Here is a 222,730-nt window from a genome sequence, read left to right as displayed (position 1 = left end):
TAAGTCCTGCGGAGCACGCGCCCGGCGGAAATTATCTTTCGGTAAAGCAAGTTGCAGCCCATTTCGGTGTGTCTTCCGCCACGATCTGGCGGTGGTGCACGAAAGGCGATTTCCCTAAACCGGTCCGATTCTCCAACAGGGTCACGCGCTGGGCGCGCGTGGATATGGAGCAGTTCGAAGCCCGCCGTCGAACTCTCGTTCAAGAATGAGCCGCTCGTACAGGAAGGTTCGGCCGATGCGGCATCGAGTCTACTCGGTTCCCCAGGTCATGGAGCTCTACGATGTGTGTCGGAACACGGTATCGAACTGGGTTGGCGATGGGTTGCGCCCCTCTCCGGGTGAGGGGCAACATCTGTTTAGAGGAGAAGAACTGAAACGCTTTCATGAGCTTCGTCGATCCAGAAGCCGTCAGTCACTACGCCACGGGCAATTCAAATGCTTCACGTGCAAGGCGATTTTCTTTCCGGAAGTCGGCTCAGTCGAAATTTTGCCTGACGCACTCCGCAGACTGACGGCATTTGCCGTCTGCCCAAACTGTGAAGTGCGCAACTCAAAGTTCCTGAATGAGGTTGAGTGCGACAAGCTCACGAAGGCTGTCCAAACCAACACCAGCCTGCAAGTCATAGCCGAAGATGAAGCTGACTCTCCGGCTGGTATTGGGAAGATCCGTTCACCCGATGACGAGAATGCGGCGGGACGCGGTGGCTCATGCAACGATCGGACAGTGTTTGACTGGCAGCAATACGCAGGTCGTTACGACGCCAAAACCTTGGCGGCACATCTCGTCTCCATTCGGGAGTTCGAGGCGTCCGTCGGGGAGAAGCCGTTTGAAAAGCTGCGCCAAGAGGATGTGGCCGGGTATCGCGATGGCTTGTTGTTGCGCCTGGAAGAGAGTGGTGAGGACGGTCTTTCCTGTTCGACGGTGCGGCACCGGGTTTCTCACGTGCGGGGCTTCCTTAACTGGCTCCGCGGTAAAGATGGCTTCCGCAGGCTGAGCGCCAACTTGCCGGGTTACCTCGAACTACCCCGGAAATTGTCTGCCAAGGCACTTCCCAAAGCCCGTAGCTATCCAGGTATCGAGGACGCTGCCGCGATGGTTGCTGGCATGCCTGCCGGTAGTCTTCGTGAGCGACGTGACCAAGCGATCGTAGCAATGGCCTTTCTTTCGGGCTTCCGGGCGACGGCGCTAATCAATCTCCGAATAAGGCACGTCGAAGTGGTGAATGCCCAAGTGATCCATGAGGGGCGGAGCCTCAAAGGAAAGAACGGCAAGAACTTTGTCGTCAGCTTTTTCCCGCGCACCGAAAGTTTCGAGCGTGTCGTGCGGGAGTGGATCGAAACCATAGTACAGCTGGGTTTCGGAGAAGACGACGCTCTCTTCCCGGATCATCGGCACCTCGTCCACAAATTGGGCCGCGGTCGAATGATTGAGCCAATGCGCAGCGCAGGTTCGGTTACTCGGGCTTTCAAGGCCGCAAGTCTGGTCGCTGATGCGGAACACAGCCCACATTGCGCGAGAGACACGCTGGCCGCTCTGGGCAACGTTCTTTGTAAGTCGGCACGTGAAAGAAAAGCGTGGTCTCAGAACCTAGGGCACGAGACGGACGTGATTACCGAACGATACTACGGCAAGCTGAAAGAAGACCAGCGCTCGGGCATCATGACGGAAATGAGAGCGCGGGGAGACTTGATTGATTATGAAAAGGACCTGCTCCTGGACCTGTTCTTCAATCGTTTGGATCGGAGCTCTCCAGACTACGTGCGCGCAACAAAACTACAGATCGCTCTGATCCAATCTGAACAAGGCTCATGCCAGGTTATTGACTAGTAACGTAAGGCAAACATTCGCCAAGAAGTCACGACTTCCACGGGTGGAAACCGATTGATCAAGCCAGTCTTAAACCGGCTGCGCTGCGGAAGGTTGCGCGTAGAAAGTCAGCTCACGGCACCTTTTCAGGGGCGAGCGTTCCCTCTTGCAGCCCCGCAAGCCAGAGAAGCTGATGCCAACCTAACTTCGTCGCTACGGGGATCAGGTTGTTCGGCCGGCTCCGGGCAATGACCATGTGCCGTTGGTGCAGGTCAGTTGCGAGGCAAAGTCGACTGCATCTCAGTGCTCGATATTGAAAGTCTCGCGGACCTGATCCCAGGCGTCTTCGAGATGTTTGCGCAAGGCAGCCTCGGCTGCATCCGGATCACGCCCGAGAATGCCATCCACGATCGCCTGATGCGCAGCCACGTTGCGACGATTCCGTTCCGGTAGACAACTCTTGGAGCTTTGGGGAGACAGCTCTGCCCAAACCCTGTGGCCCGCAAAGCATGGTCACTGAATCTCGGCCACGAAACCGACACGATCACAGAGACGTCTATGGCAAGATGTCGGACGAAGAGCGGTTTGAGATACTTGGCAGTATGAGAAACGCTAGGGAATCGACATCCGAAGAAAAGGAGCTAATGCTGGATTACTATCTACATCGCATCCACCGTGGAACGCCCGAATTCGAACGAGCGTTGCAGTTGACGATCATGAAGCAGCAACGGCCGACGTGAGGTTTGGCGCGCGCGTTACTCGTATCGCGATATGAGAGCCCGCTGCGTCATGGCTTAGACTGCTTAATCGCGGCAGCACAAATCGCCAAACTGTAAGATCACCTTGTCCAGCGTGGCGGGGTACTCACGAACACGGACGCCCGTGGCGTTGAAAATGGCGTTGTTGATCGCCGCCGCCGCGCCGCAGATGCCCAACTCACCTATGCCCTTCGCCTGTAGCGGGTTGGCCCAGTCGTCACGCTCCTCGATGAACTGCACCTCGATCTGAGGCACGTCCAGGTTGACCGGCAGGTGGTATTCCGCGAAGTCGTGGTTGATGATTTGGCCATGACGGGGGTCATGGACCAGCTCTTCCGTCAGTGCCATGCCGATGCCGAAGACCATGCCGCCGATGCATTGCGAGCGCGCGGTCTGTGGGTTGAGGATGCGGCCGGCGGCAAAAGCGCCTTGCATTCGGCGAACCCGGCTTTCTCCGGTGACGGCATTGACGGCGACCTCGGCAAAGTAGGCACCAAAGGTGGACTGGCGGCGCTCGGTCTGGGTGTCGCCGGGCTCAACGTGGCCGATCTGCTCGCAGGGGCCGTCGAGCAACTCGGAGAGCGGGCGGGTGACGTTGGCGGCGGTGGCCTGGCCGTCCTTCAGCGTGAGGTCCGGCTCGTCGACGCCCATGCTCTGCGCCAGCTGCGCCCGGATCGCCTCGCAGGCCAGGAACACGGATGTGCCGCTCGAGGCCGCGCCCCAGGAACCGCCGGAGCCGGGGCCGGGGGGCAGGGCGCTGTCGCCCAGGGTGACGGTGACGCGCTCGGGGGGCAAGCCCAGCATCTCGCCCGCGATCTGGCCGAGGATGGCATAGGTGCCGGTGCCGATGTCGGTCATGTCGGTCTCGACCTCGGCGCGCCCGTCCGGGTGCAGGCGCACGCGGGCCTTGGCTTCCTGCAGGATGTTCACCCGGAAGGCCGAGGCCATGCCGTGCCCGATCAGCCATTCGCCCTCGCGCCTGGCGCCGGGCTCGGCACTGCGGGCGCTCCAGCCGAAGGCTTCGGCCCCGGCGTCCAGCGCGGCGCGGAGCTTGTGCGACGAGAAGGGGATGCCCTGGCTCGGGTCCTCCTCGGGGATGTTGTTGCGACGTAGCTCCACCGGGTCGATCCCCGCACGGTGAGCGAGTTCGTCCATCGCGGTCTCGAAGGCGGTGACGCCGACCGACTCGCCCGGCGCCCGGACTGAGCCCGCGCAGGTGCGGTGCACCCGGGCGATGCGGTGGCCGATCTCGCGGTTCTCGCCGCGATACATGAAGGGCGTGGCCTGTGTGACCGGCTCGGAGAACGACTCGCCGGGCAGGTTGGACACCAGCGCCTCGTGGCCGATGCCCGTGAGCCGCCCCTCGCTATCTGCGGCGAGGCGGATGCGCTGGGTGGTTTCGGAGCGCCGCATGGTGGTTTCGAACACCTGCTGGCGGGTGAGGGCGACGGAGACCGGGCGGCCCAGCTCCCTGGCGGCCAGCGCGGCGGCGACCGCCTCGGGCGCGATCCCCAGCTTGGCGCCGAAGCCGCCGCCCACGTAAGGCGCGCGGATGCGCACCTTCGCGGGGTCGATCCCGAGGGCATCGGCCAGCTCGTTCACGTTGTACTTCAGCATCTGGTAGCTGCCGTGCACGGTGAGTGTGTCGCCGTCCCAGGCGGCGATGGAGGCGTGCGGCTCCATCGCCGCGCTGTTGTGGCCGGGCGTGATGTAGGTTTCGTCCACGCTATAGGCGGCGGCCTCCATCGCCGCGTAAAGGTCGCCCTGCGACAACTGCTTTTCGTCCGGTTCCTCGATCTCTTCGGCCAGGTTCGGGTCGTTGACCGCGCCGGTCCGGGATGCCACCTTGATCTCCAGGCTTTGTGCCCCGTGGCGGGCGGCCTCGAAGCTCTCGCCGACCACGAGGGCCACCGGCTGGCCGAAGTAGGCGATCTCCGAGGGGTCCTGCACCGGCGCCTCGTTGGCGGTGCCCTGGGCCGGGTTTCGCAGGAGGCGCGGGTCGGTGAGGACCGCAAGGATGCCGGGAAGGGCCTTTACCGTCTCGGCACTCGTGCCGGTCACGCGGCCCGCGGTGACGGGGGCGCGGACCAGCACGCCGTGGCACAGACCCTCGGGCCGCCACTCGTTGGCGTATTGTGCGGTGCCAGATACCTTGAGCGGCCCCTCCGGGCGGGTCATCGCTGTACCGACGACGCCTTGCGCCATGTCGTCGAGGCGGCGGCGGGTGTCGGGCTTGTCCATCTTCAGGTGGCTGGTCATCGGGTCGCCTCCTTGAGCACCGCCTTCAGGGTGCGGCGGGTTAGGGGGATCTTGAAGTCGTTGCTGCCATGGCCCCTGGCCTTGGCCAGCAGGATGTCGGCGGCCTTGTCAAAGAGCGCATCCGAGGGGGGCTCGCCGACCAACGCCTCTTCGACATCGGCATTTCGCCAAGGCATGGGAGCGAGCCCCCCGAAGGCGAGCTGGGCGCGGGAGATGCCGCCGCTCTCCACCTCGACCACCGCCGCGACCGACACCAGCGCGAATGCATAGGAGGCCCGGTCGCGTACCTTGCGATAGACCTGCCGGCCCGTGACAGCGGGGGGCAGGTGCACCGCCGTGATCAGCTCGCCGGGCTCCAGCACCGTCTCGATCTCTGGGGTGTCGCCGGGCAGGCGGTAGAACGCCGCCAGGTCGAGCAGCCGGGTCTCGCCCGAGGTGGACAGAACCTCGACCTCGGCTCCGAGCGCCCTCAGGGCCACGGCCATGTCGCTGGGGTGGGTCGCGATGCAGTGCTCGCTCTCGCCCAGGATGGCGTGGATGCGGTTGAACCCGCCGAGCGCGTCGCATCCCGATCCGGGCTCGCGCTTGTTGCAGCGCATCGCGGTGTCGTAGAAATAATAGCAGCGGGTGCGCTGGAGCAAATTGCCGCCCGTGGTGGCCTTGTTGCGCAACTGCCCGCTGGCCCCGGCCAGAAGCGCCTTGCTCAGCACCGGCCAGTCGCGGCGAATGCGCGGGTCGGCGGCGAGCGCGCTGTTGGTGACCAGCGCGCCGATCTTCAAGCCGCCATCTTCCAGCTCGTCGATCTTGGCAAGGTCAAGCCGGGTGATGTCCACCAGCTTCTCAGGCGCCATGACTTCGAGTTTCATCAGGTCGAGCAGGTTGGTGCCCCCGGCGATGATGGTGCCGCCCTCGCGGGCCACGTCACCCGTGCCACTGGCGCGGCGGTAGTCGAACGCCCTCATGACTCTTCTCCCCGCCCGACGCTGCGGATAGCATCAACGATGTTTGGGTAGGCCGAGCAGCGGCAGAGATTGCCGCTCATTCGCTCCGAGATTTCCTCGTCGCTCAGTTCGGGCGGGGCGGTGATGTTGTCGGTGACATGGCTGGGCCACCCGGCCTTGATCTCTTCGAGCATTGCGGTGGCCGAGCAGATCTGGCCCGGAGTGCAGTACCCGCATTGGAAGCCGTCGTGTTGGACGAAGGCTTTCTGAAGGGGAGACAGGTCTTGGGGCGTGCCCAGCCCTTCGATCGTCGTGATCTCGTCGCCGTCATGCATGCAGGCCAGGGTGAGGCAGGCGTTGATGCGCTGTCCGTTCAGCAGCACGGTGCAGGCGCCGCACTGGCCGTGGTCGCAGCCCTTCTTGGTGCCTGTCAGGCCGAAGTGATGGCGCAGGGCATCGAGCAGGGTCGTGCGGCTGTCGGCCTCCAAAACGCGGGTTTCATCGTTGATCGTCAGCTCTGTTCGCACGGGCTGGGCCTCCGGTGTTCGAGGACGTGGGCGGGGGCGCACGCGGCGACCCGTTGCAGCCTCAACCGGTGCGGGCGCAGGAGGTTCCGTGGTCCGGGGGATTGGCGCACCTGACCGAGCGGCAGGCTCAGGCTCATGCCCAGGCTTCGAGCGCTTCGACCGCAGCGGCCCCGATGCTGCCGAGCGGGGCGTTCTCCAGCGGGCAGAGGGCGGCGAGACGGGCCTCCATGTCGCCCGCGTGGAACACGTCGCCGGAGGGCAGGCCGTTCAGCTCTTCCCAGGTGACCGGCACCGCCACGGCGGCGCTCTTGCGGGCACGCAGCGAATAGGGTGCGATTGCCGTGGACCCGCGCTCGTTGCGCAGCCAGTCGATGAAGGTCCGGCCCTTGCGCTTGGTCTTGGACATGGCGGCGGTGTAGCGGTCGGGGTGCCGCTCCGCGAGGATCTGGGCGAAGGTGCGGGAGAAGAACTTCACCGTGTCCCACCCGGCGACCCGGCGCAGTGGCACGATGACATGCACCCCCTTGCCGCCGGTGACCATGGGCGCGCTTTCCAGCCCGCAGGCGCTCAGACCCTCGCGCACCTCTGCAGCGGCGGCCTTCACCGCGTCGAAGCCGAGGCTCTCGTCGGGGTCGAGGTCGAAGACCATCCTGTCAGGGCGCTCGATCCGGTCGCGGGCGGAGCCCCAGATGTGAAACTCCAGCGTGCCCATCTGCGCCGCGCCGATCAGGCCCTCGGGGGTGGTGACATACATGTAGTCCTCTGTTCCGCCGTCCTTCTCCTCGATCGGCATCGACTTGACTTCGGAGGGAAAGCCCTTGCCCGCGTGCTTCTGGAAGAAGCAGTCGCCCGGGAGGCCGGAGGGGCAGCGCAGTAGCGAGAGCGGGCGGTTCGCGGCATGGGTCAGCATCCGCTCGGCCACGCGAGCATAGTGGCGCGCGACGTCAGCCTTGGTCAGCCCGGCCTCGGGGTAGACGACCCGGTCGGCGCTGGAAAGGCGCACCCCGCCAACCTTTTCTTCCGCGCCATCGATCTCGGCCTCTTGCTTCGCACTCACCTCGCGTGGCTCCTTGTCTTCGCGCAGGCCCTTGAACACGCCGTGGCGGATGCGGCCCTCGCTGGTGAATTCGGTGTATTCGACCTCGGCCACCAGCTTGGGGGTGACCCAATGCGCGCCATCGGCCTCGGAGGGCAGTTCGCCTTCGAAGGGCGGGGTCTTGCGGGCGAGGGGCTTCAGGGCGGCGCCGATCTCGTCGAAGGCGTCTGCGTCGAATCCGGTGCCGACCCGTCCGCGATAGACGAAGCGCCCGCCCTCGCGGCTGCCGAGCAGCAATGAGGCAAAGGGGCGCCCCCGCTTGTCGGAGGGCGACCAGCCACCGATGACGAACTCGGCGCGACGGATGCACTTCGCCTTGATCCAGGAGCGCCCGCGCCCGCCGCGATAGGGCGCATCCAGCCGCTTGGAGACGATCCCCTCGCCGCCCGCCTCGCAGATCGTGGCGAGCGCCGCGGCACCGTTGCCCTCCAGTACGGGGCTCAGCCGGAGCGGGCCGCGCGGAGGCAGGGAGGCAAACAGTCCCTCGAGCGCCTTGCGCCTTTCGGTTAGCGGTTTGCCGGTCAGGTCGGCTCCGTCGAGGGCGAGGCAGTCGAAGGCATAGAAGGTGAGTGGCTCGCCGGCCTTCAGCGCCGCCTGAAGCGCCGAGAAGTCACCGCCCGCGCCGCCCGCGACCACCTCGCCGTCGATCAGCGCGGCGTCGCAGGGCAGGGCATCGGCCGGGTCGCGCAGGGCGCCGAAGCGGTCGGACCAGTCCTTGCCGTTGCGGGTGTAGAGCCGCACGCCGCCCTTGCCGACGGCGATCAGGCAGCGGTAGCCGTCGAGCTTGGCCTCGTGCTGCCAGCCGTCACCCTCGGGCGGGGCATCAGCCAGCGTGGCCAACTGAAGCTTGCGGAAGCGGGGCAGGGGCCTGGCATGGTCGGCGGGGCGGAGGGCGCTACGGTCGGCGGCGATGTCACGCATCGCGCGGCCGGTGGTGACGCTGGTGCGGTGCCGGTTGACCAGCGCATCCGCGCTGCGCCCGGCGAAATCGTCGCGCTCCTTGATGAGCAGCCAGTTCTCGCGCTTTTCGCCCTTCTTGCCGCGCATCCGCACCAGGGCCCAGCCCCCCTTCATCCGCGCGCCGTGGAGGCGGAAGTGCAGCTTGCCCTGTTTCAGCCCCTCGGCCACGGGTTGCAGCGGCTCCCACCAGCCGGTGTCCCAGAGCATGACTGTGCCGCCGCCATATTCCTTTTCGGGGATGGTGCCCTCGAAGCTGCCGTAGCTCACCGGATGGTCCTCGGTGCGCACCGCCAGCCGCTTCTGGCCCGGGTCGGCAGAGGGGCCCTTGGTAACGGCCCAGGACAGCAGAACGCCGTCCCATTCGAGTCGGAAGTCGAAGTGCAGGCGGGTGGCATCGTGCTTCTGAACGACGAAGCCTGGCTGGCGGCCTCCGGCCTCAACCAGCTCGGCGCGCGGCTCGGGGGTGACCGAGAAATCCCGTTTAGCCGCATATTCCCGAAGCTGGCTCATGACGCCTTCTTCTTGCGTCCGCCCGTGCTTTTACTCGTGCTTTTGCTCGTGCCCTTGCTCTGCTTCAGGCTCTTCTTCAGTGCATCCATCAGGTCCACCACGTTTTCACCCTCGGGGCGATCTTCCTTGTCTTCCGCCTTCGCGCGCGGGGTCTTGCTCGAGCGCATCTTGCGGGAGATCAGGTCTTGCAGGGCGGCGGCGTAGTGATCTTCAAAGGCGGAAGCGTCGAAGGGGGCGGTCTTCTTTTCGATCAGCTGGGTGGCCACCTCGAGCAACTCCTCGTCGGAGGCGTCGTCCTCTATGCCGGAGAACAGTGGGTCGGCATCGCGGATGTCCTGCTCGTAATGCAGGGTCTCCATCAGCAAGCCGTCGCCGCAGGGCCGGATTGCGCAGAGGTATTCCTTGCCACGCATGCTGAGCTGGCCAAGTCCGGCCTTCTTGGTTTGGCGCAGGGCGTCGCGCACCACGCGGTAGGCGTCTTCGGCCAGCTCGTCGGAGGGGACCACGTAGTAGGGCCGGTCGAACCAGATCGGGGCGATCTCGGTGATCTCGACGAACTGGCTCAGCTCCAGCGTCTTCTTGGTCTCGAGCTTGATCGCGTCGATCTCGTCGGGCTCCAGCAGAATGAAGTCGCCATTGTCTGTCTCGTAGCCTTTCATGATGTCGGAGGTCTCCACCGGTCCCACCCCCTTCACCACCTTCTGGTAGCTCACCGGCTTGCCGGAGGGCTTGTGGATCTGTCGGAAGGACACCTTGCTGCCGGAGTTGCGGGCCGAGTGGATCTCGACCGGGATCGCCACCAGCGAAAGCCTGAGCTGCCCTTTCCATATCGCGCGTGACGCCATGAGATGTGCCCTTTCGATCTGTCCCGCCGCCGCTGGCAGTTCAACGCGGGACCAACGCGGAGCGGGGTACAAAGTTTCCGCTCGGACCGTATCTCCGGCGGATCAGCTGGCCAGGGTGTCGGCCTTCACCGCGCCCCGGGCACCCATCGGCATGGGCTGGCCCACGGTCGTGTCGACCCGCGTCTGCGCCTCCGTCTCGGCGTTCAACTCGGCGCCGAGCAGGACAAGAAGTGCCGAGATCCAGAGCCACATCAGCAGGATGATTGCCCCGGCGAGGGCGCCGAAGGTCTCCTGGTAGCTGCCGAAGTTCTGCACGTAGACGGCAAATCCGGCGGAGGCGACGACCCAGAGCACCGTTGCCAGAAGGGCCCCCGGGCTGAGCCAGCGCCATTTGGCGGCCGGTCGGCTGGGGGCGAACCTGTAGAGTATGCTGAGGCCCAGCGCCGTCATCAGCAGCAGGACCGCCCAGCGCACCAAGCCGATCAGCACTTCGGTGGTCGGCCCGAGGGTGAGTAGCTGGAGCAGCGAGGGCAGGATAATGGTCGCCGAGAGCCCGGCGATCATGCCCACGACGAGAAACAGCGTGAGCCCCAGCCGGGTGACGGTGAGCGCCACGAAGCCGCGGGTTTCCTCCTCGTCGTAGGCTACGTTGATCCCTTCCATCAGGCTGCCGACGCCCTTGGAGGCCGACCATATGGCTAGCGTGAAGCCGACCAGGGCCGCCAGCCCCAGCCCGCCTTCCTCGCTGCCGGTGACTGCGGTGGCTTGGCCGATGATGATCTCCGCCGCGGCCTCGGGCACGATGGCGGAGATGGTCTCTATCCGGCTGATCACGTCGTCCGCCTCGAAGAGTAGCCCGGCCACCGCCATGAGCGCGGTGATGGCCGGGAAAAGGGCGAGCAGCCCGTAGAAGGCCACCCCGGCCGCGATCAGGCTGAGGTGGTCGGCTCCCATCTCCGCCCAGACCCGCTTGCCGATGGTCAACCATCCGCGAGCGGGAATGTGGCGGGGACGTTCGGCGAACTCGCCGGTGTCGGCAGGCTCGGTCATCCGGGCTTGCCGAGCTTCTGGCGGTCAGCCTCGTCGGTTGCGGCGCTCACGACGCGCTCTGCACCCTCGCGAACCTGATCGGCCAGGTGCTCGGCGGCAGATTTCGAACCGGGCGCCGAGGCGTCGATCTGCTCGCGCTTCTCGTCGGCAACCTCCTTCGCGGTGTCCAGCGCACGCTCGGCCACCCGGGTCGCCTTGCGCCGCTCGGCATGGAAGATGCGTTCGGCCTTGTCGAAGGCTTCGTCCGAATAGGCCCCGAATGCACGGTCTTCCTGGCGGGTGCGAGGGAGCGCCCCGGCGAGGATGGCACCGGCGGCCAGCGCGAGCCCACCCACGACGAGCGGGTTCTGCTCGTAGAAGTCGGAAGCTGCGTCGGCCCCTTTCCGGGCACGTCGCCGCACCGCCTTCTGGGCCTTGATCGCGGCCCAACGAGCGGCAATCACCCGTTCGCGGGCCTCCTCGGTGAAGTTCTCGGTGCCCTTGGCGAGGCGCTTGCGGATGCGACGCGCGCGCTCGGCCGTCGACCGGCCCGCCGCGGCCGCGGCGTCGCGGGCCGAGGCGGCGCCGCTGGCAAGGCCGTCGGCTGCGGAGGAGACGCCCGCGCCGATCCCGGAGGCGGCCGACTTCGCGGCTCCTGCCACGGAACTGCCCGCGCCGCTCACGGCCTCTCCCGCCGAGGACGCCATGTCGCCCACGCGCGTGCCGATTCCCGGTCCGGCGTTGGTGGCGGCGTCGTCATCGGTCTCGTCGTCCCAGTAGTCGTCGTCCTCCGCCCAGAGCCAGTCGTCCTCGAGGGGATGATCCATGCCGACGGAGTCGGTCGGGGCAGGGCGGGCACGTCCGGCGGGGGTGGGGGGCGTGTCGTCGTGGTCACCCGCACCCGGCGCGGCATAGGACAGCGCGGCCTCGCCTGAGCCGCGCCCTTTCCAAGGGGCGTCGGGCATGCGGTCGCGGGCGGCGCGCACGCCGTCCTTGACGCCGTCGCGGGTTTCATCCCACGACTTGCCGCTCATCAGCCAGGCGAGGCCGATGCCGGTCAGTGCCAAGGCAACCGGGTTGCGCTTGACTGACTGGGTGATCGCGGTGCCGATGTCGCCGCCGTGCTCCGAGAAGCCACGGCCCACGTCACGCAGGATGCGCTCAGGCGAAAAGCGGTCTTGCAGGGCATCCACGGTCTGCCCGAGGCGGGCCCGCTCTTGCTCGATATCGCGCTCGATTTCGTTGGGGGTTCTGGTGTCAGACATCGGTCCGTTCTCCCTTGAGAGCGCGGGCATCGCGCTTGAGGTTTTCAGCAGTGCGGGTGGGTGCGAGGCTGGAAAGCTTGAGGTCGCTGGTGCCCTTGGCAACGAGGATCGCGGCGACGACGCCGAGCGCGAGTCCAACGATGAGCGCGGACCAGCCGGGCTCGATCCCCGCTTCGGTCAGCCCGGCGACCACGGCCGCCGAGAGCACGTTGAGCGCGGTGAGGGCCAGCACGACGGCAGCCACCAGTAAGCCCACCGCTGTGACGGCGCGGCGCAGGTTCTGGTCCAGCTCGGCGCGGGCGAGATCGACCTCGTTGCGGACCAGCGAGGAGACATGCGTCAGCGCCTCGCCGATCAGGGAGCCGGTGCTTTCGGGGGCGTTGCGATCGGTAGAGCTCATGATGTTTCTCCGGTTGCCGGGGCACGGTAGGGGGAGGGTTGTTGGCGGATCGCGGCGTCGAGGGCCTCATCGTCCTCGTCGTCATGCCAGGGATCGCCGAGGTCGACTGCGGCGCCCGCCGGGGCGGCATCCCGCTGCGAGGCCCGCGCAAGGCGGGTGCCGGCGAAGCCAAGCAACGCAGCGCCGCCCAGGAAGGCCAGCGGGTTGTTACGCGCGAAACTCGACAAGTCACCAGCGACTTCGCCAAGGTCCTTGTCGCGCACCTTGTCGGAGAGGTCGGCCAGCGCGGTGGCCATCCGGCCAAAGGTGCGCTCCTGCGGCGAGCCCTTGTGCAGCTCGTCGGCGGCCCGGCGCAGGGCGTTGCCCACGCCGGAGATCTCGTCGGCCACGGTTGCCTTGCCGGCCTCGGCACGCTGCCCGGCTTCCGCCATGGCCTTCTCTTTCAGGTCCTGCACGGTGGACAGGGTCTCGTCACGCAGGTCCTTGACCGTGTCCTTCGCGGTCTCGGTGCTGTCTCGGGATTGTTCGGGTGTGTTGGTCATCTTCTGGGTCCTTTCCATTCGGCTCAGGCGACGAAGTTCAGAATGGCGACAACGATGACCAGCAGTCCTACTGCGTAAATGATCGTGTGCATCGGTGTTCCTCCGGTTGGTTGTCTCACTGACGCGTGAACCCCGGTGAAGGTTCCGACCGGGAAAGGTGCCGGGCCTTCTCGGCCGGGAGTTCGCCGGGCAATCTGCTGCAGCGGAGGCGTGGGGCGGCAGAGGCAAGAAACCCGGCTGGCGGTTCGTTCGCCTGGCGCGCAAGCCACTGATGTTTGTGCAAAATGATCGGTCACCGTTGGTGGCCAGTGCTGCGACGCCGATGCCTGTCATCCGGCCGCCACGGGACCTCAGCACATGTCGGATAACAAATGTTGTGGGAACTGCCGCTTCAGCACGCGGTTTAGCCCGGACTATGCCGCTTGCCCGGCAACATTCGAAAATTCATGCGGGAGAAAATCGATGCTCAGGCTCGATAGCCGAGGTGTATTCCTCGCTCTGGTCGGTCTTGGACTGATCCTGCCAGTTGTTGCACTCGTGGTCGTCTGCATGGCGCTGATGGCGCAGGCGGCCTTGGCCGTATTGCACCTGATGGCCGGGGCGAGGAACCCTGAGGGGGCCCAGCCTTGCAACCGCTCGGCAAATGAAGGTCCCTTGCGGTTCTCGGTTCATATCGCCGCGCATGAGGAGCCCGCGGAGCTGGTCATGCGCACAGTCCTGGCGCTGTCGCGCCAAGTGGATGCGCCGGCCTTCGAGGTGATCGTGCTGGATAACAACACCCGCGATCCTGCCCTGTGGCAGCCGGTCGAGGCGCTGTGCCGGGAGCTCGGCCCCGAGTTTCGCTTCTATCACGAAGAGGGCGTGAAGGGGGCGAAGGCCGGGGCGCTGAACATCGCGCTGGCCCGCACCGACCCCCGGGCCACTCATATTGTGGTCGTGGATGCCGACTACGAGGTGGCGCCCGATTTCCTGGCGGTTGCCGCTGAGGAGATCCACCGCTGCGGTGCTGCGTTCATCCAGTTTCCGCAAGCCTATCGCAGCGACTCGGGCGAGGCGGCGGGCATTTCGCTGGAGCTGGCGGATTACTTTCTGCGCCATGCCCGGCGGGCCGAAACTGCCGATGCCATGCTCCTCACGGGCACGCTCAGCGTGATTGCGCGCGGACCCCTGGAAGCCATTGGCGGCTGGAGCGACCGGACCATCACCGAGGATGCCGAGCTGGGCCTGCGGCTCCGGCAACAGGGATACCGGGGCCGATACATCGACCGGGTAGTCGGGCGGGGCTTGCTGCCGCTCGACCTGGCCGGCCTGACGCTGCAACGCTATCGCTGGGCCTCCGGTAACCTGAACACCATTCGCCGGGGGCTGTCGGGCCTTTCGCTTCGTGCGGCAGTGCATGTAGTCGCGCAGCTGACGGCCTGGGCCAGCCTCGCGCTGCCGTTCGCGGCCGGTCTCATCGGCGGCGGATTGCGGTTGGCGACCACTCCGGACGACCGCGCCGCCGGCTGGCTGGCGTCAGCCTCCGGGTTCGGTCTGGCCTTGGTCTTCGCCACAGCAGCCCTGCCACTCCTGACGGCGATGCTGGCCAACGGCAGGCCCGGGCTCGGCACCGTGTGGGCGGCCCTTTCGTCCCGCATCGCCTTGCTCCTGCCCTCTGCCGCGGGCACCGTGGACGCCCTGCTCGGCCGGGCTGGTGCCTTTTGCCGAACATCCAAGGATGTCGGCAGCGCGACCGACCGGCCCGGTGCCGTGCTGCCCGCCCTCGCGCTCGCCGGCATGGCGCTGCTGGCGGTCCCCGGCATGCCGCTTGCCGGCCTGCTGGGTGCGGTGCTGCTCATCCTGCCCTACCCCCTCGCGCGGGCCACCTGCACCCGGCTCTCGGTCTATCGCGCGTCCCTCGTTCAAGCCCAAGCCTAGGAGATCGTCATGTTGCCCAGCGTCACCATCGTCATTCCCACGTTCAATCGTGCCTCCATCCTGCCGCAGGCGATCGACGCCGCCCTGGGGCAGTCGCACCCCGCAACCACCGTGATGGTCGTCGATGACGGCTCAACAGATGCCACCGGCGAGGTGCTGCGCAGCTACGCCGACCACCCCCGCTTTGTCGGCGTGAGCCTTGCCCGCAACGTGGGGACGGCGCAGGCCAAGAACGTGGGCATCGCGCTGTCGACGAGCGATGCCGTGACCTTTCACGACTCCGACGACATCCCGCATCGCGACAAGGTGCTGCGGCAGGCGCGGGTGATCGGCAACGAGAACATCGGGGCCCATCCCTGCCTGAACTGGCGGCTTGCAGGCCGCGAGCCCGACACCCGCATCCAGATTGGCGGGGTCTTCACCCACCACGAGCTGATCCTGCCAGATGGCGAGCGGGTCGAGATCCGTCGCACGCTCTCGCTGGTCGATGACTTCTTTCCCAACCTGCAAATGGCTGCCGGGGTGCCTGGTGACTGGACCCATGTGAATTCCGGCCTCTTTCACCGCTCGGTCTTCGACCGGCTCGGCGGCTTTTCGGACTGCATCGAAGAGGACAGGGAGTTTCGCAACCGGCTCATCATGGCGGGCGAGGTGCTCTGGGTCATCCCGGAGCTGCTGCTGACCAAGATCGAAACGCCGGACAGCCTGACCCAGCAAGGGGCGACCGACTACGACAGCCCGCGGCGCAAGGCCGATCGGCTCCGGGTCTGGGATGCGGTAGGCCGGTGGTTCGAGACCCGCGAGGTCGAGCCGTGCCCGATCGACCTGTCGCAGATCCGGCTGAGCAGCTGCACCAACCCCGGGCTCTGCGACCCCGCCGTGCTGGGCGAGCTACGGGGCGGCGCGATCGCGGAGCGCGTGGCGTGAGCCGCGCCATCACATTCGTCGATCCGCTGGCTCCGAGAGGATACAGCGGCGCACCGGGCCAACTGGAGGGCTTGGGCGGCACCGAGGCGACGCTCGTGCGTGTTTGCGAGGGTCTGTCCTCGCGGCTCCAGATCATGGTTCGCCAAAGAATGCGGCCCGATCGTGCCGACTGGTGGGGCGGTGTCGGATATGCCGGGCTCGACCTGAAGAGGCCTTTTCCGGAAGCGCCCGGCACCATCGTCGTCGTGAACTCCTGGAAGGTCGCCCTCAAGCTGGCGAGGTTGCACTCGACGTCCCGTGTGATCGTCTGGCAGCATGTCTTTCCGGGGCGTCATAACCGCGCGCTCGCCCCCGACTTGGCTGCGGCCGGCATCGAGGTGCTCTGTGTTTCCCGCAGCCATGCCGACTGGCTGAGGCGTTTTGTCGGTGGAGGGGCGGCGCCGGCCATCGGCCATGTCTGCAACCCCATCGACGACGCGCTCGCGCCCGACGACACGCCCCGCGACCCGGATCTGCTGCTCTTCGCCAGCTCGCCGCATAAGGGTCTCGGGCAGGTGCTCGAGCGGTTCGAAATGTTGCAGGCGGATTGGCCGAGGCTGCGCCTCGCGATTGCCGATCCGGGATACCTTGCTTGGCCGGTCGGTCGGATGCCGCCCCGTGTGCTCCCGCTGGGGCGCTTGCGACAGCCGGAGCTGATCGGCTGGATGCGACGCGCAGCTTGCCTGTTCTACCCGCAGGACCACTTCGCCGAAACCTTCGGCCTCGTCATCGCCGAAGCCAATGCAGTCGGCTGCCCTGCCGTGCTGCAGCGCGGTCTCGGCGCAAACGACGAGGTGGCGAGTACTGCGGCGCAGTGCATCGACAGCTCCGACCCGGACGCGCTGCGCCAGGCAATGGCCGGATGGCGAGACGCCGCCAAGCGCACTTCGGAGATCCGGGTGCGCCCGGAGTTCCGCTTTTCGCAGGTGCTCGCCCGTTGGGTGGACCTGCTCGTACCAGGGGCCGCAACGCGCCCCTCCATTACCCCTGTTCCCAGCCCCGAAAGGTTCACGACATGGCAAAAGACCTCGACACCGACCACACCGGCTCCGGCGGCGAAACCCACCAGGTCGCAGGTGATCAGCGCGACACGATGACCACCCAAGTCGGCATGCCCATCGCCGACGATCAGAACTCGCTGAAGGTCGGCGACCGCGGGCCGCATCTTCTGGAAGACCAGATCTTCCGCGAGAAGCTCTTTCACTTCGATCATGAGCGCATCCCGGAGCGGGTGGTGCATGCGCGCGGCTACGGCGCCCATGGCACCTTCGAGCTGACAGACGACCTCTCGGACCTCACCCGTGCGAAGGTGCTGACCGAGGTGGGCGAGAAGACCGAGGTCTTCGTTCGCTTCTCCACCGTCGCGGGCAACAAGGGCTCTGCCGACCTGGCGCGCGACGTCCGCGGCTTTGCGGTGAAGTTCTACACCAAGGAGGGCAACTGGGATCTCGTGGGCAACAACATCCCGGTGTTCTTCATTCAGGACGCCATCAAGTTTCCCGACCTGGTCCATGCGGCCAAGCAGGAGCCCGACCGCGCCTTTCCGCAGGCGCAGACGGCGCATGACAATTTCTGGGATTTCATCTCGCTGATGCCCGAGTCGATGCACATGGTGATGTGGATCATGTCCGACCGCACCATTCCGCGCTCCTTCCGTTTCATGGAAGGCTTCGGCGTGCATACCTTCCGGCTCGTGAACGCAGAGGGAAAGGCGAGCTTCGTCAAGTTCCACTGGAAGCCGCGGCTCGGCGTGCAATCAGTGCTCTGGGACGAGGCGGTCAAGATCAACGGGGCGGACCCGGACTTTCACCGCCGCGACCTCTGGCAGGCGATCCAGGCGGGGGACTATCCGCAGTGGGACCTGGGTGTGCAGGTCTTTGATGACGATTTCGCCGAGAGCTTCGATTTCGACGTGCTCGACGCCACCAAGCTGATCCCCGAAGAGCAGGTGCCGGTGCGGATCGTCGGCACCATGACCCTCGACCGGATGCCCGACAACTTCTTTGCCGAGACCGAGCAGGTCGCATTCCAGACCGGTAACATCGTGCCCGGCATCGACCACTCCAACGACCCGCTGCTGCAGGGGCGCAACTTCAGCTATCTCGACACCCAGCTGAAGCGCCTCGGTTCGCCCAACTTCAATCACATCCCGATCAACGCGCCGCGCTGCCCCTTCGCGCATTTCCAGCAGGACGGGCACATGGCCATGCACAACCCGCGCGGACGGGCCAACTACGAGCCCAACAGCCACGGGCTCGGCCCGCGCGAGAATCCCGAGCGCGGCTTCCGCTCCTACGAGGCCGAGGAGGGCGTTGCCAAGCGCCGGGTGCGCTCGGAGAGCTTTGCCGACCACTACAGCCAGGCGCGGCAGTTCTACCTCAGCCAGACCCCGGTGGAGCAGGACCACATCGCCGATGCGCTGGTCTTCGAGCTGTCGAAGGTGGAGACGGTGGCGATCCGCGAGCGGATGGTCTCGCACCTGCCCAACATCGACGCGGAGCTGGCGGCCAAGGTTGCCGACGGGTTGGGCATGGAGGTGCCGGACGCTGCCACGCCCGCGCGCCCGGTGGTCGAGACCGAACCCTCGCCTGCGCTCAGCATTCTTGCCAACCCGCCTGAAACCCTGAAGGGCCGGAAGCTGGGCCTTCTGCTCACCGACGGGATCGACGGGAAGAGCGTGGATGAGTTCAGGGCCGCGGCGCAGGAGGCGGGCGCCATGGTGGAGATCATCGCCGAGAAAGTCGGCGGGATCACCACCAACCGCGGCCGCACCATCGCCGCCGACCAGAAGCTCGATGGCGCGCCCTCTGTGCTCTACGATGCAGTAGCCGTGCTGGCGAGCGACGAGGGGGCGGAGAAACTGGCCGGGATGCACGCCGCACGCAGCTTTCTTGCCGACGCCCACGCGCATCTGAAGTTCATTGGCCTTTCCGGAGCGGCCCTGAAAGCCTTCTGGCCGAAGGCCGTGGTCGCTGAGCCCGACGACGGCGTCATTGCGCTGGATGAGGCCGATGGGGCAAGCAGCTTCATGGAAGCGTGCAAGGCCCTGCGCTTCTGGGACCGGCGCCCATGAGCTTGCGGGATGTTCACCGACGGGAGTTCGGGCCGCAGGGTGCTTGGCCGCTGGTCATCACCGTTCCGGCCCGCAACGAGGAGGAGCGGCTGCCTGCCTGCCTCGATGCGGCCGCGCGGTCGCTTCGGGGGCGTGGCGCCATCGTCGTGGCGGTCAACGGCTCGCAGGACGCGACCCGCGCCGTCGCCGAGGACTGGTTCCGGCGCTCCGGCCTATCCGGCGCGGTGCTCGACGAGCCGAACCCGCCGGAAGCCGGTGGAGTCGGTCGGGCGCGGAGGGTGGCGATTGCATCCTGCGCGGCCCGTCTGGCGCCCGATGCGGTGGTGATGACGACCGATGCCGACACCTGCGTGGCCGGGGACTGGGTGGACGCCAACCTGACCGAACTAGAGCACGCCGACCTCGTCTGCGGCACCGTGTTGCCCGACCCGGAGGAGGCCGCCCGCCTGCCTTCGGTGATCGGGCGCAACGGCGCGCCGGAGGGCGAGTACATGGCCCTGACCCTCGCCGTCCGACACCTGCTCGACCCGGTGCCGCACGACCCGGCGCCGACCCATATCAACCCGGCTGGCGCAAGCCTGGCCTTTCGAATGGCGCTTTACGACGCGCTGGGCGGCTTCGAGGAGCGATCGATGGGCGAGGACCGCGCGTTTGCGGCCCTCGCCGAGGCCCGCGACTGGCGGGTGCGCCACTCGTCCCGTGCCCAGGTCACCACCTCCTGCCGGCTTTCGGGCCGCACGGAGGGGGGCATGGCCGGGGCCCTGCGCGCCCGGATCCTGGAGGCCGACCCGCTGGTGGATGAGGTGCTCGAACCCGCCGCCACCACGATCCTGCGCGCGCGGATGCGCGGCACCCTACGCCGCCGGTGGATCGGCTCGGGCTTCGGCGCGGCCTGGGCGGCGCTGGAGACCGGCACAGCGGAACTGCGACGCGAGCGGATGCGCCTGTCGCAGCTGCGTCTCGAACTCCCGCGGCTACAGCGTGAACTTGCGCGCCTCGCGCCGACCCGGTCGCAGGTGTCGGCATGAGGACCGCCGCGCCGAACACCCGCGTGTGCGACACGGAGGAGGCCGTGCTGCGGGAGATTGCCGCCCATGCCGCCGAGGCCGACGCCGGGGTGCGCGACCTGTCGGCCGACATGGGCCTGCTTGGACGGCACGGCCTGCTCGACAGGCTGGTGAGCACCGCCGCAGACCCTCGGGACAGCGTCACCCTTCTGCGCCGCATTGGCCGGGCCAGCCTGTCGGTCGGCCGATTGGCGGAGGGCCACATGAACGCGCTGCGGCTGGTCCAGCTCTATGGCTCCGACAGCCAGTGCCGACGCGTTTGGGCCGCCGCGCGCGCAGGCACGATCCATGGCGTCTGGGGGGCGGACGGCAGCCCTGGCGTCACCCTGGCAATGCGCATCGGGCGCAGGGGGCGGCTCGCGGGGCAAAAGCGCTTCTGTTCGGGCTTGGGTGTCGTGGGTGCCGTGGTGCTGACCGCACGCACCGATCAGGGGACACAGCTCGTGTTGGCGGACTCCGGCGACCCGCACCGCGCCGATGCCTCCGCCTGGCAAGTCAGCGGCATGCGCGCCACTGCTTCGGGCAGCTACGACTTCGATGGGGTGGAGGCGGAGACCCTGGGCTCACCGGGAGACTACGAGCGTGAGCCGCATTTTCAGGGTGGGGTCTGGCGGTATGCCGCGCTCCATGTGGGTGGGCTTGAGGCCCTGGCCGAGGCGGTGCGCGCCGGGGTGGCCGACCGGGGTGATGCGGCCAGCGAGGCCCAGCTGCACCGGGTTGCCCGGATCGCGACGCTGGCGCACGGCGCGCGCCTGCTGGTCGAGGATGCCGCCCGGCAGGTCGAGGCACCGGGGGCACGGGAGGCTGCCGTGGCCCTGAGCCTCGCCGCGCGCGAGGCCGTGGAACAAGCCTGCCTCGACGGGATCGCCATCGCGGATCGGGCGCTGGGCACGCGCGCCTTCGCCGAACCGAGCCTGCCGGACCGCGTGCGCCGCGACCTGTCTTTCTTCCTCCGCCAGGCCGACCTCGACGGCAAGCTCACCCAGGTGGGACGGAGCCTCTGCTCCGCCGACCGTCCGGTGGGCGAGGTCTGGGGCTCATGAGCCCGGCATTCACCCCCGTGGTGGCCGCCGCCGCCGCCGCGCCGCCGATCGCCTTGGGTGAGCTGACCGGCACCGGCGATGTGCTGATGCTCGCACCTCACCCCGATGACGAAACGCTCGCTGCCGGAGCCGCTCTGGCAGCGACCTGGCGCAGCGGGCGGCGCGCGCATGTGGCGGTGGTCACAGACGGCAGCCGCTCGCACCCGAACTCCGCGCGTTACCCCGCCGCCTCCCTTGCGGCACTGCGCCGCCGCGAGGTGACCCGCGCGGTGCGCCTGCTTTCGGGAAACAGCGCCCGCCCGATCTGGCTGGGCTACCCCGACCTCGCCGCGCCCGAGGACCCCGCTGCCTTTGCCGCGGTGGCGGCCCGGCTGGGCCAAATCCTGCCGGATGTCAGCGCGATCTGGTCCACTTGGTGGGGTGACCCGCATCCCGACCATCAACGGACCTGGGCCCTGGCCTGTTACCTGGCCGCCCGGCGACCGGGCTGCCGACTTTATGCCTGCCCGGTCTGGGGGCGGGTGCAGGGGCCCGCCGCGGCGGCGCGCTTCTCCGGACTGCGCCGGTTTCGCTCCGCGCCCCTGCGAGCACTGAAGGCCCGTGCCCTTGCCGCGCATGCCTCGCAGATGACACCGCTGATCGACGACGACCCGACCGGCTTCACCATGGCGACCGATCTTGCCGAGCATTTCGTCGACACCGACGAAATCTTCATTCCCGCATGACCCGCGACGCTGCCTCTTTCGACCGTCTCTACGCGGAGCAGGGAGATCCCTGGAACTACGAGACCAGCGCCTACGAGGCAGAGAAATATCGCCGCTGCCTGGCGCTCCTGCCTCGCACCAACTACAGAGCGGCGCTCGAGGTGGGCTGTTCGATCGGGGTGATGAGTGCGCTGATCGCCGCGCGCTGCGACAGCCTGCTCGGGATCGACTTTGCCCCCGCCGCCGTCGCGCGGGCCCGGGGCCGGGGGATCGCCAACGCGCGTTTCGAGACGGGGACGATCCCGCGCGACTGGCCGCCGGGCTCCTGGGACCTCATCGTGCTCTCCGAGGTGCTCTACTATCTCTCGCGCCCCGCATTCGAGCAGACGGTCTCCTGCGTGCTCAACGCACTCGCGCCGGGCGGGGCCTGCCTGGTCGCGGGCTACGCCGGGGATACCGAGACCCAGCTCGGCGCGTCTGAGACACAGGCAGAGCTCCTCGAGGCCGTCGCCGCAACGCGACCCGATCATCTGATCCAGCGGGACTCGACCTCGCACTGGAGCGCGGCGGCATTTCAGTGTGGCGCGCCGCCGTCAGGTGGCAGATAGAGATAGCCCGGATCGAAGCCAGCGAGTTTCTTCAGGGCGGGACGGTCGTGGATTTGCGCCACGCCGTCGCGCACTGTGCTGAGCCCGGCGTCACGCAGATCCCTGGCAACACGACTGACATGCACGTTGGAGATGCCGCAGATCTCCGACAGGTCCGAGTGGAGCAGGGGCAACGGCACGTTGCCTTGGTCTACCAGGCCGCAGGCGCTCAATCGTGTGTCCATCTCGCAGAGAAAGTCCGCCATTGCCGCCATCGCCCGCAAGGTGCCTCCGCGGTAGATCCAATGGCGATGGATCGAAGCATCGATCATCGTGAGCTTCCAGAGCGTTCGGGCATGCTCGGGATCGGCTGCGATGATCTCTTCGAGCGCGTCATGCGGAAACAGGGCAATCTGGGCCCGCGTCAGGGTGGTGACGTCGTGATCGAGGCGCTTGAGCGGCAGCGCGTGAAGATCGACGAAGTCTCCCGGCACCTGGATGGACACCATCTGACGGTTGGGCTGGGGCCCTCGATTGCTCACGACATAGCGCACCATCAATCCCTCGAGCAGAAGAGCACTGTGGCGCAGCCTTTCGCCCGCCTTGGAGAACGTCGTTCGCGGTTCTAGGGTCCTTATCTCGGTGCAGGCTCGATCAAGTCGCTCCCACAAGGCAGGGCCGATGTGGCGCGACATGCCGCACCGGTAGCGTGCGTCCAGGGCGGCGGGGGTCGAGAAAACGCCCGAAATGTCCGCACCGTCTTCCACCTCCAGAGATTCTCCCGGCAATTGTTCTTCACTCGACATTGCATCGCTCCTTTGCCGTCCTTCCTTACGGCATCTGTTGTTGCGTTTATTGGCGTCTTGCCGCGACGTCCGAGAGCAGTCCCCGCGGAGGGTCGCCTTCATTCGTAGTGGGGATGACCGAGAGCTGTCCGTTCGTTTCCATCACGATCCACGCCGCGAACTGCCGGTCCCGAAGGCCGGCCCTGCGCATGGCGGCGCTCAACTCGTCCTCGGTCACGCGCTCCATGGCCATCTCTCGGGGAAGGAACCGGCCGTTCTCCAGCAGCACCCGGGGCTCCGGCTTGACCAGACGCGCAAACCGGCGCGAGCGCAGCGCGGCCCAGGTCGTGAGCCACTGAAGCGCCGCCAGCGCGGAAACGGCAACGAGTGCATCCAGCATCGAGACGTTTCTCAGCAGAATGCCCGAGGCCATGACCGAGCCGATGGCCACGGTGATGATCCAGTCGAAGTTGTTCATGTTGCCCGTGGTCCGCTTCCCACTGATGCGGGTCAGCGCCACGACATAGACATAGAAGACCAGGCAGGATGCAGCGATGTGCAGCAGCCGGTCCGGTTCGGATAGCCATGTTTGTGCGGGTTCCATGCGGGTTCAACGTGCATCACGATACAGTGTTCCCTTGGGGGCCAAAGACGTGCCGCCGGGCCAACCCGGGCGCGGGAGGGCGGCAGGGGATTACCGGGAGTATCTGGGCTAGTTCGTGGACGCCTGATCCAGTGACGAGAACCAATCGGCGAGGGCCTCGATATCGCCATCGGTGAGCGCGCGCGCGGATTTGCTCATCAGTTCCGCCCGTGGCCCGCCATAGCGTTTTCCGTTCCGCCAAAGCCGCAGCTGGGTCGCGATATAGTCCCGTGACTGGCCCGCAATGGCCGGGGCAGGGGCGGCGCCGGACTGGCGACCGGGGCCGTGACACGCGGTGCAAGCCGGCACCGAGGCGGTCCCGCGCGTGGAAAGCTCCATGCCGGGCTCGTCCGAGCCGGGCAAGAGGGTCACAGAGGGGCGCTCCGCCGCGCCGAATTCGCGCCCCAGATCGGCAATGTCCTCGTCATCCAGACGCGAGACGACCTCCTGCATCATCCCGCTGGGGCGTCTGCCTGTACTGTAATGAGACAGGGCAGCCACGATCTCCTCGCTGGTCAGGATGTCGAGCCGTGGCACGAAGCTGTTGGTGCTTCGCCCGCCCTCGCCATGACAGGCTGTGCATCCGGTGCGGCCGAGGCGATCTCCGGTCAGCGCCGCCTGGTCCTCCGGTGTCATGGTCTTGACTGCGTTGAGGTAGGCGACCACGGACCAGATTTCATCGTCATGGGCGCCAGCGGGCCACCCGGGCATGCCTGTCATCTTCACGCCTTCGCGTACGATCCAGAACATGTGACGAGGCTCCCAAGCCTCTACCGCCTCCGAGATGTGCGGGGGTTGTGGGTTCATCGACAGGGCAGTGGCACTGCGCGGAGTGCCTGGCACAGCATGACAGAAAGCGCAGGCCGTTTGATAGTGCAGGGCGCCGAGGGCGATACGGTCGGCGGCGGCGACATCCTCGGGTACCTCCTTTTCCGCCGGGGCGCGAAGGCGAACGGACTGCTTGAAGGTGGTGTGCAGCACCGCTCCCACCCCCGGCCAGTGCCCCTGCCGCGCGGAGGTGTTGTAAAGTCCGAAGCCAACCACGGCTGCCCCGCCGACGAGGCCGAGCAACGTCAGCGCGGCGAGGGTTGTCAAAACCGGTCTCATGCTTCCGCCTTTCCCATGTCGAGTGCCCGCGCGGTTAGCCAGAGGCCCGCGACGAGGTAGATCGGCGTGCCGATCCCGAGCATGAGCACGCCGCCGAGTTGCTGCGCGTCGAGGTCGGGCTCGCGGCCGCAGATCGCGGCGTAGAGGTCGCGCGGTGCGAGGATCAGAAGCGCGCCCAACAGGGTCATGTGCATCGAGGTCAGCAGTAGCCCACCCGCCCCGGCAAGCGGCGCCCCGCCCCGCAGCGCCCCGGCCCAGACCAGCAGCCCGGCGATCAGAAAGCTGCCCTGTTCGGCAACCAGTGCCAGCCCGCCCGCATCGGCCATTCCGTGCAGCCCCGGCATGTGCCAGGACCAGACCACAATGAACTCCAACACCGCGCCGAGCAGCGGTGAGAAAGCGAAGGGCGCTGCAAGTCCCGGAAAGCCGATGACTAGGAGGGGAGTAACTATCGCGACCAGCCCCATGTGGCGCAACATGTGGTGCGGAAAATCCGCACCCAGTAACCCCGGCAGTGGCAGCAGCCAAAGCGCGGCCAGCATGGCGAGGCCCACATATCCCGCGGCCCGGCTCACCGGCAAGTCTCGATCAGCAGGGCGGGCAGGGCCACGTAGGCCACGCCGATGAAGGAGATGATCGACAGCAGAAAGGCCGCGTGGCCTAGAAACTGATGCCGGTCCTCGCTGGTGCCGGCGTCGTTCTCCCACTCGCGGTCGTTCACGAGGTCCCACTGCCGCCAAGAGCGCCAGCCGAGCCAGGCTATGGCGACGAGTGACGCCACCGTGCCGATGGCGATGCCCGCCCGTAGCATCTCGACCGACCCACCCTTGGCACAGACAATGGCCGCGGTACAGTAGCTGAGAGTGAAATGAAGCGCCCAGATCGCCGGGCAAAAGGTGATCCGCCAGAGGCTGTGAAACTCCGCGCCGAACTCGCGTTTCTCCTGCTGCTGGTCGACGTTGCTCATGACAGCACCATCGGCGCCAGCCCCAGGATCGCACCCACCACCAGCGCCTTCAGCGCGATGAAGTGCCAGAAGAGGGTGACGTTGCGCAGGTCGGCGTCGTACTTGTGCGTGAGCTTGCCGAAGAGCGACCCGGCAAGGCAGTAGCCTTGCATGACAACGCCGGCGGCGACATGCGCCACCAGCCAGACCATGAGAGCCCAGAGCATGGCCGGGTAGACATGCGAGGTGGGCGAGAGGTCGGCCACCGCGAGCCAGGCAGAACCGGCCCCTCCGGCGGCGGCGCAGATTGCCAGGGCGATCGAACCGCGTGCCACGCCCTGGTGGCCGCGCCCGTTGGTCTCTCTTGCCGTGACGATGGCCGCCCAGGCAAGCACCAGGAGCGCTGCGGTGAGCGCCGCCCACAGACCCTCGGGGTGGGCCGCATCGGGCGGCGGAAAGTCGGGCCGCGCCGTCCAGTAGAAGAAATAGCCGAAGACCAGCGAGGCAAAGGCGGTGGCATCGCCGAGCATGGTGATCCAGATCGCCCACCAGCCCACCGCGTTCGGGCCCGAGGCATAGGTCGGCAGGCGTAGCCCCAGCCCCGCCTCGCGCATGTCGTTCTTCGGCGGGCGGGCGGTGGAAGTCCAGAGCCACCACAGCACGCAGACGATGGCGAAGGCACCGCAGACGATGGCAGGGGTATAGATATGGAACGTCGGAAAGATGAAGGCTCCGCCCGTGAAGACTGCAGCAAGGATCGTGATCCAGGTCGGGCCGGTGACTTCCTGCACGTAGAGCGGCTTGCCGTCGATCACCGAGGTGACGATGGTCTCGCGCTTCCGGTCCGGCGCATTGGGCAGGTAGTAGTGCCCGGCGTCCATGCGCTCCACGATCCGGTCTTGCTCCCAGAGCGGGTAGCGCGTGGTGACATGCGGGATGGACCGCACGCCCCAGGCTTCCTCGGGCACGTCGTGGGAAAACTCCAGCGTTCCTGCGCCCCACGGGTTGCGCGGGATCTGCGGCTGGCGGTGCTTGGGGCGCAGCAGATCGTAGAGGAATACCGCGAAGCCGGCCGCGACGATGAAGGCACCGACTGAGGAGATCAGGTTGAGCCAGCCCCAGCCGGAGCTTTCGGGGTAGGTGAAGATCCGGCGCGGCATTCCCATCAGCCCGGTCATGTGCATCGGCAGGAAGGTCACGTTGAAGCCCGTGAACACCAGCCAGAAGCACCAGCGCCCGAGCCTTTCGGAGAGCAGCTTCTTGCGGAAGAATGGGAAGAAGTAATAGACGCCCGCGATCACCGGAAACACCATGCCGCCGAAGAGCGTGTAGTGGAGGTGGGCGACGATGAAATAGGTGTCATGCACCTGCCAGTTGAAGGGCACCAGCGCCAGCATGACGCCTGTCAACCCGCCCGCGACGAAGATCGCCAAAGCGCCGGCGATCCACAGCATTGGGAGGCTCATCTTGACCCGGCCTACCATCAACGTCGCGACGAAGGCAAAGAGCTGTATACCGGTTGGGATCACCACGGCTTCGGAAGCCGCCGAGAAAAACGCAAGCGACATCTGCGGCAGACCGGTGGTGAACATGTGGTGCACCCACAGTCCGAACGATAGGAAGCCTGTGCCCACGGCCGAAAGCACGATCCAAGAGTAGCCCACGATTGGTCGACGCGCGACGGTGGGCACGATCATTGCCGCGATGGCGATGGAGGGAAGGAAGACGATGTAGACCTCCGGGTGCCCGAAAATCCAGAACAGGTGCTGCCAGAGCACCGGGTCACCGCCGCGGGTTGGGTCGAAGAATGGCCAGTCGAAACTGCGCTCGAGTTCGAACAGAAAATCACCCGCGATCAGAGGCGGGAAGGCAAAGAGGATCATCCCGCCCACAACCAGCACGTACCAGGCATACAGTGGCATGATGTTCACCCGCATCCCTGGCGGGCGGCACTTGAGCGCGCCGACGATCAGTTCGACGGCCGCGGCGATGGAGGCGACTTCGATGAAGCTGAGGCCGAGCAGCCACACGTCGGGCCCGATACCCTCTTCTTTGGTCGCAAGCGGCGGATACATGAACCATCCCGCCTTGGGCCCGGCATCGAAGAGCAGCGAACCCAGCACGAAGATACCGCCGATCAGGAAGCACCAGTACCCATAGGCCGAGAGACGCGGAAAAGGCATGTCGCGCGCTCCCAGGAAGGCTGGCAGCAGCAGGATAGAAATCGCCTCGAACATCGGCACGGCAAAGAGAAACATCATCGCCGAGCCATGCATGGTAAAGAACTGGTTGAAGCGGTCGGCGTCGAGAAACTGGCTGTCCGGAAAGGCGAGCTGCACGCGGATTGCCAGCGCCAGCAGCCCGGCGATCAGCATGAAGGCAAAGGCTGTAAGCGCGTACCAGACGCCGACCTCGGTGTTGTTCACCGCCGACCAGTAGCGCCAACCTTCCGGCGTCTTCCAGGCAGCGCGCAGCTCCGCCTTGCCGCGCTCCTGCTCTTCCTGCGGAACGGGCTCCGACAGCATTTCCTCGGTCGGCGGAAAGGGGCCCTCGGGGGCGGGCATCCGTTCGGGTGCGCTCATTCCAGTCCCTCCAGGTAGGCGGCCAGGGCGGCGATGTCCTCGGGCGGCAGAAAGTCGTAGGTCGGCATGCGCACCTCGGGTTTCAGGCTCTCGGTATGGCCGAGCCAGCGGGTGAAATCCTCCGCCGTCGCGCCGAGTATGCCCGCGCCAAGAGATACCCGGCTGCCCACATGCGTGAGGTCAGGCCCGACCTGCCCGATTGCATCGGTGCCTCGGATCATATGGCACGCGCCGCAGCCTTCGCGGGCGAAGACCTCCGCGCCGCGCCGGGCTTCGAGGCCGGATGGCGCCGAGGCGTCGGCAGCTTCGGCCCGCAGCCACGCCGCGAAGGCTGCGGGGTCCATCGCCACCACTTCGAAGGCCATCAGGGCATGGGAGGCACCGCAGAACTCGGCGCATTGGCCGCGGAACGTGCCGGGCTTCTCGGGCCGGAGCGACGTGAAGGTTTCGCGCCCCGGGATCATGTCTGTCTTGCCGCCGAGCGCGGGCACCCAGAAGGAGTGGATCACGTTGTGCGCGTTCAGCCGCAACCCGGTGCGGCGGCCGACCGGCAAGCGCAGCTCGTTGGCCGAGGTCACGGTGCTTCCGTCCTCCAGCAGGTAGTCCACCCGCCACCACCACTGCTCGGCAGTGATCCGCACCTCCAGCCCGGCCTCGCCCTCTCGCTGCGGGCTCATCAGCGGCAGTGAATAGATCAGCAGCCCACCCAGCAGCAACACCGGAAAGAGCACGCCGCCTCCCACGATCAGGGTCTCGCCCATCCGCCGCGACATGGCGCGCGGATTGATCCTCGTGACATAGATGAAGAGGGCGGCGACGAGCAGCCAGAGCACCACGGCACCGATAAAGAGCACCACAGCAAGATCGTAGAGCGCCAGGGCATCGGTGCCCGACGGATCCAGCACCGATTGCCGCCCTTCGCAGCCCGACAGCAGAGCGACGCCGACGACCGTCAGCGCCCTGCCTGCGGATGCCCTTCCGGCAAAGATCAAGGACACGGCTCCGTCATTGTGCCAGCTCGTTCATGTCGGCATCGTCCCCGCCGGGCTCCTGGCCCTTCGACTTCATCCAGGCGACCGTGCCCGCCCAGAGCACCACGCCGATGCCCAGCAGGATGCCCGCGATCAGGTATTGCACCGGGTCGCGCCCCGTCCACGGCCCCACGAAGAAGGCGCAACTCGCGGCGCCGAGCCAGGGCAGGCCGAGGGGCGCGGTGAAATGATCGTGGTCGACCTCGTCGGAGCGCAGCACCAGCACCGCCACGTTGACCACGGCGAAGACCGCGAGCAGCAGCAGCGCGGTGGTGCCGCCGAGCTCGGGGACGGCGCCGACGAAGACGATGAGCCCGGAGGCCAGGGCGGTGGTGAAGAGAATGGCGATCCAGGGCGTGCGCCGGTTGGGCAGCACGCGGCCCAGCACGGAGGGTAGAACATTCTCCTCCGCCATGCCATAGAGCAGGCGGGAAGCCATGAGCATGTTGATCAGCGCCGAGTTCGCCACGGCGCACATGGTGATGACCCCGAAGACCGAGAGCGGAAACCACGGCGCCCCCGCCTCGACGACCTTCAGCAGCGGCGTGGCCCCCTCGCTGAGGTCCTCCACTTCGACCAGCGCGATGGCCGTGACCGACACCAGCAGGTAGATCACCCCGGTGATGACCAGCCCCGCCAGCAGCACCTTGGGGAAGATCCGGCTCGGCTCCTTGGATTCCTCGGCCATGTTCACCGAGTCCTCGAACCCCACCATAGCGAAGAAGGCGAGCGTGGTGGCGGCGATCACCGGCCAGAAGATGCCGCCCTCCTCGCCGGCAGCGCTGAAATCGACCGCGCGGGAGAAGTCGCCCTCGCCGCCCGCCAGCGTCCAGGCACCGATCAGTATGATGATGACAAGGCCGGTCAGCTCGATGCAGGTGAAGACCACGTTCATCTTCACGCTTTCGCCCACCCCGCGCAGGTTGACCGCCGCAAGCAGGGCGATGAAGGCGAGGCTGACGGCTGTGACCCCGAAGGCCCCGCTCCCCAGCCCGGTGCTCTCGCCGAAGTTCTCCGCGAAGGCGCGCGAGGCGGTGGAGGCCGAGGTGATGCCGGAGGACATGACTGCGAAGGCCACCAGAAAGGTCAGAAAGTGAACGCCGAAGGCCTTATGGGTGTAGAGTGCCGCCCCCGCCGCCTTGGGGTACTTGGTGACCAGCTCCAGGTAGGAGCAGGCGGTGACGGTGGCGAGCAGGAAGGCCACCAGAAAGGGCAGCCAGACGATGCCACCCACCTCGGCGGCCACCTCTCCTGTCAGGGCGTATATGCCGGTGCCAAGCACGTCGCCGACGATGAAGAGCAAAAGCAACCCCGGCCCCATAACCCGTTTGAGCTTGGTGTCTTCCGGCTTGCCCGAAGTGTTGGCCGGGGATGTCGCGTCCATCATGGAAGGCTCCGTCAGGGGGCGTTGTCGCGTCGGCAGTCTGCGTGCGGGGGGCGGATGGTTCGGTTCCGTCTCCGACCCTCTCGTTCCTTCACGAACGTATGAGCAGGCGCGCAGTTCCCTGGCGCGGCATCATTCCGCCGGGCGGCGCTGTCCCTTCCCGCGCAGGAGCCGCACCACGTAGAGCAGCGCCACCCCCGCGAAGAGCAGGGTGGTGACCGGGTCGAGCCAGCCGGAGACCTTATCGTACTGGCTGCCGAGGGCGTACCCCAGCGCGGTCAGCCCGCTGACCCAGATCAGCGTGCCCGCCCCCGACAGGGCGAGAAACCGCCAGGGCGACATCCGCGCAAAGCCCGCGGGCACCGAGATGAGCGTGCGCACTGCAGGTAGCATCCGCCCCGCATAGACCGCGAGACCCGCGTGGCGCTCGAACCGGCGCTCCGCCTTTTCCATGCCCTCCCGGTCCACGGTGAACCAGTGGCCGTAGCGCTCGACCAGATCGTGAAAGCGGGCCTGGTCCAGGCTCCGGGCGGCGAGATACCACAGAGAGGTGCCCGCCAGTGAGCCGATGGAGCCCGAGATCACCACCAGCACCGGATCGAGCTTGCCTTGCTGCACCAGGTAGCCGCCCAATGGCATGATCAGCTCGGAGGGGATCGGCGGAAAGATGTTCTCCACCAGCATCAGCAGCGCGATGCCGAGATACCCGCCCTGTTCGACCATGCCGGTCAGCCAGTCGAACATCTCAGCCCCCGTTGCCGGGCAGCTTGTAGGCGATGACGTGGTCGCCCACCTTGGTCTCCATGAAGTGGTGCCCGCCCGGGGCAATAACCACGTACTGCTCGCCGTCCACCTCGTAGGTCATCGGAGTGGTCTGGCCACCCGCGGGCAGAGTCGTCTCCCACAGCACCTCGCCGGTTTCGATGTCGATGGCGCGGAAGAGGTCATCGGTTGTGGCGGCGATGAACACCAGCCCACCCGCAGTGATCAACGGTCCGCCGTTGTTGGGCGTGCCGATCCGAAGCGGCAGCATCGACGGAATGCCGAAGGGGCCGTTGTTGCGCGCGGTGCCGATGGGCTGGTCCCAGAGGGTCTCGCCGGTGGCCAGGTCGATGGCCCGGATGCCGCCATAGGGCGGTTCCTTGCAGAGCAGGCCGGTCGGCAGGCGCCAGCCCGCGTTCACATCGATCGCATAGGGCGAGCCTGACTGCGGGTCGCCCGCGCCCTCTGCGGCAGGCGGGTTGCCGCCCTCGTTGATCGGGCGCAGCCCCAGCTCATCGGCCCGTTCGCGGGGGATCAACTGGTTGAAGTTGGGCATGTCGTTGTAGTTGGCAATGATGATGCCGCGCTCGGTGTCCACGGCGATGGAGCCCCAGTCGGAGCCGCCGTTGTAGCCCGGATACTGGATCCAGGGACGGTCCGCCGAAGGCGGCTCGTACTCGCCCCTGTAGTTGGCGCGGCGAAACTGGATGCGGCACCAGAGCTGGTCCAGCGGGCTCATGCCCCACATGTCCTTTTCGGTCAGCGGTTGCTGGTTCAGCGCGGCATAGCCCGAGTAGGGCTGGGTGGGCGAGAGGTTCTCCGGCTCCACGCCGCCGATGGGCACCTCGCGCTCCTCGACCGGGTGCAGCGGCTCGCCGGTGGCGCGGTCGAGCACGTAGATCTGGCCCTGTTTGGAGGGCAGGATGATCGCCGCCGTACTGCCGTCCTCGCCGGGAAACTCCACCAGGCTGGGCTGCGAGCCGAGGTCGTAGTCCCACACGTCGTAGTGAACGGTCTGGAAGCTCCAGGCTACCTCACCGTTCGTTACGTCGAGCGCGACAAGCGCGGTGCTGTACTGGTTCTCTTCCTCCGAGCGGTTGCCGCCGTAGTAGTCGACCGAGGAGTTGCCCATCGGCAGGTAAACCAGCCCCAAATCCTCGTCCCCGGCCGCAATGGTCCACATGTTCGGCGTGCCACGGGTATACACTTCGCCCTCGGGAGGTTCGCCGGTTTCGCCGGGGCGGCCCACGTCCCAGGCCCAGAGAAATTCGCCCGTCACTGCGTCGTAGCCGCGTATGACGCCCGAGGGCGCATCCTCGGCCTGTCCGTCCTTCACCTGCGCACCCGCCACCAACACGCCCTGCACCACGGTCGGCGGGGAGCTGACAGCATACCAGCCGGGCACGGTGTCGCCGATGCCTTGGTTCAGGTCGACGATTCCCTCGCGACCGAACTCAGGGCAGAGCTGGCCGGTTTCGGCGTCGACCGCGATCATCCGGGCATCCAGCGTCGCCTCGATGACGCGGGTGGCGCACAACGCGTCCTCCGCCGCCTCGGGCGCCTCGTAGTACACCACGCTGCGGCAGGTCGCACCGTAGGGGATGGCATCGTCGGAAACGCCGGGATCGTAGCGCCATTCCTCCTTGCCGGTCTTGGCGTCGAGCGCGAGCAAGATGTTCTTGGCGGTGCAGAGATACAGGCTGTCGCCCACCTTCAGCGGGGTGTTCTCGGGGGAGTAGGGTGCATCCTCGTTCGGCATATCGCCGGTGCGGATGCTCCAGGCTTCCTCCAACTCGGCCACGTTGTCCTTGGTGATTTGCGATAGCGGTGAGTAGCGGGTGGCGCGGTAGGTGCCGCCGTAGGCCGGCCAATCCGTCCCGACAGCAAGCTGGGCCTGCGGACCGCGCTCGGCAGGAGCTCCGGCTTGGTCGGTCTCCGCGTCGGGTGCCGCCTCGGCCGACGGATCTGCCTCTGGCGAGGCGCCCTCGGGTGCCGCTTCCTCAGGCGCCGCTTCTGCCGGTATGTCAGCCCCCTGCGCGGCCTCGGCATCGGTTGCCTGGCTCTCTTGGGCCACTGAAGGCGCGCCGGGCACCGCAAGAGCGAGGCCGATCACCGCTGCCGCAAGCGCCGCGCTGCCCCGCCGTTCCGCCATCCGCACTGCCCGGAGGTAGGGCAGGCAGAGTGCGAGTAGAACCAGTAACACCGTTGGGGCAACCACACGTGGCACCAGCGGCCAGAGGTCCACCCCGACCTCCCACACCGCCCAGATGCAGGTGCCAATCCAGACCAAAAGGTAAAGCCAGAACCCCCCGATGTTGCCGCAGAACAGCAGCATGCCAGAGAGGACCATTCCGATACCAGCCACGGCGTAATACCCGGACCCGCCCAGACTGAGCAGCCAGATTCCGCCCGCACAGATGACGGCCCCCAGCAGGCCGATCACAAGTCCCATGGACACGGTCCACACCCTCCCCAACTTGTGCCTTGAAACAGGGTTCTTCGGGCAGTGGGCCTGAGGGGACATGGGTTCACCTCGCTGGGATGTCGGATTGTTACACTCCGTGATGAAACGGGTGGCGAGCGCCATTGTTCCGTCTTGTCGTTCTTGGTTTTGCCGAGGGAAGTTTGATGTCCGTTGCGGCTAGTGGCCCCGGAAACGTCTGCCTGGATGGTTGCTCACCAGAAGTTCGTCCCATCCTTTCATCCAAAATCCAAAAAACGTCGCTTGCAGGCTTCTGCGGTTGCAGCGACCTCGATGAGAGCAAAAGGCGAGCGATTCTAGGCCATATGTCGAAGTGTTCCGTCCATGGACATTCGACACTGAGCCTTGAAGTTGCTTGCCCATGCCTTCCAATTGATCCAGTTCAGATAGAAGTGCGCAGTTAAGCGATAGTGGTCCTAACAAGTGCCTGACAAATAGATTGTGCTGTATGAGGGAGCCACGTTTTCGCGCAAGCGGCCTCAAGTTTGTGGAGGGCTGCCTTCACCGATGCTAACGGGGATACAAATGACCTGCGAAGAAATCGGCAATAAGATGCTGAACCACGAGGCTTTTCTCGCGGGAAGGCATGACTTTCAATCCGACATCGAGCGCCTAGCGGGGAGTGACCTAGTAACGACAATTCTGGAAACTGTAATGCTCGCGACGAACATGCGCTTTGCAGGAGTTGCTCGCGTTACCGCCGACAGGTGGGTCGCTTGCCGCACGATCGACGAGGTCAAATTCGGCATCGCTGAAGGCGATGAAATCGCCATAGAATCGACGTTCTGCCAGACCGTTCGGGACACTTCCGAGATAGTGATTTTCAGTGATGCCGGCACCGACCCCGAGTACAAGGATCATCCGATCGCCACTGCTTTAGGCATAGTGAGCTATGCATCGGTACCCATCTATCGCGGTGACGGCACTTTCTTCGGAACGCTCTGCGCGATCGACACCGTGCCGAAGGACGTCAACAACCCACGTGCCGTGGCTATGCTGAAGATGTTCGCCGATCTGATCGGACGCAGCCTGGAGACAGAAGAACGGCTCGAGGCGCAGGAGCAACTGATCGAGTACGAACGCAAACTGGCACAGGTACAGGAAGAGTTTGTGGCCATCCTCGGCCACGACCTACGCAACCCAGTTGCCGCGTTGAGTGCTGGTTTCCGACAATTGGACAAGGAGACATTGAGCGAACGTGGACGCAATCTGGTCTCACTGATGCGTGCGTCGTTGCATAGGATGGGAGAATTGGTCGAGAACATGATGCTGCACGCCAAGTCTCGGCTCGGGGGCGGAATTGCCATCAATGCGGTGTCGGATGCGCCTCTCGCGAACATGCTGGAACAGGTGGTCAACGAAGTCCGCATGGCGGCACCGGAATGCGAAATCCTGGTGGAGTTTGACCTAAAGCACCCTATCAGCTGCGATCCGGACCGGATCGGTCAGGCTGTATCCAACCTCGTATCGAACGCGATTACGCACGGAACCCCCGATACACCGGTGCGGATACGCGCTGGCAGCCAGTCGGAATTGACCTTCGTCGAAGTGGAAAACGAGGGACAGCCAATCGACAGAGAGGCTCAGAAGGTGTTGTTCGAGCCCTTCCGTCGTGGAAGTGACCGGAGTAAAGGTCTTGGTCTGGGACTTTATATCGCGGCGTCGATCGCGAAGGCTCATGGGGGGCGCTTGACCGTTGTCAGCGAGGGACGGACAACCAGCTTTAGGCTCGAAGTGCCGACGGTTGACGTTCAACAGAGTCTTGTGGACGCCCGAGTTTAATAAGAGAGGCCGAGGTTCGCAACGGCGTTTTTTGACTAGACGCGAGTTATGCCCCTATCAGGGAGGTGCTCGCGAAACGGCAGTTTCTACGTCGACAGTTCAGGAAACGCTGGAGCCACTTCTAACGTTGCGTGATAGGACCGAGTCAGCAAAGCATCGGTTGCCCACGCTCTTGTTCAATCGTTATGGTTGCGGTCTGCGTAAAGCCGCTCACCCAGATTTCGTTCAATAGGTATCCGTGCGGGCCGTAGCGATTTGGAGCCGCAAACGTTCAAATCGGGAGATCGCAGGCGCATTTCACGGCTTAGTGGGCTCGCCGAAGACCCAATCTGCCCAAGACTCCATCATTCCCCGACGTTGCTCCAACAGATCGGTGCGGTGGTAGGCGGCTTCGGTCGCGTTCGAAACAGTGTGAGCCAGGGCACGCTCGGCGAGGTCTCGTGCGTAACCGTTTTCTGATGCCCAGTCGCGGAAACTGGATCGGAAGCCGTGGGTCGTTGCAATCCGGCCAGGAGTGTCACTTGCAACCTTGTGGTCTCTAAGGACTTTCAAGAGCGTCATGCCGCTGAGTGGCCGACCGGCTCTATAAGAGAAAATGTAGCCCTGTTGGCCAGCAAACTCAGCGCGTGCCCTCAGGATGCGGAGTGCTTGGCGGCTCAGGGGAACACGATGTGGTTGCCGAGCTTTCATTCGTTCGGCTGGCAGTGACCAGGTTGCCGTATCGAGATCGATCTCTGACCATGTGGCTTCACGCACCTCCTCCGATCGCGCCGCAGTGAGGATTGTGAATAGCAGGGCCATTCGACCGACCGATGTCTCAGGTTTGTGGAACAAGTCTTTGCATACCTGCGGCATGGAGCGCCAAGGGACTGATGGGTGGTGACGGACTCTGTCCCGTTTGCTAGGCGGCTTCGGGAGCAGGGCAGGGAGCGCTGCAACGGGGTTGGTGCTGGTGTAGCCATGGGCAAGGCACCAGAGCATGACGCGGTCACACCGCTGAGCAACGCGACTGGCGGTTTCGGGTTTGGACAGCCAGATCGGTCTTAACCCTGTGGCGAAATCTGCTGGCGTCAGGCCGTCGACCTTTCGATTCCCAATGGCAGGAAAAACGTAGGTGCGGAGTGTCGTAATCCACTGAGCGCGGTGCTTAGTATTTTTGAAACCGGGTGCAATCTCTTCATACAAGGTCACGGCGGCCTCTTCGAAGGTGGGTATCTCTCGTTGCGCGGATGCCAGATTTTGCTCTTCTGCCCTACGATTGATCGGATCGATCCCGCTCGCTATCAGCTCCCTTGCATCCATCGCAAGCTTGCGAGCTTTTGCCAGACCTGTAGCTGGATAGGTACCAAGGCCCATATCTCTTCTCTTGCCAGATGTCGGTGACACAAACCGAAGTTGGAACTTACCCGATCCAACCGTCTTGCCGGGCCGCAGGTACAGGCCAGGCACGCCACCTACGGCCAGGGCTCTCTCGGTCGGGACTAACTTTCTTGCCTTAGTGTCAGTGAGCATAGGCCATTCCTTTGTGGGCGTTCATATTAGACTAGGCGCGAGATGGCCCCACATCCAGCCCCACATTAAGATTGAGATGCCGTGACCCTTGGTGCGACAAGGAGCGTTGCAAGCAGAGTGATAACAGCTAAAAATTCTTGAAAGAGTCGCCCAGCTGATACCTTGTGAGACCGTTTGGGGCATTTGGATGGCGGACTTCGTCTCCGCCACAATACCTCATTTCATGATTATCGCCGGTCATGGCGATTGGCGGTTTGGTCTTTGCCCTAGGGCGAGGCCCGCGTCAGCCTTCGTGATTGGGTTCTGCCCGATTATCCGCGCCGCCTTTGCCAAGGTGCCGTCGCCCGAAGACTTGCCCCGTAGCTTTCGCAGGAGGTTGTTTCGTCGAAGCTCGGCGGAGAGCGGGCGATTGCTGCGTAGGTGACGAATGACCACTCCGGGCCGACACGCGTGGCTTGGAGCCGCTTTAGTCGTAGTAGACCAACTTCCCGATGGTGTTGCTCGGGCCGTCGGGGCCGTTGCAGTTCATTTCGTAGAGGTTGTCGTTCTGGATCAGTTCGCGGCCCTCTACGAAGACCGAGGACTTGTTCGACTTCGGGCGACACCAGCCGAGATTGACGCCGGATACTATTCCGCCCTTCACCCCCGGTTCGTCGCCGGTGACCTTGTCGGTCCGGCTGGCCATGGTGAAGGCCTGCTGGTTGGTCAGTTCGGTGCTGGTGGTGGTCTGTACCGCCCAGTCGAGCCTGGAGACGATCATGTAGGGGATCGGTGCGACACCGCAGCCGCAGGGGGTGAGGCAGACATCGGGGGCGAGGCAGGCGATGATGGCCTGCTTGCCGCTGGCACGGGCGCCGGAATGGTCCATTTCAGTCTCCGAGATCGGTGGGCAGAAGTGTGCCGTGGGTGAAGCCCGCCGGGTTTGGCAGGAGCGCGCGCCAGGTCAGGAGGACGCGGTGGGTGGCGGGATCTTCCTTGGCGATGTCGATCTGCACCGTGTCGAGGTGCATCGGTACGTTGACGCTGTCGTCGCCCTCGGCTTCCAGCACCAGACCGACGGCGGGCAGTGGCACCTCCACCGGGGCCGCTTCGTGGGAGACGCCATGGAGGCGGATCATCTCGTTGCCGGTGAGATGGGGGCTGAACTGGAGCGGGCCGGGGGCGGCGTTCCAGAAGGCGAGGTCGTAATCGGCGGGCATGCGGGGGTGGCGTTCGCGCTTCCAGAGATCGTCGAAGGTGCCCGCATGGCCGCGCCGGGGCAGCCAGGCCTTGGCGATCGGGCCGAAGCCGCGCACGGCCATGCCGGCCAGGGGATCGGCGGCCATGAATTCGGCCAGTTCGCCGATCTGCGGCGCGTCGAAGCCGGATTTGAGATCGAGATAGGCCTTGTCGGCAAAGCCGGTGCCGGCGGGGTTGAAGTCATGGCTGCGCGCCGGGGTTTCGCCCTCTTCCGGCAGGAGCCCTCCGTAGGCCAGCGCGTAGGTGATCGGCACCTCGCGCACGGGCTCGGGTTTGCCGAGCTGCCAGCGCCGCAGGCTGGGCTTGCTCCAGCGCGACGGCCCGCGCACGTGGAAGCCGTGGCTGCCGCGCCCCTCCACCTCGACCCCCACCGCCCAATCCCGCCGCGCCTCGCCGCCGGGTGCGCGGGCAATGGCCTTCACCGTGAGGTCGGTCGCCAGTTTTCCGGGGGCGAGATCCTGCTCGGCCAGCAGAGGCGTGATGGCCGGATCGCCCTCGAACACATCCGCCATCTCCAGCTCGGGCGGCCGCGGCAGGACCCCGAAGGCGCCCGCATCGCCGCGGGCAAACTCGGCCTTGGCCAGAACGATGCCGACCTCGGTATCGTCCACGTGCCAGTGCTTGAAGAACAGCGTGGCGAGGGGGAGCGAGGTTGAAAGCTTCATCCGCGGCGCGGGTGGTGGAAGGTGAAGGCACAGGGATCGAAGGTGTGGTAGGCGACCGAGGCGATCCCGATCGGCACAATCGCTTCGGCCTCGGCGGCAAGCTGCTGGGCACGTGCATTGGCCGGGCCTAGGGCCCCGTCGGTCAGGTCGTAGGTGGAGGGACGGTGGGGGTTCATGTCGCCGTCCAGCAGGTATCCGATCAGCCCGGCAACGAACTGCCGGGGCGTGCTGCAATTGCGGGCCATGGCGTCGAGCGCCGTGAGCTGGGGGAACTTGCCGGTATTCTGGCCGGAGAAGGTGGGTTCGCGAACCTCGTAGGCATTCTGGGCCTGCTGCCACATCTCTTCGCGGGTGGCTTCGATTTCGCGGAGGCGATCTTGAATTTCCTGCATCCGGGTGTCGTCGCCGATTGCACCAAGTCGGCCGTGCTCCTCCCACAGCGCCTGCTCTTCATCGAAGAGGGGGCCGGAGGGGCCGAAAATCTCTTCGCGGGCGTCGTTGAGCAGAGTCTCCCGCGAGGCCGCCTGCTGGGCGAGAAACTCCTGTGTGTTCTGGTCCGCCGCGAGCCGGGCCTGCGCATCGGCCACCGTGTTCTGGCTCAGTGGCCACAGGATGGGGAGGTTTTCGTAATCCGGAGCCCAATAGCCCATAGAGGTCGAGCCGGGGCTTATCCCCCGCGTGATGGCTGTGGTGTTGCGGGCCTCGCGGAAGGCCATTTGTTGCTGGGGCGAGGCGATCGCATTTGCCCAGCCGATGAAGGTCTGGACCAATGGCAGCTTGTTGGGCTGGAGTTGCAGGGTATTCAGCACCTCGTGCTCGACCGAGAAGTTGGAGGTCGACGGGTTTTCGCCGAGCGAAGCTTCATAGGACACGTAGTTGCGGACCGAGTTTTCGTGAACGCCGGCGGCGTTGTAGGTCACGCAGTCGATCTGGCAGAGCTCATGGTGAAACTTGCCGGAAATCGCAGCCGCCGCGGCGAGGCCGCCGCCCAGCGAGTGTCCGGTGACGATCATCTTGCCGTCCCAATGCTCCAGAACTTCTGCCGCGCGTCTTTTGCCTTCCTGTGCCGCCCGTTCATATTGCTCGGCGTCTTCCCCCATCCCCTGGGTGATGTTGGTGCCCCAGTCGCCCTCGTCCTCGAAGTGAACCGTGGCGCTGATCCGGTAGGTGACGGTCAGCGTCTCTTCGACCTCCGGCAGAAGGAGCGGAGAGATGAAGTTTGGCCGCTTGATCCGCACATGGGCAACGCCGGGAAGGTCAGCGATCGGGCGGGAGCCGGAAAGGCCGCGGGCAAAGGCGACGGTCTGTTCTCTCGTTGCATCCCGGCCCGCCCCCTGACAGACGGCAAACTCGAAGGGGCTGAACTTCCACGTCAGGAGGTCGATCAAGTTTTCGAGCCCGGAGAAGGATTTGCTGGAATCGACGCCAAGCTCGATCCGCACCACGATGCCGAGCTTGGCGAAATCTGCGGGATTGGTTTCGCTGCCCCGGAAGGCCAGAACCGGCGGGCAGTACCCGGGGCTCCCCGGCGGGCCTTTCGGGCGATAGAATTCGGAGTAGAACCCCGAGGTTCTGTCTTGCTCGACGTCCGGCGGATCCCAGGTTTCCGGCACGGCATTGTACCACGGGCGCAGGTCGGGGTGCACGCTGCCGACAGAGCGATTGTAGACGTGGTAGTTGATTGCCCCCGCCTTGAACAAACAGGGGCGGGTGGTGAGGTCGGATCGCACGATGGTCATGGACGATTGGTCCGCTCTTCCAGATAGCCCGAAAGCCTTGCGACAAAGGCTTCGCGGTCGGCGCGGCGGTAGTCGATCTGCCGGGTCAGGCTTGCGGCAAACCCGTCCCGCAGCAGTTCGATGCCGCGGTCATCCAGCAGGGTCTGCCTGTTGACGATCTTGTCGACGGCGGCGAGGTGGCGATCATACATCGTGGGATAAACATCCTGCGGCGCGTCATCCATGTAGCCCTCGTCATGGAGCCAGGCGAAGAGTTCGAGTTGCGTCTCTCCGCCCTTGATCATGTTGGGCACAGCCCGTTCCTGCGCCGGGTCCTGCTCCCAGCTCAGGGCCCGGACCCTGATCCAGGGGTCTGCGCCCCGTGTCAGCAGAAACTTGACGCCCTCGTAATTTCCCGGTGCGGCGGCGCGGGTGATCATTGGCTCTTCGGAGTCTTCGCGGGCGTAGTCAATGTTGCCGCCAAACTCCAGAAAGGCCTCCAGAAAGGGCGGCGAGGTGGTCCAGTCGGGCGGGCCGGAGGGGTTGGGTGCACTGGCGCGGGCAAATTCCTCTGCGGCGAGGTTCGGATCGAACCCGGCTTGCAGGATGGCGCGCACCGCCGGCAGGTTTCCGGCCTGAAGCGCGTGCTCCAGAAGGTTCATCTGCCGCTGGTAGCCCGTGCCGCCGCCGGTGGGTTGCGGGCGCACGCCATAGGCGCGCTCCAGTCCGCCCCCCAGCTCTTCGAGCTGCGCCGCGTCGGGCACGTCGCCGTTGGCAACCTGCGCGACGATCTCGCGGAAGGCGCGCGGCGCGCCCTGCGCGCGCAGCGGCTCGAGCACATCCGTGTTGAAGTGGGGGTTGGCTTCCATCTCCTTGAGGGCCTTCGCGCCGTCCGACATAGAAAAGAAACCTCCAAAAAGCAGAACGAGGACAAGAAGGGCAGCGGCGCCCGCAATGACTGCGATCCTGCGGGTCAATTGATTTTCACCATGTCCGCAAGCAGGGCAATCAGCCTGTCCATGGTTACGGTGGCCTTCTTGCCGTTGATGGTCAGGCTACCGTTTGACTCCATCACGATGCTGACCGCGCCACAGTTGAGGGTCAGCTTCTTGCCGGCGTCGATCAGCACGGTTCCGTCAACCACTGTCCGCATGTCGCCCCGGACCTCGACCGCCTTGTTGTTGCGCACCAGATCGCTGGCGTCGCGGCCGATGATCTGGCTCTTGTCCTGCTCGATGCTTACGTAATAGGAGCCGCTCCCCTTAGGGCCGCCGCCATTTGCGCCGAAGGAGTCTCCCAGCCCGGAGATGCCGGCAATGTTGCTGGCGGGCACATCCGGCGCGACCGCGTTTCGCTGGCCCGGGCCGACGCGCAGTTCTGCATCGCCGCCGACCACTTCGATGCGGTTGTTGTTCACCTCGCTCGCCTTGTTGTGCCCCACCGACTGGACCCAGTTGTTGTCGATCCGCTCGGTGTGGTTGTTGCGGGTCTTCTCGTTTCGGTCCCGCTCGGCATGAAGGAAGATTTCTTCTGACCCCTTCTGATCCTCGAAGCGCAGTTCGTTGAAGCCGTCGCCCTGATGGGTATCGGTCTTGAAGGTGCTGCGGGTCTTGTTGGCAGGCAGCTCGTAGGGCACGTCGTTCTTGCCATTGTAGACGCAGCCGGTGACCAGCGGCTTGTCGGGGTCGCCCTCGAGAAACTCGACCACCACTTCCATGCCGATGCGGGGGATGACCATTCCGCCCCAGCCCTTGCCGGCCCAGTTTTGCGAGACCCGGCAGCGCATGGAATAGGCATCTTCGAGATCCCAGTGGAAGCGCACGAGGATGCGGCCGTATTCGTCGCAGTCGATTTCGCCCTCGCCGACCACCCGGGCGGTCTGCGGGCCCTGCACCACCGGCTGGGGCGTTTTGCGGGCGGGGGCGAAGGGGGCGGAGACGGGGATGAAGAGGTAGCGGCCTTCATAGGCGCGTTCTCCCTCGCTGTCGCCGCCTGCCGTATCGCTGGAACGATAGGCCTCGGCGGTGAACTCATGGTGGGCCTCAAGGCAGAGATGCTCTTCGCCCGCGGTGAACGCGGCAAACTCGCCCTCTACCGCGCAGCGCATCCCCGCCTTCAGGCTGATCACATCGCCGGCCGCCCGTGTGCGATGATCGCCCGCCCTCTCCTGAGTGACCCGCAGCGCGGCCACATCCGCGCCCTCCCCGGCATCGGGGTAGACCCCCGGGTAGTCGTAGCTTTCGATCTCGCCATGGGCATGGGCGGCATCGCCCGCCTGCTCGGTGAGCATGTTGGAGGTGGGCGTCTTGAAGTTGTAATCGGTCAGCTTGACCTTGCCCGTGGTAATCCCGCGCGCCCGGCGCCACTCCCAGAAGTGCTCCTCATCCTTGCGGTAGAATTCCTCGACCGGCCTGAACTCTCGCGTGCGGCCGGGCAACTCGCCCATCGCCTCATGCCCGTCGGTCAGCACGAGGCAATGGTTTCCGCCGGCCTGCTCGAAATGGAAGCTGATCCCGAAACGCTCCATCAACCGGCAGGCAAAGGCGAGATCGGACTCGCGATATTGAACGGTATATTCGAGCTTTGGGTAGGAATTGGTCAAAGCCAGCCGGTGGGTGGCATCGCCCAGCCCGGACCATTGCGAAAGCACCTGCTCAAGAATTTCATCCACTGATTTGTCGTGGAAGATCCGTTGCTGCCGCCGCTTGCCGGCGAGCCAGAACCAGGGCCGCAGCACCAGCTCGTATTCATCGCCGCCCACCGCGCCCTTCATCCATTCGACCTCGGTGACGACGCCATCGAAGGGCGCTTCGCCGTGAGAGATTGTGTGAAGGAAAACAGTGGCATGGGTGCCGAGCAGCGCGTCGTAATCCAGGCCGTTCCGCGCCAGCACGCGGAGGCGATATTCAAACAGATCGTTGACCTTATCGGTGCCGGAGAACCGCACCAGAAGGAGATGGTCCTTACCCAGACCCGTCTCCACCCGCCCCAGGTTACCATCCTGGGTATAAACTCCGTCCATACCTGAACAGCCCCGATATAACTGATGCAGCCGTAATTGCCGCGAAACACGTTTGAGCAATGGGAAGACAATGAAAGTCTTTCGCCGGGCATTCAACCCCCAGACGATTTGCACTGCCGGAATGCAGGATGTGTCGAAGCGGATGGCGGGACTTAAAGGAAGCGGAGCAGCAGGCCGATCCGCGCCACACCTGGCTGATGCCACAGGAAATCCGGCGCTTCGCCATCGTCTTGGATCGTTCAGGCGCAGGCGGCGCCGGATTGCCGGTCGGTCGGCCGCGTTGCCCGGAGGCCGGAAGAGTCTGAAACCCGCCTCAGCGCCCGTCCTTCTCGGCGGGTTGTAGCATCCGGCTGACGAATTGGTCTCCTCGGCCCGCTTCGACCTGGCGGAGCAGGACCGCGTGGGCGGCGCGGGCCAGTTCGGCTTGGGGGCCGAGGGTGGCGGTGGCGTAGCGGAGGTCTTTTTCCGCGTTGCGGATGGTGAAGCGCGCGCCGTCGAAATTGCCCGAGAGGGCCGGGCCCACGGCTTTTTCGAGCGTGCCGGAACGGGCGGCGCCGACGCACATGACGTCGTAGAGCGCCTGCCAGTCGACACCGAGCCTGTGGGCGGCGCCGTAGGCCTCGGTGAGCAGGGCCATGGTGCCCTGGGTAACGAGGTTGTTCATCAGCTTGGCGGTATGGCCGGTGCCGGTATTGCCGAAGCGGCGCACCACGCGGGAGTAGACCGAGACCACGGCCTCGACCCGCTCGAACGCGTCTTCATCACACCCCACCACCGAGGCCAGATCGCCCGCCTCGGCCTGCGCGGGGCTGCCGGTGACGGGGGCGTCGGCGAGGGTTGCGCCCCGTTCGGCCAGTTGGGCGGCGACGCGCCGGGTGACCTCAGGATCTGATGTGGTGGTGTCGATCCAGAGGGCGCCGGGTGACAGGGCGGGCAGGATCTCGGCGGCGCGGGCCTCGACGGCCGGGCCGTCGGGCAGGCAGGTGAGCACCACGTCGACCGACCCGGCAAGCTCGGCGGCGGAGGCGCTTTCTTCGGCGCCAGCGGCGATCAGCCGGTCGATGATGCTGCGGTTGCGGTGGGGCAGGACCGTGACGCGGTGCCCGGCGCGCAGCAGGCTGGCGGCCATGCCGCCGCCCATCATGCCGGCGCCGATCACGCCGACGGAGGGCTTTGCAGAGGTCGTTGGGTCATGGGCCATAGAATACATCCACGAGTGAGAGCGAGACGGCGGGCACGTAGGTGACCAGAAGCAATACCAGAACCAGCACGCCGATGAAGGGCAGGTTGGTGCGGGTGGTGCTCCACACGTCGGTCTTGGCGATGGAGCAGGCGGTGACGAGCACGCTGGCGACCGGCGGGGTTTGCTGGCCCAGCGCGATGTTCAGCGTCAGCAGGATGCCGAACTGGATCGGGTCGATGCCGAGCTGATGCACCAGCGGCATGAAGATCGGCACCGTCAGGATGATCGCCGCCGCGCCGTGCAGCACCATGCCCACGAAGAGCAGGAAGACGTTGATGATCATCAGCACCGCGAGCGGGTTGGTGGTGATCTGGGTGATGCCCTGCGCGAGACGCTGAGGCAGCTCGGTTTCGGTCAGGTAGAGGCCGAGCACCGCGGAGGAAGCAACCAGAAGCATCACCACCGCGGTCTGGTTCACGCCATCGACCAGCGCGTGGTAGAGCTTTTCGGCGTTCAGTTCGCGGTAGATGAAGCCGCCGATCAGCAGGGCCGCCAGCACGGCGAGCCCGGCGCCCTCGGTGGCGGTGACGATGCCGCCGAAGATGCCGCCAAGGATGATGACCGGCAGGATCAGCGCCCAGATCGCCTCTTTGGTGGCCTGCCAGAGACGGCAGAGGCTGAAGCCCTCTTCGCGCGGCAGGTCGTAGCGCACGGCGAAGTAGTAGCTGAGGGCCATCAGCAGCGCCGCGCCGAGAAGGCCGGGCACGATGCCGGCGACGAAGAGCTTGACGATGGAGGTATCGGAGAGCGCGCCGTAGAGGATCATCGGGATCGAGGGCGGGATGATGATGGCGAGCGAGGCGGTGGAGGAGGTGAGCGCGGCGGCGAAGCGCGGGGTATAGCCCTTTTTCTTCATCGCCGGGATCAGCACCGAGCCGGTGGCGGCCACATCGGCCACCGCGGAGCCGGAGATTTCGGCGAAGAACAGCGACACGCCGACGTTGACCATGGCCAGCCCGCCGCGCACGAAGCCGATCAGGGCAGAGACGAAGGCGATGAGTCGGGTCGAGATGCCGCCGGTGTTCATCAGCGCGCCTGCGAGAATGAAGAGCGGGATGGCGATGAGCGGAAAGCTGGTGGCGCCGTCGTAGAGCGAGAGCGCGGCGTTCAGGAAGCCGAGGTGGCCGTTGAGGATGAACACCCCGACGAGCGCGCTGCCAAGGATGGCGACGGCGATGGGCACGCCGAAGCCGATCATCAGGAACATCGACAGAAGGATCAGGGCTTCGGTCATTTCTCGGTCTCCGTGGCGGCACCGGTGCGGGCCAGTTCGGCCTCGGCGCGGGCAATCTCGTGCTGGATTTCGCGGGTTTCGGGATCAATGCCCGCTTCGACCTCTGCCTTTCGCTTGGGCAGGGTCAGGGCGCGGGCCAGAAGGATGAAGGCGGCGCTGACCGGCAGGATGCCCTGCACCACGCTTCGCGGAACGAAGCGCAGGGTGGTCATGGTTTCGTTGCCGAAGATGCCGAGGATGGTCCATCCGGCCCAGAGCACGATGGCGAAGATGGCGAAGAAGATCGCCTCGACCAGCCAGAAGAGCAGGAGGCGCCCGGTCGGCGGCAGGCCGTACATCAGCCCGGTGAACCCGAGGTGCGCGTCGCGCAGCACTGCGAGGGCCGCGCCGCTGAAGGTGATCCAGGCCAGCAGCAGAACCGCGACCTCGTCATACCAGATCAGCGAGTTGCCCGAGTAGCGGAAGCCGACCGCCAGAAGGACGATCACGGCGAGGATGACGATCAGGGTGACGGTGAAAATTTGCAGGAGGATGTCGAGCCAATGGATGACGCGGTCGAGCATTGCACGGTCCCGTTCGGGAAGAGGGTGGAATGGAAGAGGGGCGCATCACCTCTGCAATGCGCCCCGTGGCTTTCGCGCCGGATCAGGAGTCGCCGTCAGCCAGCGAGAGCACCTGGTCGATCATCGCCTGGCCGCCCTCGACCTCTGCGGCGAACTTCTCGTAGAGCGGCGCGGAGGCTTCGACGAAGGCGGCGCGATCGGCCGTGTTGACCTCCATGCCGCCGGCTTCCAGCTCCTCAAGCAGCTTGCCGTCCTGCTCGGCGCCCTGTTCGCGCGCCCAGAGGGCAACTTCCTGCGCGGTTTCGGCCAGCACCTGCTGGATCTCGGGATCGAGCTTTTCGAAGGCCGCCACACCCACGGTGGGGTAGGCGGGCGAATAGACGTGGCCCGACATCGACAGGTACTTCTGCACCTCGTTCAGCTTGCCGCCGGCGATGTTGGTCAGCGGGTTTTCCTGCCCGTCGATCACGCCGGTCTGCAAGGCCACGAAGACCTCGGAGAACGACATCGGCGTGGGGTTGGCGCCGTATTCGCTGAACATCGCCACACGCCAGGACGAGTTGGGCGTACGGATCTTCAGCCCTTCGAGGTCGGCGGGGGTGTTGATGGGGCGCTCGTTGTTGGTGATCTGGCGGAAACCGTTTTCCCACACGGCGAGCGGGCGGTAGCCCTGCGCCTCGGCGGCGGGCACCAGAACGTCCTTGAAGAAGGTCTCGTCGATGCGGGCGAGATGGTCACGGTCGGCCACGAGGAATGGCAGATCGAAGATCGCGTATTCGGCGGCGATCTCGGGCATGATCGAGGAGGGCAGCGTGAGGTGCATGGTGCCCAGCTTGATCTTCTGGAGCATGTCCTTGTCTTTGCCCAGCTGCGAGCTGTCAAAGACCTTCACGACAGCCGTATCCCCCAGCTTTTCGTTGGCGCGGCGGGCAAATTCGCTTGCGCTTTGCTGCTGAAGCGAGCCGGTGGCGGCGCTGATGCCGAAGATGATCTCTTCCTGTGCGATGGCCGTGCCCGCCATCATGGCGAGCGTTGCGGCGCCGAAGAGTGCGCTCTTGAGTTTCAATGGTCTTCCTCCCTTTGGTTGGTGGCGGCGGGGCCGCCGGTCAGGCACGGGGCCTGTCGTCAGCTTTGTGTCGCGTCCTCTTTGACCGGGCCGCGGAACAGGGCCGTGAGATCGGCGGGCGAGAGCGCCGCCGGTGTGGATTTGCGCTCGGCGCGGGCGGCCAGCTTGCGGCCCAGCGCGACGGCGTTGAAGGTTGCGCCGGTGTCGGCCTTGCCCTGGCCCGCGATATCATAGGCGGTGCCATGGGCCGGGGTGACGATGGGAAACGGGTAGCCCGCGATCAGCGTCACGCCACGGTCGAAGCCGATCAGCTTCATGGCGATCTGGCCCTGGTCGTGGAACATGGTCATGACCGCGTCGAACTCGCCCTTGAGCGCGCGCACGAAGACCGTATCGGAAGGAATCGGCCCGGTGACGGCCATCTGCCGCGCCTGCGCCTTCTGGACCGCCGGAAGCAGCACATCTTCGTCTTCGGTGCCGAAATTGCGCCCGTCGCCCGCGTGGGGGTTGAGCGCGGCCACGCCGATGCGGGGCCGCTCGAAACCGGCATTCTCCATGGTTTCGATGGTCAGGCAGAGCGACTCGTAGATCCGGTCGGTGGTGAGGGTATCGGCGACCTCGCGCAATGGGATGTGCGATGTGACCCGCGCGTTCCAGACCTCGTCGAGCACATTGAACTCGCGCCCACTGCGGGTGGCGTTGATGGTGGCGTTGATGAAGCCGATCTCGTCGACGTAATCGGGCCGCGCCAGACGCATGCCGTGTTTGTTGAACGGCGTGAAGAAGGCCGAGCCTGCGATGCCGGCGTTGGCGAGGCGAAGCGCCGCCGCGAAGTTTTCCAGCGAGGCGGCGCCGGTTTCGCGGCAGGATTCGCCCAGCGTCAGCGTGTCGGGGTCGCAGTTGGCCATGTCCACCAGCACAGACCCCTCGGGCAGCCCTTGCCCCGCCTCTTCCGGGGTGAGCGTGGGCAGGTCGATTTCGACGCCTGCATGCTGCGCCCCCATGGCGAGCACGCGGGCATCTCCGACGACGATCATGTCGCCGCGATTGGCTTGGGCATCCGCAATCACACGGGCGCTCAGCTCGGGGCTGATTCCCCCGGCATCCCCTATCGCAAAGGCAACTCGCTGTTCGTGAATCATGTATTTCCTCATTTTGTATACGAAATACATTGCGCGACCTCGCAGCGCAAGGCAAGAGGTCTTATAGTTGCCGAGAAGACGAATCCGGGAGCCTAGGCATGGACAATCTTGGTGTCACGACGGGCGGCCCTGTCGCGATCCGAAAGCAGACCCTTCACGACCAGGTGGCAAACCGTATCCGCGACCTGATCATCGAAGGCTATCTGGAGCCGGGCAGCCGGATCGACGAGACGCGGCTGATCGAGCAGCTCGAAGTGTCGCGCACGCCGTTCCGGGAGGCGTTGCGCACGCTGGCGGCGGAGGGTCTGGTGATCATCCGCCCGTCACGCGGCGCGGTGGTGCGCAAGCTGACCTCGAAGGACGTCTTCTCGATGCTCGAGGTGCTTGCCCATCTCGAAAAGCTCGCGGGGCAGCTCACCTGCGAGCGCGCCAGCGAAGAAGAGGTGGCGGCGCTGCTGTCGCTGCATAGGGAGATGCTGGAGCTTTACGAAAAGCGCGAGCGGCTCGCCTACTACAAGCTCAACCAGGACTTCCACTCGCTGCTCTCCGAACTGTCGGGCAATGAGACCCTTCAGGAAATGCAGCGCAACATTCAGGCGCGGCTCAAGCGCATCCGCTTCATGGGCAACCGCAAGCCGGAGTATTGGGCCGCCGCCGTGGATGAGCACGAGAAGATGGCGGAGGCCCTGTCGCGCCGCGATGGGGCCACTCTTGGCGAGACCATGGCCCAGCATCTCATGAACACCTGGGAGCGGGTGAAGGACAGCGTTTGAGGCTCTGCGAGGTTTGGGCTCTCGGCTGACTGCGCTCGCCGGGGGGTGAAGGGGCGGCCCTGCAAATCAACGGGCCTGCGGCTGTGGGCTACACCGCAGCGCGCCCGTTCCGCGAGGCGCCTCGAAACTATCCACAGAAATCGACTCCCGGGTGGGCGCTATATGTTGACACTCCCCGGCTCGCTCGCACAATATGGTGATGCTTTGGTTCCCCCGAGGAAACTCGAGGGCTAAGAGGGAAGCCGGTGAAGATCCGGCACTGCCCCCGCAACTGTAAGTGGCAAGTCATGGTTCGATCCACTGGTGCGCGTGCGCCGGGAAGGTGAACCGACGACATCCGAGCCGCGAAGTCAGGAGACCTGCCAAGGCAACTGAACGATGACCGCGGCGGAGGGCCGGGGCGCGTGGACGGGCCCGGTGTGCCCTTTCCTCGTGTCCCTTTCGCCGCTCAACAGGCAAGACCAAAAGGGACAAAAACCATGACCATCACCGTCTATTCCAAACCCGCCTGCGTGCAGTGCACGGCCACCACCCGCGCGCTCGAGGCCCGCGGGCTGCCCTTCGACCTCGTCGACCTGACCGAGGACGCGGACGCCATGCAGATGGTCCAGGGGCTGGGCTACCGGCAGGCGCCGGTGGTGGTGGCCGGCGAGGATCACTGGGCCGGGTTCCGCCCCGACATGATTGGCCGGCTCTCCTGAGCCGATGGGGGGGCTGTTCTACTTTTCCAGCGGGTCGGGCAACACCGCCCGCCTCGTCGGCAAGCTCGGCCTCCCCGCCACCCGCCTTCCGGTGAGCGCAGCCGCCACGCCGCCCTGCGCCACCGAACCCTTCGTGCTGATCTGCCCGACCTATGCCGATGGCGCGGGCCGGGGCGCGGTGGCCAAGCCCGTCATCGCCTTTCTGAACCTCGCCGCCAACCGCGCGCTGCTGCGCGGGGTCATCGCCGGGGGCAACCGCAGCTTCGGGCGAACCTTCGCCATGGCCGGGGATGTGATTGCCACCAAGTGCAAGGTGCCGGTGCTCTACCGGTTCGAACTTGCAGGCACCGAAACCGATATCGCCCGCATCCGCGCCGGGCTCGAAAAACTCTGGGACACACCATGCTTGATGCAAGCCTGACCGCCGATCTCGACTACCACGCACTGAACGCGATGCTGAACCTCTACGACGGGGAGGGAAACATCCAGTTCGAGGCCGACCGGATGGCGGCGCGGCAGTACTTCCTTCAGCACGTGAACCAGAACACGGTGTTCTTTCATTCGCTCGACGAGAAGCTGAGCTACCTCGTGGAAGAGGGCTACTACGAGGCGGAGGTGCTGGCGCAGTACTCAAAAGCCTTCCAGCACGCGATCTGGGAGGCCGCCTTTGCCCGCAAGTTCCGGTTTCCGACCTTCCTGGGCGCCTTCAAGTATTACACCTCCTACACGCTCAAAACCCGCGACGGGCAGCGCTATCTCGAGCGCTACGAGGACCGCGTGGTGATGAACGCCCTTGCGCTGGCCCGGGGCGACGAGGGGCTGGCGATGCGGCTGATGGACGAGATCCTTTCGGGCCGTTTTCAGCCTGCGACGCCGACCTTCCTCAACGCCGGAAAGAAGGCGCGGGGCGAGTTCGTTTCATGCTTCCTGCTGCGGCTGGAGGACAACATGGAAAGCATCGGGCGCGGCATCAACTCGGCGCTGCAACTCTCCAAGCGCGGTGGCGGCGTGGCGCTGATGCTGACCAACATCCGCGAGCATGGTGCGCCGATCAAGGGGATCGAGAACCAGTCTTCCGGGGTGATCCCGGTGATGAAGCTGCTGGAGGACTCTTTCAGCTACGCCAACCAGCTCGGCGCGCGGCAGGGGGCGGGGGCGGTGTATCTGAACGCGCACCACCCTGATATTTTGCGCTTTCTCGACACCAAGCGCGAGAACGCCGACGAGAAGATCCGGATCAAGACGCTGAGCCTTGGCGTGGTGATCCCCGATGTGACCTTCGAGCTGGCGAAGAAGAACGAGGATATGTACCTGTTTTCGCCCCATGACGTGGAGCGGGTCTATGGCTGCGCCTTCTCGGAGATTTCTGTCACCGAGAAATATGAAGAGATGGTCGACAATCCGAAGATCCGGAAGAAGAAGATCAACGCGCGCGCCTTCTTCCAGACGCTGGCGGAGATCCAGTTCGAGAGCGGCTATCCCTACATCATGTTCGAGGACACGGTGAACCGCGCCAACCCGATTGCGGGCCGTATTGCCATGTCGAACCTCTGTTCGGAGATCCTGCAGGTCAACGAGCCTTCGGCCTTCAACGACGACCTCAGCTATGCGCAGATGGGCACGGATATTTCGTGCAACCTCGGCAGCATGAACATCGCCCGCGCGATGGACGGCGGCGACCTTGACGCTTCGGTCGGCACTGCGATCCGGGCGCTGAACGCGGTCAGCGAGATGTCGGCCATCGACTCGGTGCCCTCGATCCGCAAGGGCAATGACGAGGGCCACGCGATCGGGCTGGGGCAGATGAACCTGCACGGCTTCCTGGCCCGCGAACGCATTCACTACGGATCGCCCGAGGGCGTGGAGTTCACCAGCGTCTACTTTGCCGCCGTGCTTTACCACGCGCTCACCGCCTCCTGCGCGCTGGCACGGGAGAAGGGCAGGCGGTTCAAGGGGTTCGAGGCGTCAGCCTATGCCGACGGCAGCTTCTTCGAGAAGTACACCGCGAAGGACTGGCACCCCGAACTCCCGCAGGTGCAGGCGCTGTTCGAGACGTTCGGCATTGCCCTGCCCACCAAGAAGGACTGGGCCGCGCTGAAGGCCGACGTGATTGAACACGGGCTCTACAACCGCAACCTTCAGGCGGTGCCGCCGACCGGGTCGATCAGCTACATCAACTACGCCACCTCCTCGATCCACCCGATCACCGCCAAGGTGGAGATCCGCAAGGAAGGCAAGATCGGCCGGGTCTACTACCCCGCGCCCTACATGACCGGCGAGAACCTCGAGTTCTACCGCGACGCCTATGAGATCGGCCCCGAGGCGATCATCGACACCTACGCGGCGGCCACGGAGCATGTGGATCAGGGGCTGTCGCTCACGCTGTTCTTTCCTGCCGATGCCAGCACGCGCGACATCAACCGCGCCCAGATCTACGCCTGGAAGAAGGGGATCAAGACGATCTACTACATCCGTCTTCGTCAGGCCGCGTTGGAGGGGACAGAGGTGGAGGGCTGCGTGTCCTGCACCCTGTGATGGTGGGTTTCACCCACCCTACAGCCGGCCCGTAGGGTGGGGGCCACCTCGCCGCCCGGATACCGCCCATCCCCCGCCGCCCCGAAAGGACCGCCGCCATGAAAGACACCGTTCACACCCGCCCCGTCCCCGCCGCGATCAACTGGAACCGGCTGCAGGACGACAAGGATCTCGAGATCTGGAACCGCCTCACCGCCAATTTCTGGCTGCCCGAGAAGGTGCCGCTTTCCAACGATATCCAGAGCTGGTCGCAGCTCACCGATGACGAGCGCCAGTTGACCATCCGGGTTTTCACCGGGCTGACCCTGCTCGACACGATCCAGAATACCGTGGGTGCCCCTGCGCTGATGCCCGACGCGCAGACGCCTCACGAGGAGGCGGTGCTGACCAACATCGCCTTCATGGAGGCGGTACATGCCCGCAGCTATTCGTCGGTGTTCTCGACGCTGTGCCAGACGTCCGAGGTCGACGAGGCCTTTCGCTGGTCGTCGGAGAACGAGCACCTGCAGGCCAAGTCGCGGTTGATCCTCGACGAGTACGACGCCGCCGCGCACCCGCTGCGCCGGAAGATCGCAAGCGTCTTCCTCGAGAGCTTCCTGTTCTACTCCGGCTTCTACCTGCCGATGCATTGGTCGAGCCGCGCGCGCCTGACCAACACCGCCGACCTGATCCGCCTCATCATCCGCGACGAGGCGATCCATGGCTATTACATCGGCTACAAGTTCCAGCGCGCCATGGAGCGGTTGCCCGAGGCCGAGCGCGCGGAGCTGAAGGAGTTTGCCTTTGCGCTCATGTTCGACCTCTACGAGATCGAGGCGCGCTATACCGAGCAGCTCTATGACGGGCTCGGGCTGACCGAGGACGTGAAGAGCTTTCTGCATTACAATGCCAACAAGGCGCTCCAGAATCTCGGTTTCGAGGCGCTCTTCCCCGACGAGGCCTGCCGGGCCAACCCCGCCATCATGGCGGCCCTCTCGCCGGGCTCCGACGAGAACCACGACTTCTTTTCGGGGTCCGGCTCCAGCTACGTGATCGGCAGGACCGTGACGACCGAAGACGAGGATTGGGATTTCTGAGGCTCGAGCCGTGGCGAAGGGGCAGGCGAGGGGCCTTTACGTTCTACGTCGATCTTGAGGGGGGGGAGGGCGCGCGGTGCCTGACAGCGGTTGCGCCTATGCCGACACGAGCCGCTCCACCTCGGCCAGAAACCCCTCTCCCTCGCGGGACAGGGGGGCGTCGCGCATGCTGATCACGTTGAGAGGAAAGCTGTAGTCGATGTCGATCGCCGCGACGCAGGTGCCCTCGGGGAGGCGGCCCTGCACGGTGAAGCGGTCGAGCAGGGTGATGCCGAGGTTTTCCTGCACAAGCACGCAGGCGGTGTTCATCAGGCGGCAGCGCACGTGGTAATCCGGTGTAAGGCTCCGGCTGCGGAACATCCCGTCGATCAGCCGCTGCTGGAAGGCTTGCGGGTCGTAGCCGATCATCGGGTGGGCGGCGATCTCTTCCAGCGTCACCTGCGCGCGCCCGGCCAGCGGATGATCCTTCGACATCAGGCAGACCAGCGGGGCCTGCGCGATCTGGCGGATGTCGAGGCGGGGGTCTTCGATCTCGTAGATCGTCAGGGCAAAATCGTAGCGGCGGAACTCGAGCAGGGGCAGCACCTCGTTCACGTGCATCACCCCGAGTTCGAAGCGCAGCTGGGGCTGGCGGGCGCGAAGTGCCGACAGGGCGCCGGGCACCACGCTGAGGCCGAGGCCCGGGGAGGTGCCGATGCGCAGGGCGGCATCTTCGCGGGCCGGGCCTGCGAGCCGGGCCTCGATGCGGGCGAGGCTGCTGTGCACCTGCTCGAGGTCGTCAAGCACGGCATGGGCCTCCGGCATCGGCACGAAGCCGTTGGGCGTGCGGGAGAACAGCGGAAAGCCGATCTGGCTTTCGGTATGGCGCAGCATCCGGCTGACGGCGGCGGGCGAGACGTTGAGCAGCTGCGCCGCCCCGCTGATCGAGCGGGCCACCATCACCGCCCGGATCACCTCCACCTGCCGGATCGAAATCATCGCCGCCCCCTTTAACGATTTGTTAAACGTGTCGGACCAGATGTTAATCGCCTCTCTTCCCGGCTTCAACTAGGGTCGGTTCCACCAGAAGACCGGGAGGAGGTCACCGAATGCCCGACACCAGCGCCATCTCGCGCCTTGCAACCGAATGCGACGTCATTGTCGTGGGGGGTGGCATGGCGGGTTGCACCGCGGCGCTTGCGGCGGCCCGCAACGGGGCGCGGGTGCTGCTGGTCGAGCAGAACGCCTTTCTTGGCGGCGCGGCGACGGCGGGCATGGTTGGCCAGTTCGTGGGCTGGCAGACCCGCTCCGGGCGCACGGTGATCCGTGGCATGGCCGAGGAGATCGTGGAGCGGCTGCGCGCGGACGGGGGCTGCGGCCCGCTCGGCACCTTCGTCATGTCGACCGGCCACGTGATGAACCGCATCGAATACGACGCGCAGGTGCTCAAGGTCTCGCTCGAACAGATGCTGATCGAAGCGGGCGTGCGCATCCTGTTCAAGTCGATCAACATGGGCGCCACCTGCGACAACGGGCATGTGAGCGAGCTGCGCGTCTGGGCGGCCGGCACCCCGCTGACCCTGCGCGCCCCGTGCTACATCGACGCCTCGGGCGACATGAGCCTTGTCACCGCGGCGGGCGGACAGTTTCTCGGCCTGAAAGAGGGCGAGGCGCTGCAACCGGGCACCATGATGTTCGAGATGGCGCCGGTGGACCTCGACACGCTGGAAGCGATGACACGGGACGACCGCGACCGCGTTGTGACCCGGGGGCTGGAAACCGGCGCGCTCCCCCGCGCTGCGCTGCATTATTCCCGCGTGCCGGGCGCCAATGCTGCCTGGTTCAACATTTCCCGCGTGTCGGTGGACCCCGACGATCCGTTTTCGGTCAGCGCGGGCGAGATCGAAGGGCGGCGGCAGGCGCTGGAAATCTCGCGCTTTCTCACCGCTCACATGCCCGGCTGCTCCGCCGCCCGGCTCTCTGCCATTGCCCCCCAGCTCGGCATCCGCGATACGCGCCGCGTGCAGGGTGACTACGTGGTGACACGCGACGATATCACCCGTGGCGAACGCTTTGCCGACACCGTCGCCGCCGGGGCCTACCCGATCGACGTGCACAAGCCGGAGGGCAAGGAGATCACCTTCATCGAGTTCCCCGAGGATCACCATTACTGCATCCCGTGGCGGTCGCTTCTGCCCGAGGGCCTGCGCAACGTGCTGGTGGCCGGGCGCGGAATTTCGGCCAGCCACGAGGCCTTTGCCGCGTTGCGTGTGATGCCGACCGCCATGGCTATGGGCCATGCCGCGGGCACCGGGGCCGCCCTTGCCGCCGCCGAGGCGCAGGGCGAGGTCCGGCGGGTCGATCCGGCTGCGCTTCAAACCCGGCTTCGGGCCGAAAACGCCTACCTCGGAGACTGACATGGCCTTTGCCGCGCTCCTCATCACCTTTGCCTTCTTCATGGCCATGGGCGCCCCGGTGGCGCTGGCCATGGGGATCGCCTCGATGGTCTACATCCTGCTGGGCGATGTCATGCCCTCGATCTTCATCTTCTCGATGGTCGAAAGCCTCGGCGGCGTGACCCTGCTGGCCATTCCCTTCTTCGTGCTGGCGGGCGAGATCATGAACGTCGGCGGGGTGACCGAGCGCATCTTCCGCTTTGCCGGGCTGCTGGTGGGCCATATCCGCGGGGGCCTCGCCCATGTGAACATTCTCTCCAGCCTGTTCTTTGCCGGCATCTCCGGCTCCGCCGTGGCCGACACGGCCGGGCTGGGACGGATCGAGATCAAGGCGATGACCAAGGCCGGATATTCCGCCCCCTTCAGCGCCGCCGTCACCGCCGCCTCGAGCTGCATCGGCCCGATCATCCCGCCCTCGATCCTGATGGTGCTCTACGGCTCGATGACCGAGGTCTCGATCCCGGCGCTCTTCATCGGCGGGCTGGTGCCGGGGCTGCTGCTCGGGCTGTTCATGATGGTCTATGTCTACTTCGCCGCCAAGCGCGAGGGGGTGGAGCCCGCGCCGCGCGCCACGCTCTGCGAGATCGGTGGCAGCTTCATCCGCAATGCGCCGCCGCTGGCCACCCCCTTCGTGATCCTCGCGGGCCTCGTCTTCGGCATCGTCACCCCCACCGAGGCGGGCGTGATCGCCGTGGCCTATGCCTGCGTTGTCTCGATGGCCTACGGCGACATGAAGTGGCGCAACATGGGCAAGATGCTTGAGGAGGCGCTCGTCACCACCACGCAGATCATGTTCATCCTCGGCATGTCCTCGCTTTTCGGGTGGCTGGTGACGACCGAACAACTGCCCGACGCGATGGCCGAGTTCTTCGACCGCTCCGGCTACGGACAGATCGCCTTTCTCTTCGCGATGAACATCATCCTGCTGCTGCTCGGCACCATCATGAGCCTCACGTCGATCCTCGTCATCTTCACGCCGACGCTGGTGGGCATGGGCGTGGCGCTGGGGGTGGACCCGGTGCACCTGGGCGTGGTGATCGTGCTCAACCTCACCGTGGGGCTCATCACCCCGCCGCTGGGCTGGTGCCTCTACATCGTGACCGAGATCGCCGAGATCCGCTTCATCGACACGGCCCGCGCGATCCTGCCGTTTCTCATTCCGATCCTGCTGGTGCTGCTGATCATCACCTACGTGCCGGCATTCGTGACCTACCCGGGCGAGCTTTTGCTGCCCGGACGCTGAACCAAGATCCAATTCATCAAGGGAGGACAACCATGAACATCACCCACGCAATCGCGCCGCTGGCGCTGGCGGCCGCAACCCTCGCAGGCGCGGCTGAGGCCGCCACCTACCGGCTGGCATGCCCCTCGGCCGAGACCTCGGCCACCTGCCTGACGGCCACGAAATTCGCCGAGGAAGTTGCCGAGAAATCCGGCGGCGACATCGAGATCCAGGTCTTTCCGGGCGGCCAGCTCGGCTCGGGCGAGAAGGCCATTCAGCAGATGCGTGCCGGCGTGCTCGACATGGTGGTCGAGAGCCTGTCGAACTACGGCAACTTCGAGAAGGATTTCAACGTTGTCTCCTGGGGCTTCACCTTCCGCGACGGCGACCACTTTCAGGCCTTCCTCGACAGCGACATGGCCAGCGCCATGGAAGACAAGCTGATGGAGAATGCCGGTATCAAGATGATCGGCGACGACTGGGCCAAGCTGCCGCGCGTGGTGGTCTCGACCAAGCCGGTGAACACGCCCGAAGACCTGACCGGCCTCAAGTTCCGGGTGCCGGGCATCCCCTCCTACATCAAGACCTGGGCCACGCTCGGCACCAACCCGACGCAGGTGCCCTGGGCCGACAGCTTTCAGGCGCTGAAGACCGGCATGACCGACGCGATGGAAAGCCCTTATGACTCGGTCCTGAGCCAGAAGTTCCACCTCGCGGCGCCCTATGTGACCCGCACCAACCACGTCTATGACTCGATCACCGTGGCGATGAACGGGATGCGCTGGAACCAGCTCGACGAGGGCCAGCAGCAGATCCTGCTCGACGCCGCCGCCGTGGCCGCAGACTATTCGAAGGAGGTGATCGAGGAAGCTGCGACCACCATCGCCGAGCAGCTCGAAGCCGATGGCGCGACGATCATCGAGGTCGACCGCGCCGCCTTTGCCGACAAGCTCACCGCCGCCGCGCATGAGCAGGAGGCCGAAGGCCTGTGGGGCGAAGGCCTCTATGACGCGATCCGCGAGATCGAGTAACTCCAACCCCCGCCCCGGACAAAACGCATGACCCATCTCGATACTTTCCTCGGCCACGTCAGCAAGGGCTACCTGCGCATCTCGCAGGCCCTCCTGCTCGCGCTGGTGCTCGGCATCCTCGCCGAAGTGGTGCTGCGCTATGTTCTGGGGCGGGGCATTCTCGGCTCCGCCGAACTGACCCGGCTGGTCATCACCTGGATCGTCTTTCTCATGGCCTTCGTCCTCTACCGGACGCGCCGCCATATCGTGGTGACGGCCCTTGTCGATATCCTCGGGCCCCGTGCCCGCTGGGTCTGCGAGCGGATCACTGATGTTTCGGTGGTGGCGCTCTGCATCTACGTGATGATCCAGCTCTGGAATGTCTGGCAGTTCCTTGGCCTGAAAACCCCGGTGTTCGAGATCCCCGACACCGCCTTCAAGGTTGCCCCCGTCTTCTGCTTCGTCCCGATGGGGCTGCAGGCGGTGCTGAACTGTTTCGGTGGTCGCTTGCGGCCAAGGCCGGAGCAGAGCGAAGGGGTGTAGGGGCCGGGGCGCGCGCCTCAGGCGTCGCAGGAGGCGCCGAGGCTCTTCGATGCGTCACAGAAGCTTTCGCAAAGCCGGGTTTCCAGCTCTGATCCCAGCCCGCCGCTGCGGCGGAACAGGCCCCACTCGTAGCGGATCTCGGTTTCCAGCGGCACGACCTTGGCGCCCGAGACCCCGACACCATAAGCCGACACCGGATCGACGATGGCTATGCCGAGCCCGGCGCGGGCGGCGACGATGGCGTTGAGGGAGCTGTTGGTGGTGAGTTCGGCCTGCGGCTCGATGCCCTGATCGGCCAGCGCCGCCGAAATCGCGTGTTTGATCCGGTAGCTGTTGCCGACGGTCAGGAGCCGCGTGTGGTTGAGGCGCGCGAGATCCAGCGAGGTATCGTCGAGCCCGGGGGGCAGGATGGCGACGAGCGATGAGGTCGCGGTGCGTAGGCACTCCAGATCGGCATGGGCGAGGGGCTTGGAGCAGATGCCGAAATCCGCTGCCCCGACGTGCAGAGCATGGGCGAGATGCTCGGCATCCATCGTCGGCAGGCCGATATTTGGCGGCAGCATCTCGCCCAGCCCGTGCAGCAGGGCTGGCATGAGCCCTGCCGCCATGGCCGGGGTTGCGACCAGCGTGAGCGATTGTAGCCGCTCCTCGCGCAGGGCGGCGGCGCGGGTCGAGACCTGCTGGAAAGAGGCCAGCACCTGCTGGGCATCCTCGAAGAAGCTGAGACCCTTCGCGGTGGGAGAGATCCGGGGGCCGTTGCGCTCGAAGAGGGAGAACCCGACGGCGGCCTCGAGATCCTTGATGGTGCGTGTGACGGCGGGCTGGCCGATTTGCAGCTGTTTCGCCGCGCCGGTCATCGAGCCGTTTGCCACGACGGAGGCAAAGACCCGCAGATCCTGAATGTCGAAGGCTTCATTATTTCGGTTTGACATGCTTTGCCTCGAGTGATCTAAAATGCGCATACTAAATGCGCTACTATGCATTTTGAGGATTGTTAGCACCCCCACCCATCGCGGGCCATGCGGAAAGATCAAGAATGACCACATCGGACGCCATCGACATGGCCCTGGGCGGCTCTCGCAGCCGGGCCCTCAAGGAGCTTCGGGCGCGCCGCCCGGAGTTTGTGACCGGCAGCGAGGCGAGCCGTGCTGCGGTCCTGGAGCCTGCGGAAGATCTCGGACTTTCCCCCGAGCTGCGGGGGGCGGTTGCCCGGCGGGTCGCGGCCAGCAGCGGTAACGCGCGGATGGTGGAGAGCTACCCGCGCCCGCAAGACCCGGCGCTCGCCGCCCTCGCGGAAGGCCGGGAGCCGGACGATCCGGCCATGGCGACCCTCGCGCAATATGCCGACATGATTGCCACGATCCCGGCGAAGGCCTCGCGGGAAGAGTTGCAGAAGTTGCAGGATGCGGGCTTCTCGGTGCCGCAGATCATCGCCCTTTCGGAACTGCTGGCGCAGGTCTGCTATCAGATCCGCGTTGTCCACGGGCTCTCGCTGCTGGCGGAGCCGGACGCATGAGCACTTCCATCCCGCAGATCACCCTGAAGCCACTCACCTGGACGCCGCATCTGCCGCCGGTCGAGATGGCCGATGCCACGCCGAGGCAACTTGAGGCCATGAAGGTGACGCCCTCGGCCAAGAAGGTTTCGGCCTATGTCCGCACCCTCGTGCATGACCCCGACAGCTACGTTGCCCGCACCGAGCTGTTCAATGCGATCATGTATGCCGAGGGCGGGCTGCCCCGGGCGGACCGCGAGCTGGGCGCCCTTGCGGCGTCGCTGATCAACGGCTGCCAATACTGCGCCAATGTCCACGCCCGCCAGCATGCCAAGCTGACCGACCCCGGCGTGACCTCTGCGCTCTACGCCGGGCGGCGCGATGCCCTTGGCCCGAGGGAGGCCGCGATCTTCGACTTCGCCGAGGCGCTTACGGCGACCCCGCCCGTAGCGGACCGGGGCCACATTGCCGCTCTGCGCGAAGCCGGGATGGATGATGCGGAGATCCAGGATCTGATACACTCCATCGCAATCTTCGGATGGGCCAATCGGCTCATGCATCCGCTCGGTCACTCCAGCTGAAAGACCCTTACATGACCCCCATCGACACCCCGAACGCCCCCGGAGCCATCGGCCCCTACAGCCAGGCCATGCAAACCGGCGATCTGCTCTTCGTCTCCGGCCAGCTGCCGATCGACCCGGCGACCGGTGCCTTTGCCGCCGAGGATGCCGCCGGCCAGATGCGCCAGTGCCTTTCCAATATCGCCGCCATCGCGCAGGCCGCGGGCACCGACATGTCGCGCACCGTCAAGACCACCATCCTGCTCACCGATCTGTCGGGCTTCGAGGCCGTGAACGCGGTTTATGCCGAGGCCTTTGCCGCACCCTTCCCGGCGCGGGCCTGCTACGAGGTCTCGGCGCTGCCCAAGGGCGCGATGGTCGAGGTCGAAGCCGTGATCGGCTGCTGAGATGGAGGTGCGCTCCGCCGATTGCCGCGCCCTGCTGCCGCTGCCCGAATGCCTCGAACGGGACTGGGCCCGCCGTGCGCTCGCGCTGTTGCAGGGCGATGCGCACCGCTCGGCAGACACCCACCTGATCAAGCCCGTGTTCTCGGGGCTGGATGGCATCTCGATCTACCTGAAGGACGAAAGCACCCATCCGACCGGCAGCCTGAAGCACCGTCTGGCCCGCTCGCTGGTGCTCTATGGCATCTGCAACGGGCACATTCGCCAGGGTACGACGCTGGTGGAGGCCTCCTCCGGGTCGACCGCCGTTTCGGAAGCCTATTTTGCCAAGCTCCTCGGACTGCCCTTCATTGCCGTGATGCCGCGCAGCACCTCGCCCCAGAAGATCTCTGAGATCGAGCGGTTCGGCGGCAGGTGCCACTTTGTCGAGAGCGCGGCGGCGGTCTATGCCGAGGCGCAATCGGTCGCGGAGCAGAGCGGCGGGCACTATCTCGACCAGTTCACCTTTGCCGAGCGGGCGACGGACTGGCGGGGCAACAACAACATTGCCGAGAGCATCTTTGCCCAGATGGAGCAGGAGACGCATCCGGTGCCGGAATGGGTCATCATGAGCGCGGGCACCGGCGGCACCTCGGCCACGATCGGCCGCTACATCCGGTATCGCAACCTCGCCACGCGGCTTTGCGTCGTCGATGTGGAGCACTCGGCCTTCTACGATTGCTACAACTCGGGCGACCGCACCACCACGTGTCCGCGCGGCTCGCGGATCGAGGGTATCGGGCGGCCGCGGGTGGAGCCCTCGTTCTTGCCGGAAGTGATCGACCACATGATCCGCATCCCCGACGTGGCCTCGATTGCGGCGATGCAGGTTCTCTCCGACCGGATCTTCCGCCGGGTCGGCGGCTCGACGGGCACCAACTTCTTTGGCCTGTGCTGGATTGCCTCGGAAATGCTGAAGCAGGGGCGCAAGGGCTCGCTGGTCTCGATCGTTTGCGACAGCGGCTCGCGCTATACCGAGACCTACTACAACCCGGACTGGCTGAAGGCGCAGGGCTTCGAGCTGACCCCCTGGAAGGATGCGTTGGAGCGCTTTCTGGACGGGGGAGAGCTGAGCCTGCCAACGGGCTGACGCGCCCCAACCCTACGAATCATCAAGGCTCGCTTCGGCGGGCCTTTTTTGCATTTTTGGCATGATGAGCTCCCATTGATGCACAAAAAGCAGGCATCGGCGGCGCAAAGTCGCGGATCGGGCCGTTCAGGGGCTATTCATGCTAAATTTGCATTGATTGGGCGGATCAATTCAATTTTGATCGACTCATGAACAGGAAAGACTTCATCACCTTCCTCAAAGTGGCAGAAACCGGGTCGGTCACATTGGCCGCGGAACTGCTCGGGCGCTCCCAGTCTTCGGTGACGCGCTGCTTGCAGGATCTCGATACGCGGCTGGGCTTTGACCTCTTCGAGCGGGTCGGGCGCCGGATATCGCTGACCGCGGAGGGGGTCGCCTTCGAGGAGGAGGCGCGGCGCATGCTGGCCATGCTCGATGACCTCCCGGCCCGCACGCGCGCCCGCGCCAGCCAGACCGAGCAGCCGCTGACCATCTCAGCGACCTACGCGCTGGGCACTGGGCTGGTGCCGCAGGCCATCGCACGCTGGCCCGCCGCCGACCGGCCCCGCGAGATCCGCCTGATGCAGGCCGCGCCCAATGCTGTGGGTCAGGACCTGCGCAGCGGGAATGCGCGGATCGGTCTTGCCTCGCTGCCGCTGGACGTGCCCGGCGTGAAGGCCGAGAGGCTCTATTCCGCGCCGCTTGTCGTGGCCTTGGCCGAGGCACGGGCGGCGGAGTTCCCGGAGGGCGAAGCCGTGTCACTGGCCGATCTCGGGAAGCAGACAGTCGTGACCATGCTCGACCAGACCCGCCTTCAGGGGCGGATCCGGCAGGCATTGGACACCGCCGGGATGACGCCGGAACGGACCATCAGGGCCAACTCCTCCGTCGCTGCCCTGCAGCTTGCGCGACTGGCCGACTCGATTGCCATCGTCGAGCCGATCACCGCCTACGGCGCCACGCCCGAGGGCGTGGTTCTGCGCCCGCTGGTCGAACCCATCGACTTTACCTTCGGCTTCTTCGCGGCGGAGGGCGCGGACGCGACGCGCAGCACGCAGACCTTCTTCGACCTCTGCGAAGACACCCTAGAGGCCCTCATCCCGCACATCCGCCGCATCGACGGCACCTCCCTATCCGAGACCTGAGAATGAACATGACCGATCGCACCGCCGGGCTCGAAGCCCTCGAAGGCCGCCTTGCCAAGGATCTGAGCCTGCTGGAACTGCCGTCGAAACCCTGGGTGCCTGCCCGCAGTCACGATGGCCAGCGGGTGCGCGACGTGATCTTCGTGGGCGCAGGCATGTGCGGGCTGGCGGGCGCGGCGCGGCTGAAGCTCTCGGGCGTCGAGAACATCGTGCTCTATGACGCCGCGCCGGAGGGTTTCGAGGGCCCATGGGAAACCTTTGCCCAGATGAAGACCCTGCGCTCGCCCAAGACCCTCTCCGGCCCCTGCCTCGGGCTGCCGGCCCTGACCTTTCGGGCCTGGTTCGAGGCGCAATGGGGCGAGGCCGCCTTCGATGAGATGGACAAGATCCCCAAGGGCATGTGGATGGACTACCTGCGCTGGTATCGCGCCGTGCTTGCCCTGCCGGTCGTGAATGAAACCCGCGTCACCCTGGTGGAAGATGCGGGGGAGGGGCTGATTGCGGTGCGTTTGCAGGACGGCACCGGGACGCGCGTGGAGGTCTGCCGCCATCTGGTGCTGGCGACGGGCCGCTCGGGCCTTGGCGGTGGGGCGACCCCGGATTTTCTGACCGGGATCGACGGCCGGTTCTGGGCGCATAGCGCAGATGACATCGACTTCGACGCCCTCGAGGCAAAGCGGGTCATCGTCATCGGAGCAGGCGCCTCGGCGATGGACAATGCCGCCGCCGCGCTGGAGGCGGGGGCGGCGCAGGTCGACATGCTGATCCGCCGCAAGGAAATGCCGCGCATCAACAAGATGACCGGCATTGGCAGCCAGGGCGTGGTTCACGGGATGCGCTACCTGCCGGACGCGTGGAAATACCGCTTCAACGATTACGTCAACGACGAGCAGGTGCCGCCGCCGCGCACCTCGACCCTCCGCGTGACCCGCCACGACAATGCGCGCATCTTCCTCGGCTGCCCGGTAGAGGATGTGATCGAGGCCGGAGGCCAGTTGCTGGTGAAGACCCCGTTCACCACCTTCGAAGCCGACTACGTGATTGCGGCGACCGGGTTTCGCAACGATTTCACCGGGCGCGACGAGTTTGCCAGTTTCTCGGGATATATCCGTACGTGGAAGGACGGCATCTACGAGCCCGCCATGGGGTCGGCAAAGCCCTTCATGACCGATGCACCCTACCTCGGGGAGGCCTACGAGTTCCTCGAAAAGCAGCCCGGCACCTGCCCGATGCTGGCCCGGATCCACTGCTTCAACGATGCCGCCATGCTGAGCCACGGCAAGCTGTCGGGCGATATCCCGGCCATCTCTGCCGGTGCAGACCGGCTGATGCGCGGCATCGTTGCCGAGCTGTTTGCCGCCGATGTCGAAACGCATTTTGCCGGGTTGCAGGCCTACGACACCCCGGAATTGCAGGGCGACGAATGGGTCGACGCGACCCCGAGCCTTCTGGAGGTGGCCAAATGAGCCTGACCGGACGCGAAGACTACATCACCCTCAACGGCTGCCGCTTTCGCTACCGGATCGACGGCGAGCAGAACCCCGAGACCATCATCCTCCTGCATGGCGGGCGCGGTGCCGGGGATCACATCGGTGAATGGGGGGCCTATGCCGCCCTGGCCGACCGCTACAGGGTCATCGCCTTCGACCAGCGCGGCTGCGGGTTGAGCGAGATCGCCTATCCGATGAACTTTCGCCAATACGCTGACGACGTGGAAGCCTTCCGCCGGCACTTCTGCGGCGAGGAGGGCAGGATCATCCTGCAGGGCGGCAGCTTTGGCGGCATGATCGCGCTCACCTATGCGGTGCATTACCAGCGGCACCTAAGCCACCTCATCCTGCGCGGCACCGCGCCGAGCCACCATCACGAGGCCGAGGCGATCGAGACCTTCAAGGCCCGCATCGACAAGGTGCCATCCGCCTCGCCGGAAATGATCGACAAGCTGTTCTCGACGACGATCACCGACGACACCGAGTTCCGCCTGATCTGGTTTGCCCTGCAACCGCTCTATTTCGAGGTCTTCGACCCGAACGCGGCACTGGAGCGCACCCGCACCATGCACCTCCATGCCGAGACCCATAACGAGATGTTCCGCGAAAAGGAGCATGACCTGCGCGAGGCGCTCACGCGCATGACGGTGCCGACGCTGGCCTTTTGCGGCGAGCACGACTGGATCTGCCCGCCGAGCCAGACAAAGCTCATCGCCGAGCTGTGCCCCAACGCGACGGGCTGGCTGGTGCCGGGCGCGAACCATTCCTGCCACCATGAGAAGAACCCCGAAGTGCTCGCGCGGATCCGCGACTTTCTGAACGGATCTCCGGCATGATCGGCTTTATCCTCCGCCGTCTCGGTGAATCGCTTCTGGCGGTCTGGGGCGTTGTGACCATCGTGTTCTTCGTCACCCGGGTGCTGGGCGATCCGGCGGCGCTGCTGCTTCCGATCGGGGCGAGCCCCGAGGACATCGAGGCGCTGCGCACCCAGCTCGGGCTCAACCAGCCGATCCTCGTGCAATACGGAAAGTTCCTGTTCAACGCGGTTCAGGGCGATTTCGGGATTTCGTTCCAGCACGGCCGCGAGGCGATGCAGGTGGTGCTCGAGCGGCTGCCGGCCACGGCGCTGTTGGCGATGACCGCCATGGTGATCGGCCTGCTGATCGGCGCCGTTGCGGGCTCGGTCGCGGCTCTCAAGCGAGGGCGGGCGGTGGAGCTTCTGGTCATGGCGGTGGCGCTGCTGGGGCAGGCCACCCCGGTGTTCTGGCTCGGCATCATGCTGATCCTGTTCTTCTCGGTGAACCTCGGGTGGCTGCCCACCGGCGGCTATGGCACGATCTGGCACCTGATCCTGCCCGCCTTCACGCTTGCCGTTTTCGTCTCGGCCTCGATCGCGCGGCTGTTGCGCTCCTCGATGCTGGAGATCCTTCAGGAAGACTACATTCGCACCGCCAGGGCCAAGGGGCTGCTGCGCTCCACCGTCTTCTTCTGGCATGTCGCCCGCAACGCGCTGATCCCGGTCGTGACCATGACCGCGATCCTCACCGGCGAGCTGCTCGGCGGCTCGGTGGTGACGGAGACGGTCTTTGCCTGGCCCGGCATCGGACGCCTGATCATCCAGGCGATCCAGGCCAAGGACTTTCCGGTGATCCAGGCCGGCATCACCCTGATTGCCGCGATCTTCGTGCTGATCAATTTCCTCGTCGACCTGCTGTACGGGGTGCTTGATCCCCGTATCCGCACGGCCCGCTGAAGAGCCGCGATATGAAACACTTCTTCAAGGAACTCACCCGCTCCAAGGCCGGTCTTGTCGGCGCGGTGCTGATCGTCGGCATCATTCTCGTCGCGCTGCTGGCCCCGGTTCTCGACCTGCCCGACCCGACCCGCGGCGACCTCAGGGCGCGCCTTGCGGGGCCGACCTGGGAGGGGCTGTTTTCGCCCGGGGCCCATCCGCTGGGCACCGATGAGGTTGGCCGCGATATTCTATCGCGCCTGATCCACGGCTCGCGCATCACCCTTCTGGTGGCCTCCACCGCCGTGCTCCTTGGCGGCATCGTCGGCACGGTGCTGGGCATCGTGGCGGGCTACAAGGGCGGCATCGTTGACCGGCTGCTGATGCGCCTCGTCGACATCCAGCTTGCCGTGCCGCTGATGCTGCTGGCCCTGCTGGTCGTGGCCGCGCTCGGGCCGTCGCTGCGCAACGTGGTTCTCGTGCTCGCGCTGACCTCGTGGATCCGCTACGCCCGGATCATCCGGGCGCAGGTTCTGAGCCTGCGGGAACGCGAGTTCGTGCAATCCGCCCGTGCCATCGGCGCCTCGACGCGGCGGATCATGTTTCTGCACATCCTGCCCAACGTGCTGACGCCGGCCCTCGTGGTGGGCACGCTCGAGCTGGCGCGGGTCATCATCATGGACTCGGCGCTCTCCTTCCTCGGCCTCGGCGTGCAGCCCCCGACCCCTTCCTGGGGGCGGATGCTGGCGGATGGCCGCGTCTATCTCTCCTCGGCCTGGTGGGCGGTGACCTTCCCCGGCCTCGCCATCGTTCTGACCGTGCTGTCCGTCAACCTCTTCGGGGACTGGCTGCGCGACTACTTTGATCCCAAGACACGGAGCGCCAAATGAGCCTCTCTTCCGACACTCCCCGCCCCCGCATCGCCCGCCTGAAGGCCGCCATGGCGGCTCAGGGCATCGACGTGCTGGTCAGCTTCAAGCCCGAGCACACTTTCTACATGTCGGGGTTCAACCCGATCCTCTACTCACACCCGGTCATCGCCATCCTGCCCGCCGAGGGCGCGCCGACGCTGCTTGTCCACGCGCTGCGCGATGCACATGGGCGCGACGAGGGCTTCGTGAGTGACCTGCGCGCCTATGGCGTCTGGTCCACGACCAAGACGATGGGGCCGAACTGGCAGGATGCGCTGTCCGCGATCCTTGCCGAGAAGGGACTCGAAGGTGCCCGCATCGGCCTTGAGGCCGACAGCACCCCCGTCGCGCGCTGGAAGACCGTCGAGGGGCTGATGCCCGAGGCCGAGCTGGTCGACAGCTCGGCGCTGATTGACCGCTGCCGCCTGATCAAGGACCCCGACGAGATTGCCAACGCCCGCATCGCCGCCGAAATGGCCGACCTCGGGATGGAAGCCGCCATTGCGGCGCTGGCTGCGGGCGGAACCGAGCGCGAGGCCCACACCGCCTCGCAGGCCGCGATGAACGCGCATTGGACCCACAAGCTGCCCGATACGGTCGAGGTGGCCGATTTCGGCGGGCTGGAGGGCGGCATGGTCAACGGGTTGTCGACCTGGGTGCTCTCCGGCCCGCGGATGTTTCGCAACTGCGACAACTCGATCACCCGCACGCCGCAACAGGGCGAGTTCTGCGCGATCTTCATCTGGTCGATCGCCAACGGCATCCACGCCGAGAACGAGCGCACCGTCGCCATCGGCCCCGCGCCGGACAAACGCCGCCGGGCGCTCGATACGATCCTGAAGATCCGCGAAGAGATCACCCCGGTGATGACCCCCGGCACGCCCTTGGCAGAGCTCTACAACATCACCAGACGCGGGCTGATCGAGGCGGGGTATGACGCCAACATCCCGGGCCGGATCGGCCACACCATCGGCATCGGCGCCCACGAGCATTTCTCGCTCGACGGCAAGACCGACGTGATCCTCGAGCCCGGCATGCTCTTCACGCTGGAGCCTAATCTGCGCATCCCTGATCAGGATGTCTCGACCCAGATTTCCGACACCATCCTCATCACCGAAACCGGCCATGAATTTCTGACAAGGTCGCGTGGCGGCTACATCGAGGTCTGACGTGGCACCCCTTCTGGACATCCGCAATCTCACGGTCGAGTTCGATACCCCCGGCGGCGTCGTGCAGGCGGTCAACGGCCTGAGCTACAGCGTCGAGGCGGGCGAGACCCTTGGCATCGTCGGGGAGTCCGGCTCGGGCAAGTCCGTCCACATCCTCGCGCTTCTCGGCCTGCTGCCTTCGCCGCCTGCGCGGATCGTCTCGGGGGAGGCGTGGTTTGACGGGCGCAATCTGATGACCCTTTCCGACAGGGAGCTGCGGGAAATTCGCGGCGGTCAGATCGGCATGGTCTTTCAGGACCCGATGTCATCTCTCAACCCCGTGCTCACCGTGGGACGCCAGTTGCGCGAGGTGCTGGTGCGCCATACCGACCTGACGGGCAGCAAGCTCAAGGCCCGGATGATCGAGCTGCTCGACATCGTCGGCATCCCCCATCCGGAGGCACGGCTGTCGCAATATCCGCATGAGTTTTCGGGCGGGATGCGCCAGCGGGTGCTGATCGCCATCGGCATGGCCTGCAATCCGCGCCTGCTGATCGCGGACGAGGCCACCACCGCGCTCGATGTGACGGTGCAGGCCCAGATCCTCGACCTTGTGCGCAAGCTCAAGGGAGAGTTTGGCACCACCGTCGTCTGGGTGACGCATGACATGGGCGTGGTGGCCGAATTGGCCGATACGGTGCAGGTGATGTATGGTGGGCGCATCATGGAGCGCGGCCCGGTTCGCCCGGTGTTTCACGATCCGCGCTCGGCCTATACCTGGGGCCTGCTCAAGTCTCTGCCGACCGAGGGCGCGCGCACCCAGCGCCGTCTCTACCAGATTCCCGGCAGCCCGCCCAACATGGCCAATCTGCCCGCTGGCGACCCGTTTGCGCCGCGCAACCCCTTTGCCACCGACCGGTGCCGGCGCGAGGTGCCGCCGCTGCGGGAGGTGGGGGACGTTCCCGGCCACATGGTTGCGGCCTGGTATGACCTGCCGGCGCTGCTCGCCACCACCGAGGAGGCACCGCAATGAGCGAGACCCCGCTTCTGGAAGTCGAGAACCTGCGCCGCAGCTTCGGCGGCGGCAAGCGCCTGCTGGGGGCGCCCAAGCCGGTGATCCATGCGATCAACGACGTCAGCTTCGAGATCGCCAATGGCGAAACCCTCGGCCTCGTGGGCGAGAGCGGCTCGGGCAAGTCGACCATCGGCCGCGCGGTTCTGCACCTTGAGGCCGCGGATTCCGGCTCGGTCCGGTTTCGGGGCAACGAGTTGACCAGCCTCAACGCGGCGGCGCTGAAACCCTATCGCCGCGAGATGCAGATGATCTTTCAGGACCCCTATTCGGCGCTGAACCCGCGCATGAAGGTGGGGCGCTTCGTGGCCGAGCCGCTTGTGGTGCATGGGGTGGAGCATGGCTCCGCCCTGACCGACCGCGTTGCCGAGCTGTTCAGGGTCGTCGGACTCGACCCGGCCTTCATGACCCGCTACCCGCACGAGTTTTCCGGCGGGCAGCGGCAGCGGATCAACATCGCGCGGGCGATTGCCCTGCGCCCGGCCTTCATTGTGGCCGACGAGCCGATCACGGCGCTGGACGTGTCGATCCAGGCCCAGATCGTGAACCTGTTTCAGGATTTGCAGGACCAGATGGGCCTGGCCTACCTGTTCATCGCGCATGACCTGAGCATGGTGCGCTACCTCTGCCAGCGAGTCGCCGTGATGCTGCGGGGGCGCATCGTGGAGCTGGCCCCGACAGAGCAGATCTTCTCCGATCCGCGCCACCCCTATACCCGCTCGCTTCTGGCCGCGATCCCGGTGCCCGACCCGGATCGCAGGCGGCCCGAGCGCCCGCCCTTCGACGTGTCGGCCAACATTCCGCCACGTGAAGCCGAAATGATCGAGATTTCGCCCGGTCACTTCGTCCTCGATCAGCAGATCCAATGAGACAGGTCCGCTCAACATCACTCACTCAATGACAGGGAACGCCATGACCAACTTGCCTCGCCTACTCGCCTCGACCGCCCTTGCCGCCGCTCTCGCCGGCCCGGCGCTCGCCGCTGACATCACCATCGCGCAGACCTCCGCGGTCAACACGCTGGACCCGCACGGATCTGCCTCCGTGGGCCTCGACCTCTCGGTGCTGAGCCACATCTACCCCACGCTGATCCTGCGCGAGCCCAGCTATGAGCTGGTCCCCTCGCTGGCCACATCCTGGGAAGCGGTCGATGATCTGACCTGGAAGTTCACCCTCACCGAAGGCGCGAAATTCGCCAACGGCGAGCCGCTGGATTCGGACACCGTGGCGTGGAACATCGCCCGCGTGACCGATGCCGACAACCCGATGCGGATTTCGTCGTGGTTCAGCCAGATCGAAGGCGTCAACGTGATCTCGCCCACCGAGTTCGAGATCAAGACCTCCTCGCCCTATCCCGCCCTTCCGGCGCAGCTCTCGATGTTCATGCTGCTGCCGCCAGAGTGGGCCTCTGAGCACGACCCGGTGACCGAGACCATGTCGGGCTTCAGGTACACCATCACCGAGAACGTGCCTGGCGATCACATCACCATGGTGCCCAACGCCGATTACTGGGGCGACGCGCCGGCCCAGTTCGACAGCGTGACCTTTCGCGTGATCCCCGAGACCGCCAGCCGGATCGCGGCGCTGATGGCCGGTGAGGTCGACCTGATCAACAAGGTGCCCGCCTCCGAGCTGTCGCGCATCGACGAAAGCCCCGTGGCCACCGCCGGCGCCGTCGACAGCACCCGCTCGGTCTTCATCAAGTTCAACACCGAGAAGGCCCCGCTCGACAACAAGCTCTTCCGGCAGGCGCTGAACTACGCCGTCGACAAGGAGCTGATCGCGGATGCCCTGTTCGACGGGCGGGCCACGGTGTCGAACTGTCAGGTGATGACGCCGGATTACTTCGGCTACAACCCGGAGCTGGAGGCTTACCCCTACGACCCGGAGAAGGCGAAGGAATTGCTGGCGGAATCCGGCGTCGACCTGAGCCAGCCGATCGAGTTCGAACTGCCCTCCGCCACCTACCTGCAGGGCGAGGAAGTGACCCAGGCGGTGGCGCAGATGTTTGGCGATGTGGGTGTTCAGACCGAGATCCAGGCGATGGAGTTCGGCGCCTATCTCGACAAGTACCGCAAGGCGCATGACCTCGGCCGCTTCTCGCTGCTCGGTCAGGCCTGGGCGACGATTGACGCCGACGGTCTGCTGACCCTGTTCAAGCCCGGCAACCAGTATTCCTACTGGAACGACGAGGCCTTCGACGCGCAACTCGTCGCCGGCATCGCCACCACCGACGAGGCCGAGCGGGAGGCCGCCTACAAGAAGGCCACCGAGATCATGTGCGAAGAGGCCCCCGTGGTCTTCCTTTACGCCCAGCCTGCGACCTACGGCGTTTCGACCAAGGTGACCTACCAGGGGCGCGGCGACGACTGGCTGCGCGCCTTCGACATGTCCCCGGCAGAGTGACCGCGCGTCCCTGACCACACCCGAGAGGCAGGCGGCCCGGTGCCGCCTGCCTCCCCCTTTCGGAGAGACCCCTTGGACCTGTTCGCCAGCCATTTCGGAACCTACGAGATCGCCCGCGAGCCTGCGGGGCCCCGGCTCTTGCCCTTCCGCCACGACCCCGATCCCTCGCCGCTTGGTGCGGGGTTTCTGGCGCTCGCCGACCATCCCACCCGCATCCGGCAGCCGATGGCCCGCAGGAGCTGGCTCGAGGGCCGGCACGGGGCTGCGGGCAGCGCCCCGCGGGGCGACCGGGACGCCTTCGTTCCGCTCGACATGGAGGAGGCTTGCGCGCTTGCGGCCAGGGAGCTGGACCGGGTGCGCAAGACCCATGGCAACCGGGCGATCTTCGGGGGGTCCTACGGCTGGGGCTCGGCCGGGCGCTTTCATCATCCGCAGAGCCAGCTGAAGCGTTTCCTCAATCTTGCCGGCGGCTTCGTTTCGGCACGAAACACCTACAGCTACGGAACCGCCAAGGTTCTGCTCCCGCATCTCGTTGGCGCGGAATATGCCGACCCCGGCGGCTTCAACCCGAGTTGGGACCGGATCGCGCAGGTGAAGCCCTTCCTGTTGAGTTTCGGCGGGATGCGCCTTGCAAACGCACAGGTCGAGGCCGGCGGCACCGGCGCCCATCGCACGCGCGGATGGATCGAAGGTTTCGCAGAGGCGAGGGGCGAGATGCTGACCCTCTCGCCCGATGGGCGCGACGCTCCCATCGGAGAGCACCAGCCCATCAACGCCGGAACCGACGCCTGCGCCATGCTGGCAATGGCCCATGTTCTGCTGGTGGAGGGCCGGGTCGACGAGGCCGCGGTGCGCCGCATCGGGAGCGGCTATGACGAGATCCGCGCCCTGATCCTCGGCAGCGCCGATGGCATCCCCAAGACACCGGACTGGGCCGCCGCGCTGACAGGCATCGCCGCCGGGCGCATCGTCGAGATTGCCCGCAAGCTCACCGCCGGACCGGCGCTGATCAACCTCTCCTGGTCGCTGCAGCGCGCAATTGTAGGGGAGCAGCCCTATTGGGCCGCGCTCGTTCTCGCCACGCTGTCCGGCCAGATCGGGCGCCCGGGTTGTGGCCTTGCCTGCGGGCTGTCGGCGGTTTCTTCGGTCGGCAATCCGATCCGCCGGATGCGCGGGCCGGCCTTTTCGCAGGGCGAGAACCCGGTTGCCGAGTTCATCCCGGTTGCGCGGATCACCGAGATGCTGGAACGCCCCGGTGATACAATCACCTACAACGGTGGCCCGCTCGAGCTGCCCGATATCCGGCTCATCTGGTGGGCCGGGGGCAATCCCTTTCATCACCATCAGGACCTCAACCGGCTGGCCCGCGCATGGCAGCGCCCCGAGACCGTCATCGTGCAGGAGAGCGTCTGGACGGCCACCGCCCAGCATGCCGATCTGGTGTTTCCCTCGGCCCTGCCGTTCGAGCGCGAAGACATTGCCGCGGCCTCCCGTGACGATTGGCTGGTCTACTCCCGGCAGGTCATGCCGCCCCCGGAGGGGATCGAAACCGACCACGCCGTGCTGACGCGCATCGCCGGTCACCTTGGCCTCGACGCGGCTTTCACCGGGGGGCTCTCGGAGCGTGCGTGGATGGAGAAGCTCTATGCCGGCTACCGTGCGGCGCATCCGGAGCTGCCAGATTGGCAGGGGCTCGCCGAGACCGGATATGCCAGGCTCGCCGCCCCGCCGCCCGACGAGGTGGTGCAGCCGCTGGCGCGGTTTGTTGCCGCCCCGTCCGAAGCCCCGCTGTCCACGCCCAGCGGCCTGATTGAGCTTCTGCCGCCGCTTTTGCAGCGACACGACAGCCGCTTGCAGGCCGCATTGAGCGCGCCCGCCCCAAGCGATGCGGGCGAGCCGGAAGCCTACCCGCTGCGCCTCCTGTCGCCCCAGCCCGAAGCCCGCCTGCACAGCCAGCTCGATGGCGCGCCCGCTGCAAGCGAGGCCCGCAGGCAGGGCTGCGAGGTCGCCCGCGCCCACCCGGCCGACATTGCCGCCGCCGGGCTGGAAGACGGGGCGCTGGCCGTGATCCACAATGACCGCGGCGCCGTCAGGGTTGCCCTCGAGGCCGATCCCCGCGTTGCGCCCGGCCACATCGTTCTGCCGACCGGTGGCTGGTATCGTCCCGAGCCCCAGGCCGACGGCAGCCTGCTGGACCTTGGCGGCAACCCGAACGCCCTGACCCGCGACCTCGGCTCCTCGGAGCTGTCGCAAGGCGCAAGCGCGGGCGGCACCCGCGTTGCCCTTCGGGCGCTTGGGCCGTAACTGGCTTTCGGGCCTGCTGTGAGCGTGCAGGATTTCCTGCGCGGCCTTTCGGGCCGGCCAGTTAGCGGCCGAAGCCGGCGGCGGTGGGGAGCCATGTGGCGAGGGCGGGGAAGGCGATCAGCAGAACGAGGCCGCCGATCATCAGCGCCACAAAGGGCGACGCGCCGCGCACGATGGTGCCGAGGGGGGCATTGGTGATGCCCTTGATGACGAAGAGGTTCATCCCCACGGGCGGAGTGATCATCGCCAGCTCGAGGTTGATCATCAGAAGCACGCCATACCAGATCGGGTCGATCTGGAGGGCGATCATGGTGGGCAGCAGGATTGGGGTGGTGATGAGGATGATGGCGATGCTCTCGAGGAACATGCCGAGGACGAAGATCAGCGCCATGACCACGAGGATGAAGCCGATCGGGCCGAGGCCCAATGCGGTGACCTGCTCGGTCACGCCGACGGGCAGCCGGACGAGGGTGATGGCATGGGCGAACATGGCCGCGCCCGCGATGATCATGAAGACCATCATCGAGGTGCGCATCGTGGCATAGGCGCAGTGCCAGAGGTCTGTGAGGCCGAAGTTGCGGTAGACCAGCACCGCCACCAGCAGCGCGTAGAGCGAGCCTGCGGCGGCGGCCTCGGAGGCGGTGAAGACGCCGAAGTAGATGCCGCCCATCACCACCGGCGGGGCCAGAAGCGCCCAGATCGAGCGGCGCAGCGCGGCGGTTGCCTTCTTCCAGCCCGCCCAGTCGGGCGCGTCGATGCCGCTGCGGCCGCGCGCCTGCACCATGCACCAGCCCGAGAACATCAGCGCCAGCAGCAGGCCGGGGATGATGCCCGCGAGGAAGAGCCCGCCGATGGAGGCCTCGGAGACGATGGCGTAGAGGATCATCGGGCCGGAGGGCGGGATGAGGATGCCCAGCGTGCCACCCGCCGCGACTACACCCAGCGCGTCGCGCTCGGCGTATCCGTAGCGCTTCATCTGTGGGATCGCGCTGGAGCCGATGGAGAGCGCGGTGGCGACCGAGGAGCCCGAGATGGCGGCGAAGATGGTGCAGGCCATGACGGTGGCCACGCCGAGGCCGCCCTTGATATGGCCGATAAGGGTGTGGGCGAAACTGTAGAGATCGTCGATCACCTTGGCGCGGATCATCACCTGCGCCATGAAGACGAAGAGCGGGATGGTCGCCAGCACCGGCTTGTTGAGATGCGCGAAGACCGCATCGCCTAGCCCGTCGATATCGCCCTCGACCAGCACGAGGATCGCGGTGGCGGTGAGCCCGAGGGCGGCGAAGATGGGTATGCCCGCGAGCAGCAGCAGGATCAGCCCGAGGAAGACGAAGGCGAGGGTCATGGCAGCGGCCTCAGGGTGCGCCAGAGCCTGAGCGCGGCGGTGAGAAACAGAAGGCCCGCGCCGAGCACCACGGGGAGCTGGGGGATCCATGTCTGGATTTCGATGTAGCCGATGGAATAGGAGCCGAAGCGGCGGGCAAATTCGATGCTGTCCCAGATCGAGATCCCGACCACGGCGGCGAAGACCATGACCGCGAGATGTGCCAGAGCGGCCTGTGCCCGGGCACGCGCGCCGCTGAGGCGGTTGGTGAGCAGGTCAATCCCGATGTGGTCCCCGCGCCGCAGGGCCTCTGCCGCGCCCAGCATCACCACGGCGACCAGCAGGTACCCGGACATCTGGTCGTTCCACTGGAGGGGCGCGTCGAAGACGTAGCGGCGCACCACGGCGACGCAGATCTGGCCGAAGATCCACAGGATCAGCAGCGTCGACAGCGCGCCGCAGAGGCGGACGAGGCCGGTGACGATCCGGTCGGGAAAGAGGGGAAGGCGGGAGGCGGCGGTCTGCGCCCCCTCCTTGTTCTGCTCGTGCATGGGCCGGTCAGGTCACATCTTGCCGAGGAGTTCGATCAGCTTGGCGCTGTCGGCATCACCCTCGCCAAAGGCCTTGTCGAAGGCCGGGCGCATCACCGCTTCCAGCGCGTCGATCTCCTCCTGGGTGGCGATGTGAACGGTCACGCCCTTCTCCTTCAGCTGGTCCGGCCCGGCCGCACCGGCTTCGACGGAGGCTTCGATCGCCCATGCGGAGGCTTTCGCGCCTGCTTCGGCGAGGGCGGCCTTTGAGGCGTCGGAAAGCCCGTCGTAGAACTCGGGATTCAGGTAGCCGTGCAGGTAAGCCGAGAGCACCGGCACCACGGTGAAGGCGTCCTGCACTTCGTAGTACTTGCGCGACACGGCGGCGGCAACGTCGGTCACGGCGCCGTCGATCACGCCCGTCGCCAGCGCCTGATAGACCTCGGAGCCGGGCATGGCGGTGGGGGTGGCGCCCAGCGCGGCGAGGCTGGCATCGAACGGCGGGGTGAGGCCGCGGAACTTGAGGCCGGCGAAATCTTCGGGCGTGACCAGCGGCTCGCCGTTGGTGGTGAAGACCGAGCTGTTGGTCTGGAACATCCAGACGACGTTCTTCACGCCCTTCTCCAGCAGCTTTTCCTCGAGATAGGCGGCGGCCTCGGACTCGGGCCACTTTTCCCAGATCTCGATATCCCCGAAGGCGAAGGGCGCCACGGTGACGTTCATCATCGGCAGGGTCTTGCCCCACTGGAAGTTCAGCGAGAAGGCGCATTCGATATCGCCCTTGGCGGTGGCGACGATGTTGTCATTCGCGCCGACGAGGCTGTCGGCCCCGAAGACCTGAACGTCGATCTCGCCATTGGAGAGGGTTTCGACCTCTTCGGCCCAGCGGTCGACGACCTTTGCGATGTGGTGCGCCGGGGGCAGCTGGTGGCTGCAGCGCATTTCGGTGGCGGCCTGAGCGGCCGGGCCCGCCAGAAGGGCCGCGCCGAGGGCGGCGGTTGCGATGGTTTTCATGATGTGTCTCCTCCCAAAAGTCTGGTCAGGCCCTTGCCTGCCATGTTGCATTCTGCGGCGGTCCTGCGCGGTGCAGGGCGCCGTGAAATTCCTCGCCCGGCATCGCCTCCTCCGCTATGGCCCGGGCGGCCTTGAGGGCTTCGAGGTCGATACCCGTGGGAAAGCCCATGGATTCGGCCAGGAAGACCACGTCTTCGAACACGACATTGCCGGTTGCGCCGGGCGCGAAGGGGCAGCCCCCGAGCCCGCCGAGCGAAGCGTCCACCACCCGTGCGCCGTTGTCCAGCGCGGCGGCGGCGTTGGCCACGCCCATGCCGCGGGTGTCGTGCAGGTGGATGATGAAGGGGCGGTTGCCGCAGAGCTTTTCCATCTGCGCGCAGAGGGCGCCAACGGCCTTCGGCCCGGCATAGCCCACGGTATCGGCGAGGCCGACGATATCGGCTCCGGCCTCAAGGCAGCTCTCGGCGAGGCGGAGCACCTGCGCGGGGTCCACATCGCCCGAAAGCGAGCAGCCGAAGGCCATGGCGATGCCGGCGTTCACCAGCTTTTCCGGTGCCTGAGCGTTGCGCAGAGCGGCGACCTTGCCCACCAGTTCGACGGCGGCGGCGCGGGGGCGTCGCATGTTGGCCTCGCTGTGCTCTTCGGTGGCGGAGACCACGCAGACCATCTCGCGGATCGCCGTGGCCAGTGCCGCCTCGGCGCCGCGCTCATTCAGCGTGAGGCCGGCGGAATGCAGGTTAAGCGCTTCGCTGGCGGCGATCATCTGCGCGATATCGGCGAATTGCGGAAAGCGGGCGGCGGGCAGGAAGGAGCCGACCTCGTAATGGCGCACGCCCGCTGCGGCCTCGGCCTTCAGCCAGGCGTGCTTGGCCTCGGGCGAGGGGAACGCCTTGGCGAGTTGCAGCCCGTCGCGCAGGCCGACCTCGCGGAGCGTCACCCAGTCGGCGGGGTAGATGGCTTCGAGGCTCATGCCGTTGCTCCCATGCCGCTGGCCTCTGCGATCTCCTCGTCGCTCAGGCCTGCCGCCGCCAGCACGGCGTGGGTGTCGTCACCGATTGCGGCGATATCCAGCGTGTCGCCGTGCAGCGGCTTGCCGTCGATCTCGAAGGGCATGATTGGGGCGCGGTAGGTTTCGCCTTCGGGCAGGCGGGAGGTGAAGAGGCCGCCGGGGCGGGTGACATGCGGGTCGTCATACATTTCGGCGGGGCGATGGATGGGCGAGAAGGGGATGCCGGCGGGCTCGAAGGCTGTCAGCAACTCGTCGAACGCGCGGGCGCGGACGGCCTCGGCCACGATCGGGATGGTCCAGTCGCGAGCTTCGATCTGGTCCATCCGCTTTTGCAGGCGGGGATCGTCGCGCAGGGTTTCCAGCCCGAGGATGTTGCAGAGCGTCACCCATTGGCCTTCGGTCACCGCGCCGATGAAGATCTGGCGGGAGTCGGCGGTTTCGAAGATGTCGTAGACCGGCCATGAAAATTCGCGCTCGGGCATCGGCGGGGCCTCGCGGCCCTCGATGTCGAACTGCACCATGTGCTGGGCGACGAGGAACAGGCAGTTCTCGAAGAGGCCGGTGCGCAGGGTGCGGCCCTTGCCGTCCTTGCCGCGCTGGAGCAGGGCGGCGAGCACCGCGAAGGCGCCGAAGAGGCCGCCCATGATGTCATTGGCAGAGGAGCCGATGCGCAGCGGGCGCCCCGTCGGGCCGGTCATATAGGCCATGCCGGTCATCATCTGCACGACCTCGTCCATCGCGGTGCGGTTCTCGTAGGGGCCTTTCAGGAAGCCCTTGAGCGAGGAGACGATCAGCTCGGGGTAGCGGGCGCGCAGCACCTCGGGCGCAAAGCCCATTTTGGCAAGCGACTGGTCGCGGAAGTTCTCCACAAAAATATCCGCGCCGTCCAGCAGCCGGTGCAGCGCGGCCTTGCCGGCCTCGGACTTCAGATCGAGCGTGATGCTCTTCTTGCCGCGGTTGAACGTGGGGTAGAAGCCCCGGCCCATGCCGGTGAGGGCGCGGGTCTTGTCGCCCTCGGGGGGTTCGACCTTGATGACCTCGGCCCCCAGCAGGCCAAGGAACATGCCGCAGGATGGGCCCATGATCATATGGGTCATCTCGACAACGCGCAGCCCGGCCAGCGGCCTGAGGTCTTCAGTCATGGTGGTCCTCCCGACTCGGAGGATAGCCAAGCGGCACCTCACGGAATATTATAATGTTTCGACCTTATCTTTCTGGAAACCAGAATGCTCGACACGCGCCAGCTTCAATACTTCGCGGCGATCTGCGAACACGGCTCGCTGTCGCGCGCCTCCACGCATCTCAACGTGGCGGCCTCTGCCCTGAGCCATCACCTTGCACAGCTGGAAGGGCGGTTCGGGCAGGCCCTGTTCGAGCGCAAACCGCGCGGCATGGAGCCGACGGCGGCGGGACGGCGGCTTTATGACCATGCCCGGCTCATCCTGAAGGCCATGACTTCGGCGGAGGCCGATATGGCGGACAAGGCCGACAAGGTGTCGGGGCCGGTCTCGGTCGGCATGTCCTTCTCGGCGGTGAAGGCTGTGGGTGTGCCCTTCATCTCGCAGGTCGTGCGCGATTTTCCGGCGGTGCAGCTGGCCCTGACCGAGAGCCTCTCGGGGGCGGCCCTGCCGCATCTTCTGGCCTCCGACATCGACATGGCGCTGATCTACAATCCGCCGGAGGATGCGATCTTCAATGCCGAGCCGGTGCTGGAAGAGCGCATGGTCTGCATCGGGCGGCCCGAGATCATCGGCGAAACCCGCGAGCCGATCACCTTCAGCGAGCTTCTGGAGCTGCCGATCATCCTGTTGCGTCAGGGGATCTCGGCCCGCGCCATCATGGATGACACGGCGCTGCTGAAGAAGATCGAGGCCCGCGCGGTGCTTCAGATGAACTCGGTGCAGGCCATCGCGGGCTCGCTGGAGGCGGGCCTTGGCTGCGTCATCGGCACCCGGCTCTTCATGCAGGACCAGCTCGACAGGGGAACGGTCACGGCCCGTCCGATCGTGAGTCCGGAACTTTCGCGCACGCTGCACATCTGCCGTCTTGCCTCTCGCCCCTCGACCTATGCGTCGGAGGCTATTCGGGAGACCCTGCTGTCGCACGTGCGACAGGCGGTGGCCTCGGGGGTATGGGATGCGCAGATGGTGGAGCGGGGCTGAACTGCGGCTGGGCCGCGCGGCTGTGGCGTGGTGGAACGTTTCGCACTGCTCCCGGAGCGCTGGGGTGGTTCAGGGGCAGGCTTCGGACCAGCGTTTCGCATAGGCCGTCAGCCTGTCGTCTGCCGGGTCCGGTGCAGGCGGCTTGTGTACCGCGCTCGGACGATCGGCGGGGCGTTTGACCAGCAGGGCTGCGCCCGTGCTGGTGCCGGTGGCGCTGATCGTGGGGCGAACGGGGCAGCCTGTGGCGGCGGAGAGCATCCTCACGTAGGGGCGGCTCTTGGCGAAGGGGCCCTCGAGGATGATGGTGCCGCGATGGCCGATCAGGTCGAGGCAGTGGCGGGTTACCAGCGCGAGGTAGAAGGACACCGCAACGCCGCGTTCGGCGCTGCCGACGACGGGTTCGGGGCCGATCCAGCGGGCGGTGCAGCCGCGATAGGGGCCGGTTTCGGGGACGACGGCGGGCAGGAGCATGATGCCTGCGTCGAGCACCGCGGAAATCGCGGCATCGGTTGCCTCGGGGTAGGGGCCGCCGGTGGCCAGATCGTGCTCGCGCCCGCCCATGAAGCGGGCGGAGGGAACGGCTGTGCCATGGGCGCTGACGTTGATCAGCACGTCCTTGCCGGGGTCGAGCGGCAGGGATTGGCCGCCGACCGACATCGCGACGGTCCATGTGCCGCTGGAAACCACGGAGAAGGGCGGTTCCTGCGCTAGGATATGGGGGAGCAGGGAGGCGTTGCTGTCATGGATGCCGCAGGTCACGGGCGTTTCGGGGGCAAGCCCGGTGCGTGCGGCGATGTCCGGCAGGATGGTGCCCAGCACCTCTGCGGAGCGGCGGGCCGGAGCGATTTTGGCGGCAATACCGAGCCGGTCGACCAGAGAGGAGAACTGCCCCTTGTGCGGGTTCCACAGGTCGGTGTGGCAGCCGAGCGAGGTCACATCGGTGGCAGCGATGCCGGTCAGGCGGTGGGCCCAGTACTGGGGGTAGGTGACGATGGTGCTGGTGCGGGCCTTCAGGTCTGGGTCACGCGCAAATTGCCAGAAGAGCTGTGCGCCGACATTCAGCCCCCCAGCGAGCTTGGGGGAGCCGGTCTCGTCGAAGGGTGGGCGGAGGGCATCATATTCGGCCGCCATATCGTCGGGGCCGTTGAACTCGTAGTCGAGGATCGGCGCGGCGAGATTGCCCGCGGCGTCGAGGAGGGCCGCGCAGGCGCCGTGGGTGGTGATCGAGATTGCATCGACGCCATGCTCGGCGTGAAATCGGGCCAGCCCCTCGAGCAGAAAGGCCCAGTGTCCCTCCACGTCGAACTGCGGATAGGGCGGGCCGGGGAGGACGGTGTTGGGGCGGGTGATGACGGTGAGCTCGGTGAGGTCCGACAGATCGACCAGCGCGAGCTTGGCATTGGTCTTGCCGATGTCGATGACGGCGACGTGGCTCATGGCATGTGAAAGACGGCTTCCAGCGCAAGCGCCACCGGCTCGTTGTCGGGCCGGGTCTCCATGATGTCGGCCATGTGGGCCCACCATTTCTGCATCACCGGGTGCTCGGGCAGGGCGGCCATCCCGTGGTCGTCGCGGCGCCAGAGCACGCCGAAGAGCAGGCCGGTCTCGCGGTCGAGGTGGATGGAGTAGTCGGACACGCCGGCCTCTTTCAGCAGCGCCACCAGTTCGGGCCAGATCGCGTCATGGCGCTTGCGGTATTCCTCTTCGCAGCCCGGATTGAGCCGCATCTTGAAGGCGTATTTTTCCATCAGCGGGCCTGCCACATTTTCCAGAGGCGGGGCAGGGCGATGACCCCGATCAGGAGCGCGCCGATGACGATGGACATGACGATGCCCGGTACGTTGAGCAGCCCGAGCCCGAAGGTCACCAGCCCCATCACGAAGGCGGCGATGACCACCCCCGGGATGGTGCCCGAGCCGCCGAGGATGTTGACGCCGCCGAGCACGACCATGGTGACGACTTCCAGCTCCCAGCCGGTGGCGATGGAGGGGCGGGTCGAGCCGAGGCGCGAGGTCAGGCAGATGGCCGCGACGCCCGACATCAGCCCGGTGAGCAGGAAGAGGATGAACTTCACCCGCGCCACCCGGATGCCGGAAAACAGCGCCCCGGTGGGGTTGTTTCCGATGGCGTAGACGGCGCGGCCGAAGTTGGTCGTGTGCAGGATCACGCCGTAGATCGCCGCGATGATGGCGAAGAGCACCAGCTCGAAGGTGATGACCCAGAAGACGTAGCCCTGCCCGAAGAAGGCGAAATCGGACGGGTAGCCGGTGAAGGCCTGATCGCCCAGCACGATGTAGGAGATGCCGCGAAACAGGCTCATGGTGCCGATGGTCACGACGATGGAGGGCAGGCCGAGCCGCGTGACCAGCACCCCGTTGAAGGCGCCGCAGAGCAGGCCGGTGCCGAGGCCGACGAGGATCAGTACCGGCGTTCCCGCTCCCATCTGCACCGCCGCACCCATCGCGGTGGAGGCCAGCGCGATGATTGCAGCCACCGACAGGTCGATCTCGCCGGAGATGATCAGCAGCGCCATGGCAAAGGCGATCATCGCCTTCTCGGTGAAGTTGAAGGTGGCGTCCGAGAGGTTCCAGGCGTCGAGGAAATAGGGCGAGGCCATGCTGTTGGCAAAGAAGATTGCGATGGCCACGAGCAGCAGCAGGGATTCCCAGCTTTTCAGGCGCTTCTGGAACGGTGATTGCAGCCGGTCGGGAATGAAACGGGTCGTATCGGTCACGCCGCGTGCTCCGCTGATTTGAGGATGATCCTGCCCTTGGTGCGCGAGGCCCGCGCGTTGACGGCGACCGCGATGATGATCGCACCACCCGAGATGGCGAGTTGCCAGAAGGGAGAGACGTTGATCACCGGCAGGGCGTTCTTGATGACGCCGAGAAACAGCGCGCCCAGCAGCGCCCCGCCGACCGATCCGATGCCACCGGCGATGGAGATGCCGCCGATGACGCAGGCGGCGACCACGTCGAGCTCGAAGCCGCCGGCGATGTCGACATAGGCCACCGCGTAGCGCGAAACCCAGAGGTATCCCGTCAACCCGGCGAGCGCGCCCGAAATGGTGAAGGCCCAGAACTGCGTGCGCCCCACGTCGATGCCGGTATAGGTCGCCGCATGGGGGTTGCCGCCCACCGCATAGGCCGCCCGGCCCAGCGTGGTGCGCGACATGACGATGGTGAAGACGAGAACGACAAGGATGGCGGTCCAGCTCAGCATCGGCAGGCCGAGGAATTCGAAGCGCGGAAAGGCCTTGAAGGCGGCGCTCATCTCGTGGCTGTTCACCCATTTTCCGTCGGAAATCAGGAAGATGATGCCGCGATAGATGGTCATCGTCCCGAGCGTCACCACGATGGGCGGAATGTCGAGCTTCCACACAAGAATGCCGTTGAACGCGCCCATCAGGGCGCCGAGCACCACCGCGACCAGCAGGATCACCGCCACCGGCACACCGGGAAAGGCGAGGTTGAGCATGGAGACCACCATGCCGGTCAGCGCGAGGTTGGCGGCGACGGAGAGGTCGATGCACTTGGTCAGGATCACGATCATCTGGCCGATGGCCAGCAGGATCAGGGGCGAGGTGTCGTTGAACACATCGGCCAGATTGGACGGCGCAACAAAGGCCGGAAACCGGGTGGCGATCAGCGCCAGCAGCACTGCGATGGCCCCGAGCAGCAGCACCTCGCGGGAGGTGATCAATCGTTGCAGCATTGCGTCCTCAAATCCCCGCCGCGTGGCGGACAAGCGTTTCGGGGGTCAGGTCATCGCCGGCCAGCTCCGCCACCATCCGGCCTTCGCGCATCACGAGGACGCGGTCGGACATTCCGAGGATCTCGGGTATCTCGGAGCTGACCATGATGACGGCCAGCCCTTCGGCAGCCAGCTCGGCCATGAATTCGTGCACCGCGGCCTTGGAGCCGATGTCGATGCCCTTGGTCGGCTCGTCGAGAATGATGACCTTGGGCTGCGTGGCCAGCCACTTGGCGATCACCACCTTCTGCTGGTTGCCGCCCGAGAGGTTGCCGACATCGGTATCGAGCGAAGCGGCGCGCAGGTCGAGCCGGTCGGTGTATTCGCGGGCCAGCTTAAACTCTTCGGCAAGTTGCAGGAACCCGCGGCGCGAGGTGCGCCCGATCGAGGGCAGGGTGACGTTCTGGAAGATCGGCAAGGCGGTGATCGCGCCCTGCTTGCCGCGGTCTTCGGGCACGTAGACGATGCCCTGCGCGATGGCCTCGGCGGGCGAGCGGATCACGGTGAGGCGCCCTTCAACCTTCGTCACGCCCTTCGAGGGGCGGGTGATGCCGAAGAGCGCCTGCATGAACTCCGAGCGCCCGGCACCCACCAGCCCGTAAAAGCCAAGAATTTCGCCGCGTTTCAGCGAAAAGCCGATGTCGTCGAACTCGGTCGGGTGGCAGTAGCCCACCACCTGAAGCACCTCCGCGCCCGGGGCGCTCCGCCGGTCGGGGAAGACCTGGCTCACGTCGCGGCCCACCATCATCTTCACCAGCGCCGCCTCGTCGATCTCCGAGATCAGCCCGTCACCGATGAACTGACCGTCGCGGAACACGGTGTAGCGGTCGGCGATGCGGAAGATCTCGTCGAACTTGTGGCTGATGAAGAGGATTGCCTTGCCCTGCGCCTTCAGCTTCTCGACCAGCTCGTACAGCTCCTCGATCTCCTTGTGCGAGAGCGCGGCGGTCGGTTCGTCCATGATGACGACACGGGCATCGACCGAGAGCGCGCGGGCGATGGCGACGAGGTGCTTGTTGGCGATCCCGAGGTCGCGCAGCTTGTGGGCGGGGTCGATCTCGGCGCCGATGCCGCGCAGGATCTCGGTGGCGCGGGCTTCCATGGTGGCCCAGTCGATGAGGCCGAAGCGCCCGCGCGGCGCGTGCCCCAGAAAGATGTTCTCGGCAACCGAGAGCTCATCGAACAGCACGGTTTCTTGGTGGATCGCGGTGATCCCGGCCTTCGCGGCGTCCTGCGCCGTCGCAAATCGGGTGGGCACGCCATCGACGAGGATCTGGCCGTCGTCGGGTTGGTAGATGCCGGTCAGGGTCTTGACCACGGTGGATTTGCCGGCGCCGTTTTCGCCGATCAGCGCCGTCACCTGGCCTGGGTAGAGCCGGAGCGAAACGCCATCCAGCGCCTTGACGCCCGGAAATGTCTTGGTGATGCCGTCGAGGGCCATGGCCGGCTGCGCCGCCGCCGGGGCGGGAGACTCGGCTTCAGTCTGCATCAGCATGTGATCAGCCCTCTACGGTTTCAGGAAAGTCTGGTGGGTGGCCGGGAGGACAGTGCCCCCCGGCCCATCGGCGCGCCGAAGCGCGGCGGGATCAGAAGATCGACTTGAACTCGTCGATGTTCGAGCTGTCGTAGACGAAGGGATCTGCCATGGCGGCGGAGTTCGTCTCGTCCAGCGTGATGGTGCCCATGCGCCCGATGGAGATTTCGGCGCCGGGCTCTGCTGTTGCCTCTTCGGAGGCCAGGGCATGGGCGATCATCGCTGCCGAATAGCCGAGGTCGATCGGGTTCCAGATGGCGAAGCTCTTGGAGGCACCGCTTTCGATGGCACCGGCCATTTCGGACGGCAGGCCGAGGCCGGTCACGTTGACCTGCCCGATCTTGCCCGCATCCTCGACCGCCTGCGCGGCGGCCACGATGCCCACCGAAGTCGGCGCGATGATGGCGTCGAGATCGGGATAGGACTGCATGAGGCCCTGAGCTTCGCGATAGGACTTGTCGGCCAGATCGTCGCCATAGACGGTCGAGACCACTTCGATGCCGGGATAGTCGCCCATCACCTTGGTCATCTCCTCGATCCAGATGTTCTGGTTGGTCGAGGTGGTGGTGGCCGACAGCAGGGCAACCTGGCCGCCGTCGGGCAGCTGATCGGCTGCCAGCTTGATGATCATGTTGCCGATCAGCGCGTTGGACGAGGGGTTGAGGTGCATCTGGCGGCCTTCTTCGGCCACGCCGGAATCCCACGAGATCACGGTGATTCCGCGCTGCATCGCTTTCTTCAGGGTTGGCACCAGCGCGTCGGTGTCATTGGAGGACACGGCAATCGCGTCGACACCCTGGGCGATCAGCGAGTTGATGACCTCGATTTGGCCTTCGGCGGTGGTATCGGTCGGGCCGGTGTAGATGATCTCCACATTGCCCAGCTCGGCGGCAGCCTCCTCGGCACCCTTGTGAGCGGCCTCGAAAAAGCCGATGCCCAGGGCCTTGACCACAAGCGCGATGCGCATGTTGTCCTGCGCCATGGCCGAGGTGCCCATGAGCGATGCGCCGAGGGTAAGGCCCATGGCAAGTTTGGTGAAATGACGTCGTTTCATTTAGGTTTCCTCCCTTGAAAAACGAAATGTGAGGCCGGTCTATGAGGCCGCTTCTTCCGCGTTCTGCGCCGCGCCCGATTGCGCGACGATCAGCTTTACGTCGGCTGCCTCCAGCATGGCGGCGGCCTTGTCGGTGATGCCCTCGTCGGTGATCACCGTGTCGATTCGGGCCAGCGGGCAGAGCACCAGGCTGGAGCGGTTCTCGAACTTCGTGCTGTCGACCAGAACCACCAGCTCGTCGGCCTGACCGATCAGCTTCTGTTCGGCCTGGATCAGCAGCGGGTCGGCCTCCATCAGCCCGATGGGGCCCAGCCCCTGGGCGCCCATGAACATGCGGCGCGCGTAGAAGTTGCGGGTCACGTCATTGTCGAATGGGCTGAGGATGATGTTCTGCTCGCGATAGATCGCCCCGCCGGAGAGCATGATGGTGTTCTTGGAGTGCTTCAGCAGGTGCTCGGCGATGGGAAAGCTGTTGGTGAAGATCTGGCAGCGGCGCGAGGCCAGCGGATGCACCATCTGGAAGGTCGTCGTGCCGCCGTTGATGATGATCGAGTCGCCATCGTCGCAGAGGTCGGCCGCGGCGCGGGCGATGGCCTGCTTTTGCCCGCCCTGCATGGTCTGGTTGACGGAAAACGGCCGCCCTGCGAGGCCGACGAACTGCGGCGGGCTGATCGCCTCGGCCCCGCCCCGCACCCGGCGCAGCTTTTTCTGCATGTGCAGCGCGGCGACATCGCGGCGGATCGTGGCTTCGGACGCTTCGGTCAGATTGCACAGGTCTGCCACCGTCACCATCGGGCGATCCTGGACAGCGGAAAGAATGATCCTGTGGCGTTCTGTTTCGTGCATGACGTCCTCCCTTGGCTCGCAACCATCAGCGAATCGATGGCTTCTGTCAATCATAAACAATCAATTTCACTCATACTGCGGTGCAGAATGATTGATAATGATTGAAGTTGATTGACAGAAGGGGGCCAAAGCCGCAGTCTCCGCCCCAAGCCGTTATGCAGGGCGCGGGGCGCCCAAAGGGAGGATGCCATGCTGAAAACCGTTGAATCTCAGCTTCTTGAGAACCGTTGGGACGAGAGCGAGGCCGCCGGAAAGAGCGAATCGGAGTTGTTGCTCTATCGCTCCAACATTCTGGGGGCCGACAAGCGCGTGACGAACTATGGCGGCGGCAATACCTCGGCCAAGGTGATAGAGACGGACCCGCTCACCGGCGGGGAGGTCGAGGTTCTTTGGGTCAAGGGCTCGGGCGGGGATATCGGCTCGATTGAGATGGACGGTTTCGCCACGCTCTACATGGAGAAGCTGGAGGCGCTGAAGGGGCTCTATCGCGGTGTGGAGTTCGAAGACGAGATGGTCGGCTACCTGCCGCATTGCACCTTCCGGCTGAACCCCCGCGCCGCCTCGATCGATACGCCGCTGCACGCCTACGTGCCGCGCAGGCATGTCGACCACGTGCACGCCGATGCGATCATCGCCATTGCGGCCTCGAGAAACTCGAAGGAGCTGACGCAGGAGATCTTCGGCGACAGGATCGGCTGGCTGCCGTGGAAGAAGCCGGGCTACGAGCTGGGGCTTTGGCTTGGCAAGTTCTGCGCGGAAAACCCGGAGGCCGATGGCGTCGTGCTCGAAAGCCACGGGCTCTTCACATGGGGTGACACCGCGAAGGCCTGCTATGACAAGACCATCGAGGTGATCAACACGGCTACCCAGTGGCTGGCCGCGAAAACCGAGGGCGTCGCGGCATTCGGCGGTGCCAAGCATCAGAGCCTGCCCGAAGCCGAGCGCCGCGCCACCGTTGCCCGGCTGATGCCCGCCATTCGCGGCTTCGTTTCCGGTAACCAGCACATGGTCGGCCATTTCAACGACAGCGACGCCGTGCTCGAATTCGTCAACGCGCAGAACATGGAGCCGCTGGCTGCGCTTGGCACCTCCTGCCCCGACCATTTCCTGCGCACCAAGATCCGCCCTCTGGTGGTGAACTTCGACCCCGCGAAAGGCAATCTCGACGAGGTTCTGCAGGGCCTGCCGGCGCAGATCGAGGCCTACCGCGAGGACTACAAAGCCTATTACGAGCGCTGCAAACACGACGACAGCCCGGCGCTGCGTGATCCCAACGCGGTGGTCTATCTCGTGCCGGGCGTCGGCATGATCACATTCGCCAAGGACAAGGCGACGGCGCGGATTTCCGGGGAATTCTACGTCAACGCGATCAACGTGATGCGCGGTGCGTCCTCAGTGTCCGAATACGTCGGCCTGCCCGAGCAGGAGGCCTTCGACATCGAGTACTGGCTGCTCGAAGAGGCCAAGTTGCAGCGGATGCCCAAGCCAAAATCGATGGCGGGGCGGGTGGCCCTGGTCACTGGCGGAGCCGGGGGCATCGGCGCGGCGACGGCAGAACGCTACCTGCGCGAAGGGGCCTGCGTCATGCTGGCCGACATCAATGACGAGGCGCTGGCCTCGACCCTGGGCAACCTCAGCCAGCGATACGGGCGCGACGTGGTGCGCACCGTCAACATGAACGTCACCGACGAAACAGCCGTGGCGCGCGCCTACGACGAGGTTGCGGTGGAGTTCGGCGGCATCGACATTCTGGTCTCCAACGCCGGGATCGCCTCTTCGGCGCCCATCGAGGAGACCTCGCTGGCGCTCTGGAACAAGAACATGGACATTCTCTCCACCGGCTATTTCCTCGTCAGCCGTGCGGCCTTCAAGGTGATGCGGGTGCAGGACATGGGCGGCGCGATTGTCTTCGTCGCTTCCAAGAACGGCCTCGCCGCCAGCCCCAATGCCGCGGCCTATTGCACCGCGAAAGCGGCAGAGATTCACCTCGCTCGCTGTCTTGCGCTGGAGGGGGCGGAGGCCGGTATCCGTGTCAACGTGGTCAATCCCGACGCGGTGCTGCGCGGCTCGAAGATCTGGGAGGGCGACTGGCTGGAGCAGCGCGCCGGCACCTATGGCACCGACAAGGAGGGGCTGGAGGAGATGTATCGCCAGCGCTCGCTGCTGAAACGCTCGGTTCTGCCCGAGGACATTGCCGAGGCCGCCTTTTTCCTGGCTTCGGACCTCTCGGCCAAATCGACCGGAAACATCCTCAATGTGGATGCGGGCAACGTTCAGGCGTTCACCCGCTGAGCGCGGGTTTGGGAGGAAAGACAATGAGCACCTATGACAGCGCCAAGGCGCAGTTTGCCGATTGGGGCATCGACACCGAGGCCGCGCTCGAGCGGCTCAAGACTATTCCGATCTCGATGCATTGCTGGCAGGGCGATGACGTGGTGGGGTTTGAAAAGCGCACCGGCACCTCCGGCGGCGGCATTCAGGCCACCGGCAACTATCCGGGCCGCGCCCGCAACCCCGATGAGCTGCGCGCGGATCTGGAGTTTGCCTATTCGATGATCCCCGGCTCGCACCGGCTGAATCTGCACGCCATGTATCTCGACACCGACGAAACGCCCGACCGCGACGAGATCGAGTACGCACACTTTGCGCCTTGGGTCGATTGGGCCAAGGCGCAGGGCATCGGGCTGGATTTCAACCCGACCTTCTTTGCGCACGAAAAGGCTGACGACAATCTGACCCTTTCGCATCCCGTCAAGGCGATCCGCGACTTCTGGATCGAGCACGGGAAACGCACGCGCGAGATCGCCGCGAGGATGGGCGAAGAGCTGGGGAGTGCCTGCATCAACAACATCTGGGTGCCGGACGGCTACAAGGATGTGCCCGTCGACCGCATGGCGGCGCGGAAGCGTCTGCAGGCTGCGCTGGACGAGATGCTGGCGCCGGCGCACGACAGGGCGCTGCTGCTGGACGCGGTCGAAAGCAAGCTTTTCGGCATTGGCGTCGAGTCCTGCACGGTGGGCAGCCACGAGTTCTACATGGGCTATGCGATCCGCAAGGGCACGCTGCTCTGCCTCGACATGGGCCATTTCCACCCGACCGAGAACATCGCCGACAAGCTGTCGGCCTGCGCCCTGTCGCTCGACGAGATCCTCCTTCATGTCAGCCGCCCGATGCGCTGGGACAGCGACCATGTGATCCTGCTGAACGACGACATTCAGGCGATGGCCAACGAGCTGGTGAGCGGCGAGATGCTGGGGCGCACCCACATCGGGCTGGATTTCTTTGACGCCACGATCAGCCGCACTGCGGCCTGGGCGATCGGCACACGCAACATGCAGAAGGCTCTGCTGCGCGCCCTGCTGCTGCCGCTGGAGCGGCTTCGGAAGGCGGAGGAGAGCCTCGATTTCTCCACCCGCTTCATGCTGACGGAGGAGTTCAAGGATCTGCCCTTCGGGGCGGTCTGGGCCGAGTTCTGCGCACGGGCCGAGGTGCCGGCGGGAACGGCGCTGATCGACAGGCTCGACGCCTACCAGGCCTCGGTTGCCGGTCGCTGAGGTTCGGCCTGTGGCGCCGAGGCTGACGCAGGGCGGCGCCCGTGTCAGGGGCTGAATTCGGGGCCGTCGTAGGTCGTGGGCACAGGAAGGGCCTTGGTGGCGACCGCACTGGCGATCTGTGCGATGTCTTCGGTGATATCGGACGGCAAGCCCGGGTCCATGCTGAGGGCAACGGCGCTTTGCGTCAGGCCGAGGGTCTGCACATGCTCGGGAAGCTGGGCGGAGAGGATATCGGCCGCGGCGCGTTCGACGGCGAGGTCGATGCGGGCGATGGCGGAGCCGAGGAAGACCTGCGGGTCCGAGGCGCACCAGTCGAGCACGTTGCCGATCTGGCGGGTGCCCTTGGCGCGGCAGGCTTCTATCGCGCCCTGACGGGCGGCGTTCAGCATGGTGAAGGTGATGTCGGCCCCGGCGGCGATCTGGGCCTCGGCCCAGGCGCGGGTGACGGTGCTGTCGTCCTGCGTACCGCAAAAGCCGGTGAGCACGCGGGTCTCCGGCGCGATGTGGCGCACCCCGGCGCAGAAGGCGGCGCGTCCCTTGAGGCCGGGGCTGACGCGGTGGCCCGAGAGATGAGCCACCGTGCCGCTGCGGGTCATCCGACCGGCAAGGCAGCCGGCAAGAAAGGCGGAATGCTCTTGCAACACCTCGTAGCTGGCAAGATTGGCGCCCGTGACCTCGCCCTGCACCACGGCGAACGCCTTGGCGGGGTGGGCGGCGGCAACCTCGCGCACCACCTTGTTGCCCTGCCCGCCGATGAAGATCACCGCGTCATTGCGGGCGGCGGCCCCGGTGAGGGCGTTGGCCATGGCCTGCGGCTCGAAGGGCACGCCGCCGAGGATCTCCACCTGCATCTCGGGCAGCGCCGCGACCCGCTCGGCCCCTTGCAGGGCGCAGGCGTTGAAGCCCGCGTCCTGCAACTCTCCAACGAAGAAAACGCAGAGCTTCATCATGCCCCCGGCGTGGCGGCGGGCATCCGGGCGCGCTCGGCGGCGGGCACGAGGAAGCTGCGGTCAAACACCTCCTCCGGCGCGGGCTGGTGGGCGTAGCCCTTGGCCTGCGCAATGAGGCGGGCGATTTCCCTCAGGCGGGCGTCTTCGACATCGCCAAGGCCAAGGGTCGCCGCCGCGTCGCCCATCTCCAGCGCCAGCGTGCCGATCAGCCGGGCGCGGTTGGCGGCGCGGTCGATGCCGGGGTTGCGGCGGGCGACGGCCTCGATGGCACCGTCGATATCGGCCACGGTATCGGCCAGCCCGCGATTGACCGCCCGGCAAAGCCCGGCGACGGCCTCGGGATGCGCCTCGCGGAACGCCCGCGTCACCATCATCGCCCCGCCGTAGAAGGCCGGGGCCTCGCTGTGCCACGCGAGGTGATGCAGCGACACAGCCGGGTCCACCCCCGCCTCGATGGCCTGCGCGGCAACGGTGTTGACGAAACCGAAAATGCCGTCCCACTCGCCGGCAAGCATCTGCGGCACCATCACCTTGTGGGGGTCTTCCGAGATGGTGATCTCAACGCTCTCCGGGTCGATCCCGGTGGCGCGGCAGAACTCGGGAAACAGCAGCCATGCGGCATCCTGCGGGTGCGAGACGAGCCGGGCGCCTGGCAGGTCGGCGGCGCTCTTGATCCGCCCGCCTGCATCGACCGCAATGGTATAGGGCGGGCGGTTGTGAATCGCCATGACGGCCACCGGCGTATCCGCGCGCCCCTCGGCCTGCATCCGCACCAGCTCGTTGAGGTCGCCATAACCAACGTCATAATCGCCGCTGGTCATGGTGGTAACGGCGCGGGCCAGCGAGCTGCCCTCGGTAAAGGTCACCTCCAGCCCTTCCTCGCGGAAATAGCCGTTGTCATCGGCCAGAAAGAACCAGGCCTGCGGGCCGGAATAGAAGGTGTTGAGGATGAAGCGCACGGGCAAAAGCCCTCCCCGTGCGGTCACATCGGCTGCGGCGAGCGTCGTCATCTCAGCCCCCGTTCACCTTGGCGGCCTCGATCAGCGGGCGCCAGACCTCGATGGTTTTGGCCACGAAGCCGTTGAACTCCTCGGTGGTCATCTCGGTATGGGCAATGCCCCACTGGTCCATCTGCTCGATGACGGCGGGGATCGCCATGATTTCCTCCACCGAGTCGTGGATGGTCTGCACCATCTCCGGGTCCATGCCCGCCGGGCCGGAAAGTCCGGTCCAGTTCTCGATCACCACGTCATAGCCGAGTTCGCGAAAGGTCGGGATCTCGGGAAAGCGCTTGGACCGCTCAGGCGAGGCAACGGCAAGCGCCACCACTTCGCCGTCTTCGATCATCGAAGAGTTCTGCGCCATCGAGTCGTAGAAGGCTTCGAGCACCCCGGCGCGGAAGTCCTGAATGGCGGGCGCGCTGCCCTGATAGGGCACATGGATGGTTTCGATCTCCAGCGCGGTATCCACCGCCTGCCCGAGGATATGGGTGATCGAGCCCACGCCCGAGGAGCCGTAGGTGATGCCATCACCCTTGGCCATGGCGATGAAGCCGTCGAGATCGGTGATCTCCAGCGCGGGCTGCACGAAGAGGCCGGGGGTGGAGGCGCCGAGGTTGGCAATATGGGTGAACCCGTCAACTGGATCGTAGGGCAGGCTATCAAACTGGGTCGGCGCGATGGTGAAGGGGGCGTTGTTGGCCAGGATCAGCGTGGTGCCATCGGCGGGCTGCTGGGCCACGTAATCGGCGGCCACGGTGCCGCCCGCGCCGGGGCGATTGTCGACCACGGCCTTCTGTCCGTATTCGCTTTCGAGATACTGCGCGAGGATGCGGGCAACCAGATCGCTGGTGCCGCCGGGCGGGAAGGTGACAACGATGCGCACCGGCTCGTCGGACCATTTTCCGGGCTCGGCGCAGGCCGCAGAGCCGAGGATGGTGGCGGCGGTGAGCATAAGGAGGGCGGAGGTTTTCATGGGCATTCGGCCTTTCTGTGGAAGCTGGGAAGGGGTTGGAAAGATCATTCGGCAGAGCGCATCGCGCCCCGGCTGCGCCGCCGCGCCTTCAGCGCGGAAGCAAAGGTGTAAACCAGCAGCCCGATGGTGACGGCGATCAGGATGCCGCTGATCGGGCGGGTGACGAATACCGTCGGATCGCCGCGCGAGAGCAGCATGGCGCGGCGAAGCTGCTCTTCCATCATCGGGCCGAGTACGAAGCCGATCAGCAGCGGCGCGGGCTCGAAACGGAACAGGCGCATGAGGTATCCGGCCCAGCCGAAAACGAGGGTCAGCCAGATATCGAAGACATTGTTGTTGACCGAATAGACGCCCATGCAGATCAGCACGATGATCGTCGGATACATGTATTTGTAGGGGATTTGCAGCAGCCGCACCCAGAGGCCGATCATCGGGATGTTCAGCACCAGCAGCAGCACGTTGCCGATCAGGAAGCTGGCGACGAGGCCCCAGAACAGGTCGGCATGTTCCACCAGAAGGCGGGGGCCGGGGGTGATGCCGTGGATCATCAGCGCGCCGATTACCAGCGCCATCGAGGCAGAGCCGGGCACGCCGAGGGTGAGCGTGGGGATAAAGGCCGTCTGCGTGGCCGAGTTGTTGGCCGATTCCGGCACCGCCACGCCTTCGATCGCGCCCTTGCCAAAGCGGGCGGCGCTCCGCGACACCTTCTTTTCAACCGCATAGGCCACGGCGGAGGCAACGGTTTGCCCGGTGCCGGGAAGCGCGCCGAAGAAGCTGCCGATGCCGCCACCGCGCAGGATCGGGGCAAACATCGCCTTCCATTCGGCGCGGCTGGGGTAGAACTGCTTGTAGTCGATCTTGTTCTGATGGGCGCCGGTGGCATTGGCCTTGATCGACACGATCAGCTCGCCCACCCCAAAGAGGCCCATGGCGACGATCACAAGGGAAACCCCGTCGCGCAGCTCGGGCACGCCCATGGTGAAACGCTCGGCGCCGGTGGTGATGTCCACGCCCACCGTGCCCAGCATCAGCCCGGCCACCACCATGGCCACCCCTTTGACGGGGCTGCCGTTGGACACCGCCGAGGCCGCGACGAGGCCCAGCAGGATCACGGCGAAATACTCGGTCGGCCCGAAATTCAGCGCCAGCGACGCCAGTGCCGGGGCCAGCACCGCCATCACCACCATGCCGATCATCCCGCCTCCAAAGCTGGCGATGGCGCTGGCGAAAAGGGCGATCCCGGCGCGCCCGTCGCGCGCCATCGGGTAGCCGTCGATACATGTGATCGACGAGGAAGGCGTGCCGGGAATGTTCATCAGGATCGAGGCAATCGAGCCGCCATATTCGGCCCCGTAGTAGACGCCCGCGATCATCACCAGCGCCGAAGTTGGCTCCAGATAGAAGCTCAGCGGTAGGATCATCGAGATCGCCGCCATCGACCCGATCCCGGGCAGTACCCCGATGAAGGTGCCGAGGAACACCCCGATGAAGCAGTAGAGCAGGTTCTGCGGTTGCAGCGCAACGAGCAGCCCGTCACCGAAATTGGCAAGGATATCCATAGGTCAGACCCCCTTGAAGGCTTGGAACGGCAGGTCGAGCAACCCGATGAACAGGCCCCAGCAGCCCAGGGCGATGATGACCCCGAGCAGCAGCTTGCCGGTGAACTTCAGGCTCGGGTCGGGCAGGCTGGCCACCACGGTGGCGATGAAGACCGCAGGCACCAGCCCGAGGCGCTCGGAGATCACCGCAAAGACGGCCAGCGCCGCGCCGATGGCGAAAAACGAAATCCAGTCGGGCCGCTCGGCATCCGAGGTGTCGCGCAGGTCCAGCACGATGATGGCGATGGCAAGCGCCGCCAGCGCAATGCCGGTGAGAACCGGAAAGGCCCCGGTGCCAAGGCGGCGGGGCGAGCCGATGCCAAGATCGAAGCCGCCGAGGATGAAGACGATACTGAGCGCGAGCAGGCCGACGCCCCCAAGCGCGCCGAGCCAGGCATGGGGCGGATGCGCGGCATCTTCCGAGCGGCGCAGGCGGAGAAGCAGCTCTCTCATTGCAGTCCCTTTCCGGGTTGGGTGAGGCGCGCCGACGACCGATAGGGCTCGGGCGATGTGTCGGCGGGCCCGAAAACCCGAACCAAGCGCGACGCCGCGACCGAGACAACTTCCCCCAGCCCCCGGCGCAACTCCCGAGGGGTCTCTTCCGCGATCCTGCTTTCGAATTGGGCAATCACGCTGGCCATGTCCTGATGGCCGTGCAGCGCGATAACGAAGGGAAAGCCGTGGCGGCTGCGATAGGCGGCGTTGAGATCGGCGAGCCGGGTGGCAATGTCGCCCTCAGGCGCGGCCAGCGCGAGGCGGCCCTGCTCCTGCCGGGAGGCGCTGGTCATCGCCTCCGGCTCGGCCGGGGCCAGCTCGGGATGGGCGCAGAGCAGGGTGATCGCCTCCTCGCGCGGCAGGCCGGTGATGGTGGCCGCGATGTGCTTGGCAAGGCTGGCGGTGTCGGAAAAGGGGCGGGCCTTCACGATCCGTTCAGCGAGCCATGGCGAGCGCTCGATCACCCGCTCCATCAGCGCACGCGCCTCCTCGGGGGCGGCCCGGTTAAGCGTGTCGATAGAGGTGTGGTCAGGCTGTGGCATGGGCGCTTTCCGGTGATGTCACGGGAAAGCTAGCGCGAGTCCTGCGTTGCCATCTATTTCAATCGCGGTCAGAGTTCATTCTGAAAATTAGAATGCTCAACGGTCCCGCCCATGCCCCTCCACATCTTCCCCCGTGCGCTGCACTACCTCGAAACCGTCGCCCGGCTCGGCTCGATACAGGCCGCCTCCCGCTCCCTCGGCATTGCCGCCTCGGCCATCGACCGCCAGATCATCGGGCTGGAGCAGGATTGCCAGGTGCCCCTGTTCGAGCGTCACCCGCGCGGGATGCGGCTCACCGCGGCGGGCGAAACCGCGGTGTTGCTGGCCCGGCGCTGGCGCGCCGATGAAGACCGGCTGTCCGACGAGCTGCGGGAAATGCAGGGCAAGCAGCAGGGCACGGTGCGGCTGGCGGCGATGGACAGCCTCTCCAACTCGGTGCTGCCGATGCTGGTGCGCAGGCTGGCCGAGGACCATCCGCGCATCAACCTCTCGATCGACATTCTCACCCCGCAGCAGGCCGCGCAGGAGCTGGATCAGGCCACGGTCGACCTCGCCATCGCCTTCAACCTCACCGCCGATAAAAGCCGCCACGTGCTATGGTCCGCCCCGCTGCCCTTCGGATGCGTCGTCGGCCCGGGCCACAAGCTCTGGGGCGCCACCTCGGTCGCGCTGAAGGATGCCGCGCAAAACCCGATCGTCGCCCAAAGCCACATCCTGCCGGTCCGGGCCTATCTCGAAAGGCGCTACGGCTGGCTGTTCGACCCGGTCAAACCGGCGCTGGTGACCAATTCGCAGCAATTGATGAAACAGGTGCTCCAGCAGGGCAAGCTCATGGCGATCACCTCGCAGATGGATGTGATCGCCGAGCTTTTGTCGGGCGAGCTGAGCTTCGTGCCGATCCACGAGGCGGGGATCAGGCCGCAGAGCCTGAGCATTGTCGTGGACGCCCGCCGCCACCTGTCCCATTCGGCGCGGCTGGTTGGAGAGGTGCTTTCCGAGATTTCGGCCGAGTTGATGGGGCGCTTGCAATAGATCCGGCGGGCCGTGCGGTGGAATTTTCTGGCCGTTCGCCCCGGGGGCTGAGACCTACCGAAACCTGGCTTCGTCGAGGGTTTCCATCACATTCCTGATGTGTGAGCGCATCGCGGATTGGGCGGTTTCGGGGCTGCCGCTGCGCAGGGCGGCGACGATGGCCTCGTGGTCCTCGATCCATTTCAGCCGCATCAGCGGCGTGCGGATGTGGCGCTGGAGGGCCTGCCACATGGGGCCGGTCATCTCTTCCCAGATCCGTTGCAGAAGCTCGAGCAGCACCGGGTTCTGGGTGGCGCGGGCGATTGCAAAGTGGAATTCGCGGTCGCCGTGCTCGGTTTCGGTGGCCATGCGGTGCTCTTCGCGCATCTTCTGCACGAAGGCGTCGATCACGTCGAGGTCTTCGGTGGTCGCCGTGGTGGCTGCAAGGCGGCTGATCTCGGGTTCGAGGGCGAGCCGGGCCTGCAGGATGTCGCTGGGGCTGTTCTGGTCCGGCATGGCGGGGGGCAGGGCGGTCAGCTCGTCGGGAGCCGGCGGGGGCAGGACGAAGACACCGGAGCCGACCTTGATCGTCACGAGGCCGGCGATCTCGAGGGCGAGCAGTGCCTCGCGGACACAGGTGCGCGAGACGCCGTATTCGCGGGCAAGGTCACGCTCTGTGGTGAGCCTATGGCCGGGCTCGAACTCGCCGCTGGCAATGCGGGTTTCGAGGCTGTCGGCGACCTGCCGATAGACCCGAACCGTCTTGATCGTCCGGTTGACCGGAGCCTGTGCCGGGTCAGCTTCGGGCATAGTAGTCGGCCGGGTCGGGTAGAGGAACGACGTCGCCGGGCGCGCCGAGATGGGGCGCCAGTGCTTCGTGATCGAACTCGACGCCAAGGCCAGGAGCATCGGACAGGATAACGCGGCCATTTTCCGGTTTGGCCGCGATATGGGCGATGCCCTGATCCATGAAGCTCCCTCCTTCAATGTTCTCGACGGGGTAACATCCGGGTATGGCTGCAGCAACAATTATTGAGGCCTCCAGCGCCCCGTGCGGGGCGATGGTGAGGTTGGCGCAATTGCCCAGATGGGCGATCTTGAGCCACTCGGTGATGCCGCCGACCTTCAGCACGTTCGGTTGCAGATAATGCACCGCGCCCGAAGAGACATAGCGCCAGAAACTGGAGCGGGTGGAGACCTCTTCGCCGAGCGCGATCGGGGTGGGGGAGACGGCGGCGAGGCGGGCGTGACCCTCGACATCGCTGGGCGACATCGGCTCTTCCATCCAGACCGGGTTGAAGCGGGCGTAGGCGGTGATGCGGCGCAGCGCCTCGCCGGGCTTGAAGCGCTGGTTGGCGTCCAGCATCAGGGGGCGATTGCCGATCACCTTGCGCACGGCGGCGATGCGCGAGAGGTCCTCGTCGAGGTCGGGGCGGCCGACCTTGATCTTGAACAGGCCGTTGCCGGCGTCAAGGAACCGGCGCGTCTGCTCCACGAGGGCGCTCTCGCTGAGGTGCAGGTTTACCGCGCTGGCGTAGACATCGAGGCTTTCGGTGGCGCTGCCGATCAGCTTGCGCACCGGCAGCCCGGCGAGCTTGCCGCGCAGATCCCAGAGCGCGAGGTCGAAGCCGGTGACAGCAAGGGCGGCAATTCCGCCCGGGCCGGGCTGGTGGCTGCGCTTCCAGAGCGCCTGCCAGAGCGCCTCGTGCTCATGCACGTCGCGCCCGATCAGCATCGGCCCGAGATAGCTTTGCGCCAGCGCGGCAATCGCGATGCCGGCATTGCCCATGGTTGAACTCCAGCCGGTGCCGGTGAGCCCGTTTTCGAGCGTGAGCGTGACGAGGATATGCTCGTGATGGGTGATGGCATGAGCCGCCGAGACCCATGGCGCGGGCAGAGGCACCCGGAACACGGAAACCTCGAAAGCTGCGATCCGGGTGGAGGTGTGATGCGCCATGGCCGGGGCCCCTTGCTGTGGTGTCTGCTGTTATGCTGGCTCAGAGGTCCAGTGGTCCAACCAATCTGTTGACACGGGCAATTTTGCCTGTCAAGTCTCTGGCGTCCAACACGGGCAGGACGAGGAAACACGGGAGGATCCGAAATGTTTACATCTGGAAAGTCAGGGCTGACCCGCCGCACCATGCTGAAATCCGGCCTGGCTGGCGCGGCCCTTATCGGCGCGCCGATAATCGCCAGGGCCCAGGCTGCAACCACCCTGCGGGCGGCGCATATTGAATCGACCGACAGCGCGACCCACAAGGGTTATGAGGACTTTGCCGCGCGGGTGGCCGAAGGCACCGGCGGCGCGGTCGAGGTCAAGGTCTTCCCTGCCGGGCAGCTCGGCAACCTGCGCGATCTCTACGAGGGCATCAAGCTCGGCTCCGTCGACATGACCTCCTCCGGCCCCGACTACACCGCCAACATCGCGCCGATCATGGTGACGGCGGCGCTCTATTTCTCCTATCGTGACGAGGCCCATGCAGACTCGCTGCTCGACGGTGCCTTCTCGGCCAAGCTGTCGGAGGCGCTGGCCGCTCAGGCTGGAATGCGCATCCTTGCCTGGGGCGAGCTGGGCTGGCGCTCGGTCTTCAACACGGTGCGGCCAATCGAGACGGCGGCAGATTTTGAGGGACTCAAGCTGCGGGTGCCCGAGGCACAGCTTCACCTTCTGCCGATGGCGGCACTTGGCGCTGCCCCCACGCCGATCCCCTATTCCGACGTCTACACCTCGATGCAGACAGGCGTTGTCGACGGGGCAGAGGGCACACCTGCCGCGGTCACGCAGCAGAAATTCAACGAAGTCTCGAACTACTATTCGCTGACCCGCCACCTCTACAACCCGCTGCACCTGGTGATCGGTGACCGGGCTTTCGGCAACATGTCGGGCGAGCATCAGGAGGCGGTTCAGGCCGCCGCCGTGGCCGCGTTCCAGGCGCAGCGTGCGCAGGCGCGGGCCGACAACGCGGCGGCCCTGAAGGGCCTTGAGGACGGCGGCCTCGCGGTGAACACGCCCGATGTGACCGAGATCCGCGAGATCGTGATTCCGACATGGCAGCCGCTGGTCGAGAACCTCGGCGACGAGGGGCAGGCACTGGTCGACATGCTGCTCGCCTGAGCGCTCTCGACAGCTATCAAAACCGGATCAGCGGTGCGAACATGCGCCGCTGATCAATCGTCTCAGGGGGCAGGGGATGCTACTACTCGAACGGGTCACGGGCTGGATCGTGGCGACCATCTTCGGGGTGTTCGTCGCGCTGACCTTCCTTCAGGTGGTGCTGCGCTATGCCTTCTCCAACTCCCTCGGCTGGATCGACGAGCTGTGCCGCTACGGCTTCATCTGGATGGTGGCGCTGGCCGCGGCGATTGCGGCGCGGCAGGGCACGCATATGTGCATCACGCTGCTCGAAGAGATCGCCGGGCAGCAGTTCAAGCGCCCGTTCCAGATTTTGGGAGACATCGGGCTGATCGCCTTCGCGGCGCTGCTGGGGATGGGGGGATGGCAGCTGATGCAGCTGAACTGGACTTCGCTGTCCCCGGCGATGCAGCTGCCGATTGCCTACGTCGAGGCCATCCTTCCGATCTTCGGCCTGCTGACCGCGCTGTTTGCGGGCGAGCATGCCGTTCGGCTGCTCCTGAACCGCGAGATCGACGCGATGCAGAGCGAGGACACCTGAGATGCTGGCCCCCCTCCTGATTTCCTTTGCCGTCCTGCTCATCCTGCGCATTCCCGTGGCCGCGGCGATGGGAATTTCCGGCGCGATTGCCCTGCTCAGTTCCGACATGAACCTGCCGCTCGCGGTGGTGCCGCAGCGCATTTTCGTCATGCTCGACAGCACCTCGCTGCTGGCGATCCCCTTCTTCATCCTCGCCGGCGCGATCATGGAGCGGGGCGGCATGGCGCGCCGGATGATCCACTTTGCGCAAACGATGGTGGGGCATTGGAAGGGCGGGCTGGCGCAGGTCGACGTTCTGGCCAGCACGATCTTTTCCTCGCTCACCGGGTCGAGCGCGGCCAGCGCCTCGGCCACCGGCTCTATCTTGATCCCGGCGATGAAGCGGGCCGGCTACCCGGCGGGCTATGCGGCCGCGCTCGAAGCATCGAGCGCCTCCATCGGCCCGATCATCCCGCCCTCGATCATCATGGTCATCTACGGCTCGCTCGCCGGGGTCTCGGTGGGGGCGATGTTTCTCTCGGGGATCATCCCGGGGCTGCTCATCACGCTGGGCCTCTTCGCGGTCAATGCAATCATGGCGCGCCGTCACGGTTGGGGCGGCGGCGAGCGCTCGCCGCTGCGCGCCCGTCTGATCGCAGGGCGGGACGCCAGCGCGGCGCTGCTTGCGCCGGTCATCATCATCGGCGGCATCCTCGGCGGGGTCTTCACGCCGACCGAGGCGGGCGCGGTGGCCGTGGTCTATTCGGCCATCGTCGGCGTGCTGGTCTATCGCGAGGTCCGGCTGACGGAGCTGTTCGGGGTGATGCGCGAGGCGGCGATCACCACCGGGATCATCGGGCTGATCATCGCCTCGGCCGGGATCTTCGGCTGGGTGCTGGCGCTGGAGCAGGTGCCCCAGCTCATCGTCGGCTGGGTGCAGGGCGTGACCGACAGCCCCACCCTCGCGGTGCTGCTGGTGATCGGCTTCGTGCTGGTGATCGGCTGCGTCGTCGACGTGACGGCTGCGGTCATCATCCTCGTTCCGGTCTTCGCGCCGCTCGGCGTGAGCTACGGCTTCGACCCGGTGCATTTCGGCGTGATCATCTGCATGGCGCTGGTCTACGGCAACGTGACGCCGCCGGTCGGCCTGCTGCTGTTCCTGACCGCCGCCATCGCGAAATGCTCGGTCAGCGAAGTGATGCGCTACCAGGTGCCCTTCTACATCGTGCTGACGGTGGCGCTGGGCATCACGGTTGCCTTCCCCGCCCTGATCCTCTGCCTCACCAAGCTCTGACGGGCGGACTGCCGGAGGCTGCGGGGCTTGTCGCGGCGGCGCGGAAACGGCGTTCATCCGGCGTTTACGAATGTCGAACAATATCGGATTGAGGTCACAATTCTGCCCCTATCAAGCGACAAAACACACTGCAAATGCAGTCAAGGGCGAGCCAGATGAAACTTATCGTACAGATCCCCGCGCTGAACGAGGAAGAAACCATTGCCACGGCGATCCGGGCTATTCCGCGCAAGATCCCCGGGATCGAGGCCGTGGAAGTGCTGGTGATCGACGATGGCTCGACCGACCGGACTGTAAAGGTGGCACGCGAAGCGGGCGCGGATCATATCCTGCGGATGCCCTCCAACGTCGGCCTCGCCCGCGCCTTCTCGGCCGGGATCGAGGAGTCGCTCGCGCTGGGCGCCGACATCATCGTGAACACCGACGCCGACAACCAGTATTGCGCTGATGACATTCCGGCGCTCATCACCCCGATCCTCGAACGCACGGCCCAGATCGTCGTGGGCGCCCGCCCGATCACCGAGATCGAGAGCTTCTCGCCGCTGAAGAAGGCGCTTCAGCGGCTCGGCAGCTGGGTGGTGCGGCAGGCGAGCGGCACCGACATCCCCGACGCGCCTTCGGGCTTTCGTGCCTATGCGCGCGACGCGGCGGCGCGGCTCTGCGTGATCAACACCTACACCTACACGCTGGAAACCATCATCCAGGCCGGGCGCAAGCGCATCCCGATGACCTCGGTGCCGGTTGGCGTCAACGAGGTCACTCGGCCCTCGCGCCTGTTCCGCGGCATGCGCGAGTATGTGACCCGCTCGGCCAAGACGATCCTGCGGGTCTTCGTGATCTACGCCCCGATCCCGTTCTTCTTTTCGGTTGCGGCAATCTTTGCGTTGCCGGCGCTCATCGCCATCGGGCGCTTTCTGGTGCTCTACATGGCGGGCGATGGCGGCGGGCATGTGCAATCGCTGGTGCTGGCGGCCGCGCTGCTGGCAATGTCGACCGTGCTGAGCGCGGTGGGCATTCTGGCCGACATGATCGCGGCCAACCGCTCGCTGCTGGAAGATATCCGGGCCCGCGAACTGCTGCGGATGCCGCAGTCGCGCAGCGATAGCGTGAAACGGGCCAAGATCCTTTCGGCCGATGCCGCCTGAGGCGGTCCACCCCGGCCAGCTTGGGGGCGAGCAGGGGCTGCTGACGCGGCTCGCCGCCCCGGGCGTGTTGCGCAGCGCTATACTTGTTGCGGCCACGGTTCTCGTGGCCCTGACCTGGACGCGAAACGTCAACTGGGATGAGTTCTTCTTTCTGAGCCAGGTCCACGAGAACCTTGCCGGAACGCTCAACAGGCCGCTGCAGACCGTTTTCGTTCATGCCTTCGGCTGGCTGGCCCATGTGCCGGGCCACGAGATGGGGCAGATGGTGGCGGCGCGGCTGGTGATGACGCTGCTCTTTGCGGGCACGGTGCTGTCGATCCATCGCATCTCGCGTCGGCTCGCCGGACGCCAGGCGGCCGATGTTGCCGTCATCGCCTTCCTGACGTCGGGCTTTGCCCTCGCCCATGGCACCAGCTTCCGGGCCGACCCGATCGCGGCGGCCCTGCTGATGGGGGCGCTTGCCCTGATGATGACCACCCGAATGTCGGCCTGGCAGATCGTGGCGGTTGCGCTGCTGAGTGCCGGTGGCCTGCTGGTGACGGTGAAGGCGGTGTTCTACCTGCCCGCCTTCCTCGCGGCCATCGCATGGCGCTGGGGCGACAGGGGCGCGGTGCTGCGTATCCTCCTGGCCGGGGTCATCGCGCTGGCCGTGGCGGTGGGGCTCTATGCCTGGCACGCGGCGGGCATCGAGGCGGCGCCGGAAAACCAGACCTCGGCAACCGCCGGGCGGGCGCTGTCGCGCACCCTGCTCGATGCCGGACTGGTTCCGCGTAAGCGCGAAGTCACGCTCTGGGGGCTCTTGAGCCTCGGGGCCGTGGTGCTTGCGCTCCTTGGGCTGATCGCTCCCGGGTCACGGCGCGACAGGCTGGTGCGCCTCGGGCTGGTGCTGCCGCTGCTTCTCTCGGTTCTCTTCTACCGCAACGCCTTCCCGTATTTCTTCGCCTTCATCACCCCGCCGATGATGGTGGTCGCCGCCATCGGCGCCAGCCGTCTGGGCCGTGGCCCGGCGTTGGGCGCGCTGGTGGCACTGATGCTGGTCACCGGCGCGGGGCAGGCGGGCAAGGCGCTGTCAGAAGGGGCCGGGTTGCAACGGGCCACGCTGGCCGAAGTGCATCGGCTGTTCCCGGAGCCGGTTCCCTATATCGACCACAACGCCATGGTTGCCAGCTTCCCGCGCGAGGGCTTCTTCATGTCGACGTGGGGCATCGAGCGCTATCGTGACGGCGGGCAGCCGGTGATGGCCGCGCAGATCGCCCGGCTTGCGCCGCCGCTGCTGCTGGCCAACCGCTGGGCGCTGCATCAGGCGCTGACATCCGAGGAGGTGCAGCACCATCCGATGCTGCTGCTGCCCGAGGATCAGGACGCGCTGCGCGCGACCTATGTGCATTACTCCGGGGTGATCTGGCTGGCCGGGCGCGAGTTGGTGCTGGGCGGTCAGCCCGAGACGGTCGCGCTGCCCATTCCCGGGCGCTACCGGGTCGAAACCGACGGGCCGCTTGAGATTGACGGCGCGGAGATGCGCGATGGCATGACGCTGGAGATCGACGGCCCGATCACCGTCAGCGGCCCGGCGGGCACGCGGCTGCGCCTTGTCTGGAGCACCGATGCCCCGCAGGACAGAAACGCGCTGCCGCAGGGCGGGGTTTATGCGGGGTTCTGGCAGCTACCCTTCTGACCGGGTCAGTGGCCCGGCAGCCCTGACTCGCTCCTGCCACTCGGGCTCCAGCCCATAGCCATGCGCCGCCATGCCCGGCCCGCAAAAATGCGCCACGGCGGCAACCTGCGCATCGCTCCAGTCCTGCCAGCCCTGCTTGGGGCCGGTGGAGGCATTGCGCACATCGCGGGTCACGCCCGATAGATCACCGACCTGATGGGCCGGGCCATGGGAATGGGTCGAAACGAAGCTCACGAAACGCGACAGGGCCTCGGCATTACCGCCGAAGAGATCTTCGAAGCGAAACACCTCGACATCGGGCGAGGCGGCGGCGGCACGATCGAGGCTGCCCGCGATCTGGCCCCATTCCCATGCGAGGCGGCCGAGCTGGTCAAGCGCGGGCCAGTGCCGCGCGGCAGAAGCGTCTCCGATCCGCCCCGGCTCGAAGGGACCGGGAGGCAGGCGCTCGGTCAGGGCGCCGTTGCGGCGGCGCGAGGAGCGGCGCAGCCAGGAGGTGATCCAGTCGCGCGGGTCGCGCAGGATGCCGGCGACGCGGGCGCCGGGCCAGACCTGCGGGATCTGGTCTGCCACCATCCACCACGCATAGTAGCTCTCGATCACCAGGCTTTCCGTTATGCCGGCGTGGTAGCTCTCGCGCAGCGCCTTGAGGCGGGCCATGGCCTGCTCGGGCGTGATCCGGCCCTCGAGGCTGCGCTGGCCGATCACCCGCACCCCGGTCTGGCCAAGGAAGCGGCCCAGCACCATGTGCCAGAGGCCGAAACGCCGGATGCGCTGCAGGGTCAACCATGAGGCCCCGGCGACCATGTCGGGCTCGTGCTCGGAGTGGCAGTCGGAAATCACCTCGCCCAGCACGTCCCCGAAGAATTGGGTGCCGGTGCGCCCGCCCGAGGCGATGAAGGTCAGTTGCTTTTCGCTCATGCGCGCGGCCCCCAGAGAGAGCCACCGAGCGCCATCGCGGCGCCCACCGCAAGCCCGAGCGCCCGGTTGAGCGCAACGGCGAGAAAGGCCGTCGCCGAGGAGCCCGAGACCAGAGTGGCGAGGCCGGCGGCAATGGCTTCGTTGATGCCGAGGCCCGCAGGCACGATGCCAACCGCCGCCCCGACGGTCGGCGCGGCGGAGTAGAGCAGCGCCTCGATCCAGCCGATGGCGGTGCCGAGGGCGGCAAAGGCAACGATCAGCCGGAGGGTGGTGACGAAGAGCGAGAGCAGGCGCACGGCGACCATCGCCAGCAGGTAGCGCGGCGCGGCGTGGCGGGAGAGCATGAACAGCACCAAGCCAACGCCCGCAAGCGCGGCGGCGGCGATCCAGTGCCAGATCGGGTCGGTCAGCAGGCCGAGCGCGAAGGCCGAGAGCGCCAGCGTGAGCCCGAGGGTCAGGAAGGCGGTGAGCAGCACCACGCGGGCTGCCTCGCCCACGCGCGCGCCCGCCTTCACCAGCGCCGCCCCGCGCACCAGCGCGCCACCGGGCAAGGGCAGCAGCTCGGCCACGTTGGCGGCGGCGACGGTGTGCAGCGACGTGGCGATCGACAGCTCGCGCCCCATGGCCCCGAAGGTCACCTTCAGCGACAGCGCCGAAACCGCCAGCAGGACCGGGGTGAGCAGCGCGAGGTTGAGCAGCAGGTGCAAGGGCGACAGGTCGGACCATGTGAGGTCCATCGTGGCGATGGCCCAGACCGCCCCCAAGGCCAGCACCGCGAAGCCGGCAATGGTCAGCCCGGCCCGCACCCGGGGGCGCTTCAGGGTGGCTTTGAGGCCCGCTATCACAACCGCTCCCTCACGGCGTCTGCACGAACTGGCGGGCGGTGTCGCGGGCGACCCTGTCCCAGTTGTAGTAGCGGGCCGCCGTGGCCTTCGAGCCCGCAACAAAGTCTGCCCGTTCTTCGGCGCTCCATCCCGCGACCCGCTTGATCTCCCGGGCCCAGGCCTCGGCATCGCCCGGCGTCACCAGAAAGCCGGTTTCGCCATCCTTCACCGCATCCTTGAGCCCGGCATGGCGGGCCGCCACGACCACGCCGCCCACGGCGGCGGCTTCGGTTGCGACAAGGCCGAAGCCTTCGAACTGGCCGTTCTCGAGGTGGATGTTGGGAACCACGACACATAGCGCCGCCGCCATCCTCTGGTAGAGCGCTGGCTGATCGAGCCGCCCGAGGTGACGCACGCGGGGGGCCGACAGGGCCGCGCCTTCGGTCTCGTCCCAGACGGTTCCGGCCACCTCGAGCACCATCGGCTCGGGCAGGAGTGGCAGCACGTTTTCCACGAACCAGCGAAACCCTTTCAGCGGGGTGAGGCGGCCGCAGAACAGGAGCGTCTGCATCTCGGGCGCCGGGGCCTCGCCCTGAAGCCGTGCTTCGGCGGCGAGCGGCACGATCACCACGTCGCGATAGCCATAGAGCCCGGCAGCAGAAGCGGTCGCGGCGGAATTCGCGATCACCGTCACCCGGCCCAGAAGTTTTGCCCCGAGCCGCAGGTAGGTGCCATAGAGCCGCCCCTTCAGCCCGCCGCGGGCAGGATAGGACACATCCGTGCCGTGGGCCGACAGGATGCGGCGCACCGAGGGGCGGCGCAGGCGTGCGAAGAGGGCTAGGGGCCAGCTGGCCATGTCGGCCACATGAACGACCGGGGCCGGATCGCGCGAGAACAGCAGAGAAAGCGCCGTCTTCGCCCCGAAGCGCAACAGCTCCCAAGGTGTCGGCGCGCTGCCGTCGGGATGGCCCGGCAGGGCGATCACCTCGACTTCGCCGTACTCCTTGAGGCGTGTGCTCACCTGCTGCGCGTAGGTCTCCATGCCGCCCATGGCCGGGGGCCATTTTCGGGTGACGAAGGTGATCTTCAGCGGGTCGGACATGGAGGCGGTTGAGGCCGGCGGTTAGGGCAGGGGCATAGCAATGACGATGGCCGGAAGCGCCGATCCCTGTTTTTCTACAGGGCGGAGTCCGCTCGCACAATCTTGGAATGGGGGCAGGGCAGGTTCTCCGGGCCCGCGTGGTGCGGGGCCGGAGCAGGGCCGATGCTGGTGGGGAGACCGGCGGCGCAGATCAGGCGCCGCCGCTCAGGCGCGGATCACTCGGCGCGAAACTCGGCGCGGATGCGGCGCACACCGGCAGACGAGCTGCCTTCCTTGGTGATCTTGACCCGCCCGTGCTTGCCGACCTCTGCGAGATCCTGCACATGGGGGCCGCCGCAGAGCTCTTCCGACAGCATCTCGCCCTCGTCGGACTTGATCGCATAGACGGTGACGGTTTCTGGGTATTTCTCCCAGAAGCTGCCTTCGATCCCGGCATCCTTGGCGCCCTGCTTGGACATCTCGGAGACCGTCACCTTGCCGCCGCCCTCGATCGCGCCGTTGATGAACTCTTCCACCTGATCCAGCTCCTCGCGGGTGATCTTGGTGGGGTGAGACACGTCGTAGCGCAGGCGCTCGGCGGTGATGTTGCTGCCCATCTGGTGCACGGAGTTGCCGAGCACGCGCTGCAGGCCCGCCAGCAGCAGGTGGGTGGCGGTGTGATAGGCGGTGGTGGTTTCGCTGTGGTCGGCCAGACCACCGGCAAACTTGCCCGCCGCCGCGGTGCGGCTCGCCTCGGAGTGGCGGGTGGCCGCCTCGTCATACTTCTCGGGGTCGGAAAGGGTGACGCCAAGCTCGCCCAGCACCTCTTCGGTCAGCTCCTTGGGGAAGCCGTAGGTCTCGTAAAAGTGGAAGGCATCGGCCCCGTCGACCTTGTTGTTGTTCTCCACGAAGCGGCGGATTTCGCGCTCGCCTGCGGCCAGGGTGCGCTGGAACTGGTCTTCCTCGCGCTTGATCGCCTCGACGATCTGGTCGCGGCGGGCATAGAGCTCTTTGAACGACTTCGCCTCGCTGATGTAGATCTCGGCCAGCTGCGCGATGATGTCGGCAGGCGCCCCGATGGCGCGGCCGACGCGCACGGCGCGGCGCAGCAGTCGGCGGGCGATGTAGCCGCGGTCGGTGTTCGACGGGGTCACGCCATCGCCGATGAGGAAGGTCACGGCGCGGGCGTGGTCGAGGATCACGCGGAACGGCTTGAGGTTCTCGTCATAGGTCTGGCCGGTCAGACGCTCCAGCTCGGCAATCGCGCCGGAAAAGAACGGGGTGCGGTAGACATCGGGGTTGCCCTGCACGGCGGAGAAGATCCGCTCCAGCCCGCCGCCGTAGTCGATGTTGGGCGCGGGCAGGGGAACGAAGCCCTCGGCGGTGTTGCGCAGCGACATGAACACGTTGTTGCCGATCTCCACCAGCCGCGAGCCATCCTTTGCGGGGTGGTCATCATCGGGGCCGGAGGGGTCGTAATCGTAGAACATCTCCGAATCCGGGCCGCCGATCTCGCCCACGGGCATGTTTGAGGGCACACCGGCACGGCTCCACCAGTTTTCATCGACGCCATAAAGGAAGATGCGCCCGCCGCGGCTCATGCCGTAGGTGTCGGGGTCGTCCTCGACCTTCGCGTCGATCCCGACCTTGGCGAACTCGTCCTTCCAGATCGCGATGGCCTCGTCGTCCTGCGGGATGCCCAGCTCGGCATCGCCGGCAAAGACGGTGACATAGACGCGCGAGGCATCGAGCCCGAGCACCTTGGTCTGCCATTCGAAGATCAGTTCGATCTGGCGACGCTTGAAGCTGGCCGGATCGGCATTCAGCTCCCAACGACCAATCATCTCGAAGAACGTCAGGTGGGTGGAATCGCCAACCTCTTCGATGTCCACGGTGCGCAGGCAGCGCTGCACGTTCACCAGGTCTTCACCCGAGGGGTGCTTGAGGCCCAGCAGATAGGGCACCATCGGCTGCATGCCGCTGCCCGTGAAAAGCGTGGTGCTGTCATTTTCCGGAACCAGCGGGTCGGACGGAATTTCGACCGCTCCGGCTTCGACCATGAAATTGATAAAGGACTTGCGCAGTTCGTCGGGGGACACTGTGGGCTCTTCTCGTCTTGGTTGGCTGAGGTTGTGCTGATCTTCTTGCGCAGTTCTGCTGTGCGGGATCTGAGCGTAATTTTTATATGAGAAGCCACCCTGACATGCAAGAGCAAGGCCGTGCTGCGGGCCGCCCGCCGTGCGGGGTGTCTGTGTGGTAATCTGGGGGTGTCCGGGGGGTGGGTCCATCCGCAAAACAAGAGCGGATGGTGGAGCCTAGGGGAGTCGAACCCCTGACCTCTTGCATGCCATGCAAGCGCTCTACCAACTGAGCTAAGGCCCCGGTGCCGCGGACGTTTAGGGAATCACGGCGGGGGGTTCAAGCGAAAAGATCGCTGCCCGCCGCCTTTTCCCGTAACGTCCTGAAAAGGCTATCAGTCCTCGTCTTCCGAGGCGACGTCGGCGATGTCGTCAAGCGAGACTTCATCATCGTCGTCATCTTCCAGAACGTCGTCGCCGAGATCGACGTCGGTGTCGTCATCGTTATCGTCCTCGAGCACGTCGAGATCGGCATCATCCTCTTCGGCTTCCACCGATTTGGGATCGGGCTTGTCACCCTTCAGCGCCGAGCGGGCCTTGCCGCCGGTGTCGAGCTGCACGACCTCGCCGGTGTAGGGGCTGACGATCGGGTCTTTTCCGAGGTCGTAAAACCGTTTGCCGGTGGTCGGGCAGACGCGCTTGACGCCCCATTCTTCCTTAGGCATCGAAATCCTCACATGCTCTGGGGTTCGAGCGGGCGCAATGCCATGCCAAGACATGTCTGTAAAGGGGGTATCGGTCTTTCTTGACGGGCGGTGGGGCGCTAGGGTGGGGCGCAACGAAAAAGGGCAGAGGCCGAGGGACGGCGATGGGGTTTATCAGGCTTCCCGGAGAACCGGAGGTGGAGGTGGTGCTGCGCCGCTCGGCGCGGGCGCGGCGGCTTTCGCTCCGGGTGTCGGGCGTCGATGGCCGCGTGACGCTGACCATGCCGCGCTTTGCCCCCGAGCGCGAAGCCCGCAGCTTTGCCGCCGAGAAGGCGGGGTGGATCCGCGACAGGCTGGCCGAGCAGGCGCCCTTCGTGCTGGCCGATCTGGGTGCCGAGATACCGGTGGAGGGTGTGGCGCGGCGCATCGAGGCGGCAGGGGTGCGCCGGATAACCCTTGAAGAACAGGCGCTTCTGGTGCCCGAAGGTGCCTCTCGCGTGCCTGTTCGCATCGGGGCCTTTCTGCGCGAAATGGCCCGTGTGCGGCTGGCGGAGGCCTCTGCCCGCCACGCCCGCGCCCTCGGCCGCCCGCATGGGCGCATCACCCTGCGCGACACCCGCTCCCGCTGGGGCTCCTGTAGCCACGAGGGCAATCTGATGTACTCTTGGCGGCTCATCCTCGCCCCGCAGGCGGTGCTCGACTACGTCGCCGCCCACGAGGTCGCCCATATCGCCCACATGGATCACTCGCCCCGCTTCTGGGCGACTTGCGCAAAGCTCTGCCCCGGGCACGAGGCATCGCGGCGGTGGCTGCGGCTGCAGGGTGCGGCGCTTCACCGCTATGGGTTCAAGGGCTAGCGTTTCTCCGTTGACGGGGCGCAGATTCGTGATCACGCTTGTTTCATGCTGATCCAACCGCCCCCCGCAGATGCCGCCCCGCCCAGCCGTGAGACACCGGCCTCGACAGGGGCCGTCACCGCCGCCCATGACCGGGTCTATCGCGCGCTGCGCAGCCGCATCATGCATGGAGAGATCCTACCCGGCCACGCGCTGACCCTGCGCGGCGTGGGCAAGGAATTCGGCGTGTCGATGACTCCGGCTCGCGAGTCGGTACGGCGGCTGGCGGCGGAGGGCGCGCTGACGCTCTCTGCGTCGGGGAGGGTCTCAACCCCGGTGCTCACCAATGACCGGATCGAGGAACTGGCCGCGATTCGGGCGCTGCTGGAGCCGGAACTTGCCACGCGGGCGCTGCCGCGGGCGCATATCGCGCTGATCGAACGGCTCGAGGCGGTGAATGTGACGATCGCGGATGTGACGGCGCGGGGCGATGCGGCGGGCTATATCCGCGCCAACCTCGAGTTTCACCGCACGCTCTACCTGCGGGCCCAGGCTCCGGCGATGCTGGCCCTGGCCGAGACGGTCTGGCTCCAGCTTGGGCCCACCATGCGGCTGCTCTACGACCGGCTGCGCCGCAACGAGGTACCGCGCCACCACCGGCTGATCGTCGCCGCGCTGAAGGCGGGCGACGAGCCGGGGCTGCGGCTGGCGGTGCGCTCCGATGTCACCGGCGGCCTGCGGATGCTAGCGAGCTGAGGCGGCAGGCTCAGAGGCTTCGCAGCATCCCCTGAACTTCGGGGCCGGATATCTGAAGCGTTGCCGCAAGCCGGGCCAGAAAGCCCTTTTCCGACTGGGTGATGGTGCCATCCGAAACCGTGACCATCAGCGCCCCGCGCATCAGGGTCTCGCGCTGGTGGGCATTCAGCCCCTCACCGAAAGCCCGAAACTCCGCGTCCGACACCTTGGTGCCCGCCATGCCGATCAAGCGTTCGATCTGATCGGGAGAATAGGCGGTGCCGGTCAGCTTCTGGCTGGCGAAGGCGATGAGGTTCACCTCTTCGGGGTCCACCACGCCATCGGCCTTGGCCGCATGGCACATCACGTCGAGCACCCGCTGGGCAAAGCCGTTGGCCCCGGTCATCGCGCCCCGACGACGGCGGCGCCCTGCGGCGCGCAGCAGTTTCAGCAGCCCCATCAGCGCGATCGTCGCGCCGATCGCAGCCGAGCCGGCAAAGCCGCTGACCACCTGCGCCACCTGCATGTTGGGTTCAACCGGCAGGCTGGCAGGCACGAGGCCCTGCGCAATCATGCTCTCCATCCGCGCCGGCTCGACCGGCACGTAGCGCTCCGAGGTGCAATTGTCGTAGGACAGCGCGTAGCTCTCCATCTTGCGGAAGAAGCCGATCTGGAAGAGGTGGGACTTGGTCGAAAGGTGGCAGAGCGCCATCACGCCGCCGGTGCCATTGCCCATCGAGGTGGGCGCGACGAAGTGCAATTGCTGGCTGTCCATCCAGACAGCCCCGCCACGGCGGGCTTCGGCCTCATGACTGGTGGCCGTGAAGGCCAGGGCGGCAACGGCCGCAACATACCCGAGCTTTCGCATCGCGTGTCCTCTCGCATTTCTCAACAAACGGGGCTCTTTCGGCCCATTCCGGCCAAAAGGGTTAACGCCCGATTGCGGCGCGGTCAGGGCAGAACCCGCGCACGAAAAAGGCCGCGGCGTTGCCACCGCGGCCCTTTGAAACTGAGCTTTCAGCGTCAGGCGTGAATGGCACCATCGCCGCAGGCCAGTGCGCTCTCGCGCACGGCTTCGGAGAAGGTGGGGTGGGCGTGGCAGGTGCGGGCCACGTCTTCCGCCGCCGCGCCGAACTCCATCGCCACGCAGATCTCGTGGATCAGCTCGCCTGCCGCCGGGCCGATGATGTGGCAGCCGAGAATGCGGTCGGTTTCCTTGTCGGCCAGCATCTTCACGAAGCCCTCGGCCTGGTGCACCGACTTGGCCCGCGCGTTGCCCATGAAGGGGAACTTGCCGACCTTGTAGGCGCGGCCCTGTTCCTTGAGGCTCTCTTCGGTCTCGCCCACGCTCGCCACTTCGGGCGCGGTGTAGATCACGCCGGGGATGAGGCCGTAGTTGATGTGTGGCTTTTGGCCCGCCAGCATCTCGGCCAGCGCGGTGCCTTCGTCTTCGGCCTTGTGGGCCAGCATCGGGCCGGGGATTGCATCGCCAATGGCATAGACGCCCTTCACCGCGGTCTGGAAGTGGTCATCGACCTCGACCTGCCCGCGCTTGGTGAGCTTCACGCCAAGCTCCTCCAGCCCGAGGCCCTCGACGTAGGGCTTGCGGCCCGTGGCCACCAGCACGGTGTCGGCCTTCAGCTCGTGTTCGCTGTCATCCTTGCGCAGCTTGTAGCTGACGGTGGCCTTGTTGCCCTTGGTCTCCACCTTGTTGACGGCGGCGCCCATGACGAACGCAAGGCCTTGTTTCTTGAGGATCTTCTGGAAGTTCTTGGCCACTTCGGCATCGGCACCGGGCGTGACCGCATCGAGAAACTCGACCACCGTGACCTTGCTGCCAAGCCGGGCATAGACGGAGCCAAGCTCCAGGCCGATCACCCCGCCGCCGACCACGACCATCTCGCCGGGCACCTTGCCCAGCTCGAGCGCGCCGGTAGAGCTGACAACCACCTTCTCGTCGATCGTGACCTCGGCACCGGGAATGCTCGCAGGCTCCGAGCCGGTGGCGATGATGATGTGCTTGGCCTCGTGGACCTCGTCACCCACCTTCACCTTGCCCGCCTCGGGGATCGAGCCCCAGCCCTTCAGCCAGTCTATCTTGTTCTTCTTGAACAGAAATTCGATGCCACCGGTGTTCTGGTCTACGGTCTTCTGCTTGTAGGCCTTCATCTGGTCCCAATCGACCGAGGGGCTTTTGCCCTTCAGGCCCATCTCGGCAAAGTTGTGCTCGGCCTCGTGCAGCAGGTGGGAGGCGTGCAGCAGCGCCTTGGAGGGGATGCAGCCGACGTTGAGGCAGGTGCCGCCCAGCGTCTCGCGGCCCTCGACAACGGCGGTCTTCAGGCCGAGCTGGGCGCAGCGGATGGCGCAGACGTAGCCGCCGGGGCCGGCGCCGATGATGATGACATCGTAAGAGGACATGGGGGCTCCTTTACCAAGAAAGTTGGGGGGCACAACGGGTACACAACCCGTGCACAACCCGTGCATACATCAAATGACATATGCGGTTTTTGGGCAATTGCGTTAAGGCACCGCGCGTCATGGCCGGAATGTCTCCGGCAGCGGGGTGCCCTGATGAAAGCGGGCCTGCCAGCCCTCTGCGGTTTGCGCCCAGAGGGTCGACCGGCTGGCCCATTGAGTCTCGTCCGGATAGCGGGTTTCGGACGTGTAGGTAACGAGGGTGACGCCGGGGGCAATGGCCTGGGTTTGCAGCCCGTGGAGGCGATGCTCGGAAGGGCGGCCCTCGGAGGTGTCGGTCAGCAGCTCTTCGCGGGTGTACTTGCGGCCCGAGCGCGACAGCTCGAAGAACTCCGGCGCAAGCAGCCGCTCGATGGCCGCACGGTCATAGGCCGAGGCGGCGGACCAGATGGCATTTTCGAGGGCGGCGAAATCGGTCATGTCGAGGCTCCCGAGAAGGCGCCCTTGCGGTAGAGGTGCCATGCGAACCAGGCCAGCGCGAGGGCGAGCACCAGCTCGGCGGCGGCAACGGTCCAGATCAGCGGGGTGATGAGCCATTGCGGCTCCACGCCTTCGCCCGCGCTGGGGGTGCGGCGGATCAGGAGAAGGGAAAAGCCGCAGATCGCCCAGATCAGCAGGACCGAGATCGGCCGCCGGGCGGGCAGCGCGCGCGACAGGGCCAGCAGGAGCAGGGCGGGCAGAAAGGCGATGACGGCAAAGATCAGCAGCCAGGGCTGAAAGCCGCCGCCGAAGGTGCCGAGAGCCAGAACGCCGAGAATGGAGATCGCACCAAGGGTGAACCCCGCGCTGCGCAGGGCGCTCGCCGTGTCGGGCGAGAAGGCGATGGTTTCGGCGCGGGTGAGCAGGGTCATGCGGGCGATTGGTGGGTTGGCACCCACCCTACGATTGTCTGTAGGGTGGGTGAAACCCACCACCTCAGAGGTCCATCAGGAGCCGGCGCGGATCTTCGAGCGCTTCTTTGACCCGCACGAGGAAGGTCACGGCGCCCTTGCCGTCGACGATGCGGTGATCGTAGCTCAGCGCGAGGTACATCATCGGGCGAATGACGATTTCGCCGCCCACCACCATCGGCCGGTCCTGGATCTTGTGCATCCCGAGGATGCCGGACTGCGGGGGGTTCAGGATCGGCGAGCTCATCAGCGAGCCGTAGACACCACCGTTGGAGATGGTGAAGGTGCCGCCCTGCATCTCGGCCATCGAGAGCTTGCCGTCACGGGCGCGGGCGCCCTTTTCGGCAATCGCCTTCTCGATATCGGCAAAGCTCATCGCATCGGCGTCGCGGATCACCGGCACCACGAGGCCCTGGGGCGTGCCTGCGGCGATGCCCATGTGGACGAAGTTCTTGTAGACGATATCGGTGCCGTCGATCTCGGCGTTCACCTCGGGCACCTCGCGCAGCGCGTGCACGCAGGCCTTGGTGAAGAAGGACATGAAGCCGAGCTTCACGCCGTGCTTCTTGAGGAAGAGATCCTTGTACTCGTTGCGCAGCGCCATCACCTCGGTCATGTCCACCTCGTTGTAGGTGGTCAGGATCGCGGCGGCGTTCTGGGCGTCCTTCAGGCGGCGGGCGATGGTCTGGCGCAGGCGGGTCATCTTCACCCGCTCCTCGCGCGCCTCGTCCTGTGCCGCAACCGGGCCGCGCGGCGGCGCGGAGGGGGCGGGGCTGGCGGCGGCCCTTGTGCCGGCCTCGACCGCCTTCATCACGTCTTCCTTCATGATGCGGCCATCCTTGCCGCTGCCCTTCACATCGCTCTCCGACAGGCCCTTTTCGGCCATCATCTTGTTGGCGGAGGGGGCGTTTTCGACATCGGCGCCCTTGCTGGCGCTGGCCGCTGCCGGGGCCTTGGGGGCAGCCGTTTCCTTGCCGCCCTCGGCAGGCTTGGAAGCTCCGCCGCCCGCGCCCTCGCTCATCACGGCCAGCTTGCCGCCGGCTTCGACGGTGGAACCCTCTTCCGCGAGGATCTCGGTGATCGTGCCGGAAGAGGGGGCCGGAACCTCGACCGAAACCTTGTCGGTTTCCAGCTCGCAGAGCATCTCGTCGGCCTCGACGCTGTCGCCCACCTTCTTGAACCATGTGGCCACGGTGGCCTCGGTCACGCTTTCACCCAGGGTCGGCACCATCACGTCGACGCTCGCGCCGCCGCCACCGCTGCTGGCCTCGGGCGCAGGGGCATCCTCGGCGGGCTCGGCCTCTGCCGTCTCTTCCTTCTTGGCCTCGGGCGCGGGCTTGGCGGCCTCGCCTCCCTCGGAGATGGTCGCGAGAAGGGCATCGACGCCCACGGTCTCGCCCTCGGGCGCAACGATCTCGCCCATGGTGCCGGCGGCAGGGGCGGGAACCTCTACCGTGACCTTGTCGGTTTCCAGCTCGCAGAGCATTTCATCAACGGCAACCGTATCGCCCGGCTTCTTGAACCAGGTGGCAACGGTGGCCTCGGTGACGCTTTCGCCCAGGGTGGGGACGCGGACTTCGGTGCTCATGGATCAGTTTCCTTCGATACCCAGCGCGTCATTTACCAGCGCTGTCTGTTGTGCCTTGTGCTGCGAGGCCAGGCCCGTGGCGGGCGAGGCAGAGGTGGCGCGGCCGGCATAGATCGGGCGGCTGCTCTTGCCCTTGATCCGGCCCAGAACCCACTCGATGTTGGGTTCGATGAAGCTCCACGCGCCCTGGTTCTTGGGCTCTTCCTGGCACCAGACCATATCGGCCTGGGCAAAGCGGTTCAGCTCGTTGACCAGGCTCATCGCCGGGAACGGGTAGAACTGCTCGATGCGCAGGATGTAGACGTCGTCCAGCCCGGCTTCGTCGCGGGCTTCGAGCAGGTCGAAGTAGACCTTGCCCGAACACATCACCACCCGCTTGATCTTGTCGTCCGCCACCAGCTTGGTGTCGGAGTTGCCATGCTCGGCATCATCCCAGAGCACGCGGTGGAAGCTGGAGCCGGTGGTGAACTCTTCCTCGCGGCTGACGGCCAGCTTGTGGCGCAGCAGCGACTTGGGCGTCATCAGGATCAGCGGCTTGCGGAAGCTGCGGTGGATCTGGCGGCGCAGGATGTGGAAGTAGTTCGCCGGGGTCGTGCAGTTGGCGACGATCCAGTTGTCCTGCCCACACATCTGCAGGAAGCGCTCGAGGCGGGCCGAGCTGTGCTCGGGACCCTGGCCCTCGTAGCCGTGCGGCAGCAGGCAGACGAGGCCCGACATCCGCAGCCACTTGCTTTCGCCCGAGCTGACGAACTGGTCGAACATGATCTGCGCGCCGTTGGCAAAGTCGCCGAACTGGGCTTCCCAGAGGGTGAGTGCATTGGGCTCGGCGAGGCTGTAGCCATATTCGAAGCCCAGAACCGCATATTCCGAGAGCATCGAGTCGATGACCTCATACTGCGCCTGACCGGAGCGAATGTGGTTGAGCGGGTAGTAGCGCTCTTCGGTTTCTTGGTTCACGAAGGCCGAATGGCGCTGCGAGAAGGTGCCCCGCGTGCTGTCCTGCCCGGCAAGGCGCACCGGGTAGCCCTCGGTGAGCAGCGAGCCGAAGGCCAGCGCCTCGCCGGTCGCCCAGTCGATGCCCTCGCCCTTTTCGATCATCTCGGCCTTGGTGCCCATCATCCGCTGCACCGTCTTGTGCAGGGCGTAGCCCTCGGGCGCGGTGGTGAGCGCCTTGCCCACCTCCTTGAAGGTTTCGGGCGCAATCGCGGTCTCGCCGCGCTGATACTCCTCATCGCGCTTGTCGAGGTGCGACCAGCGGCCATCGAGCCAGTCGGCCTTGTTGGGCTTGTAGTTCTTGCCGGCCTCGAACTCGTCGTTCAGGTGCGCCTGGAAGGCGGCCTTCATGTCCTCGATCTCGCCTTCCGGGATAAGCCCGTCCTTCACCAGCCGCTCGGTGTAGAGGCTCAGGGTCGTCTTGTGGCCCTTGATCCGCTTGTACATGATCGGGTTGGTGAACATCGGTTCGTCGCCCTCGTTATGGCCGAACCGGCGATAACAGAAGATGTCGAGCACCACGTCCTTGCGGAACTTCTGGCGGAACTCGGTGGCCACCTTGGCGGCATGCACCACGGCCTCCGGGTCGTCGCCGTTCACGTGGAAGATCGGCGCCTCGACCATCAGGGCAATGTCGGTGGGGTAGGGGGAGGAGCGCGAGAAGTGGGGCGCGGTGGTGAAGCCGATCTGGTTGTTCACCACGATGTGGATGGTGCCGCCGGTGCGGTGCCCGCGCAGGCCCGAGAGGCCGAAGCACTCGGCCACAACGCCCTGACCGGCAAAGGCCGCATCGCCATGCAGCAGGATCGGCAGCACCGAGGTGCGCTCGCGGTCATTGTACTGGTCCTGCTTGGCGCGGGACTTGCCCAGCACCACCGGGTTGACGGCCTCGAGGTGCGAGGGGTTGGCGGTAAGCGACAGGTGCACGGTGTTGTCGTCGAACGAGCGGTCCGAGCTGGCGCCGAGGTGGTATTTCACGTCCCCCGACCCGTCGACATCCTCGGGCTTGAAGCTGCCGCCCTGGAACTCGTTGAAGATCGCCCGGTAGGGCTTGGCCATCACGTTGGCCAGCACCGAGAGGCGGCCGCGGTGGGGCATCCCGATGACGATGTCCTTCACGCCCAGCGAGCCGCCGCGCTTGATGATCTGCTCCATCGCGGGCACGAGGCTTTCGCCGCCATCAAGGCCGAAGCGCTTGGTGCCCATGTACTTGACGTGCAGGAATTTCTCGAAGCCCTCAGCCTCGACCAGCTTGTTCAGGATCGCCTTGCGGCCCTCGCGGGTGAAGGCGATTTCCTTGCCCAGCCCCTCGATGCGCTCCTTCAGCCAGGAGGCCTCCTCGGGGTTGGAGATATGCATGTACTGCAACGCGAAGGTGCCGCAATAGGTGCGCTTCACGATGTCGATGATCTGGCGCAGCGAGGCAAACTTGAGGCCCAGCACCTGGTCGATGAAGATCGGACGATCCATGTCGGCATCGGTGAAGCCGTAGCTCTTCGGGTCCAGCTCGGGGTGCGGGGTCTGGTCCTGCATGCCGAGCGGGTCGAGGTCGGCCACCAGGTGGCCGCGGATGCGATAGGCCCGGATCAGCATCAGCGCGCGGATGCTGTCGAGCACGGCGGTGCGGATCGCCTCTTCGTTGACCGGCGTCGCGCTGGCGCCTGCGGCTTCCTTGATCTTCTTCGCGGCGCCCTTGCCCTCCTGCGTGGCCTCGGCCGGCCATTCGCCGGTCAGCGCCGCGGTCAGATCATCCCCCGGCATCGGCGGCCAGTCGGCCCGCGCCCAGGAAGGCCCCTTGGCCTCTGCCTTCACATCGGTTTCGCCATCGCCCAACTGCCGGAAGAACTCGGCCCATGCGCCATCGACCGAATTCGGGTCGTCGGCGTATTTGGCGTAGAGCTGTTCGAGATAGGCCGCGTTGTGCCCCTGCATGAAGCTGGAGGCATGGAAGAGGTCGTTGGGGCTTTGGTCGGTCATGAGAGCACCTGACAGGTTGAAGGCCGCAGGCGGATCATTCCGCCGGCGGCCAATTTTGGCGTATGTTGCGCGGCCCTAGCCAATGGCCTTCAGCACGGCTTCGCCCAGCGTCGCGGGGCTGTCGGCCACGATGATGCCGGCGGAGCGCATGGCTTCGATCTTGCTTTCGGCGTCGCCCTTGCCGCCGGCCACGATGGCACCGGCATGGCCCATGCGGCGGCCCGGAGGGGCGGTGCGCCCGGCAATGAAGCCGGCAACCGGCTTCCAGCGGCCTTTTTTCTTCTGCTCGGCGAGGAACTCGGCGGCTTCTTCTTCGGCAGAACCGCCGATTTCACCGATCATGATGATCGAGTGGGTCTCATCATCGTCGAGGAACATGTCGAGCACGTCGATATGCTCGGTGCCCTTGATCGGGTCGCCCCCGATGCCGACGGCGGAAGACTGGCCGAGGCCCGCATCAGAGGTCTGCTTGACGGCCTCGTAGGTGAGCGTGCCCGAGCGCGAAACCACGCCGACCGAGCCGCGCTTGTGGATGTGGCCGGGCATGATGCCGATCTTGCAGGCGTCGGGCGTGATGACGCCGGGGCAGTTCGGGCCGATCAGGCGCGACTTGGAGCCTTCGAGCGCACGCTTCACGCTCATCATGTCGAGCACCGGAATGCCCTCGGTGATGCAGACGATCAGCTCCATCTCGGCGTCGATCGCCTCGAGGATCGAGTCGGCGGCGAAGGGCGGGGGCACGTAGATGACGGTCGCGTTGGCTTCGGTCACGTGCTTGGCTTCATGCACCGAGTTGAAGACCGGCAGGTCGAGGTGCGTTTGTCCGCCCTTGCCGGGGGTCACGCCGCCGACCATCTTGGTGCCATAGGCGATGGCCTGCTCGGAGTGGAAGGTGCCCTGCGAGCCGGTGAGGCCCTGACAGATGACCTTGGTGTTTTCGTCGACGAGTACGGCCATTGTGGCGTCCCTCTCTTTTGATGGCCACACGGGGGGCCGATTGCTTGCTGGGGCCGAAAGCTTCGGCCCGCGGTTATGTCCTACTGCGCGAAAGTGAATCGCACGTCGTTGTCGCTGTCGCTTGAGCAGACCGGGTCTTGCCCGCCCGAGGTGATGCCCACGGCCACGCCGTTGCCGATGGCCCAGCCGGTGCAGCCTTCCATCTCGATCGCCATGGTCTCGTAACCGGTGGTCTCGAGGTAGGCCGACAGGCTGACCGTGCCGAGTGCGGTGGATTGGGCCGAATGGGCGACCGAGCAGATCGCGCCATCCATGTAGAGGGTCACATGCACCGGCCCCTCATCGGACCAGATATCGACCGAGCCCATCTCCGGATCGGCGCTGACGTTCCAGCCGCGCACCTCGAAGATCCCGGCGGTCTCCTCGGCATTTCCGTTGCCGAGGAGGCAGGCGGAGAACGCCCCCATCTGGGCCTCAGGCGCCGTTGGCGCGTTGAGGTTGGCCAGCAGGGCCTTCACGATGGTCGCATTCTGCGCAGCGGCAGGCAGCGGAAGCACCGCGAGGGCAAGGGCGGGAAGCAGGCGCATCAGGATCAGCCCTTCACCGCCTTCACGATCTTCTCGGCACCGTCGGAAAGGTCGTCGGCGGCGATCACGTCAACATCGGAGTTGTTGATGATCTCCTTGCCCTTCTCCACGTTGGTGCCCTCGAGGCGCACAACCAGCGGCACCTGCAGGCCGACCTCTTTCACCGCGGCAATCACGCCCTCCGCGATCACGTCGCAGCGCATGATCCCGCCGAAGATGTTTACCAGGATGCCCTTCACGTTCGGGTCGGAGGTGATGATCTTGAACGCCTCGGTCACCTTCTCCTTGGTCGCGCCGCCGCCCACATCCAGGAAGTTGGCGGGCTCGGCGCCGTAGAGCTTGATGATGTCCATCGTCGCCATGGCCAGGCCCGCGCCGTTGACCATGCAGCCGATCTCGCCGTCGAGGGCGATGTAGTTGAGGTCGTACTTGGAAGCGGCAAGCTCCTTGGGGTCTTCCTCGGTCTCGTCGCGCAGCTCCGACACGTCGGACTGGCGATACATCGCGTTGCCGTCGAAGCCGAGCTTGGCGTCGAGCACCTTCAGCTCGCCGTTGGGCATCAGGATCAGCGGGTTGATCTCGAGCATCTCCATGTCCTTCTCCATGAAGGCCTTGTAGAGGATGCCCATCAGCTTCACGCACTGCTTCACGGCGGCGCCCTCGAGCCCGAGGGCGAAGGCAACGCGGCGGCCGTGGAACGGCTGGTAGCCGGTCGCCGGGTCGACGGTGAAGCTCAGGATCTTCTCGGGCGTGGAGGCGGCGACCTCTTCAATGTCCATGCCGCCCTCGGTGGAGCAGACAAAGGACACGCGGGAGCTGGCGCGATCGACCAGCAGCGCGAGGTAGAATTCGGAGGTGATGTCGGAGCCGTCTTCGATGTAGATGCGGTTCACCACCTTGCCGGCCGGGCCGGTCTGGTGGGTGACGAGGGTCTTGCCCAGCATCTTCTTGGCTTCTTCGGCGGCCTCTTCGACCGACTTGGCAAGGCGCACACCGCCCTTTTCGCCAGCGGACTCTTCCTTGAAGGAGCCTTTGCCACGCCCGCCGGCATGGATCTGCGCCTTGACCACCCAGAGCGGGCCATCGAGTGCGCCGGCGGCTGTCTTGGCCTCATCGGCCTTCAGCACGGCCCGCCCGTCGGAGACGGGTGCACCGTAGGAGCGAAGCAGAGCCTTCGCCTGATACTCATGGATGTTCATGAAGCTGTTCCTCAAGCTGCGGTTCGACCCCGTCATTGGCACAGCCCGCGGCGGAGGCAAACAAAAATCGCCTGCAAATGCGGGGGTTGGCCGGGATTAGTGCCATTTGTGATCACAGCCAAGAAGTGTGTGATCACAAGTTAACGGGGTGCTAACGCTATCATGAGAATCACCCGCTTCCATGCACCGGCGGGCTGGCCATGAGTGGCGCGGAACGCTATGGATGGCGCCATGAACGAGACGTCCGAACCCCGCGCGCAGGCTTCAGGGCCGACGCCTTCGAAAGAGCCAACCTGGGCCGTTGTGGCAACCGTGCGCGAGCCCGCCGAACTGGTGCTGGCCTTCGTCGCCCACCACCTCGATCTGGGTGCCTTCAAGGTGATCATCTACCTCGATGATCCCGAAGATCCGCTTCGCCCGATTTTGCGCGCCAAGGCAGGGGTCAACGTGATCTGCTGCGATGACGCCTATTGGGACAAGGTGAACAAGGGCCGCGGGCGCCCGCCCAACCAGAACGTCCGACAGGCGATCAACGCCACGACGGCCTACAAGAAAGCGCGCGCCGACTACCTGCTGCACCTCGATGCCGACGAGTTCCTGCACATGGCCCGCCCCTTCGCGGAAGAGGTCGCGCGGCTGGAGGAGGAGGACGTCTGGCTGCGCATCCCGGCGGTCGAGCGCTGCTGGCTGGCGGGCGACCGCTCCGAACACATCTTTTCCGGCGTCTTCCGCCACCCGATCAAGCAGGCCCCCCGCATCACCCGCCGGATCTACGGCGACGAGGTTGCGCCTTACCTCGCCAACGGGCTTGCGGGCGCGTCCCATGGCAAGCCGCTGGTGCGCACCGGCCACAAGGTTCAGGTGCAGGTGCATGCCGCCAAGCTGCCCGGCAAGAACAACGGCTGGGCGCCCCACAAGAAGGCGACGGGGCTGCACGTGCTCCACTTCGACGGGCTGACCCCGCTGCACTGGGCCGCCAAGACGCTGCGCTACGCCGAGCAGGGCGACGAGGCGATCGGCAGGCTGCTCCACGAGGAGCGGGCCCGTCAGGTGCGCCATGTGCGCGACAACATCTCCTCCATGCCCGAGCTGCTGCGCTTCTTCCGCACCATCACCGGCCTCACCCCGGATCAGGCGCGGGCTCTCACCGAGCACGGACGCTTGAGCGCCATGAAGATCGACCCGGAGGCGGCCATGCGCCGCGCCTTCCCCGATGTGGAGGCGGATTTCTCCTTCCGGGCCTTCGACCTGAAGCTCGGCGGCGAAAACGCCAAGCGGCTGATGAAGAAGATCGCAGAGAGCAAGGCCGCCTGAGCGCCGCTCTCCGCTCCCGTCCGCGCAACAAAAAAGGGCCCCGCGTCACGCAGGGCCCTTTGCATTCGAACTGATGTGGCGGATCAGGCCAGCGAGTTGTCGATCCCCTTGCAGGCCTCGACCAGACCCTTCACGGCCTCGACCGACTTGTCGAACATCGCCTGCTCTTCCTTGTTGAGCTTGATGTCGACGACCTTCTCGATGCCGCCGGCGCCGATCACGGTGGGCACGCCCACGTACATGTCCTTCACGCCGATCTCGCCGTCGCAATAGGCGGCGCAGGGCAGAACGCGCTTCTGGTCCTTGAGGTAGCTCTCGGCCATCTCGATCGCCGCGGTGGCAGGGGCGTAGTAGGCAGAGCCGGTCTTCAGCAGGCCGACGATCTCGGCGCCGCCGTCACGGGTGCGCTGGATGATCGCGTCGAGCTTTTCCTGTGTGGACCAGCCCATCTCCACGAGGTCGGGCAGCGGGATGCCGGCGACGGTGGAGTAGCGGGCGGAGGGCACCATGGTGTCGCCGTGGCCGCCGAGCACGAAGGCGGTGACGTCCTTCATCGACACGCCGAACTCGAGGCTGAGGAAGTGGCGGAAGCGGGCCGAGTCGAGCACGCCGGCCATGCCGCAGACCTTGTTGGCCGGCAGGCCCGAGAACTTCTGCAGCGCCCAGACCATCGCGTCGAGCGGGTTGGTGATGCAGATGACGAAGGCATCGGGGGCATGGGCGGCAATGCCCTCACCGACCGACTTCATGACCTTGAGGTTGATGCCCAGCAGGTCGTCGCGGCTCATGCCCGGCTTGCGCGGCACACCGGCGGTGACGATGCACACGTCGGCACCGGCAATGGCGGCGTAGTCGGTGGTGCCCGAAAGCGCCGCGTCGAAGCCCTCGGAGGGGCCGGATTCTGCGATGTCGAGCGCCTTGCCCTGCGGCACGCCGTCAGCGATGTCGAAGAGGATAACATCCCCCAGTTCTTTCATGGCGGCGAGATGGGCGAGCGTTCCGCCGATCTGCCCCGAACCGATGAGCGCAATCTTGGGTCTGGCCATTTTAGGTGTCCCTTGAGTGGTGAAATTTCGCGCCACGCCTAGCCAATGGGGGAAAGGCGTGCAAGGCTGCATTGCAGCACGAATGCCGCAACTGCACAAGCGGCGGCGGAGGAAAGGGCAGCGGATGCAAGGAGTTGGCGGCCATGTGGCCTGACCCTTGGGTGATGGCTGTGGCGGTGCCGGCGGTCATATTTGCGGGTGTGTCCAAGGGGGGTTTCGGCTCTGGAGCGGCCTTCGCGGCAGCCCCGATTCTCGCCCTGGCGATAGATCCGCGCATGGCCGTGGGGCTGATGCTGCCGCTGCTGATGCTGATCGACGTCTTCACGCTCAAGAGCTTCTGGAAGCAGTGGCACACCCCTTCGGCCCTCGCCCTCGCGCTGGGTTCGCTGCCGGGCATCGCGCTGGCGATCTGGCTGTTTCAGGTGGCCGACGTCGACACCTTCCGCCTGCTCATCGGCGGCATCGCAATCCTCTTCGTGGTCTATCAGCTCGCCCGCACCTGGGGCGTGCTGAAAATTCCCGACCGGCCCTTCGATCCGGTCACCGGCGGGCTCGCGGGCACGGTCGCCGGGTTCACCAGCTTCATCAGCCACGCGGGCGGGCCGCCGGTGGCGGTGTTCCTGCTGGCGCAGGGCATGGGCAAGACCACCTATCAGGCAACATCGGTCATCGTGTTCTGGGCGATCAACCTGCTCAAGTTCGTCCCCTATGCCGCGCTCGGCATTTTCACCCGCGAAACGGCGGTGCTCGACCTCTGGCTCGCACCGGCCGCGCTGCTCGGGGCATGGCTCGGGGTGAAGGCGCATCATATCGTGCCCGAAAAGCCCTTCTTCGCGCTCACCTACGTGCTCCTTCTGCTGACAGGCACCAAGCTGATCTGGGATGCGCTGACCTGAGGCAAGCGCATCCGCTTTCGCTCAGGCGTCCTTTTCACCCGCCGGGATCAGCGCCTCTTCGATCAGCTCGAAGGCCTTGCCCGAGGCGACGAGGCAGGTCATGCCGTTGGGCATCGTCACCGTCACCGTCCAGGTGCCGCTCTCGAGGTTGGCGAAGGTCTCGACAACCTGGTTGTTGGCCCCGAGCCCGATCGCCTGGCGGCTCTCGCCGTAGCCATCGGCCAGGCGCGATACCACCTTGTCGCGGTTGGCGCAGTTGCGGTTCTGGGCCTCGGCCCCGGTTGCAGCAAGGCAGGCAAGCCCTGCGGCGATGAAGAGAAGTTCTTTCATGGTCCAAACCCTTTTTGACAGCGTGGCCCCATGTCGGGCGTGCCCGGCTTTGCCGGTGGCATGGGAGGCGCATTCGGCGCCGGTCATTCCAGGTCGGACTGATTATTGCCGCGTTGCTTGGCAGCCCTGCCAATAACGGCCCTCCAGTCGCCCGACTCGAGGATGATGCTGGGCGCGATAGGTGAGCATCCCGTTAACGCTGTGCGACGATGCCCAAGGATCCGGCAGCGGCGACCGAAAATTGCGCTTTCACGGGTATTTTCAGAAATGATCTTGCGCGGCGGCGCGGCATTTGGTCTTTCTGCACCTGCAATCTGCCCGGAGAGAATCAATGCCCGCCACACGCCCCTATCGCTCGCTGCTCTATATTCCCGGCTCCAAGCCCCGCGCGCTGGAGAAGGCGGCGACCCTGGCCTGCGATGCGATCATCTTCGACCTCGAAGATGCGGTGACGGCTGAGGCTAAGGACGAGGCCCGCGCCCTGCTGGCCGAAACGCTCCCCACGGCCGATTACGGCCCGCGTGCCCGGATCGTGCGGGTCAACGGGGCCGATACCCAGTGGGGCGCGGCGGACCTTGAGGCCATGTGCAAGCTCGCCCCCGATGCGATCCTGCTGCCCAAGGTCGGCCACGCCGACGAGATCGCTGAGGTCAAGGCCAGGCTCGATGCGGCAGGCAGCACCTCCACCAAGGTCTGGGCGATGATGGAAACGCCCCAGGGCATCTTCAACGCCGAGAGCATTTGCGCCGCCCCGGGCATGGGCGGCATCGTGATGGGCACCAACGATCTGGCCAAGGAGCTGAACTGCCGCAACCGCGCCGACCGGCTGCCGATGATGTTCGCCCTCCAGCAATGCCTCATGGCCGCCCGCGCCGCCGGCATCGTGGCGATCGACGGGGTGTATAATGCCTTCAAGGACGACGAGGGCCTGAAGGCCGAATGCGAGCAGGGCCGCGACCTTGGCTTTGATGGCAAGACCCTGATCCACCCCGCCCAGCTCGAGATCACCAACGCCGCCTTCGCCCCCTCCGAAAGCGAGATCGACCTCGCCCGCCGCCAGATCGCCGCCTATCAGGAGGTCGAGGCGAGCGGGCAGGGGGTGGCGGTGGTCGATGGGCGGATCGTGGAGAACCTGCACATCGAAACCGCCCGCGCGACGCTGGCGAGGGCCGAGGCCATTGCGGCCATGGCCGGATGAGGGCAGGTTGAACTCAACGGTTCACTTGCTGAGGATACCCAGATGGCACTCCCGCTCACCCTCCTGATCGCCGGCCTTGCGCTTTGGTGGCTTGCCCACCTGTTCAAACGCCTCGCGCCTGAGCGTCGCGCCGCCATGGGCAATGGCGGCAAGGGGGTGGTGGCGCTGGCGCTGCTGGCTTCGGTCATCCTGATGATCTTCGGCATCCGCATGGCCGATGCCTCGCCCGACATCTGGTATCCACCGCATTGGCTGCGTCACGTCAACAATCTGCTGGTGCTCATCGCGCTCTATTTCACCTCGCCCGGGCCGACCAAGGGCGCGATCTTCTACAAGATGCGCCACCCCATGCTGTTTGGCTTCGCGCTCTGGGCCTTTGCCCATCTGCTGGTCAATGGCGACCTCGCCACCATGATCCTCTTCGGCGCGCTCCTGCTCTGGGCCTTCGTCGAGATGGCGGTCATCAACCGCGCCGAGCCGGAATGGTCTCCGCCGCCCAAAGGCTCCATCGCCAAAGATGCGATGTTCCTCGCCATCTCGGTCCTTCTCCTCGGCCTCATCGGCTGGATCCACGGCCTCCTCGGCTACCCGGTATTTGGATAACCCTATGAAACTCTACCGCTTTCTCACCGAAGACGACACATCGGCCTTCTGCCACAAGGTCACCGCCGCGCTGAACAAGGGCTGGGCGCTGCATGGCGACCCGCAATATTCTTTCGACGCCTCCAATGGCGTCATGCGCTGCGGGCAGGCCGTGGTGAAGGAGGTCGAAGGGACCTACACGCCCGACACCAAGCTGGGGGCGCACTGATGAGCAAAACCAACGCGGGCCGGTTCTTTGAAGACTACAAGCTGGGCGAGGTGATCCGCCATGCGGTGCCGCGCACCGTGGCCGAGGGCGAGCGGGCGCTTTACCACGCGCTCTACCCGGCCCGCCACGCCCTGAATTCCTCCGATGTCTTCGCCGCCGAATGCGGGCTGGAAGGCTCGCCGCTGGATGATCTCATCACCTTCCACGTGGTCTTCGGCAAGACCGTGCCCGACATCTCGCTCAATGCCGTGGCCAACCTCGGTTACGCCGAAGGGCGCTGGCTGAAGCCGGTTTACCCCGGCGACACGCTTTCCTCCGAAAGCAAGGTGATCGGCCTCAAGCAGAACTCCAACGGCAGCTCGGGCGTGGTCTGGGTGCGCACCACCGGGCGCGACCAGACCGGCGAGCCGGTGCTGGACTACGTGCGCTGGGTGATGGTGCGGAAGGGCAACCTCGACGCCGCCGCCCCTGAAACCGTTATCCCCGACCTTGCAAAGGTGGTGGCCCCTGAAGACCTGATCACCCCCGAGGGTCTCACCTTTGCCGATTACGACTTTACCGCCGCCGGTGAGCCCCACCGCTGGGGCGATTATGCCAAGGGCGAGGTGATCGACCATGTCGACGGCGTCACCATCGAAGAGGCCGAGCACATGCTGGCGACGCGCCTCTGGCAGAACACCGCAAAGGTGCATTTCGATGCCACCAACCGCGAGGACGGCAAGCGGCTGATCTACGGCGGGCACGTGATTTCGATGGCCCGCGCGCTGTCTTTCAACGGGCTGGCCAATGCCCAGATGATGGTGGCAATCAATGGCGGCGCCCATGCCAACCCCTGCTTCGCGGGTGATACGGTGCGGGCATGGTCCGAAGTGCTCGACACCGCCGAGATCTCGGACGACATCGGCGCCCTGCGCCTGCGCCTCGTCGCGGTGAAGGGGGCCGAGAGCCTGGCTGGCGACCTCAAGGGCGATGACGGCAAATACCTGCCCCACGTGCTGCTCGATCTCGACTACTGGGCGCTGCTTCCGCGCTGAGATCGTGCCGCTTGCCGGCCCTCGGGCACCCGGCGGTGCGGCAGGTATCCGGCAGGACTCGCGGGGTGTGCCGCGTGCGGGGGAGGGGCGTTTCGGTTCGTGACCACAGGACGCGAATATTGTGATCACAAGCTTGAAAGCTGTGATCACAACCCCCGAAAAATCGCCTGTTAGCGCCTCAACTGCGACGCATTATCATCGGTTTAGCTCGTGACTCCCCCGTAGAAAAATGCCAATTGAAAGGCGCAGCACGCCCGCACGGCCCGCCCGCGCGGCACGCCACCCAATGCGCCGCGCCCCGGCACCAGCGCCCCGGCCCGCGCCCAACAGGAGAGCGTTCATGGCAGATATGAACCGGGATCGCCCGCTTTCGCCCTTCATGATCGGCCCGTACTACCGGCCTCAGATGACCTCGATGTCCTCCATCCTGGTCCGCATCACCGGCATCGCCTCCTTCGGCACCGCCTTCCTCGTGGTCTGCTGGCTCCTCGCCGCGGCCTTCTCGGAAGGGGCCTTCGAAAGCCTCAACTGGCTGATGACCAGCTTTCTCGGCGACATCGTGATGTTCCTCGCAAGCTGGGCGATCTGGTATCACATGCTCGGCCGCCTTCGGCACGTGATCTGGGACTTCGGCTACTGCCTCGACGTCCCGATCTCCGAAAAGCTCGGCTGGGGCATGTTCATCGGCGCCACCGTGCTGGCGCTCTTCACGGCCATCGTGGTGTAAGGGAGAGAGACGATGAAATTCATCACCGACCGCAAACGCGCCACCGGCCTCGGCTCCGGCTCCGAGGGCACCGCGCACCACTGGAAGATGATGGCCAGCTCGCTGAGCCTCGTCATCCTCGTGCCGCTCTTCGTCTTCCTCTTCGGCTCGGCGCTGGGCCGCAGCTTCGACGAGGTGCAGAGCTACTTCGCCAACCCCTTCATCACCCTCGCGCTGGGCATCGGCCTGACCATGGGGCTTCTCCACATCAAGATGGAGATCGACGAGGCGGTGGAAGACTACGTGCACGGCCTCGCGGGCAAACTGCTGCTGATGGCCGTCGCCGCCGGAACCTGGGTGCTGATCGCCGCCGGCCTGCTGGCGCTGATCAAGCTGGCGCTCTGAGCGCCGCCGCCCGTGCCCACGCGGCATCATCTCACACGGAAGGCGCGGCCTTCCCCCACGATTAACTGACGCGAGAGCGCCCAAGCCCCAGACGCAACGAACGCCAGTCGCGAGGGACGCCAGACGCAAGGGACGAACGAGACCATGGCAGCTTACGAATACGAAACCCATACATATGACGTGGTGGTTGTGGGCGCAGGCGGCTCCGGCCTCCGGGCGACGCTGGGCATGGCCGAGCAGGGTCTGAAGACCGCCTGCGTCACCAAGGTCTTCCCGACCCGCTCGCACACCGTCGCGGCCCAGGGCGGCATCGCCGCGTCGCTCTCCAACATGGGCCCCGACCACTGGCAGTGGCACATGTATGACACCGTGAAGGGCTCCGACTGGCTCGGCGACACCGACGCGATGGAATACCTCGCCCGCGAGGCGCCCAAGGCGGTGTATGAGCTGGAGCATTACGGCGTGCCCTTCTCGCGCACCGAAGAGGGCAAGATCTACCAGCGCCCCTTCGGCGGCCACACCACCGAGTTCGGCGAGGGCCCGCCCGTGCAGCGCACCTGCGCCGCCGCCGACCGCACCGGCCACGCCATCCTGCACACGCTCTATGGCCAGAGCCTGAAGCACAACGCCGAGTTCTACATCGAGTATTTCGCCATCGACCTGATCATGGGCGAAGACGGCGCCTGCCAGGGCGTTGTCTGCTGGAAGCTCGATGACGGCACGATCCATGTGTTCCGCGCCAAGATGGTGGTGCTGGCCACCGGCGGCTATGGCCGCGCCTACTTCTCCGCCACCTCCGCCCACACCTGCACCGGCGACGGCGGCGGCATGGCGGCCCGCGCGGGCCTGCCACTGCAAGACATGGAGTTCGTCCAGTTCCACCCCACCGGCATCTACGGCTCCGGCTGCCTGATCACCGAAGGCGCGCGGGGTGAGGGTGGCTATCTGACCAACTCCGAGGGCGAGCGCTTCATGGAGCGCTATGCGCCAACCTACAAGGATCTCGCCTCGCGCGACGTGGTGAGCCGCTGCATGACGATGGAAATCCGCGAGGGCAGGGGCGTCGGCAAGGACAAGGATCACATCTTCCTCCACCTCAACCACCTGCCCCCCGAAACCCTGCACGAGCGCCTGCCCGGCATCTCCGAGAGTGCGCGCATCTTCGCCGGCGTCGATCTCACCAAGGAGCCGATCCCGGTGCTCCCCACCGTGCATTACAACATGGGCGGCATCCCCACGAACTACTGGGGCGAGGTGCTGAACCCCACCGCTGACAACCCCGACGCCATCGCGCCCGGCCTCATGGCCGTGGGCGAAGCGGGCTGCGCAAGCGTCCACGGCGCCAACCGCCTCGGCTCCAACAGCCTCATCGACCTCGTGGTCTTCGGCCGCGCCGCCGCGATCAGGGCCGCCGAGGTGGTGGACCCGAAATCTGCCAACCCGGAGCTGAACAAGGCCTCCGTCGACGCCGCGCTCGACCGCTTCGACACCCTGCGCAACGCCTCCGGCTCCATCGCCACGGCGGAGCTGCGCGACGAGATGCAGCGCACCATGCAGGCCGACGCGGCAGTGTTCCGCACCGACAAGACCCTCGCCGAGGGCGTCGAGAAGATGAAGTCCGTCGCCGCCAAGATGGATGACATCAAGGTCACCGACCGCTCGCTCATCTGGAACTCCGATCTGATGGAAACCCTCGAGCTGACCAACCTCATGCCCAACGCGCTCGCCACCATCGTCGGCGCCGAGGCCCGCAAGGAAAGTCGCGGCGCCCACGCCCACGAAGACTATCCCGACCGCGACGACACCGAATGGCGCAAACACTCGCTGGCCACGGTCGAAGGCAACCAGGTGACCCTCAGCTACCGCCCGGTCCACCTCGACCCGCTCTCCAAGGAAGAAGACGGCGGCATCGACCTGAAGAAGATCGCCCCCAAGAAGCGGGTGTATTGAGGCTGACGTGTCACTCCTCACCCGCCTCCTCGGGCGCAAACGCCCCTTCACCTCGTCTGGTGAATATTGGGCCGAGCGTTATGCTCGCGGCCGAACGTCCGGCCCGGGCAGCTACGGTCGGTTGGCGGACTACAAGGCTGAAGTCATAAACGCGCTTGTGGCCGAGCAACGCATCGAGTCGGTGGTCGAGTTCGGGTGCGGAGACGGTAATCAGGCTTCACTCTTCAAGTTCGACAACTACACTGGCGTCGATGTTGTGGAGCAGGTGGTGCGTGCCAACAGCGAACGCTTCGCAGACCGCCCGAGTTGGCAATTCATCACTACAGAACAAGACGCGCAGCGCGCTGATATCTTCGACATGTCGATGTCGCTCGACGTTATCTATCATCTCGTCGAGGATAATGTCTTTGACGCCTACATGTTGCGTCTAACTCGCGCCGCTGATCGCTACGTTCTGATCTACGCCACCGACGAAGATCGGCCACGCCCGGAAGACCACGTGCGCGACCGGAAGTATTCCGACTGGATGGCCCGGAATGCTCCCGGCTTCGTCGAAGAGCGAATGTGGGCCAATCCCCACGCTGCCGATGTTGACGACCTCAATCCGAAAGATACGACTCGCGCATTCTTCCGCCTCTACCGTCGCGAGGGGCGCGCATGATCACCGCCAACCTAGCCACATACCCACCACGCGAGAGCAATCTCGCGCAGGTGGTCGCCGCAATCCTGCCGCAGGTCGACCAGTTGAACATCGTGCTCAACCAGTATGACGAGCCACTCCCCGCCTTTGCCGGTGAAGAAAAGATCGCCCAGATCATCCCCGGTGAAGATCAGAAGGACGTGGGCAAGTTCTATCCCGATGTCTCGGGCGCTGATTGGGTCTTCATGATCGACGATGACATGATCTACCCTGCGGATTTCGTGTCAAAGTCCATCGCCGCGATGGAGGCGCTCGGGCCGAGAAAGTTCCTCGGCGGCTACCATGGCTCGCTCTACTATGAGCCGCAGTTCAGCCTCGCACCCAAGGCGCTGGTCAAATATCTGCGCTACAAGCCGGTGAACATCGCCGATTACCGCAAGCCCTTCCGCTTTTACGAAACGCTGGAACAGCCCACCGTGGTCGATCAGATCGCCACCAACGCCGCCCTTATGCGCGGCGAGGACTTTCCACCCCATGATTTCATGGCCGGCTCCCAGAAGTTCGTCGATGTGCGGTTGGCGCGCTGGTGCTTCGAGAAGGGCATCATGCCCGTCTGCCTTCCCCGCTTTGCAGGATGGCTCGGCGAGGTGCGGTTCGAGGAAACCATATTTCGCGGCTTCACCCGCCAGAACCCGCCCCACGTGGCCGAAGAGATCTGGAGCTACGCGTTCAAGGTGCCCGGCCGCGGCGCGCCCGTGGAGGCGTCAAGCTGATGCCCCGCCTGATGTGCTTTGCCACTCACCACAAATCCGGCACGGTCTGGATGCGGCGGACCATTCAGGCGATGGCCCGGGCCTACGGGCTGGATTGGCATGGCATCTGGCGTGACGAGGCGATGTGGAAGGTGCCCGCCCGGAGCCGCTGCTTTCTGGTCAACTGGGCCGGATATTTTCCCTCCGACCTCTGGAAGCGCGATGACGTGGCCATCGTCCATGTCATTCGCGACCCCCGCGACATCATGCTGTCGGGCTGCGTCTATCATCACTTCGCCGGCAAGCAGGGCGAGAAATGGCTGCATGTGCCGCGCACCGACCTCGGCGGCAGGAGCTACCAGCAGCACCTCAACGCGCTGGAGAGTGACGAGGCCAAGCTGCTCTTCGAGATGGAGGGCAAGCACCGCGAGACGGTCGAGGAAATGCGCGCCTGGCCCTGGGGCGACGACCGTGCCTTCGAGCTGAAGTACGAAGACCTCATGGCCGATACCGATTGCAGCCTCTTCGGCGCGGCCCTCGCCCACCTCGGGCTGGAGGGCGAGGAGCTGGAGGCCGGCAAGAAGATGTTCTGGGAGCAGTCGCTCTTTGGCGGCATGGCCAAGATGGACGACCGCCCGCGCCACCTCATGGGCCACGTCGCCAGCGAAGGCGCGCTCAAACGTTGGGAAACCGAGTTGCCGCCCGCGGTGGCCGAGGTTTACGCTGAACGCCATGGTGCCGACCTCGTGGCGCTGGGATACGAGCCGGATGCAACCGGCTGGCTCTCCCGGCTGCGCGAGCCCGAGCACCGGGCAGAGGCAACATCTAGGGGGAGTGGCTGAACCATGGGCCGAATTTCTGCGATCGTTTTGACGGGCGCCACGCTGGCGCTGCTTTCGGGCTGCGGCGAGCGCGGCGGCCTAAGCGGGGGCATCCCCTTTCCGGAGAGCTACGCGCTGATGCCGGGCGACCGCGAGCGCTGGGCCGCCATGAATGATGCGCAGCGCCGCCGCGCGCTGGCCTTCATCTCGACCGGCGCCACGATCCAGAGCTCGATGGTGCCCGAATGAACCGCCCCGTGATCCTGCGCTTCGCCCCCCTCCTGCTGCTGCTCGCCGCCTGCGACGCCAACCCGGCCGACATTGTCGCGCGCCAGGCGGCCAAGAGCGTGGTGCGCCCCATCGTGCAGGAAAAGCTGCCCGGCGTGCCGCCCGACCTCGTGACCGAATGCCTGATCGACAACATGTCGGCGGGTGAAATCTCGACACTTGCGCAGGAGGCCGCCACCGGCATCTCCCCGCGCTCGACCCAGATCGTCGTGGCCGTGGCACAACGCCCGGACGCCATCGAATGCATCACGCGGGAAGGTCTCCCGCTGATTTTGAACGGATAGGAGCCAGACCCATGGTCCAACTCACCCTGCCCAAGAACTCGCGCATCACCACCGGCAAGACCTGGCCGAAGCCGGAAGGGGCGACCAATGTGCGCAAGTTCCAGATCTACCGCTACGACCCCGACAGCGGCAAGAATCCGGCCGTCGATACCTACTTCATCGACATGGACCAATGCGGCCCGATGGTTCTGGACGCGCTGATCAAGATCAAGAACGAGATCGACCCCACGCTCACCTTCCGCCGCTCCTGCCGCGAAGGCATCTGCGGCTCCTGCGCGATGAACATCGACGGCATCAACACGCTGGCCTGCATCTACGGCATGGACGAGATCAAGGGCGACGTGAAGATCTACCCGCTGCCCCACATGCCGGTGGTCAAGGATCTCATCCCCGACCTCACGCTGTTCTACGCACAGCACGCCTCGATCATGCCATGGCTCGAGACCAAGACCCAGCGCCCCGAGAAGGAGTGGAAGCAGTCGATCGAAGACCGCAAGAAGCTCGATGGCCTCTATGAATGCGTGATGTGCGCCTCCTGCTCCACCGCCTGCCCGAGCTACTGGTGGAACTCCGACCGCTACCTTGGCCCGGCGGCCCTGCTGCACGCCTACCGCTGGATCATCGACTCCCGCGACGAGGCCACCGGCGAGCGGCTTGATGACCTCGAAGACCCCTTCAAGCTCTACCGCTGCCACACCATCATGAACTGCGCCAAGACCTGCCCCAAGGGCCTGAACCCGGCCAAGGCGATTGCGCATATCAAGAGCATGATGGTCGAGCGGGTCGTCTGACGGGCCTTCACCGAAGGGCCGCGAGGTCGTTCATCACTGGCGATGGTCTGGCTGTTGCCTCGCGCCAGTGGTCCGGCCCTATGGCGGGAGGCAGCGCAGGGGAGCTACTTGCGCTGGTTCTGTCGTGGGGTATAGAACACCAGCTTTTCGTCCGGCCCCTTTTCGCTGCGGGCGTAGTTCTCGCTGCGGCCGTTGGTGAAGGTCGCCTTGAGCATCCGCCAGAAACCGCCGAGGCTTTCGGTGGCCCCCTGCGCAATCTCCTCGTTGAGTGCCGCGTTGTGAGCCAGTGAGCCTTCGACCAGCTCCTTAAGTGGCGGGGCAGGCTCGGGCGGGGGCGGGGGCACGATCCGCATCGCTTCGTCATCGCCGTCGCAGACCCGGATCGCGGCAAGGGTGATCCAGGGGTCATCCCCCAGCCCGGCCTGCTCCACAAAGTCCTCCGTCATCAGCAGGCGCATCGGCAGACGCTCGGTCCAGGCAACACCGGCGCCGCCGAGGGCCCGCGCATCAGCAAAGGGCTCGACCCCGTGCCCATTGGTCATGCGCCCCTCCTTCAGCCCGTAGGGGCCCTGCCAGAAGCAAAAGGGCCTGCCGTTCACATCCACCTTGTCCTCGCGGATGTATCCGCTTGCAAACATCGCCAGCGGCTCGGCCGGGGCGAGGAACTGCGCCAGAAAATAGGGCGCCTCCCGGCTGCCATCCTCGCTGCGCATGGTCACGGGCAGAAAGTCGATCTCACCTTCTGCGCCCAGCCGCTCAATCGCCGCGCGGACCCGGGCGCTCACCAGCAGCCCGTCAGGCGTGGCCTGCCAGAGCGCGGGGAAGGGATTGACCCAGTCGCGCATGATGAAGTCGGGCATCACATGTTCGGGCGCGAGGCGGGGCACCGGTTGCGCAATCTGCTCGGGGCTGCGGGCTCGCATGTAGGCGGCTCTGGTGGCGCTGCGCCGCTTGCGCTCGGCCCGCCGGGCCTCGCCCTCGGGGCCCTTGAGCTGCGCAGGCATGTCGCCCGGCTCGCGCCCACCAGGCGGTTTGGCACAGGCATAGGTGTAGAGAACTCTGCCTGCGATCAGGGTGGCGGGTATTCGCTCTGTCATGGCCGCCCTTCGCGTCATGCTGTCTGCCTGCGGGCAGCAGAGCAGGTCAATGTGGCGGGCGCAGGGCGCCAGACGCCTAATGCGCCAGCGCCTCGGTCCGCGAAAACGGCTGCCGCCCCCGGAACTCGGCGGGCACCAGAGCGTCAATCGCATCGCCGCCCGCCTTCCAGCGCCAGCCGCGCCAGTCGTGGGTGAAGATGAAATCTTCGCGCTCGATCTCCGTCGCGGTCTTTTCCAGCTTGTCCAGCACGCCGGGATGCGACGGCGAGGCCACGGCGATGGTAAAGGCCACCTGGCAGTTGAACGCATCTTCCGTCAGCCGTTTGCAGGCGCCGCGGAAGTCGCTGTAGGTCACGCAGATCTCCACCTCGGGAAACTTTCGCAAGTTCGAGCGAAAGCCCGAGGGGCAATCATTTGTGGGATATTGCTTGTTGAGGGCGTTCAGGAACCCGGCCCTGAGATCGCCAGAACCCGGTTCTGGGCTTATGAGCCGGGCCGTTGCATAAGCAGGAACCACCTGCTCAGGGCCTTCGGGCACCGCCATGGGCGATGGACTCAAAAAAATTGCGGTGAGGACGGAACCAAGTGCGGGCAGAAGCATTGTACCTCCGTTGACTGCCATTCGGGTGTTGGGTCTTACGTGCTCGACCCCAGCCTAAACTGCGGCCTTCGCTCCTGTCATCCCCCCGTTACCTTTAAATTTCGTTAATGCCCGCCGATTGCGCTGCCTTGTGCCGCTCTGCCCTTTCGTCGGGCGCAACTGTTCGCTTAGACTGGGCACGAGCAGTCACATTTTCCCGAGCCCCATAATGACATCACCCGATCCCGTCGGTCCCGACGCGCCCGATCACGCAGAAGACGCCCGCAACGTGGCGCCCGTGATCTGCTACCCGACGCAGAGCCTGCCCCAGCCCGACCTCGCGCTCTACGGCCGTGCGCGCGCCGCCGCGCGCAAGACCGGCGAAGAGCGGGTGCCGCCCCGCGAGGCGCGCTGCATCCCGGTGCGGGCCGGCCAATTTTTGCGGATTTCCTGCCCCGAGGGGCCTCAGGTGGGGGATCTGAACCTCTGGAACCTCGCCGATCTCTCCGAGCGCTTCTACTCCGGCAAGACCCGCGCGCTTCACGGCACCCACCTCGGCACCGGCGACCGGATGTGGTCGGGCTTTCCCGGCCTGCGCCCGATGGCAACCGTCACCGCCGACAGCCTCGCCTGGTATGGCGTCGATGCCTTCGGTGGCCGCGTGCATGACGTGATCGGCACCCGCTGCGACCCCTACACCCACCATCTGCTCTCCGGGCAGGACTATCACCACTGCTGCCACTCAAACCTCACCCGCGCCCTTGCCGGGTGGACGGGGCAGGGGGCGGACGCGGTCGAGCCGATGGTGCATGACGTGCTCAATGTCTTCATGTGCACCGGCTTCACCGCCGACACCGGCCAGTATTTCATGAAGGCCACGCCGGCGCGGGCGGGCGACTACATCGAACTCTTCGCCGAGATCGACCTGCTCGCCGGGCTCTCGGCCTGCCCCGGCGGCGATTGCGGCGCCGAGCACAGCTCGGACGTGGCCGAGTGCCACCCGCTGCTCTGCGAGGTCTTCGCCCCGCCCCATGCCGCGCTGGAAGGCTGGGAGAGCCCGCCGGTGAACGGCTACGAGGGCAGCCACGGGCTCTGACGCGCAACGGCGCGTTTGGCCCCCGCCCGGCAACATGTCGGGCAGGGCAGGGGCGCAATCGGGCCTAGCAGTAGCGCTCCGGCCCCACTGCCTGCCCATCCGAGTAGCGGTCGCCATGGGCAAAGCCCACCGGCAGGATCTTTTCGATCTCGGCATAGTCCTGCGCCGTCAGCTCCAGCTCCGAGGCGCCGGCCCATTCTTCCAGATGCGCCCCGGTGCGGGTGCCCGGGATCGGGATCAGGTGGTCGCCACGGCCCAGAACCCAGGCCAGCGCCAGCTTCGAGGTCGCCACCCCGCGGCCCTTCGCATAGGCGCGGAAGCGGTTCAGCGCTTCCTGATTGTAGCCGTGATTTGGGTCCTGCCAGCGCGGGCTGACGCGGCGAAAATCATTGTCGCGCATCGCGGCCCGGTCGGGCGCGGTCTCCGACATTTCGCCCCGCGCCAGCGGGCTGAAGGGCACAAAGGCAATGCCCAGCTCGGCGCAGGTCTGGATCACGCCCAGCTCGGGCAGGCGGGTCCAGAGTGAGTATTCGTTCTGCACCGCCATGCAGGGATGCACCGCCTGCGCACGCCGAATGGTGCCGGGCGCCACTTCGCTCAGGCCGTAGCCGCCGATCAGCCCCTCTTCCTTCATCCGCACGAGGCTTTCCACCACCTCCTCGATCGGGCGCTCCTGCTCGCGGCGGTGAATGTAGAACAGCTCCACCCGGTCCACCCCCAACCGCGTCAGGCTGCCCTCCAGCTCGCTGCGCAGGTGGTCCTCGTCATTGCGGAAATGCCGCTTGGGCTTGGGCACGATAGAGGCCTTGGTGGCAATCACCGGACGCTTGCCGCTGGCCTTCAGCCAGACCCCGATCGCCTCCTCAGAGGTGTGCGGGCCATACATGTTGGCCGTATCCAGAAAGTCGATGCCGGCCGCCCATGCGGCATCGAGGCAGGCCACCGATGTTTCCTGATCGGTGGCCCCGAAGAAGCCACCAAAGGACATGCAGCCAAGGCCAATTGCCGAAACCTCCGGCCCGCCGGCGCCGAGTTTACGCTTTTTCATGGAGTAATCCTCTATTTGTTGAATGCGGCTTCCAGCGCGATTTCGACCATATCGCCAAAACTCTTTTCGCGTTCTGCGCTGGGAAGGGCCTCATGGGTCTTCAGGTGATCGCTGACGGTAAGCACGGCGAGGGCCCTGCAGCCGTATCGCGCGGCAAGGGTATAAAGCTCTGCCGCTTCCATTTCGACAGCCAGAATTCCATGCCGTTCCATTTGCTCGTTCAAATCGGGGCGCTCGTCGTAAAACACGTCCGAAGAATATATGCCGCCAACATGGGTTTTTACCGATTTGCCTTTTGCCGCCTCTGCCGCTGCGGAAAGCAGGGACCAATCCGCGCAGGGCGCAAAGTTCAACTCGCGGAAAATGCCGCGCGACGGGGTCGACAGCGTGCTCGCCGTCATCGCAAGCACAACGTCGCGCACCGCCACGCTCTCCTGCATCGCGCCGCACGAGCCGATGCGGATGAGCGTCTTGGCCCCGTAATCCCGGATCAGCTCGTTGACGTAGATCGACAGCGACGGCATCCCCATGCCGCTGCCCTGGATCGTCACGGGATGCCCCCGCCACGTGCCGGTAAAGCCCAGCATTCCGCGCACCTCGTTGATGCACCTTGGGTTTTCCAGAAAGCTTTCCGCGGCCCATCGGGCGCGATACGGGTCGCCGGGGAGAAGCACGGTTTCCGCGATCTCTCCCTTCTCGGCACCGATATGAACGGTCATGCGATGTCCCTCATCTGTTTTACGGGGCGGCTCTCATGGCCGCCGCCGCAACAGAAGATGGTTCAGATCGCGAAGTCCTCAAGCGATTTTCCGGCGCCGAGGCCCTCTTTGATCCAGGCGGGCTGACGGCCGCGGCCGGTCCAGGTCTGGGACGTGTCGGCCGGGTTGGCGTATTTCGGCGCGCCTTTCGGCCCGCTTGTCTTCTTGCCCGCCTTGCGCCCGCGTTTCGCGCCGCCGGTCAATTCCTCGAGCGAAAAGCCATGCGCCAGCGCTGCCTTTTCGGCCGCGGCCTTTGCGGCTTTCTTGTCGTCGTCGGCGAGTTTTACGAGGGCTTTTTCGATATCCGCCTTCAGCTTTTCAAGCTCTTTGCGGTTCATCCCCTTGAGGCTTACTGCCATTTGAACACCTTTTCTTGTTCCGTTCCCGAAGTGAGTGGTTGCGCAGTAACTTTAGTGAATGCCTAGGAAATACAGGCAGGCTGCGCATTCACATCATAAGCGCAACCCCGGCCCTTGAAAAGCCAGTGAATTCCGGCCCGAAATGCGGAGCGGAATTCATCCGGATTTTTCGGATTGGAAAAGGTTTCAGGCGGCGGCTTCGCGCGGTTCGGCCAGGGTGACGATATCCATCATGATCCGGTTCAGCTCGAAATCCTTGGGCGTATAGACCTGCGCAACCCCCATATCCTTAAGGGCCTTCGCATCCTCATCGGGAATGATTCCGCCCACGATCAGCGGAATATGCGACAGCCCCGCCTCGCGCATCCGCTCCAGCGTTTCGGCAATCAGCGGCAAATGGCTGCCTGAAAGAATTGACATGCCGACAACATGCGCTTCCTGCTCTACCGCCGCCGCCACGATCTCTGCCGGCGTCAGGCGGATGCCCTCATAGGCAATATCCATTCCGCAATCCCGCGCCCGGAAGGCGATCTGCTCCGCGCCGTTCGAATGCCCGTCGAGGCCCGGCTTGCCGACCAGAAACTTCAGACGCCGCCCGAGCCGGTCGGACACGAGGTCCACCGCCTCGCGGATCTCCTCCAGCCCCTCGGTGCGGTTCGACGGCGAGCGCGCCACCCCGGTCGGGCCGCGATACTCGCCAAAGACCGCCCGCATCGCACCGGCCCATTCGCCGGTGGTCGCGCCCGCCTTTGCCGCCGCAATAGAGGGCTCCATCACGTTCTCGCCCGTCCGCGCCGCCTCGCGCAGCGCCTCCAGCGCCTCCGCCACGGCCTCGTTGTCGCGCGCGGCCCGCCAGGCCTGAAGCCGCGCCACCTGCTCGGCCTCCACCGCCGGATCGACCGTCATGATCCCGCCGTCCTCGCCCATCAGCGGCGAGGGCTCGCCCTCGGCCCAGCGGTTCACGCCCACCACCACGGTTTCGCCGGTCTCGACCCGGCCCAGCCGTTCGGCATTGCTCTCCACCAGCCGACCTTTCATGTAGTCGATCGCCGCAATCGCGCCGCCCATGCCATCAAGCTGCGCCAGTTCGGCCCGCGCGCCCTCCTTCAGCACCTCCACCTTGCGGTCGACCGCCGGGTTGCCATCAAACAGGTCGTCGAACTCCAGCAGGTCGGTTTCATAGGCCATGATCTGCTGCATCCTGAGCGACCATTGCTGATCCCATGGGCGCGGCAGCCCCAGCGCCTCGTTCCACGCCGGAAGCTGCACCGCCCGTGCGCGGGCGTTCTTGGAGAGCGTCACCGCCAGCATCTCGATCAGAATCCGGTAAACATTGTTCTCCGGCTGCTGCTCGGTCAGCCCGAGAGAGTTCACCTGTACCCCATAGCGGAACCGCCGCATCTTCGGGTCTTCAACCCCGTAGCGCTCGCGGCAGATCTCGTCCCACAAATCCACAAAGGCCCGCATCTTGCACATCTCGGTCACAAACCGGATGCCCGCGTTCACGAAGAACGAGATCCGCCCCACCAGCACCGGAAAATCCTCTTCCGGCACCTGCCCCTTCAACGCGTCCAGCACCGCAATCGCCGTCGCCAGAGCAAAGGCCAGCTCCTGCTCCGGCGTCGCCCCGGCTTCCTGCAGGTGGTAGGAACACACGTTCATCGGGTTCCACTTGGGTACGTTCTTGTAGCAATAGGCCGCCACGTCAGTGATCAGCTTCAGCGAGGGCTTTGGCGGGCACACATAGGTGCCGCGCGAAAGGTACTCCTTGATGATGTCGTTCTGCACCGTGCCCTGAAGCGCGGCCACATCCGCCCCCTGTTCTTCGGCCACCGCGATGTAGAGCGCCAGCAGCCACGGCGCCGTCGCGTTGATCGTCATCGAGGTGTTCATCTGCTCCAGCGGAATATCGGCAAACAGCGCCCGCATGTCGCCAAGATGCGCCACCGGCACGCCGACCTTGCCCACCTCGCCGCGCGAGCGGGGGTCGTCGCTGTCGTAGCCGGTCTGCGTCGGCAGGTCGAAAGCCACCGAAAGGCCGGTCTGCCCCTTGGCGAGGTTGGCCCGGTAGAGCGCGTTCGAGGCCTTGGCCGTGGAGTGCCCGGCATAGGTCCGGAAGAGCCAGGGGCGATCTTTTTGCTGCGGTTGCGACATGACAGGGCTCCGATGAATCGGGTGAGCAAGATTATTCCGTTCGGGAGCTTATGGACGAAAGATTATGCCAATGTCAATTCGCCGCAACGCAGCGGAGCCCGGTATTGCGCTTGTGCCGCGCAATGCTACAGCTTTCCGCGCCTCGTGATATGAATATGGGAGGGAAAGGGAGTGCCTGAGCTTATGTATGGCCTGAATTCGGGGCTGATCGCCCTTGTGCTGCTGGCGTCGATGATCGCCGCAATGTTCGGTGGTCGCGCCATGGCGGGGCGTCGTGCCCGGCGGACCTCGGAGGAGGGCAAAAGCCAGACCCTCGCGGTGCAGGGCTCGCTCCTGGCGATTCTGGGCCTGCTGCTGGGTTTCACCTTTTCCCTCGCGCTCGGGCGCTACGACACCCGCTCCCAAGCCGTGGTCGATGAGGCCAACGCCATCGGCACCGCCTGGCTGCGCACCGATCTCATGCCCGACGGTGCCCGCGAAGAGGCCCGCACCCTGCTGGTCAAGTATACCGAATTCCGCGCCAAGGCCGGCGAGGTGCCTGCCCATCAGGAGGCCCGCCGCGCCGGGATGGTCGCCACCGCGCAAAAGACCTTCGACCAGCTCTGGGCCCTGTCCGCCGCCACCGCCCGCGAGCAGGGCGGCCCGGCCATAGTCGCCTTCACCAACTCGCTGAACGACATGATCGACCAGCTCTCCTCCCGCGACGCGGCCATCAACCGCCACGTCCCCGAGCCGGTGCTGCTGCTGCTCTACGGCACCTTCATCCTGCTCGGCTGGGTGCTCGGCCTCGCCTCGGCCCAAACCGGGGTGCGCCCCGGCCCGGCGGTCTATGCGATGCTGTTGCTCATCGTCGGTCTGGTCTTCGTCATCATCGACCTCGACCGGCCGAGGCGCGGGATCATCGAGGTGGATCAATCGCCCATCCGCGGCCTCGCGGATCAACTGGCACAGGCGGGCTGACCCATGGGCGGCCAGATCACCCTTCCGTTCTGGCTGTTCCTCCTTCTCCTCATCTTCGCCGTCGTCACATTCGCCTCGCACTTCCTTTTTCCCTCCGTCCGCTGGTTCTTCCGGCGGCGGCTGGAAAGGGCGGTGGCGCGGCTGAACACCCGCCTCGCGCGGCCCATCGAGCCCTTCAAGCTGGCCCGCCGGCGCGACACCATTCAGCGTGTGCTCTATGCCCCCGAGGTGCTCGCCGCCGTCACCGCACACGCCGCCGCAGAAGACGTTCCCGAAGAGGTCGCCTTCGAAACCGCGCAGCGCTACGCCCGCGAAATCGTGCCCGGCTTCTCCGCCTTTGCCTATTTCGGCTTCGCGATCCGCGCCGCCAAATGGCTGACCACCTCGCTCTTCCGCGTCCGCCTCGCACGGATCGACGCCGCCAAGCTGGAGGCCATCCCGAAAGACGCCACCGTGGTCTTCGTCATCAACCACCGCAGCAACATGGACTACGTGCTCGTCACCTACCTCGTGGCCCAGAGCACCACGCTCTCCTACGCGGTGGGCGAATGGGCGCGGGTCTGGCCGCTGCGCACGCTGATCCGGGCGATGGGGGCCTACTTCATCCGCCGCAAGTCGCGCGGCGAGCTCTACCGCACGGTGCTGGCAACCTATGTCGCCGTAGCCACCCGCGCCCATGTGACCCAGGCCATGTTCCCAGAGGGGCGGCTCTCGCTCACCGGGGCGCCGGGCGAGCCCAAGCTGGGGCTGCTGGCCTATATCAGCGAGGCCGCGAAGGACGGCACCGAGGTGGTCTTCGTGCCCACCGCGCTCAACTACGACCGGGTGCTGGAAGACCGGGTGCTGATCGCGGCGCAGGGCGGCGGCGGCTTTCCGACCCGGATAAGGGTGGTGTTCCGCTGGCTGGTCCGGCGGCTTGTGCTGCGGGTGCGCGGGCTCACCCACCACCTCGGATATGCGGCGGTGAGCTTTGGCGACCCGCTTTCGCTGGCCAGCTTTCCCGGCGATACCGAAGCGCTGGGCAAGGAGCTGATGGAGCGGATCGAGGCGGTAATGCCGGTGCTCCCCGTGCCCCTCCTCGCGGCCCTGCTGCTCGAGGCCGAGGGGCCGCTCACCCGGGCCGCGCTCGAACGCCGCTGGAACGCCCGCATCCGCCAGATCGAAGCCACCGGCATCGTGCTCCACGTGCCCCGCGCCAGCCCCGCCTACGCGCTCGAAAACGCCCTGCGCCTCCTGCACGACCGCAACCTCCTGTCCGACACCGAAGCCGGCATAGCCGCCCGTCCCGAAGAGCACGCGCTGCTGCGATTCTATGCCGCCTCCATCGCCCCGCAGCTCGCGCAACTGGGCGATGCCGCACCTGCGAGCGCCCCCCATCCCCGGCTCCTGCCTGCCGATGATGCGACTGCGAAGGGCGCTGCCGGGTTTCGCGGCGAAACTGAATCGGGTGAGACATAAAATTACAAATTCTACCTCAGTAGTATTGCAATCTTGCGCAGCCATTCGTAGAAAGCGCCAGATCGAGGCGCGATTCTGCGCCGCAGCAGGACATGAGGAGAGACACAGATGGCGCTGGACATCACCGAAGCCCCTCAGGCCCCTTACGAGGCCGAGGAGAAGGAACTCTACGAGATCGGAGAAATGCCTCCGCTCGGCTACGTGCCGCCCAAGATGTATGCCTGGGCCATCCGCCGCGAGCGTCACGGCGAGCCCGATGTGTCCTTCAAGCAGGAGGTTCTGCCGACCTGGGAGATCGACAGCCAGGAGGTTCTGGTTCTCGTCATGGCCGCCGGCGTCAACTACAACGGCGTCTGGGCCGGCCTCGGGCAGCCGATCTCCCCCTTCGACGTGCACGGGCAGGATTTCCACATCGCCGGCTCCGACGCCTCCGGCATCGTCTGGAAGGTCGGTGACAAGGTCACGCGCTGGAAGGTCGGCGACGAGGTGGTGATCCACTGCAACCAGGACGACGGCGATGACGAGTTCTGCAACGGCGGCGACCCGATGTTCTCTCCCAGCCAGCGGATCTGGGGCTACGAAACCGGCGATGGCTCCTTTGCGCAGTTCACCAAGGTCCAGGCCCAGCAGCTCATGCCGCGCCCCAAGCACCTGACCTGGGAAGAGAGCGCCTGCTACACCCTCACGCTGGCCACCGCCTACCGCATGCTCTTCGGCCACGAGCCGCATGACCTGAAGCCGGGCCAGAACGTGCTGGTCTGGGGCGCCTCCGGCGGCCTCGGCAGCTACGCGATCCAGCTCGCCAACACCGCCGGCGCCAACGCCATCGGCGTGATCTCCGACGAGAGCAAGCGCCAGTTCGTCATGGACCAGGGCGCCAAGGGCGTCATCAACCGCAAGGACTTCAACTGCTGGGGCCAGCTCCCCACGGTCAACAGCCCCGAGTATAACGAGTGGCTGAAAGAGGCCCGCAAGTTCGGCAAGGCGATCTGGGATATCACCGGCAAGGGCGTGTCGGTCGACATGGTCTTCGAACACCCCGGCGAGGCCACCTTCCCGGTCTCGACCCTCGTGGTGAAGAAGGGCGGCATGGTCGTGATCTGCGCCGGCACCTCCGGCTTCAACTGCACCTTCGACGTGCGCTACATGTGGATGCACCAGAAGCGCCTTCAGGGCTCGCACTTCGCCCACCTCAAGCAGGCCGCCGCGGCCAACAAGCTGATGATCGAGCGCCGCCTCGACCCCTGCATGTCCGAGGTCTTCCACTGGGACGAGATCCCGGCGGCCCATGTGAAGATGCTGCGCAACGAGCACAAGCCGGGCAACATGGCCGTGCTGGTGCAGGCCCCCAAGACCGGTCTGCGCACGCTCGAAGACGCGCTGGAAGCCCGCCGCGGCGGCGCCTGACCCGGCGTCCACGCCGCCGCCGCACAAGGGTGGCAAGGCAGCGAGGCACACGCACAGGTTGTGCTTTCGGCACTGATTCTCCGGCCCCAATTCGGGGCCGGAGTCCTGTCGAGATCGTAAACATGTCAATTAAAATTGGCCAAAAGGGCAGGTCTCCCCATTTCTGGGGACTGCACATCCGCGAATTTCACCCGCGCCGGTCACATGCTAGGGTTGTGTTAATACATCGTTAACCTTTAGACTTGAGGCTGCCTATGAAACACGATTGGGTCATCGACGTCCTGGCCGACCTGCGGGCTTATGCAGAGCGCAACGGGCTTTCCATGCTGGAGGGAAAGCTGCTGGAGACGATCGATATTGCAAGCCGCGAAACCGGCTGCGGTCCCGCATCGTTCAGGGGAGACGCTTCGGCGGAAGGCGATGGCGGCAGCAATGGAAACTTTCATCGAGGGCTTGCAGCAGGCGAGCACGCTTGACGATGTTCAGGCCAGCGTCTTCGAGCTGCGCGAACTCTTCGAGGTCGAGCATGTCGTCTATCACTCGGTCAATGCCAGCGGCGGGCAATACGCCGCGCTGACCTACTCCGACTCCTGGGTCGATCGCTACATCTCCGAAGAATACGAGCGCATCGACCCGGTGGTCATGGGCTGTTTCCAGCGCTTCCACCCGGTCGACTGGCGCCGCCTCGACTGGTCCGGCGCGGTCAGCCGCGACTTCATGGACGAGGCACAGGGGGCCGGGGTCGGCAACCAGGGCTACACCGTGCCCATCCGCGGGCCCTCGGGACAATTTGCGCTGTTCACCGTGTCGCACAACGCGACCGACGCAAAATGGACCCGCTTCACCGAGGCCCACACCCGCGAGCTGATCCTCGCCGCCCACTACCTCAACCAGAAGGCGCTCGACATCGACGCAGGCGGCCCGGGCAGCACCCCGCAACGCCCGCTCTCGCCCCGCGAACGCGACGCGCTCACCCTTCTGGCGCTCGGCTACAGCCGCGCCCAGGCCGCCGAGAGCCTCGAAATCTCCGAGCACACCCTGCGGGTCTACATCGAGGGCGCCCGCTACAAGCTCGGCGCCATGAACACCACCCATGCCGTGGCCCTCGCCCTGTCGCAGGGACGGCTCGTCTTCTGAGCCGTCCGGCCGGGCGTTAACGCACCCTTAACGGGATGCGCACGCCACATTAACAACTTTAACGATAATTCCTTAACCTCCCTCCACGCATGCAACCATGACGGAGGGAGAACCCATGTTGCGTTACATCTACGGCGAAGAGCTTTCCACCTTTCCCAAGCTGCGCGAGACCATGTTCCGCGACCGCGCCCGCCAGTTCTCGGAGCGGCTCGGCTGGGAGGTGAGCGTGGACGCGGCGGGCGAGGAGCACGACCAATACGATGCGCAAAACCCGCTCTACGTGATCTGGCAGCGGGCCGACGGCAGCCACGGCGGCTCCATGCGCTTCCTGCCCACCACGGCGCCCTGCATGCTCAACGATCACTTCACCCACCTGACCGATGGCGTCACCATCACCCACCCGCTGATCTGGGAATGCACCCGCTTCTGCCTCGCCCCCGAGGCCGACGGGCGGGTGGCCGGGGCGCTGATGCTGGGCGCGGCAGAGCTCGGCTGCGGCTTCCGGCTCACCGATGTGGCCGGCGTGTTCGATGCGCGGATGGTGCGCATCTACGGCCGTCTGGGCTGGCAGCCCACCGTGCTCGGCACCGCGGGGCAGGGCAGAGAGGCCATCAGCGTCGGGCTCTGGGAGGTCTCCGACAGCGCCCGCTGCCGCGTCGCCCGCAAGGCCGGCCTCAGTCCCGCGCTCTCGCGCCACTGGTTCGACCGCGCCTTTGGCCCGACCACACCGCTCCCGGTCGCCGTTTCGGCCTAGCGACCCCGGGGCGGAGCGCCTAAACTCCGCCCCATGAACCTCCCCACGCTGCACTTCTCCGACGATCAGGCCCAGGCCTGGGATACGCTGGCCCAGGTGCTGCGCGCCCATGGCGTCGATATCGACGACGAAACCACCACCCCGATGACCGAGGGCAAGGGCACCGTCACGGCCGTGATCGGCAAGGCCGGCTCGGGCAAGACCCTGCTGCTGGCCCGCCTCGCCGATGCGCTGGCCGAGGCCGGGGTCGAGATCATCTCGGGCGATTGGGAGAGCAAGCCGCGCAAGGACCGCCGCACGCTGGCCATCCTCGCGCCCACCAACAAGGCCGCCTCGGTGCTGCGCAACCGCGGCGTCGCGGCAACCACGATCCACCGCATTCTCTACACCCCGGTCTATGACCCGGAGTACGAGAAGATCGCCGAGTGGCTGGCCGGGCAGGGCGACCGCCCCGAGCCGCCCGAGGGCATCACCGAGGCCGCGCTCGACCGTGCCCACGCGGTGTTCCAGGCCACCAGATCCGTGCCCGCCGCCCTCGCGTCCGCCGGTCTGCGCGGCAGCGACTTCATCACCGGCTGGAAGCGCCGCGAAGAGCCGCTCGACATCGGCTTCATCGACGAAAGCTCCATGCTCTCGGACGACCAGTTCACCGACCTCACCGAGATCTTCCAGGCCCTCGTGCTGTTCGGAGACCCGGCCCAGCTCGCCCCCGTCAAGCAGTCGGGCAGCATGGTCTTCGACAAGCTCCCCGCCCCCCGCAAGCTGGAGCTGCACCGCATCCACCGCCAGGCCGATGACAACCCGATCCTCGACCTCGCCCACGCGCTTGCCGACCCGGCGCTCGATTTTCAGAGCTTCGAGCAGATGGTCTACGAGAAGGCCCGCGCCGACGACCGGGTGGTGGTTTCCGAGCGGGTCGAGGCCGCGCTCATGGCCCGCTCGCCGGTGCTGGTCTGGCGCAACAACACCCGCATCCGCCTCATCCACGCCTTCCGCGCCGCCTACCACGCCCCCCACGATGCGCTGCTGCCCGGCGAGCCACTGATCTGCGACGGCATCGAGCTGCCCGCGAAGCACCGCAAGAAGCGGCTCGATCTCGAGGCCCGCGGGCTGATCAAGGGGGCGCAGGTCGTCTATCTCGGGCCGGGCAAGAAGGCCGGGTTCTCGCGCCTCCACGTGATCGGTGCCGAGCAGCCGCAGGTCTCGGCGGCTTCCATCGTCAAGATCGAGCTGCCGGACGAGGAAGAGCCCTTCATTCCCTATGCCGCCCGCATGGGGGCAACCTTCCTGCACGGCGCGGCGGTGACGATCCACAAGGCGCAGGGTTCGCAATGGCCCACGGTGCAGGTCTTCGCCCCCGATCTCTTCGTCGCCGCCCGGATGAACCGCGACGAGGCCGGGCAACCGCTCTGGAAGCGCCTCGCCTATGTGGCGATCACCCGCGCCGAGGAGCGCCTGCTCTGGTGCACCCGCAACCGCCTCGCCCGCCCCGCCGACCCGCTCACCACGGCGGACCTCGCCACCCCCGAAGCGCCGCTGGCGCTGGAAGCCGAGGACTGACACGCCGTCATCCTCGGGCTTGACCCGAGGATCTCTCGGCGGCCAGGAGATCCTCGGGTCAAGCCCGAGGATTCCCCCTCAATACCCCGCCGCGCGGTCCACCAGCCCGACCAGCGGCTCACCCGCCTCGGCCCGCCGGATATTCTCCGCCACTGCCTCGCTCGCACTGCCCACCCGGGTTTCCGAGGCCGTATGCGCCGTCACGGTGATCTGCGGATGCGCCCAGAAGGCATGGCCCTCCGGCAGCGGCTCCTGGCGGAACACGTCCAGCGTGGCATGGGCAACCTGCCCGCTCTCCAACGCCGCAAGCAGCGCCGCCTCGTCAATCAGCGGCCCCCGCCCGGGATTGATCACAAAGCTCCCCTCCGCCATGGCGGCAAAGGCGCGCGTGCTCATCACGTTCTCGGTCGCCGGCGTGTCGGGCAAAAGCAGCACCACGATCCCGGCCCCCTCCAGCGCCTGCCAGAACCCCTCGTCCCCGGCAAAGCTCTCGACCCCCTCGATCTGCTTCATGCTGCGCGACCAGCCCCTGACCTGAAAGTTCAGCCCCACCAGCGCCTTCGCGCAGGCCGCCCCCAGCGCCCCGGTGCCCAGCACCGTCACCACCCGGTCCCGCGCCAGCGGCGGGATGACGAACTGCCATTTCTGCTCCGGGTTCACGATGTGCCGGTCGATCCCGAGATGATGGCGCAGCACCATGCCGGTGACCCATTCGACCATGCCTTCGGTCAGCGAACTGTCGACCATCCGCGCCAGCGGCATCCGCAGCGTTTCGTTGCCCACGATCTGCTCGACCCCGGCCCAAAGGCTCAACGCCGCCTTGGCGCGGGTGAAGGGCGCAAAATCCTCCACCGGCCCGTTGGGCGCAAACACCACGTAATCCACCTCGCCCGGCGCGATCTCGCCGGCGCGGTGCAGCGTCACGTCAAGCCCGGCCGCGGCGCAGGCGCGGGGCAGGGCGGTGGAATAGGGATCCCAAAGGGCGGGGCGGGCGGAGAGGAGAATGTTCAATGTCATGGCCGGACCCTAACCGCGCCCCGCGTCACCGCCAAGCCACCCAGGCCATCTTCAGCCGCGGCCGCGCGGCCTGTGGATATGGGCGCTCTGCACCAGCCCGAAGGCCCCCAGCAGCACGATCATCGCCGAGCCGCCATAGCTCACCAGCGGCAGCGGCACGCCGACCACCGGCGCAAGGCCCATCACCATGCTCATGTTCACCGCGAAGAACAGAAAGAACGTGCCCGCCACCCCGAGGATCAGCAGCGAGCTGAAGCGGTCGCGGTTCTTCAGCGCCGAGACGATGCAGAAGGCGATGATGAGCACATAGAGCACCAGCAGCGAGACGCCCCCGACAAAGCCGAACTCCTCCGCCAGCGTGGTGAAGATGAAGTCGGTGTGCTTTTCCGGCAGAAAGTTCAGCCGGCTCTGCGTGCCCTCCATCAGCCCGCGCCCGGTCCAGCCGCCCGAACCGAGGGCGATCTTGGATTGGGTGATGTGATAGCCCGCCCCCAGCGGGTCGCTCTCCGGGTCGAGGAAGGTGTCGATCCGGCGGTACTGGTAGTCTTTCAGAAGCTGCCACGTGGTCCCGCGCGAGGCCAGAACCGCGCTCACCAGCCCCACGCCCGAGGCGATCACCGCGCCGAAGTAGAGCCAGTGCACGCCCGCGCAGAACATCACCATCGCCCCGCCCACAACCAGCAGAAGCGCCGTGCCGAGGTCGGGCTGCTTCAGCACCATCGCCGTCGGCACAAGGATGATGACGACCGGAAGCGCCACCCAGAGCGGCCGCGAGGTCTTGCCCACGTCGAGCCAGTCGTAATAGGCGGCCAGCAGCATCACGAGGGTGATCTTGCACACCTCCGAGGGCTGCAACCGCATGAAGCCAAGGTCGATCCAGCGCTGCGCGCCCATGCCCACATCGCCAAAGAGTTCAACGAAAACAAGCAGAAGCAGCGAGCCGAGATAGGCCAGCAGCGCAAGGTTCCGCCAAAAGTAGATCGGCACCATGGCAACGAAGAACATCACCACCAGCCCCAGCGCAAACCGCTTGATCTGCGGCTCGGCCCAAGGGCTCAGCGAGCCGCCCGCGACCGAGAAGAGCATCAGGAAGCCCACCGCGCTGACCGCGACGAGCAGCACCACCAGCGCCCAGTTGACATAGAGCACCTTGCGAAAGCCGGTCGGCACCGTCTCGCGGTTGTACTCGAGATAGCTCATCCGGCCCGCCCCGTGGCATGGGTCTCGTGCTGCATCATGCCCGGTCGCTCGCCTCTTGCCGCAGATCCTCGCGCAGCTTCAGATCCTTGCGCATCTGCTCCGCCTCCCAGCGCGACGAGCTGGGGTAGGCCTCCAGCGGCGGCAGCCCGCCGTAGAGCGCCTGCAACATGATGTCCCGCGCCACCGGCGCCGCCACGGCAGAGCCGCCGCCGCCGTGTTCCACCACCACCGACACCGCGTATTTCGGGTTCTCGTAGGGGGCAAAGGCCACGAACAGCGCATGGTCGCGCTGCTCCCAAGGCACATCCTGGTTGCGCACCACCACCGAGCGCACCTGGCTGGTGCCGGTCTTGCCCGCCATCAGCATGCCCTCGGCCACGATCCGGCTGCCCCGCGCCGTGCCCCGGCCCGAGTTCACCACGTTGTACATGCCCTTGCGGACCTGTTGCAGCGCCGTGGGCGAAATATCGAGCGGCTCCAGCCCCTTCACCTCGGTCTCGCGCCCGTCGACCGATTTCACCAGCCGCGGCTGGATCTGCGTGCCGCTGGCAATGCGCGAGGCCATGACCGCCAGTTGCAGCGGCGAGGCCAGCACGTAGCCCTGTCCGATCGAGGCGTTCAGGCTGTCGCCCACCACCCAGTCCTGCTCGTAGCGCTCCGCCTTCCACGCCTTGTTGGGCGCGATCCCCTCGGCCACCGCGCTCATCGGCACGTCATGGCGCACCCCGATCCCGAGCTTCTTGGCCATGGCCGAGATGTTGTCGATCCCCGCCTTCAGCGCCAGTTCGTAGTAATAAACGTCACAGCTCTGCTGCAGCGAGCCGTCGAGGTCCACCCAGCCATGTCCCGAGCGCTTCCAGCAATGGAAGCGGCGGCCCGAAACCTCCTTGTGACCCGGGCAATAGAAGGTCTCGCCCGCCGTCACCACGCCTGCCTCTATCGCCGCCAGTGCCGTGACCATCTTGAAGGTCGAGCCCGGCGGATAGAGCCCCTGCGCCGCCTTGTTCGCCAGCGGGCGGTGGTCGTTTTCGGTCAGCTCGCGGTAGTCGGCCACCGAGATGCCGCGCACAAAGAGGTTGGGGTCGAACGAGGGGGCCGAGCCGATGGCGAGCAGGTCGCCGTTGGTCACATCCATCACCACCGCCGCCGCACTCTCGGTGCCCAGCCGCGCCTGCACGAAGTTCTGCAACCCGCTGTCGACAGTGAGTTGCAGATCAACCCCTGAAACCCCCTGCTGCCGGTCCAGCTCGCGCATCACCCGCCCGGCGGCGTTCACCTCGATGCGCCGGTTGCCCGCCTTGCCGCGCAGCGGCTCCTCCCACTTGCTCTCCACCCCGACCTTGCCGATCTGGAACTGCGGCAGCCGCAGCAGCGGGTCGGGGTCTTCGATCTTGGAGAGGTCGTAGTCGCTCACCCGGCCGACGTAGCCGATGACATGGGCGAAATCCTCCAGCATCGGGTAGTTGCGCGACAGGCCCACCTCGGGCGAGATGCCGGGCAGGGCAGGGGTGTTCACCGCCACCTCCGAGAGCTGCTCCCAGCTCAGCCGGTCGGCGATGGTGTATTCGAGGAAGGGCGACGAGCGGCGCATCTCGGCCAGCGCCTCCTCGGCCTGCTCGTCGGTCAGCGGAATGATCTTGCGCAGCCGGGCCAGCGTGTTCTCGAGATCGCCCGCATCCTCGGGCACGATGACCACGCGATAGATCTGCTCGTTCACCGCAATCGGCCGCCCGTTGCGGTCGAAGATCAGCCCGCGCTCCGGCGGGATCAGCGAAAACTTGATCCGGTTTTCCTCGGCCAGCAGGCGGAAGGTATCGGCCTGCTCCACCTGCATGTAGCGCATCCGCCCCGCCAGCAGCGTGGCAAAGCCGCCCATCAGCCCGCCCATCACCAGCCCGCGCCGGGTGATCCGGCGAACGCTCTCCTCGGTATCCTTCGGCGCGCGCCTCATAGCCGGTGCCCCAGCGCATCCACCTCGCCCGGCGCCGCCTTGCGCAGCCCGAAGAGCATATGCGAGGCCGCCACCACGATCGGGTAGGTCAGGATGGTCATGCCGATCTGCAGCACCGCCACCCCGATCGGCGGACGCGGCACCATGAACAGCGCCAGCAGCGCCATGTTCGCCACCATCAGCGCCACCATCACGATCCCCGCCATCGCCCACTCCAGCGGAAACGGCAACTCGCGCGAAAGCCCCTGACGCGCCCGCAGAAACTCGCACCCGAGCAGCACCAGCAACGCCCAGAGCCCCGGCGGGCGCTGAAAGATCAGGTCCGCCATCAGGAAGACGAAGACCATCAGCGCCGGGGGCACGTAGGAGGGGCGGCGCAGCACCCAGGCGAAGGTGAGCGCCAGCATCAGGTCGGGGCCGGGCAGGCCGCCCGCGGTGGTGTCCAGCGGCAGCAGGCGAAAGAAGGCGAACAGCGTGCACAGGCCGAGGAAGGCGGCGCGATAGGTCCAGATCCGGGTGGTGATCGGATCAACCATCATTGCCTCCCTCGTTCTGGGTCAGCTCCTCGGGGTGCGGGTTGGGGGTCGCCTGCGGCGTCAGCACCAGCCCGCCCGGGTCCGCGATCACCTCGGCTTCGTGGCTGCGCAGGATGCGCAGAAAGTCGAGCCGCTCGTAATCGGCACTCAGCCGCACCCGCAGCCGCCCGTCGCGCCCCTCCACGAGCTGGCCCACCACCAGCCCGGCCGGAAACACCCCGCCATCGCCCGAAGACACCACCCGGTCGCCCGGGCGCACCGTGTCACGGTCCTCGATGAACTCCAGCGGCGGCGCGGCGCGGTTGTCGCCCGCCAGCATCGCGTGCTGCCCCGAGGGCTGTACCGTCACCGGAATGCGGCTCGCGGCATCGGTCAGCAGGATCACGCGGCTGGTCTGCTGGCCCACGCCCGCAATCCGCCCCACAAGGCCCAGCCCGTCCATCACCGCCCAGCCATCCCGGATGCCATCGCGCCGCCCCACGTTCAGCAGCACCGACTGGCGGAAGGGCGAGCCCGAGTCGGCAATCACCACGCCCGAAACCGATGTGAGCCGCGGGTCCAGCCGCAGGCTGTTGAGCGCCAGCAGCTTCGCATTCTGCTGCTCCAGCTGAACGGCGGCCTCCTTCCAGGCCTTCATCTGCTGAAGCTCGCGGCGAAGCTCCTGATTTTGCTCGTAAAGTCGGTTATAGCTCTGAAAGCTGTCGGCCATGTTGCCAACCTTGGTGGCCGGCACGCTCGCCCATTCGAAACTCGGCACCACCGCGTCGATCAGGTTGGAGCGAAAGCGCTCGACCCGCGGGCTGTCGATCCGCCACAGCAGGAACAGCCCGAGGCAGAGCACAACCAGCACCACGGTCAGAATGCGCCTGACCGGGCTGACGTAGTCGATATTGGTGTCTCTCTTCGCCAAGCGGGCAGCCTTTCCGCATGGGCGGCGCCCCCCGGCCGCCTCAGCTGTCGTAGTCTATCACATGCCTGAGCTGTTTTTCATATTCCAGCGCCTTGCCGGTGCCCAGGGCCACACAATTCAGTGACTCGTCGGCCACCGAAATGGCAAGGCCGGTCTGCTCGCGCAGCGCAAGGTCCAGCTCGCCCAGCAGCGCCCCGCCTCCGGTGAGCATCACGCCCCGGTCCACGATATCGGCTGCAAGGTCGGGCGGGGTGGCCTCGAGCGCGGTCATGACCGCCTCGCAGATCTGCTGCACCGGCTCGCTCAGAGCTTCCGAAACCTGCGCCTGGTTGATCTCGGTTTCCTTCGGCACGCCGTTCAACAGGTCGCGCCCCCGGATCATCATGCTCGCGCCACGCCCGTCGTCGGGCATCCGCGCGGTGCCGATGGAGGTCTTGATCCGCTCGGCGGTGCTGTCACCGATCAGGATGTTGTGCTGGCGGCGCAGGTAGCTGACGATCGCCTCGTCCATCCGGTCGCCGCCGACGCGGACGGAGCGGGCATAAACGATGTCACCCAGCGAGAGCACCGCCACCTCGGTGGTGCCGCCGCCGATGTCGACCACCATGTTGCCGGTCGGATCGGTGATCGGCATCCCGGCCCCGATGGCCGCCGCGATCGGCTCGGCAATCAGCCCGGCCCGGCGCGCGCCTGCGCTCAGCACCGACTGGCGAATGGCCCGCTTCTCCACCGGCGTCGCGCCATGGGGCACGCAAACGATGATCTTGGGCTTGGTGAAGGTGGTGCGCTTGTGCACCTTGCGGATGAAGTGCTTGATCATCTCCTCGGCGGTGTCGAAGTCGGCAATCACGCCCTCGCGCATCGGCCGGATCGCCTCAATGCTGCCGGGCGTTCGGCCCAGCATCAGCTTGGCATCCTCACCCACTGCCAGCACTTCCTTGCGCCCGCCCTTGGTGTGATAGGCCACCACGGAAGGTTCGTTGAGGATAACCCCTCGCCCCTTCACGTAAACCAGCGTGTTGGCGGTGCCGAGGTCGATCGCCATGTCTGACGAAAAAAGACCGCTCAGAAATGCCATTCCAATTTCACCCCTGCCCTCAAACCAAAGCCCTCAAGGGCACGACTCGGGCCGCCCCCTCGGAACTTTTGGCTTATAGGGGCATGGGGCGAGGGGCGGCAAGGGGGGCTGGATCGACAACACGGCAAGTTGCTGCCGGGCGCCTTGCGGCTTCGTCGCGCTGCCAGGGCCATGGCGCCTCTTCGCAGCGGCGCCCGGAGGGGCTAAACTCTGCCCATGGCGGAGATAAAACCAAAAGAGCAGGATCTCTACGCGCCGGTCAAATCGCTCCTTGAGGCCCAGGGCTACGAGGTGAAGGGCGAGGTCGGTGCCGCAGATGTGGTCGCGGTGCGCGAAAACGAGGCGCCGGTCGTGGTCGAGCTCAAGCTCGCCTTCTCCCTCGCCCTCGTCCACCAGGGCATTGCCCGCCAGTCGCTCACCGATGCCGTCTACCTCGCCGTGCCGCGCGGGCAGGGCCGCCGCTGGCTCTCCGCGATGAAGCAGCACAAGACCCTCTGCCGCCGTCTCGGCCTCGGCCTCATCTACGTGCGCCTCGCCGACGGCCACACCCAGATCGCGCTCGACCCGGCCCCCTACCAGCCCCGCAAGTCCGCCCCCCGCAAGAGCCGCCTGCTGCGTGAGTTCGCCCGCCGCGAGGGCGACCCCAACCTCGGCGGCGCGGCCCGCAACGGCAGCATCGTCACCGCCTACCGGCAGGATGCGATCCGCCTTGCCGAGCACCTCGCTGCCCATGGCCCCAGCCGGGGCGCGGCGGTGGCGCGGGAAACCGGCGTCGAAAAGGCCACCCGGATGATGGCCGATGACCACTACGGATGGTTCGAGCGGGTCGAAAAGGGGGTCTATGCCCTCAGCCCCAACGGGGCCAAGGCGCTGGAAGGGTAGGGGGCTCAGCCGCGCGGATCGAGCTCGGGGTTCTCGGCAAAGAAGGCCGCATCATGATCGGCGGTGGTGCCGAGCGCGCTGGCAAGCGTCTCGCGGCCCTCCTGCGTCAGCGACACCGCCATCGCCCGCCGGTCGCGCTGCGAAGGCACCCGGGCGAGCAGGCCCATGGTTTCGAGTTTGCGCACGAGCCCCGAAATATGCATCCGCTCCATCCCCGAGAAATCCGCGATCCGCTGCTGGCTCACCGCGCCGCCCTCCCGCGTCAGCCAGCCGGTGACGGCAAGGATCGAAAACAGCGGCTGGGTCAGCCCATGGGGCAGCAGCGCCGCCGACAGGCTGCGCTGCCACGCGAGGAACCCGCGCCACAGCAGCAGGCCCGAACTGTCGGCAGGGCTCTTGTAGCCGGCGCGGGAGAAAGCGGCGGTCAGCTCCGGTGGCATGACAGCGCCTCGTAGAGCACCGGGCTGAAGCTGGTGGCAATCTCGCCGCAGGCCCGCATGTGCACCTGCGCCTCCGGGTCGGCCAGCATCGCCTGAAACGCCTCGCGGCTCTCCCATTGCGCGTAGTTCGCAACCCGGGTGCCATCCAGCGACTTGTGGATATTGGCCGAAACGAACCCCGGCACGTGCCGCATCTTCTCTTCGGTGGCCGCGTCGAGCAGCGCAACCAGCGCGTCGGCCTTCTCGGGCGCAACCTCGAAGGTGTTGATCAGCGTCACGATCCCGGCGGCAGGGTCTATGGTGGTCACGGTGTCCTCCATTTGTAAGATACCTTACAAAATGGGGCGGGCGATGAATTTTGTCAATGACCTTACAATTTAGAAGGTCGCCCGCCCGCCCGACTGGTCGAAGCAGGCCCCGGTGGTAAAGCTGGCCTCGGCGGAAGCAAGCCAGCAGACCATGGCGGCGATCTCATCCACCGTGCCGAAGCGGTTCATCGGGATCTTCGACTTCATGAAGGCAATGAACTCCGGCGTCATCTGCTCGAAGATCGGAGATTCCACCGCCGCCGGGGCCACGCAGTTGACCGTCACCGCCGTGTCGGCCAGCTCCTTGCCGAGCGACTTGGTCAGCCCGATGACGGCGGCCTTGGTCGAGGAATAGGCCGGCGCGTTCGGGTTGCCCTCCTTGCCCGCCACCGAGGCCATGTTGACGATCCGACCATAGCCCGCGGCCTTCATCAGCGGCGCGGCCACGCGGTTGCAGTAGAAGACGCCGTGGTAATTGAGGTTTGTCACCGCGTGCCAGTCCTCAAGCGAGTATTCCCACGTCGGCACGTTGGGGCCGGTGATGCCCGCCGAACAGACCAGAATGTCGAGCCCGCCCATCGCCGTCTGCGCCGTCTTCATCGCCGCGTCCACGCCGCCCGCATCGGTCACATCGACCAGCGCCGGGGTGAGCCCCTCCGCCTCGGCTCGCGCCAGCGCGGCCTCGTTCACGTCCCAGACCGTGACCCGCGCCCCTTCAGCCTGCATCCGCAGCGCGGCAGCCAGCCCGATGCCGGAGGCCCCGCCGGTGACGAGGGCCCGCTTGCCGTTGAACCTGCCTTGGAAAACTTCAGTCATGCCGTGCTGCCACCGTCTTGAGAGTTGAAAATCCGTAGAGGGCCTCGAAGCCCTTCTCGCGCCCGTGCCCCGAGCGCCCGACACCGCCGAAGGGCAGCTCCACACCGCCTCCCGCGCCGTAATTGTTGAGAAAGACCTGCCCGGCGCGCAGCCGTTTGGCCATCCGCATCTGCCGTGCCCCGTTGGCCGACCAGACAGAGGCGACCAGCCCGTAGCCGGTGCCGTTGGCAATGGCGATCGCCTCCTCCTCACCCTCGAAGGGGATCATCACCTGCACCGGCCCGAATATCTCTTCCTGCGCCAGCAGGTGGGTCGGGTCGTTGGTGGCAAAGAGGCGAGGCGCGGTGTAGTGCCCGGCTGCCGGGGCGCTGTCGGAGACGCGGCCCGTGGCGAGGGTCTGCAACCCTTCGTCGCGGGATAGGTAGCCCTGCACGATTTGCTTCTGACGCGCCGAGATGAGCGGCCCGAGGTCGGCGTCTTCCAGCGCCGGGGCGGCAATGAGCTTGGCATAGGCCTCCGCCATCCGCGCCATCGCCTCCTCCCAGAGCGGGCGCTCCACGAGGAGGCGCGACGAGGCCGAGCAGGTCTGCCCGGCGTTCTGCAACCCGGCCGACAGCAGGAAGGGCAGCGCCGCGTCGAGGTCGGCATCGGCAAAGACGATCTGGGGCGACTTGCCGCCAAGTTCGAGCGTGACCGGCACGATGTTGACCGCCGCCGCCTGCTGGATCAGCGTGCCGACCCCCGCCGAGCCGGTGAACGACAGGTGGCGCACGCCCGGATTGCGCGACAGCGCCGCGCCCGCTTCCTCTCCGAGGCCCGGCACCACGTTCAGCGCGCCCCGTGGCAGCCCGGCCTCCTGCGCCAGCCGGGCAAAGGCCAGCGCCGTCAGGCAGGCCTCTTCCGCCGGCTTCAGCACGCAGGCATTTCCCATCGCCAGCGCGGCCCCGACCGAGCGCCCGATGATCTGCATCGGGTAGTTCCACGGAATGATATGGCCGGTGACGCCATGGGGCTCGCGCAGGGTGTAGACGGTGTAGCCGTCGAGATAGGGCAGGGTCTGGCCGGTGATCTTGTCGGCGGCGCCGCCGTAGAACTCCATGTAGCGGGCGAGTGCCCTGGCGTCGGCGCGGGCCTGGGTCAGCGGCTTGCCCACGTCGCGGGCCTCCAGCATCGCCAGCGCCTCGCCCCGCGCCTCGATCAGCCGAGAGAGGCGCAACAGGATGCGGCCCCGCTCGGCGGCGGTGAGCCGGCCCCACTCGCCGTCCAGCGCGGTCTGGGCGGCGGCAACCGCATCGGCCACCTCGCGGGCGGAGCATCGGGCGATGGCCCCGATCTCCTCGCCGGTGGAGGGATCCTCGATCGGCAGCGTCGCCTGGGCGGCCTGCCAATGGCCGTCGACGAGATACGCGCTGGGGTCGAACCAGCCTGCGGTGATATCGGACATTCGGGCTCCTCCCCTGGGCGGGAGGTTAGGGCGGCGGCGCGGCCTTGGGAAGAGGGATGGTATACCAACCGGGCACAGGGCAGCCGCGCGTCGCGCGGTGGGGCCGCTTCGCTGCGCTCACCGGCCCCGGGGGTGGCGGGACAAGTCCCGCCCTACGCGGCCAGCACCGGCGCGGCAGAGATCAGGGCGCGGGTGTAGGGGTGGGCGGGGGCGGTGAAGACCTGCCCGGTCTCGCCCTGCTCCACGATCTCGCCGGCCTTCATCACCAGCACCCGGTCGGTCACGTTGCGCACCACCGAAAGGTCATGGCTGATGAACAGGTAGCTCAGGCCCCGCTCGGCCTGCAGATGCGCCAGCAGGTCGAGAATGCGGGCGCGCACTTGCACATCCAGCGCCGACACCGCCTCGTCGAGCACGATCAGCTCGGGGTGGGTGATGAGCGCGCGGGCAATCGCGATGCGCTGGCGCTGCCCGCCCGAAAACTCGTGCGGATACTTCTCCGCATCGCGCTCCGACAGCCCCACATCCCGCAGCGCCGCGGCGATCCGCGCCGGCAGGTCCGCGGGTCTGCCGGTGAGGTGAAACGGCTCCGACACCAGCCGCCCCACCCGGTGGCGCGGGTTGAACGAGCCATAGGGGTCCTGAAACACCACCTGCACCCGCCGCCTGAGGTCAAACCCCATCTCCGGCGTCACCTGCGCCCCGGCCAGCTCGATGGTCCCGCCCTGCAGCGGATCGAGCCCGAGGATCGCGCGGGTCAGCGTGCTCTTGCCGCAGCCGCTCTCGCCCACCAGCCCGAGCGACTCGCCCTGCCTGAGGGCAAAGCTCACCCCGTTCACCGCCCGGAACGGGCCGCGCCGCGTGGGGTATTCGCGGATCGCGCCCGTCACCGTGAGCAGCGGGGCCTCGGTGATCCGGGTCGCGGCCCGGTCGGGCTGGTGCCCGGAGGCCTCGAAGAGCGAGCGCGTATAGGGGTGGCGCCGCGCACGCAGCAGGCTGGCGGCGGGCCCGTGCTCCACCACCTCGCCCGCCTTCATCACCGCGATCTCGTCTGCCATCTCGGCCACCACCGCGAGGTCATGGGTGATCAGCAGCAGCGCCATCCCCTCCTCGCGCACCAGCTCGCGCAGCAGGTCGAGGATCTGCGCCTGCGTGGTGACATCCAGCGCCGTGGTCGGCTCGTCGGCGATCAGCAGCCGGGGGCGCAGGGCGATGGCCATGGCGATGCACACCCGCTGGCGCTGCCCGCCCGATAGCTCGTGCGGATAGCGGCTGTCGGGGATCTCCTTCAGGCCGACCCGGTCGAGCTTGTCGCGCGCGATCCGCGCGGCCTCGCGGCGCGAGGCGGCACCGTGGATGCGCAGGGTCTCGGCCACCTGCGCCCCGATCTGCTTCATCGGGTTCAGCGCCGTCATCGGCTCCTGGAAGATCATGCCGATCTCGTTGCCGCGCAGCGCACAGAGCCGGCGCTCGGAGGCCTGCCGCAGATCCTCCCCATCCAGCAGGGCCGCGCCGGTGGTCTTCGCGCCATGGGGCAGCAGCCCGATGATCGACAGCGCCGTCATCGACTTGCCCGAGCCGCTCTCGCCCACCAGCCCGAGGATCCGGCCCGGGGCGAGCGACAGGCTCACATCCCGCAGGATCGGGGTGCCGTGGATGGCGAGCGAAAGACCGTCCAGCGCAATCATTGCACCGCCCTGCGCAGCCGCGGATCGAGCATGTCGCGCAGCCCGTCGCCCATCAGGTTGAGGCCAAGCACCGTGGCCACGATGCAGAAGGCCGGCGCCATGGCGAGGCGCGGCACGCTGTAAAAGAAGGTCTGCGCATCCGCCAGCATCCGCCCCCAGCTCGGCGTCGGCGGCTGCGCCCCGAGGCCAACGTAGGACAGGCCCGCCTCGGCAAGGATGCCGAGCGAAAACTGGATCGTCGCCTGCACCACCAGCAGGTTGGCAATGTTGGGCAGGATGTGTTCGGCCGAGATGCGGGCGCGGGATTTTCCGGCGACGCGGGCGGCAAGGATGAACTCGCGCTGCCACACCCCCAGTGCCGCGCCCCGAGCGACCCGGGCAAAGACAGGGATGTTGAAAATCCCGATCGCCAGGATCGCATTCAGCGCCGAGGCCCCGAAGGTGGCGGTGATCAGGATGGCAATGACGAGGGAGGGGAAGGCAAACACCAGGTCGTTGCCACGCATGATCACCTCGTCGAGCAGCGAGCCCCGCGAGGCGGCCGCCGTCAGCCCCAGCGGCACCCCGATCGCCAGCCCGATGGTCACCGCCACCAGTGCCACGCTGAGCGAGGTCCGCGCGCCCGCCATCAGCAAGGAGAGCATGTCGCGCCCCAGATGGTCGGTGCCCAGCGGATGCGCCGCCGAGGGCGGCAGCAGCTTGTTCGATACCACGATGTCCAGCACCGAATGGGGCGTCCAGACCAGCGACAGCAGCGCGGCGAGGGTGAACAGCGCGGTCAGCGCAGCGCCGAAGGTGAGCTGGAGCGGCAGCCTCATCGCGTGGCCCCCGCCCCGCATGGCGCACCCACCGCGCTCACCGCCGCCTCCGCAGCCGCGGATCGGCGAGGCCATAGGCGATATCGGTCAGAAAGGTCACGCAGATCACCGCGAAGACCAGCAGCATCACCGCGCTCTCCACCACGATCAGGTCGCGCTGGGTGATCGCCTGAAATATCAGGCGCCCGAGCCCGGGCAGGTAGAACACGTTCTCGATGATGATCGCCCCCGCCAGCAGGAACGAAAACTGCAACCCGAGGATCGTCAGCACCGGCACCAGCGCATTGCGCAGCGCATGGCGCACCAGTGCCTGCCGGCGCGACAGGCCCTTGGCGCGCGCGGTACGGATGAACTCCTGCCCCAGCACCTCGATCAGCGCCGAGCGCATGACCCGCGCAAGGATCGAAGCCTGCGGCAGCGCCAGCGCCACCGCCGGAAGGGTCAGCGCCTTCAGGCCCGGCCAGAGGCCCGCATTCCAGCCCGGAAACCCGCCTGCCGGAAAGAACGGCAGCGTGATGGCGAAGGCCAGCACCAGCAGCATCCCGAACCAGAAGTTGGGCACCGCGATGCCAAGCTGGGTCAGCCCCATCACCCCGTAATCCGCCGCCCGGCCCCGAAAGGCGGCCGCCAGCAGGCCGACCGGAATGGCCAGCACGGTCGAGAGCACCAGCGCATAGGCCGCCAGCGGGGCCGACACCGCGAGGCGGTCGGCAATCAGCCCCTCCACCGGCACGCGGTAGGTGTAGGAGGTGCCCATGTCGCCCGTCATCAGCCCGGTGATCCAGCGCAGGTAGCGCTCCGGCGTGCTGCCATCGAGGCCAAGCTCGCTGCGCAGCGCGGCCACGGTCTCCTCGCTGGCGTTCAGCCCCAGCATGAAGGAGGCCGGATCGCCCGGAATGACCTCGAGCATGAAGAAGATCACCACGCTCGCCGCCACCAGCGAAAGCGCAAGAGAGACCAGTCGGGAGGCAAGGTAGCGGGCCATGGAGGGACGCTAAGCGATTGACCCGGCGGGGGGAAGTGGGGCCGGGCAGGGCGGGCGCATTGCGCCCTGCGGGCTTGGCACCGCCCGCGCTCCATGCCACTCTGCCCGCGCCCGGGGTGATGGCGTCACCCCCGCACGGGCCTTCTCCGTCCTGAACGCCGGGACCATTCCTGACCGAATGGGCCCTGCAAGCGGCCCGGAAAGGCACCAGATGACAGACCGCCCCGCCTTTTACCGCTTCGACAACGGCCCCAAGGCCCCGCTCCCCTTTTCGCCTGAGGAGTATGAAGGCCGCCTTGCCCGGCTCCGCGCGGTGATGGATGAGGCCGGCGTCGAGGCGGTGCTCTTCACCTCGATGCACAACATCGCCTACTACTCGGGCTTCCTCTATTGTGCCTTCGGCCGCCCCTTCGGCCTCGTCGTCACACCCCGCACCTCCGTCGTCATCAGCGCCGGCATCGACGGCGGCCAACCGGCCCGGCGCTGCCACGGCGAGGCGCTCACCTATACCGACTGGGCCAGAGACAACTTCTGGCGCGCGGTGGCCCATGTCACCGGCGAGGGCCGGGTGCTCGGCTTCGAGGGCGATCACCTGACCGTTGCCCAGCGCGCGGCGATGGAGAGTTTCCTCGCCCCGGTCTCGGTCGACATCGCCGGGCAAGTCATGGCCCTGCGCATGGTCAAGAGCCCGGCCGAGATCGCCCTGATCCGCGAGGGCGCCCGCATCGCAGACCTCGGCGGCGCGGCGATCCGCAACGCCATCGGGCGCGGCGTGCGCGAGATCGACGTGGCCATGGCGGGCCGCGACGCGATGGAGGCCGAAATCGCCCGCAGCTTCCCCGATGCCGAGTATCGCGACACCTGGGTCTGGTTCCAGTCCGGCCTCAACACCGACGGGGCGCACAACCCGGTCACCTCCCGGGCGCTCCAGCGCGGCGACATCCTCAGCCTCAACTGCTTTCCCATGATCTCGGGCTATTACACCGCCCTCGAACGCACCCTCTTTCTGGGCGAGGTCGACCCGGCCTCGCTCGGCTTCTGGCAGGCCAACGTGGCAGCCCACGAACTCGGCCTGTCGCTGCTCAAGCCCGGCGCGCGCTGCAACGAGGTGACGGAACGGCTCAACGCCTTCTACGCCGAGAGCGACCTGCTGAAGTATCGCAGCTTCGGCTACGGCCATTCCTTCGGCCTGCTGTCGCACTACTATGGCCGCGAGGCCGGGCTGGAGCTGCGCGAAGATATCGACACGGTGCTGCAACCGGGCATGGTGATCTCGATGGAGCCGATGCTGACCATCCCCGAAGGCATTCCCGGGGCAGGGGGCTACCGCGAGCACGACATCCTTATCATCACCGAGGAGGGGGCCGAGAACATCACCGGCTTCCCCTACGGCCCGGAACGCAACGTGGTCTGACCCTCGCCAGCCGCCCCACCATCCATCTCGCCTCGCCCCGGCGGCCGTGCTAGTCCCGCCGCATGACCACCTGGCGCCCACTCCCGCGGATCCGCGTTCTCGCCATCGGCCTCGCATGGCGCGGCACCGCGCTGCTTGCGGCCGAGGTGCGCGACGATGCCGGGCGGCTCAAGGGCGTGCGCCCGCCCGGCGGCGGCGTGGAATTCGGCGAAAGCTGGCAGGTGGCCCTGCGCCGCGAATGGGCCGAGGAGTTCGGCCTCGAGGTCGCTATCGCCGGCCCCCCGGTCGCGCTCGAGAATATCTACACCCACGAGGGCGAACCGGGCCACGAGGTGGTCTTCGCCGCCCCCGTCACCCTCCCGCCGGGCCCCCACATGACCGCCAACACCATCGAGGCCCGTGAAGACAACGGCCTGCTCTTCACCGCGCGCTGGGTCGAGTTCGCCACCCTCGACACCACCGGCCCCGCGCTCTTCCCCGCCGGGCTCAAGCCCCTGATCCACCCGCCCGCCTGAGCGCACCCGCCCCGCAATCCCGCCGATCCCGCCGCGGCCGGAAATCTCCACTTTCCTTTTCCGATTCCCCGCGTATAACTGGCCCCCATGACGCAACAGCGCCACAACCAGCCCCGGGCCATCGCCATCGCCCGTCAGGAGGAAGCCACCCGGCTTCCCCTTCTCGCTGTTGTCGCCCTGCCGCTTGCCGGCCTGCTTCTTCTGCTTACCTGCCTCTGAGCGTGCCTTTTCGGCGCGACCGCTCAGAGGTATAGACGCGCCAAAGCACAGCAGATCCAAAGAACAGCAAGCCAGAGAGTTACTCCCATGTCCGACGCAAACCGCGTATTGATCTTCGACACCACCCTGCGTGACGGCGAGCAATCGCCCGGTGCCACCATGTCTCACGACGAGAAGCTGGAAATCGCCGCGCTGCTCGACGAAATGGGCGTGGATATCATCGAAGCCGGGTTTCCCATCGCCTCCGAAGGCGACTTTGCCGCCGTCTCCGAAATCGCCCGCGCCGCGCAGAACGCCACAATCTGCGGCCTGGCGCGCGCCAATCTCAAGGATATCGACCGCTGCTGGGAGGCGGTGAAACACGCGAAATCCCCGCGCATCCACACCTTCATCGGCACCTCGCCGCTGCATCGCCAGATCCCCAACCTGACGATGGATGAAATGGCGGACCGCATCCACGAGACCGTCACCCACGCCCGCAACCTCTGCGACAACGTGCAATGGTCGCCCATGGATGCCACCCGCACCGAGTGGGAGTATCTCTGCCGCGTCATCGAGATCGCCATCAAGGCCGGGGCCACCACCATCAACATCCCCGATACTGTCGGCTACACCGCCCCGCGCGAGAGCGCCGCGCTGATCTCCCGCCTGATCGAAACCGTGCCCGGCGCCGCCGACGTGGTGTTTGCCACCCACTGTCACAACGATCTGGGCATGGCCACGGCCAACTCGCTGGCCGCCGTCGAGGCGGGCGCGCGCCAGATCGAATGCACCATCAACGGCCTCGGTGAGCGCGCCGGCAACACCGCGCTGGAGGAGGTGGTCATGGCCATGAAGACCCGCCATGACATCATGCCCTTCACCACCGGCGTCGACAGCCGCAAGATCATGCACATCTCCCGCCGCGTCGCCGCCGTCTCCGGCTTCGCGGTGCAGCCCAACAAGGCCATCGTCGGCAAGAACGCCTTTGCCCACGAGAGCGGCATCCACCAGGACGGGATGCTGAAGAACCCCGAGAACTTCGAGATCATGCGCCCCGAAGACGTGGGCCTGTCGGCCACCAACCTGGTGATGGGCAAGCACTCGGGCCGCGCCGCGCTGCGCTCCAAGCTGGCCGAACTCGGCTACGAGATGGGCGACAACCAGCTCAAGGACGTGTTCGTCCGCTTCAAGGAGCTGGCCGACCGCAAGAAGGAGGTCTTCGACGACGACCTCGTCGCCCTGATGCGCGATGCCTCCGCCGACCCCGAAACCGAGCACCTGAAGCTGAAGTTCCTGCGCGTCGTCTGCGGCACCCAGGCCCCGCAGTCGGCCGATATCACCCTCACCGTCGACGGCGAAGACCAGCAGGCCACCGCCCAGGGCGACGGCCCGGTCGATGCCGCCTTCAACGCCGTCAAGGCGCTCTACCCCCACGGTGCGCGGTTGCAGCTCTACCAGGTCCACGCCGTGACCGAGGGCACCGATGCCCAGGCCACCGTGACCGTGCGGATGGAGGAAGAGGGCGTTCTGGCCACCGGCGAGGCCGCCGATACCGATACCGTGGTCGCCTCCTGCAAGGCCTATGTCACCGCGCTCAACCGCCTGCGGGTGCGCCGCGACAAGCTCGGCGGCAAGGACACCCGCGAGGTCAGCTACAAGGACGCAGGCTGACCCAGCCCCAAGCCGTCACCACAGCCAGACCGGCGGGGCCTTCGGGCCCCGCCTTGCGTTCCGCGCCCCACTTGCCCTTGCACCACGCCGCGCCTTGCCCTCTCATTCGCCCGACACAGGGGAGGAAAGTTCATGCGACTTGAGGGAAAACGCGCCATCGTCACCGGCGGCGGCTCCGGCTTCGGCGCGGGCATCGCGGCCAAGTTCGCCGCCGAGGGGGCACAGGTGCTCGTCACCGACATCAACGCCGAGGCGGCGGCCAGTGTCGCCAGCCGGATCGGCGGGCAGGCCCTCGCCATGGACGTGGCCCGCCTTGCCGACTGGGAGGCCTGCGCCGAAGCGGCCGGGGCGGCGGACATCCTCGTCAACAACGCCGGCGTCACCCACCTTCCCGCCCCGATGGAGGAGGTCTCCGAAGAAGACTTCGACCGGGTCGCCGCGATCAACATGAAGTCCATCTACCTCTCCGCCCGCACCGTGATTGCCGCGATGAAGGGCAGGGGGGCAGGCGCGGTGCTCAACATCGCCTCCACCGCCGGCCTCTCGCCCCGGCCCCGGCTCAACTGGTACAACGCCTCCAAGGGCTGGGTCATCACCGCCACCAAGGCCATGGCCGTCGAGCTTGCGCCCGCCGGTGTCCGCGTCAACGCGCTCTGCCCGGTCGCGGGCGAAACCCCGCTCCTCGCCAGCTTCATGGGCGAAGACACCCCCGAGATGCGCGCCAAGTTCCTCGCCACCATCCCCCTCGGGCGGTTCTCCACCCCCGAAGACCTCGGCGCGGCGGCGGCCTTTCTCTGCTCCGACGAGGCCGGGATGATCACGGGCACCGCCCTGGAGGTCGACGGCGGGCGGTGCATATGACCCTGCCCGCAGCCTGGTGGGCGGTGGTGCACGGGGTGGCCGGGCTTCTGGCGCTGCTGCTCCTCGGCTGGGGCCTCTGGAGCGCAACGGGCGGCGATCCGGGGCTGTTCGGGCTGCTCCTGCGCCGTGTGACCGGCCTGACCGAACCCCTGCTGTTCGCCCTGATCGCGCTCGGCGCCCTCACCGGGCTGCACGGGCGGCCGCATCGCGCCACCTGGGTCGCCCTCACCAGCTTCGCGCTGCTCGCCGTCGCGCTGGGCTTCCTCGGCTACCTGCTCCCCATGGGCCAGCTCGGCTTCTTCCTCGCCGCCCGGGGGCTGGCCTGGCTCGCGGCCCCCTTCACCTCTCCGCTGCTCCTGCCGCTGGCCGTGCTGGCGGTTCTGCTCTGGCACCTCTGCGCGCTCTGGCAGATCCGCCGCCTCCCCCTGCTCGCCACCCTGTTGGCGCTCGCCGCCGCACTCCTCCTCACCACGCCTCCCGCCGCGCCCTTGCCCGGGCCTTTCGCCGCCAGCCCGCTCGGCGCCCCCGCACCCGGGCCCCTCGCCACCCCGGCCCATATCCTCCCCGACACCTGGATGCTGCCGTTCTACGCCATCCTGCGCGCCCTGCCGCACAAGGCAGCGGGCGTCGTGCTCCTGCTGGCGGCGCTCGCCGTCTGGACCGCGCTCCCCTGGCTCGACCGTCACCCCGGCTCCCCCCTGCCCGAAAGACCGGCCAGCGCCGCCATCACCGTGGCCATCGCGCTCTGCCTCCTCGGGCTTCTGGTGCTCGGCGCCATGCCCCCCACACCGGGGGTGCAAACCGGCGCGCTCGCCCTCACCGCAGCCTATTTCGCGCTCTTCCTCCTCGGCTTCCCGCTCGCCTCGCGCCGCTTGCGCCGCGCGCCGCCTCCGGCCTAGGCTCGCGCCATGCTCCTGCGCCTCATCGCCCGCCTGCTCGGCCTCGCCTCCCGCCCCGAGGCCCATCGCGCCGCGCCGCTGCCCCCTGGCACGCGCCGGGTGCACCTGTTCTCGGGCATCCTCGGCAGCGAGGCCGAGGCCATGGGCTACGTCATGCCGCCGATGGAGGGGCCGGTGTCCGATGCCCCCGCGCCCCTGACCGTCGATCTGCCCGGGGCCTTCATCGACCCGGCCCATGTGCAGATGGGCCATGGCAGCGGGGCGGAGCCGCTGCTCGAGCGGGTGTTTGCGGGCGAAATGCTGCTGGACGTGCGCCACATCACCGCCGGATCGGATACCGTGGTGGTGATCGACGAGGCGGCCATGGGCGGCTTCCCCTTCGTGCTCGACGACACCCCGCGCCTCACCTACCACGGCGCCTTCGAGCTGCCCGCGCGGGCCGGAACCTGAGCGCCGCGCGCCTCTTGGTCCTTGCGTGGCCCGCCCACATCGGGGAGAAATTCCACAGGGGTTCAAGGGGGTAACGATGCAGCCGGGTCCACGCAATCTGATCACCGATGTTGCCGGCCTCCGGGTCGGCAATGCCACCAACGCGCAGGTCAAGTCCGGCGTCACCGCGCTGGTGGGCGACGCGCCCTTCACCGCCGCCGTCCACGTCATGGGCGGCGCGCCCGGCACCCGCGAAACCGATCTGCTCGCCCCCGACAAGCTGGTGCAAAAGGTCGATGCCCTCGTGCTCTCCGGCGGCTCCGCCTTCGGGCTCGATGCCGCCTCCGGCGTGGCCGACGGGCTGCGGGCGCAGGGCAGGGGCTATCAGGTGGGCGAGGCCCGCGTGCCCATCGTGCCCGGCGCCATCCTGTTCGACCTGCTGAACGGCGGCGACAAGGGCTGGAAGGACAACCCCTACAAATCCTTGGGCCGCATGGCGCTCGATGCGGCGGGCGGCAGCTTCCGGCTCGGCTCGGTCGGCTGCGGCACCGGCGCCACCACCGCCACGCTGAAGGGCGGGCTCGGCTCGGCCTCCGTGGTGCTCGAAAGCGGCATCACCGTGGGGGCGCTGGTGGGGGTCAATGCGGTCGGCGCGGCCACCGAGGGCCGCGGTCCGCGCTTCTGGGCCGGGGCCTGGGAAATGGGCGAGGAATTCGGCGGCCTCGGCGGCCCCGAGCGCACCGACCCGGGCTACGAGCCCTCGCTGGAGAAAATCGCAGGCGAGGCCACCACCATCGCCATCGTCGCCACCGATGCCGCGCTCGACAAGGCGCAATGCCTGCGCATGGCGGTGGCCGCCCATGACGGCATGGCCCGCGCCCTTGTGCCCTCCCACACGCCTTTCGACGGCGATCTAGTGTTCGGCGCCGCCACTGGCCAGAAGCCGCTGCCCGACCCCGACTGGGACGCGCTGCGCATCGGCCACGCCGCCGCAACCTGCCTCGCCCGCGCCATCGCGCGCGGCGTCTACCACGCCACCCCGGCACCGGCCGACACGCTGCCCACCTGGGCCGAACGCTTCGGCTGACGCGCGGGCTACCGCTCCAGCCGCTGCCGGGCCACCGCGTCATGCCCCTCGGCCCTGACCTGCTCGGCCAGCGCTTGCTCGACGAAATCCAGATGCGCCTCTACCGCGCCCCGCGCCGCCTCCGGGTCGCGGCCGAGCACGGCGCTGGCAATCGCCCGGTGCTGCTCCAGCAGGCGCTCGCGCGTGGGCTGATTGCGGAACATGATCTGCCGGTTGTAGAACACGCCTTCGCGCAGCAGCCCGAACATCGCCCGCATCATGTGCAGCAGCACCACGTTATGGGCCGATTCAAGGATCGCCATGTGAAAGCCCGCATCCAGCTCGGCCTCTTCCTCCGCCGAGCCGCGCCGCCCGTGGGCGGCCTCCATCGCGGCCAGCGCGCGCGCAATCCCCTCGTGATCGCCCGCCGTGCCATGCACCGCAGCCCGCGCCGCCGCCTGCCCCTCAAGGTCGCGCCGAAACCCGATGTAATCCTCCACCGCCTCCCGATGCCCGGCAAACAGCCGCACCAGCGCCGGCGGAAAGACCGAGCGCAGCCCCTCGGGCACAAACACCCCGGCCCCGGCCCGGGCCTCCAGCAACCCCTTGTCCTGCAACGCCCCCAGCGCCTCGCGCAGCGACGGGCGCGACACCCCCATGCGCTCCGCAAGGTCGCGCTCGGCAGGCAGCCGCTCCCCCGGACGCAGCACGCCGCGCAGGATCAACAGCTCGATCTGCTCCACGACCGCCTCGCTGAGGCGGGCGGCGTTGACAGGATGGAATGGCATGAAAAAGCCCCCCGGAAATTGGTCAGGTGATCTGACCACGTTCCGGGGGGAGGGGGCAAGGTGCCCCCGCCACAGGCAGGGCGGGGGCTAAGACGGAGCGGGGCAGGGACAAGCCCCGGTCCGAAATCGCATTAGGTGTTCGGAATGATGACGATCTCGACGCGGCGGTTCTGCGCCCGGCCCGAGGTCGACTGGTTCGACGCGATCGGCTGGCTCTCGCCACGGCCGAAGGCCTGAACCCGGCCCGAGCTGACGCCGCCGTTCAGCAGCACCGAACGCACGGCCAGAGCGCGGCGCTCCGACAGGTCCTGGTTGTAGGCGGCAGAGCCGGTGTTGTCGGTGTGGCCGACGACCTGAACGGTGGTGTTCGGGTAGTCGTTCAGCGACCGGGCCAGCGTGTAGAGGTCATCCTGAAGCGTCGCGTTCAGCGCGGTGCTGTCGGTCGCGAACAGGATATCCTGCGGCATGGTCACGATCAGCCGGTCGCCGGTGTTCACCACCTTGATGCGGCCGTCGAGGTTGTTGTCGAGCTCGCGCGCCTGCTTGTCGAGGTTGGCGCCAATGGCCCCGCCCACGGCAGCGCCTGCGGCGGCCCCGAGCACGGCACCGCGGCGGCGGCTTTCCTCGTCATCGCCAAGCGCCACGCCGGCCAGCGCACCAACGGCGGCCCCGGCAAGGGCGCCGTTCTGGGTTTTCGGGCCTACGCCCTCACAGCCGGCCAGAAAGGTTGCGGCGGCGGCGGAAATCATAAGTGTGTTGCGGATCATGTCTGCTACGGTCCTTGTTGTCGTGTTGGTCCCCATGGACGTCGGGGCTTTAACGCCCTCTGCGCAGCTTCGTTCCTTCAAAATGTGACAGGGCCAACTCGTTTTTGCGTGATCCGCCCGCCTTGAGCAGAAAATCGCCCGCCGACGGGGGCGAATGTTTCAGCCACCGGGGCGATTGTCACATGACGTGATTGCGCCGCCTCAGCCCGCCGCCCGCCCTTCGCTGCGCGCCGCTTCCCAGGCCAGCATCGCCCGCTTCACCGGAACCCCCCAGTGATAGCCGCCCATGCCGCCCGATTTGCGCATCGCGCGATGGCAGGGGATGAGCCAGCTCACCGGGTTGCGCCCCACCGCCGTGCCCACTGCCCGCACCGCCTTGGGCGAACCGACCGCCTTGGCGATCTCGGAATAGGTGGTCACATGGCCCGTGGGCACCCGCATCAGCGCCTCCCAGACCTTGATCTGGAACGGCGCGCCAATGAGGTAGAGCGGCGTCTCCTCCACCCGGCCCTCCGCCCCGAAGGCCCCCAGCACCCATGGCCGCAGCGCCATCGGGTCTTCGATGAAGACCGCGCCCGGCCAGCGGCCCCGCAGATCGTCCATCGCCGCCTCCGGCCCCATCTCGGCGGCCAGCGCAATGCCGCAGATGCCTTTCTCGGTGCCCATCACCAGCGCCGGGCCAAAGGGGCTCTCGAACCAGCCCCAGCGAATTTCCAGCCCCGCCGCGCCCCGCGCATATTCTCCCGGGCTCATCGCCTCCCAGCGCAAAAACAGGTCATGCAGCCGCCCCGAGCCCGAAAGCCCCACCGAGTCCGCCGCCTCCAGCGTGGTGAACCGCTCGCGCAGCAGCGACTTGGCGTGGCCCAGGGTCAGGTATTGCTGATACCGCTTCGGGCTGACCCCCACCCACTGGCTGAACATCCGCTGGAAATGCGCCGGAGACATCCGCATCTCCCCCGCCAGCGCCTCGAGCGTCAACGTGCCCTCCGCCCCGTCGATCACATCGAGCGCGCGGCGCATGACCTGGTAGTGGTAGCTCTCTTCCATCTCTCTCACGGGTGCGTTCATGGCGGTGTCTCCTTCGAGGATAGAGATAGAAACCCCCGCCGCACAGGGCGACCCGGATATTGCGGTAACATCCCTCAGCCATTCCCCGGACGCGGCCACAAGCATCCCCATCCGCCAACGGAAGTCATCCTCGGGCCCGACCCGAGGATCTCCCGCCGCAGCGCGCCCCGGGCCCGAGACGCCCCCCCCAACCCGCTTGCCCAAAACGCGCCCGCAGGGCATTACCCACCTGATGCCCGCGCCCCGCATGACATATCACCAGATCTCCGAGGTCTTCGCCCGCTTCCGCGCCCAGGAGGCCGAGCCGAAAGGCGAGCTGGAGCATACCAACGCCTATACCCTCACCGTCGCCGTCGCCCTTTCGGCCCAGGCCACTGACGCCGGGGTGAACAAGGCCACCCGCGCCCTGTTCGAGATCGCCGACACGCCGCAGAAAATGCTCGACCTCGGGCTCGTGGGCCTCACCGAGCACATCAAGACCATCGGCCTCTTCCGCCAGAAGGCGAAGAACGTGATGAAGCTCTCGCAAATTCTCGTCGATGACTTCGGTGGCGTCGTCCCCAGCTCCCGCGAGGCCCTCACCTCGCTTCCCGGCGTGGGCCGCAAAACCGCCAATGTGGTGCTGAACATGTGGTTCAAGCAACCCGCCCAGGCCGTCGACACCCACATCTTCCGCGTCGGCAACCGCACCGGCATCGCGCCCGGCAAGGATGTCGACGCCGTCGAACGCGCGATAGAAGACCGCATCCCCGCCGAATACCAGCAGCACGCCCACCACTGGCTCATCCTGCACGGCCGCTACACCTGCAAGGCCCGCAAACCGGCCTGCGCCAACTGCATCATCCGCGACATCTGCCTTTACGAGGAGAAGACCCTGTGACCACCCAATATGATGTCGTCGGCATCGGCAACGCCATCGTCGACGTGATCTCCCATGGCGATGACAGCTTCCTCGAGAACATGGGCATCGAAAAGGGCATCATGCAGCTCGTCGAGCAGCGCCGCGCCGAGGTGCTCTATGCCGCGATGGAAGACCGGGTGCAGACCCCGGGCGGCTCGGTGGCCAACACGCTGGCGGGCATCGGCACCCTCGGCCTCGCCACCGCCTTCGTCGGCCGGGTCAAGAACGACGCGCTCGGCCGCTTCTACGCCGAGAACATGGAGGTCGAAGGCACCACCTTCCCCAATCCCCCGGTCGATGACGCCTCCCAGCCCCCCACCTCCCGCTCGATGATCTTCGTCTCCCCCGACGGCGAGCGCTCGATGAACACCTACCTCGGCTGCGGCGCCGAGTTCGGCGAGGAAGACGTTGACCCCTCGGTGATGGAAAACACCCGCTACCTCTTCCTCGAGGGCTACCTCTACGACAAGGACAAGGGCAAACGCGCCTTTACCGCCGCCGCCGAGGCCTGCCACCGGGCGGGCGGCAAGGCGGGCATCACCCTCTCCGACCCGTTCTGCGTCGACCGTCACCGCGACAGCTTCCGCACCCTGATCGAGAACGACATGGATTATACCCTCGGCAACGAGGCCGAGTGGAAATCCCTCTACCAGACCGAAAGCCTCGAAACCGCGCTCTCCGAGGCCGCCGCGATCTGCCCCGTGGTGGTCTGCACCCGCTCAGGTGACCCGGTGATCCTGATCCGCGACGGCGAACGCGTCGAGGTGCCGGTCGAGCGCGTCACCCCTGTCGATGCCACCGGCGCAGGAGACCAGTTCGCCGCCGGCTTCCTCTACGGGCTGGCCACCGGCCAAACTTTGGAAATGTCAGGCCGCATGGGCGTCACCGCCGCCGCCGAAGTCATCCGCCACATCGGCCCCCGCCCCAAACGCCCGCTCCGCGAGGTCTTCCGCGAGGCCGGGCTGCTGTAGGGCGGGACTTGTCCCGCCACCCCCCGCCGCCGCGAAGGTAGGGCGGGACTTGTCCCGCCATGCAAACAAGAGCCCGCGTCAGGCCCGGTTCACCCCGGCCTGAAACCCCTTGTCCCCACCGCGCCTGCATCCCTTTCCGGCGATGATCCGGTCGGCCAGCGCGGGGGATATCCGGTCAATCGCCGCGAGCACCCCGGTCGGCCCCACGAAGACCCGCCTGCGCCCGGCGGCGATGCCCGCGAGCATCTGCCGTGCGGCCTCTTCGGGCGCCATCTTGCGCCGCGCCGGGGCCGAAAGGGTGGTGTCGACCAGCGCCATCACCACCTCGGTCATCTGCATCTCGCGTCCCTCCACCCGCATCAGGCTGCGCAAGCCCCGCGTGGCCGAGCCGAGCGCCGCCTTGCTGGCCGAATAGGCCACCGCCTCGGGCAGCGGCGCAATCGCGAGGCCAGAGGTCACATTGGCCACCATCGGCGCCGGCTTGCGCAGCAGCAGCGGCAGCAAATGCGCGGTGAGGGTGAGCGGCGCGGTGAGGTTGATGGCAAGCTCGCGCGCAATCTCCGCCTGCCGCGGGTCGTCCCCCGGCAGGCCCCTGTCCGCCGGGGTGGTCAGGCGCGTGTGAGTCATGATCGCGGCGTTGTTGATGAGACCGCTGCACGCGGGGTGCTCGGCCGCCACCCAGCGCGCCACCGCCAGCGGCATTTCGGGCCGGGCCAGATCGGCCGCCAGCACATGCACCCGCTCGGGGGCCTGCGCCTTCAGCTCCATCAGCGCCGCCTCGTTGCGCGCCACCGCCAGCACCTCCGCGCCCCGCGCCAGCATCTGCTCCGCCGCCGCCCGCCCGATGCCCCGTGTGGCCCCGGTGATCAGCACGGTCGCGCCCTCGAACTCAAAACCCCGTCCCATAGCGCCACTCCTCTTGCCAAACCCGCGACTGCCCCTAAGATGTGAGCAAATATTCACATCCGCAACTCGCATTCAGGCAGCCCCATGACCTCTCCCGCAACCCCAAGAAAAAAGCCCACACAGGCGCGTTCTCTCGCCACCTGGAACGCCGTGCTCGAAGCGGCGGCTCACATTCTGCGCAAGGCGGGGCCGGGGGCGGTGACAACCAACGCCGTGGCCGAGCGGGCCGGGGTGTCGATCGGCTCGCTCTACCAGTATTTCCCGTCCAAGGAGGCGATCCTCGCCGAGCTGGTGCGTCGGATGAAGCAGGACATGATCGAGGATTTCGCCGAGGTGCTCGACAACCGCGCCCTCTGCGCCGGCCCCTTGCCCGAGCTTGTCCTCGCCCTCATGCGGGCCGGCTGCAAGCACCACGCCCGCGACCCGGAGCTGGCCCGGCGGCTGGAGCAGATCGAGGTCGACATGCAACTCGACGCCGAACTCGCGGCGATGAAGGCCACCATCTCGGCCCGCTTCGTGCAACTCCTGCGCAGCCTCGGCGTTTGCCAGCCCGAGGTGGCCAGCCGCGACCTCGGCGCGATGACCATGGGCATGGCCCACGCCGCGCTTCTGAGCGGAGACGATGATTTCGAGGCCCTCGCCCACCGCATGACCCGCGCCGCGCTGGGCTATCTGGATGGCGCCTGAGGCCGCGCGCCCGGCTCTAGCTCATGGTGGACGTGCAATCGACGTAGGGTGGGTGCAAACCCACCAAGGTTGCAACCCAACGTAGGGTGGGTGCTAACCCACCACCTCAATCCCCAAGCTTCGCGTGCACCTCTTCAAGGTCGATCTCCCCAACCGGCATCTTGTTGCCCGGGTTCTCGAAGTCATACTTGAACAGCTGGAAATCCCGCTTGTAGATCTCATAGACCAGATGCATCGACAGATCGTCGAAGTAATCCTCCACCGGATGCGCCCGCTTCGGCCCGTGGCCCTCGCTCTCGTTGAAGCGCGGAATCTCTTCCAGCTTCACCTCATGCGCCACCTCGATCCGGTCCAACACCGACTGCATTCCCTCGTTGAACTTCTCGGTCCAGAAAATGTTGTCGTAGGTGCCGCCATTGGCGATGAAGGTGCTCACATGGCCCGCCATGGCGCTCCAGTGAATGTCGGGGTCCATCGGGCGGCGCCAGCGGATGGTGTCGCGGGCAAACAGCAGGAAGCGGCGGAAGCTCTTGATCTGGTCGAACTCGAAACCGCTCTCCGGGTCGCCCACCTCGATCCCGTATTTCTGGATCAGCATCGGCACCAGCTTGCCCCGGTAGCGCTTGCCGTTGCGCTGGATGCCGCAGATCTTGTCGAAGAAGCTGGACAGGATCCGCGTGTAGGGGTTGCGCACGCAGGTGAAGGCGTAGCTCTGATGCGCGGTTACATTGGCCTCGATCAGCGGCTGGCTCTCCTCCTGCGCCCACTTGTGCAGGCCCGCCGTGCTGTCGTGGATGTCGCCGTCAAAGAACTTGCCATGGTCGGAGTAGAACATGATCTGCCCGATCGTCGAGCAGGCGCACTTGGGCACCACCCGATACACAACGCTTTCGCTCTCGGTCATCCAAGTGCCGGGAAAGCCCATAGTTCACTGCCTCCAGAGGTCTATTCGGCCGCGAGTTGACCTCCCGGCACCATTGTCGCGGAAATTTACAAGGAAACCCTGTCTTTTCAATCTCTCCTTACGATACTAACCGTAAACAGTGACTTCAAAGCAGGGTAGAAAGCTTCCGACTTGGCCAAAATCGCCTTCATCCTCCTGTGTCACAAGGATCCGGACGCCGTCATCGCCCAGGCCCAGAGCCTGACCGCGGTTGGCGACTACGTGGCGATTCACTTCGATGCCAACGCCCGCGCCGATCACTTTGCCAAGATCCGCGAGGCACTTGGCGAAAACCCCAATGTCACCTTCGCCCGCAAGCGGATCAAATGCGGCTGGGGGGAGTGGAGCCTCGTGCAGGCCACGCTGAACGCGGTGGAGTCCGCCGTGCAGGCCTTCCCCCGCGCCACCCATTTCTACATGCTCTCGGGCGATTGCCAGGCAATCAAATCGGCCGAATACGCCCACGAGTTTCTCGCCCGCGACGATGCCGACTACATCGAGAGCTTCGACTACTTCAACTCCGATTGGATCAAGACCGGGATGAAGGAAGAGCGGCTGATCTACCGCCACTTCCTCAACGAACGAAAGCACAAGTGGCTGTTCTACCAGTGCCTCGAATGGCAAAAGCGCCTCGGCCTCAGCCGCCCCGTGCCCGCCGACCTGCAGATGATGATCGGCTCGCAATGGTGGTGCCTGCGCCGCCGCACGGTGGAATGGGTGCTCGACTTCACCCGCCAGCGCCGCGACGTGATGCGCTTCTTCCGCACCACCTGGATCCCCGATGAAACCTTCTTCCAGACCATCGTGCGCCACCTCGTCCCCGAGAACGAGATCCGCTGCCGCACCCTGACCTTCCTGATGTTCACCGACTACGGCATGCCGGTGACCTTCTACAACGACCACTACGACCTGCTGCTCAGCCAGGATTTTCTCTTCGCCCGCAAGATCAGCCCCGAGGCCTCCGACCTGAAAAAACGCCTCGGCCAGCTCTATGCCGCCAAGGGCCAGCGCTTCCAGATATCGGGCGAGGGCAGGCGGCTGTTCCACTTCCTCACCGGGCGCGGGCGCATCGGGCGGCGGTTCGCACCCCGCTTCTGGGAGACCGAGGCCAGCCTTGGCCGCGGCCGCGAGCTGATGATCGTGTCCTGCAAGAAATGGCACGTCGCCAAGCGCCTCTGCGAGCGGATCCGCGCCACCACCAACATCCCGGTCATCGAATATCTGTTCAACGAGGAGGGGGCGGAGCTGCCCGATCTCGGCGGCATCCAGACCACGCTCGAAAAGCGCACCCGCCACCGCCGCGCCCTGATGCGGATGCTGTTCGATTATCACGACACCGACCGTCTGGTGATCTGCCTCGATCCCTCCAACATCGACCTGATGCAGGATTTCCAGTCCGACAAATCCGTCACCAAGATGCTCGATCTCGATTGCGACTTCACCGACGAGTACCTGCTCGGCCACGCCCGCCGCGTCGGCCTCGCCGGCGACCAGACCCCGCAGGACACCCTCGAGCGCCTGCTGCCCACGATCCGCTATGATATCGTCTTCGAGAAGGAACGCATCCGCGACGCCGGCTTCGAGCACCTCGAACGCATCCGCGAAAGCGCCAGCGCCGAAGAGAACGTGCCCCCGCTCGCCCGTTTCCTCGATATCCCGATCGACGCGGCCTGGGAAATCGCCTCGACCCCGCATCTCTTTACCGACTGAGGAGGCCCCCATGGGCTACAGCTACGACCCCGAGAACATCTTCGCCAAGATCCTGCGCGGCGACATCCCCAACGACACCGTGCTCGAAACCGAGCACAGCCTCGCCTTCCGCGACCTCTACCCCCAGGCCCCGGTGCACGTGCTGGTCATCCCCAAGGGGCCCTACGTGAGCTACGACCACTTCGCGCAGGAGGCCTCCGAGGCCGAGATCGTCGATTTCACCCGCGCCATCGGCAAGGTCTGCGCGCTGGAAGGGGTCGAATCCCACGGCGAGGGCTGCCGCTTCATCTCCAACGCCGGCTCCCACGGCGTGCAGGAAGTCCCCCACCTCCACGTCCACATCCTCGGCGGCCGCCCCCTCGGCCGGATGCTGCCACCGGCCTGACGCCGGTTGCCACCTCCCCGCCCTGCACGCCACCCGCAGGGCGGGCGCCAACCCACCAGCCACCCGCGCACCACCAGCGGCCCCGTAGGGTGGGTGCCAACCCACCAGCCACCCCCGCACCACCAGCGGCCCCGTAGGGTGGGTGCCAACCCACCAGCCACCCCCGCAACACCAGCGGCCCTGTAGGATGGGTGCCAACCCACCATCCCCACGCGCCGCTACCCCCGCAAACGCCACCACCCCCCACTCACCCCGCCAGCACCGCCAGCGCCTCCCGCATCGCCTCCCGCGCCCGCACCCACCGCTCCGGCGCGCTCGCCGCATAGCCATCCAGCCCCGGCGCCGCATTCACCTCCAGCACCACCGGCCCCGCCGCCCCCGCGATCACATCCACCCCGCCCCAGCGCAACCCGAGCGCCGCCACCGCCCGCACCGCCAGCGCCTCGGCTTCCGGCCCCGGCGTGCCATCCCGCACCGCCCCCCCGGCCGAAAGGTTGCCCGGCCCACCCGCCGCGCCCACCCGCTCGTAGGCCAGCACCACGCGCCCCTCCAGCACCATCACCCGAAACTCCCGCCCCGGCACATGGCTCTGCAACAGCACATGCCCGCCGCCCGCCCGCAGCGGCTTCATCGCCGCCGCCAGCGCCTCCACGTCCGCCACCCGGACCACGCCCGCGCCGCCATGCCCGCCATTCGGCTTCACCCAGAGCGGAAAGCCGCTCTCCTCCCGCGCCCAGGCCAGCCCCGGCGCCGCATCCCGCCCCGCCAGCACGATCACATGCTCGGGCACCGGCACCCCGGCATACCCCAGCACCTTCGCCGCATAGTCCTTGTCGCCCGCCAGCCGCGCCGCCGCATCGCCGTTCAGCCCCAGCGCCGCGCCATGCACCGCATGGGCCCGCCCGCCCGCGTCGATGAAAAACCCGAACCGCCCATGAAACGGCTCCGCCACCACCCGGCCCCCCAGCGCCTCCGCCGCCTCCGCCATCAGCCGCAGAAACGCCCGCATCCCCTCATGCGGCGCGACAAGCCACCGCGCATCCGCCATGCCGTTGCCCACTTGCACCATCACCCCATCCTGCTATTTTCGCCCGCAATTCTGGCCCGCCCCAGCGCCCCCCGCAAGGAGACAGCACATGCCGATCGACGCCCCCGAAACCGAAGTGGTCTCCGCCTGGCGTGTCGCCTGTGACGGCGGCGAGGCGGCCCTCGGCCACCCCCGCGTCTGGCTCTCCCTCAGCCACGAGACGGGCGAGGTCGAATGCGGCTATTGCGACAAGAAGTTCGTCCACGAGAGCTTCGCCAAGGCGTCCTGACCCGCCCGCTTCATTTTCTTGCTGCAAATATCTCCGGGGGTGTGGGGGCTGGCCCCCACTCCGTCCCCCGCGTCACGCGCAGCGCTCAGGCGGCTCAGTGGCGTGAGCTTCCCGGCGTAGGGCGGGACTTGTCCCGCCACCCCCTCACCGCGTCATGATCATGCAGGTCGTCGAGCCGGTCGCATAAAGCCGCCCGTCGTCCACACCCACGATCTCGCCCCGCGCCACGCCGGTCGAACGGCCCGTGTGCTGGATCTCGCCAATCGCCAGAACCTCGCAGCCCACCGGGATCGCGCGGGCGATATTCACCTTGTATTCCAAGGTCGTATACCAGCTTCCCTGCGGTACCTTCGTCATCACCGCGCAGGCCATGCAGCTGTCGAGCAGCGTGCCGTACCAGCCGCCATGGGTGCCCCCCATCGGGTTGGCATGGGCAAACTCGGGTGCTCCGCGAAACACCACGCGCCCGTCCTCCACCTCGTCGAGCCAATAGCGCATCACCTCCGAAATCGGCGGCCCCGCGATCTCGCCGCTCAGCATCTTCTGCATGAACGCCAGCCCCGACATCGACAGCAGCGCCTCGAAACTCGCAAGCTCATCCGGCCCCGCCGCAACTCTCCTGCCCATCACCCGAACACCCCCGCAAATCTTTCCCGCAGCGCCGCCTTCTGCACCTTGCCCATGGTGTTGCGCGGCAGCGCCTCCACCAGCTCGAAATGCCGCGGATGCTTGAACCGCGCCAGCGCCTCTCCCAGCGCAGCGCGCACCGCGTCCAGATCCACCGAGGCCCCCGGCTCCGCCACGATCACCGCCACCGGGCTCTCGCCGAAGTCACCATGCGGCGCGCCCACAACCGCGCTTTCCAGCACGCCGGGCAGATCGTCGATCACCGCCTCTACCTCCTTGGGGTAGATGTTGTAACCGCCCGAAATGATAAGGTCTTTTCCGCGCCCGACGATGCTCACATAGCCCTTCTCATCCATCACCCCGAGATCCCCGGTGATGAAGAACCCGTCGGCGCGCAGCTCCGCCGCGGTCTTCTCCGGCATCTGCCAATAGCCGCCAAACACGTTCTCCCCGCGCACCTCGATCATCCCAACCTCGCCCTGCGCCAGCTCGGCGCCGCTCTCGGGGTCGCAGATCTTCAGCTCCACGCCGGGCAGGGGCGGGCCAACGGTGCCCGCCACCCTCTCGCCGTCGTAGGGGTTCGAGGTCAGCATGTTGGTCTCGGTCATCCCGTAGCGCTCCAGAATGCGCTGCCCCGTGCGCGCCTCGAACTGCCGGTGCGTCTCCTCCAGCATCGGCGCCGAGCCGGAGATGAACAGCCGCATATGCACCGCCAGTGCCGCGTCAAACCGCGCATCCTCCAGCAGCCGGGTATAAAACGTCGGCACCCCCATCATCGTCGTCGCCCGCGGCAGCGCCGCAAGCACCTGATCCACGTCGAACTTCTCCAGCCAGATCAGCGGCGCACCGGCCAGCAGCGCCACGTTGGTCGCCACGAACAGCCCATGGGTGTGAAAGATCGGCAGCGCATGAATCAGCACATCGCCCGCCGTGAACCCCCAAGCCTCCACCAGCACCCGCGCATTGCTCAGCAGGTTCCGGTGCGAGATCATCGCCCCCTTCGAGCGCCCCGTGGTCCCCGAGGTGTAGAGAAAGGCCGCAAGGTCATCCTCGCCCCGCGCCACCGGCGCAAATTCCGCCGAGGCCTCCGCCGTCCGCGCCGCAAAGCTCCCGGCCGCCCCGGGCCCGAGGGTCTCGATGCGGGCAAACCGCTCCAGCGAGCCCAGCGCCTCCCGCTTGCCCGGATCGCAAAGAAACAGCCGCGCCCCCGAGTTCTCGACAAAATACTCAAGCTCCGCCGCCGGGTAGCCCGTGTTCAGCGGCAGAAACACCAGCCCGGCGGCAATGCAGCCGCCCACCAGCGCCAGCATCTCCGGGCACTTCTCAAGCTGCATCGCCACCCGGTCGCCCGGCTCCAGCCCAAGGTCCACCAGCGCATTGGCATAGCGCCCCACCGTCTCGGCAAACTCGCCATAGCCAAGCAAAACCGAGCCGTCCGCCCGCAGCAGAAACCCGCCCTCGCGCCCCGCACAGGGCGCAATCAGCGCGTCATAGAGAGGGTTCATTCCGCCGCCACCTCACCCAGCCCGCTCATCGCCCGGATCTCGGCAATCACCGCCGCGACCCCTTCGCCATGGCGCATCGCGCAAAAGTAAAACGGCCGCCCCGCCCGCATCCGCGTTGCATCCCGCTCCATCACCTCCAGCGAGGCGCCGACATGGGGGGCAAGGTCGGTCTTGTTGATCACCAGAATGTCCGACTTGGTGATCGCCGGCCCCCCCTTGCGCGGAATCTCCTCGCCCGCCGCCACGTCGATCACATAGATCGTCAGATCCGCCAGCTCCGGCGAGAAGGTGGCCGAAAGGTTGTCGCCCCCGCTCTCGATCAGCACCACCTCCACCTCCGGATGACGGCGGCGCATCTCGGCCACGGCCGCAAGGTTGATCGAGGCATCCTCGCGGATCGCCGTATGCGGACACCCCCCGGTCTCCACCCCGATGATCCGGTCGGCGGGCAGGATCTGCGCGCGCACCAGCGCCTCGGCATCCTCGCGGGTGTAGATGTCATTGGTGATCACCCCGACCGAATGATGCGGGCTCAGCGCCTTCGCCAGCGCCCCGGTCAGCGTCGTCTTGCCCGCGCCCACAGGGCCGCCAATGCCAATCCGCAAGGGTCCGTTCATCCGCGTCATGTCAAAGCTCCGTATGTCAAAATGAGAAAGCCCGCGCCAAGCGCAAGGCAGAGCGGCCCGAAGGCCCTGCGATCCAGCGTGGCAAAGGGCTCCTCCGGCAACCGCCGCCGCCAGCCCGGCGCATAGGCCACCGCCCCGCGCAGCAGGAACACGCCCGCCAGCCCGGCCAGCCCCAGGGTCACCGGCCAGCTCGCCGCCATCCAGGGCCAGGCGGCGGCAAAAAGCAGCGCCACCACCACAAGCGAGGTCACGCCGGCCCCCGGCATCGCCTCGATCCCGCGCGCCCCGACAACCGAGCGCGCCAGCGCCCGCTCGTCGGACAGCGGAAACCACCATCCAAGCGCCCACATCAGATGCAGCGCGGCCAGCACGATCAGAACGGCAGAAAGAACAAGCGAAAGCCCAGTCATCGTCCCATCATTCCCATGGCCCACCCGCAGGCGCAAGATCGCCCGGGGGCACAGCCTGCGCCCATTTTCTTGCTGCAAATATCTCATCCCGCAGGTGCCACCAACGCCGCCAGCAGAGGCCATCTTCCCAAACCCGGCCCCACCCCCCGTAGGGCGGGACTTGTCCCGCCACTCGAAACGCCCGAGGCCCGCCCGTTGCCCAAAGCCCAATCCCCACGGCCGCCGCACCGCGTAGGGCGGGACTTGTCCCGCCATCCGTCAGCTCAACTCCGAAACACCCGGCTATAAAGCGCCTCATGGCGCATCGCCGCCACATCGGCGGCAAAGCTCGCGGTGCCAAGCCCCTCCAGCCCGCCCGCAATCGCCTCCCGCGCCACCGCCTCGCAGCGGTGCGTCAGCCGCGCCAGCATGGCCTGCGCCTCGGTCTGGCCCAGCGGCACGGCGCGGGTGGCCACGGCGCAGAGGTTGCCGATCAGGGCCTGCAAATACATCACCGCCGTCAACTCCAGCGGCAGCCCGTGCAGCCCCGCCGCCCGGCCCACGGCCACGGGGTAGGGGGCCGCCTCCACCGTGCGCTCGGGCCAGAGCGCCGAGACGGTGGCGGCAAAGGCCGTCCCCTGTTCCAGCGTCTCCGCCAGCCGTTCCGCCGAAGGCGCCAGCGCGCGGGCCAATGCGTCAACCTCGGCCAGCGCGGCCCCATCGGCCCCATGGGCCGCCGCCAGCAGCGCCGCATCAGCCCGCCCGGCGCCCTGTTCCAGAATCCCCTCCAGCCAGGCCTCCACGCTCCCCCGCGCCACCCGCCCCTCCGCCAGCGCGGACTCCAGCCCGTGCGACCAGGCAAAGGCCCCGACCGGAAAGCCGGGCGAAAACCACTGAGCCAGCCGCAGAACCGCCGCCGTGGTGCGCTCAGTGCTCATGCGTATGCTCGTGGCCGTGGCCATGATCATGCCCATCTCCATGATCGTGCCCATGAGAGTGCCCGTGATCATGCCCATGAGTATGCCCATGCCCCTCCGGCCCGTGCTGCGCCCCATGGTCGTGCCCATGGGTCCGCCCTTCGCCATAGGCCCCGCCTTCCGGCGTGAAGGGCTCCTCCACCTCGGCCACCACGGCCCCGAGCCGCGCCAGCATGTCCGCCATCACGTGATCGCGCTGGATCAGCAGCCGCTCCGGCTCGACCTGGCAGGGGGTGTGCCGGTTGCCGATGTGCCAGGCCAGCCGCACCAGCGAGGCCCCGGCCTCCGCCGCCCCGCGCACCTCCAGCAGCGGCTCCTGCGCCGCCTCCACCGCCACATGTCCGCCGCCCGCCAGCACCAGCGCATCGCCCGCGTCCAGCGAGGTGGTGCGCGGCAGGTCCACCAGCACCCGCGCCCCGGCCTCCGTCACCAGGACCTTGCGGCGCAAAAACCTGTCCTCGTAGCTCAGCCGCACCCGGTCCGCCGCCCCTGCGCCGCCGCCCCGTGCCACCTCCTGCGCCGTCTCCAAACCCGTCGCCGTCCCGCTCATTCCATCACCTCGATCGTCACGTAGCTGTATCTGTCCACCCTGTCTTCCTCATGCCAGGCCAGCGGATAGCTGAAGCCCAGCCCGGGCAGAAAATGCCGCTCCTCCCGCGCCACCAGCTCGCCGTCCTCATAGATCCGCTGCTCCATCGGCAGCACGGCGAGCGTGCAGCCGCCAATCTCCACCTCGCCCGGCGTGCCATAGCGCACGCCCAGCATCTCCCTCACCGGCCCGTCGCCGTAATTCGCCACCATCTCCACGCCCCAGCCATGGCCGGGAAGCGGCTCCGGGGTCTGCTCGGGGCGCATCGGCAGGGCAAAGGTGGCGCGGGTGTCGGGCACCGGCACGCCGTCCTTCACCTCCGCCGACTCCAGCAGGTAAACCCCGCGCGCGTAGAGAAACCGCGTATCCCCGCCCTCATTCGCGAAATCCAGAAGGCTCTCCACCAGCACCTCGCTGCGCGCGCGGAACACCTCGGTGTCGCCGGACGTCAGCACCAGCCGAATGCCCCGCGCGAGGTCTCCCGGCACCGGGCAGGCCGCCCCCGCCCCCTGTGCCGCGCAGACCGCCGCAACCGCCAGCCCGCCCCGGATCATCTCACCGCCTCGACGCTGACATAGGTATAGACATCGAGGGTCTCCCCCTCCGCGTAGCTCGCAAGGTAGGCATGCCCGAACTCCGGCAGGTAATGCAGCACCTCGCGGCTGGTCTCCTCGCCCCCGCTGAAATGCCGCGTCGTCACCGGGATCACCTCGTAGGCGCAGGCGCCGTAGGTCCATGTCACCGGGCTGCCAAAGCTGTAATCATGCCGCTGGCTGCGCCCCGCACCGTCGCTCAGCGCCACCTCCAGCGAGGCTTCGAGCCCCGGGGCAGGGGCGGGCAGGGGGCTCTGGCCGTAGTCATAGGTGGTCGGCGGCTGCGAGGGCGCGCCGTTTTCCAGCTGCACCACCTCCAGCGGATAGATCCCCTGCGCCAGCCTGATCCGGGTCGCAAACCCCTCCGCCCCGATGGTCGACACCGTCATGCCCGCCTCTGCGCGCGTCACGGTCTCGGTCTCGCCGGTGGCAAGCCCCAGCCGCAGCCCGCCCTCCAGGTCGGCCGCCGTGGGACAGGCCGCAAGGGCGAGGGCGGGGGCGGCCAGCGCGGCGGCGGCGATCAGGCTCTGGCAGATCAGGCGGTGCACGTCATTCTCCCGGCAGACACTGGCCAGAGCCTACCGGGTTTCTCGGGTGATGGAAGGGCCAGGCCGCCCGGCGCCCGCCCCCTGTCGCGCCCGCTCAGAGATAGAACAGGTCGCGGAACACATGGCGCGGAATATCCTCGCGCTTCAGCCCCATCGACTTCAGCGCCGCGTCCGACAGCGCGTTCAGCCGGTTGATCTCATGCATCCGCGAGCGGCTTTCCATGTAGGCGTTCAGGCCCATGCCGATACCGGCAAAGAACGTGTCGAGCCGGGCGCGCAGCGAGGGTGAAAACGGGGCGTCGGTGTTGAGAAGTGCCATATGCGGAAACCTTGTCGTTCGGGTTGCAGGGTTTCCTCCCATGTCCACAGCCTAGCACGGGCCGGGCAGGGCGGAAGGGCCCGGCACGCAGGGCAGCCATGCCGCCAGAGCAAGCTCCGGCGCGCGCGCCGCGCCGCCGCTAACGCCCCGTTAACCGCCATCCCCCAGCATCGCCCCATGAGCCGCCACGAATCATTCCCGCCCCGCCCCGCCCCCACGGCCCTCGCCGACGCGCTCGGCGCCATCCGCGCCCAGATGGCCGCGCTCAAAACCTGCGAGGCCGCCCTCTGCCGGGCCCTGATCGCCGCCCGCCCCATCGGCCCGGTCCGGGGCGACGCCTTCACCGTGTCGCTGCACCACGCCACCCGCACCCGCCTCGACCCCTCCCGCCTGCCCGCCTACATCCGCGACGATCCGGCCTTCTACCTCTCCGCCCCAAGCACCACCGTCATCACCCGCCCCACCGCCCCCGAGGAGGAGGGCGAGGAAGATGACGATTTCGAAGTGATCGAACGTTTCGGATAGCGGCAGGTGGGTTCCACCCACCCTACAGGCTCTCCCGACCGTGGCGGCACCCGTAGGGTGGGTGAAACCCACCACGCGTCCCGACCAAAACCCGCCAAAACCCGCGCGGCACCCTTGCCCGCGCCGACAGGTGGGCTCCCCCACCTCACAGCCCGCCACACCCATCGAAACCCTTGTAGGGTGGGTAAAACCCACCCCCCGGATCAGAACATGAAATACCGCTGCGCCATCGGCAGGCTTTCCGCCGGCTCGCAGGTCAGCAGCTCGCCATCGGCGCGCACCTCGTAGGTCTCCGGGTGCACCTCGATCTTCGGCCGCGCATCGTTCAGCTTCAACGACGACTTCCCGATCCCCCGCGTCCCCTTCACCGCCAGCAGATCCTTCGCCAGCCCGAGCTGCCCGCGCAAGCCACCCGCGACAGCAGCCTCGCTCACAAACAGCGCCGCCGAGCGTTCCACCGCCCGGCCCATGCTGGCAAACATCGGCCGCGAATACACCGGCTGCGGCGTCGGAATCGAGGCATTCGGATCGCCCATCTGCGCCACTGCAATCGACCCGCCCAGCAGCACCATCTCCGGCTTCACGCCAAAGAACGCCGGTGACCACAGCACCAGATCCGCCCGCTTGCCCACCTCGATCGAGCCGATCTCATGGCTCATCCCATGGGCAATCGCCGGGTTGATCGTGTATTTCGCCACGTAGCGCCGCACCCGGAAATTGTCGTTCTCCCCGGTCTCCTCCGCCAGCCGCCCGCGCTGCTTCTTCATCTTGTCGGCGGTCTGCCAGGTGCGGATCAGCACCTCGCCCACCCGCCCCATGGCCTGCGAGTCCGAAGCGATGATCGAAAACGCCCCCATGTCGTGCAGGATATCCTCCGCCGCAATCGTCTCGCGCCGAATGCGGCTCTCGGCAAAGGCCACATCCTCCGGGATCGACTTGTCGAGGTGGTGGCACACCATCAGCATGTCGAGATGCTCCTCCAGCGTGTTCACCGTGAACGGCCGCGTCGGGTTGGTCGACGACGGCAGCACATTCTCCTCGCCACACACCTTGATGATATCCGGCGCATGGCCCCCGCCCGCGCCCTCGGTATGGAACGCATGGATCGTGCGCCCCTTGATCGCCGCCACGGTATTTTCGACAAACCCGCTCTCATTGAGCGTGTCGGTGTGGATCATCACCTGCACGTCCATGTCGTCGGCCACGCTCAGGCAGCAGTCGATCGCCCCCGGCGTCGTGCCCCAATCCTCGTGCAGTTTCAGCGCACAGGCCCCGCCGTTCACCATCTCCACCAGCGCGCCGGGCAGCGAGGCATTGCCCTTGCCCGCCAGCCCGATGTTCATCGGCACCCCGTCCAGCGCCTGCAACATCCGCCCGATATGCCAGGGCCCCGGCGTGCAGGTCGTCGCCAGCGTCCCGTGCGCCGGCCCGGTGCCGCCGCCGAGCATCGTCGTCAGCCCGGAGTGCAGCGCATCCTCGATCTGCTGCGGACAGATGAAGTGGATATGGCTGTCAAACCCGCCCGCCGTCAGGATCTTGCCCTCCCCCGCAATCGCCTCCGTCCCGGGCCCCACGATGATATCCACCCCCGGCTGCGTGTCCGGGTTCCCCGCCTTGCCGATGGCGGCGATCCGCCCGTCCTTCAGCCCGATGTCGGCCTTGTAGATACCCGTGTAATCCAGCACGAGCGCGTTGGTGATGACCGTATCGACAGCCCCCTGCGCCCGCGTCGTCTGCGCCTGCCCCATCCCGTCGCGTATCACCTTGCCGCCGCCAAACTTCACCTCCTCGCCATAGGTGGTGAAATCCTTCTCGACCTCGATGATCAGGTCGGTATCCGCCAGCCGAACCTTGTCGCCGGTGGTCGGGCCGAACATCGCGGCATAGTCGGAACGGGGGATGCTGGTGGCCATGTCGGTCTCCTTCAGGCGGCCCAGAGGCCGTGTTTCTTGTGCCAATCCTCAAGCGAAAGCTCGGGATAGGCGTCATAGGTCTCGTCCTGCGGCCCCGGCGCCAGCGGCACCCAACCCGGCTTGTCGGCCAGCATCAGGTGCACCCGGTGCGGGGCGGGGGGCAGGGGGGTGTCGATGGCGCTGGCCATCGGGTGGATCAGCTCGGGCCATGTCGGATCAAACAGCCACAGCTCGCTGCCGCAGGAGCCGCAGAAGTTCCGCTCCCCGGTCGAGGTCTCGCAGACCCCGCCGCGCTCCACCTCGGCGCGATACACCGAGGTCTCGCCCTCCACCTCCAGCGTCTCCGCCAGCCCGCCAAGGTTGATCGCATAGCCACCCCCGCCGCCGGTCTTGCGGCAGATGGTGCAGTAGCAGAGCTGATAGGGCACCGGCGTGTGGCTCATCAGCGAGAACCGCACGGCCCCGCAGCGGCAGGAGCCTTCGAGCGTCATCGGCATGGAATAGCCTTCTCAGGTTCAACCGGGTCGCGCAGCGGCCCGGTTCGCCCCCGACCCGCCCCCCAGGGCGGGGGCGAAATCGCCCCCACCCTCGGGCCGGGGGCGAACCTCGCGTTGGCGCGCCCCTCAAACATCAAACACCTCATCCACCGGCACCTGCATCGCCGTGACCATCCCGTTGGTCATCATCGCAGCGCCGATCACCCGGACCAGCTCTGCGTGCATCTCGCCGCTCATCCCCTTGGCCCGCGCCGCCGCCGTGTGGCTGTGCACGCAATACGAACACCCGTTGGCCGTGGAAACCGCCACGTAGATCATCTCCTTCACCAGCGGATCGAGCGCCCCCGGCCCCATCAGGACCGAGAGCTTGTTCCACGTTTCCTCCAGCGCCTCCTCGTCATGCGCGAGCGCCCGCCAGAAGTTGTTCACGAAGTCGGTGCCCCGCGCCGCCCGGATCTCGGCAAACACCGCCGCGGCGCGCGGCGACAGCTCCTCATCGGCCAGAAGAGGCACCGTCGCCATTCAGATCACCGCCATCACGCGGGCAGGGCCACCCGTGCCGCCGCCATGCTTGGGCGCGCCCACGAAGAGCGTCGCCCCGGTTGCAGGCACGGCATCGAGGTTCGCCAGGTTCTCGATCCCGTAGCGCCCGGCGGGCAGCCAGGAATAGTGCACCGCGAAATCTGCCGAATTGCCCGGATCGAGCGAAAGCGTGTCCACCCCGATGCTTGCCACCCCCATGTCGAGCAGCATGTCCGTCGCCGCCTTGGCAAAGCCCGGAAAGGCAAAGGCCCCTTCCTCGTCGTTCCGATAGGCCGCCTCGCCCATCTTCGCGCCCCAGCCCGAGTTCATCGCCACGCAGGCGCCCTCGGGGATGTCGCCATTGGCCGACACCCAGGCCTCGATGTCCTCCGGCTCCACCATCGCGTTCGGCTCCTCGGCGGCCTTGGCCTTGAGGTCGATCACGCAGAGCGGGCACATCAGGCTTTCGGGCGGCAGCATGTCCACCGTGTCGCCGCCCTCGGCAAAGTGGGCGGGCGCGTCGATATGGGTGCCGGAATGCTCGTAAAACGAGACCTTCCAGATCTTGTAGCCATCGGCGGCGTAATCCTTGTCCGGCACAAACTCGATCCCCGGCAGCCCGTCAAAGGTCGGAAACTCCGGCGTCAGCGTCCAGGTCAGGTCCACCACCTTGCCGCTGGATTGCGCCAGCGCGGGCCGCGAGGCCATCGCCCCGGCGGTAATCGCGGCGGCCCCGGCGGCCGCACTTCGCGCGAAAAAGCTGCGGCGGCTCATCGCGCTCTTGCGCACATTCTCGATCAGGCAGGCATTGCACATGTCAGAACTCCCATTCTGGTTGATCCATCCCGTTCCCTTACCGCAGCTTCGGCCCCCGCTTGGCGAGGCGGCTGGCGTTGGCGCGTGTCTTCTGGCGCAGCGGGCGCAGGGCCGCAGCCGCCACATCGCGCCCGCTCATCGCGGCGAGGCTGGCGCCCTGCGCGGACTTCACGAAGGCAAGCTGCTTTTCGCGCACCATCCGCTTGTTCTCGCCGCCGGTCACGTTCCATGCCCCGGCCATGCCCATCATCCGCATCCAGATCACGGCGCTGACCTCCATGGTCATCATCGCCATCTGCATTTGCAGCCGGATGAGGGCGGCGGGGCTCATTCGAGCGCCCCCATGACCTTCTGGTTGAAGCCATACACCTTCCGCCCGCCGCCGTAGGCGATCAGGTTCACCTCCCGCGCCTGTCCCGGCTCGAAGCGCACGGCGGTGCCCGCCGCAATGTCCAGCCGCATGCCCCGGGCGGCGTCACGGTCGAAGTCCAGCGCGCCGTTGGTCTCGGCAAAATGGTAGTGGCTGCCCACCTGCACCGGCCGGTCGCCGGTGTTGGCCACCATCAGCGTGATCGCCTCGCGCCCCGCGTTCAGCTCGATCTCGCCCGGCGCGGTGATGACCTCTCCGGGGATCATTTGCGGCTCCACAGAAGGGCCGCGAAACCCGCCGCCACGATCACCGCGAGCGCGGCCATCAGCGCCAGGGCGGAGTTGGCCTCATGCGGGTGCAGATGCGCGCCCGAATGGGCGAGGGCGGGGCCGGCAGTCGTCAGGGCGGCGGCCAGCGGGGCAACGATGTATCTCATGTCTCGATCCTTCTCAGCGAATGGGGTTGTGCACGGTCACCAGCTTGGTGCCGTCGGGAAAGGTCGCCTCCACCTGCACCTCGTGGATCATCTCCGCGATCCCCTCCATGCACTGCTCGGCACTCACCACCTGCGCGCCCGCCTCCATCATGTCGGCCACCGAGCGCCCGTCGCGCGCGCCCTCCACCACCGCATCGGTGATGAGCGCAATCGCCTCGGGGTGGTTCAGCTTCACGCCGCGGGCCAGCCGCTTGCGGGCCACCTCGGCGGCCATGGCGATGAGGAGCTTGTCCTTTTCGCGGGGGGTGAGTTGCATCTGTCTAGAGCCTCCAGGATCGAGGAAGGGTATTGCCGCTGAGCCGGTCGAGCGCGGGCATCAGCAGGCGTCGCAGGCCAAAGCCGTCAGGGGCGAGGAATCGGGCCACCATCACATCCTGCGCGATCAGCGAGGCGCCCGCCAGAGCCTCCTCGGGCAGGGCGGCGCGCAGGGCATCGCGCTGGTGCTCGGCATCGGGCGCCACGTAAACCACCAGCGCCATCGCCTTCGCGCCCGCCCCGGTGGCCGGGCCCGCAAGCTGCGCGGTGATGTCGCCCTCAAGCCGCGTGGCATCGGCAAACAGCCTTTCGCCCTCGCGGAAAATCTCCACCCGGTCGCTGAACCAGCCCTCGCTCAGCCGCTCGCCCATCGCCGTGCGCCCAAAGACCACCGGCTCGCAGAGCAGCAGCCGCGCATCGCCCGCCAGCTCTGCCCGCAGCCGCCGCCGCAGTGCGCAGGCCTGAAACAGAATCGTCTCCTGCGGCAGCCAGTGCAGGCTTGCGCCCGCGCCCGCCTTCAGCCGCACCGAAACCTCGCCAACCTCTCCCGGCTGGGCACGATAGGCCCGCTCTGCGGCCTGCGTGGTCACGCTCAGCGCCGCGCCCGCCTCGGCCTCCGCCTCCAGCCGAAACCGGTCGCCCCCGGTGATCCCGCCCGCCGAGTTGACCGACATCGCCTGAAGCGCGCCGGTGCCGCGCGGAAACAGCAGCTTCAGCGCACCCGACATCCGCAACGCGCCGATCCGCCCGCCCGTGCGCGGGCAGGGCCGCGCCGAAACCCGCGCCGCGCCCTCGGCCCTTGGCTGCTTCGCCCGTGCCGCGCCTATCTTGCCGTCGATGGTAATGTCCGTCCCCACCCTCTGTGTTGCTGTTGTTTCATCATGCACCCCTCCGGCTTTCCACATGGAGCAGCCGAACTTACCTCAACGTCAAGGCTTCTGCCGTTTTATTGGGCGACGGCTCAGAAAGTTGCCGCAAAATTAATCATTGCCGGGCGGGGGCTGCATTTCTGCAACGCCGGATTTGCGCCCGCTGCCGGACCGTCCGAAGCATGACGTCGCCCGGAACCGGTGGAAAATTTCCGCCCCGGGTGCGTGGCCGGTGACGATGAGGATCCGACGCCTTGGGCCATGCAAATAGCAACAAGAACTGGTTTCGGGGATGATCCGCGTGCTGCCAAAAGCCCGCCCGCGTGCCCCGAACGGAGGGATGAAATGAACCTTTTCCACAAAACCGCTGCCTCTGCGCTCGCACTCGGTCTTGCCGCCGGTGCCGCCTCTGCTCAGGAGGTCAGCTGCCCGATCAAGGTCGGCGTGCTGCACTCGCTGTCCGGCACCATGGCGATTTCCGAGACCACGCTGAAAGAGACGATGGAAATGCTCGTCGCCGAGCAGAACGCCAAGGGCGGCCTGCTGGGCTGCGATCTCGAAGCCGTCGTCGTCGACCCGGCCTCCGACTGGCCGCTCTTCGCCGAAAAGGCCCGCGAGCTGCTGACCGTCCACGAGGTCGATGTGATCTTCGGCAACTGGACCTCTGTGTCGCGCAAATCCGTGCTGCCGGTGATCGAAGAGCTGAACGGCCTGCTCTTCTACCCGGTGCAGTATGAGGGCGAAGAGTCCTCCAAAAACGTGTTCTACACCGGCGCCGCCCCCAACCAGCAGGCGATCCCGGCGACCGACTACTACCTCGAAGAGCTGGGCGTCGAGAAATTCGCGCTGCTCGGGACCGACTATGTCTACCCCCGCACCACCAACAACATTCTCGAGTCCTACCTGAAGGACAAGGGCATCGCGGCCGAGGATATCTTCGTCAACTACACCCCCTTCGGCCACTCCGACTGGTCCAAGATCGTGTCTGACGTCGTGGCGCTGGGCGCTGACGGCAAGAAGGTTGGCGTGATCTCCACCATCAACGGCGACGCCAACATCGGCTTCTACAAGGAGCTGGCCGCGCAGGGCATCTCCGCCGAAGACATCCCCGTGGTGGCCTTCTCCGTGGGTGAAGAAGAACTCGCCGGTCTCGACACCTCCAACCTCGTCGGGCATCTGGCGGCGTGGAACTACTTCATGTCCGCCGACACCGAGGCCAACGCCGAGTTCATCGGCAAGTGGCACGAGTTCATCGGCTCCACCGACCGCGTCACCAACGACCCGATGGAAGCCCATTACATCGGCTTCAACATGTGGGTGAACGCCGCCACCGAGGCCGGCACCACCGATGTCGACCCTGTGCGTGAAGCCATGTGGGGCCAGGAGTTCCCCAACCTGACCGGCGGCACCGCCGTGATGGGCGTGAACCACCACCTCTCCAAGCCGGTCCTGATCGGCGAGATCCGCGCCGACGGCCAGTTCGACATCATCTCCGAGACCGACCCGGTCCCCGGCGATGCCTGGACCGACTTCCTCCCGGAATCGGCTGTGCTGAAGTCCGATTGGAAAGATCTCCAGTGCGGCATGTACAACACCGAAACCGAGACCTGCGTGCAGATCGAAAGCAACTACTGAGCCTTCGGGTTCTTCGGGCGGCGCTCCCCTCGTGCGCTGCCCGCCAAGCCAACGAAGAGGGCGGCCCGCGCCGCCCTCTTCGGCCCAAGGGGACAATCGCGCGGTGGGAATACCTGACATGTTGAAGGCCTTGAAGGCTGCGGCGCTGCTCTGCGCCCTCACTCTTGCCGCGTCCACGCCCACACTGGCGCAAGACGCCACCCCCCCCGAGGCGCCCGCCGAAACGGCCGCGCCCGAGGCGCCGCAGGCCCCCGCCGAGATGGGCCCGATCCAGACGCTGCTGCAACAGCACGCCGACGACATCGCCAAGCCCTCCCGCCGCACCATCCAGCCGGTGATCGACGCGCTCTCCGGCTCCGGCCTGCCCGGCATGGCCGACGTGCTTCAGGTCTGGGAAGCCCGCGAGATGTACCAGCGCGAGAGCGACGGCTGGTTCTTCGCCGGCGAGAAGGGCCCCGAGCGCAGCATCATCCTCACCGATTTCGACAGCGGCGAGGCGCTCGCGCCGGTGCCCTCCGACGAGGTCAGCAACCTCAAGCCCAACTCCGGCGTGCGCGGCCTCATCGCCTCCGCCCTCGTGCGCTTCCAGCTCGAAGACGAGAACCCGGCGCGCCGGCAAGATGCCCTCACCGCCATCTCCCGCAACCCCGACGCCTCCCAGCTCGCGCCGCTCGCCGCCTCTATCGCGGGCGAGCCCGACCCGGCCCTCAAGGCCCAGAAAGAGCGTCTGCTGACCCTGCTCACCATCGCCTTCGGTGCCGACGAGTCGGCCCGCGTCGCCGCGATCGAAAGCGTCGCGGGCGATCTCAACGTCGACACCCGCGCCACCCTCAACCCGCTGGTCGCCACCACGCTCAAGCTCTCCGAGGGCGAGCCTTCCGGCAACATCGCCCGCACCATCGCGCCCGGCACCGAAGAGCTGCCCCGCAACACCGCCTACGACATGGCCGCCGCCGCCGCCGATCTGCCCGCCCGCATCGAGCCCGCCGACCGGCGCGCCGCGCTTCAGGCCAATATCACCGACGGCGCCGTGGGCGGCGTGCCCCTCGCCGAGCTCAACACCGTCCCCGCCCGCGAACGCGCCTATGCCGCGCTGGTCGAGGCCGGCACCGTGCCCCCCGCGCCCACCGAGGCCGAGATCGACGCAACCCTCGCCCGCTTCACCTATTACGAAACCTACGCTGAGCCCTCCGCCGCCGTCACCGACGCCGCCACCCGCGCGCTCAACACCATCGACGCCAAGGTCGCCGTCAACACCGCCGCCGACCTCGGGCTCGATGCGCTCTCCCTCGCCTCCATCTATTTCCTCGCCGCCATCGGGCTGGCCATCACCTTCGGGGTGATGGGGGTCATCAACATGGCCCACGGCGAGTTCATCATGATGGGCGCCTACACCGGCTACGTGGTGCAGCAGATGATCCCCAACCACACGGTCTCGATCATCGTGGCGATCCCGCTCGCCTTCGCCGTCACCTTCGCCGCAGGCGTGGCGATGGAGCGGCTGGTGATCCGCTGGCTCTACAACCGCCCGCTCGAAACCCTGCTGGCCACCTTCGGCATCTCCATCGCCCTGCAACAGCTCGCCAAGAACATCTTCGGCACCCAGGCCCGCCCGCTTACCGCACCCTCCTGGCTCGACGGCCAATGGCAGATCAACGAGATCATCGGCATCTCCATGATCCGCGTCGCCATCTTCGTGCTCGCACTGGTGTTCCTCCTGTTCTTCCTCTTCCTGATGAAGAAAACCCGCCTCGGGCTTGAGACCCGCGCCGTCACCCAAAACCCCCGCATGGCCGCCTCCATGGGCATCAACCCCGGCCGCGTGAACATGCTCACCTTCGGCCTCGGCTCCGGCATCGCCGGCATCGCCGGCGTGGCCATCGGCCTCTACGCCAAGGTCACCTCCGAGCTTGGGGCCGACTACATCGTGCAGAGCTTCATGACCGTGGTTGTCGGCGGCGTCGGCAACATCTGGGGCACCCTGCTGGGGGCCACCATGATCGGGAGCTTGCAGAAGGGCATCGAGTGGCTGAACCCCTCCAACACGCTCGCCGCCCAGACCTACATGATCGTCTTCATCATCATCTTCATCCAGTTCCGCCCGAGGGGCATCATCGCCCTCAAGGGCCGCGCGGCGGGAGACTGAGTATGTTTGGTCTGACCCTCAGAACCTTCCGCCCGCTGTTGCAGAACAAGGCCAGCGCCCATCCCGCACGGGGCGCCTCTCATCCCGTGCATCCCTTCTCGTCGCGTGTTCCGGCGCCGTTCAATCCGGCCTCACCGAAGCGCCCGCCTCGCGCCGCACGCCCGCTCGCCTCCCTCTTCAAAGCCCCCCGGAGGGCCCCCCAATGAACCGCTCCTTCATCGCCCGTAACCCCTCCACCCTCATCTTCCTCGCTTGCCTCGGCATCTTCACTCTGGCCGTCACCATCGCCTCCGAAGGCTTCGGCCTCGGCCTCATCTCCACCTCCTTCGTCAAGACCCTCGGCAAGACCCTCTGCCTCTGCCTCGTCGCCGTCGCGATGGACCTGATCTGGGGCTACTGCGGCATCCTCTCGCTGGGCCACTTCGCCTTCTTCGGCCTCGGCGGCTACATGATCGGCATGTGGCTGATGTACGAACGCACCCGCCTCATCGTCACCGAAAGCATGGCGGCACAGCAAATTCCGCCCACCCCGCAAGAGGTGATCGACTCCATCGGCACCCAGATCTTCGGCGTCGTCGGCTCCTCCGAATTTCCGCTCATCTGGTCCTTCGCCCACTCGCTCACCCTGCAACTCATCCTCGTGGTCGCCGTGCCGGGCCTCCTCGCCCTCGTCTTCGGCTGGCTCGCCTTCCGCTCCCGCGTCGCAGGCGTCTACCTGTCGATCCTCACCCAAGCCATGACCCTCGCCCTCGCGCTCTACCTCTTCCAGAACGACTCCGGCCTGCGCGGCAACAACGGCCTCTCCGGCCTGCAAAACCTGCCCGGCGTCACCGCCTCGCAAGACGTGGTGTCGATCTGGTTTCTCTGGGCCTCCGCCCTCGCGCTCGGCCTCGGCTACCTGCTGGCCGCATGGGTGGTGTCGGGCAAGTTCGGTTCGGTCATCCGCGGCATCCGCGACAACGAGGCCCGCGTCCGCTTCCTCGGCTACTCGGTCGAAACCTACAAGCTCGCCATGTTCACCCTCACCGCCTGCATCGCCGGCATCGCGGGCGCGCTCTACTACCCGCAGGCCGGCATCATCAACCCCGCCGAAATCGCCCCCATCGCCTCGATCTACCTCGCCGTCTGGGTGGCGATCGGGGGCAGGGGCCGCCTCTACGGCGCGGTCATCGGCGCCGCCCTCGTCTCCCTCGTCTCCACCTTCTTCACCGGCGGCCAGGCCCCCGACATTCCGCTCGGCTTCTACACCATCGCCTGGGTCGACTGGTGGACCGTCCTGCTCGGCCTCACCTTCGTGCTGGTCACCCTCTTCGCCCCCAAGGGCATCGGCGGGCTGTTCGATCTGATCGGGAGAAAAGCCAAATGAGCACCCTGCTTGAAGTCAACGGCATCTCCGTCACCTTCGATGGCTACAAGGCGATCCGAAACCTCTCCTTCAACATCGGCGAGGCCGAGCTGCGCGCCATCATCGGCCCCAACGGCGCGGGCAAGACCACCTTCATGGATATCGTCACCGGCAAGACCAAGCCCGACGAGGGCAAGGTGATCTGGGGCGAAATGAGCCGCAACCTCGTGGGGATGAACGAGGCCAAGATCGCCCAGGCGGGCATTGGCCGGAAGTTCCAGAAACCCACGGTCTTCGAAGATCAGACCGTGCGCGAAAACCTCACCATGGCGCTTCAGAACAAGCGCGGCTGGTCCCGCGTGCTGTTCTGGAAGCCGACCCGCAAGGACGAAAACCGCGTCACCGAACTCGCCGCCGAGATCGGCCTCGCCGAGGAGCTCGAGCGCATTTCCGGCGAGCTCTCCCACGGGCAAAAGCAATGGCTCGAAATCGGCATGCTGCTGGCGCAGGAACCGCGCCTCCTGCTGGTCGACGAACCCGCCGCAGGCATGACGCTGGCCGAACGCGAGCACACCACCGACATCCTCAAGGAAGCCGCCAAGACCCGCGCCGTGGTGGTGGTCGAGCACGACATGGAGTTCGTCCGCCGGCTCGAATGCAAGGTGACGGTGCTCCACGAAGGCTCGGTGCTGGCCGAAGGCTCGCTCGATCACGTCACCTCCAACCCTCAAGTCATCGAGGTGTATCTTGGCCGCTGAACCCGCCCCCACCCAATCCGCCCCGGCAAAGCCCGACATGCTCAAGCTCGACGGGCTGACGCTGCACTACGGCCACTCGCAAATCCTGCACGGCATCTCGCTCGAGGCCCGCCTCGGCGAGGTCACCTGCGTCATGGGCACCAACGGCGTCGGAAAGACCTCGCTGATGAAGGCGATCTCCGGCACCCACGCCCGCTCCGGCGGCACCGTGGTCTTCGACGGGCAGGACATCGGCAAGCTCCCGGCCCATGAAATGGCCCAGCGCGGGCTGGCCTATGTGCCCCAGGGCCGCGATATCTTTCCGCTGCTGACGGTGCGCGAAAACCTCGAAACCGCCTACGCCTGCCTGCCCAAGTCAGAGCACGTGATCCCCGATGAGGTCTTCGAACTGTTCCCGATCCTCAAGGAATTCATCCACCGCCGCGGCGGCGACCTCTCCGGTGGCCAGCAGCAGCAACTTGCCATCGCCCGCGCCATGATGACCAAGCCCAAGCTCCTGCTCCTCGACGAGCCCACCGAGGGCATCCAGCCCAACATCATCCAGCAGATCGGCCGGGTGATCGAATACCTCCGCGACCGCGGCGACATGGCGATCATCCTCGTCGAGCAGTATTTCGAATTCGCCTACAACCTCGCCGACCGCTTCGTGGTGCTCCGCCGCGGCGAAGTGCGCGCCTCCGGCGCCCGCGGCGAGATCGAAAAGAGCGCGCTGATGGCCGAAGTCTCGGTCTGAGCCCGCGCCCGTGGTGCCTCGCTGAACCACGCCACCCAAGCGGGGCAGGGGGCTTCCCACCATCCCCCACAGAATGCTAAACGGGCGCAACTTCAGAAAGACCCACCCATGCGCACCCCCTACTACGCCCGGCCCCCGGGAGGCATTCCGCCGCAAAACCAGATGCTGTCCGACCGGGCCGTCTTCACCAACGCCTATGTCGTCATCCCCAAGGGGGTGCAGCGCGACATCGTCTATTCCCTGCTGCCCCACTGGCGCGCCGCCAAGTTCTGGATTCTCGCCCGCCCGCTCTCCGGCTTTTCCGAAACCTTCTCCCACTACATCGCCAAGATCGCCCCCACCGGCGGCACCATCCGCAAGGAAGGCGAGGACGGGGTGCAATCGGCGCTCTTTCTCACCCACGGCATTGCCGAGGTCGAGTATGGCGGCAAGATGGTGCGGATGACGCCCGGCAGCTTCGTCTACCTGCCCCCCGGCGCCCGCTGGAGCCTGCGCGTGCGCGGCGAGCGCACCGCCACATTCCACTGGATCCGCAAGCGCTACATCGAGGTCGACGGCATCGCGCCCCCGGCCTTCTTCCACCGCAACGAAAACGACGTTCCCCACGAGAACATGCCCTGCGAGGGCGGCGAGTGGTCCACCACCCGTTTCATCGACCCCGATGACCTCGCCTTCGATTTCCACGTGACCATCGTCAACATCGACCCGGGCATCGCCATCCCCTTCGCCGAAACCCACGTCATGGAGCACGGGCTCTACGTGTTGCAGGGCAAGGGGGTCTACCGGCTCAACTCCGATTGGGTCGAGGTCGAGGCCGGCGATTACATGTGGCTGCGCGCCTTCTGCCCGCAGGCCTGCTACGGCGGCGCGCCCGAGCAGTTCCGCTACCTGCTCTACAAGGACGTGAACCGCCACGCCGCCCTGCCGCCCGTCCCCCGGTTCTGACCAAAGGCCGGGCCTGTCTGGCCCTCCGCCCCCTAGTCGCAATGCGTAGGGCGGGACTTGTCCCGCCCTACGCCCGCCCGCCGCAACGCGTAGGGCGGGACTCGTCCCGCCATCCGTCCGCCCGACGCAACCCGTAGGCCGGGACTCGTCCCGCCACCCGCCCGCGCCTCAGAACACGAGGCTCCGGTGCACCCCCGCCCCGGTCATCGCCCCGTGCCCCACCGCCAGCGCGATCGAATGCGGCTGGCGCGCCGCGTCGCCGCAGCTGAACACCCCCGCCACGCTGGTCTCCCCCATCGCATCCACCGCCAGCACGCCGCCCATCGGCGTCTCCTCCACCCGGCACCCCAGCGCCTCGGGCAGCGGCGAGGCCGGCCAGACCCGGCTGGCCGCAAACAGCCCGGCAAACCGCAGCGCCCGCCCGTCCGCCAAATGCGCCACCGGCCCGGCCTCCAGCCGCGCCAGCGCCGCGCTCTCCACCCGCACGCCCCGCGCCTCCATCGCCGCCACCTGGCCCGCGTCGGGCACAAAGCCGAAGGGCAAGAACGTCACCTCCCCCCACTCGGTGATCAGCTCCGCCATATGCACCACCAGCTCCGAAGAGCCGATCACGCCAATGTCGCCCCGCTCCAGCTCGTAGCCATGGCAATAGGGGCAATGAAACACCTCTCGCCCCCAAAGCGGCTCCAGCCCCTCCACGCCGGGCAGGTCATCGCGCACCCCGACCGCAAAGATCAGCCGCCGCCCCTCCAGCATCCGGCCCCCCGCCAGCTCCACACGAAAGGCATCGCGCGCGCCCGAGGCGCCCACGGCCTCGCCCTCGACCCACTCCAGCGTGCCATAGCGCTCCAACTGCGCCCGCGAAATCTCCAGCAGGCTGCCCGGCGTCGCGCCGTCGCGGGTAAAGAACCCCTGCGCATGGGCCGCCCGCCGGTTGCGCGGACGCCCCGCGTCCACCACCGCCACCCGGCGCCGCGCCCGCAGGAGCTGAAGCGCAGCAGATTGCCCGGCGGAGCCACCGCCGATCACGATCACGTCGAATGTCATGGGTCTATCCTCTTGAAATCCCGGCTGTTCCGCCGGTCCTATGCGCCTCGAACCGGGCGCCAAACTCCGCGGCCAGATCGGCCAGGGTGACCGCGGCAAAGCGCTCCAGCAGCAGCGCCTCGGCGGCGGCAAAGGCCTCGTCCATCACCGCGTTCACCGATTGCTCCACCAGACAGCCCGGCGCCTCGCTCTTGTTGCCAATGGCAAAGACCGTCGGCTCCCCCAGCGCCTCGTGCAGCGCCTTCAGCGTCACGCTGCCCAGCGGCACCGCCATCTCCCAGCCGCCCGCCGCACCCCGCGTGGCCCGCACCAGCCCGGCCTCGCGCAGCAACCCCATCGTGCGCCGCACCACCACCGGGTTCGTGCTCATGCATTTCGCCAGCACCTCAGAGCTCACCGGCCCCTCGTGCTCCGCCATGTGCAACAGCGCATGAAGCACCATCGAAAGCCTGCTGTCGCGTTTCATCACCGCCTCCGCCTAAACGTAACTTTTGATATTACGGTTCGCGTGGCCACGCAAGAGCCTCCGCCCCTTGCCATTCCCCCCGGGCCAGACCACCTTCCGCCCGAACCGCCCCCGTCAACCGGAAGGCCCCCATGCCCACCATCGCGATCAACGGCTTCGGCCGCATCGGACGCACCGTCCTCCGCCAGCTCCTCGCCGGGCGGCCCGGCCTCGAACTGGCGCTCATCAACGACATCGAACCGCTCGACACCTGCGCCTACCTCTTCGCCTACGACTCTGTCTTCGGCCCCTTCCCGGGCGAGGTCACAACCGCCCCCGAGCAGCTTATCGTCAACGGCAGGCCGATCCGCTTCACTGCCACCCCCGATCTCTCCACCCTCGATCTCTCTGGCATCGACGTGGTGCTCGAATGCACCGGGCTGGCGGGCAAGCGCTCCGTGGCAGAGCGCGGGCTGGAGGCCGGGGCAGGGGCGGTGCTGGTCTCCGGCCCCTCCGACGAGGCCGACATCACCGTGGTCATGGGCGCCAACGATGCCGCGCTCTCGGGCCAGCGGATCGTGTCGAACGCCTCCTGCACCACCAACGCCCTCGCGCCGCTGCTCCGCGTGCTTGATGATGCCTTCGGCGTCGAAGCCGGGCAAATGACCACCGTGCACTGCTACACCGGCGCCCAGCCCACCGTGGACGCGCCCCGCAAGGCCCTGGAGCGCTCCCGCGCCGCTGCCCTCTCGATGGTGCCCACCACCACCTCCGCCGCCCGGCTGATCGACCGGGTGCTGCCCGCCCTCGCGGGCCGCATCGAGGCCCGCGCCCTGCGGGTGCCCACCGCCTCCGTTTCCGCAATCGACCTCACCGTCACCACCCGCAGCGCGGCCACCGCCGAGGCGGTCAACGCCGCGCTGGCCGTCGCCCGTGGCCCGATCATCGGCAGCACCGACCAGCCGCTTGTCTCCTCCGATCTGCGCGCCCGCCCCGAGTCCCTCATCCTCGCCCCGCGCGAAACTTCGGTCGCGGGCGGGCTCACCCGCGTCTTCGGCTGGTACGACAACGAATGGGGCTTCTCCGCCCGAATGCTCGACATGGCCGAGCGCATGGGGCGGCGCTAGCACCGGCCCCGGGGAGGCGTTCGGCAGACATCGGGGAACCGGCGGGCCAGCCACCGTCACGCCCCGTTAACGCCTCGCCACTATGTCATCTGATGTATGCACAGGTTGTGCACGGGGTGTGTACGCATTGTGCCACCCAAGTTTTTAGCCTTAACGGCGGCATTTCCCCAGCTTCTGCGCGTCACCGCACAGCCTTCACGCCCCGTCCCCCGGCTCCACCCAAAGCGGCGGATCGAGCATGTATTCCTCAAGGTTCGCGCCCTCTCCGATCCGGTCCAGCACCGCAAACTGCCCCCGCTCCCCCAGCGGCGCCAGCACCCCGTGCCAGGTGCCGCGCAACAGGTTCACCACCTGCCCGGGCTGGCTGACAAAAGCCTGATAATCCATGGGTTTTCCACTCTCATCCCGGGCAACCACCACGATCATCCGCGCCCCCGAAATCGGCATGAAGGCCTGGCTCCCCTCCGGGTGCCGCTCCACCAGGTCCACCCTCAGCGGCCACGCCCGCGCCTGCGCATCGAACACCGAAATCCCGGCCCGCCCGTCGCCAAAATCCAGCCGCGCCCGATCATGAAACCGCCCGCAAAGCCCTGCATTGATTAACCTGTCCGGGCTACCCTCAACCTCGATCACATCCCCGAACGGCGCAAACGCCTGAGACGTAAGGGGTTTTGCCACGATCCGCTGTTCCATGCCGGCCTCTTTCTGCCCTGTCCGGCAGCAAGTAAACCGCGCCATTCGCGCAGATTGAAGGGTTATTTCCCCCGCCCCGCCTGCTAGGCTCGGGCCAGCGAGAGCGAAACCACCAGAAAGGATGCAGCCCATGGCGGGATACCTCACAACCCACGTGCTCGACACCGCCCTTGGCCTGCCCGCCGAGGGCATGGTGGTCATGCTGTTCCGCATCGACGGCAGCACCCGGGAGGGGCTGGTGCAGGTCGTGACCAACGAAGATGGCCGCACCGACACGCCGATCCTGCCGAAAGAGGATTTTAAAACAGGGGTTTACGAGCTTGTCTTTCACGCCGGGCACTATCTGCGGGCAACAATGCAGGGCGATGAAAGCACCCGGTTTCTCGACGAGGTGCCGATCCGCTTCACCATGAGCGAAGAGATGCACTACCACGTGCCGCTCCTGCTCTCGCCCTACAGTTATTCCACATATCGCGGCAGCTAGCCCTTGACCTTCCAGTGACTGGAACCCCTATCTAAGGCACCGGGCGATCCCCGCCCCGGAGCCAGAACGATGCGAGACACCCCCACCGCCGAAGCCCGCCTCAGCGTCGCCGGCATGACCTGCGGCAAATGTGTCGCCCGCGTCGAGGCGGCGCTTCTGGCCACGTCCGGCGTCGTCTCCGCCGAGGTCACGCGCACCCCGGGCGAGGCGCTAACCCATTACGATCCCTCGCAAACTTCGCCTTCAGCCCTGGCCGAGGCGATCACCCAGGCTGGCTACTCGGCCACCCCCGAGGAACGCCACGAAGAGGCGGCCCCCGCACCCGTCGCGCCCGCCGAAGAGGCCCCCAAGCCCGCAGGCCAGAGCACCACGCTCACCATCGAGGGGATGCACTGCGCCTCCTGCGTCTCTCGGGTCGAATCCGCCTTTTCAGCCGTGCCCGGCGTCTCCTCCGCCAGCGTCAACCTCGCCACCCGCCGCGCCACCGTCCATCACAGCGGTCTCGCCCCGGATCTGCTTGAAAAGGCGTCAAAATCTGCCGGTTATCCGGCCCATGCCGATGCCCATGATCATGCCGTCGGCCCCGCCGACACCGGCGATGAAACCCGCGAGATGGCCCGCCTCACCCTCATCGCGGCCCTGCTGACCGCGCCCGTCTTCCTCATCGAGATGGGCGGCCATCTCTACCCGCCGCTGCACCATTGGATCACGGCCACCCTCGGCGTAACCCCTTGGCGCATCGTGCAATTCCTGCTCACCACGGCGGTTCTCGCCGGGCCGGGAAGGCTGTTTTTCACCTCCGGCATCCCCGCCCTGCTGCGCCGCGCGCCCGAGATGAACGCCCTCGTCGCCCTCGGGGCAGGGGCGGCATGGGCCTATTCCACCCTCGCCACCTTCGCCCCCGGCCTGCTGCCCGAGGGCGCAAACCACGTCTATTTCGAGGCCGCCGCCGTCATCACCACCCTCATCCTTCTGGGCCGCACGCTGGAGGCCCGCGCCCGTGGCCGCGCCGGTGCCGCCCTGCGCGGGCTGATGGCGCTCACCCCGGAGACCGCCCCGGTGCAGACCCCCCAAGGCCTTGAAAACACGCCCGTCTCCCAACTTGCCCCCGGCGATCTCCTTCACCTCGCACCCGGCGCGCGCGTGGCGGTCGACGGGGTGGTGACAGAGGGCGAAGGCTGGCTCGACGAGGCCATGGTCACCGGCGAGGCTCGCCCCGTCGCCAAAGCGCCCGGCAGCCCGCTCACCGGCGGCACCCTCAACGGCAACACAGCGCTCACCTACCGCGCCACCGCCACCGGCGCCGACACCGTGCTGGCCCGCATCGCCGCGCAGGTCGAGCAGGCGCAGGCCACCAAGCTCCCGCTCCAGCGTGTGATCGACCGCGTCACCGCCATCTTCGTCCCCGCCGTGCTGCTCGTCGCCGCCCTCACCGTGGCCGCATGGCTGCTCACCACCGGCAACCTCGCCAGTGCCCTCGTCGCCGGGGTCTCGGTGCTCATCATCGCCTGCCCCTGCGCCATGGGCCTCGCCACCCCGGTCTCGATCCTCGTGGCCACGGGCCGCGCCGCCGAGCTGGGGGTGATCTTCCGCCAGGGCGCCGCGCTCGAGCAGCTCGGAGGCCTTAAAACACTGGCCTTCGACAAGACCGGCACCCTCACCGAAGGCCACCCCGCCCTCACCGCCGTCCTGCCCTCCGGCATCGACAGGGCCGAGGCTCTCCGTCTCGCGGCCTCCGCCGAGGCCCGCTCCGAGCATCCGCTCGCCAAGGCCCTCGTGATGGCCGCCGAGGCCGAGGGCCTCACCCTTGCCCCGGCGACCGACATGGCCGCCCAACCCGGCTACGGCCTCACCGCCACCGTCGAGGGCAAGGCGCTGACAATAGGCGGAAAACGCGCGATGGAGGCTGCCAATGTCGCCATCCCGCCCGAGCTGGAGCAGGCCCGTGACAGCGCCGAGGCACAGGCCCAAACCGCCTTCTTCCTCGCCGCCGACGGCAAGGCCCTCGCGCTCTTCACCGTCTCCGACCCGATCAAACCCGATGCCGCCCCGGCCCTGAAATCCCTCAAGGCCCATGGCCTTTCCCTCGTGCTCCTCTCCGGCGATGCCCCCCGCGTGGCCCAGGCCGTGGCCCGCGATCTCGGCATCGACGCGCCCGAGGGCGGCCTCCTGCCCGAAGACAAGCTCGCCCGCATCGAAGCCCTCAAATCCGCCGGTCCGGTCGGCTTCGTCGGAGACGGCATCAACGACGCACCCGCCCTCGCTGCGGCCGATGTCGGCCTCGCCATCGGCACCGGCACCGATGTCGCCGTCGAGGCCGCCGACGTGGTGCTGCTCTCCGGGCGGCTCGAAGGGCTGACAGCCGCCCATGACATCTCCCGCAAGGCCATGGCCAACATCCGCCAGAACCTCGCCTGGGCTTTTGGCTACAACGTGCTGCTCATTCCCGTGGCGGCCGGGGTGCTGGTGCCCTTCGGCGGCCCGCAGCTCTCGCCCATGCTGGCGGCGGGCGCCATGGCGCTCTCGTCGCTCGCCGTCATCGCCAATGCACTTCGCCTCAGGAGGGCCGCCGCATGAACATCTCCCAAGCCGCCGCCCGCGCTGGCCTGCCGCCCAAGACCATCCGCTATTACGAAGAGATCGGCCTCGTCGCCCCCCGGCGCGATTCCAACGGCTACCGCAGCTTCACCGAGAGCCACATCCACAAGCTCCACTTTCTCGCCCGCGCCCGGGGCCTCGGCTTCTCGATCGAAGATTGCCGCACCCTTCTGGCGCTCTACAACGACAGTGCCCGCGCCTCGGCAGACGTGAAGGCGGTGGCCGAAGAGCATCTCGGGCAGATCGAGGCAAAGATCGTGGAGCTGACCGCCATGCGCGACACGCTCACCGAGCTGGTCCACGCCTGCGCCGGCGACAACCGCCCCGATTGCCCTATTCTCAAGGGGTTGGAGCAGTAGGGCGCGGGCCTACTCGGCCGCCGCTTCCGCCAGCCGCATCGGCAGCGGAACCCCGGCCAGCGCCGCCTGATACCAGTCCCGGATCGCGGCGCGCTCCTGCGGCTCCATGAAGCTCACATTCGCCGGCGGCATGGCCTCGCTCATCCCGGCCTGAAGGTAGATCTGCCGCGCCGCGCGCAGAATGTCGGGCCGGGTTTCAAGGAACAGGTGCTTGGGCGCATAGGGTACGCCCTCGTAGCTGGTCTCGCGGGCGTGGCACATTGAGCAACGCCCCATGACGATGCTCTCCACCGCCTCATACCCCTCCGCCGCGGCCAGCATTTCCTGCCGCGATGTCAGCGCCGCCGCCTCGGCCTCCTCGTAGCTGTCCTGATCGAACCCGGCGGTCGAGAGCCACATCACGATCACGAAGAGCATCGCCGTCACCGCCCAGCACCACCACGGCCAGGGCTTGCCCATGTGCTTGGTGTTGAAGAAATGCCGGATCGTGACCCCCATCAAAAAGACCAGCCCGGCGATGATCCACGCGTGTTCGGTGGCAAAGGCCAGCGGGTAGTGGTTGGAGAGCATCAGGAACAGCACTGGCAGGGTGAGGTAATTGTTGTGGGTCGAACGCAGCTTGGCGATCTTGCCGTATTTGGCATCCGGCGTACGGCCTGCCTTGAGATCGGCCACCACGATCCGCTGGTTGGGCATGATGATGAAGAACACGTTGGCGGTCATGATCGTGGCGGTGAAGGCCCCGAGATGCAGCATCATCGCCCGCCCGGTGAAGATCTGGCTGTAGCCCCAGCCCATCGCCATCAGCAGGCAGAACAGCAGCACCATCAGCAGGGTAGGGCGGGTGGCGAGGCCGGATTTGCACAGAAAATCATAGACCAGCCAGCCGATCGTCAGCGAGCCTGCCGAAATCAGGATGGCCTGCCAGGGCGCAAGATCGGCCTTGGCCGCGTCGATCAGGTAAAGCTCCGCCCCGACCCAGTAGACAATCGCCAACAGCGCCGCCCCCGACAGCCAGGTGGTGTAGCTCTGCCATTTGAACCACACGAGATGATCGGGAAGTTCGCGCGGCGCCACGGTGTATTTCTTCATCTGGTAGAAGCCGCCGCCATGCACCTGCCATTCCTCGCCCGCCACACCCTCACGCCGGTCGGTCGAGGGGCGCAGGCCTAGGTCGAGCGCGATGAAGTAGAAGCTGTCTCCGATCCACGCGATGGCGGCGATGACATGGAGCCAGCGGACGGCAAAGCCGAGCCAGTCCCAGATGGTGGCCAGATCACTCATGCTGTGTCCTGATAATGTCCCGTTTTGTCTCACCGTAACGGGCCAGCAGGGCTTGTCCACGGGCAAGCCGCACCCGACGACCACCGCAACCGGGCAATTGCCGAAAAATCAGGCGGTTTTCAGTAGGGCAGGCCCACGTAGTTCTCGGCCAGCACTTTTTGCGCCGCGTCGTTGTCCTGCAGAAACGCCAGCTCGGTGCGCTGGATGCGCAGGTCGAAGCCGCTCTGGTCGGGAAAGCGGTGCAGCAGGCTCGTCATCCACCAAGAGAACCGCTCGGCCTTCCAGACCCGCGCCAGCGCCTTTTCGGAGTAGCGCTCCAGCCCCTCGCCGTCCTTCTCCTCGTAGAACTGGAGCAGCGCATGGTAGAGGTAATGGATATCCGAGGCCGCCGTGTTCAGCCCCTTGGCGCCCGTTGGGGGCACGATGTGGGCCGCATCGCCGCACAGAAACAGCCGCCCCCAGCGCATCGGCTCGCAGACAAAACTGCGCAGCGGCGCGATCGACTTCTCGATCGAGGGGCCGGTGACGAGGTTGGCGGCATGGCGCGAGGGAATGCGGCGCTTCAGCTCCTCCCAGAACCGGTCATCCGACCAGTCTTCGGGGCGGTCGGTCAGCGGGCATTGCACGTAGTAGCGTGACAGATGTTCGTTGCGCAGCGAACAGAGGGCAAAACCCTGCTCCGAGTTGGCATAGATCAGCTCGTCATGCACCGGCGGCGTTTCCGAGAGGATGCCGAGCCAGCCGAACGGATAGGTTTTCTCGTATTCCCGCCGCACGCTGTCGGGGATCTGCTTGCGCGACACTCCGTGAAAGCCGTCGCAGCCGGCGACGTAATCGCAGTCGAGCCGCTGTGTTAACCCGTCCTTCACGAAGGTCACATAGGGTTTGTCCGTGTCGAGGTCGTGGGGCATCACCTCATCGGCTTCAGTTATCACCCGGCCGGGGTCCTGCTCGGTGGCATCGTAGAGGTCTCGCGTTACCTCGGTCTGGCCGTAGACGACAACAGGTGTGCCGGCGTGGCGGCGGAAGTCGATTGAAAATTCTTCTTCGCCACACGAAAAGGTTGTGCCGTCATGGATGATGCACTCCTGGTCCATCCGCTCGGCCACGCCCGCTTCGCGCATGAGGTTCACAAAGCCGGCTTCCAGAATGCCGGCGCGGATGCGGCCCAGCACATAGTCGCGCGAGCGGCGCTCAAGCACCACGCTGGCAATGCCGCGCTTGTGCAGAAGTTGCGAGAGTAGCAGGCCGGAGGGCCCGCCGCCGATGATGGCAACCTGGGTGCGCACGTTCTTTCCTCCCTGTTCGCCCTCTCATTCTGGTGCGAAACCGGGCCGGACCGAATGGACGGCTCGTGGGAAAACTTGTATATTTCGAACATGAGCGCAAACCCGAACCATGGCCCGCAACCGGGCGGCGGCATTTCCAACTACAACCTCTTCGGCGAAACCGCCGAAATGGCCGACGTGGTGCATTGCGAAACCATCGCCGCCCGGTCGGTTCAGCACGACTGGCAGCTTTCGCCCCACCGCCATGCGCGGTTGCATCAGGTGCTGGTTCTCACCTCCGGCGGCGGCGTGGCGCGGATCGAAAACGAAGACCTGCCGCTGGGCCCTTCGGTGGCGGTCAACATGCCGGCGGGCGCGGTGCACGGCTTCCAGTTCGACCCCGGCACCGAGGGCTGGGTGCTGACCCTGCCCGCCGATCTCGTCGACCAGATCCTGCGCCCGGCCGAGGGCCTGTGGTCGGAACTGCGCCAGCCCCGGGTGGAGCCGGGGGCAAAGGCACTCGTTGCGCCGATGAAGCTGCTGTTTGCCGAATATGAAGACCGAAGCTACGCCCGTGCGCAGATGCTCCGCATGCTGACCGGGCAGATCCTCGCCCTGCTGGCACGCCACCTCGCCAGCCCGTCGGGGGCAGGTAAGGGGGCGCAGCATCCGCTGTTCCGCAGGCTCGAGGCCCTGATCGAGGCGCGGTTTGCCGAGCGCCTCTCTGTCACCGAAGTCGCCCGCGCCCTTGCCGTCAGCCCGCAACACCTCAGCCGTGTCGCCCGAGAGGCCACCGGCCAGCCGGTGAGCGCCCTCATCGCCGCCCGCAGCCATCGAGAGGCCCGGCGCCTTCTGACCTACACCAACCTCGCCATCCAGCAGGTGGCCTTCCGGCTTGGCTATGCCGACCCGGCGCATTTCTCAAGGGTTTTCGCCCGCGAGTCCGGCGTCAGCCCGAGGGCCTTCCGGGCAGCGATGGAAGCCCCGTGAGCTAAACGTTATTGCGCTTTGTCAAAGCTTTAGCGCCAGCCCCGGCGACAGCACATCAATCCCGAGCGCCCGGCCGACGGCGTAGTTCGTCAGCCGTCCGGCATGGGTGTTGAGCCCTGCCAGCAGGTGCTCATCCGCGTCGCAGGCGACCTTCCAGCCGTTGTTTGCCAGCGCGATGACAAAGGGCAGCGTCGCGTTGCCGAGCGCGATGGTCGAAGTGCGCGGCACTGCGCCGGGCATATTGGCCACGCAGTAATGCACGATGCCGTCGACCTCGTAGATCGGCTCTTCATGCGTGGTGGCTCTGGAGGTTTCAAAGCAGCCGCCCTGGTCGATCGCCACGTCCACCAACACCGCGCCGGGCTTCATGCCCGAAAGCTGCGCCCGGCTCACCAGCTTGGGCGCCGCCGCGCCGGGGATGAGCACCGCGCCAACCACCATGTCGGCATGCGCCACCAGTTCCGCCGTGGTGGCCGCGCTCGCGTAACGGGTTGAGAACTCTCCACGAAATGCGTCGTCGAGGTAGCGCAGGCGGGGCAGGGCACGGTCGAGCACGGTCACTTGCGCGCCCATCCCCGAGGCAACCCGCGCGGCCTGCGTGCCGACCACGCCGCCGCCGATCACCACCACCTCCGCCGGTCCCACACCCGGCACCCCGCCCATCAACACGCCGCGCCCGCCATTGGCCTTTTGCAGCGCCCATGCGCCCACTTGCGGCGCGAGCTTTCCGGCCACTTCGCTCATCGGGGCAAGCAGCGGAAGGCCGCCAACGCGGTCCGTGACGGTCTCGTAGGCGATGGCGGTCACACCGCTTTCGAGCAGGTCTTTCGTCTGCTCGGGGTCGGGGGCGAGGTGAAGATAGGTGAAGAGAATCTGGCCCTCGCGCAGCATTTTCCGCTCCGCCGCCTGCGGCTCCTTCACCTTCACCACCATCTCGGCCTCGGCAAAGACCTGCTCCGCGCTCTGCACGATCCGCGCCCCGGCGGCCTCGTAATCTGCATCGCCAAACCCGGCCCCCGCCCCGGCGCCGGCCTGCACCAGCACCTCATGGCCGTATACCACGGCCTCCTGTGCGGCCGCCGGGGTCAGCCCCACGCGGTACTCCTGTGCCTTGATCTCGCTCGGGCATCCGATCTTCATCATGGTCCTCCCTTTCCTGCGCGAAGTCTCGCATGCGCCGGTCGCAATCGCTTTGACTTTTGGGCCATCGGGCGCCAGCCTGACGCCCGTTCTCAAGCGCCGTGCATGGCTTTGACGGGAGATTTTTGCGTGGAGACGGAAATCGACGAAACCGACCGCCGGATACTCGCCGCCCTCCAGCGCCGGGGTCGGATGACTTCGGCAGAGCTGGCGGAGGCGGTCAATCTCTCTCCTTCGGCCTGCCATCGCCGGGTTCAGCGGCTGGAAAAGGCCAAGGTGATCCGCGACTACGTTGCCCTGCTCGACGCCCGCAAACTGGGCCTCGCCACCACCGTCTTCGTAGAGATCAAGCTGGCCGGGCAGACCGATGACATCCTCGATGCCTTCGAAAAGGCCGTTGCCCGGGTGCCCGCAGTGCTGGAATGCCACCTGCTGGGCGGCGCGGCGGATTACCTGCTGAAGGTGGTGGCCGAAGACACCGAGGATTTCGCCCGCATCCACCGCCAGTATCTTGCCCGGTTACCCGGCGTGCAGGGCATGCAGTCGAGCTTTGCCCTGCGCACCGTGTTCAAGACCACGGCCCTGCCGACCTGAGATCTTTCCGTTTCGATTGAGGAGATTGAGCGGAATCGCCCCGCTGTTTTCGTCATCACGCCCCATTGCCGCCACAGGTTTGTATCACAACCGGCAACAATGAGGGGCAGTGTAAGGGGCGATCCATGGGTGGCCTGAAACGTTCATTCGCCGTCGTGGCGTGGCCATTCCTGTTGGCAGGAGTCGGGGCCTTTGGTCTTGGCGGATGGGTGTTGCTGGAAGAGCTTCGGAGCAGCCGTGCGATCGAGGCCGTGGCCAAAGCGTCGCAACCCGAGGCCGTCGCCGTGGAGGCCTTCGATCCCGCAACGGATGTGCACGCCCTTGGCGAGGTCCACGTGATCGGCCAGCTCGATCTTTCCATGCAGTACGACCTCGTCGCGCCGGGCGATGGTGCGGGAGACTACGTCGGCGTGATGATCCCGCTCTACGCCCGCGAGGCCGCCGACACGCGCGGCCCGGCGCTGGGTGTGCTGCTCTATGATCAGGGTCCGAACGGCGGCACCATCGGCGATACCGAGGTGAACACCCTGATCGCGCAGATCGAGGGAGAAGGGGCGGTTGGCCCCTATATTTCCGTCGCGGGCCGGGCCGTTGGTGCCGGTCGGTATCAGGGCCTCGTCTTCGATGCATTTGCCGAAAACGAACGCCAGATCGCCGAGAGCTTCCTGACGATTGCACCCTTCCGCGCCGGACGTGTGGCCGACCTGACGGCAGGGCCGAACCTTCAGCAACCCATGATCTACGGCATGGGCGGCACAATCGCCGTGCTGCTCGCGCTCATCGGGTTTTCCGCCGGCCGCAAGCTCAGGGCGAGCGAGGCGATGGAGGCGAAAGCCGAGGGCGGCGAGGCCCTCGTGCCGGTGGATGTCGATGACATCTTCGGCGGCGCAGATGCGGGCGGCGCACTGGACACTGGCCACGTTATGATCCCTGCCTACGGGCCCGAAATGGCCGATGGCTCCACCGGAACCGCCCTGATGCGGGACGTTCTCGCACTCGGGCGACACTCCGACGAGGCCAGCATCTATTCGGCCAAGCGCGACGGCATCGACGATTTTGCCGCGCTCGACAGCGGCGGCCTCAAGCGCCCGCTGCCCGGGCGGGCCGTGTCCGCGGCGGTCGCCGGCCCCAAGCCTGTGAAGAAGGCGAGCCCGCTGGCCGCCAAGCAGGACCCGACCCAGGCCGCCGACATCATGGCTGCCGTTCAGGCCGAGGTGTCCGCCCCGGTCTCCACGGCCCCCGGCACCACCGACGCGGGCGATATCTTTGCGGCAATCGAGGCCGCGGTTCGGACGCAGGCGCCGGAGGCAAAGCCCCTTGCCCCCATCAGCCCGGCCGTTGCCGCGGCGCAGAACCCGTTCGGGAAGTGACAGGCCTACCCGGGCATCCCTGACGGAACACGCCGTGTGAGGCTCAGAAGTCGGCGGTCACGCCGGGAAGCCGGAGGTTGGTGATCAGGTCGCGCAACTCCTGGCGGGCCGCGACATTGGAGATGTTGAGCCGCTCCACCCCCACATCACCGAGGTCCAGCAGGGTCAGCCCGCGCGGGAAGAGCTCGCGGAAGATCACCCGCTCGCTGAACCCCGCCGCCGCCCGAAAGCCGATACGGCGGGAGAGCTTTTCCAGCGCATCGCCCATCTTCTTCTTGTTGTGCATCGCCTGCGGCCCGAGCCGGTTGCGCACCACCAGCCAGTCGATCGGCTGCAACCCGGCCTGGGCCCGCACCTGCCGCGCCGACCAGACCATTTCGGAATAGACCGAGGGGCCGAGGATCTTGCCGGAAGCCGGGTCGATCCGGGCCAGCAGGTCGAAGTCGACGAAGCTGTCGTTGAGCGGGGTCACCAGCGTATCGGCCAGCGAATGGGCCACCTGGCTCAGGCGGGTGTGGGAGCCGGGGCAGTCGATGAGGATGAAATCCATCTCGCCCTCCAGCCCGGCCACCGCCGCCGACAGCCTGCGATCATAGATGTTCTCACCGGCTTCCAGGCTGGCCTGATCCACCTGCGGCAACTCCTGAAAGTTGGGCCCGGCAAGGGTGATGCCCTGCGAGTCGGCAAAGACGCGGCGATTGTCGAGATAGCGGGCAAAGCTGCGCTGCCGCAGGTCGAGGTCGAGCGCCCCCACCTTCCAACCCATGCGGGCCAAGGCGGTGGATATATGCATGGAGGTCGTCGACTTGCCCGACCCGCCCTTCTCGTTGCCGACGACGATGATATGCGCCATGGCCCTTGCCCTTCTGGTTGCGCTTGCTGCGCAGCCGCTGCCCCATTCTTGATTGGTGCGCACCATATATTGAGGTTCCGGGCGGGAAAAGTGCCCTTGGGCTCATGGCGCTCAGAAATCCGTCTTCCGCGAGCGTCGCCTGTTTTGATTGACTTAGGGTAAAGACTCGCCCGAAGGTTGATCTGCGGGCTGCACGTTCGGGCTCGTCGGACCGAAAACACCGAGGAGGTGCCCGCCATGATGAGTTACACCGCAACCACGAAGAAGCCCTCCAAGTACCGTGGCCGGATATCGGCAGAGTCCACGGTGAGTTCGGCCAAGCCCGAAGATCTCGTGTTGCTGGTGCGCGGCACGGGGATGCACCGCGTCACCGCCGTACAGAAAGCCATGAGCGCCAATGGAGATGAACCCGACGAAGACACCCCGGCGCCCGACGAAAGCGCTGTCGTCAGCCAGGTCGGAGGCTCGCAGTCGGGCGTTACCCGCACGAAGCTGCCGGAGTACACCACCCGCGTCGACATTGCCGAGAACTTCGCCAAGGGCGCGATCCTCTGCATTGCCGTGCGCCGGAAGTACCTGACCAAGGGGTCTGGCACCGAGGGCGGGTGGGCCGTTCTGGGCACGGCGCCGGTCGAAGGGGTCGATTACGAGGTCTATGGCTCGGCCAATGCGCCGCGCCTGCCCGACGCGGACTGAGCCGCACTGACCAACGTGCAAGCACGCGCCAGAGTTTTTGGCGCGCTGCCTTTTGCCATCCTCCGCCTATCACGCGATGGTGTTGGCTTTTGGGCTTTCGCCTCTGTATACTTCGCTTCAGAAGGCCGCCAATAGAGCGGCTCCTATCGGGCTGCTCCTGCGTGGAGCGACATACAAGAGGCGGGAACGTAGGCACATGGGTTCCGAAACAGCTGCTATGGCGCAGGAGATAGATTTCTCCCTGCTCGCGCTTTTCATGCGCGCAACTCTGACCGTGAAAGTGGTGATGATCATGCTGATCATCGCGTCGTTCTGGTCGTGGAAGATCATTATCGAGAAGGCGCTGATGTACCGCGCCCGGCGCTCCGAGGCGGGCAGCTTCGACCGGGCGTTCTGGTCCGGCGAGCCGCTCGACGAGCTGTTCGACCAGATCGGCACCGAGCCAAAGGGCGCGAGCCAGAAGATCTTTGCCTCCGGCATGATCGAATGGCGGCGTTCGCACCGCGAGGACGGGGCGCTGATTGCCGGGGCGCAGGCCCGGATCGACCGCTCGATGGACGTGGCCATCGCCAAGGAGACCGACAAGCTCAATCAGGGCCTGCCATTTCTGGCCACCGTGGGTTCGACGGCCCCCTTTGTCGGTCTGTTCGGCACGGTCTGGGGCATCAAGAACGCTTTCGAGGAAATCGCCGTGTCGCGCTCCACCGACCTTTCGGTCGTGGCGCCGGGCATCGCCGAGGCGCTTGTGGCCACGGGCCTCGGCCTGCTGGCGGCCATCCCGGCGGTGATCTTCTACAACAAGCTGTCGTCTGACAGCGACCGCATCGCCGGCAACTACGAGAGCTTTGCCGACGAATTCGCCACCATCCTCTCGCGCCAGTTGGACAGCTGAGATGGGCGCGGGCGTCATCAACACCGGCGGCGGTAACCGCAAGCGGCGCTCACGCGGGCGCGGTCGCGCGGCCGCGATGAGCGAGATCAACGTCACGCCCTTCGTCGACGTGATGCTGGTGCTGCTCATCATCTTCATGGTCGCCGCGCCGCTACTGACCGTGGGCGTACCGATCCAGCTGCCCGAAACGGCGGCGCAGGCGCTGCCGTCCGAGCAGGAGGAGCCGCTGACCATCACGCTCACCGCCGAGGGTGAAACCCTCATTCAGACCACGCCGGTCGAGGAAGCTGCGCTTGTGACCCGCCTCCGTGCGATCGCTGCCGAACGCGGCGACGACAAGGTGTTCCTGCGCGCCGACGGCACCATTCCCTACGAGCGCGTGATGCGGATCATGGGGGCGCTCAACGCTGGCGGTTTCGGCAACATCGGCCTGGTGACAGACACCGGCGGACCCACGCTCGACGGGTCGGACGGGTAGGGGGCGGACGTGCCCGAGAAACTCGACAAAAGCACCATCATTTCCGGCGCGGGCCATCTTGGCCTGATCGGCTGGGCGTTGATCGGTGGCGTCCTCCATTGGGAGACGCCGCCCGAAACCGTGACCAATGTCAGCATGATCTCGGGTGCGGACTATGCCGCGCTGGTGTCCAACGCGACCGATCCCGCCACCCCCGGCCCCGAAGTGCCCGATGCCCCCGAAACGCCGGAGCCGCCGGAGGTTGCCGAGCCGGAGACCCCGGAGCCCCCCACGCCCGAGACCGAGCCGCAGCCTTCCGAGGCTCCTCCGCCCCGTGCAGCCGAAGTGGCCCCAGATGAGGCGCCCGATACGTCTGCATTGGAGCCGTTGCCCGAAGCGGAGGTGACCGAAACCGCGCCACCCGCCCCCGAGGCTCCCTCGACCACGCCGGATGAGGCCCCCGGCGCCAGCCTCGTGCTCGACAACTCCAAACGCCCCAAGGAGCGCCCCGCGCAGCGTGTGGCCCCGACCCCCGCCCAGCCTCCCGAGCCCGATGCGGCGGTGGACACCGAGGTCACGGAGGCCGCCGAGCCGACACCCGCCGAGGAGCCCGCGCAGGAGGCGCAGGAAACCGCCGCGCCCGAAGCCGCGAACACCGAGATCGTCACCGAGGCCGATGAGCCCTCGGGCGGCGAGGTGGTGGCGCTGGCCCCCACCGGCTCGCCCCGGCCCAAGAGCCGGCCGGCCCGCCGCGAGCCGCAGGCCGAGCCCGCCCGCGCCGAAACATCGACGGATACCTCCGATGCCATCGCGGATGCCGTGGCCGACGCGGTGAGCCAGGGGCAATCGGCCTCGGAGCCGTCCAACACGCCGCCCGCGCGCAGCGGTCCGCCGATGACAGCTGGCGAGAAGGATGCGCTGCGGGTTTCGGTGCAGCAATGCTGGAACGTGGGCAGCCTGTCGACCGATGCCCTGCGCGTGACAGTCACCGTGCTTGTGGCGATGAACGAGAACGGCACGCCCGACAACGGCTCGATCCGCATGATCGATTCCGAGGGCGGATCGGGTGACGCCGTGCGTCAGGCCTTCGAGGCCGCGCGCCGGGCGATCATCCGCTGCGGCGCACGGGGCTTCCCGCTGCCGGCCGAGAAATACGGCGAGTGGGCCGAGATCGAGATGGTCTTCAACCCGGAGAGGATGCGGATCAAATGATGCTGCGTCCCGACACCGTGCCGCCCGCCGCCCTCGCCACGCTTGCTGGGCTGTGCCTTGCCTCCGGAGCAAACGGGCGGGATGGCGCGAGGCGTTCTGCGTCGTGCCCCGCCGAGACGAGTGAGGCCATTCGCCAGTCGGGAGCCGCAGCGAGCCGAGCGATCCTGCGGTGTCAGGGGGCGGGGTATGATCTTCCACTTCCAACCTTGGCGCACCATCGAGATGACATTCAGGCTGCCAACCGAGGCGACAGACGGAAATTAGCCAGCGGGAAGCTGCCGATATTGGATAACAGAGGCCATTAGGGCTTCATTGAAGTAAAGATGCGGGGAATGAGAGCGGTATGAAGACTTTGACACAGATTCTGGCAGGCCTTGTCCTTGCCCTGAGCCCGGCCCTTGCCGCCATGCCTGCCGTGGCGCAAGACGGACCGCTGCGGATCGAGATCACCGAAGGCGTGATCGAGCCGCTGCCCTTTGCCATTCCGGTGTTTATCGCCGAGAACGCGGCGGCGCAGGAATATGCGGCACAGCTGAGCCAGGTGGTCGCCGCCGATCTCGCGGGCACCGGGCTGTTCCGGCAGATCCCGCGCGATGCCTTCATCTCCAACGTCACCAACTTTGACGCGCCGGTGCAATATGCCGACTGGAAGGCGATCAACGCGCAGGCGCTGATCACCGGCGCCGTTTCGGTGGCCGAGGGCGGGCGGGTGAACGTGAAGTTCCGCCTGTTCGACGTATTCTCAGAAGCGCCGCTGGGCGACGGGCTGCAATTGGGGGGCACCACCACGAGCTGGCGCCGGATTGCCCATAAGGTGGCCGATCAGGTTTATTCCCGCATCACCGGCGAGGGCGGCTATTTCGACAGCCGCGTGGTTTTCGTGCACGAGGAAGGCCCCAAGAATGCGCGGCAGAAGCGCCTCGCCGTGATGGATTACGACGGCGCCAACGTTCAGTACCTCACCGACAGCGCCTCCATCGTTCTGGCCCCGCGTTTCTCGCCCACCGGCGACCGGGTGATCTACACCAGCTACGAAACCGGCTTTCCCAAGATCTACATGATGGACGTCGGCACCGTGCAGCGCCGCATCCTCGACGATCAGCCCGGCACCATGACCTTTGCACCGCGTTTCGCCCCTGATGGGCAGACCGTGGTGTTCTCGCTCGAGCGGGGTGGCAATTCCGATATCTACACGCTCATCCCGGGCGGCACGGCCCGCCAGCTCACCAATGCGCCCTCGATCGAGACTGCGCCGAGCTACTCGCCCGACGGCAGCCAGATCGTGTTCGAGTCCGATCGCTCGGGTAACCAACAGCTCTACAAGATGCCCGCCTCGGGTGGCGAGCCGACCCGCATCAGCTTTGGCGAGGGCCGCTATGGCACGCCGGTCTGGTCGCCCCGTGGGGATCTGGTTGCCTTCACCAAGCAACATCAGGGCCGCTTCCACATTGGCGTGATGCGCACCGATGGCTCGGAAGAGCGCCTTCTGACGGCAAGTTTCCTTGATGAAGGCCCCACCTGGAGCCCCAATGGCCGGGTCATCATGTTTACCCGCTCAGGCAGCGGAGCCGGGGGCGAGAGCGCGCTTTACTCGGTGGATATCTCGGGGCGGAACCTCAAGAAGGTGCCCACCCCCGGTGCCGCCAGCGACCCGGCCTGGTCGCCGCTTCTGCCGTGAGCCGACGCGCTCGGGCGAAGTAACACAGATGTTTCCCAACCCCCGCGCGGGGTGGTATAGAGAACGCCAAGGAAAGCGCCCGCCACAGGGCGCACCATGAGAGA

General features: G+C 66.6%; 221 protein-coding genes, 1 tRNA gene and 1 riboswitch (1 of these 223 only partly in view). Of the genes, 102 read left to right on the top strand and 120 right to left on the bottom strand.

Translation table 11 applies throughout. The annotated features are described in order from the left end of the window. Together GTH22_RS11605 and GTH22_RS11600 are read left to right on the top strand one after the other, a co-directional pair. Positions 1-209: the 3' portion of an AlpA family transcriptional regulator gene (locus GTH22_RS11605; protein ID WP_252945390.1), read on the top strand. 124 nt of this gene lie to the left of the window's left edge; the window shows 209 of its 333 coding nt (coding positions 125-333); its start codon lies off the left edge, out of view; it ends in the stop codon at positions 207-209. A gap of 59 nt (positions 210-268) precedes the next feature. Next, entirely contained in the window at positions 269-1,828 is a 1,560-nt protein-coding gene (locus tag GTH22_RS11600; RefSeq protein ID WP_252945389.1) for a tyrosine-type recombinase/integrase, read from the top strand. Between the two features lie 279 nt (positions 1,829-2,107). Here GTH22_RS11600 and GTH22_RS22250 read toward each other — a convergent pair whose 3' ends face one another. From GTH22_RS22250 to GTH22_RS11555, 10 genes are all read right to left on the bottom strand, one after another. After that, positions 2,108-2,287 (bottom strand): FCD domain-containing protein, encoded by a 180-nt coding sequence (locus GTH22_RS22250; protein ID WP_371928385.1) that lies wholly within the window; start codon positions 2,285-2,287, stop codon positions 2,108-2,110. A 323-nt stretch (positions 2,288-2,610) separates the two neighbouring features. Beyond that, entirely contained in the window at positions 2,611-4,824 is a 2,214-nt protein-coding gene (locus GTH22_RS11595; RefSeq protein ID WP_252945388.1) for a xanthine dehydrogenase family protein molybdopterin-binding subunit, read from the bottom strand. Then, complete coding sequence (locus tag GTH22_RS11590) at positions 4,821-5,786, bottom strand: xanthine dehydrogenase family protein subunit M (RefSeq protein WP_252945387.1); 966 nt, start codon at positions 5,784-5,786, stop codon at positions 4,821-4,823. The genes GTH22_RS11595 and GTH22_RS11590 overlap by 4 nt, the downstream gene beginning before the upstream one ends. Continuing rightward, positions 5,783-6,292 (bottom strand): 2Fe-2S iron-sulfur cluster-binding protein, encoded by a 510-nt coding sequence (locus GTH22_RS11585; RefSeq protein WP_252945386.1) that lies wholly within the window; start codon positions 6,290-6,292, stop codon positions 5,783-5,785. The genes GTH22_RS11590 and GTH22_RS11585 overlap by 4 nt, the downstream gene beginning before the upstream one ends. 133 nt (positions 6,293-6,425) lie before the next feature. Continuing rightward, on the bottom strand, positions 6,426-8,858 hold the full coding sequence (ligD, locus tag GTH22_RS11580) for a DNA ligase D (RefSeq protein ID WP_252945385.1): 2,433 nt from the start codon (positions 8,856-8,858) through the stop codon (positions 6,426-6,428). After that, complete coding sequence (locus tag GTH22_RS11575) at positions 8,855-9,703, bottom strand: Ku protein (protein WP_252945384.1); 849 nt, start codon at positions 9,701-9,703, stop codon at positions 8,855-8,857. The genes ligD and GTH22_RS11575 overlap by 4 nt, the downstream gene beginning before the upstream one ends. Before the next feature lie 102 nt (positions 9,704-9,805). Continuing rightward, complete coding sequence (locus tag GTH22_RS11570) at positions 9,806-10,753, bottom strand: YihY/virulence factor BrkB family protein (RefSeq protein ID WP_252945383.1); 948 nt, start codon at positions 10,751-10,753, stop codon at positions 9,806-9,808. Beyond that, positions 10,750-11,997: a DUF3618 domain-containing protein gene (locus tag GTH22_RS11565; RefSeq protein WP_252945382.1), complete on the bottom strand. Its 1,248-nt coding sequence runs from the start codon at positions 11,995-11,997 to the stop codon at positions 10,750-10,752. The genes GTH22_RS11570 and GTH22_RS11565 overlap by 4 nt, the downstream gene beginning before the upstream one ends. Next, on the bottom strand, positions 11,990-12,397 hold the full coding sequence (locus GTH22_RS11560; RefSeq protein WP_252945381.1) for a phage holin family protein: 408 nt from the start codon (positions 12,395-12,397) through the stop codon (positions 11,990-11,992). Before GTH22_RS11560 ends, GTH22_RS11565 begins: the two co-directional genes overlap by 8 nt. Then, a complete protein-coding gene (locus GTH22_RS11555; RefSeq protein WP_252945380.1) occupies positions 12,394-12,939 on the bottom strand; it encodes a hypothetical protein in 546 nt (181 codons plus the stop codon). The genes GTH22_RS11560 and GTH22_RS11555 overlap by 4 nt, the downstream gene beginning before the upstream one ends. Positions 12,940-13,401: 462 nt before the next feature. On the opposite strand from GTH22_RS11555, the gene GTH22_RS11550 reads away from it, so the two are divergent. The 8 genes from GTH22_RS11550 to GTH22_RS11515 are packed head-to-tail and all read left to right on the top strand — an operon-like array spanning position 13,402 to position 22,317. Next, positions 13,402-14,856: a glycosyltransferase family 2 protein gene (locus tag GTH22_RS11550; protein WP_252945379.1), complete on the top strand. Its 1,455-nt coding sequence runs from the start codon at positions 13,402-13,404 to the stop codon at positions 14,854-14,856. Between the two features lie 9 nt (positions 14,857-14,865). After that, a complete protein-coding gene (locus GTH22_RS11545; protein WP_252945378.1) occupies positions 14,866-15,783 on the top strand; it encodes a glycosyltransferase family 2 protein in 918 nt (305 codons plus the stop codon). Further along, positions 15,780-16,919 (top strand): glycosyltransferase, encoded by a 1,140-nt coding sequence (locus GTH22_RS11540; RefSeq protein ID WP_252945377.1) that lies wholly within the window; start codon positions 15,780-15,782, stop codon positions 16,917-16,919. The genes GTH22_RS11545 and GTH22_RS11540 overlap by 4 nt, the downstream gene beginning before the upstream one ends. Continuing rightward, positions 16,838-18,895, top strand: coding sequence for a catalase (locus GTH22_RS11535; RefSeq protein ID WP_252945376.1), 2,058 nt, complete (start codon positions 16,838-16,840; stop codon positions 18,893-18,895). Before GTH22_RS11540 ends, GTH22_RS11535 begins: the two co-directional genes overlap by 82 nt. Continuing rightward, the gene (locus tag GTH22_RS11530) at positions 18,892-19,923 is read left to right on the top strand and encodes a glycosyltransferase family 2 protein (protein WP_252945375.1); all 1,032 of its coding nucleotides are present in this window, start codon (positions 18,892-18,894) and stop codon (positions 19,921-19,923) included. The genes GTH22_RS11535 and GTH22_RS11530 overlap by 4 nt, the downstream gene beginning before the upstream one ends. Beyond that, entirely contained in the window at positions 19,920-21,005 is a 1,086-nt protein-coding gene (locus GTH22_RS11525; RefSeq protein ID WP_252945374.1) for an acyl-CoA dehydrogenase family protein, read from the top strand. The genes GTH22_RS11530 and GTH22_RS11525 overlap by 4 nt, the downstream gene beginning before the upstream one ends. Beyond that, positions 21,002-21,730, top strand: a complete 729-nt coding sequence (locus GTH22_RS11520; protein ID WP_252945373.1) for a PIG-L deacetylase family protein — start codon at positions 21,002-21,004, stop codon at positions 21,728-21,730. Before GTH22_RS11525 ends, GTH22_RS11520 begins: the two co-directional genes overlap by 4 nt. After that, entirely contained in the window at positions 21,727-22,317 is a 591-nt protein-coding gene (locus tag GTH22_RS11515; RefSeq protein WP_252945372.1) for a class I SAM-dependent methyltransferase, read from the top strand. The genes GTH22_RS11520 and GTH22_RS11515 overlap by 4 nt, the downstream gene beginning before the upstream one ends. Here GTH22_RS11515 and GTH22_RS11510 read toward each other — a convergent pair. From GTH22_RS11510 to GTH22_RS11465, 10 genes are all read right to left on the bottom strand, one after another. Continuing rightward, a complete protein-coding gene (locus GTH22_RS11510) occupies positions 22,284-23,102 on the bottom strand; it encodes a Crp/Fnr family transcriptional regulator (RefSeq protein WP_252945371.1) in 819 nt (272 codons plus the stop codon). The genes GTH22_RS11515 and GTH22_RS11510 overlap by 34 nt on opposite strands. A 46-nt stretch (positions 23,103-23,148) precedes the next feature. Continuing rightward, positions 23,149-23,685: a DUF421 domain-containing protein gene (locus tag GTH22_RS11505; RefSeq protein ID WP_252945370.1), complete on the bottom strand. Its 537-nt coding sequence runs from the start codon at positions 23,683-23,685 to the stop codon at positions 23,149-23,151. 108 nt (positions 23,686-23,793) lie between these two features. After that, positions 23,794-24,819: a c-type cytochrome gene (locus tag GTH22_RS11500; RefSeq protein ID WP_252945369.1), complete on the bottom strand. Its 1,026-nt coding sequence runs from the start codon at positions 24,817-24,819 to the stop codon at positions 23,794-23,796. A gap of 8 nt (positions 24,820-24,827) precedes the next feature. Beyond that, positions 24,828-25,406: a cytochrome c oxidase assembly protein gene (locus GTH22_RS11495; protein WP_252945368.1), complete on the bottom strand. Its 579-nt coding sequence runs from the start codon at positions 25,404-25,406 to the stop codon at positions 24,828-24,830. Beyond that, positions 25,403-25,798 carry a hypothetical protein gene (locus GTH22_RS11490; protein ID WP_252945367.1) on the bottom strand — a complete coding sequence of 132 codons (396 nt, stop codon included), beginning with the start codon at positions 25,796-25,798 and terminating at the stop codon, positions 25,403-25,405. The genes GTH22_RS11495 and GTH22_RS11490 overlap by 4 nt, the downstream gene beginning before the upstream one ends. Then, the gene (gene ctaD / locus GTH22_RS11485; RefSeq protein WP_252945366.1) at positions 25,795-28,359 is read right to left on the bottom strand and encodes a cytochrome c oxidase subunit I; all 2,565 of its coding nucleotides are present in this window, start codon (positions 28,357-28,359) and stop codon (positions 25,795-25,797) included. The genes GTH22_RS11490 and ctaD overlap by 4 nt, the downstream gene beginning before the upstream one ends. After that, on the bottom strand, positions 28,356-29,351 hold the full coding sequence (locus GTH22_RS11480) for a cytochrome c oxidase subunit II (RefSeq protein WP_252945365.1): 996 nt from the start codon (positions 29,349-29,351) through the stop codon (positions 28,356-28,358). Before GTH22_RS11480 ends, ctaD begins: the two co-directional genes overlap by 4 nt. 13 nt (positions 29,352-29,364) lie before the next feature. Further along, positions 29,365-30,777: an APC family permease gene (locus GTH22_RS11475; protein WP_252945364.1), complete on the bottom strand. Its 1,413-nt coding sequence runs from the start codon at positions 30,775-30,777 to the stop codon at positions 29,365-29,367. A 129-nt stretch (positions 30,778-30,906) separates the two neighbouring features. Continuing rightward, positions 30,907-31,518, bottom strand: a complete 612-nt coding sequence (locus GTH22_RS11470; RefSeq protein WP_252945363.1) for a DedA family protein — start codon at positions 31,516-31,518, stop codon at positions 30,907-30,909. 1 nt (position 31,519) lies between these two features. Beyond that, a complete protein-coding gene (locus GTH22_RS11465) occupies positions 31,520-33,988 on the bottom strand; it encodes a membrane-bound PQQ-dependent dehydrogenase, glucose/quinate/shikimate family (RefSeq protein WP_252945362.1) in 2,469 nt (822 codons plus the stop codon). 555 nt (positions 33,989-34,543) lie between these two features. On the opposite strand from GTH22_RS11465, the gene GTH22_RS11460 reads away from it, so the two are divergent. Then, positions 34,544-35,800, top strand: coding sequence for a GAF domain-containing sensor histidine kinase (locus GTH22_RS11460; RefSeq protein ID WP_252945361.1), 1,257 nt, complete (start codon positions 34,544-34,546; stop codon positions 35,798-35,800). Positions 35,801-36,097: 297 nt separating this feature from the next. Here GTH22_RS11460 and GTH22_RS11455 read toward each other — a convergent pair whose 3' ends face one another. From GTH22_RS11455 to GTH22_RS11405, 11 genes are all read right to left on the bottom strand, one after another. Beyond that, positions 36,098-37,312: an integrase arm-type DNA-binding domain-containing protein gene (locus tag GTH22_RS11455; RefSeq protein WP_252945360.1), complete on the bottom strand. Its 1,215-nt coding sequence runs from the start codon at positions 37,310-37,312 to the stop codon at positions 36,098-36,100. A gap of 466 nt (positions 37,313-37,778) precedes the next feature. Further along, positions 37,779-38,180 carry a DUF4150 domain-containing protein gene (locus tag GTH22_RS11450; RefSeq protein ID WP_252945359.1) on the bottom strand — a complete coding sequence of 134 codons (402 nt, stop codon included), beginning with the start codon at positions 38,178-38,180 and terminating at the stop codon, positions 37,779-37,781. 1 nt (position 38,181) lies between these two features. Beyond that, entirely contained in the window at positions 38,182-39,216 is a 1,035-nt protein-coding gene (locus GTH22_RS11445; RefSeq protein WP_252945358.1) for a DUF2169 domain-containing protein, read from the bottom strand. Then, entirely contained in the window at positions 39,213-40,955 is a 1,743-nt protein-coding gene (locus GTH22_RS11440) for a hypothetical protein (protein ID WP_252945357.1), read from the bottom strand. The genes GTH22_RS11445 and GTH22_RS11440 overlap by 4 nt, the downstream gene beginning before the upstream one ends. Further along, positions 40,952-41,833, bottom strand: coding sequence for a hypothetical protein (locus GTH22_RS11435; protein ID WP_252945356.1), 882 nt, complete (start codon positions 41,831-41,833; stop codon positions 40,952-40,954). Before GTH22_RS11435 ends, GTH22_RS11440 begins: the two co-directional genes overlap by 4 nt. A gap of 74 nt (positions 41,834-41,907) precedes the next feature. After that, a complete protein-coding gene (locus GTH22_RS11430) occupies positions 41,908-43,956 on the bottom strand; it encodes a type VI secretion system Vgr family protein (RefSeq protein WP_252945355.1) in 2,049 nt (682 codons plus the stop codon). 313 nt (positions 43,957-44,269) lie between these two features. Continuing rightward, positions 44,270-45,157, bottom strand: a complete 888-nt coding sequence (locus GTH22_RS11425) for an NAD(P)-dependent oxidoreductase (RefSeq protein ID WP_252945354.1) — start codon at positions 45,155-45,157, stop codon at positions 44,270-44,272. Next, positions 45,147-46,433, bottom strand: a complete 1,287-nt coding sequence (locus tag GTH22_RS11420) for a TRAP transporter large permease (protein WP_252945353.1) — start codon at positions 46,431-46,433, stop codon at positions 45,147-45,149. The genes GTH22_RS11425 and GTH22_RS11420 overlap by 11 nt, the downstream gene beginning before the upstream one ends. Then, complete coding sequence (locus GTH22_RS11415; protein WP_252945352.1) at positions 46,430-46,996, bottom strand: TRAP transporter small permease; 567 nt, start codon at positions 46,994-46,996, stop codon at positions 46,430-46,432. Before GTH22_RS11415 ends, GTH22_RS11420 begins: the two co-directional genes overlap by 4 nt. A gap of 82 nt (positions 46,997-47,078) precedes the next feature. Further along, complete coding sequence (locus GTH22_RS11410; RefSeq protein ID WP_252945351.1) at positions 47,079-48,062, bottom strand: TRAP transporter substrate-binding protein; 984 nt, start codon at positions 48,060-48,062, stop codon at positions 47,079-47,081. Positions 48,063-48,121: 59 nt separating this feature from the next. Beyond that, entirely contained in the window at positions 48,122-49,204 is a 1,083-nt protein-coding gene (locus tag GTH22_RS11405; RefSeq protein WP_252945350.1) for a 4-hydroxythreonine-4-phosphate dehydrogenase PdxA, read from the bottom strand. A gap of 98 nt (positions 49,205-49,302) precedes the next feature. Here GTH22_RS11405 and GTH22_RS11400 point away from each other — a divergent pair, with 98 nt between their 5' ends. From GTH22_RS11400 to nrdF, 5 genes are all read left to right on the top strand, one after another. Beyond that, the gene (locus tag GTH22_RS11400) at positions 49,303-49,977 is read left to right on the top strand and encodes a GntR family transcriptional regulator (RefSeq protein ID WP_252945349.1); all 675 of its coding nucleotides are present in this window, start codon (positions 49,303-49,305) and stop codon (positions 49,975-49,977) included. Positions 49,978-50,165: 188 nt separating this feature from the next. Further along, positions 50,166-50,359, top strand: a riboswitch (cobalamin riboswitch). Positions 50,360-50,456: 97 nt separating this feature from the next. Then, on the top strand, positions 50,457-50,678 hold the full coding sequence (gene nrdH, locus GTH22_RS11395) for a glutaredoxin-like protein NrdH (protein ID WP_252945348.1): 222 nt from the start codon (positions 50,457-50,459) through the stop codon (positions 50,676-50,678). A gap of 4 nt (positions 50,679-50,682) precedes the next feature. Further along, positions 50,683-51,099 carry a class Ib ribonucleoside-diphosphate reductase assembly flavoprotein NrdI gene (nrdI, locus tag GTH22_RS11390; protein WP_252945347.1) on the top strand — a complete coding sequence of 139 codons (417 nt, stop codon included), beginning with the start codon at positions 50,683-50,685 and terminating at the stop codon, positions 51,097-51,099. Then, positions 51,081-53,213: a class 1b ribonucleoside-diphosphate reductase subunit alpha gene (gene nrdE / locus GTH22_RS11385; protein ID WP_252945346.1), complete on the top strand. Its 2,133-nt coding sequence runs from the start codon at positions 51,081-51,083 to the stop codon at positions 53,211-53,213. The genes nrdI and nrdE overlap by 19 nt, the downstream gene beginning before the upstream one ends. A 98-nt stretch (positions 53,214-53,311) precedes the next feature. Continuing rightward, a complete protein-coding gene (gene nrdF / locus GTH22_RS11380; RefSeq protein ID WP_252945345.1) occupies positions 53,312-54,289 on the top strand; it encodes a class 1b ribonucleoside-diphosphate reductase subunit beta in 978 nt (325 codons plus the stop codon). A gap of 96 nt (positions 54,290-54,385) precedes the next feature. On the opposite strand, the gene GTH22_RS11375 is transcribed toward nrdF, so the two are convergent. Next, a complete protein-coding gene (locus GTH22_RS11375) occupies positions 54,386-55,267 on the bottom strand; it encodes a LysR family transcriptional regulator (protein WP_252945344.1) in 882 nt (293 codons plus the stop codon). Positions 55,268-55,377: 110 nt separating this feature from the next. On the opposite strand from GTH22_RS11375, the gene GTH22_RS11370 reads away from it, so the two are divergent. The 4 genes from GTH22_RS11370 to GTH22_RS11355 are packed head-to-tail and all read left to right on the top strand — an operon-like array spanning position 55,378 to position 59,499. Continuing rightward, positions 55,378-56,685, top strand: coding sequence for an FAD-dependent oxidoreductase (locus GTH22_RS11370; protein ID WP_252945343.1), 1,308 nt, complete (start codon positions 55,378-55,380; stop codon positions 56,683-56,685). Position 56,686: 1 nt separating this feature from the next. After that, on the top strand, positions 56,687-57,967 hold the full coding sequence (locus GTH22_RS11365) for a TRAP transporter large permease (protein WP_252945342.1): 1,281 nt from the start codon (positions 56,687-56,689) through the stop codon (positions 57,965-57,967). 32 nt (positions 57,968-57,999) lie between these two features. Further along, positions 58,000-58,977, top strand: a complete 978-nt coding sequence (locus GTH22_RS11360; protein WP_252945341.1) for a TRAP transporter substrate-binding protein — start codon at positions 58,000-58,002, stop codon at positions 58,975-58,977. Positions 58,978-59,004: 27 nt separating this feature from the next. Then, positions 59,005-59,499: a TRAP transporter small permease gene (locus tag GTH22_RS11355; protein ID WP_252945340.1), complete on the top strand. Its 495-nt coding sequence runs from the start codon at positions 59,005-59,007 to the stop codon at positions 59,497-59,499. A gap of 17 nt (positions 59,500-59,516) precedes the next feature. On the opposite strand, the gene GTH22_RS11350 is transcribed toward GTH22_RS11355, so the two are convergent. Continuing rightward, positions 59,517-60,431, bottom strand: a complete 915-nt coding sequence (locus GTH22_RS11350) for a LysR family transcriptional regulator (RefSeq protein ID WP_252945339.1) — start codon at positions 60,429-60,431, stop codon at positions 59,517-59,519. Positions 60,432-60,535: 104 nt separating this feature from the next. Here GTH22_RS11350 and GTH22_RS11345 point away from each other — a divergent pair, with 104 nt between their 5' ends. The 14 genes from GTH22_RS11345 (at position 60,536) to GTH22_RS11280 (ending at position 75,274) form a co-directional block, all read left to right on the top strand. Then, positions 60,536-61,015 carry a hypothetical protein gene (locus tag GTH22_RS11345; RefSeq protein WP_252945338.1) on the top strand — a complete coding sequence of 160 codons (480 nt, stop codon included), beginning with the start codon at positions 60,536-60,538 and terminating at the stop codon, positions 61,013-61,015. Further along, positions 61,012-61,575, top strand: coding sequence for a peroxidase-related enzyme (locus GTH22_RS11340; protein ID WP_252945337.1), 564 nt, complete (start codon positions 61,012-61,014; stop codon positions 61,573-61,575). The genes GTH22_RS11345 and GTH22_RS11340 overlap by 4 nt, the downstream gene beginning before the upstream one ends. Before the next feature lie 11 nt (positions 61,576-61,586). Continuing rightward, positions 61,587-61,961, top strand: a complete 375-nt coding sequence (locus GTH22_RS11335; protein WP_252945336.1) for a Rid family detoxifying hydrolase — start codon at positions 61,587-61,589, stop codon at positions 61,959-61,961. Between the two features lies 1 nt (position 61,962). After that, positions 61,963-63,087, top strand: a complete 1,125-nt coding sequence (locus tag GTH22_RS11330) for a PLP-dependent cysteine synthase family protein (protein ID WP_252945335.1) — start codon at positions 61,963-61,965, stop codon at positions 63,085-63,087. A gap of 188 nt (positions 63,088-63,275) precedes the next feature. Next, positions 63,276-64,211, top strand: a complete 936-nt coding sequence (locus GTH22_RS11325; RefSeq protein WP_252945334.1) for a LysR family transcriptional regulator — start codon at positions 63,276-63,278, stop codon at positions 64,209-64,211. 8 nt (positions 64,212-64,219) lie between these two features. Next, complete coding sequence (locus GTH22_RS11320; protein WP_252945333.1) at positions 64,220-65,677, top strand: NAD(P)/FAD-dependent oxidoreductase; 1,458 nt, start codon at positions 64,220-64,222, stop codon at positions 65,675-65,677. Continuing rightward, the gene (locus GTH22_RS11315) at positions 65,674-66,537 is read left to right on the top strand and encodes an alpha/beta fold hydrolase (RefSeq protein WP_252945332.1); all 864 of its coding nucleotides are present in this window, start codon (positions 65,674-65,676) and stop codon (positions 66,535-66,537) included. Before GTH22_RS11320 ends, GTH22_RS11315 begins: the two co-directional genes overlap by 4 nt. Continuing rightward, positions 66,534-67,454, top strand: a complete 921-nt coding sequence (locus tag GTH22_RS11310; protein ID WP_252945331.1) for an ABC transporter permease — start codon at positions 66,534-66,536, stop codon at positions 67,452-67,454. The genes GTH22_RS11315 and GTH22_RS11310 overlap by 4 nt, the downstream gene beginning before the upstream one ends. Before the next feature lie 11 nt (positions 67,455-67,465). Further along, on the top strand, positions 67,466-68,323 hold the full coding sequence (locus GTH22_RS11305; protein ID WP_252945330.1) for an ABC transporter permease: 858 nt from the start codon (positions 67,466-67,468) through the stop codon (positions 68,321-68,323). Beyond that, on the top strand, positions 68,320-69,513 hold the full coding sequence (locus tag GTH22_RS11300; protein WP_252945329.1) for a Xaa-Pro peptidase family protein: 1,194 nt from the start codon (positions 68,320-68,322) through the stop codon (positions 69,511-69,513). The genes GTH22_RS11305 and GTH22_RS11300 overlap by 4 nt, the downstream gene beginning before the upstream one ends. Position 69,514: 1 nt before the next feature. Next, positions 69,515-70,525 (top strand): oligopeptide/dipeptide ABC transporter ATP-binding protein, encoded by a 1,011-nt coding sequence (locus GTH22_RS11295; protein WP_252945328.1) that lies wholly within the window; start codon positions 69,515-69,517, stop codon positions 70,523-70,525. After that, a complete protein-coding gene (locus tag GTH22_RS11290; RefSeq protein ID WP_252945327.1) occupies positions 70,522-71,433 on the top strand; it encodes an ABC transporter ATP-binding protein in 912 nt (303 codons plus the stop codon). The genes GTH22_RS11295 and GTH22_RS11290 overlap by 4 nt, the downstream gene beginning before the upstream one ends. Positions 71,434-71,476: 43 nt before the next feature. Beyond that, entirely contained in the window at positions 71,477-72,970 is a 1,494-nt protein-coding gene (locus tag GTH22_RS11285; RefSeq protein ID WP_252945326.1) for an ABC transporter substrate-binding protein, read from the top strand. Positions 72,971-73,042: 72 nt separating this feature from the next. After that, on the top strand, positions 73,043-75,274 hold the full coding sequence (locus tag GTH22_RS11280) for a molybdopterin-dependent oxidoreductase (RefSeq protein WP_252945325.1): 2,232 nt from the start codon (positions 73,043-73,045) through the stop codon (positions 75,272-75,274). Between the two features lie 61 nt (positions 75,275-75,335). On the opposite strand, the gene GTH22_RS11275 is transcribed toward GTH22_RS11280, so the two are convergent. The 5 genes from GTH22_RS11275 to GTH22_RS11255 are packed head-to-tail and all read right to left on the bottom strand — an operon-like array spanning position 75,336 to position 80,296. Further along, a complete protein-coding gene (locus GTH22_RS11275) occupies positions 75,336-76,622 on the bottom strand; it encodes a TRAP transporter large permease (RefSeq protein WP_252945324.1) in 1,287 nt (428 codons plus the stop codon). After that, the gene (locus GTH22_RS11270; protein ID WP_252945323.1) at positions 76,619-77,152 is read right to left on the bottom strand and encodes a TRAP transporter small permease; all 534 of its coding nucleotides are present in this window, start codon (positions 77,150-77,152) and stop codon (positions 76,619-76,621) included. Before GTH22_RS11270 ends, GTH22_RS11275 begins: the two co-directional genes overlap by 4 nt. A 12-nt stretch (positions 77,153-77,164) precedes the next feature. Further along, positions 77,165-78,145: a TRAP transporter substrate-binding protein DctP gene (gene dctP, locus GTH22_RS11265; protein WP_252945322.1), complete on the bottom strand. Its 981-nt coding sequence runs from the start codon at positions 78,143-78,145 to the stop codon at positions 77,165-77,167. A 25-nt stretch (positions 78,146-78,170) separates the two neighbouring features. Next, positions 78,171-79,115, bottom strand: coding sequence for a hydroxymethylglutaryl-CoA lyase (locus GTH22_RS11260; RefSeq protein WP_252945321.1), 945 nt, complete (start codon positions 79,113-79,115; stop codon positions 78,171-78,173). Further along, a complete protein-coding gene (locus tag GTH22_RS11255) occupies positions 79,112-80,296 on the bottom strand; it encodes a CaiB/BaiF CoA-transferase family protein (RefSeq protein WP_252945320.1) in 1,185 nt (394 codons plus the stop codon). Before GTH22_RS11255 ends, GTH22_RS11260 begins: the two co-directional genes overlap by 4 nt. 84 nt (positions 80,297-80,380) lie before the next feature. Here GTH22_RS11255 and GTH22_RS11250 point away from each other — a divergent pair, with 84 nt between their 5' ends. Further along, a complete protein-coding gene (locus GTH22_RS11250) occupies positions 80,381-81,316 on the top strand; it encodes a LysR family transcriptional regulator (RefSeq protein ID WP_252945310.1) in 936 nt (311 codons plus the stop codon). Positions 81,317-81,385: 69 nt separating this feature from the next. Here the strand turns inward: GTH22_RS11250 and GTH22_RS11245 are convergent, their stop codons facing one another. From GTH22_RS11245 to GTH22_RS11215, 7 genes are all read right to left on the bottom strand, one after another. Beyond that, entirely contained in the window at positions 81,386-82,753 is a 1,368-nt protein-coding gene (locus GTH22_RS11245; RefSeq protein WP_252945305.1) for an FGGY-family carbohydrate kinase, read from the bottom strand. Continuing rightward, the gene (gene rhaM / locus GTH22_RS11240) at positions 82,750-83,064 is read right to left on the bottom strand and encodes an L-rhamnose mutarotase (protein WP_252945298.1); all 315 of its coding nucleotides are present in this window, start codon (positions 83,062-83,064) and stop codon (positions 82,750-82,752) included. The genes GTH22_RS11245 and rhaM overlap by 4 nt, the downstream gene beginning before the upstream one ends. After that, positions 83,064-84,050, bottom strand: coding sequence for an ABC transporter permease (locus GTH22_RS11235; protein WP_252945297.1), 987 nt, complete (start codon positions 84,048-84,050; stop codon positions 83,064-83,066). Before GTH22_RS11235 ends, rhaM begins: the two co-directional genes overlap by 1 nt. After that, a complete protein-coding gene (locus tag GTH22_RS11230; protein ID WP_252945296.1) occupies positions 84,047-85,030 on the bottom strand; it encodes an ABC transporter permease in 984 nt (327 codons plus the stop codon). The genes GTH22_RS11235 and GTH22_RS11230 overlap by 4 nt, the downstream gene beginning before the upstream one ends. Positions 85,031-85,037: 7 nt before the next feature. Further along, the gene (locus GTH22_RS11225; protein WP_371928342.1) at positions 85,038-86,558 is read right to left on the bottom strand and encodes a sugar ABC transporter ATP-binding protein; all 1,521 of its coding nucleotides are present in this window, start codon (positions 86,556-86,558) and stop codon (positions 85,038-85,040) included. 97 nt (positions 86,559-86,655) lie between these two features. Then, positions 86,656-87,627 (bottom strand): rhamnose ABC transporter substrate-binding protein, encoded by a 972-nt coding sequence (gene rhaS, locus GTH22_RS11220; RefSeq protein ID WP_252947626.1) that lies wholly within the window; start codon positions 87,625-87,627, stop codon positions 86,656-86,658. 69 nt (positions 87,628-87,696) lie between these two features. Further along, positions 87,697-88,503 (bottom strand): DeoR/GlpR family DNA-binding transcription regulator, encoded by an 807-nt coding sequence (locus GTH22_RS11215; RefSeq protein WP_252945294.1) that lies wholly within the window; start codon positions 88,501-88,503, stop codon positions 87,697-87,699. Between the two features lie 189 nt (positions 88,504-88,692). Here GTH22_RS11215 and GTH22_RS11210 point away from each other — a divergent pair, with 189 nt between their 5' ends. Further along, entirely contained in the window at positions 88,693-90,795 is a 2,103-nt protein-coding gene (locus GTH22_RS11210) for a bifunctional rhamnulose-1-phosphate aldolase/short-chain dehydrogenase (RefSeq protein ID WP_252945292.1), read from the top strand. Between the two features lie 23 nt (positions 90,796-90,818). Continuing rightward, entirely contained in the window at positions 90,819-92,057 is a 1,239-nt protein-coding gene (locus GTH22_RS11205) for an L-rhamnose isomerase (protein WP_252945290.1), read from the top strand. Positions 92,058-92,101: 44 nt separating this feature from the next. Here GTH22_RS11205 and GTH22_RS11200 read toward each other — a convergent pair whose 3' ends face one another. The 6 genes from GTH22_RS11200 to uraD are packed head-to-tail and all read right to left on the bottom strand — an operon-like array spanning position 92,102 to position 97,616. Beyond that, a complete protein-coding gene (locus GTH22_RS11200) occupies positions 92,102-93,004 on the bottom strand; it encodes a BMP family ABC transporter substrate-binding protein (protein WP_252945289.1) in 903 nt (300 codons plus the stop codon). Continuing rightward, positions 93,004-94,017: an ABC transporter substrate-binding protein gene (locus GTH22_RS11195; protein WP_252945287.1), complete on the bottom strand. Its 1,014-nt coding sequence runs from the start codon at positions 94,015-94,017 to the stop codon at positions 93,004-93,006. The genes GTH22_RS11200 and GTH22_RS11195 overlap by 1 nt, the downstream gene beginning before the upstream one ends. Position 94,018: 1 nt before the next feature. Continuing rightward, entirely contained in the window at positions 94,019-94,987 is a 969-nt protein-coding gene (locus GTH22_RS11190; protein WP_252945286.1) for a tripartite tricarboxylate transporter substrate binding protein, read from the bottom strand. A gap of 38 nt (positions 94,988-95,025) precedes the next feature. Next, complete coding sequence (locus tag GTH22_RS11185; RefSeq protein ID WP_252945285.1) at positions 95,026-96,540, bottom strand: tripartite tricarboxylate transporter permease; 1,515 nt, start codon at positions 96,538-96,540, stop codon at positions 95,026-95,028. Positions 96,541-96,543: 3 nt separating this feature from the next. Further along, the gene (locus GTH22_RS11180; protein ID WP_252945283.1) at positions 96,544-97,032 is read right to left on the bottom strand and encodes a tripartite tricarboxylate transporter TctB family protein; all 489 of its coding nucleotides are present in this window, start codon (positions 97,030-97,032) and stop codon (positions 96,544-96,546) included. Beyond that, on the bottom strand, positions 97,029-97,616 hold the full coding sequence (gene uraD, locus GTH22_RS11175) for a 2-oxo-4-hydroxy-4-carboxy-5-ureidoimidazoline decarboxylase (RefSeq protein WP_252945282.1): 588 nt from the start codon (positions 97,614-97,616) through the stop codon (positions 97,029-97,031). Before uraD ends, GTH22_RS11180 begins: the two co-directional genes overlap by 4 nt. Positions 97,617-97,727: 111 nt before the next feature. On the opposite strand from uraD, the gene GTH22_RS11170 reads away from it, so the two are divergent. Continuing rightward, positions 97,728-98,648: a LysR family transcriptional regulator gene (locus GTH22_RS11170; RefSeq protein WP_252945279.1), complete on the top strand. Its 921-nt coding sequence runs from the start codon at positions 97,728-97,730 to the stop codon at positions 98,646-98,648. A 54-nt stretch (positions 98,649-98,702) separates the two neighbouring features. Here GTH22_RS11170 and GTH22_RS11165 read toward each other — a convergent pair whose 3' ends face one another. Beyond that, positions 98,703-99,437, bottom strand: a complete 735-nt coding sequence (locus GTH22_RS11165; RefSeq protein WP_252945278.1) for a FadR/GntR family transcriptional regulator — start codon at positions 99,435-99,437, stop codon at positions 98,703-98,705. Then, on the bottom strand, positions 99,424-100,584 hold the full coding sequence (locus GTH22_RS11160) for a mandelate racemase/muconate lactonizing enzyme family protein (RefSeq protein ID WP_252945276.1): 1,161 nt from the start codon (positions 100,582-100,584) through the stop codon (positions 99,424-99,426). The genes GTH22_RS11165 and GTH22_RS11160 overlap by 14 nt, the downstream gene beginning before the upstream one ends. 144 nt (positions 100,585-100,728) lie before the next feature. Between GTH22_RS11160 and GTH22_RS11155 the strand changes: the two genes are divergently transcribed. The 5 genes from GTH22_RS11155 (at position 100,729) to GTH22_RS11135 (ending at position 106,394) form a co-directional block, all read left to right on the top strand. After that, positions 100,729-101,742, top strand: coding sequence for a TRAP transporter substrate-binding protein (locus GTH22_RS11155; RefSeq protein WP_252945275.1), 1,014 nt, complete (start codon positions 100,729-100,731; stop codon positions 101,740-101,742). Positions 101,743-101,818: 76 nt separating this feature from the next. Further along, entirely contained in the window at positions 101,819-102,301 is a 483-nt protein-coding gene (locus GTH22_RS11150; RefSeq protein WP_252945274.1) for a TRAP transporter small permease, read from the top strand. 1 nt (position 102,302) lies between these two features. Next, positions 102,303-103,574 carry a TRAP transporter large permease gene (locus tag GTH22_RS11145; protein WP_252945273.1) on the top strand — a complete coding sequence of 424 codons (1,272 nt, stop codon included), beginning with the start codon at positions 102,303-102,305 and terminating at the stop codon, positions 103,572-103,574. A 155-nt stretch (positions 103,575-103,729) separates the two neighbouring features. Beyond that, complete coding sequence (locus tag GTH22_RS11140; RefSeq protein ID WP_252945272.1) at positions 103,730-104,719, top strand: glycosyltransferase family 2 protein; 990 nt, start codon at positions 103,730-103,732, stop codon at positions 104,717-104,719. Continuing rightward, complete coding sequence (locus GTH22_RS11135) at positions 104,709-106,394, top strand: glycosyltransferase family 39 protein (RefSeq protein WP_252945270.1); 1,686 nt, start codon at positions 104,709-104,711, stop codon at positions 106,392-106,394. The genes GTH22_RS11140 and GTH22_RS11135 overlap by 11 nt, the downstream gene beginning before the upstream one ends. Here the strand turns inward: GTH22_RS11135 and GTH22_RS11130 are convergent. The 6 genes from GTH22_RS11130 to GTH22_RS11105 form a co-directional block, all read right to left on the bottom strand. Next, the gene (locus GTH22_RS11130) at positions 106,383-107,312 is read right to left on the bottom strand and encodes a hypothetical protein (protein ID WP_252945269.1); all 930 of its coding nucleotides are present in this window, start codon (positions 107,310-107,312) and stop codon (positions 106,383-106,385) included. The two genes, GTH22_RS11135 and GTH22_RS11130, sit on opposite strands and share 12 nt — an antisense overlap. Beyond that, on the bottom strand, positions 107,309-108,157 hold the full coding sequence (locus GTH22_RS11125) for a hypothetical protein (RefSeq protein WP_252945268.1): 849 nt from the start codon (positions 108,155-108,157) through the stop codon (positions 107,309-107,311). The genes GTH22_RS11130 and GTH22_RS11125 overlap by 4 nt, the downstream gene beginning before the upstream one ends. Positions 108,158-108,167: 10 nt before the next feature. Then, a complete protein-coding gene (locus GTH22_RS11120; RefSeq protein WP_252945267.1) occupies positions 108,168-109,238 on the bottom strand; it encodes a glycosyltransferase family 4 protein in 1,071 nt (356 codons plus the stop codon). Positions 109,239-109,453: 215 nt separating this feature from the next. Continuing rightward, on the bottom strand, positions 109,454-111,316 hold the full coding sequence (locus GTH22_RS11115; protein ID WP_252945266.1) for an alanine--tRNA ligase: 1,863 nt from the start codon (positions 111,314-111,316) through the stop codon (positions 109,454-109,456). 207 nt (positions 111,317-111,523) lie between these two features. Then, a tRNA-Ala gene (locus GTH22_RS11110) sits at positions 111,524-111,599 on the bottom strand. A gap of 91 nt (positions 111,600-111,690) precedes the next feature. Further along, positions 111,691-112,020 (bottom strand): TIGR02300 family protein, encoded by a 330-nt coding sequence (locus tag GTH22_RS11105; RefSeq protein WP_252945264.1) that lies wholly within the window; start codon positions 112,018-112,020, stop codon positions 111,691-111,693. Between the two features lie 143 nt (positions 112,021-112,163). Here GTH22_RS11105 and GTH22_RS11100 point away from each other — a divergent pair, with 143 nt between their 5' ends. Beyond that, positions 112,164-112,856: a M48 family metallopeptidase gene (locus GTH22_RS11100; protein ID WP_252945263.1), complete on the top strand. Its 693-nt coding sequence runs from the start codon at positions 112,164-112,166 to the stop codon at positions 112,854-112,856. Between the two features lie 45 nt (positions 112,857-112,901). After that, the gene (locus GTH22_RS11095) at positions 112,902-113,591 is read left to right on the top strand and encodes a GntR family transcriptional regulator (RefSeq protein ID WP_252945262.1); all 690 of its coding nucleotides are present in this window, start codon (positions 112,902-112,904) and stop codon (positions 113,589-113,591) included. Between the two features lie 10 nt (positions 113,592-113,601). Here GTH22_RS11095 and GTH22_RS11090 read toward each other — a convergent pair whose 3' ends face one another. The 9 genes from GTH22_RS11090 to sucC all read right to left on the bottom strand — a co-directional run bounded on the left by GTH22_RS11090 (position 113,602) and on the right by sucC (position 124,236). Then, on the bottom strand, positions 113,602-114,438 hold the full coding sequence (locus GTH22_RS11090; protein WP_252945261.1) for a TerB family tellurite resistance protein: 837 nt from the start codon (positions 114,436-114,438) through the stop codon (positions 113,602-113,604). 155 nt (positions 114,439-114,593) lie between these two features. Then, on the bottom strand, positions 114,594-115,988 hold the full coding sequence (lpdA, locus tag GTH22_RS11085) for a dihydrolipoyl dehydrogenase (protein WP_252945260.1): 1,395 nt from the start codon (positions 115,986-115,988) through the stop codon (positions 114,594-114,596). A gap of 117 nt (positions 115,989-116,105) precedes the next feature. Beyond that, the gene (locus tag GTH22_RS11080; RefSeq protein ID WP_252945259.1) at positions 116,106-116,465 is read right to left on the bottom strand and encodes a DUF4440 domain-containing protein; all 360 of its coding nucleotides are present in this window, start codon (positions 116,463-116,465) and stop codon (positions 116,106-116,108) included. Then, a complete protein-coding gene (locus GTH22_RS11075) occupies positions 116,462-116,896 on the bottom strand; it encodes a hypothetical protein (RefSeq protein WP_252945258.1) in 435 nt (144 codons plus the stop codon). The genes GTH22_RS11080 and GTH22_RS11075 overlap by 4 nt, the downstream gene beginning before the upstream one ends. A gap of 64 nt (positions 116,897-116,960) precedes the next feature. After that, on the bottom strand, positions 116,961-118,523 hold the full coding sequence (gene odhB, locus GTH22_RS11070; RefSeq protein WP_252945256.1) for a 2-oxoglutarate dehydrogenase complex dihydrolipoyllysine-residue succinyltransferase: 1,563 nt from the start codon (positions 118,521-118,523) through the stop codon (positions 116,961-116,963). 3 nt (positions 118,524-118,526) lie between these two features. Continuing rightward, positions 118,527-121,493, bottom strand: coding sequence for a 2-oxoglutarate dehydrogenase E1 component (locus tag GTH22_RS11065; RefSeq protein WP_252945255.1), 2,967 nt, complete (start codon positions 121,491-121,493; stop codon positions 118,527-118,529). Positions 121,494-121,568: 75 nt separating this feature from the next. Further along, complete coding sequence (gene sucD / locus GTH22_RS11060) at positions 121,569-122,450, bottom strand: succinate--CoA ligase subunit alpha (RefSeq protein ID WP_252945254.1); 882 nt, start codon at positions 122,448-122,450, stop codon at positions 121,569-121,571. Between the two features lie 80 nt (positions 122,451-122,530). Then, positions 122,531-123,037, bottom strand: a complete 507-nt coding sequence (locus GTH22_RS11055; RefSeq protein WP_252945253.1) for a hypothetical protein — start codon at positions 123,035-123,037, stop codon at positions 122,531-122,533. A gap of 5 nt (positions 123,038-123,042) precedes the next feature. Then, positions 123,043-124,236, bottom strand: coding sequence for an ADP-forming succinate--CoA ligase subunit beta (gene sucC, locus GTH22_RS11050; protein ID WP_252945252.1), 1,194 nt, complete (start codon positions 124,234-124,236; stop codon positions 123,043-123,045). 231 nt (positions 124,237-124,467) lie between these two features. Between sucC and GTH22_RS11045 the strand changes: the two genes are divergently transcribed. Further along, positions 124,468-125,550, top strand: coding sequence for a glycosyltransferase family 2 protein (locus GTH22_RS11045; protein ID WP_252945251.1), 1,083 nt, complete (start codon positions 124,468-124,470; stop codon positions 125,548-125,550). An 83-nt stretch (positions 125,551-125,633) separates the two neighbouring features. Here the strand turns inward: GTH22_RS11045 and mdh are convergent, their stop codons facing one another. Beyond that, a complete protein-coding gene (gene mdh, locus GTH22_RS11040) occupies positions 125,634-126,596 on the bottom strand; it encodes a malate dehydrogenase (RefSeq protein ID WP_252945250.1) in 963 nt (320 codons plus the stop codon). A gap of 143 nt (positions 126,597-126,739) precedes the next feature. Between mdh and GTH22_RS11035 the strand changes: the two genes are divergently transcribed. Next, on the top strand, positions 126,740-127,492 hold the full coding sequence (locus GTH22_RS11035; protein WP_252945249.1) for a sulfite exporter TauE/SafE family protein: 753 nt from the start codon (positions 126,740-126,742) through the stop codon (positions 127,490-127,492). A gap of 21 nt (positions 127,493-127,513) precedes the next feature. Here GTH22_RS11035 and GTH22_RS11030 read toward each other — a convergent pair whose 3' ends face one another. Then, entirely contained in the window at positions 127,514-127,822 is a 309-nt protein-coding gene (locus GTH22_RS11030; RefSeq protein WP_252945248.1) for a hypothetical protein, read from the bottom strand. Positions 127,823-128,153: 331 nt separating this feature from the next. Here GTH22_RS11030 and GTH22_RS11025 point away from each other — a divergent pair, with 331 nt between their 5' ends. The 13 genes from GTH22_RS11025 to GTH22_RS10965 all read left to right on the top strand — a co-directional run bounded on the left by GTH22_RS11025 (position 128,154) and on the right by GTH22_RS10965 (position 137,502). Further along, positions 128,154-129,020: a CoA ester lyase gene (locus GTH22_RS11025; protein WP_252945247.1), complete on the top strand. Its 867-nt coding sequence runs from the start codon at positions 128,154-128,156 to the stop codon at positions 129,018-129,020. A gap of 42 nt (positions 129,021-129,062) precedes the next feature. Next, positions 129,063-129,623, top strand: a complete 561-nt coding sequence (locus tag GTH22_RS11020; protein ID WP_252945246.1) for an NnrU family protein — start codon at positions 129,063-129,065, stop codon at positions 129,621-129,623. Between the two features lie 4 nt (positions 129,624-129,627). After that, positions 129,628-129,831, top strand: coding sequence for a DUF1737 domain-containing protein (locus tag GTH22_RS11015; RefSeq protein ID WP_252945244.1), 204 nt, complete (start codon positions 129,628-129,630; stop codon positions 129,829-129,831). Continuing rightward, a complete protein-coding gene (locus tag GTH22_RS11010) occupies positions 129,831-130,865 on the top strand; it encodes a MaoC family dehydratase (protein ID WP_252945243.1) in 1,035 nt (344 codons plus the stop codon). Before GTH22_RS11015 ends, GTH22_RS11010 begins: the two co-directional genes overlap by 1 nt. A 340-nt stretch (positions 130,866-131,205) precedes the next feature. After that, positions 131,206-131,592 carry a succinate dehydrogenase, cytochrome b556 subunit gene (sdhC, locus tag GTH22_RS11005; protein WP_252945242.1) on the top strand — a complete coding sequence of 129 codons (387 nt, stop codon included), beginning with the start codon at positions 131,206-131,208 and terminating at the stop codon, positions 131,590-131,592. Between the two features lie 12 nt (positions 131,593-131,604). Beyond that, the gene (gene sdhD, locus GTH22_RS11000; protein WP_252945241.1) at positions 131,605-131,976 is read left to right on the top strand and encodes a succinate dehydrogenase, hydrophobic membrane anchor protein; all 372 of its coding nucleotides are present in this window, start codon (positions 131,605-131,607) and stop codon (positions 131,974-131,976) included. A 144-nt stretch (positions 131,977-132,120) separates the two neighbouring features. Beyond that, positions 132,121-133,926, top strand: coding sequence for a succinate dehydrogenase flavoprotein subunit (sdhA, locus tag GTH22_RS10995; RefSeq protein WP_252945240.1), 1,806 nt, complete (start codon positions 132,121-132,123; stop codon positions 133,924-133,926). A gap of 7 nt (positions 133,927-133,933) precedes the next feature. Beyond that, positions 133,934-134,587: a methyltransferase domain-containing protein gene (locus GTH22_RS10990; protein WP_252945238.1), complete on the top strand. Its 654-nt coding sequence runs from the start codon at positions 133,934-133,936 to the stop codon at positions 134,585-134,587. After that, positions 134,584-135,339 (top strand): hypothetical protein, encoded by a 756-nt coding sequence (locus GTH22_RS10985; protein WP_252945237.1) that lies wholly within the window; start codon positions 134,584-134,586, stop codon positions 135,337-135,339. Before GTH22_RS10990 ends, GTH22_RS10985 begins: the two co-directional genes overlap by 4 nt. Continuing rightward, entirely contained in the window at positions 135,339-136,160 is an 822-nt protein-coding gene (locus tag GTH22_RS10980) for a sulfotransferase domain-containing protein (protein WP_252945236.1), read from the top strand. The genes GTH22_RS10985 and GTH22_RS10980 overlap by 1 nt, the downstream gene beginning before the upstream one ends. A gap of 3 nt (positions 136,161-136,163) precedes the next feature. Next, complete coding sequence (locus GTH22_RS10975; protein ID WP_252945235.1) at positions 136,164-136,388, top strand: hypothetical protein; 225 nt, start codon at positions 136,164-136,166, stop codon at positions 136,386-136,388. Continuing rightward, positions 136,385-136,711 carry a succinate dehydrogenase gene (locus GTH22_RS10970; RefSeq protein WP_252945234.1) on the top strand — a complete coding sequence of 109 codons (327 nt, stop codon included), beginning with the start codon at positions 136,385-136,387 and terminating at the stop codon, positions 136,709-136,711. The genes GTH22_RS10975 and GTH22_RS10970 overlap by 4 nt, the downstream gene beginning before the upstream one ends. 11 nt (positions 136,712-136,722) lie before the next feature. Next, positions 136,723-137,502, top strand: a complete 780-nt coding sequence (locus GTH22_RS10965; protein WP_252945233.1) for a succinate dehydrogenase iron-sulfur subunit — start codon at positions 136,723-136,725, stop codon at positions 137,500-137,502. Positions 137,503-137,606: 104 nt separating this feature from the next. On the opposite strand, the gene GTH22_RS10960 is transcribed toward GTH22_RS10965, so the two are convergent. Beyond that, a complete protein-coding gene (locus GTH22_RS10960; protein ID WP_252945232.1) occupies positions 137,607-138,599 on the bottom strand; it encodes an imm11 family protein in 993 nt (330 codons plus the stop codon). 76 nt (positions 138,600-138,675) lie between these two features. After that, the gene (locus GTH22_RS10955) at positions 138,676-138,984 is read right to left on the bottom strand and encodes a hypothetical protein (RefSeq protein WP_252945231.1); all 309 of its coding nucleotides are present in this window, start codon (positions 138,982-138,984) and stop codon (positions 138,676-138,678) included. A 424-nt stretch (positions 138,985-139,408) separates the two neighbouring features. Here GTH22_RS10955 and GTH22_RS10950 point away from each other — a divergent pair, with 424 nt between their 5' ends. Continuing rightward, positions 139,409-140,275 carry a DUF1989 domain-containing protein gene (locus tag GTH22_RS10950; RefSeq protein WP_252945230.1) on the top strand — a complete coding sequence of 289 codons (867 nt, stop codon included), beginning with the start codon at positions 139,409-139,411 and terminating at the stop codon, positions 140,273-140,275. A gap of 64 nt (positions 140,276-140,339) precedes the next feature. Here the strand turns inward: GTH22_RS10950 and GTH22_RS10945 are convergent, their stop codons facing one another. From GTH22_RS10945 to GTH22_RS10930, 4 genes are all read right to left on the bottom strand, one after another. Continuing rightward, positions 140,340-141,323, bottom strand: a complete 984-nt coding sequence (locus GTH22_RS10945) for an aldo/keto reductase (RefSeq protein ID WP_252945229.1) — start codon at positions 141,321-141,323, stop codon at positions 140,340-140,342. Positions 141,324-141,334: 11 nt separating this feature from the next. After that, complete coding sequence (gene deoD / locus GTH22_RS10940) at positions 141,335-142,042, bottom strand: purine-nucleoside phosphorylase (RefSeq protein ID WP_252945228.1); 708 nt, start codon at positions 142,040-142,042, stop codon at positions 141,335-141,337. A 62-nt stretch (positions 142,043-142,104) separates the two neighbouring features. Further along, positions 142,105-142,440, bottom strand: coding sequence for an H-NS family nucleoid-associated regulatory protein (locus tag GTH22_RS10935; protein ID WP_252945227.1), 336 nt, complete (start codon positions 142,438-142,440; stop codon positions 142,105-142,107). A 186-nt stretch (positions 142,441-142,626) separates the two neighbouring features. Then, on the bottom strand, positions 142,627-144,594 hold the full coding sequence (locus GTH22_RS10930; RefSeq protein ID WP_252945225.1) for a protein meaA: 1,968 nt from the start codon (positions 144,592-144,594) through the stop codon (positions 142,627-142,629). Positions 144,595-144,765: 171 nt separating this feature from the next. Here GTH22_RS10930 and GTH22_RS10925 point away from each other — a divergent pair, with 171 nt between their 5' ends. From GTH22_RS10925 to GTH22_RS10895, 7 genes are all read left to right on the top strand, one after another. Further along, complete coding sequence (locus tag GTH22_RS10925) at positions 144,766-145,554, top strand: hypothetical protein (protein WP_252945224.1); 789 nt, start codon at positions 144,766-144,768, stop codon at positions 145,552-145,554. A 3-nt stretch (positions 145,555-145,557) separates the two neighbouring features. Beyond that, positions 145,558-147,012: a 1-acyl-sn-glycerol-3-phosphate acyltransferase gene (locus tag GTH22_RS10920; RefSeq protein WP_252945223.1), complete on the top strand. Its 1,455-nt coding sequence runs from the start codon at positions 145,558-145,560 to the stop codon at positions 147,010-147,012. A 108-nt stretch (positions 147,013-147,120) separates the two neighbouring features. Further along, positions 147,121-148,419, top strand: a complete 1,299-nt coding sequence (gene ccrA, locus GTH22_RS10915) for a crotonyl-CoA carboxylase/reductase (protein ID WP_252945222.1) — start codon at positions 147,121-147,123, stop codon at positions 148,417-148,419. A 254-nt stretch (positions 148,420-148,673) separates the two neighbouring features. Next, positions 148,674-148,895, top strand: coding sequence for a hypothetical protein (locus tag GTH22_RS10910; protein WP_252945221.1), 222 nt, complete (start codon positions 148,674-148,676; stop codon positions 148,893-148,895). Continuing rightward, positions 148,852-149,556 (top strand): LuxR family transcriptional regulator, encoded by a 705-nt coding sequence (locus tag GTH22_RS10905; RefSeq protein WP_252945220.1) that lies wholly within the window; start codon positions 148,852-148,854, stop codon positions 149,554-149,556. The genes GTH22_RS10910 and GTH22_RS10905 overlap by 44 nt, the downstream gene beginning before the upstream one ends. A 115-nt stretch (positions 149,557-149,671) precedes the next feature. Further along, the gene (locus tag GTH22_RS10900; protein WP_252945219.1) at positions 149,672-150,310 is read left to right on the top strand and encodes an acyl-homoserine-lactone synthase; all 639 of its coding nucleotides are present in this window, start codon (positions 149,672-149,674) and stop codon (positions 150,308-150,310) included. A gap of 33 nt (positions 150,311-150,343) precedes the next feature. After that, positions 150,344-151,870 (top strand): AAA family ATPase, encoded by a 1,527-nt coding sequence (locus GTH22_RS10895; protein WP_252945218.1) that lies wholly within the window; start codon positions 150,344-150,346, stop codon positions 151,868-151,870. Between the two features lie 78 nt (positions 151,871-151,948). Here GTH22_RS10895 and GTH22_RS10890 read toward each other — a convergent pair whose 3' ends face one another. The 6 genes from GTH22_RS10890 to GTH22_RS10865 are packed head-to-tail and all read right to left on the bottom strand — an operon-like array spanning position 151,949 to position 158,562. Further along, complete coding sequence (locus tag GTH22_RS10890) at positions 151,949-152,887, bottom strand: glyoxylate/hydroxypyruvate reductase A (protein WP_252945217.1); 939 nt, start codon at positions 152,885-152,887, stop codon at positions 151,949-151,951. Between the two features lie 51 nt (positions 152,888-152,938). Beyond that, complete coding sequence (gene rodA / locus GTH22_RS10885; RefSeq protein WP_252945216.1) at positions 152,939-154,087, bottom strand: rod shape-determining protein RodA; 1,149 nt, start codon at positions 154,085-154,087, stop codon at positions 152,939-152,941. A gap of 34 nt (positions 154,088-154,121) precedes the next feature. Then, complete coding sequence (gene mrdA, locus GTH22_RS10880) at positions 154,122-156,038, bottom strand: penicillin-binding protein 2 (protein WP_252945214.1); 1,917 nt, start codon at positions 156,036-156,038, stop codon at positions 154,122-154,124. Beyond that, the gene (locus GTH22_RS10875) at positions 156,035-156,574 is read right to left on the bottom strand and encodes a rod shape-determining protein MreD (protein WP_252945213.1); all 540 of its coding nucleotides are present in this window, start codon (positions 156,572-156,574) and stop codon (positions 156,035-156,037) included. Before GTH22_RS10875 ends, mrdA begins: the two co-directional genes overlap by 4 nt. Further along, positions 156,567-157,484 carry a rod shape-determining protein MreC gene (mreC, locus tag GTH22_RS10870; RefSeq protein WP_252945212.1) on the bottom strand — a complete coding sequence of 306 codons (918 nt, stop codon included), beginning with the start codon at positions 157,482-157,484 and terminating at the stop codon, positions 156,567-156,569. Before mreC ends, GTH22_RS10875 begins: the two co-directional genes overlap by 8 nt. A gap of 40 nt (positions 157,485-157,524) precedes the next feature. Beyond that, positions 157,525-158,562 (bottom strand): rod shape-determining protein, encoded by a 1,038-nt coding sequence (locus GTH22_RS10865; protein WP_252945211.1) that lies wholly within the window; start codon positions 158,560-158,562, stop codon positions 157,525-157,527. 216 nt (positions 158,563-158,778) lie between these two features. Between GTH22_RS10865 and GTH22_RS10860 the strand changes: the two genes are divergently transcribed. Further along, complete coding sequence (locus GTH22_RS10860; RefSeq protein ID WP_252945210.1) at positions 158,779-159,444, top strand: DUF2161 domain-containing phosphodiesterase; 666 nt, start codon at positions 158,779-158,781, stop codon at positions 159,442-159,444. Between the two features lie 5 nt (positions 159,445-159,449). On the opposite strand, the gene GTH22_RS10855 is transcribed toward GTH22_RS10860, so the two are convergent. The 7 genes from GTH22_RS10855 to GTH22_RS10825 form a co-directional block, all read right to left on the bottom strand. After that, positions 159,450-159,884 (bottom strand): MarR family winged helix-turn-helix transcriptional regulator, encoded by a 435-nt coding sequence (locus GTH22_RS10855; protein ID WP_252945209.1) that lies wholly within the window; start codon positions 159,882-159,884, stop codon positions 159,450-159,452. Further along, positions 159,869-160,192: an antibiotic biosynthesis monooxygenase gene (locus tag GTH22_RS10850; RefSeq protein WP_252945208.1), complete on the bottom strand. Its 324-nt coding sequence runs from the start codon at positions 160,190-160,192 to the stop codon at positions 159,869-159,871. The genes GTH22_RS10855 and GTH22_RS10850 overlap by 16 nt, the downstream gene beginning before the upstream one ends. Positions 160,193-160,261: 69 nt before the next feature. Beyond that, positions 160,262-161,008 (bottom strand): SDR family NAD(P)-dependent oxidoreductase, encoded by a 747-nt coding sequence (locus GTH22_RS10845; protein WP_252945207.1) that lies wholly within the window; start codon positions 161,006-161,008, stop codon positions 160,262-160,264. Continuing rightward, entirely contained in the window at positions 161,001-162,452 is a 1,452-nt protein-coding gene (locus GTH22_RS10840) for an aldehyde dehydrogenase family protein (protein WP_252945206.1), read from the bottom strand. Before GTH22_RS10840 ends, GTH22_RS10845 begins: the two co-directional genes overlap by 8 nt. A 152-nt stretch (positions 162,453-162,604) precedes the next feature. Further along, a complete protein-coding gene (locus tag GTH22_RS10835) occupies positions 162,605-164,140 on the bottom strand; it encodes an ABC transporter ATP-binding protein (protein ID WP_252945205.1) in 1,536 nt (511 codons plus the stop codon). Next, entirely contained in the window at positions 164,137-164,958 is an 822-nt protein-coding gene (locus tag GTH22_RS10830; protein WP_252945204.1) for an ABC transporter permease, read from the bottom strand. The genes GTH22_RS10835 and GTH22_RS10830 overlap by 4 nt, the downstream gene beginning before the upstream one ends. A gap of 37 nt (positions 164,959-164,995) precedes the next feature. Continuing rightward, a complete protein-coding gene (locus tag GTH22_RS10825) occupies positions 164,996-165,943 on the bottom strand; it encodes an ABC transporter permease (RefSeq protein ID WP_252945203.1) in 948 nt (315 codons plus the stop codon). Positions 165,944-166,154: 211 nt separating this feature from the next. Here GTH22_RS10825 and GTH22_RS10820 point away from each other — a divergent pair, with 211 nt between their 5' ends. The 8 genes from GTH22_RS10820 (at position 166,155) to GTH22_RS10790 (ending at position 173,020) form a co-directional block, all read left to right on the top strand. Then, a complete protein-coding gene (locus GTH22_RS10820; RefSeq protein ID WP_252945202.1) occupies positions 166,155-167,357 on the top strand; it encodes an aminopeptidase P family protein in 1,203 nt (400 codons plus the stop codon). A gap of 62 nt (positions 167,358-167,419) precedes the next feature. Beyond that, on the top strand, positions 167,420-167,872 hold the full coding sequence (locus GTH22_RS10815) for an NUDIX hydrolase (RefSeq protein ID WP_252945201.1): 453 nt from the start codon (positions 167,420-167,422) through the stop codon (positions 167,870-167,872). A gap of 87 nt (positions 167,873-167,959) precedes the next feature. Continuing rightward, positions 167,960-168,091: a hypothetical protein gene (locus GTH22_RS22100; RefSeq protein WP_256471576.1), complete on the top strand. Its 132-nt coding sequence runs from the start codon at positions 167,960-167,962 to the stop codon at positions 168,089-168,091. Positions 168,092-168,178: 87 nt separating this feature from the next. Next, positions 168,179-169,744 carry a 2-isopropylmalate synthase gene (locus GTH22_RS10810; protein ID WP_252945200.1) on the top strand — a complete coding sequence of 522 codons (1,566 nt, stop codon included), beginning with the start codon at positions 168,179-168,181 and terminating at the stop codon, positions 169,742-169,744. 132 nt (positions 169,745-169,876) lie between these two features. Next, positions 169,877-170,605 (top strand): glucose 1-dehydrogenase, encoded by a 729-nt coding sequence (locus tag GTH22_RS10805; protein WP_252945199.1) that lies wholly within the window; start codon positions 169,877-169,879, stop codon positions 170,603-170,605. Further along, complete coding sequence (locus tag GTH22_RS10800) at positions 170,602-171,504, top strand: hypothetical protein (RefSeq protein ID WP_252945198.1); 903 nt, start codon at positions 170,602-170,604, stop codon at positions 171,502-171,504. Before GTH22_RS10805 ends, GTH22_RS10800 begins: the two co-directional genes overlap by 4 nt. A 9-nt stretch (positions 171,505-171,513) precedes the next feature. Beyond that, complete coding sequence (locus GTH22_RS10795) at positions 171,514-171,954, top strand: hypothetical protein (RefSeq protein WP_252945197.1); 441 nt, start codon at positions 171,514-171,516, stop codon at positions 171,952-171,954. 76 nt (positions 171,955-172,030) lie between these two features. Next, complete coding sequence (locus GTH22_RS10790) at positions 172,031-173,020, top strand: P1 family peptidase (protein WP_252945196.1); 990 nt, start codon at positions 172,031-172,033, stop codon at positions 173,018-173,020. An 8-nt stretch (positions 173,021-173,028) separates the two neighbouring features. On the opposite strand, the gene GTH22_RS10785 is transcribed toward GTH22_RS10790, so the two are convergent. The 3 genes from GTH22_RS10785 to GTH22_RS10775 form a co-directional block, all read right to left on the bottom strand. Continuing rightward, entirely contained in the window at positions 173,029-173,787 is a 759-nt protein-coding gene (locus GTH22_RS10785; protein WP_252945195.1) for a FadR/GntR family transcriptional regulator, read from the bottom strand. 131 nt (positions 173,788-173,918) lie between these two features. Next, entirely contained in the window at positions 173,919-174,554 is a 636-nt protein-coding gene (locus tag GTH22_RS10780; RefSeq protein ID WP_252945194.1) for an OmpA family protein, read from the bottom strand. A 201-nt stretch (positions 174,555-174,755) separates the two neighbouring features. Beyond that, complete coding sequence (locus tag GTH22_RS10775) at positions 174,756-175,622, bottom strand: bifunctional helix-turn-helix domain-containing protein/methylated-DNA--[protein]-cysteine S-methyltransferase (RefSeq protein WP_252945193.1); 867 nt, start codon at positions 175,620-175,622, stop codon at positions 174,756-174,758. A gap of 232 nt (positions 175,623-175,854) precedes the next feature. On the opposite strand from GTH22_RS10775, the gene nth reads away from it, so the two are divergent. Beyond that, positions 175,855-176,502 (top strand): endonuclease III, encoded by a 648-nt coding sequence (gene nth / locus GTH22_RS10770; protein ID WP_252945192.1) that lies wholly within the window; start codon positions 175,855-175,857, stop codon positions 176,500-176,502. Beyond that, entirely contained in the window at positions 176,499-177,494 is a 996-nt protein-coding gene (locus GTH22_RS10765) for a PfkB family carbohydrate kinase (protein WP_252945191.1), read from the top strand. The genes nth and GTH22_RS10765 overlap by 4 nt, the downstream gene beginning before the upstream one ends. Before the next feature lie 78 nt (positions 177,495-177,572). On the opposite strand, the gene GTH22_RS10760 is transcribed toward GTH22_RS10765, so the two are convergent. After that, positions 177,573-178,400, bottom strand: coding sequence for an SDR family NAD(P)-dependent oxidoreductase (locus GTH22_RS10760; protein ID WP_252945190.1), 828 nt, complete (start codon positions 178,398-178,400; stop codon positions 177,573-177,575). An 84-nt stretch (positions 178,401-178,484) separates the two neighbouring features. Here GTH22_RS10760 and GTH22_RS10755 point away from each other — a divergent pair, with 84 nt between their 5' ends. Further along, positions 178,485-179,087, top strand: coding sequence for a TetR/AcrR family transcriptional regulator (locus GTH22_RS10755; RefSeq protein WP_252945189.1), 603 nt, complete (start codon positions 178,485-178,487; stop codon positions 179,085-179,087). Positions 179,088-179,193: 106 nt separating this feature from the next. Here the strand turns inward: GTH22_RS10755 and GTH22_RS10750 are convergent, their stop codons facing one another. Then, entirely contained in the window at positions 179,194-180,012 is an 819-nt protein-coding gene (locus GTH22_RS10750; RefSeq protein WP_252945188.1) for a sulfotransferase family protein, read from the bottom strand. Between the two features lie 150 nt (positions 180,013-180,162). Between GTH22_RS10750 and GTH22_RS10745 the strand changes: the two genes are divergently transcribed. Both GTH22_RS10745 and GTH22_RS10740 read left to right on the top strand, forming a co-directional pair. After that, positions 180,163-181,740 carry a DUF5928 domain-containing protein gene (locus GTH22_RS10745; protein ID WP_252945187.1) on the top strand — a complete coding sequence of 526 codons (1,578 nt, stop codon included), beginning with the start codon at positions 180,163-180,165 and terminating at the stop codon, positions 181,738-181,740. Positions 181,741-181,750: 10 nt separating this feature from the next. After that, positions 181,751-182,125 carry an HIT domain-containing protein gene (locus tag GTH22_RS10740; protein ID WP_252945186.1) on the top strand — a complete coding sequence of 125 codons (375 nt, stop codon included), beginning with the start codon at positions 181,751-181,753 and terminating at the stop codon, positions 182,123-182,125. 247 nt (positions 182,126-182,372) lie between these two features. On the opposite strand, the gene GTH22_RS10735 is transcribed toward GTH22_RS10740, so the two are convergent. Continuing rightward, positions 182,373-183,194 (bottom strand): RimK family alpha-L-glutamate ligase, encoded by an 822-nt coding sequence (locus GTH22_RS10735; protein ID WP_252945185.1) that lies wholly within the window; start codon positions 183,192-183,194, stop codon positions 182,373-182,375. A 67-nt stretch (positions 183,195-183,261) separates the two neighbouring features. Here GTH22_RS10735 and GTH22_RS10730 point away from each other — a divergent pair, with 67 nt between their 5' ends. Next, positions 183,262-183,441, top strand: coding sequence for a zinc-finger domain-containing protein (locus GTH22_RS10730; protein WP_252945184.1), 180 nt, complete (start codon positions 183,262-183,264; stop codon positions 183,439-183,441). A 144-nt stretch (positions 183,442-183,585) separates the two neighbouring features. Here the strand turns inward: GTH22_RS10730 and GTH22_RS10725 are convergent, their stop codons facing one another. From GTH22_RS10725 to GTH22_RS10685, 9 genes are all read right to left on the bottom strand, one after another. Beyond that, the gene (locus GTH22_RS10725; RefSeq protein WP_252945183.1) at positions 183,586-184,068 is read right to left on the bottom strand and encodes a PaaI family thioesterase; all 483 of its coding nucleotides are present in this window, start codon (positions 184,066-184,068) and stop codon (positions 183,586-183,588) included. Then, positions 184,068-185,573, bottom strand: coding sequence for a malonyl-CoA synthase (locus GTH22_RS10720; RefSeq protein ID WP_252945182.1), 1,506 nt, complete (start codon positions 185,571-185,573; stop codon positions 184,068-184,070). Before GTH22_RS10720 ends, GTH22_RS10725 begins: the two co-directional genes overlap by 1 nt. Beyond that, positions 185,570-186,199, bottom strand: coding sequence for an urease accessory protein UreG (gene ureG, locus GTH22_RS10715; RefSeq protein ID WP_252945181.1), 630 nt, complete (start codon positions 186,197-186,199; stop codon positions 185,570-185,572). Before ureG ends, GTH22_RS10720 begins: the two co-directional genes overlap by 4 nt. After that, positions 186,196-186,609 carry a DUF3995 domain-containing protein gene (locus GTH22_RS10710; RefSeq protein ID WP_252945180.1) on the bottom strand — a complete coding sequence of 138 codons (414 nt, stop codon included), beginning with the start codon at positions 186,607-186,609 and terminating at the stop codon, positions 186,196-186,198. Before GTH22_RS10710 ends, ureG begins: the two co-directional genes overlap by 4 nt. A gap of 263 nt (positions 186,610-186,872) precedes the next feature. Beyond that, positions 186,873-187,526, bottom strand: coding sequence for an urease accessory protein UreF (locus tag GTH22_RS10705; RefSeq protein WP_252945179.1), 654 nt, complete (start codon positions 187,524-187,526; stop codon positions 186,873-186,875). Next, positions 187,516-188,115: an urease accessory protein UreE gene (locus GTH22_RS10700; RefSeq protein WP_252945178.1), complete on the bottom strand. Its 600-nt coding sequence runs from the start codon at positions 188,113-188,115 to the stop codon at positions 187,516-187,518. Before GTH22_RS10700 ends, GTH22_RS10705 begins: the two co-directional genes overlap by 11 nt. Next, on the bottom strand, positions 188,112-188,708 hold the full coding sequence (locus tag GTH22_RS10695; RefSeq protein WP_252945177.1) for a hypothetical protein: 597 nt from the start codon (positions 188,706-188,708) through the stop codon (positions 188,112-188,114). The genes GTH22_RS10700 and GTH22_RS10695 overlap by 4 nt, the downstream gene beginning before the upstream one ends. Continuing rightward, positions 188,705-189,295 (bottom strand): hypothetical protein, encoded by a 591-nt coding sequence (locus tag GTH22_RS10690; RefSeq protein ID WP_252945176.1) that lies wholly within the window; start codon positions 189,293-189,295, stop codon positions 188,705-188,707. Before GTH22_RS10690 ends, GTH22_RS10695 begins: the two co-directional genes overlap by 4 nt. Positions 189,296-189,389: 94 nt before the next feature. Next, positions 189,390-189,614, bottom strand: coding sequence for a hypothetical protein (locus tag GTH22_RS10685; protein WP_252945175.1), 225 nt, complete (start codon positions 189,612-189,614; stop codon positions 189,390-189,392). 177 nt (positions 189,615-189,791) lie between these two features. Here GTH22_RS10685 and GTH22_RS10680 point away from each other — a divergent pair, with 177 nt between their 5' ends. After that, complete coding sequence (locus GTH22_RS10680; RefSeq protein WP_252945174.1) at positions 189,792-190,139, top strand: hypothetical protein; 348 nt, start codon at positions 189,792-189,794, stop codon at positions 190,137-190,139. 203 nt (positions 190,140-190,342) lie between these two features. On the opposite strand, the gene ureC is transcribed toward GTH22_RS10680, so the two are convergent. The 9 genes from ureC to GTH22_RS10635 form a co-directional block, all read right to left on the bottom strand. Then, positions 190,343-192,052: an urease subunit alpha gene (ureC, locus tag GTH22_RS10675; RefSeq protein ID WP_252945173.1), complete on the bottom strand. Its 1,710-nt coding sequence runs from the start codon at positions 192,050-192,052 to the stop codon at positions 190,343-190,345. Between the two features lie 11 nt (positions 192,053-192,063). Continuing rightward, entirely contained in the window at positions 192,064-192,549 is a 486-nt protein-coding gene (locus GTH22_RS10670) for a GFA family protein (RefSeq protein ID WP_252945172.1), read from the bottom strand. Between the two features lie 126 nt (positions 192,550-192,675). After that, positions 192,676-193,071 carry a carboxymuconolactone decarboxylase family protein gene (locus tag GTH22_RS10665; protein ID WP_252945171.1) on the bottom strand — a complete coding sequence of 132 codons (396 nt, stop codon included), beginning with the start codon at positions 193,069-193,071 and terminating at the stop codon, positions 192,676-192,678. Beyond that, on the bottom strand, positions 193,072-193,887 hold the full coding sequence (locus GTH22_RS10660; RefSeq protein WP_252945170.1) for a cyclase family protein: 816 nt from the start codon (positions 193,885-193,887) through the stop codon (positions 193,072-193,074). Positions 193,888-193,924: 37 nt separating this feature from the next. Further along, complete coding sequence (locus GTH22_RS10655; protein WP_252945169.1) at positions 193,925-194,218, bottom strand: antifreeze protein; 294 nt, start codon at positions 194,216-194,218, stop codon at positions 193,925-193,927. Next, positions 194,215-194,523, bottom strand: a complete 309-nt coding sequence (locus GTH22_RS10650; protein WP_252945168.1) for an urease subunit beta — start codon at positions 194,521-194,523, stop codon at positions 194,215-194,217. Before GTH22_RS10650 ends, GTH22_RS10655 begins: the two co-directional genes overlap by 4 nt. Further along, positions 194,520-194,693, bottom strand: coding sequence for a hypothetical protein (locus GTH22_RS10645; protein WP_252945167.1), 174 nt, complete (start codon positions 194,691-194,693; stop codon positions 194,520-194,522). The genes GTH22_RS10650 and GTH22_RS10645 overlap by 4 nt, the downstream gene beginning before the upstream one ends. A gap of 13 nt (positions 194,694-194,706) precedes the next feature. Continuing rightward, a complete protein-coding gene (locus tag GTH22_RS10640; RefSeq protein ID WP_222470124.1) occupies positions 194,707-195,009 on the bottom strand; it encodes an urease subunit gamma in 303 nt (100 codons plus the stop codon). Positions 195,010-195,013: 4 nt separating this feature from the next. Beyond that, positions 195,014-195,865 (bottom strand): urease accessory protein UreD, encoded by an 852-nt coding sequence (locus GTH22_RS10635; protein ID WP_252945166.1) that lies wholly within the window; start codon positions 195,863-195,865, stop codon positions 195,014-195,016. Positions 195,866-196,222: 357 nt separating this feature from the next. Between GTH22_RS10635 and urtA the strand changes: the two genes are divergently transcribed. The 6 genes from urtA to GTH22_RS10605 all read left to right on the top strand — a co-directional run bounded on the left by urtA (position 196,223) and on the right by GTH22_RS10605 (position 203,439). After that, the gene (gene urtA / locus GTH22_RS10630; RefSeq protein ID WP_252945165.1) at positions 196,223-197,512 is read left to right on the top strand and encodes an urea ABC transporter substrate-binding protein; all 1,290 of its coding nucleotides are present in this window, start codon (positions 196,223-196,225) and stop codon (positions 197,510-197,512) included. A 118-nt stretch (positions 197,513-197,630) separates the two neighbouring features. Further along, on the top strand, positions 197,631-199,658 hold the full coding sequence (gene urtB / locus GTH22_RS10625; RefSeq protein WP_371928341.1) for an urea ABC transporter permease subunit UrtB: 2,028 nt from the start codon (positions 197,631-197,633) through the stop codon (positions 199,656-199,658). A gap of 202 nt (positions 199,659-199,860) precedes the next feature. Beyond that, positions 199,861-201,024: an urea ABC transporter permease subunit UrtC gene (gene urtC, locus GTH22_RS10620; RefSeq protein ID WP_252945164.1), complete on the top strand. Its 1,164-nt coding sequence runs from the start codon at positions 199,861-199,863 to the stop codon at positions 201,022-201,024. Then, on the top strand, positions 201,021-201,761 hold the full coding sequence (gene urtD / locus GTH22_RS10615) for an urea ABC transporter ATP-binding protein UrtD (RefSeq protein ID WP_252945163.1): 741 nt from the start codon (positions 201,021-201,023) through the stop codon (positions 201,759-201,761). Before urtC ends, urtD begins: the two co-directional genes overlap by 4 nt. 37 nt (positions 201,762-201,798) lie before the next feature. Next, on the top strand, positions 201,799-202,494 hold the full coding sequence (gene urtE, locus GTH22_RS10610; protein ID WP_252947624.1) for an urea ABC transporter ATP-binding subunit UrtE: 696 nt from the start codon (positions 201,799-201,801) through the stop codon (positions 202,492-202,494). Between the two features lie 108 nt (positions 202,495-202,602). Next, on the top strand, positions 202,603-203,439 hold the full coding sequence (locus GTH22_RS10605) for a bifunctional allantoicase/(S)-ureidoglycine aminohydrolase (RefSeq protein WP_252945162.1): 837 nt from the start codon (positions 202,603-202,605) through the stop codon (positions 203,437-203,439). A gap of 168 nt (positions 203,440-203,607) precedes the next feature. On the opposite strand, the gene GTH22_RS10600 is transcribed toward GTH22_RS10605, so the two are convergent. Together GTH22_RS10600 and GTH22_RS10595 are read right to left on the bottom strand one after the other, a co-directional pair. Then, positions 203,608-204,486: an NAD(P)/FAD-dependent oxidoreductase gene (locus tag GTH22_RS10600; RefSeq protein WP_252945161.1), complete on the bottom strand. Its 879-nt coding sequence runs from the start codon at positions 204,484-204,486 to the stop codon at positions 203,608-203,610. Positions 204,487-204,490: 4 nt separating this feature from the next. Then, a complete protein-coding gene (locus GTH22_RS10595; protein WP_252945160.1) occupies positions 204,491-204,952 on the bottom strand; it encodes an Rrf2 family transcriptional regulator in 462 nt (153 codons plus the stop codon). Positions 204,953-205,083: 131 nt separating this feature from the next. Here GTH22_RS10595 and GTH22_RS10590 point away from each other — a divergent pair, with 131 nt between their 5' ends. Then, positions 205,084-206,058 carry a type I glyceraldehyde-3-phosphate dehydrogenase gene (locus tag GTH22_RS10590; RefSeq protein WP_252945159.1) on the top strand — a complete coding sequence of 325 codons (975 nt, stop codon included), beginning with the start codon at positions 205,084-205,086 and terminating at the stop codon, positions 206,056-206,058. Between the two features lie 195 nt (positions 206,059-206,253). On the opposite strand, the gene GTH22_RS10585 is transcribed toward GTH22_RS10590, so the two are convergent. Next, on the bottom strand, positions 206,254-206,751 hold the full coding sequence (locus GTH22_RS10585) for an ureidoglycolate lyase (RefSeq protein ID WP_252945158.1): 498 nt from the start codon (positions 206,749-206,751) through the stop codon (positions 206,254-206,256). Between the two features lie 130 nt (positions 206,752-206,881). Between GTH22_RS10585 and uraH the strand changes: the two genes are divergently transcribed. From uraH to cueR, 3 genes are all read left to right on the top strand, one after another. Then, positions 206,882-207,235, top strand: a complete 354-nt coding sequence (gene uraH, locus GTH22_RS10580) for a hydroxyisourate hydrolase (RefSeq protein ID WP_252945157.1) — start codon at positions 206,882-206,884, stop codon at positions 207,233-207,235. Between the two features lie 69 nt (positions 207,236-207,304). Then, the gene (locus GTH22_RS10575) at positions 207,305-209,812 is read left to right on the top strand and encodes a heavy metal translocating P-type ATPase (protein ID WP_252945156.1); all 2,508 of its coding nucleotides are present in this window, start codon (positions 207,305-207,307) and stop codon (positions 209,810-209,812) included. Continuing rightward, positions 209,809-210,192, top strand: a complete 384-nt coding sequence (cueR, locus tag GTH22_RS10570) for a Cu(I)-responsive transcriptional regulator (RefSeq protein ID WP_252945155.1) — start codon at positions 209,809-209,811, stop codon at positions 210,190-210,192. Before GTH22_RS10575 ends, cueR begins: the two co-directional genes overlap by 4 nt. Before the next feature lie 9 nt (positions 210,193-210,201). Here cueR and GTH22_RS10565 read toward each other — a convergent pair whose 3' ends face one another. Both GTH22_RS10565 and pobA read right to left on the bottom strand, forming a co-directional pair. Beyond that, positions 210,202-211,476: a urate hydroxylase PuuD gene (locus GTH22_RS10565; protein ID WP_252945154.1), complete on the bottom strand. Its 1,275-nt coding sequence runs from the start codon at positions 211,474-211,476 to the stop codon at positions 210,202-210,204. Positions 211,477-211,595: 119 nt separating this feature from the next. Continuing rightward, the gene (gene pobA / locus GTH22_RS10560) at positions 211,596-212,765 is read right to left on the bottom strand and encodes a 4-hydroxybenzoate 3-monooxygenase (RefSeq protein WP_252945153.1); all 1,170 of its coding nucleotides are present in this window, start codon (positions 212,763-212,765) and stop codon (positions 211,596-211,598) included. A 90-nt stretch (positions 212,766-212,855) separates the two neighbouring features. Here pobA and GTH22_RS10555 point away from each other — a divergent pair, with 90 nt between their 5' ends. Further along, a complete protein-coding gene (locus GTH22_RS10555) occupies positions 212,856-213,734 on the top strand; it encodes a helix-turn-helix domain-containing protein (RefSeq protein WP_252945152.1) in 879 nt (292 codons plus the stop codon). 21 nt (positions 213,735-213,755) lie between these two features. Here GTH22_RS10555 and ald read toward each other — a convergent pair whose 3' ends face one another. Beyond that, the gene (gene ald / locus GTH22_RS10550) at positions 213,756-214,874 is read right to left on the bottom strand and encodes an alanine dehydrogenase (RefSeq protein WP_252945151.1); all 1,119 of its coding nucleotides are present in this window, start codon (positions 214,872-214,874) and stop codon (positions 213,756-213,758) included. Between the two features lie 129 nt (positions 214,875-215,003). Between ald and GTH22_RS10545 the strand changes: the two genes are divergently transcribed. Continuing rightward, a complete protein-coding gene (locus GTH22_RS10545) occupies positions 215,004-215,468 on the top strand; it encodes an Lrp/AsnC family transcriptional regulator (protein ID WP_371928340.1) in 465 nt (154 codons plus the stop codon). A gap of 125 nt (positions 215,469-215,593) precedes the next feature. Then, positions 215,594-216,838, top strand: a complete 1,245-nt coding sequence (locus tag GTH22_RS10540; RefSeq protein ID WP_252945150.1) for a hypothetical protein — start codon at positions 215,594-215,596, stop codon at positions 216,836-216,838. A gap of 43 nt (positions 216,839-216,881) precedes the next feature. Here GTH22_RS10540 and GTH22_RS10535 read toward each other — a convergent pair whose 3' ends face one another. After that, on the bottom strand, positions 216,882-217,691 hold the full coding sequence (locus GTH22_RS10535) for a division plane positioning ATPase MipZ (protein ID WP_252945149.1): 810 nt from the start codon (positions 217,689-217,691) through the stop codon (positions 216,882-216,884). A gap of 237 nt (positions 217,692-217,928) precedes the next feature. On the opposite strand from GTH22_RS10535, the gene GTH22_RS10530 reads away from it, so the two are divergent. The 5 genes from GTH22_RS10530 (at position 217,929) to tolB (ending at position 222,626) form a co-directional block, all read left to right on the top strand. Further along, positions 217,929-218,387 carry a DUF4765 family protein gene (locus GTH22_RS10530; RefSeq protein ID WP_252945148.1) on the top strand — a complete coding sequence of 153 codons (459 nt, stop codon included), beginning with the start codon at positions 217,929-217,931 and terminating at the stop codon, positions 218,385-218,387. Positions 218,388-218,583: 196 nt separating this feature from the next. Further along, positions 218,584-219,279, top strand: a complete 696-nt coding sequence (gene tolQ, locus GTH22_RS10525) for a protein TolQ (RefSeq protein ID WP_252945147.1) — start codon at positions 218,584-218,586, stop codon at positions 219,277-219,279. 1 nt (position 219,280) lies between these two features. Continuing rightward, complete coding sequence (gene tolR / locus GTH22_RS10520; protein ID WP_252945146.1) at positions 219,281-219,757, top strand: protein TolR; 477 nt, start codon at positions 219,281-219,283, stop codon at positions 219,755-219,757. Between the two features lie 9 nt (positions 219,758-219,766). After that, complete coding sequence (locus tag GTH22_RS10515) at positions 219,767-220,948, top strand: hypothetical protein (RefSeq protein WP_252945145.1); 1,182 nt, start codon at positions 219,767-219,769, stop codon at positions 220,946-220,948. A 343-nt stretch (positions 220,949-221,291) separates the two neighbouring features. Then, complete coding sequence (gene tolB / locus GTH22_RS10510) at positions 221,292-222,626, top strand: Tol-Pal system beta propeller repeat protein TolB (RefSeq protein ID WP_252945144.1); 1,335 nt, start codon at positions 221,292-221,294, stop codon at positions 222,624-222,626. Positions 222,627-222,730: the final 104 nt, after the last annotated feature.

Origin of the sequence: Oceanicola sp. 502str15 (assembly GCF_024105635.1) — a bacterium.
GTDB lineage: Bacteria > Pseudomonadota > Alphaproteobacteria > Rhodobacterales > Rhodobacteraceae > Vannielia.
The sequence above is the reverse complement of the archived record's forward strand: the minus strand, read 5'-3'. Positions and strand labels throughout refer to the sequence as shown.

Excerpts from the sequence above, each read along its gene's own strand:
- GTH22_RS11600 (WP_252945389.1), top strand. The coding sequence starts at position 269 with ATGGAGCTCTACGATGTGTGTCGGAACACGGTATCGAACTGGGTTGGC.
- GTH22_RS11595 (WP_252945388.1), bottom strand. The coding sequence starts at position 4,824 with ATGACCAGCCACCTGAAGATGGACAAGCCCGACACCCGCCGCCGCCTC.
- GTH22_RS11590 (WP_252945387.1), bottom strand. The coding sequence starts at position 5,786 with ATGAGGGCGTTCGACTACCGCCGCGCCAGTGGCACGGGTGACGTGGCC.
- ligD (WP_252945385.1), bottom strand. The coding sequence starts at position 8,858 with ATGAGCCAGCTTCGGGAATATGCGGCTAAACGGGATTTCTCGGTCACC.
- GTH22_RS11575 (WP_252945384.1), bottom strand. The coding sequence starts at position 9,703 with ATGGCGTCACGCGCGATATGGAAAGGGCAGCTCAGGCTTTCGCTGGTG.
- GTH22_RS11570 (WP_252945383.1), bottom strand. The coding sequence starts at position 10,753 with ATGACCGAGCCTGCCGACACCGGCGAGTTCGCCGAACGTCCCCGCCAC.
- GTH22_RS11565 (WP_252945382.1), bottom strand. The coding sequence starts at position 11,997 with ATGTCTGACACCAGAACCCCCAACGAAATCGAGCGCGATATCGAGCAA.
- GTH22_RS11560 (WP_252945381.1), bottom strand. The coding sequence starts at position 12,397 with ATGAGCTCTACCGATCGCAACGCCCCCGAAAGCACCGGCTCCCTGATC.
- GTH22_RS11555 (WP_252945380.1), bottom strand. The coding sequence starts at position 12,939 with ATGACCAACACACCCGAACAATCCCGAGACAGCACCGAGACCGCGAAG.
- GTH22_RS11550 (WP_252945379.1), top strand. The coding sequence starts at position 13,402 with ATGCTCAGGCTCGATAGCCGAGGTGTATTCCTCGCTCTGGTCGGTCTT.
- GTH22_RS11545 (WP_252945378.1), top strand. The coding sequence starts at position 14,866 with ATGTTGCCCAGCGTCACCATCGTCATTCCCACGTTCAATCGTGCCTCC.
- GTH22_RS11535 (WP_252945376.1), top strand. The coding sequence starts at position 16,838 with ATGGCAAAAGACCTCGACACCGACCACACCGGCTCCGGCGGCGAAACC.
- GTH22_RS11530 (WP_252945375.1), top strand. The coding sequence starts at position 18,892 with ATGAGCTTGCGGGATGTTCACCGACGGGAGTTCGGGCCGCAGGGTGCT.
- GTH22_RS11525 (WP_252945374.1), top strand. The coding sequence starts at position 19,920 with ATGAGGACCGCCGCGCCGAACACCCGCGTGTGCGACACGGAGGAGGCC.
- GTH22_RS11520 (WP_252945373.1), top strand. The coding sequence starts at position 21,002 with ATGAGCCCGGCATTCACCCCCGTGGTGGCCGCCGCCGCCGCCGCGCCG.
- GTH22_RS11515 (WP_252945372.1), top strand. The coding sequence starts at position 21,727 with ATGACCCGCGACGCTGCCTCTTTCGACCGTCTCTACGCGGAGCAGGGA.
- GTH22_RS11510 (WP_252945371.1), bottom strand. The coding sequence starts at position 23,102 with ATGTCGAGTGAAGAACAATTGCCGGGAGAATCTCTGGAGGTGGAAGAC.
- GTH22_RS11505 (WP_252945370.1), bottom strand. The coding sequence starts at position 23,685 with ATGGAACCCGCACAAACATGGCTATCCGAACCGGACCGGCTGCTGCAC.
- GTH22_RS11490 (WP_252945367.1), bottom strand. The coding sequence starts at position 25,798 with ATGAGCAACGTCGACCAGCAGCAGGAGAAACGCGAGTTCGGCGCGGAG.
- ctaD (WP_252945366.1), bottom strand. The coding sequence starts at position 28,359 with ATGAGCGCACCCGAACGGATGCCCGCCCCCGAGGGCCCCTTTCCGCCG.
- GTH22_RS11475 (WP_252945364.1), bottom strand. The coding sequence starts at position 30,777 with ATGATGGACGCGACATCCCCGGCCAACACTTCGGGCAAGCCGGAAGAC.
- GTH22_RS11470 (WP_252945363.1), bottom strand. The coding sequence starts at position 31,518 with ATGTTCGACTGGCTGACCGGCATGGTCGAACAGGGCGGGTATCTCGGC.
- GTH22_RS11465 (WP_252945362.1), bottom strand. The coding sequence starts at position 33,988 with ATGGGACTTGTGATCGGCCTGCTGGGGGCCGTCATCTGTGCGGGCGGA.
- GTH22_RS11460 (WP_252945361.1), top strand. The coding sequence starts at position 34,544 with ATGACCTGCGAAGAAATCGGCAATAAGATGCTGAACCACGAGGCTTTT.
- GTH22_RS11455 (WP_252945360.1), bottom strand. The coding sequence starts at position 37,312 with ATGCTCACTGACACTAAGGCAAGAAAGTTAGTCCCGACCGAGAGAGCC.
- GTH22_RS11450 (WP_252945359.1), bottom strand. The coding sequence starts at position 38,180 with ATGGACCATTCCGGCGCCCGTGCCAGCGGCAAGCAGGCCATCATCGCC.
- GTH22_RS11445 (WP_252945358.1), bottom strand. The coding sequence starts at position 39,216 with ATGAAGCTTTCAACCTCGCTCCCCCTCGCCACGCTGTTCTTCAAGCAC.
- GTH22_RS11440 (WP_252945357.1), bottom strand. The coding sequence starts at position 40,955 with ATGACCATCGTGCGATCCGACCTCACCACCCGCCCCTGTTTGTTCAAG.
- GTH22_RS11435 (WP_252945356.1), bottom strand. The coding sequence starts at position 41,833 with ATGTCGGACGGCGCGAAGGCCCTCAAGGAGATGGAAGCCAACCCCCAC.
- GTH22_RS11430 (WP_252945355.1), bottom strand. The coding sequence starts at position 43,956 with ATGGACGGAGTTTATACCCAGGATGGTAACCTGGGGCGGGTGGAGACG.
- GTH22_RS11425 (WP_252945354.1), bottom strand. The coding sequence starts at position 45,157 with ATGGCCCATGACCCAACGACCTCTGCAAAGCCCTCCGTCGGCGTGATC.
- GTH22_RS11420 (WP_252945353.1), bottom strand. The coding sequence starts at position 46,433 with ATGACCGAAGCCCTGATCCTTCTGTCGATGTTCCTGATGATCGGCTTC.
- GTH22_RS11415 (WP_252945352.1), bottom strand. The coding sequence starts at position 46,996 with ATGCTCGACCGCGTCATCCATTGGCTCGACATCCTCCTGCAAATTTTC.
- GTH22_RS11405 (WP_252945350.1), bottom strand. The coding sequence starts at position 49,204 with ATGATTCACGAACAGCGAGTTGCCTTTGCGATAGGGGATGCCGGGGGA.
- GTH22_RS11400 (WP_252945349.1), top strand. The coding sequence starts at position 49,303 with ATGGACAATCTTGGTGTCACGACGGGCGGCCCTGTCGCGATCCGAAAG.
- nrdH (WP_252945348.1), top strand. The coding sequence starts at position 50,457 with ATGACCATCACCGTCTATTCCAAACCCGCCTGCGTGCAGTGCACGGCC.
- nrdI (WP_252945347.1), top strand. The coding sequence starts at position 50,683 with ATGGGGGGGCTGTTCTACTTTTCCAGCGGGTCGGGCAACACCGCCCGC.
- nrdE (WP_252945346.1), top strand. The coding sequence starts at position 51,081 with ATGCTTGATGCAAGCCTGACCGCCGATCTCGACTACCACGCACTGAAC.
- nrdF (WP_252945345.1), top strand. The coding sequence starts at position 53,312 with ATGAAAGACACCGTTCACACCCGCCCCGTCCCCGCCGCGATCAACTGG.
- GTH22_RS11375 (WP_252945344.1), bottom strand. The coding sequence starts at position 55,267 with ATGATTTCGATCCGGCAGGTGGAGGTGATCCGGGCGGTGATGGTGGCC.
- GTH22_RS11370 (WP_252945343.1), top strand. The coding sequence starts at position 55,378 with ATGCCCGACACCAGCGCCATCTCGCGCCTTGCAACCGAATGCGACGTC.
- GTH22_RS11365 (WP_252945342.1), top strand. The coding sequence starts at position 56,687 with ATGGCCTTTGCCGCGCTCCTCATCACCTTTGCCTTCTTCATGGCCATG.
- GTH22_RS11360 (WP_252945341.1), top strand. The coding sequence starts at position 58,000 with ATGAACATCACCCACGCAATCGCGCCGCTGGCGCTGGCGGCCGCAACC.
- GTH22_RS11355 (WP_252945340.1), top strand. The coding sequence starts at position 59,005 with ATGACCCATCTCGATACTTTCCTCGGCCACGTCAGCAAGGGCTACCTG.
- GTH22_RS11350 (WP_252945339.1), bottom strand. The coding sequence starts at position 60,431 with ATGTCAAACCGAAATAATGAAGCCTTCGACATTCAGGATCTGCGGGTC.
- GTH22_RS11345 (WP_252945338.1), top strand. The coding sequence starts at position 60,536 with ATGACCACATCGGACGCCATCGACATGGCCCTGGGCGGCTCTCGCAGC.
- GTH22_RS11340 (WP_252945337.1), top strand. The coding sequence starts at position 61,012 with ATGAGCACTTCCATCCCGCAGATCACCCTGAAGCCACTCACCTGGACG.
- GTH22_RS11335 (WP_252945336.1), top strand. The coding sequence starts at position 61,587 with ATGACCCCCATCGACACCCCGAACGCCCCCGGAGCCATCGGCCCCTAC.
- GTH22_RS11330 (WP_252945335.1), top strand. The coding sequence starts at position 61,963 with ATGGAGGTGCGCTCCGCCGATTGCCGCGCCCTGCTGCCGCTGCCCGAA.
- GTH22_RS11325 (WP_252945334.1), top strand. The coding sequence starts at position 63,276 with ATGAACAGGAAAGACTTCATCACCTTCCTCAAAGTGGCAGAAACCGGG.
- GTH22_RS11320 (WP_252945333.1), top strand. The coding sequence starts at position 64,220 with ATGACCGATCGCACCGCCGGGCTCGAAGCCCTCGAAGGCCGCCTTGCC.
- GTH22_RS11315 (WP_252945332.1), top strand. The coding sequence starts at position 65,674 with ATGAGCCTGACCGGACGCGAAGACTACATCACCCTCAACGGCTGCCGC.
- GTH22_RS11310 (WP_252945331.1), top strand. The coding sequence starts at position 66,534 with ATGATCGGCTTTATCCTCCGCCGTCTCGGTGAATCGCTTCTGGCGGTC.
- GTH22_RS11305 (WP_252945330.1), top strand. The coding sequence starts at position 67,466 with ATGAAACACTTCTTCAAGGAACTCACCCGCTCCAAGGCCGGTCTTGTC.
- GTH22_RS11300 (WP_252945329.1), top strand. The coding sequence starts at position 68,320 with ATGAGCCTCTCTTCCGACACTCCCCGCCCCCGCATCGCCCGCCTGAAG.
- GTH22_RS11290 (WP_252945327.1), top strand. The coding sequence starts at position 70,522 with ATGAGCGAGACCCCGCTTCTGGAAGTCGAGAACCTGCGCCGCAGCTTC.
- GTH22_RS11285 (WP_252945326.1), top strand. The coding sequence starts at position 71,477 with ATGACCAACTTGCCTCGCCTACTCGCCTCGACCGCCCTTGCCGCCGCT.
- GTH22_RS11275 (WP_252945324.1), bottom strand. The coding sequence starts at position 76,622 with ATGACCCTCGCCTTCGTCTTCCTCGGGCTGATCCTGCTGCTGCTCGCG.
- GTH22_RS11270 (WP_252945323.1), bottom strand. The coding sequence starts at position 77,152 with ATGCACGAGCAGAACAAGGAGGGGGCGCAGACCGCCGCCTCCCGCCTT.
- dctP (WP_252945322.1), bottom strand. The coding sequence starts at position 78,145 with ATGAAAACCATCGCAACCGCCGCCCTCGGCGCGGCCCTTCTGGCGGGC.
- GTH22_RS11260 (WP_252945321.1), bottom strand. The coding sequence starts at position 79,115 with ATGAGCCTCGAAGCCATCTACCCCGCCGACTGGGTGACGCTCCGCGAG.
- GTH22_RS11255 (WP_252945320.1), bottom strand. The coding sequence starts at position 80,296 with ATGACTGAAGACCTCAGGCCGCTGGCCGGGCTGCGCGTTGTCGAGATG.
- GTH22_RS11250 (WP_252945310.1), top strand. The coding sequence starts at position 80,381 with ATGCTCGACACGCGCCAGCTTCAATACTTCGCGGCGATCTGCGAACAC.
- GTH22_RS11245 (WP_252945305.1), bottom strand. The coding sequence starts at position 82,753 with ATGAGCCACGTCGCCGTCATCGACATCGGCAAGACCAATGCCAAGCTC.
- rhaM (WP_252945298.1), bottom strand. The coding sequence starts at position 83,064 with ATGGAAAAATACGCCTTCAAGATGCGGCTCAATCCGGGCTGCGAAGAG.
- GTH22_RS11230 (WP_252945296.1), bottom strand. The coding sequence starts at position 85,030 with ATGCTGCAACGATTGATCACCTCCCGCGAGGTGCTGCTGCTCGGGGCC.
- GTH22_RS11225 (WP_371928342.1), bottom strand. The coding sequence starts at position 86,558 with ATGCAGACTGAAGCCGAGTCTCCCGCCCCGGCGGCGGCGCAGCCGGCC.
- rhaS (WP_252947626.1), bottom strand. The coding sequence starts at position 87,627 with ATGGGCCTTACCCTCGGCGCATCGCTCATGGGCACCTCGGCCATGGCG.
- GTH22_RS11215 (WP_252945294.1), bottom strand. The coding sequence starts at position 88,503 with ATGCACGAAACAGAACGCCACAGGATCATTCTTTCCGCTGTCCAGGAT.
- GTH22_RS11210 (WP_252945292.1), top strand. The coding sequence starts at position 88,693 with ATGCTGAAAACCGTTGAATCTCAGCTTCTTGAGAACCGTTGGGACGAG.
- GTH22_RS11205 (WP_252945290.1), top strand. The coding sequence starts at position 90,819 with ATGAGCACCTATGACAGCGCCAAGGCGCAGTTTGCCGATTGGGGCATC.
- GTH22_RS11200 (WP_252945289.1), bottom strand. The coding sequence starts at position 93,004 with ATGAAGCTCTGCGTTTTCTTCGTTGGAGAGTTGCAGGACGCGGGCTTC.
- GTH22_RS11195 (WP_252945287.1), bottom strand. The coding sequence starts at position 94,017 with ATGACGACGCTCGCCGCAGCCGATGTGACCGCACGGGGAGGGCTTTTG.
- GTH22_RS11190 (WP_252945286.1), bottom strand. The coding sequence starts at position 94,987 with ATGCCCATGAAAACCTCCGCCCTCCTTATGCTCACCGCCGCCACCATC.
- GTH22_RS11185 (WP_252945285.1), bottom strand. The coding sequence starts at position 96,540 with ATGGATATCCTTGCCAATTTCGGTGACGGGCTGCTCGTTGCGCTGCAA.
- GTH22_RS11180 (WP_252945283.1), bottom strand. The coding sequence starts at position 97,032 with ATGAGAGAGCTGCTTCTCCGCCTGCGCCGCTCGGAAGATGCCGCGCAT.
- uraD (WP_252945282.1), bottom strand. The coding sequence starts at position 97,616 with ATGCCACAGCCTGACCACACCTCTATCGACACGCTTAACCGGGCCGCC.
- GTH22_RS11170 (WP_252945279.1), top strand. The coding sequence starts at position 97,728 with ATGCCCCTCCACATCTTCCCCCGTGCGCTGCACTACCTCGAAACCGTC.
- GTH22_RS11165 (WP_252945278.1), bottom strand. The coding sequence starts at position 99,437 with ATGCCCGAAGCTGACCCGGCACAGGCTCCGGTCAACCGGACGATCAAG.
- GTH22_RS11160 (WP_252945276.1), bottom strand. The coding sequence starts at position 100,584 with ATGGCGCATCACACCTCCACCCGGATCGCAGCTTTCGAGGTTTCCGTG.
- GTH22_RS11155 (WP_252945275.1), top strand. The coding sequence starts at position 100,729 with ATGTTTACATCTGGAAAGTCAGGGCTGACCCGCCGCACCATGCTGAAA.
- GTH22_RS11150 (WP_252945274.1), top strand. The coding sequence starts at position 101,819 with ATGCTACTACTCGAACGGGTCACGGGCTGGATCGTGGCGACCATCTTC.
- GTH22_RS11145 (WP_252945273.1), top strand. The coding sequence starts at position 102,303 with ATGCTGGCCCCCCTCCTGATTTCCTTTGCCGTCCTGCTCATCCTGCGC.
- GTH22_RS11140 (WP_252945272.1), top strand. The coding sequence starts at position 103,730 with ATGAAACTTATCGTACAGATCCCCGCGCTGAACGAGGAAGAAACCATT.
- GTH22_RS11135 (WP_252945270.1), top strand. The coding sequence starts at position 104,709 with ATGCCGCCTGAGGCGGTCCACCCCGGCCAGCTTGGGGGCGAGCAGGGG.
- GTH22_RS11130 (WP_252945269.1), bottom strand. The coding sequence starts at position 107,312 with ATGAGCGAAAAGCAACTGACCTTCATCGCCTCGGGCGGGCGCACCGGC.
- GTH22_RS11120 (WP_252945267.1), bottom strand. The coding sequence starts at position 109,238 with ATGTCCGACCCGCTGAAGATCACCTTCGTCACCCGAAAATGGCCCCCG.
- GTH22_RS11105 (WP_252945264.1), bottom strand. The coding sequence starts at position 112,020 with ATGCCTAAGGAAGAATGGGGCGTCAAGCGCGTCTGCCCGACCACCGGC.
- GTH22_RS11100 (WP_252945263.1), top strand. The coding sequence starts at position 112,164 with ATGGGGTTTATCAGGCTTCCCGGAGAACCGGAGGTGGAGGTGGTGCTG.
- GTH22_RS11095 (WP_252945262.1), top strand. The coding sequence starts at position 112,902 with ATGCTGATCCAACCGCCCCCCGCAGATGCCGCCCCGCCCAGCCGTGAG.
- GTH22_RS11090 (WP_252945261.1), bottom strand. The coding sequence starts at position 114,438 with ATGCGAAAGCTCGGGTATGTTGCGGCCGTTGCCGCCCTGGCCTTCACG.
- lpdA (WP_252945260.1), bottom strand. The coding sequence starts at position 115,988 with ATGTCCTCTTACGATGTCATCATCATCGGCGCCGGCCCCGGCGGCTAC.
- GTH22_RS11080 (WP_252945259.1), bottom strand. The coding sequence starts at position 116,465 with ATGACCGATTTCGCCGCCCTCGAAAATGCCATCTGGTCCGCCGCCTCG.
- GTH22_RS11075 (WP_252945258.1), bottom strand. The coding sequence starts at position 116,896 with ATGACCCTGCTCACCCGCGCCGAAACCATCGCCTTCTCGCCCGACACG.
- odhB (WP_252945256.1), bottom strand. The coding sequence starts at position 118,523 with ATGAGCACCGAAGTCCGCGTCCCCACCCTGGGCGAAAGCGTCACCGAG.
- GTH22_RS11065 (WP_252945255.1), bottom strand. The coding sequence starts at position 121,493 with ATGACCGACCAAAGCCCCAACGACCTCTTCCATGCCTCCAGCTTCATG.
- sucD (WP_252945254.1), bottom strand. The coding sequence starts at position 122,450 with ATGGCCGTACTCGTCGACGAAAACACCAAGGTCATCTGTCAGGGCCTC.
- GTH22_RS11055 (WP_252945253.1), bottom strand. The coding sequence starts at position 123,037 with ATGCGCCTGCTTCCCGCCCTTGCCCTCGCGGTGCTTCCGCTGCCTGCC.
- sucC (WP_252945252.1), bottom strand. The coding sequence starts at position 124,236 with ATGAACATCCATGAGTATCAGGCGAAGGCTCTGCTTCGCTCCTACGGT.
- GTH22_RS11045 (WP_252945251.1), top strand. The coding sequence starts at position 124,468 with ATGAACGAGACGTCCGAACCCCGCGCGCAGGCTTCAGGGCCGACGCCT.
- mdh (WP_252945250.1), bottom strand. The coding sequence starts at position 126,596 with ATGGCCAGACCCAAGATTGCGCTCATCGGTTCGGGGCAGATCGGCGGA.
- GTH22_RS11035 (WP_252945249.1), top strand. The coding sequence starts at position 126,740 with ATGTGGCCTGACCCTTGGGTGATGGCTGTGGCGGTGCCGGCGGTCATA.
- GTH22_RS11030 (WP_252945248.1), bottom strand. The coding sequence starts at position 127,822 with ATGAAAGAACTTCTCTTCATCGCCGCAGGGCTTGCCTGCCTTGCTGCA.
- GTH22_RS11025 (WP_252945247.1), top strand. The coding sequence starts at position 128,154 with ATGCCCGCCACACGCCCCTATCGCTCGCTGCTCTATATTCCCGGCTCC.
- GTH22_RS11020 (WP_252945246.1), top strand. The coding sequence starts at position 129,063 with ATGGCACTCCCGCTCACCCTCCTGATCGCCGGCCTTGCGCTTTGGTGG.
- GTH22_RS11015 (WP_252945244.1), top strand. The coding sequence starts at position 129,628 with ATGAAACTCTACCGCTTTCTCACCGAAGACGACACATCGGCCTTCTGC.
- GTH22_RS11010 (WP_252945243.1), top strand. The coding sequence starts at position 129,831 with ATGAGCAAAACCAACGCGGGCCGGTTCTTTGAAGACTACAAGCTGGGC.
- sdhC (WP_252945242.1), top strand. The coding sequence starts at position 131,206 with ATGGCAGATATGAACCGGGATCGCCCGCTTTCGCCCTTCATGATCGGC.
- sdhD (WP_252945241.1), top strand. The coding sequence starts at position 131,605 with ATGAAATTCATCACCGACCGCAAACGCGCCACCGGCCTCGGCTCCGGC.
- sdhA (WP_252945240.1), top strand. The coding sequence starts at position 132,121 with ATGGCAGCTTACGAATACGAAACCCATACATATGACGTGGTGGTTGTG.
- GTH22_RS10985 (WP_252945237.1), top strand. The coding sequence starts at position 134,584 with ATGATCACCGCCAACCTAGCCACATACCCACCACGCGAGAGCAATCTC.
- GTH22_RS10980 (WP_252945236.1), top strand. The coding sequence starts at position 135,339 with ATGCCCCGCCTGATGTGCTTTGCCACTCACCACAAATCCGGCACGGTC.
- GTH22_RS10975 (WP_252945235.1), top strand. The coding sequence starts at position 136,164 with ATGGGCCGAATTTCTGCGATCGTTTTGACGGGCGCCACGCTGGCGCTG.
- GTH22_RS10970 (WP_252945234.1), top strand. The coding sequence starts at position 136,385 with ATGAACCGCCCCGTGATCCTGCGCTTCGCCCCCCTCCTGCTGCTGCTC.
- GTH22_RS10965 (WP_252945233.1), top strand. The coding sequence starts at position 136,723 with ATGGTCCAACTCACCCTGCCCAAGAACTCGCGCATCACCACCGGCAAG.
- GTH22_RS10960 (WP_252945232.1), bottom strand. The coding sequence starts at position 138,599 with ATGACAGAGCGAATACCCGCCACCCTGATCGCAGGCAGAGTTCTCTAC.
- GTH22_RS10950 (WP_252945230.1), top strand. The coding sequence starts at position 139,409 with ATGACATCACCCGATCCCGTCGGTCCCGACGCGCCCGATCACGCAGAA.
- GTH22_RS10945 (WP_252945229.1), bottom strand. The coding sequence starts at position 141,323 with ATGAAAAAGCGTAAACTCGGCGCCGGCGGGCCGGAGGTTTCGGCAATT.
- deoD (WP_252945228.1), bottom strand. The coding sequence starts at position 142,042 with ATGACCGTTCATATCGGTGCCGAGAAGGGAGAGATCGCGGAAACCGTG.
- GTH22_RS10935 (WP_252945227.1), bottom strand. The coding sequence starts at position 142,440 with ATGGCAGTAAGCCTCAAGGGGATGAACCGCAAAGAGCTTGAAAAGCTG.
- GTH22_RS10930 (WP_252945225.1), bottom strand. The coding sequence starts at position 144,594 with ATGTCGCAACCGCAGCAAAAAGATCGCCCCTGGCTCTTCCGGACCTAT.
- GTH22_RS10920 (WP_252945223.1), top strand. The coding sequence starts at position 145,558 with ATGGGCGGCCAGATCACCCTTCCGTTCTGGCTGTTCCTCCTTCTCCTC.
- ccrA (WP_252945222.1), top strand. The coding sequence starts at position 147,121 with ATGGCGCTGGACATCACCGAAGCCCCTCAGGCCCCTTACGAGGCCGAG.
- GTH22_RS10910 (WP_252945221.1), top strand. The coding sequence starts at position 148,674 with ATGAAACACGATTGGGTCATCGACGTCCTGGCCGACCTGCGGGCTTAT.
- GTH22_RS10905 (WP_252945220.1), top strand. The coding sequence starts at position 148,852 with ATGGAAACTTTCATCGAGGGCTTGCAGCAGGCGAGCACGCTTGACGAT.
- GTH22_RS10900 (WP_252945219.1), top strand. The coding sequence starts at position 149,672 with ATGTTGCGTTACATCTACGGCGAAGAGCTTTCCACCTTTCCCAAGCTG.
- GTH22_RS10895 (WP_252945218.1), top strand. The coding sequence starts at position 150,344 with ATGAACCTCCCCACGCTGCACTTCTCCGACGATCAGGCCCAGGCCTGG.
- GTH22_RS10890 (WP_252945217.1), bottom strand. The coding sequence starts at position 152,887 with ATGACATTGAACATTCTCCTCTCCGCCCGCCCCGCCCTTTGGGATCCC.
- rodA (WP_252945216.1), bottom strand. The coding sequence starts at position 154,087 with ATGAGCTATCTCGAGTACAACCGCGAGACGGTGCCGACCGGCTTTCGC.
- mrdA (WP_252945214.1), bottom strand. The coding sequence starts at position 156,038 with ATGAGGCGCGCGCCGAAGGATACCGAGGAGAGCGTTCGCCGGATCACC.
- GTH22_RS10875 (WP_252945213.1), bottom strand. The coding sequence starts at position 156,574 with ATGGTTGATCCGATCACCACCCGGATCTGGACCTATCGCGCCGCCTTC.
- GTH22_RS10865 (WP_252945211.1), bottom strand. The coding sequence starts at position 158,562 with ATGGCATTTCTGAGCGGTCTTTTTTCGTCAGACATGGCGATCGACCTC.
- GTH22_RS10860 (WP_252945210.1), top strand. The coding sequence starts at position 158,779 with ATGGCGGAGATAAAACCAAAAGAGCAGGATCTCTACGCGCCGGTCAAA.
- GTH22_RS10855 (WP_252945209.1), bottom strand. The coding sequence starts at position 159,884 with ATGCCACCGGAGCTGACCGCCGCTTTCTCCCGCGCCGGCTACAAGAGC.
- GTH22_RS10845 (WP_252945207.1), bottom strand. The coding sequence starts at position 161,008 with ATGACTGAAGTTTTCCAAGGCAGGTTCAACGGCAAGCGGGCCCTCGTC.
- GTH22_RS10840 (WP_252945206.1), bottom strand. The coding sequence starts at position 162,452 with ATGTCCGATATCACCGCAGGCTGGTTCGACCCCAGCGCGTATCTCGTC.
- GTH22_RS10835 (WP_252945205.1), bottom strand. The coding sequence starts at position 164,140 with ATGATTGCGCTGGACGGTCTTTCGCTCGCCATCCACGGCACCCCGATC.
- GTH22_RS10830 (WP_252945204.1), bottom strand. The coding sequence starts at position 164,958 with ATGAGGCTGCCGCTCCAGCTCACCTTCGGCGCTGCGCTGACCGCGCTG.
- GTH22_RS10825 (WP_252945203.1), bottom strand. The coding sequence starts at position 165,943 with ATGGCCCGCTACCTTGCCTCCCGACTGGTCTCTCTTGCGCTTTCGCTG.
- GTH22_RS10820 (WP_252945202.1), top strand. The coding sequence starts at position 166,155 with ATGACAGACCGCCCCGCCTTTTACCGCTTCGACAACGGCCCCAAGGCC.
- GTH22_RS10815 (WP_252945201.1), top strand. The coding sequence starts at position 167,420 with ATGACCACCTGGCGCCCACTCCCGCGGATCCGCGTTCTCGCCATCGGC.
- GTH22_RS22100 (WP_256471576.1), top strand. The coding sequence starts at position 167,960 with ATGACGCAACAGCGCCACAACCAGCCCCGGGCCATCGCCATCGCCCGT.
- GTH22_RS10810 (WP_252945200.1), top strand. The coding sequence starts at position 168,179 with ATGTCCGACGCAAACCGCGTATTGATCTTCGACACCACCCTGCGTGAC.
- GTH22_RS10805 (WP_252945199.1), top strand. The coding sequence starts at position 169,877 with ATGCGACTTGAGGGAAAACGCGCCATCGTCACCGGCGGCGGCTCCGGC.
- GTH22_RS10800 (WP_252945198.1), top strand. The coding sequence starts at position 170,602 with ATGACCCTGCCCGCAGCCTGGTGGGCGGTGGTGCACGGGGTGGCCGGG.
- GTH22_RS10795 (WP_252945197.1), top strand. The coding sequence starts at position 171,514 with ATGCTCCTGCGCCTCATCGCCCGCCTGCTCGGCCTCGCCTCCCGCCCC.
- GTH22_RS10790 (WP_252945196.1), top strand. The coding sequence starts at position 172,031 with ATGCAGCCGGGTCCACGCAATCTGATCACCGATGTTGCCGGCCTCCGG.
- GTH22_RS10785 (WP_252945195.1), bottom strand. The coding sequence starts at position 173,787 with ATGCCATTCCATCCTGTCAACGCCGCCCGCCTCAGCGAGGCGGTCGTG.
- GTH22_RS10780 (WP_252945194.1), bottom strand. The coding sequence starts at position 174,554 with ATGATCCGCAACACACTTATGATTTCCGCCGCCGCCGCAACCTTTCTG.
- GTH22_RS10775 (WP_252945193.1), bottom strand. The coding sequence starts at position 175,622 with ATGAACGCACCCGTGAGAGAGATGGAAGAGAGCTACCACTACCAGGTC.
- nth (WP_252945192.1), top strand. The coding sequence starts at position 175,855 with ATGCCCGCGCCCCGCATGACATATCACCAGATCTCCGAGGTCTTCGCC.
- GTH22_RS10760 (WP_252945190.1), bottom strand. The coding sequence starts at position 178,400 with ATGGGACGGGGTTTTGAGTTCGAGGGCGCGACCGTGCTGATCACCGGG.
- GTH22_RS10755 (WP_252945189.1), top strand. The coding sequence starts at position 178,485 with ATGACCTCTCCCGCAACCCCAAGAAAAAAGCCCACACAGGCGCGTTCT.
- GTH22_RS10750 (WP_252945188.1), bottom strand. The coding sequence starts at position 180,012 with ATGGGCTTTCCCGGCACTTGGATGACCGAGAGCGAAAGCGTTGTGTAT.
- GTH22_RS10740 (WP_252945186.1), top strand. The coding sequence starts at position 181,751 with ATGGGCTACAGCTACGACCCCGAGAACATCTTCGCCAAGATCCTGCGC.
- GTH22_RS10735 (WP_252945185.1), bottom strand. The coding sequence starts at position 183,194 with ATGGTGCAAGTGGGCAACGGCATGGCGGATGCGCGGTGGCTTGTCGCG.
- GTH22_RS10730 (WP_252945184.1), top strand. The coding sequence starts at position 183,262 with ATGCCGATCGACGCCCCCGAAACCGAAGTGGTCTCCGCCTGGCGTGTC.
- GTH22_RS10725 (WP_252945183.1), bottom strand. The coding sequence starts at position 184,068 with ATGGGCAGGAGAGTTGCGGCGGGGCCGGATGAGCTTGCGAGTTTCGAG.
- GTH22_RS10720 (WP_252945182.1), bottom strand. The coding sequence starts at position 185,573 with ATGAACCCTCTCTATGACGCGCTGATTGCGCCCTGTGCGGGGCGCGAG.
- ureG (WP_252945181.1), bottom strand. The coding sequence starts at position 186,199 with ATGACGCGGATGAACGGACCCTTGCGGATTGGCATTGGCGGCCCTGTG.
- GTH22_RS10710 (WP_252945180.1), bottom strand. The coding sequence starts at position 186,609 with ATGACTGGGCTTTCGCTTGTTCTTTCTGCCGTTCTGATCGTGCTGGCC.
- GTH22_RS10705 (WP_252945179.1), bottom strand. The coding sequence starts at position 187,526 with ATGAGCACTGAGCGCACCACGGCGGCGGTTCTGCGGCTGGCTCAGTGG.
- GTH22_RS10700 (WP_252945178.1), bottom strand. The coding sequence starts at position 188,115 with ATGAGCGGGACGGCGACGGGTTTGGAGACGGCGCAGGAGGTGGCACGG.
- GTH22_RS10695 (WP_252945177.1), bottom strand. The coding sequence starts at position 188,708 with ATGATCCGGGGCGGGCTGGCGGTTGCGGCGGTCTGCGCGGCACAGGGG.
- GTH22_RS10685 (WP_252945175.1), bottom strand. The coding sequence starts at position 189,614 with ATGGCACTTCTCAACACCGACGCCCCGTTTTCACCCTCGCTGCGCGCC.
- GTH22_RS10680 (WP_252945174.1), top strand. The coding sequence starts at position 189,792 with ATGAGCCGCCACGAATCATTCCCGCCCCGCCCCGCCCCCACGGCCCTC.
- ureC (WP_252945173.1), bottom strand. The coding sequence starts at position 192,052 with ATGGCCACCAGCATCCCCCGTTCCGACTATGCCGCGATGTTCGGCCCG.
- GTH22_RS10670 (WP_252945172.1), bottom strand. The coding sequence starts at position 192,549 with ATGCCGATGACGCTCGAAGGCTCCTGCCGCTGCGGGGCCGTGCGGTTC.
- GTH22_RS10665 (WP_252945171.1), bottom strand. The coding sequence starts at position 193,071 with ATGGCGACGGTGCCTCTTCTGGCCGATGAGGAGCTGTCGCCGCGCGCC.
- GTH22_RS10660 (WP_252945170.1), bottom strand. The coding sequence starts at position 193,887 with ATGTGCAATGCCTGCCTGATCGAGAATGTGCGCAAGAGCGCGATGAGC.
- GTH22_RS10655 (WP_252945169.1), bottom strand. The coding sequence starts at position 194,218 with ATGAGCCCCGCCGCCCTCATCCGGCTGCAAATGCAGATGGCGATGATG.
- GTH22_RS10650 (WP_252945168.1), bottom strand. The coding sequence starts at position 194,523 with ATGATCCCCGGAGAGGTCATCACCGCGCCGGGCGAGATCGAGCTGAAC.
- GTH22_RS10645 (WP_252945167.1), bottom strand. The coding sequence starts at position 194,693 with ATGAGATACATCGTTGCCCCGCTGGCCGCCGCCCTGACGACTGCCGGC.
- GTH22_RS10640 (WP_222470124.1), bottom strand. The coding sequence starts at position 195,009 with ATGCAACTCACCCCCCGCGAAAAGGACAAGCTCCTCATCGCCATGGCC.
- urtA (WP_252945165.1), top strand. The coding sequence starts at position 196,223 with ATGAACCTTTTCCACAAAACCGCTGCCTCTGCGCTCGCACTCGGTCTT.
- urtB (WP_371928341.1), top strand. The coding sequence starts at position 197,631 with ATGTTGAAGGCCTTGAAGGCTGCGGCGCTGCTCTGCGCCCTCACTCTT.
- urtC (WP_252945164.1), top strand. The coding sequence starts at position 199,861 with ATGAACCGCTCCTTCATCGCCCGTAACCCCTCCACCCTCATCTTCCTC.
- urtD (WP_252945163.1), top strand. The coding sequence starts at position 201,021 with ATGAGCACCCTGCTTGAAGTCAACGGCATCTCCGTCACCTTCGATGGC.
- urtE (WP_252947624.1), top strand. The coding sequence starts at position 201,799 with ATGCTCAAGCTCGACGGGCTGACGCTGCACTACGGCCACTCGCAAATC.
- GTH22_RS10605 (WP_252945162.1), top strand. The coding sequence starts at position 202,603 with ATGCGCACCCCCTACTACGCCCGGCCCCCGGGAGGCATTCCGCCGCAA.
- GTH22_RS10600 (WP_252945161.1), bottom strand. The coding sequence starts at position 204,486 with ATGACATTCGACGTGATCGTGATCGGCGGTGGCTCCGCCGGGCAATCT.
- GTH22_RS10595 (WP_252945160.1), bottom strand. The coding sequence starts at position 204,952 with ATGAAACGCGACAGCAGGCTTTCGATGGTGCTTCATGCGCTGTTGCAC.
- GTH22_RS10590 (WP_252945159.1), top strand. The coding sequence starts at position 205,084 with ATGCCCACCATCGCGATCAACGGCTTCGGCCGCATCGGACGCACCGTC.
- GTH22_RS10585 (WP_252945158.1), bottom strand. The coding sequence starts at position 206,751 with ATGGAACAGCGGATCGTGGCAAAACCCCTTACGTCTCAGGCGTTTGCG.
- uraH (WP_252945157.1), top strand. The coding sequence starts at position 206,882 with ATGGCGGGATACCTCACAACCCACGTGCTCGACACCGCCCTTGGCCTG.
- GTH22_RS10575 (WP_252945156.1), top strand. The coding sequence starts at position 207,305 with ATGCGAGACACCCCCACCGCCGAAGCCCGCCTCAGCGTCGCCGGCATG.
- cueR (WP_252945155.1), top strand. The coding sequence starts at position 209,809 with ATGAACATCTCCCAAGCCGCCGCCCGCGCTGGCCTGCCGCCCAAGACC.
- GTH22_RS10565 (WP_252945154.1), bottom strand. The coding sequence starts at position 211,476 with ATGAGTGATCTGGCCACCATCTGGGACTGGCTCGGCTTTGCCGTCCGC.
- GTH22_RS10555 (WP_252945152.1), top strand. The coding sequence starts at position 212,856 with ATGAGCGCAAACCCGAACCATGGCCCGCAACCGGGCGGCGGCATTTCC.
- ald (WP_252945151.1), bottom strand. The coding sequence starts at position 214,874 with ATGAAGATCGGATGCCCGAGCGAGATCAAGGCACAGGAGTACCGCGTG.
- GTH22_RS10540 (WP_252945150.1), top strand. The coding sequence starts at position 215,594 with ATGGGTGGCCTGAAACGTTCATTCGCCGTCGTGGCGTGGCCATTCCTG.
- GTH22_RS10535 (WP_252945149.1), bottom strand. The coding sequence starts at position 217,691 with ATGGCGCATATCATCGTCGTCGGCAACGAGAAGGGCGGGTCGGGCAAG.
- GTH22_RS10530 (WP_252945148.1), top strand. The coding sequence starts at position 217,929 with ATGATGAGTTACACCGCAACCACGAAGAAGCCCTCCAAGTACCGTGGC.
- tolQ (WP_252945147.1), top strand. The coding sequence starts at position 218,584 with ATGGGTTCCGAAACAGCTGCTATGGCGCAGGAGATAGATTTCTCCCTG.
- tolR (WP_252945146.1), top strand. The coding sequence starts at position 219,281 with ATGGGCGCGGGCGTCATCAACACCGGCGGCGGTAACCGCAAGCGGCGC.
- tolB (WP_252945144.1), top strand. The coding sequence starts at position 221,292 with ATGAAGACTTTGACACAGATTCTGGCAGGCCTTGTCCTTGCCCTGAGC.